The sequence below is a fragment of the Cellvibrio sp. GW822-FHT04B05 genome (assembly GCF_058800985.1).
Map to the genome: position 1 here is coordinate 230,686 of NZ_JBXAMU010000005.1, position 230,686 is coordinate 461,371.

Here is a 230,686-nt window from a genome sequence, read left to right on the forward strand (position 1 = left end):
GTCGATTGCCACGATAGTACCCAATCAATCGTAAGCTATATCCGTAAAAGCGATACCGATTTCAGTATAGTGATTTTGAATTTCACACCGGTAACTCGCACTAATTATCGTATTGGCATCCCTGTTGCCGGTGCTTACCACGAAGTATTGAATTCCGATTCCAGTTTTTATGGTGGCAGCAATTGGGGCAATTCCAATCCAATTTATTCACAACCCGTGCCCTGGATGAATCACCAACAATCACTGGAAATTAATCTGCCACCTTTGGGCGCCCTGATATTAAAACTTGCGTAAATGTAGGAAAAAGGATCACTCATGCAGAAAATTTTATTTGCAACCAGTGAAGTTTACCCACTGATAAAAACCGGCGGGCTTGCCGATGTCGCCGCGAGCTTGCCCCGCGCACTGCTAAAGCTCGGGCAGGATGTAAAAATCCTGATCCCAGCTTACGCAAGCGTTTTGGAAAAAGCTGCCGAAGCAGGAATAAAGGAAATCGCCAAACTTGAGATTGAAGGCTATTTGATATCGCTGAAGCAAACTCGTCTGCCTGGCACACGCGTTATTGTATGGTTAGTCGATATTGCCGAATTTTTTGAGCGGGCTGGTAATCCCTATTGCGGCCCGGACGGCAACGATTGGTATGATAATCACAAGCGCTTTTATGTGTTTGCAAAAGTAGCGGAATTAATTGCGTTAAATCAGGCTAATCTGGATTGGCAGCCAACGGTTGTACATTGCAACGATTGGCAAACGGCATTGATTCCTGCCCTGCTTTCTTTGCACCCCAATCATCCTGCAACAGTTTTTACTATCCACAATCTGGCATATCGCGGTTTATTTTCTTACCAGGCGTTTGCGGAATTAAATCTTCCCGCAGGATTTTGGCATCATGAACGCTTGGAATTTTACGGCCAAATGTCCTTTATTAAAGGTGGTCTGGGATTTGCGGATTACATTACAACTGTAAGTCCAAGTTATGCGCAAGAGATTCAACACCCTGAATTTGGTTGCGGACTGGATGGGCTAATTCGCTATCGCAGTGACTCAATTGCCGGTATTTTAAATGGTATAGATACCGATGAATGGAACCCCGGTACCGATCCGCATCTGACCTGTAACTACAACCGTCGCACCCTGGGAAACAAAACGAAAAACAAACTTGCATTGCAAGCAGAGCTTGGGCTGACTGTTAGCGCGGAAACTCCCCTGCTCGGATTTGTTGGGCGCTTGGTGGATCAAAAAGGTGTCGATTTAATTCTGGCACAAATGAACCAATTGCTGGGCCAGGATTGCCAATTGGTTATTTTGGGAAGCGGCTTTCCACATTACGAACAAGCCTTAAAAAATATTGCACAACAACATCCAACCAAAATTTCAGTCACCTTGGGCTACAACGAGTCGTTTGCACACCGTATTGAAGCAAGCAGCGATATATTTTTGATGCCCTCGATTTTTGAGCCCTGCGGACTCAATCAAATGTACAGTCTACGTTACGGTACATTACCCGTAGTTCATGCGGTTGGTGGCTTACGCGATACAGTACTCGAACAAGGACAAAATGATTTTCCTGCACAGGCCAACGGTTTTATATTTACCGGAGCCAGTGCGGACGAATTATTTGCAGCAATCCAGAGAGCTCTTTCGAGCTATCAACAAAAGGACCTGTGGCGGCAATTGCAATTAAATGCGATGAGCCAGGATTTCTCATGGGATGCAAGCGCTAAAGAATATTTAGCAATTTACGAAAAAATTATTCTGCAATAAGTGTGATATGACGATCAAAAATGGGCATTTTAAAGTGCCCATTTTTTCATTACAGCTTCGGAATTGCTGCCAATAATTGGCGGGTATATTCTTGCCGGGGTGCAGAGAATAGCTGCTCGGTACGTCCCTCCTCGACCAATTTCCCTTTTTGCATAACTACCACTCTGTCACACAGGTATCGTACCACTGACATATCGTGGGAAATAAATAACATTGTCAAGTTATGTTTCTGCGTAAGCTCTAACAATAGGGCTAGAATTTGCGCGCGAATCGTAACATCCAAAGCTGATACAGGCTCGTCGGCGATAATTAGTTTTGGTTTTAACGCAATCGCACGAGCAATTGCAATACGCTGACGCTGGCCACCGGAAAATTCATGCGGATATTTGCGGATAAAGCGTCGATCCAAACCTACGTCATCCATTAGTTCGTTAACGCGATCCAATACATTATTCTTAGTGGCAATTCCATGGACTAAAAGTGGTTCTGCCAGTGTATCGAATACTGTCATGCGCGGGTTTAATGATGCATAGGGATCTTGAAAAATCATTTGCACATCGCGGCGCATTTCTTTCAAGTTGGTCGGTGAAAGCGCAAGCAAATTTTTCCCGTTAAATATGATCTCACCGGACTGTGCATCAACCAAACGAACAACACTTCTACCCAAGGTGGATTTACCAGATCCGGACTCACCCACGAGCCCTAAAATCTCTCCTCGCTGGATGTTAATGCTAACGTCGTCTACTCCCCGTGCAAATTGTTTTACACGATTAAATAGGGAGCCTGATTGAGATGCATAGCCAACCTGCAGATGTTTAATGTCAAGCAATGGCAGCTCATTTTGTTTTGCTTCACTGGCAACCGGCTTTTCAGTAGTAAGTACTGCGCTCAATAATTTTTTTGTATAAGGTTGTTTCGGGTTTTTAAATATTTCATCAGTAGTGCCCTGCTCTACCAGTTTCCCTTTTTCCATTACCAACACATCATCAGCCATCTGCACCGCAACACCTAAATCATGGGTGATAAAAATAACGGCAAGATTATGACTCTTTTGCAGTTTTTTTATGAGGGCAAGAATCTGCGCCTGGACGGTGACATCCAATGCGGTAGTCGGCTCATCGGCGATCAATATTTCGGGTTCCGCCAGCAGTGCCATCGCAATCATTACGCGTTGGCGCATCCCACCCGAAAACTGGTGCGGATAGTCGTCAATTCTTTTTTCAGCATCATTAATACCGACTTCGATAAGTGAAGCGATTGCTTTTGCACGAGCTTCTTTTTTATTCATTTTCTTGTGCTGCAAGAGCACTTCAACCAACTGATCTGAAATCTGCATATAAGGATTCAGACAAGTCATTGGATCCTGAAAAATCATCGCAATCTTATGCCCACGCACATGCCGCAATTCCGCTTCCTGCATTTGCAGCAAATCCTTTCCACGAAACAGCGCACGACCAGATTCAATCTTGCCGGGCGGCATAGGAATTAATCCTAAAAGCGCATAACAGGCAACTGATTTTCCTGAACCCGACTCACCTACAATACCCAGAACTTTACCTGCCTCAAGCGAAAAACCTAGATTTTCAACAGCTATGGTTTGGCCATTTCGGGTATTAAAAAGTACACGTAAATTTTCAACACTGAGTAGTTTATCGTTGGCCATGATTTAATCCTTGGATGCTCTGGGATCGAGGGCATCACGCAGGCCATCGCCTAAAAAATTGAGAGAGAACAAGGTAATTGTTAATACCAAACCAGGAAAAATAAGTAACCATGGGTACTCTTCCATGGTCTCAACCCCGCCAGATATTAGTGATCCCCACGAACTTGCAGGTGGCTGAATACCCAAGCCCAAGAAGCTAAGAAAAGATTCCAGTAGAATTACACTGGGTATTGTTAATGTGGTGTATACGATTACTGGGCCAAGCACATTGGGAATCAAATGACGAGAAATAATTCTCCAGGGTGATAATCCCATGGTTATTGCAGCCTCAACAAACTCTTGTCGTTTTATGGTTAATACTTGGCCGCGCACAATACGAGCCATAGTAAGCCACTCAACCGCACCAATCGCTAAAAATAACAGCAGCATGCTGCTACCAAAAATTACAGTTAGCAAAATAATAAATATAGTGAAAGGTAAAGCATAAAGCGCATCAACAATACGCATCATAACTGCATCTACACGCCCACCTAAGAAACCAGCAACGGCCCCCCATATCACTCCAATGGTTAACGCAACTGCTGTTGCAATAAAGCCCACCGTAAGTGAAATTCTGCTGCCATACATAATACGCGTTAATTGGTCTCGTCCTAAAACATCCGTTCCCAACCAATGCTCAGCAGATGGTGAAACAGCTCCCAAATCAAGGTTTTGCTCTTCATAACTGTAGGGAGCAATCCATGGTGTTAGCAGAGCAATTCCGATCATAGATATCAAAACAATCAAGCCTAACATTGCCATTTTGTTTTTGAATAGTCGAGTCATAGCATCCCGTGTTAGTGATGCACCTTTCTCATATTCATTTATTAAATGTGTAGACGGAATACTATTCGACATAATCATTTCCCCCCCGCAAGGCTTTGTCGCACTTTCGGATTCAGCCAAACAAGCAGGATGTCAGCAATTAAGTTGAATAGAATAATTAAAAACGCAAAAAAAATAGTCAATCCTAAAATCATCGTATAATCGCGATTAAAAGCTGCCATCACATAGAATCGCCCAAGGCCTGGAATCTGAAAAATAGATTCGACAACAAAAGAGCCCGCCAGTAGACCAGCAATCGCGGGACCAAGAAATGAAACTACGGGTGTTATGCCGCCGCGCAAAGCGTGTACAAATATAATCCTCCCATGAGATAGTCCTTTGGCATGGGCAGTGCGAATGTAATCTTGTGACAATATTTCTAACATACCTCCCCTACTTATGCGGGCAATATAAGCTGCATATACGGAACCGAGTGTTACAGACGGTAAAATTTTATCCCCAGTAATTTGTCCCCATCCGGCAACAGGCAGCCATTCAAGCCAAATGCCAAAAACTAATAGTAAGATGGGGCCAAGCACGAATGTCGGCATACAGATTCCGATCATCGCAGTGGACATAGGAAAATAATCAAGCAGTGTATTTCGCTTCAGCGCGGCAACTATACCTGCGGGCAAACCCACAAATAGTGCAAATAATATTGCATAGCAAGAAAGCTCTAAAGTAGCAGGAAGTCCAGCAGAAATTAAATCATTTACAGTATGAGTAGGATACTTAAACGAAGGGCCAAAATCGCCTTGCAATAGATTGGACATATAGTCGAGATATTGTTTCCAAAGTGGATCATCCAAATGATAGCGTTGATTTAGATGTTTAAGAACCTCGGGGGGAACTGCTCGCTCTGCATCAAAAGGTCCTCCTGGAGCTGCACGAACCATAAAAAAAGTGACTGTTGCAACTAACAAAAGCACAGGGATAGATTGTAAAAGGCGAGCACATATAAACCTTAACATTATTAATGCCCCTCTTTTGTTTTCTCTAGGTACATATATTTGTATGGATGATAATCCATTATATTGGGATAGTACCCCTTGACGTCTTCAGACAGTAAATAGTTTGTCGTGTAATTATAAATTGGAAGAATTGGAACCTCCTCGATTAGGATTTTTTCTGCCTCTTGAAGATATGCGTAGCGCTCCTCTCTTGTTTTTGCTGAAGTGGACTTTCTAACAAAATTATCATAATTCTGATTCGACCAGCCTGTGTTATTGTTGCCGCCATTAGTCACAAATAACTCAATAAATGTATATGGATCTAAATAATCCCCTATCCAGCCTCTGCGCGATATCTGATAATTAAGGAGAGTTTGATTATTTATATACACTTTCCATTCCTGGTTTTGTAAAGTCACATCGATATTGAGGGCTTTTTTCCACATTTGTTGTATTGCTACAGCAACTTTTTGATGATCTTGACTTGTGTTGTAAATCAACTCTAATTTCGGAAATCCTTTACCATCTGGATAGCCAGCTTCTGCCAAGAGCTTTTTAGCCAGAGGAATGTCGTAGACCATTTTCGCTGTTGTGTTATAGCCTAATGTATCAGGGGGGGTATAGCTGAATGTAGGCTCCTGCCCACCTTTTGTGACATTTTTTGTGATTGATGATCGATCAATTGAATAGGCCAGAGCTTTCCTTACGCGCACATCATCAAGTGGCTTTACTGTGACATTAAATAAATAGAAATAGGTCCCGAAATAAAGATGCCCTCTGTATTCCATCGACTTGGATTCTTTGTAACGTGCAATTTTAGTGCTTGGCATAGTCTCGGTTTTATGGAGCTGTCGAGCTTTAAACATTCGCTCCTCTACCAACGCTTGATCAATCGGATAGAAATGAATTTCATTTAGCTTGACGGTACCGGCATCCCAGTAGTATTTATTGCGCTCTACAATAAATACTTTTCCGGGGGTCCACTCTTTTATTATAAAAGGACCATTTCCAACAAAATTTTCCGGTCGAGTCCAGCGAGTAGCTGCCTCATCAATTCGCCCATGCTTGAGAATTGTAGGGGTATGTATGGGATACATACTATGATGATCTAATAATTGAAGAAAATAGGGAGTAGGATTTTCAAGCGTTACCTGTAAGGTATGGTTGTTTAATGATCGAACACCAACTTGAGAAAAGTCATCAATCTCTCCCTTATAAAAAGCCTCACCATTTCTTAAAACATACAATGAGCCCGCATACTGATTGCCTAGTGCGGGCGATAAAGCCCGCTTCCAAGACATGACAAAATCATCGGCGGTAAGTGAATCCCCATTAGACCATTTTGCGTCATGACGCAGATTAAATGTGTAGGTAAGCCCATCTTCAGATATTTCCCAGCTCTCGGCTACGCCAGGAACAATCTCAAGTGTTTGCGGATGCTTGGCAACCAATCCCTCAAACAATGCCATTTGCAAATGATACTCCGGCATTCCCGTCGTAGTATGCGGATCTATCTCTGCTGGCTCAGTACCGTTTCCAATGTGCATTATTTGATGTTCGGTTCCAATATCAACTAATTTTTTCCGATCACCGCAAGCAGTCAAAAACAACAGAAGAGATATAACAACTAAAAACAGACTATTTAATTTCATGTCATTAAAACCAAATCAATTCATGGATAACGATTGAACACTGCCATAACATGGTTATTTGCTTGGCTATTTATTGGATAAATCGTTAGTAAAAGCATCAAAATTATAAGGTCTGCCTAAAAAATCCCTCACTAAATCAGCAGCATCTTTTTTCCCGCCTGGTTCAAGTACGGTTTTACGATAATGGTGTGCAACTTCAGGATTGCGTAACCCTTTTTTAGCAAACTCGCTGTGCATGTCTGCTGCTATCACAAGAGACCACATATAAGTGTAATAAATCGAAGAGTAACCATTTAAATGCCCAAAGCTTGCGTAAAAATAAGTGTCATCTACATAGCCGAACGGTGAATAAGTAGATTGGATATTTTCCATAATGTGATCAAGCTCCATTGAGGCTGGATTCTGGTTGTAAACACCCAATGACAATGCAGCATAAAATAGTTGGTGCTTGGTCCACATTGCTTTTCCGAAGTCGCGCCCGGCAACCATTTTTTTAACCAGCGAGGGAGGAATCACTTCGCCTTTATCGTTGCGAGCAAAACTTGCCAGCGTCTGGGCATCCCAAACCCATTCCTCCAGCATTTGCGATGGCGCTTCTACAAAATCCCACTCATTTTTTATGCCAGAAAAATACATCCATCGTTGATCAGTACCGGCAAAAATATTGTGCAGCAGATGCCCAAATTCATGTAAAAAAGTTTCGACATCTGTGTGCTCCATCAAGCCTGAACTACCATCACCACCAGGAAAATTGCAGACTAATGCTGCCTCTGGTAGCTGCAGGCCATTAATCCCGTTGATGATGGAAAATTCCGCAGCATGCTTATATTTTCCTTCACGTGGATGCATATCTAAATAAAAACGACCGATCAGTTTATTACCATCGAAAATTTGATATGCCTTAACCGACTCATGCCACACCTTGGTTTCCCAAGGTTTTATGGTGATTCCAAACATTGCTTGAGTAAGATCAAAGATGCCTTGTCGCACATTTTCATAATGGAAATATTGTCTAACTTCTTGTGCATTTACTTGGTATTGTTCTTTCTTAACTAAATCCTCGAGATAGATTTTTTGCCAATCGGCCACTTTTGTTGCTGCCGGGTCAATTTTTTTCAGCCGCTTTAATAACTGGTTATATTCCACTTGCGCGCGCGGCGTAGCGACATCGGAAACCTTATCAATAAAGGTTTGCGCATTTTCCGGCGACTTAATCATCTTGTCTTCGGTGATAAACGCTGCATAATTTTTGTAACCCAGGAGATTGGCTAGCTCATGACGTTTACTTATTAACTCATGCAGCACTTTTTTATTCTCTGGATAAGCTTGCTGTCTAAAAATAATATAAAATTTGCGACGCAATTCATCACTTTCTGCATATTGCATAAAGGGCATATAGTCGGGATAGGCGGTGGTAAGTACTATTTTTCCTTGTTCATTCGGCTTATGTGCCTCGATGTAATCTTGCGGTAGACCTTTCAGGTCGGCGGGTGAGTTCAAAATTAATTGACGAGCCCCATCGCGAATATTTTTATCAAATGATTGACCGATAAGGTTTATTTCTTCATTGAGCATTTTGATGCGATTGCGAGTGGCATCATCTTTATCAACACCTGAGCGTTTGAAATCACGCAGCATATGTTCAACGAAGCGCTGATCGAGAGCATCAAGTGCAGCAATGTCCACGTGTTGCAAATGATTATAAAGCGGTCGCGATAAACTAATTTCGCCAATCAATTCCACAAACTTCTGTTCACATTGTTCCGCGCTGGTGCGCAATTCAGCATTTGGATGGACGTTTGCATAGAGGCTGGCCAGGTTCATTTGCCCGTCCAGGATGATATCCATCTCATTGACAGCTTTTAATAACTCTTGGGGCGTGTATTTCCTATCCGGAAGTCCAAATTCAGCTAATTGAGCTGAAACTAGCTGATAATCCTTCTGACAATTTTTGATATAGCTGGCCGCTTCGGGATCTGCTGGAACTGCTTCCCAAACGGGGGTGCTTATATTTGAAGCTGTTTTATCCGACGCTGATGGCTTTGAGGAACACCCATTAAATAGAAGGGCTAACGCAAGCAGCAGCAAGGTTGGCAGTGAAGGTCTGAGTTGAAGATTACTTTTGTACTGACCACAGATAACACCAGGAAACGCCATAATCACCCCTGCCTATCAATAAATTAGATGTCGGCCACCCGTTTTCATATAGGGCGGAGCTGCATGTTAGTACACTTTAGGGGGCAAACAAAGCATTCTAAAATGCCATATTTTACAATTACTTACCTGACTCAATGAGCAAACTTCCGCATAGGATAATCAGACTTGCATCACTAACTTGCATTCTGCGATTGATGTTTCCCACCAAACCTGCAGATTACTGCTAAGCTTCAGATAAATCCCCCCTGGAATACCTATAACAAGATCTGAACTATGCGAGATTATTTGCTCACCGAAGATCAACGCGATTGCCTTCAGGAAATCACCAATGTCGCAATGGGACAGGCCGGTTCCCATTTGGCGCGCCTGCTTGATGTTTTTGTTGTTTTATCAATTCCACATGTGAGCGTATTGAACCCTACTGATATCGCGATGGCACTGCAGTCGTTAAATCGGGAAAGCCGTAACGATATAGTCCATGGTGTCTGCCAAGGCTTTATTGGCGGGGGAATTGCTGGCGAGGCAATGCTAATCTTCCATGAGACCGATTTTGACGACCTCGCAAAGCTACTTAAATATGATCGTGTACCTGATGAACAGGCGCAGTATGAACTGCTTATGGATACGGCTAATGTTCTGAATGGCGCTTGCCTGAGAGGTTTGGCTGAGCAGCTGGATACACACTTCAGTTTTGGTCCACCCATGCTTTTGGGTCAGCATTGCAACATTGCTGACCTTTTACAAAACAACAATATGAAATGGAAGCAAGCTTTGGTGGTGGAGATCAATTACTCCATTGAAAACCACAAAATTAACTGTGATTTATTGTTAGTGGTCGCAGAGCACTCTATTTTCGGTCTGACTGAAAAACTTAATTACCTACTAGACTAGGTTGAACAATAGCGATGGCAATTAGCGAAGATCTCAGCAGAATGTTCAAAGATGTCCACTGGCAGATGGATATTCTGCAAAATATTGATGTAGGCCTTGTAGTGATGAGCCCCGACTACACTATTGAAGTCTGGAACAGCTTCATGCAGAACCACAGTGGCAAAGCGCCCGAAGAAGTCCTTAATAAAAGCCTTTTTACCGTTTTTCCTGAACTATCGGAGCAATGGTTCAGGCATAAATCCAAGTCGGTTTTTGTTTTGCAAAATACTGCGTTTACGACTTGGGAACAGCGCCCCTATTTATTTCGCTTTCCGCATTATCGTCCAATCACCGGCACTGCAGAATATATGTACCAAAACAGTACAATTATTCCTCTTATCGATACCAAAGGTGAAGTGGGTCATATATGCCTCGTTATTTATGATGTCACTGACTCAGCTGTTAACAAACTCGCGCAGCAGCAAGCCAATAAGCAATTACAAAATCTTAGCCGCACGGACCATCTTACCGGCCTTTTCAATAGGGGTTATTGGGAGCTGCGTTTAATCCAGGAATTTAAACGCTATGATCGATACGAACAACCATCCAGCCTGATTATGCTTGATATCGATCACTTCAAAAAAATCAATGATAAGTATGGCCATACTATCGGTGATGAAGCCATACGTGGTGTTAGCCGTGCGATCAAAGAGCAAGTCCGTGATCTGGATATAGCAGGACGTTATGGTGGTGAAGAGTTCGGGATTGTTCTTACTAATACCAATGGTGATGGCGCTTGTGTTTTTGCTGAGCGGTTACGTTCCACAATAGAGCATTTAACGATTTACACTGAAGGTCATGAAATTAAGTTTACTGTAAGCTTGGGAATAGCAGAACTAACTGGTCAAATCCATGATCATCGCAATTGGATTGAAAAGGCAGATCAGGCACTCTACAAATCAAAAGAATCTGGACGTAATCGCTGCACGATGCAGCCATAACTTTCACAAAATCTATAAATAAAAAAGGCTCCGCAAGGAGCCTTTTTTATCTTACCCTGAAATTTTACTGGGTAATGTCAGCTGCATCTTTCAGGAATTTTTGGTAACTGGAAAAGTCATTCTTTCCATAAATACTACCCAACTGAGCCACTATTGCAGTTTTTTGCTCAGGAGTTACTTTTTCATAACTACCTGGAGTCACAGACGCTACAGCTACCACAGCCAAATCACCTGTTGCTGTTATAACGCTCCCAAATGTGGATGCTTCAGCAGCTGGCTTGCTCATAGAAAATGCATAGCGTAATACATCAGAATCAATATCAGCACTGCTGCGCGTTGCGGCTTTCACTTGTTTCAGTTCGACAGCTGCACTTTTGCTTACTTCAGAAAAATCAGCACCTGATTTTAAATCAGAAATCAGTTTTGCCGCTTGCTCATTCAATAATGATTTGGCTTTTTGATCTTTTAACGTATTTAGTATTTGCTCTTGAACATCAGCTATTGGCTTCACTTGGCTAGGTTTGTAATCTGTCTTTTTAAGCACGACTACATTACTTGAATCAAGCTCGATTACTTCACTACTATTCCCCTCTTGCAAAACTTCCGTCGAGAACGCCGCCGCAACCACTTTGGCATTCGCCATTATATCCTTGCCTTTGTTGCGCTCAAACAGTCCGGAGTTTTCTACTTTAAGCCCCAATTCTTGTGCAACATTGGCTAAAGAGTCTGCGTTGTATGATAGGTCGCGCAACTTTTCCAATTGAACAACAAAGAAGCTCTCAGCTTCTGCACGCTTCAATTGATCCTCAATGCTTGCTTTTTGCTCTTCAAATGACGGTGGCTCAGAACCCTTTTCAGCTAACAGTTTAATGAAATGTGTTCCAGCATCAGTTTTCACCGCTGCAGAAACCTCGCCTATTTTTAGTTGAGCAAGAGCTGCTTCAAATTCAGCCGGGAATGCATCGCCTTTGGTAAAACCAAGATCACCACCCTGCTCTTTACTACCTAAATCATCCGAAAACTCTTTAGCAACCGAGGAGAAATCTTCGCCAGCTGCAAGCTTCTTGCTAACAGCATTAATTTTTTCTTTATCATCGTCCTCAATAAGGATGTGTGCTGCCTGGCGTTCAGACTCTGCAACAAAAGCAGACAAATTTTGTTCAAATTGTTTACGCACTTGTTCTTCTGTTACTGATATATCTTTCATTAAATCAGTAACATTCAAGCTGATGTAATCAACCGCAACCTGTTCTTCGCTGGTAAACATCTTTTGATTTGCTTCGTAATATGCTTGCGTCTCTGCAGCTTCAACGACTATAGATTCACGTACTTTTGCCGCAGGAAGGACAACATAGCTAATGTCGCGAGCCTGAAAGCTCAATGCAACAATATCACTTAGCTGTGCCGGCGTTGCAAAGGCAGTCGCGCTGATACCGGCTTGCAATTGATTGATTACCAATTCATCAGAGAGGATTTTTGTGTAGGTGCTATGGGTGTAGCCCATACTATTCAATACTTGCTGATAGCGGTTATTATCGAACGCACCAGTTTCGTTTTTAAATTGCGGCGCACTTGCAATTTGTTCATGTATGTAAGCATTGCCTACTAACATTCCTGAATTTTTTGCGGCTTGGGACAACACCAAACGTTGAACGAGGTTGTCAATGACTGGTTTGCGCAGATACTCGTCAGTCAAAAATTCTGCAGGAATCTGATCGCCGTATGTATTGAGCATTTGTTGCTTTTGCATTCCTATAGCTCTGGACACATCCATCTCTGTGACAGTTTCACCATTAACTTTGGCTGCCTGATTAGCTGATACATCCCAGTTAAATAGTGCTTCAACACCCGTAAGGGCAAAAATGATCACCAAAAACCCAATCAAAATAAAAGAGATAACACCTCTGGAATTGTCTCTGAGGTTTTGTAACATTTTAAACTCCTAGCAGGATAAAGATGCCTTGCGCAGATAATCGGCACTAACAGACAACTAAATACTTAATTATTCGAGGTTTGGTAAGACTCTTGGTCTTACTTTATTAAAAATACTTACCACTAAAAAAAAGGCGCACCTAGATGCGCCTTTTTTATGCTTTCAAAATCAGATAAATATCTGCGTAAAGCACTTATTAGTTAACAGCATCTTTTAATGCTTTACCTGGTTTAAATCCAGGAACTTTTGCGGCAGCAATTTTAATTTCTGCACCAGTCTGGGGGTTGCGACCAGTACGTGCAGCACGCTCTTTCACTGCAAAAGTACCAAAACCCACCAGAACTACAGAGTCGCCATTTTTTAGGGCACCTGTGATACTTTCAACGACTGCATCCAAGGCACGTCCGGCAGCAGCTTTTGGAATATCCGCAGATGCGGCAATGGCTTCAATCAGTTCAGTTTTGTTCACACTTAACCCCTTTTGATTATTTGTTTCTTAAAAACACAGTACAAATTAATGTCGCTATTAACTTGCATTACCCGTGCAGCAAATGAATTGCGATTTATACCAACAGAGCCTCGGGGGGTCAAGGAAAGCTTACAGCTTTATACAAAACCCCCACTTTCCCTGATCACAAAACAGACAATGGCTGGATTTTAAATGCATCCTGACCACTCAGCCCTAATGGGTGCTCAGACGATTATCACTCTCGGTCGACTTTTGAGCTGCTTTTTCAAGTGCTCGGTATTCCTCATCGCTTAATGGTTTGGGGCTGGATTGCAACGCAATAGCTAACACTTCATCAATCCATTTTACGGGCCTGATTGTGAGATCTTCCTTAATGTTGTCAGGAATCTCTTTTAAGTCACGCTCATTGTCAGCTGGTATGATAACCGTTTTTATTCCACCACGATGTGCAGCAAGCAGCTTTTCCTTCAAGCCACCAATACGTAATACCTCCCCCCTTAAAGTAATTTCGCCAGTCATTGCAACATCCGCCCGAACCGGAATACTGGTTTGTACAGATACCAGGGCTGTACACATAGCAATACCCGCACTGGGACCATCTTTTGGTGTTGCTCCCTCAGGAACATGTATATGTATATCTACCTTTTCATGATGATCAGGTGCTATACCTAATGCTTGGCTACGAGAGCGAACTACGGTTAATGCTGCCTGAATTGACTCCTGCATCACATCGCCAAGGGAGCCGGTTTTTATAATGCGCCCTTTACCAACTACTGACGTAGCCTCAATTGTTAACAGCTCTCCACCCACTTGAGTCCAGGCAAGCCCTGTCACCTGCCCTATCTGATCTTTACTCTCTGCTTTACCAAAATCGAACTTATGAACCCCAAGCAAATCTTCTAACGATGCCGGGTCTATTACGTCTGCACTTGTCTTGTTGCGTTTAACATGTCGAGTAACGACTTTACGACAGATTTTTGCAATCTCGCGCTCTAAGCCCCGCACACCTGCTTCGCGAGTGTAATAGCGAATAATATCCTTGATCGCTTCTGGACTGACTTTGATTTCCGATTCCTTAAGTCCATTTGCTTTCATTTGCTTGGGAATTAAATAACGCACTGCAATATTTAATTTCTCGTCTTCGGTGTATCCAGGAATACGGATGACTTCCATACGGTCCAATAGAGGGCCAGGTATATTCATCGAGTTTGATGTACACACAAACATCACGTCCGACAAGTCATAATCCACTTCGAGGTAATGATCGCTAAAATGACTGTTTTGCTCAGGATCCAACACCTCCAGTAAAGCTGATGCGGGATCACCGCGATTATCCATTCCCATCTTGTCGATTTCGTCCAACAAAAAGAGCGGATTTCTTACGCCGACTTTAGCCATTTTCTGTATTAGCTTACCTGGCAGTGACCCGATATAAGTTCTTCTATGCCCGCGAATTTCTGCCTCGTCACGTACGCCACCTAACGCCATACGCACAAACTCACGATTAGTGGCGCGCGCGATAGATTCGCCCAATGATGTTTTACCTACGCCCGGCGGCCCCACCAAACATAAAATTGGACCTTTTACTTTCTTTACTCGTTGTTGCACCGCGAGATATTCAAGAATGCGCTCTTTAACTTCCTCGAGGCCGAAGTGATCTTTATTGAGAACTTCTTCTGCCTTAATAAGGTCATGACGAACTTTGCTTCTTTTGCTCCAAGGTACCTTGATCATCCAGTCTATATAAGCCCGTAATACAGATGCTTCCGCTGACATTGGCGACATCATTTTAAGTTTGTTTAACTCTGTACGCGCCTTTTCTTCTGCATCCTTAGGCATTGCCGCTGCAACTATTTTCCTCTCTAACTCATCAGACTCGCTTACTTCTTCGCCTAATTCACCAAGCTCTTTTTGAATAGCTTTAATTTGTTCATTCAAATAATACTCGCGCTGGCTTTTTTCCATTTGCTTTTTAACGCGCCCACGAATTTTTTTCTCGACATGAAACAGATCAACCTCAGCATCCATTAAATCCAGCAAATGTTCAATTCGCTCGTGGATGTCAGCCATTTCGAGAATGGATTGTTTTTTAGGAAGATCAAGCGACATGTGGGCTGCAATAGTGTCTGCTAATCGCCCCGGCTCATCAATGCCTGAGAGAGAAGTAATTACTTCGACTGGCACCTTTTTACTAAGGTTTACATATTGCTCGAATTGGCCAATTGCTGAGGCAACTAGAGCGCGAGCCTCTGCCCCTTCCACGGGCGGGCTGATTATTACGTCGACGGTAGCTTTAAAAAAGCCTCCCGCATCCTCGATTGACTCAATACCCGCTCTTTCACGTCCTTCAATGAGGACTTTTACGGTGCCATCGGGCAATTTTAGCAACTGCAATATAGATGCGATTGTTCCAATATTATAAAGGTCTTCGGCTTGCGGCTCGTCCTGTTGTGGATTTCTTTGCGCGACAAGCAACACTTGTTTGTCGCTCGCCATGGCACGTTCAAGCGCCTCGATTGACTTGCCTCGACCGACAAATAGCGGTGTAACCATATGCGGATAGACAACTACATCACGCAATGGCAACAAAGGAATTTCAGTAATATGAAGATCATGCAGAGTTTCAGCGACCATTGGTTCCTCTCTATTTCAAGAAGGCAACAACTACCTTGCCATAAAAACAAGATTGGGGTCTAAAACGGATAATTACAAGTTATCAGAATAGAAAAAACAAAAAGAGCGCATTGATGCGCTCTTTTTGTTCATCAAGGTCATTTATTAGTCTTCTGCAGCAGCTTTTGCTGGTTTATCAGTATTTTCGTAAACTAATAATGGTTCAGATTCGCCTTTTATAACAGATTCATCCACCACCACTTTCACGACATGCTCTTCTGATGGAATCTTGTACATGGTATCAAGCAAAACAGATTCCATAATCGAGCGCAAACCGCGCGCACCAGTTTTACGCTCAAGTGCACGCTCAGCCACAGCATCCAATGCATCTGAACGAAAATCTATTTGGACGCCTTCCATTTCGAATAATCTTGCATATTGCTTGGTAAGCGCGTTGCGCGGTTCTGTTAGTATCTGGATTAGTGCCGCCTTATCAAGCTCGTCTAACGTAGCGATAACAGGCAAGCGCCCCACAAATTCTGGAATAAGGCCATAGCGTACAAGATCTTCTGGTTCCAAATCCTGCAATGTCTGCCCAAAGTTACGTTTTTCATCCTTACTTTTAACTTCAGCACTAAAACCAATACCACCTTTTTCTGAGCGATCGCGAATAACCTTATCCAGGCCGGCAAATGCACCACCACAAATAAAGAGGATATTTGAAGTGTCAACTTGCAGGAATTCTTGCTGTGGATGCTTGCGTCCACCTTGCGGAGGAACTGAAGCCACAGTACCCTCAATCAGCTTCAATAAAGCTTGCTGTACACCTTCACCTGATACATCGCGGGTAATGGATGGATTGTCAGATTTGCGTGAAATCTTATCTATTTCATCAATATAGACTATGCCTTGCTGCGCTTTTTCAACGTCGTAATCACATTTTTGCAGTAGTTTCTGAATAATATTTTCAACATCTTCGCCGACATATCCCGCCTCAGTTAAAGTGGTTGCATCCGCGATAGTAAATGGAACATCAAGTAAGCGTGCCAATGTTTCGGCGAGCAAAGTTTTACCGCTACCGGTAGGGCCTACCAGTAAAATATTACTTTTGCCTAACTCAATTGGCTCTTTATCCTTCCCGCCTTTTTCTCCGAAACGAAGGCGTTTGTAATGGTTGTATACGGCAACAGCCAATACTTTCTTGGCGCGCTTTTGCCCAATCACATACTGATCGAGAATCGCAGAAATTTCATGCGGCTTGGGTAGCTTTTCCGAGCTGCCTTCAGAAGCGCTCTCCTGAATCTCTTCACGGATAATATCGTTGCAAAGGTCAACGCATTCATCGCAAATAAAAACAGATGGCCCCGCAATTAACTTACGTACCTCATGCTGACTCTTGCCGCAAAAAGAGCAATACAGTAGCTTTCCGTTTTTATCACTTGCGTCACTGGTGTGATCAGTCATTGAACCCACTCCATCTAAATTTCTATAACAATAGTCAGGTTAAAAGATCAAATTTCAAGCGAGTAAATAGTATTTTGTCATATCTACTTGCATCGCAATGGCCATCACCTGCTTGATTTTATTCTGATACGCACTATTTCGCTGGTTGTACACGCTTTTCAATTACAGCGTCAATCAAACCATAATCGCGTGCCTGATGAGCCGACATAAAGTTATCGCGCTCGGTGTCGACTTCAATTTTCTCTATGGGCTGACCTGAATGAAAAGCCATAAGCTCATTCAGGCGTGCACGGATTTTCAAAATTTCCTGCGCCTGGATATGAATATCCGAAGCTTGTCCTTGGGCTCCGCCGCTTGGTTGGTGAATCATGACACGTGAATTCGGTAGGCAAAAACGCTTCCCTTTAGTGCCTGCATTTAATAGAAAGGCCCCCATACTGCAAGCCTGACCAATACACATGGTGCTTACATCGGGCTTGATAAATTGCATGGTGTCATAAATAGACATTCCCGCAGTAACTGATCCACCGGGTGAATTTATATAAAGATGGATATCTTTATCAGGATTTTCCGCCTCCAAAAACAGGAGTTGCGCCACTACCAGATTTGCCATGTAGTCCTCAACAGGACCAACCAGGAATATCACTCGCTCTTTAAGCAAGCGAGAATATATATCGAATGAGCGTTCCCCTCTTGCAGTTTGCTCAATGACCATTGGAACAAGGCCACTATTAATAAGAGATAAATGGGAATTCATGTGTTCGTATGACATCGTGCGTTTCTGTCCTTAAGCGGGCTAATAGCATCGCCAATATTGAAAACAAGGGATTTTTGACACTAGAGAGCTTAACCCGTGATGGGATTATATGCCAGTCAAAAGAGGAATTTTGGGCGGTATTCACAGAAGGGAAAGCCGCAAAACAGGCGTTTTGCGGCTTTTTTAAACGATTAGCGCTGAGCGTTGGCCTTGATGATTTCGTCGTAATTGGTTTCTACTTCAGAAACCTTGGCTTGAGACAAAATATGATCAACAACTTGATCTTCCAGCACTGCAGACTCAACTCCCCCCATCAATTCCTGATTGTTGTTGTAATATTCAACAACTTCTTTTGGTTCTTGATAGGTAGATGCTATTTCCTCAATCATAGCTTTTACGCGCTTGGCGTCGGGCTTGAGCTTGGCAGCCTTAACGATCTCGCCAACAATCAGCCCCAAAGTCACACGACGTGAAGCCTCATCCTCGAACATGGTGTCTGGTAGCAATGTTTTGACATCAAAATTCTGCTGTTGGCCACCAAAACGCTGCAGCATTTGGTTGCGTAAGACCTGAATTTCGTTAGCTATCAATGCCTTAGGTATATCAGTGGTGTGCGAAGCAAGAAGTGCATCCATAACCTGAACTTTCACTTTTGCTTTCAGAGCATTAGCGAGTTCACGATCCATATTGGCTTTTACTTCTTTACGGAATTGTTTCTCGCCGCCTTTCTCTACACCAAACTTCAGGAAGAACTCCTTCTTCAGTTCGGGTAGTTGAGCTTCAGAAACACTATTCACAGTAATTGTGAATTCAGCTAATGCGCCTTTCAGCTCTTCAGCTTGATAATCTTCCGGAAAGGTCACCGAAATAACTTTCTGTTCGCCTGCTTTCACACCAATAATACCCTCTTCAAAGCCTGGGATCATTGATTTGGAGCCGATAACCAAATTGTGATTGTCGGCTTTGCCGCCGGCAAATTCGACGCCATCTTTGGTGCCAACAAAGTTAATATTGACTTGGTCGCCATCGGCTGCCGCACGCTCAACAACAGACCATGTAGCTTGATGCTTACGCAGCACCTCGATCATGTTGTCTACGTCAGTCTCCGTTACTTCCGCTTTGAAGTTAGTGATTTCAAATGCTGATAAATCGCTCAACGCAACACTTGGATAGACTTCAAATGTGGCAACGTATTCAAGGTCTTTGCCAGCCGCCAACTGCTTTGGTTGGATCGAAGGTTGGCCTGCTGGTTTTACATTCTCTTTCTGTACGGCCGCGTAAAAAGAACGGCTGATCACGTCACCAACCACTTCCTGGCGAATACCGGCACCAAAACGCTGCTTAACAACAGACATCGGAACCTTGCCTTTACGAAAGCCCTTGAGACTTACATTGCGCGCCGCTTGCTTCAAGCGATTCTCAACTTCGTTTTCTACTTGCTCTGCGGGTACGCCTACTGTCAAGCGGCGTTCCAGTCCAGAAGTCGTTTCGAGTGAAACCTGCATATATGCCTCGTGAAATAACTGAAAATATGTAGCGGTTGAACAAGTATCCTGAAGACAGAATACCGTGAAAATATGGTATGGACTAAGAAATTCGAACTATAAACGCAGAAGTCAAAAGAACCACAAGGGTAGATAACTCATTGATTTTTATAGCTTGTATATCTTTCGCGCCCTATCTACTATGCCTCAAGTTCACTCTATAAAGGGTTGAAACTAAGGTAAACAGGGCGCGAATGATACACAGATACATACCTCAGTTCAAATAGCCAGTTTTTGTATAGATTCAATCACTTATAAACTGTATAGGCAAAGCCGATTTCCTTACGCGCATTCGTTACCATGAGGTCTATGTTGCTGTTACCCAATTAAACAGTAATACTTATTACAACCTATTTAGTAAAGCCAACAAGCTGACAAATCCCGGAATCAAGTGGTACTGCAATGAAAAAGATAGTCCTTCTGCTCGCGCTCCTTCACTCAACAGTTGCATTTGCGAATACAGATATCGCACCCATAAACAAAAAGGTCAGCGCTCTCAAGGCCAGGCTAACTTACGTAAATGAGATGGGGTTGCGTTGTGATAATGTACTTGAAGTGCGAAAAATGAAAGGAATCAACTCAACTGAATGTAACAATTATCTAAAGCTAATGAACAGTAATTACCTAAAAAACACATTTAGTGGATGCCCTCCACTTATTAGCTGGTACGAAGCGAAAAGAAAGTTCATTTTCAGCAATCCCAACTTTGCGAGCGAACAGCCAGAAAAAGCAGATGAGCTGCTTAAAACTATGAAGGATGTTCAGGATGCCTGCAATTCGGATACCTACTTCGAGAACTTTCCCTACATGATTGAAACACTTTCCAAAATCAGATATCTCTCCTAAATAAATTGCTTTAAAAAAACGAGACCATCTCTATCTGAATTATTTCGTTTATCGGGGCTGATTTCTGATTTTAAAAATCGAAAGTGAAAATTGGGCGAAAAAAAGAGGCTTAGTTATAAGCCTCTTTTTTTATATGGTGCGGACGGAGAGACTCGAACTCTCACACCTCACGGCGCCAGAACCTAAACCTGGTGTGTCTACCAATTTCACCACGTCCGCTTTTTTGTTGTCTTCGTAATCTTTCTGAAGACGCTGACTTTAATCGCACAAGCTTTAACTTATTGATTTTTATTGTTTTTCGAGGACATCAATAGTGCCATGGCGCGAAGGGTGCAGATTGTGCCACAGCTATTTTTCAGGTTCAACCTTTTATCAATACTCTGCGCTTGTTTCGCGCTGACGAGTAATCAGTGTGCGGAAATTGGCCAGCCAAGCTGCTAATAATTCAGCGGTCAATTCGAACTGGGCCACATCATCAACCTCAGTCAATTCAATAAAGTCAATTGAGTTTTCTTGACCGAATGCTTTTTTCTCTTTTGCTTTCTCGGGAGAGTGAAACAATTGGCTGTAATAACAGGTTAGCTGATTTAGCCATGAGTTTGAGGTGTGTTCCAACTCCACCAGCTCCGCTACTTCTGATGAAACTTTATCAAGCTTATTAAGGGCAACGGCCAAATCATCAATCGAATTGATTGCTTGCACATTCGATACGCGATGCAATTGGGCCAGTTCGCGCGCATAAAAGTGCAAAGCGGCTGCCAAATGAAATACCGCAGAATCTTTCAACGCTTGCTGCTGCAGCTTTTGAGTTGTCGTGAGGTTGTCAGAATGTGATGCAAGGCCAGTGATAATGGAGTTGGCAAATGCCAGTTTCTGATTGACCAGTTGCAGATGACTGATAGACATAGTTTGCTGATTAAATATATGAAGGGAGAATAGGATCGGCCATCTTGCGATAGCCGATCCCAGGAGTTTATTTTTGAACTTTCCACTTACCGCCTTCGTAAAACGCTTTCCAGCCAGTCGCTTTACCGTTGACTTCAGTTTGTACATATTGCTCTTTGGTTTTGCGGCTAAAACGGATAATTGCTTTATTGCCCTCAGGATCTTTTACTGGTGCAGATAACAGAAAGTGGTATTTAGGATCAATTTGATCTTTATACGGTAGCAGTTCCTCCACCAATGGTGCGCGAGTTTCCCTATTTTTGGGGAACTGGCTTGCTGCCAGAAATAATCCAGCAGCACCATCACGCAATACGTAATGATCATCCACTTTTTCGCAACGCAATTCCTGCATTACGATAGGATCAACTTTCGGAGGCGCAGCCTCACCACTTTTGAGAAGCTTGCGGGTATTTTTACATTCGCTGTTGGTGCAGCCAAAATATTTTCCGAAGCGCCCGGTCTTCAATTGCATCTCGCTACCGCATTTATCGCACTCGATTGTCGGACCTTCATAGCCTTTCAAGCGATAGCTACCCTGCTCCACTTCGTAGCCAGCGCAATCTGGGTTATTACCGCATATGTGTAATTTGCGGCTTTCATCAAGCAGATAGGAATCCATGGCTGAATTACAAATCTTGCAACGATGCTTGGAACGCAATTGGCGAGATTCCGCCTCTTCATCTGCATCAGCGTCGATGACCTCGTCGCCTGATACAAGATTCATCGTATGTTTACAGCGCTCTTTAGGGGGTAGTGCATAACCTGAACAGCCAAGGAAAACTCCGGTGCTGCCGGTGCGGATTTGCATATGCCGGCCACACAAGCTGCATGCGATATCCGTGTCGGTTGGATCATTGGCGCGCATACCTTTCGCACTACTGGATGCCAAGGCCAGTTTTTTACTGAAACCTGCATAAAACTCATCAAGCAAAGCACGCCAGTTTTTACCACCTTGCGCAACGACATCGAGCGCTTCTTCCATGCTGGCGGTGAAGCCGTAGTCCATCAGATCATCAAAACTTTCAACCAACCGCTCGGTGACTATGTCACCCATCTTTTCAGCATAAAAGCGACGATTTTCCTGACGAACATAACCGCGCTCTTGAATCGTTGAAATGATAGAGGCGTAAGTCGAAGGACGACCGATGGCACGTTTCTCCAATTCTTTTACCAAACTGGCTTCGGTGTAACGTGCTGTTGGTTTGGTGAAATGTTGCTGCGGGTTAAGTTTTACCAAAGGCAATACCTGGCCAACTTTCATGTCCGGCAATACAACATCTTCATCTTTTTTGGCGGTTTGCGGACTCACTTTGGTGTAACCGTCAAAACGGATTACACGACCGCGAGTGCGCAGCTCATAATCGCCGGCGGTTACCACAACACTGGTGCTGGTGTACTCCGCAGGAGTCATTTGGCAGGCCACGAACTGTTGCCAGATCAAACCGTACAAACGCTCCGCGTCGCGCTCCATACCGCTTAATTGATTAGGCAATGCACTGACGTTGGATGGGCGAATCGCCTCATGCGCTTCCTGTGCCCCATCTTTGCTGGAGTAAAGTGTTGGCGATTCCGGCAAATAGCGCTTACCGAAATTTTCAAGAATATATTCACGACATGACTCGACAGCTTCTTTGCTCAAATTGGTCGAATCGGTACGCATGTAGGTGATGTAGCCAGCTTCATACAAGCGCTGTGCCATCATCATGGTTTTCTTCACACCAAATCCCAAGCGGGTGCTGGCAGCTTGCTGCAAAGTGGATGTGATGAAGGGGGCAGAAGCTTTGGATTGGGTGGGCTTATCTTCGCGGCTGATAACTCTATAAGTCGCACCTTGCAAGGTTTTGACCGCTGCCATTGCCTGGCTTTCATTGATTGGCTTAAAGGCTTCATCACCGTGCTTTTTAACTTCAAAGGCGGCAATTTGACTTTTGTCGGCCTGTAAGTCAGCAAACAACGTCCAATATTCTTCGGGTACAAATGCGCGAATTTCGCGTTCGCGCTCAACAACCAGACGTACCGCAACCGACTGTACACGGCCCGCCGACAGCCCACGTGCAACTTTTTCCCACAGCAAAGGCGATACCATGTATCCCACAACGCGATCCAGAAAACGGCGTGCTTGTTGGGCGTCAACACGGTTTTGGTCAATCGGCCCCGGGGTTTTAAAAGCGTTTTGAATAGCTGTTTTGGTGATTTCGTTAAACACTACACGACGATAGCGTGATTCATCACCACCAATCGATTCGCGCAAATGCCAGGCAATTGCTTCCCCCTCTCTATCCAAGTCGGTTGCGAGATAGACCATATCGGCCTTCTCCGCGAGCTTTTTCAGCTCATCAACTACCTTCTCTTTACCGGGAAGAATCTCATATTGCGCCTCCCAACCATTCTCAGGATCTATACCCATGCGGTTAATAAGCTGGCTTTTACTTTTCTTCGCCTGATAGACAGCTTTATCCTCGGCCGACATCTTGCGAGTGGCTGCCGCTTGCTTGGCGCGCTCCTTTGCATCGATTGGTTTGGCGCCCCCGCTGGTGGGTAAATCACGAATATGGCCGATACTGGATTTGACGATAAAATCGTTACCCAAATATTTATTGATTGTTTTCGCCTTGGCCGGCGACTCAACGATAACTAAGGATTTACCCATGGTGGTTAGAAATATCTCTATATAAGGGAGGCTGCATAAAAGCTGAAAAATGCGCCAAATGGCTACAACATCGTTCCCGAGACGGGGTAAACTAGTTGCGAAGGTGCGCATATATAAGTCTTGAATCCCGAAGGGTCAAGCTATAATTTCCAGCATGTCTTATAGTAGAGCTGCACTCCATGTGCAAAAAATACCTTTTCAATAGCTTGGAAGCCACTTTAAATAAAGTGCTTAATTGCATGTTTTTAAAAGAGTTTTATTTTTAAAAAAGCTTAGGGAGAAGAAATTGATAAAAATCCTAAACTTAACTTACTTTGCCAAGCAGATTTCCGCATGACCCTGATTGTGATTCTCGTTTTTTTGATGTTGATAACACTTTTCTCCGTCAGTGTGATCAGCCACATTCAACAGCGCCAACGCGAGCACCGGTTGCAGCAGCGTCGATTGCGTATTCAGGCTGAAGAGTTGATTGAGGTGGTTGCCTGTTTAGAGCAGACGCTTCCAAACCGGACCATCACCAAACATATCAACGACATGATAATTTCTCTGCAACAGCAAATGTTGGTGCTGGAGGATAAGCATCCTGAGCACATCGAAGCCGCAATCCAAAAAAGTGAGCTTTATTCGGAAGAGTTGATTAATCCCAAGAATCGTCAAAGCATTAGCTATCAACGGGAAAGCGATGCCCAGATTGCCAAAACGCAGTTATACATCAACGAAGCCATGCACCTCGTCACTCAATTGGCGGCGCAAGGTACTATTAATGAGGTTGAACTGGATGCTTACCTGGTTGAGCTTCGCTGGGCTTATTTGATGGTATCGGTCATGTCTTACATTGGCCAAGGCGATAAATCCATGGCAATCAGCGATCGTTTTTCTGCCCAGGCCTTCTATCGCAAAGCGCAGCAGCTACTGATGGAATCTATGCATCAGGACCCCCGCCGCTTGAAGATGATTAAAGAGTTGAGCGAAATGGTAGACGGTGCCCGCGTAGGTTTAAGCCGTGATTTGCGCGACCCTTCCCCTTCGGCAATAAGCTTGGGCTAGAGCCCTTTATTCACTACTCGCCTGATAAATCTCATTCAGTATTTTGATAATCAGATCCAGAGTTTCTACACCCTCTTTCTCTGACCAAAACACGCAAGTGCCTAATCCACCCTGGCTGATAGCGGGAACAGAGACAGGCAATTCGGGTAGATGGCGTTTTAACACGTCGCAGATATTCGCGGGCGGGCGAACATCGCTTTGCCAATCCCACTCGCGATAAAAGTTTCCCTCGTGCTCATAGCTGGTACGAACCAGTATCCACTCAGGAGCTGGGCGCGATTTGTCTTTCGGTGGCAAGTAATACACCGGCATAGGTGATGATTGATTCATATCGGTTTTCAACAAAGGCAATCGGCGCATACTAAAACGCAAGCCATGTTTACTGGCGTGTAGCCGTAAAGTCTCTTTCCTTCGCTGGGCCGGATTTGGCCTAAGCATACCAATTGGCCCGATAACCAGGGCGAATGCGACTATTAAGATAATAAAAAACCAAATATTCATTTGAATCCCTAAAACTTTGATAGACAACTACTACTCTATATCTGTAGAAAACATATCACTTTTGATGAGGACGGAAGCCATGACAGAATCCATTAGCTACAAACATATCATTGTGGGAGTGGACCTTTCGGAAGATTGTCCACCCGTAATTCATCGTGCAGCGGCTATCGCTCAGGCATGCAATGCAAAATTGACTCTCGCCCACGTACTTGAACCCATTGCGTTTGCTTACGGAGGCGATATGCCAGTAGATCTGACTGGCATCCAGGAGCAGCAAGTACAGAAGGCAGAGGCGGATCTGGCCCAACTCGTAAAAACAACCAATTACCCTATCCAGCAGCAACATGTTTTGGTTGGTCAACCCGCAGCAGAATTGCATTATCTTGCAGAGCAGGAATCTGCCGATTTAATCGTTGTTGGGAGCCATGGCCGCAAAGGTTTTGCGCTATTACTTGGATCGACCCCCAACAGCGTTTTACATGGCGCAACCTGCGATGTATTAGCCGTGCTGGTAAAGAAACAAGCGACCGATATCTAACCATCAGCAGTACTGCTTGATTAGCGGTACTGCTATTCTTGCTGCATATCCTCCAGCTCTGCCCAGCGCTCAAAACAATCATCAAGTTGTTGTTGTACTTGAGCCAGTTCCTGTAATTGCTGCTCTACAACTGATGCGCTCCGAGTGTAAAAGTCAGCGCCGGCAGTAATGGCATTAAGTGTTTCCAATTGTTTTTCAAGCAACTCGATTTTTTGCGGAAGTTCATCAAATTCCTTTTGAAATTTGTAGCTCAGTTTTTTAACTTTCACTGGCGCTTTGGCATTCACTACCGCAGCAGGTTCGATCTTTTTGGGTTCACTAATCTGTGCGTTGTCGATCACTGAAGGTAGTTCATCTGCCTGTGTCCACTTGCCGCCCTGGCGAATCCAATCGTCATAACCGCCTACGTATTCGAGCACGTTGCCGCGCCCTTCAAAGGCAATCACGCTGGATACAATATTGTTCAGGAACGCACGATCATGGCTTACCAATAAGAGCGTACCGGAGTATTCGGTGAGAATATCTTCGAGCAGTTCCAGGGTTTCCACGTCCAAATCATTGGTAGGTTCGTCCAACACCAACAGGTTGGCAGATTTACTAAACAATTTTGCAAGCAACACGCGATTGCGCTCACCACCGGACAACGCGCGCAATGGTGTACGCGCGCGCTCACCGCTGAACAGGAAATCGCTCAGGTAGGAAAAAATATGTTTTGACTTGCCGTCAATATCGATAAATTCGCGACCGCCAGCAATATTGTCGACCGCATTTTTATCAAGATCCAACTGGTCGCGCAATTGGTCAAAATAAGCCACTTCCAGATTGGTACCCAACTTTACACTACCCGCTTGCGGTTGCAGCTCGCCAAGAATCAATTTGAGCAGCGTACTTTTTCCTGCGCCATTAGCGCCGACCAAACCAATTCGATCACCGCGCATAATGCGCGTGGAAAATTGGTTGACGATTTTTTTGTCGCCGTAGGAATAGGAAACGTCAACCAAATCGGCAACTAATTTTCCCGAGTCGCCGCCCGTCGCCAGAGTAAAATTCGCTTTGCCGACGACCTCGCGTCGCTCCGAGCGAACTTCGCGCAATGCTTTCAGTGCTCGCACACGTCCTTCATTGCGCGTCCGCCGGGCTTTAATGCCCTGACGAATCCAAACCTCTTCTTGCGCAAGACGCTTATCAAATAACTCATTGTGGCGCGCTTCTTCAGCCAAGGCTTGTTCGCGATAGACCAAAAAGCTGGCGTAATCCCCGGCCCAATAACGTAAATGCCCGCGATCAAGCTCGGCAATATGTGTTGCCAGGGCCTGCAAAAGTGAGCGGTCATGGGTGATAAAAACCAGGGCACCATTGAAGCTCAGTAATTGTTTTTCCAGCCATTCGATTGCGGCGATATCCAAATGGTTAGTCGGTTCATCGAGCAACAACACATCCGGCTCAATGACCAGTGCCCGGGCTAGGGCGACGCGCCTCCTCCATCCGCCGGAAAGCTCACGCATATAGCGCTCGGCAGGCAGATCCAGGCGGGAAATGATTTCATCCACTTGTTGTTGTAATGCCCAGCCATCGTTGGCTTCAATTTCGTGTTGTAGCTGCGCCATGCGGGCTAATTGTTCATCGCTAATATCCTGCGCATGGGAAAGTAAGCGGTATTCCGCCAACAAATCACCTACACCTTTTGCGCCAGCGGCAACGGCATCAAATACAAGACGATCATCGGCTTCCGGCAAATCCTGTTCGAGACGGGCGATGCGAATACCGGTCTGGCGAACTACCTCGCCTTTGTCCAGATCGACTTCACCATCGATTACTTTTAGCAAACTGGATTTGCCGGTTCCGTTGCGCCCGATCAAACACAGGCGTTGGCCGCGCTCAATTGTCAGTTCAACACCATCAAGAAGGACTTGGAGACCGTAACTTAATCCGGCTTTTTCAATTTTTATCAAAGACATAATAAGGAATAATTCAGGTAGTTTTGCAACGAAAATGATACTGGCAGAAGCACCAATGGGCTGGTATTCTCAAAGTAGATTTAGCGGACAGCTAAAATGTTTCATGTGACTGTCGACATTCATCCGGCGCTCGATCGGCAAGCGCAAAAAGTGCCGCATCATATCCCACCAGAAAGACATAACCAACCCGCAGGGTTTGATAATAATTTGAGGTATCCATGAGGTTTTCGAAAATACTTTGGCCTTTAGTCTTTGGCGCCAGTGTATTTGTCGGCAGTACAACCTTGGCTAGCGTCCAAGCTGCGACAAATACAACAGCAATAACCACGACCAAACCCTCACCTCGTCAACTTGAACGGCAAAAGTACGATCAGGCGCAAAAGGCACTCAACGCCAAAAATATGACCGAGTATTCGCAACTGGTGAAGCAGTTGAAGGATTATCCGTTGCTGCCCTATCTGGAGTATCAGGAATTATCCAATCGCTTGATTACGCTGCCGAAAAAGGAAGTGCAGGATTTTTTCAAGCATTACCCCGAGTCCTTTTTATCCGAGCGTTTGATGCACCGCTGGTTACGTACTCTCGCCCAACGTGAGCGCTGGGCGGACTATCGCGAGTTTTACGACAAGCGCCTGACCGATCCTGAGCTCGCTTGCCTTAATTTGCGCGCACGCCTGATGACCGGTGACAAAACCGCACTTGTTGATGTAGCGCCGCTCTGGAATATCGATAAAGCGCAATCCAAAGCCTGCGATCCGGTTTTCGATGATTGGAGAAAAGCCGGATTGATGACTCCGGAATTAATCTGGGAGCGACACCAAAAAGCAGTCAAGGCGGGCAATAAAGGGATGGTGAGTTATTTAACCAACCAACTGCCTGCGGGTGATCGCCCTATGGCGTTATTGCTACAGCAAGTTGATGCCAATCCGCGTTTGTTGAAACAATCCAGTAATTTCTCAAAACAAACCACTAAAATGAAGGATATCATTTTGTATGGTCTGGAAAAAATGGCGCGCACCGATGCCAAAGATGCACTCGCGTTATGGCATACCTATGACGCGCAACAGCTGTTCAGCGATGAAGATAGAATCAACATCAAGTATCAAATTGCATTACGCCTGCTTTACCAAAATCATGAAGTTGATGCGGAAAAACTGGTTGCATCAACACCTAACCTGACACGCGCCGATCTACTGGAGTGGTTACTGCGCGAATCATTGCGCAAACAGGATTGGGAGCGTGTGAACGAATGGTTGACACGTTTACCCGATGAAACACGCCAAACCGAACGGTGGCGCTATTGGCAAGCGCGTACCATGGAAGAGCTAAAGATCAAGGAAATTAATGGCGAAACAGCTGCTAGCATTTATAACAGCGTTGCACCGGCACGCAGTTTCTATGGATTCCTCGCAGCGGATAAAACCGGTATCAATTACCATCTCCTGGATCGCCCGCTTACCTTTACCGAAAAACAAGTCCACGAAGTCGAGAATGCGCAAGGTATTTTACGTGCGCGTGAATTTTATTTGCGCGGTGAAATTGCCGCTGCCAACCGCGAATATTTTCACACGACTCGCCGCATGACTATGGAACAAATGGTTATTGCCGGGCGTCTTGCCGAGAAACTGGGTTGGTACCGCCTTGGTATTCAAGTAATGGCGGATGCGCAATATTGGGATGACTTGCAAGTGCGCTTCCCTGTTGTTTATAAAGAACATGTAAATAAAGCCGCAAAGCAAACGTCGGTTAATCCGCTACTGATTTTTGCGGTCGCAAGACAAGAAAGTGCTTTTATGCACGATGCCAAATCCCCTGCTGGCGCACTGGGTTTAATGCAATTAATGCCGGCGACGGCAAAGCAAACTGCGCAGAAAAATGGCTTGAGTTTTAATGTGCAGGACTTAATCTTGCCAGAGAAAAATATCGCTTTGGGTAGCCGTTACCTGAATCATCTGCTCGGTGTGTTTGATGGTAACCGCATTCTCGCAGCAGCGGCCTATAACGCTGGCCCAACACGCGTGAAAAAATGGCTAAACAAAGAGAAAGGTATGCAGTTGCCATACGATGTATGGATCGAGACTATCCCTTACAAGGAAACTCGCGGTTACGTACAAAATGTACTTTCTTTTTCAGTAATTTATGCCTATCGCCTGGGCGAAGAAACCAGTTTTGTGACTCAGGCGGAAGCCAATCGACAGTTATAAAAATAAAGCGCGATAAAAAAACCGCACCTGCAAATCAGGTGCGGTTTTTTTATAATTCAATAGAGTTTATTTATGTAGATATTCACGCAGTCGCTTCTGTACAACTGCTGCTAATTCATCGGGTTGGAATTTTGACAGGAAATCGTTACAGCCCACCTTCTCTACCATCGCCTTATTAAAACTGCCGCTGAGAGATGTATGCAAAACCACATACAAATCTGCCAACGCAGGATCTTTTCTGACCTCGGCGGTTAGGCGATAGCCATCCATTTCCGGCATTTCTGCATCAGTTACCAGCATCAGGATTTCATCGGTCACCTTGCGGCCCGAGGCAGCCCACTGACGTAAAATTGTCAGTGCTTGCAGGCCATCCTGAACAAATAAAACCTCTACTCCGATATTACTTAAGGTTTCCCGCACTTGTTTAACTGCGGTGGGTGAATCCTCGGCCAATAACACCCTGATCTTACGTCTCCGCGCCTCTGCCGCCAACTCGGAATCCAGTACTTCGTCAGAGACAGTCGTATTGTAAGGAATTATATCGGCCAGCACCCGCTCAACATCCAGAATCTCTACCAACTGGTCATCAACGCGAGTAATTGCTGTCAAAAAATGGCTGCGTCCGGTGCCTTTCGGCGGCGGCAAAATAAGTTCCCAATTAAGGTTTATAATCCGATCCACCGCACCAATTAAAAATGCCTGCACTGATCGGTTATATTCCGCAACAATCAAATTCGCGTTATCCACTTCCTTCAGTTCACTCATGCCGATCGCTGCGCGCAGGTCAATTACCGGCACCGCTTGGCCACGCAAATGTGCCACGCCGCGAATATGCGGATGACTGTGTGGAACATGGCGTAAGGTTGGAACCTTCACGACTTCTTGCACTTTAAATACGTTGATCGCAAATAACTGGCGGCCGCCCAAGCGGAACATCAGTAACTCAAGGCGGTTTTCGCCCACCAAACGAGTGCGTTGATCAATAGAATCTAATAGTTTTGACATACTGCACCATCGATTTTCACGGCTTCCAGCGGGAAACCTGCTTAAAAACACTATGAGTATAGGCAATATTTGGCAAGGGACCGAGAATTCCCGGTAAAGATGTAATCGAAGCGCAGGATTGCGGTTGTAAGCTGGCCGTTGCCAGCTACACTGACTGCATACGCAGATTTTTCTGAAAGCGGATCATCCTAAACACAACTATTAATCAATCCGTTTACTTTATGACCGAAGCCATTCCTCTTCTCGCTCGGCAGCCTATTTTTAATGGCAACATGCAAGTTGTTGCCTACGAATTACTCTGTCGGAACAACGACCTGAAATTTATCTCCACTACCGATGGGGATGCCGCCAGTTCACAGGTTTTGCTCAACGCATTTACAGAATTATCGATTGAACAAGTCGTTGGCAAACATAAAGCCTTTGTTAACTTCACCCGCACATTACTCAGTTCACCGCCGCCCTTTAATCGCCAAAAGCTGGTGATCGAAGTACTTGAAGGACAGCGTGTTGATGCTGCAATGCTGCACTCGCTGAAACAACTTCGCGAACAGGGATACACCATTGCCTTAGACGATTTTGAGCTGGATGATAACAGCCAAAATCTGGTGGCCTATGCCGATATTATCAAACTGGATGTATTGGCTCTTTCACCTGAAAAATTGCAGCACCATATCGCTTACCTCAAGCCATTCGGCGTGACGCTGATCGCGGAGAAAGTTGAAACCTATGAGATGTTTGAGCAATGCAAAGCATTGGGATTCGATTTATTTCAGGGCTACTTTTTGGCGAAGCCGCGCGTAATTACCGGGCGAAAAATTTCCGAAAATAAACAATCGGTACTGCAATTGCTGTCAGCATTGCACGATCCCGACACACCTATCGATAAAATCGAACGCATGATCGCGCGCGATACGCTGTTGAGCTTTAAATTACTGCGCCTGGTCAATTCGGCTGCGTTTGGTTTATCGCGCAACGTTGAGTCGTTGCGTCAGGCGATTATGTTGTTGGGTTTAAATAAACTGCGTAATTGGGTTAACTTGCTGGCCTTGTCGAACTTGAGCGGCAAACCGCATGAATTAAGTATCGCTGCACTTACACGTGCGCGGATGTGCGAAATGATCGCCGCCGAAATTAATCAACGCAGCCGCCCCGATTCCTATTTCACCGTTGGATTGCTATCGACACTGGATGCGTTTCTTGACTCTCCACTGGAAGAGTTGCTGGGTACTTTATCGCTTAGCGAAGCGCTCAATCAAGCGATGTTAAATCACTCTGGTCCCGAGGGAATGGTATTACAGATAGTGCAAGCCCATGAGCAGGGCCACTGGCAGGAAATCGATTGGGATCATCTTGCTGAAATAGGTTTGACGCCGGAAAAAATGGCAGAAATTTACGTAAACTCACTGCATTGGGTTGCCGAAACAATGAATACTCTTGGCATAAGTCAATCAGATAAATAGGTTAGCCAGGTAAAAATATGGCGAGAGCTAACAGCTGATACGCAGAAGAAAATCGTCAGCCTGTTTTGAATCAAACGGCCAGCCTAACTCTTCAAGATGGTGAGGGGATTTTAATACCGGAATTCTTACACCATAGCGCTCAATCAGTTCATCTGATTCGGCTATGTCAATCTCTTCAAGATGCAATGAATAGTGGTTCAATAAAGGAGAGACAATATCCCTGGCCATCTCGCATAAATGACAGCCAGGGGTTGAGTAGAGATAAATCGATTTCATGAATTGCTGCCTGAAAAAAACGGCAGTGTATCAGCTCTGCAGCAGCAACTTCACGGAAAAATTAACGCAATTCCAATGCAAACATCTCTTCCATAAAATCGCGGAAACGCTTGCCTTGAGCTTGATCAATTTCTGTCTCGCCAGTAATTTTTTCCGCCATATTGGTCAGCAGCGATTGCGGCTCGTTAAACGCTGACGCACGATCCAGGCTATCGAGCAAATCTTTGATAAAATTGCCAAGTGGCAGCAATTGATCAGCCAACAATTTAGGCACATCAGAACTGCCGCCTGAGCGATTAGGCTCGAAGGTTTGATAAGCCTGGGTGACCTGCCTGATTTCTACTTGCGCCAGATTCAGTGAGAAACTGCCGATTTGTTCAGCGTCGTAACCCATACTCATAGCATGGTTGAATGCAGCATCCAAATTACCATTAAAGAATTGACCAGCCAGATCATTCACTCGACCGAGCAAATCGTTAATTGCAGTTAGCTCATCCTCATTCAAATCGCCTTCAATCGAAAGGGAGAATGATTGGCTGGAGCTGTAACTGGCGTTAAGTGCGCCAGCCGAATTATTACCGCGCCCTGCCCGTCCTGCCTCTAATGCCAAACCTTCACTGGAGCTTGCTTTGATGGTGATTTTATCGCCTTCTTTGGTGGTTAGCTCAAAGCTGAATGCGCGCGCGCGACCATATTCGTAATTACCGTAGCCAAGGTAACTGCTGGTGGCGGGAATAAAACTCGGCACATCCAATTTGGACGCTGTTTTTTTGCTATCCGTTGTTTTAATAACATCGGTAGTTGATGGAGCTGTTTTAGGCGTTTCCTCTGGCGGTTGGGTAGACTGGATAAATTTAGCACGTAGTTCATCTACCCCTTCCAACACCAGGTCATAGGTCTTACGTATATCGGTTTTAATTTCCGGTGAGAGCAGGCTCAAGGCTTCAAGCTTTTCGCTGGCTTCGGCAAAACCTTTTTTAAATCCCGCCAAACCGGCCTCAAGACGAGCTTGTAGTTGCTCTTGTGTTGCACCTTCAGCGACATCCATCTGTAAGCGCCGCTCAATAAAACCGAGGATGTTATTCGCCACTTTTTCCGATGTTAACGGTTCAAAGTTTTCATACTCGGCGCTGGCAGCTTGGCCACGCGAGGCAATTTTTTCATAAGCTGCCGTCAGAGTACGATTAACAATCTGCAGTGCCGCTTGGCGCTTGTCCTGTGGGGTAGATGGATCCGTACGGGTCACTTCAGGCGCTTTACCCGTGCCTCCCTGAGTGGCCGTATTAGTGCTATTTGCTTGGGACGGCAGATTGCTGCTAATCGTTTGATTATTAACAGAGGGATTATTAAGCGACGAAATATTCATAAATTTACCTTTGGGCGGCAATACCTGTCTGTTGCATCACAGGTTATCGACCGGTTTCCGCAAAGCTTAAATACTTATTTGCGCGTTAAAATGAGTGTTGTTATAACCACGACGGCCAAAATTCCGAGGAATATCAGCCCGAATTTCCCCTTGGAGTGAGCCTCGGACGCAGGCTTGGCTTTAGGACCGGGGATAGATCGATTTGGCGATGAGGCTCGTGTGGGAGCTACGGCTTTGTCACGGACTACTGGTTTTGGCTTTGCTTCTGGCGCTTCAACTTTTGCGGTCACCGGGCGCACGGTAGTTTTAGCCATGTCGTCTGATGGTCCCATAACACCAAATGTGAGCGCATCGAAGCGCAACTCATCACCGCGTTTTACGCGCGCCTCAGCGACCCGTTTGCCGTTTAGAAACGTGCCATTGGCAGAGTCCAGGTCTTTCACAAACAACATTCCATCAATAATCTGCAATTGTGCGTGGCGACGTGACAAATGCGCAGCTGCCAAGCTGATATCGCACTCGTGTGCACGTCCGACAATATTAATTTCCTTCAACGGAAAAACCCGATTCGCCAATGCGGTGTGATTCGCCTTCAGCGACCAACCTGTTGCTTTCGGCGCACGTAGCTGGGTGACGTTAACCGACTCTTCCGCAATGATTTTGGCTTCACGCTTTGGATCTATAACGATCAGCTCAACCCTGCCCAAGGTTATTTGATCATCAGGTTTAAGTTCACAAGCGCCGCTTACTGTTTGGCCGTTAACAATTATCGGCTGGGTGGGAATAAGATTGCGCAGCGTAAGATGTTCATTATCAACAAGTACTTCCATATGGACATCACTGGCAAGTGGATCATCGATAACCAGCGCATTGGTGGCTGAACGGCCAATGGTAATTCGGGGTTCTACCAACCATACCGCATTGTATTTATTATCTTTAAAGCGGATTTTAAGCATAAAATTTGACCTGACGACAAAAACCGAAGTGGGCTGTGATAATGCAATAGGTATCCAGTGATTTCAACACTTCAATCAGACTCTTCCGATCACGGCAAATAAAGTTTCAGCACGCCGCCGCCCAGTGGCCCATCGTTTGCAATTGTCATAAAGCCTTGCCCTCTTTTTGACTTGTGCAATTCCAGCACCTTGCGTGCAAACAATAACCCGAGACGGGTATTGCCGGAGCTGAATGAAACAGCTGTTTGCGGTAGCGGGCCAAGTAACATATTGTCCGGGTAACCCTGCCCATCGTCAGCGACGGAGATGCAGAGAAAGCCGTTCTCCTCAATCGCACTTACCAACAATTGCTTGCGACAGTAACGCGCGCAATTGACGATCAAATTATTTAACACACCACCCACTAATTCGCTGTCAAAATACCAAATCAAATCACTATCACAATCAACCTGAATTTCAATATGGCGCGACTTGAGCAAACTATCATTACGGGCAATTTGCTCTTCAATAATATCGATTGCATGGTGTTCATCGATCACCACCATCATCGTTTGCTCATCCATGCGGTACAGCGATAATAACTGTACTAATTCACCATTAATACGCGCTGCCTCGTACTCGAGCGTTGAAAAAAAACGCGCTTGCTCTGCATCTCCGGGCGGAGAGTTTTCCATCATGGCAGATAAGGTAGTTAACAGCATTCCCAACGAATTTTTCATGTCGTGCACGCTGGATGCAAGGACAAATGAAAAATCAATAGGTACATGGCTGTATTCCGGATTATCACCCTTTGGTTTGATTGAAGGATTCACAATTAACCTCGTTTGTCTTTTTCGTAAGCCCGAACCAGACTATTGTATACATCGTTCAGCTGGCGATAACGTTGAAACTGCGGATGCTGCGGAGAAATGATCGCGGTTGTTTTAGTAAAGGTTTGCTGGATTTTTTCATTAACACTGATATCAAAACGGATTTTTAATTTATCAATCATTGCCTGCACATAATTCAAGCGGAGACCAATATGATTAGGTAGCTTTTGCAGTGCGGTTTTGAATGCATCTGCTGCTGCCGAAAAATCTTTTGCATTGTAAGAGGCGATTCCCTTTTTATTGATCTCCGCCACCATCAGTTTATTTTTCTCACTGCGTGGCTCATCCAAAAGCACATCCAGTTGCTGCAGTTGATTTTCATTACCGGCATAACGCTGCAACAAATCATTTAATTGTTGTTGTGCTTCATTGTCTTTACCCAGTAAACGAAGTGTGCGTACCATTTCAATCTGGATTGGCAAGGCTGCATCATCCTTATTATCCCCCAACAATGATTGGGCATTCGTTAAGGTCTCTTGTGCCCGACGTTGATCGCCAGCGCATACCTGCAGCTGACTCTCCAGTAACAGGGATTCGACTTTGCGCAAATTGCCTTTACCAAAGTTCTCTTCCAGATTATTGACGCAGCTAATTGCCTCGCGAATTAAAGGTTTTGCCAGTTCTTTGTCAATTGAATACAAGTCAATGGTCGTCTGGGCAAAAAGGGAATGCACATCGGCTTTATCAAAGCAGGAGTGCTCGCCCAATTTTACGGCGCGCTTAAGTGCATTGGCTGCAGTCACCAAATCGTTATTTTGTTGTGCAATATTTCCCAGCGCTTGTTGACGAAGTATGGATAACGGCGAAATATCAGTGGCTTTTTGCAGGATGTTTTGCAATTTTTCGGTATCGTTTTGCAACTTGAATAAATCCGCTTGCAAATCATAGGCTTTCATACACAGTGGATTGGCCTGCAAAATATTTTCCAGCCACTGTTGTGCACCGATTAGATCATTTTGTGCCAACCTGGTTTTAACCATCCCCAATTGTGCCCATTCGAGTTCGCGGTTTTCAAGCACCGCGCGGTAAACATCTTCAGCTGCCGCCACATCATTTTTTGCGAGATACAATTGCCCCAATAATTTCTGGCAAGTATTTGCATAACGGCTGCCTTTTGCCACCAACTCTTTGGACAGGGCGATTGCCAATTCATCATCACCTGCTTTTTGAGCGGCACGAACTGCTTTTAATTCGACGCGCTGCTCGATAAGGCGACTGAGGCGCTGATCCAATGCTTTGGGATTAATCGGTTTGGCGAGATAGGCATCTGGCTCATAGTCATAAGCAGCCAAAATAATGCCTTTACTACTCTCGGCAGAAACGAGAATAAACAGACTATCGGAACAGGGATTATTGGTAGTGCGCAGTTCCTCAAGCACTTGCTGGCCGCTTTTTCCCTTGCCGAGATTGTTATCGCAGAGGATTAAATCATAACTGCGGGCTTTGCAAAAACGCAGCGCTTCTTCGCCGCTCGCCGCCGAATCAGCATTGCCGATTCCCAAATCCATGAGCATCTTATAAAGAGTCGCACGGAAATTCTCAAAATCATCAACAATTAGCGCGTGCATCTTGTAGTAGCCAAGATCAGCCATTGGTCTATCTCCATCTGGAAAGTAGACTAAGGATAGACCAGGATTTTCAGGCTGCTACTGCTTCCCTTTCTTTAAGGCTTGCTTTACTGACATTTAATCTGCGGGAGCCAAATATGGTTTACGGCGACGCGATTGAAAAAGATGGTTGCCGCCCTGGCTTTTTGCGCTGTGTTTCGCTTCGGCAAGCAGTTGCGATACCTGATGATGGGTGGTACAGAACTCAACATCCGGTGCTACGCAACCTATCGCCAACGTCAGTGCTCCAAACTTTTGGCGTTGCCCTTGCCGATCAACACTCCAGTACTCGGTAGATTCAGGTGGAAGCAATGTTCGGCTTGCCTCCGCAAAGCGCTGCAGGATGTGCTCGCAACGCTGCTCCCAATCAGCACTGCACAGCACCAGGATAAAGTCGTCGCCGCCGACATGGCCGACAAAATCCTTTTGCATATCGACACTACTGCACAAAATTTGACTAAGGCTCAAGATCGCCTCATCGCCAGCGCTGTATCCAAATGCATCATTAAACGGCTTGAAATGATTAATATCGCAGTAAGCCACAACAAATTCTTTTCGATGCAACAATAAATGGTCAATACATTCATACAGAGGTACATTACCCGGCAACTGGGTGAGTGGATTGCTATGCCGGGCAATGCGCAGCTTTTCTTCGGTTATGGAGCGCAGCAGGTCACGCACCTTGCCAACACCGCGATAACGGTCGTTATCGCATACAATAAAATCGACACTCAGGTTTTGCTGCGGATCTTCACTGATCAGTTGGCCGACCACTTTAAGGTCAGTGTTGATATCAACAATAATCGATGAGGGACTAATAAATTCCCGAATGGGTTTTTGCGCGTGTAATTCATGCGCAAAGCGCTGGGAAAAAACATTGAGAATTTCGGCGCGACTGATCATTCCCAAAGGAACATCACCGTCCACGACGGGTACACAAGCGAGACGCACATCAGCGCGAAACATTTTTACCACAGTCTCTGCACGCATATTGGGTGAAACAGAGGCTGAATCCACTACAATTTCATCCACGGTGTGAGTGAAATGATCTTGATAACGTCGCCCCGAATTTCCGGTCACGTTAGTTACTGCCGCAGGTACTTCAGTTGAGGGTAACGCTTGAGGATACGCAATAAAATAACCCTGCGCGTATTCAATCCCCATGGTAATTAACGTATTGAATTCTGCCGCGGTTTCAATTCCTTCGGCAATGGCCTTGTTCCCCATGCGGTGGGCAATGTCCAACATTGCGCGTACAAACTCCCGCTTGACCGGATCTTTATCGATGCCGGAAATAAAATGTCGATCAATCTTTACGTAATCCGGGCACAGCTCGCTCCATACGCGCAAACCGGCGTAACCAGCGCCCAGGTCATCCAGTGCTACCGCAAAGCCTTGCCGCTGAAAATGGTCAGAAGCAACGCGCAACAAATCCAGCTCATCAAGCGGCTGGCTTTCGGTCAACTCAAATACCAGGCGTTCTGCACTCAGGCCGACGCGCTGTAAAATTTCACGCGTCACACCATCGCGATATTGGCTATCAGTAAAACTGATAGGACTCATATTAAGAAATAATTTTCCGGGAAGATTTAATGTCGCAAATCGCTCGCAGGAAACTTCCCGGCATGCAAATTCAAGCAATGCAAGCAAACGGGATTCGCGCGCGACCGTAAACAGCGCATCCGGCTTATGCAAGGGGCTATCAGCGGGGCCGCGAATCAAGGCTTCATAGCCAATAATCCGTGGATTTTCCACAGCAACTATGGGCTGGAATACCGGGGTCAAAAGCTTGAACTCAATCAAGCGACGTAATTCCTTTTGCAGGGGGATTTGGTTAAATACAGGGCTCTGCAAAGACATAAAATAGCAACTTCAATATCGACTTTTGGGATATAGGCTGAATATTCCTGCGGAAATATGACAGTCTTATGAATTTCTCAATTTGTTGTGACAATCAATGAGAGTTACAATGCGCGCACTTGTATTCCTCGCCCAATTCGCCATTAACCAGTCACGAATATGCACCATACCAACCCCGATACCATTTATGCCAATCCTCTGGCAGAGGTCAGCCGCTTTGCATTCGATGAGCGAGTGGTCGACGTTTTCCCCGATATGATCAAACGCTCGGTACCGGGATACGCCACGATTATTAACATGATTGGTAATCTTGCCGAGCGTTATGCTCAGGCAAATAGCCATTGCTATGATTTGGGCTGCTCACTAGGTGCAGCCACACTGGCAATGCGCCATCGCATCCAGGCAGCTGATTGCAAAATTATTGGCGTGGATAACTCCGCTGCAATGATCGCTCGCTGCCAGCAAGTGGTAGCTGCCGATAGCGGCGAAGTGCCGGTTGAGTTAATTGAAGCCAGAATTCAGGATGTGCAATTACAAAATGCGTCCATGGCTGTACTGAATTTCACGTTGCAGTTTATTCCGGTCGATGAACGATTGGAAATGTTGTGCAATATTTGCGAGGGATTAAATACCGGCGGAGTATTAATCATCTCGGAAAAAGTCGCATTTGATGATGAGCCGCACCAGCAATTAATGACTGAGCTGCATCACAACTTTAAGCGCGCTAATGGTTACAGCGATTTGGAAATTGCCCAAAAACGTGCCGCCATTGAAAACTATCTTATCCCCGAAACTCTCGACGCACACCGCCAACGGTTACGGCAAGCAGGATTCAGCAGTGTCGATGTTTGGTTTCAATGCTTTAATTTTGCATCATTGATTGCAATTAAATAATTCAGGAAAACGCTGTGTCACGACTTAATTACGATCAATTGCTTGATGCCTTGAAGGATTCACCTTTGGCGAGTTGGGCCGAGCAACTTCCAAAACAAATTGCAGCGGGACTTTGTGAGAAGCGCTATGGCGATCTGCCCGGTTGGAAAACGTCTCTCGAAAAATTACCGCAGGTTAATACCACCAACGTTGCATTTACCGACGAGGTGCGCATCGGTGACAGCAGCGATTGCACTGAAGAAATCCGTGCAACAATTCGCAGTGTTTTGCAGGAATTAATTCCCTGGCGCAAAGGCCCCTACTTTATTCACGGTACTCATATAGATACCGAATGGCGCTCGGATTGGAAATGGGATCGCGTATTACCGCACCTCGCGCCGTTAAAAGATCGCCTGATTCTCGATGTGGGTTGCGGCAACGGCTATCACTGTTGGCGGATGTTGGGGGCTGGCGCAAAACGGGTAATCGGGATAGATCCATCACCGCGTTTTATTGTGCAATTCCACATGATCAAACATTTTGCCGGTGCAGATTATCCAATCGATGTATTGCCTGTTGGGATTGAAGATGTACCAGAAAAATTACAGGCGTTTGATACCGTTTTTTCCATGGGCGTTTTTTATCATCGCCGCTCGCCGATGGATCATTTACTGGAGTTAAAAAATGCCCTGCGCCCAGGCGGGCAATTGGTTTTGGAAACCTTGGTGATTGAAGGGAAACTCGGCGATGTATTAGTACCGGAAGGCCGCTATGGCATGATGAACAACGTTTGGTTTTTACCGAGCTGCGAGACCATGTTGTCCTGGTTGCGCAAAATGGGATTTAGCAATCCCCGCGTTGTTGATGTAAGCCCCACTACGACAGAAGAGCAGCGCGCAACTGAATGGATGCGCTTTCATTCACTCCCGGAGTTTTTACATTCAGACGATCCATCACTAACTGCCGAAGGCCATCCTGCGCCCATTCGGGCGGTGTTTGTCGCAGAAGCTTGATAAGCAAAACAAAGGAGCGAATTAAGCGCCTTTGTTTGCTTATCTCTAATCATCCAGCATCTTAAGCGGAGAATCCAAGCCAAATTCTACATGGATTTGGGTGCACCACTGGTTTAAACGTGCCGCACTGAGATTTTCCTGTTGATCTTCATCCAATGCCAAACCAACAAACATTGCCGCTCCGGGAATTTCTGCTTTTGACGCTTCGAATTCATAACCTTCGGTAGACCAGTGCCCCACAATTTCCGGGCCGGTTTGGATAATCACATCGTGCAACATGCCCATGGCATCGAGGAAATAATCACCGTAACCGAATTGATCGCCCAAACCAAATAGCGCAACTTGTTTACCGGAGAAATCTACCGCGGCGATATCATCCCAAAACTCCTCCCAATCCGACTGTATTTGGCCGAAATCCCATGTAGGAATCCCTAGGATAATTTTGTCATAGTTGGCGAAATCCAACTGGGTCACATCGGCAATATCGCGCACATCGACGATATCTGCGCCAAAACGCTGCTGAATACGATATGCGACACGCTCGGTATTACCTTCGTCACTACCAAAAAACAGACCTATCTGGGCCACAATAACCTCGGGATGCAGGAAAAATCAGGATGGATAAAAACGGCGCGGATTCTCCCAAGATTAGGCTTTCCAGGCAAGCCCACAAAGCAGATAGCTGCAAACAAATAACCCCGGCATGCCGGGGTTATCGTTAAAGCAGAAGGATCAGGGATTAGCGTTGTGCAGATTCGCGCGCAGCTTTACGATCCTGACGCTTGGCCTTAAGTTCAACCAGGGTCTGCTTCTGCTCCGCTGTCAGTACTGCGAGAAAAGCTTTCTGCGCTTTAGCGCCAGCTAATACTTGTTCTGCATGCAGCTTGCCCAACGTATCGGCCAATGCATTGAGTTCTGCATCGTTTGCCCCGGCGCTAACAGCGATTGCCAAGGCTTCACGCGCCTCAAACAGTTTGGTGTGGAGCGCCTCGCGGGCAGTTTTGCCTGCTTCGCGCTGGGCTTTCAAGGTTTCTTTTTGGACATCGGTTAATTCAAGTGCTTTACCGATATGCCTAAAATCAGGCCCACCAAAGCCCTCTTGCCCTGCCCATGCATGGTGTCTGCCGTCACGACTCTTGTCACCATCGCCTGCCAGGGTTGGCATCGCTATACTGGCAATACTTAACAATAAAATGCTGGTCGCTAAAAATTTGTTCGATTTCATATCATGTTCCTCTGGATGTAATGGACTCACTAATTACGGTGGTCAGTTGCAGACTCCGGAATCAGAGCCAGTGAATTCATTATGGTGGCTATAATGTTAAGATTGGTTAATGAAAACCAAAGAATCATGACTCTCATCCGGGGCTGGTGCACACTCACCGCCTTCCATCACAGGGGACTGTAAAACGCTATGCTTAAAGTTCTTCTCATCGACGACGACAAAGAACTCAGTCAATTACTGAGTGAATATTTGCAGACAGAAGGCTTCGCTATTGATACGGCCTATGATGGCCAAACTGCACTTGAGCTCGCGTTGAAACATCCCTATTCCGCCATTGTTTTGGATGTGATGCTGCCAATCCGCAATGGTTTTGATGTGCTGAAAAATTTGCGCCAGCACAGCCAAACCCCCGTCATCATGCTCACCGCTAAAGGCGATACCGTTGATCGCGTAATTGGTTTGGAAATCGGTGCTGACGATTACTTGTCCAAGCCTTGCGACCCACGCGAATTAGTGGCTCGTATTCGCGCGATTTTGCGTCGTGCCAATCAAAAAGAAGTTACTCCCAGCAGTATTGAGCGCTTGGTAACAGGAAAACTATCGTTGCATTTAGGCACGCGTACAACAACCTGGGATAATCAAGAAGTTCCTCTGACCGGCACAGAGTTTAGTGTGCTTGAAATTCTTGTTCGTCGTGCCGGCCAAGTAATCAGCAAAGACGATATGACGGAGCAAGCGCTCAACCGCAAACTCACGCCCTATGATCGCAGTATTGATGTGCATGTAAGCAACATCCGTAAAAAAATTACCGCGGCCGGCTCCTCAAAGGATTTGATCATTAATGTGCGCGGCGCTGGATATATGCTGACCATGAATGATGATGAATCCGTAAATTAATGACGCGTCTTTATTTAAAAATCTTTTTTACATTCTGGTTGATTACGGTAGCGATTATTATCGGCACCAATATTGTTGTGCATTGGTTCGACATGACGCCGGATGGCAATTTGCAGCATAGCAGCAGCGCAAATGATGATGATCCAGCCAAGCGTTTGCTGTTTCAATTGGTGGGCAATGCCGTTAATCGCAATACTCGCCAATTGATTCAGGATTTGCGCGCAATGCCAACCTGGTCAACCCGCTTTGTATATGCGATCGATAAAGAAAACCGCGATTTATTGGATCGCCCGCTTCCTCCCGGTGTAATGTTTCTCGCTCCCCGCCTGACTTTTAAACATCCCTTCGATAAAGTGCAGGATCGCAACCGCAAACTGTTTGGCCGCTATATCACACTGAACGATGGCAATAGTGTGAAATTGATTACGATTTCTGCTGGACGTGACGAAGGACAAGATCGCGATATTATTTGGGAATTGTTTCTCGACAACATTTGGCCATTGTTACTCGTATCAATCTTGGTCAGCGGCTCGGCGTGTTTTTTTCTTGCGCGACACTTCACCCGCAGCATCAACACTTTGCAGAAAGCCACCCATCAAATTGCGCGCGGCGATTTGAGCGTACGCATTAGCGAACAATTCCGTGGTCGCAACGATGAGATTGCAGCACTTGGTCGCGATTTTGACCACATGACCGAGCGCCTTGAAAAAGCGATGCAAGAGCAGAAGCGTTTGATTAAAGACGTATCGCACGAATTGCGTACGCCGCTTGCACGTTTGCAGATTGCACTGGCATTGGCACGGCAACGCAGTAATGGATTGGTCGATAACGAACTGGCGCGTATCAAGCAAGCAGCCGATTACCTCAACGACATCATCACCGATATTCTCACCTTGCCAGTACAGGGCCAGGATAGCTGGGTGCTGGACGACGTGTTGGATTTGGTAAGCCTGATGCAAACGCTGATGGACAATTACCAAGCCGAGGCCTACGAAAAAAATGTCAATATTCGCTTCAGATGCTCACTCGAAGAAGCGCTAGTGGCGACCCATGGCAATATGTTGGTTGGCGTTTTTGAAAATACGTTGCGCAATGCCCTGCTCTATACCCCGGAAAACTCAGAAATCTGTATCGCCTTAAGCGAAACGGGCGATGGCGAGCAGTATCGAGTGGAAATCATGGATCAAGGCCCCGGGGTACCTGATGATGCACTTGAAGATATCTTCCAGCCTTTCTTTCGAACAGATCAGGCGCGCGCGCGCGAAAGCGGCGGATACGGTTTGGGCTTGGCGATTGCACAGCGCAGTGTGTCCTTACATCAGGGGCGTATCTGGGCAGAGAATCGTCCTGAAGGAGGCCTAAGCTTGGGCATACTGCTGCCACAAATTAAAAGCTAAATCCTTCTTAATCATTATTTAATAGCAAATCTCCCCCTCATCTATTCATTGATTTGCCGACAATCTTTTGACTGGCGGCAAATCCTTTCCGCTTTGACCGAAATTTACTGCGAATTTTCTGACGGAAAAATCGGCAATTAACTTTAGCCAGTTATTACATCTCATTGATTACTATAAGATTTTAAATTAAAAAAGTAGATGGCATGGATTTCGCTAAATGTCTGTCACAGACGCTTAAATATGCAAAAGCGGCAATTAGGCGACGAATAACATTTCAACCTGACAGGTACAGATTATGCGGGACATGACTATGGTGACCAGTGCCCACAAGGCCAATGGCGCAGGCAGCATCCCCCTCCACCCACTAACACCGGAACAGGAGCTCGCAACCCGCGTCCGTTTGGCGCAAGCGCTGCAAATGAGTCTTGACCCTGGTGAAGTACTGAGCCTGTTCTATAAGCACATCCAGACTCTTGTCAGCGTGTCCGGACTGATCTTTAAATTTGGTAATGACTCCAATGATCTTAAAATCGGACGCGAGTGCTTGCATCATTGCGATTACCGTTTAACAACAGATGAAGGTTACCTCGGTGAGATAATATTCAGCCGCAGCAAACGCTTTGCGGAAACAGAATTAATCACGTTAGAGTTTTTGCTTGCCTCGCTAATTTATCCGTTACGCAATTCAGTTCGCTATCAAACTGCTATGCGTTTAGCGCTGTTAGATCCTCTAACATTGCTCGGCAATCGCGCAGCACTGGACTCGGCCCTTCATCGCGAATTGCAGATGGCGGAACGCCATCAACATGAACTGTCATTATTGATGGTAGATGTGGACTTCTTCAAAAAAATTAATGACGAGCACGGTCATCACCGCGGCGATTTGGTGTTATGTGAAGTTGCCAAAGTAATTCAATCGGCGTGTAGAGGCTCTGACATCACCTTCCGCTACGGTGGTGAAGAATTTGTAGTCGTCTTAGGTAAAACCGATGCCGAAGGCGCAAAAACAATTGCAGAACGCATTCGCCAACAAGTTGCGGAAACCCATATTACTTATAACGGCAAAACCATTAGCGCTACCGTGAGCATCGGCATAGCCACTCGTCACAGCAACGAAAAGGAACACATCAACGATTTATTCGAGCGCGCCGATAAAGCATTGTATGTGGCAAAAGAGTCAGGCCGGAATCGTGTCATTAGCAGTGATGAACTACTAATACAATCTTGAAGAAATACTCGAACTCCATAAAAAAACCACGCTTAATCGCGTGGTTTTCTTATTTGCGGGCCACGGGCGCGCGGCAACCTTATTCCACTATTGGCGGACGTTTACGCGCAGGAGCTTTAGTACGGCGCGGAGCTGCTGATGCTGCGCGCAACTTTTTATCGTGACGTTCACGTTGCGCAGCTTCATCACGCGTTGGCTCCATCATGCGAGTATAGGTTGAACTATCAAAACCTGCAGTCATGCACAGATCCTGAATTTCACGCTCGGTGAGATCCGTCCACTGACCAACACGCACATGCGAAGGAATAAAAATATTCGCATAGCGAACACGCTTCAAGCGGCTCACTTTTACGCCTTGCGATTCCCACAAGCGACGCACTTCACGGTTACGGCCTTCCATCACCACACAATAGAACCAGCGATTCTTGCCTTCACCAGCACCGTCAACAATATCGGTAAAACGCGCAATGCCATCATCCAACACCACACCTTTTAACAGGTTTGCGCGCATTTCATCCGTCACTTCACCTTGGATACGGACTAAATATTCGCGATCAATCACTGACGATGGATGCATGAGTTTATTTGCCAATTCACCGTCATTGGTAAACAACAATAGGCCACTGGTATTAAAATCGAGGCGACCGACCGAAATCCAACGCTCACCTTTCAACGCAGGCAAATGATCGTAAACAGTTGGGCGACCTTCCGGGTCAGAACGCGAACAAATTTCACCTTCCGGCTTGTTATATAAAATAACGCGGCGACGAGTGAGCTCACTACGCAAAACCACGCGCTGACCGTTTACAAAAATTTTATCTTGCGATGTGACTCTATCGCCCAAGCTGGCGATTTTGTCATTCACTTTTACTTGCCCGGCTTCAATGGCCCGCTCCATTTCCCGGCGCGAACCTATGCCTGCACGAGCTAGCACTTTCTGCAATTTTTCATCACTTGGCGTGCCAGAGGCGATTGTCTTCGCATCGGCATCCTGAGCAACTTTTTGCTTGGGTGACGGAGCAGACTTTTGAGAAGGCTTTCCTGCAGGCTTCGCTGATCGGGTACCAGACGAATGATCGCTAGCAGATCTATTATCGCTTGCATCACGTTTTTTAGTCGAATTGTCTTTTGCTGATTTGCCAAAAGCTGCTTTTTTTTCTGCAGACTTTGGTTTACCGGCAACTACTGGCTTCACAGCCCTGGTAGGTTTTTCAGGTTTATCCTGCTTGATTTTCTTCACCATAGGTATTGAGCAGCTAATCGCCGCGGGGTTCTTCTTCAACATCTGTTGTCGGCGCAGCCGCAGAATCCGCTGAACTTACTTCTTCATCTGCATCGACAAAAGCATCTTCGCCATCGACAAAACCGTCTTCGTAAAGGGCGGTCCCTGAATCCACTGGTGCGGCTTCAGTATCGTCAGTATTCACAGCAGGATTTTCATCGGGAATGGGTGGATCAGTATCTTTCTCACCTAATCCTGCTTCACCCAAATCCAACACTGGATTTAATTCATCCAGATCGCGAATTTCACTGAGTGACGGTAATTCGTCCAGACTCTTCAGATTAAAATAATCGAGAAACTGACGCGTAGTTGCAAAGAGCGATGGGCGACCGGGAACATCGCGATGCCCAACGACTTTCACCCAATCGCGCTCTAACAAGGTTTTCATAATGTGCGAGCTGACCGCAACACCGCGAATCTCTTCAATATCACCACGGGTAATCGGTTGACGATAAGCAACAAGGGCAAGGGTTTCGAGCAGCGCGCGCGAATATTTTTGCGGTTTTTCTTCCCACAAGCGATTAACCCAGGGAGCAAGATTATCGCGCACTTGAAAACGCCAACCGGAGGCGACCTCTTTTAACTCAAAACCACGCTCAGCACTGGCCGCCTGGATATCAACCAAGGCCGCTACAATCTCGTCTTTACTTGGCGCCACTGCCTCATCGAACAATTCCAGCAAGCGCGCAATGGTCATCGGCTGACCAGCTGCCAATATGGCGCCTTCGATAATCCTGCGCAGTAATTCTGCGTCGACCGGCATCTGTGTCACAGGTACAGTTGCCGATTCCTCAGTGTCAGACTCTTCACGGAATAGGCGAAGCTCTTCGCCAACTTCGGTTGATGAATTCATGTCCTCGTCGAGAGAATCTTCAGTGATATCAATTTCGTTTGTCATTGTGTTCTGGCTTTAACATGAATAGGTGCAAACGATTCGCTCTGAACAATTTCCACCAGCGATTCCTTAATCAATTCCATCACCGCGAGAAAGGTGACGACCACGCCAAGGCGTCCTTCTTCCGCCTTGAACAAACTAACAAAAGGTACAAAATGTTGATGCGCCAACGTATCCAGTACTTGCGCCATACGCTCGCGGGTGGAGAGCTTTTCTTTGGATACATGATGACTCTCAAACATATCTGCGCGACGCAAAACCTCTGACAGCGCCAGCAACAGCTCTTGCAATTCAACATCAGGATCAAGACGCGTGAGACTGCGATCCGGACCAGCAGCAGTGACCGGAAAAACATCACGCGCTACGCGTGGAACCTGATCCAAATCGACCGCAGCTTGCTTGAACCGCTCATACTCCTGCAGGCGTCGTATCAATGACGCACGAGGATCTTCCTCTTCTTCATGTTCTTCCGACGAACGTGGAAGCAACATACGTGATTTGATCTCGGCGAGCATTGCGGCCATCACCAAATACTCGGCGGCCAATTCAAATTGATGAGCTTCCATCAACTCAACGTAAGCCATGTACTGGGAGGTAATTTCCGAGACATTAATATCCAGGATATCGATATTTTGGCGACGAATCAGGTAGAGCAATAAATCCAGCGGCCCTTCAAACGCCTCAAGAAATACCTCAAGTGCATCTGGCGGGATATATAAGTCCTGCGGCAATTGGGTGTAAGCCTTACCGTGCACTACTGCAAATGGCATTTCGCCTTGCTGCGGCCCTTTTGACTGGTGAGCAGTAACCTTTTCACTCTCGGCAGTTATAGCAACATCCGGCACTGCCTCCTGCGGGGAGGCAATATCCGGAGATTCCGATACGGCAGTTTCGAGGGTTTCACTCACTCAAGATAACTCACAAGTTGGTAAATAGAATGCTCAGTGTGGGGCAGCATTGAACAAGGGCGGCATTATAGCCATTTCGGACGGCGCCGGACAGCGCGCCTACACATCAAACACTTCTTTATACATCAGCTAGTTAGGGTCAAAAGGAGAGAAATCCCCTTTACCTTGCCGCACTAACTGCGGAAGCTGATCAGTCAGGTCAATAACGGTAGTCGGCTCTAGCCCGCAGTATCCACCATCGATTACCAACTCGACAAAATGTTCAAGGGTATCGCGGATATCATAGGGATCCGTCATGGGAAGCTCCTCGCCCGGCATAAGCAAGCTACTGGTCATCAGCGGCTCGCCCAGCTCTTCGAGCAGGGCCAGAGCAATTGGATTATCAGGTACGCGAAGACCGATGGTCTTACGTTTTGGGTGAAGCAAGCGACGCGGTACTTCAGCAGTCGCTTCGAGAATAAATGTATAAGCACCAGGAGTGTGATTTTTAATCAGCCTAAAAGCTTGGTTATCGACCCGAGCATAGGTTGCAAGCTCGGAAAGGTCTCGACACATCAGGGTAAAGTTATGATTTTTATCAAGTTTCCGTAACGTACGAATCCGCTCAAGCGCGTCTTTATCGCCAATATGACAGCCGAGGGCGTAAGCAGAATCGGTTGGATACACCACTACACCACCTTTACGGATGATATCGGCAGCCTGGACAATCAGGCGATGCTGGGGATTTTCTGCATGAATTTGGAAGAATTGGGCCATAATTTTGCTCCTTACAACAATCTACCTGTTCATATATTTAAGACAGGTAAGAACAGAGAATGTCTTATTAATATTATTGGGCATAACCCAGTAGTTCCCATACAGGTTTTGCGTGTTCCGGCAAGCGACCGAAGCTTCCCAGTTCTTGCCATGGCTGATCAGGAATATGGAAATCGGAACCACAAGAGGCATGCAAGGAATAACTACTTGCGATGCGCAGCAAATCCTCTGTCAATGCTGAGGGCTGCAACCCGCTGATTACTTCTAGCGCATCGCCACCCGCCGCGGCAAATGAACTAATAAGCGCGCACATCCTGGTGCGCGTCAGCTCATATTTGGCGGGATGGGCGAGCACGGCAACACCACCCGCCGCATGAATCCAGTCGATTACCTGATCCATCATCGGCCATTGGTACTTCACATCGGCAGGTTTACCAGCACCCAGGTATTTTTTGAATGCCGCATTGATATTCTTTACTGCGCCAATCGCCACCAGATACTGCGCAAAGTGCGGTCGCCCCAAGGTTGCGTTACCGGCAATTTCTTGCGCTCCCACCAAAGCGCCGGGAAAACCGGCTTTGGATAAACGATCTGCAATTGCGACAGCACGTGCATTGCGTGCCAGCTCCTGAACTTCAATCGCAGCAATCAACGCAGGCGAAGAGATATCAACTCCCAGACCGACAATGTGCACACCGCCTTTGCCCCATTGACTGGAAAACTCGATGCCATTTATCAAGGTGATACCTGATTCCAATGCGGCTTTTTGTGCAATCCCGATACCAGCTATGGTATCGTGATCCGTAATCGCCAGCACCGAAACACCGTGCGCTTTCGCGCGCGCGATCACAGCCTCGGGACTAAGTAGCCCGTCAGAAAAATGGGTATGGCAATGCAGATCAAAAATCACTCAAACTCCACGTGGCAAGTACATCACCAGGATTGGTCATGACCGACAATAGCACTGAAAAGAATGTGAGCATGTTAGCTGATAAACCAACAGCAGAACCCACAAATTCGCGGCCAAAACTGAAAAAAGAAAGTTTTTTGGCCAATCTCCTGATGAACATCGTGATTCCGACGCTGATTTTGACCAAGCTCAGCGGCGACGATTACCTGGGAGCGACATGGGGATTAATTGTTGCCCTCGCCTTTCCAATCACTTATGGTCTGCGCGATTTTCTAATTAACCGGAAAATTAATGTGTTTTCCGCGCTGGGAATTGTGAGTGTGCTACTCACAGGTGGACTCAGTCTTTTGCATTTGGCTCCAGAATATTTTGCTATTAAAGAAGCAGCAATTCCCGGCATTTTAGGCTTGGTCACGCTTTTCTCTATCAAAACGCGCTACCCCTTGGTAAAGACCTTTATTTATAACGATAAAGTGCTGAAAATTCACAAAGTGGATATTGCCCTCCAGGAGCATGGAACACAAAAGCACTTTGAACGCACCTTAACCAATGCCTCTTTGATGATTGCCACCTCTTTCTTTTTATCATCAATATTAAATTACGTATTAGCGAAAATTATTCTTGTCAGTCAGCCTGGAACCACAGAATTCAACGCAGAATTAGGTAAAATGACCGCCCTTAGCTATCCCATAATTGCCCTGCCGATGATGATCATCATGATGGGTACATTGTTTTATGTGTTTCGCAGTATTCGCTTGCTTACACATTTAACGCTGGAAGAAGTGATTAATGACGGCAGTGACAATTAATTATTTTGCGTCATTTTTGTCGCATTAAGTCCGCAATTGATTTTATCCAAGAGAGTGCTTCATGCTTTACGCCATTATTAGTGAAGATGTATCTAATAGCCTTGAAAAACGCAAAATTGCGCGCCCCGCTCATCTCGCACGATTACAGCAATTAAATGATGAAGGCCGGCTTTTTGTTGCTGGCCCACATCCTGCTATCGATAACAACGATCCGGGTGATGCAGGCTTTACCGGCAGTTTGGTAATTGCTGAGTTCACCTCGCTGGAGCAAGCGCAATTGTGGGCAGATGCTGACCCCTACATCGCTGCTGGTGTTTACGCCAAGGTTGTCGTAAAACCCTTTAAGAAAGTTTTGCCTTAATTTTTCTTTTTATTTTTAAAGATTGGAGCAACTGTGAAAAAAATTTCCCTCCTTGGTTGTACGTTATCGATTTTCACTTTGTCACTAATTAACGTACCCAGTATTGCCGCTGATAAATATGTGTCTGATGTCATTTACATTCCGGTGCGTAGCGATAAAGCTCCTCAAGCCAGTATTTTGCAACAAGGCGTAGCAAGCGGAACCAAGCTCAATTTTATTCGTGAGGAGACCGGAAGTGATAATAACCTTTGGTCCCTCGTCACCACACCCGATGGCACCGAGGGCTGGGTTCGAAGCCAAAATCTCACCGACAAACCAACTGCGGCACTGCAATTGGCTGCATTGTCAGGCTCTTCACGTGATGTAGTCGCATTGCAAACTGAAAATACCCAACTCAAATCGCAACTCGAAAAAATCCAGCAAGAGCATCAACAATTACTCGCTGACACGGAAGATATGCGCCAAGCTGCTGCTACCGCATTTAACCTGGAAGAAGAGCATCAACATATGCTGAAGGAAAATCAATTATTGCAAACCCATGCGGATGTAATTAAGGCAGAGAACGAAAAACTAAAAAACACTGACCGTTTCAATCACTGGGTTTATGGTGGCGGCTTGGTGTTTGGCGGTGTTCTACTTTCTTTTATCTTGCAAGCATTTGGTCGCCGTAAACGTAGATCAGAGTGGCGCTAAGAGTTATTGATCATGCTGAATCGCTTTATTCAAGTAGCTTTAGGTTTTTGTCTGATTGTAACGACTGATTTACATGCCGATGAAAACATTATGGTAGCCGTAAAAACCGATTTAGGTGTTTTCGTCGTAGAGACTTATCCGGATGCCGCGCCCGAGACGGTGAAGAATTTTTTAGGTTATGTCGATACCAACTTTTACGACAACACTATTTTTCACCGCATCATCCCTGGCTTTCTTGTTCAAGGTGGAGGTATTACTTCTGATTTTGTCGAAAAGCCCACACGCGATCCAATAATCAATGAATCCATACATGGACTTAAAAACGATTATAAAAGTATTGCAATGGCAAGAGAGAAAAATCCGAATAGCGCTACCGCACAATTTTATGTGAATTTGAAAAGTAATCCGGAATTCAATGCAACACAGACCAAGCCCGGATACACCGTATTTGGAAAGGTAATTGTGGGTATTGAAGTGCTTGAAAAAATTGCACAATCTCCACGGGGAAGGTTAAAAATGCTACCTGAAGCCCCCAATTACATCATACGTATATTGAGCACATCACGTGTTGATGCAGCCGCTTTGCGCAACTTGCTGGAATCGCAAAATGCGTCAAAACCATCCGCGTTCAAAGATGCATTGGTACCCATTAATGACCAACCATAACAGTACCGCCCTTAGTGTTAATCTCAATAAAATTGCGCTGATCCGAAACTCGCGGCCGGGCAATTATCCAAATGTAGTTAGTCACGGTGAAATCTGTATTGCGTCTGGCGCTGATGGCTTGACTGTTCATCCCCGCCCGGATCAACGTCATATTCGCCCACACGATGTTTATGAACTGAGCGAACTGGTAAAAGGTCATCCCGGTATTGAGTTTAATATCGAAGGAAACCCTTACGCAGAATCCCTGGAAGATTTTCCCGGCTTTATTAAATTGGTCAATGATGTTCGTCCGCATCAATGCACCCTGGTTCCAGACACAAATGAACAACTCACCTCTGATCACGGATTTAATTTAAACGTTAGCGGAGAAAAACTGCGCCCGTTAATTCGCGAATTACAAGATAACGGTGTGCGTGTCAGTTTATTTATGGATCCGGATATTGAGCAGATAAGTTTGGCAAAAGAAATAGGTGCGGACAGAATTGAACTGTATACCGGTCCCTATGCAGAGGCTCACAGGCTCAATAGCACTAACCTTGATGCACTGTTCCAAAATTATATGGATGCAGCAATCCATGCGCAAAAAATTGGTATTGGTTTAAATGCCGGGCACGATCTTAATCTTGAAAATCTCGCGCACTTTCGTCAGGTTCCTTCATTGCTTGAGGTATCAATTGGTCACGCATTAGTCGTTGATGCCATCGCAATGGGATTAACTAACGCAGTGCACGCTTACAAAAAGCTCTGCAACTAATTATTCGATTGGGAATTCCATACATCTCCCCCTACTTTATCCAAGTAAATCAGCATGAATAAACCACGTGATGATAGCCCCGCTTATCTGGAAAAAAAACGCTTTTTTGATTCACTAATGACAGTCTATGGTCGTAAAACTGTACTCGAGGCACTGCAAGATCCGTCCACATTTATTTATCGTTTACATTTGGCCACTAGCAATAAGCCAGCTGATATCCTCGACAATATAATTTCGCTTGCGAAGCAAAAGGGTGCCGAGATTATTTACCATGACCGTCAGGCTTTATCGCGCATTTCTAAAAATACATCCCAGGATCAAGGGGTTGCAGCGGACCTGCAGCTGCGTGGCTATAAAATTTACGACGAGTTCCTTGCCGAAAATAGTGGGAAAAATTACACACTACTTGCGCTTGACGGGGTTCAAAACCCCCAGAATTTGGGAATGATAATTCGCTCAGCATGCGCAGGAAATATTGACGGGATATTGTTACCACAAAAAGGAAATGCTCAAATTGATCCGCTTGTTATTAAAGCTAGTGCAGGAACCGTTTTTCGAGCACCGTTGCTACGTTGTAAAGACTTGACTCAAGCCTTGCAAGATTTTAAAGCCGATGGTGCAGTTATTTGCGCCCTTTCATCGCACGCCACAATAGCGTTAAAAAAGTTTAACCCAAAGTCAGCATGTATTTATGTGCTGGGCAATGAGTCAGAAGGTGTTTCAAATGAAGTGACCCGACTTTGCAACGAGCAAGTCTACATACCAATGAACAATGGTGTAGAGTCACTTAATGTCGCCGTTACCGCAGCCCTGATTGCATTTCGCTGATCACGTTATATTTTTTCAAGATCCCAAATAAAAAAGAAGAGCAATAGCTCCTCTTTTTTATTATCCAGGTCAAAAGCTTTTACAACTTATAACCATCTTCTTCGTGCAAACTTAAATCCAGACCGATGGTTTCCTCTTCTTTAGTGACGCGTAAGCCAGAGGTAAAGACACCAGTAATTTTTAACAGAATATAAGTTACTACAGCGGTGTAAGCAAAAGTGACCACTACACCCAACAACTGCACACCTAATTGCTCGCTCATGGATTCAATTCCGCTGGCGAAACCCTGGCCACTGAACGCGCCAAGCTCTGTTGAAGCAAACACTCCAGCGAGAATTGTACCCAACACACCGCCAATACCATGAACCGGAAATACATCAAGTGAGTCATCAATTTTCCACACGCGTTTTACCAGTTGAGTCATCACGAAGCAGATTACCCCAGCCAATAAACCGATAATCAATGCACCGCCAGGTCCAACATAGCCTGAAGCAGGGGTAATTGTTCCGAGGCCCGCGACCATACCAGTAACAATCCCCAATACACTTGGCTTCCTGAAACGCATCCATTCAATCGTCATCCAGGCCAGCGCACCCGCTGCTGCAGAGATATGCGTAGCCAACATCGCCATCGCCGCATTACCATTGGCAGCCAATGCACTTCCGGCATTAAATCCAAACCAGCCCACCCAAAGCATGCCGGCGCCAGTAACAGTCATCGTCATGTTGTGGGGTGGCATTGCTGTTGTTGGAAAACCGTCACGCTTACCAATAACAACTGCCGCTACCAGTGCAGCAACACCTGCTGTGATATGCACAACAGTGCCGCCGGCAAAATCCAGCAGACCTTTGGCATACAGCCAACCTGATCCAGACCAAACCCAATGGCACACAGGAATATAAACGGCAAACAACCAGAGGGCAGAAAAAATAAGCATTGAAGAAAACTTCATCCGCTCTGCAAATGCTCCAACAATCAAAGCAGGAGTGATAATCGCAAATGTCATTTGATACATAGCATGCAAACTGAGAGGTATATCACCAGATAAAGCGTCTTCAGTGATGCTCGCCATAAATACCATACTAAAATCGCCGATCCAGGCATTACCGGTACCGAAAGCCAAGCTGTAACCCGCAATTAACCAGAGGATAGATACCAAACATGCAATCGTGAAGCATTGCATAAGCACTGAGAGAATATTTTTAACTCGAACCAAACCGCCATAAAACAGAGCCAACCCCGGCAGAGTCATAAACAATACCAGCGCGGTAGAGGTCAGAATCCAAGCCGTATTGGCGCCATTAATAGTCGGCTCCTGTGCCAAAGCAGTCTGGCCGCAGACTGCAAGCAGGCTCCCAATTGCCGTTTGTAGTGTGAAACTTACTTTCTTCATAGTAACCCCATGACAATGATTATTTTAGTTTGCTGACTAATGTCTTTATCGGCTTAAATAACCGCCCCATTTTGATACGGTTATTATTTGTAGAATGCATGAAGTATAGGAAATATCCTTCAGATCAAAAAATATTCGCACACTATCGGAGCACAAAATCCAGATAAAACCTGTAAAAACAAAAATGAACCAGCCTAAAGCAAATTCTAAACCAATAAAATTTATTATCTATTTTTCAAAGAGATATGAAGTTATAGTTAGTTTACGCAGATAAATATTGCACCACAAAAATGCCCATCAATATTTTTTGATCAACATTGGTGCAAAAAATGGAATGAACCGCCAATAGCTCAGCTATTACTGTATTAGCGGGGGAGTAATTTATTCGATTAAAAATACGGCCACAGATGCACTACATTTAATGATAATTTTCAGCAGGTGCGTGTGATATTTATATTGGAGGCTTCCCCGAAGCAAAACTTTTTATGAGGGATTCCGGCAGTTTTTGTCTGGGGCGTGGGTTGGATTGTTAGCGATAAAAATGTGGGAGAAAATAATAATCTTGTTGCGGCTTGGCTAATAATACTTGGCATTTTTATCGTGGATGCAGCTATACACTTTTTTGTCGCACAATAACCAAGCATGCATTTCATCAGGCTCACCAAACCCAATGCTGCCACTAGTAACTCAAATAAACGAAGGCGATATTTCATAAATATTGAAAGGAAGATAATAGTCGCAGGGAAAATCCAGCAATCCCTTTCTACACATCAATGATAAGTTATTATTTCGAAATACTCTCATTAACACGATCACGCATTTCCTTTCCTGGCTTGAAGTGCGGGACATATTTACCTTCAAGGACTACCGCATCACCTGTTTTCGGATTTCTTCCTGTGCGCGGAGCGCGGTAATGTAACGAAAAACTTCCAAAACCACGAATTTCGATGCGCTCACCGGATGCGAGGATATCGGACATATAATCAAGCAGAAGCTTTACTGACATCTCGACATCTTTGATGGTTAACTGATTTTGTTTTTCAGTAATATATTCGATTAATTCTGACTTTGTCATAACCTGCTCTCTGTTATTAAAAAACCTTCAAGCAACACAACCAGATAAAACAGCATCACTAAGCGCGGAGGAAAATAAATCAAAAAAACAGCGACCAGCTTAGCTGGTCGCTGTTGCATAACAAAAATTACTCTTTGCTCTGCATTTGAGCCTTGATCAAATCACCCAACGTTGTTGGAGATGCCTGATCTGACTGCTTACTGGAAAGCTCTTTCATTGCAGCTTTCTCGTCTTCTACATCTTTAGACTTCACTGATAGGTTGATGCTACGATTTTTGCGATCTACTGCAATAATCTTGGCTTCAACTTCATCACCTACTTTCAGCAGGTTGCGCGCATCTTCTACTTTCTCACGGCTCAATTCAGAGGCCTTGAGAACAGCTTCAACGTCATCTGCCAAGGTGATTACAGCAGCTTTAGCTTCAACTTCCTTAACGATACCCTTAACTACAGCACCTTTGTCATTCACAGAAACGTATTCTGAGAAAGGATCGGTTTCGAGTTGTTTGATGCCCAAGGAAATGCGCTCGCGCTCTGGATCGATGGCCAATACCACGGTTTCCAGTTCGTCACCTTTCTTGTACTTGCGAACTGCTTCTTCACCAGCTTCATGCCAGGAGATGTCTGACAAGTGAACCAGACCGTCAATACCACCATCCAAACCGATGAAGATACCGAAATCAGTGATTGACTTGATTTTGCCGCTGATCTTGTCGCCTTTGGCGCAAGTACGAGCAAATGCATCCCATGGATTTTCCTGGCATTGCTTCAAACCGAGAGAGATACGACGACGCTCTTCGTCGATATCCAGAACCATCACTTCGATTTCGTCGCCCAATTGAACAACTTTTGAAGGATGAATGTTCTTGTTAGTCCAATCCATTTCTGAAACGTGGATCAAACCTTCAACACCTTCTTCCAACTCTGCAAAGCAGCCGTAATCAGTCAAATTGGTTACTTTTGCTTTCACACGAGCGCCTTCAGGGTAACGCTTGGTGATTTGTATCCACGGATCTTCACCCAATTGCTTCAGGCCCAGAGATACACGGTTACGCTCACGATCGAACTTCAATACTTTAACGTCGATTTCATCACCAACATTTACGATCTCACCCGGGTGCTTGATACGTTTCCAGGCCATGTCGGTGATGTGCAACAGACCATCAACACCGCCCAAGTCAACGAATGCACCGTAGTCAGTGAGGTTTTTAACAATACCTTTAACTGCCTGACCTTCTTGCAAGGTAGCCAGCAATTCATCGCGCTCAACAGAGTTAGCTTGTTCAAGTACAGCACGACGGGAAACAACGACGTTGTTGCGCTTTTGGTCGAGCTTGATAACTTTGAATTCCAGCTCTTTGCCTTCAAGATGGGTAGTTTCGCGCACAGGGCGAACATCTACCAATGAACCAGGAAGGAAGGCACGGATACCAGCAACATCAACGGTGAAACCACCTTTAACTTTGCCGTTAATAACACCTTTAATAACTTCTTCAGCAACGTGTGCAGCTTCGAGAATTTTCCAGGCTTCAGCGCGTTTGGCTTTTTCACGTGACAGTTTGGTTTCACCGAAACCGTCTTCAACGCTTTCCAGAGCTACTTGTACTTCGTCACCGATCTGGAGATTCAACTCACCCAGTTCGTTACGGAATTGTTCTGCGGGGATAACACCTTCAGACTTAAGGCCTGCGTGCACTGTAACCCAATCTTTATCAATATCGATTACTACACCAGTAACGATGGTGCCAGGAACCATATCTACAGTCTTTAAACTCTCTTCAAACAACTCTGCAAAACTTTCGTTCATACTCATGGTATTACCTATAGATTAGAGGTACAGGCGTTAAACACACACCCTACCTATTCCGCATGGCCAGTCACACGGGTCAATTAAAGTAAAGTGAAAACCCCCTCAGGCTGGGTTTGACGGTATTCACTGCTACTAATTCTGCTGCCGAGCAACAAAAAAACAGTCAAAATTGGTAGGTGCGGCAGATTAGCAGAATGCCCTTTATTTTTCAATAGGTTAGGATTGTCAACCAGGTGTAAGAAGAATAATTAGGGACGATGCAAAAGAGGAGTTGATCAAGGGACTCTTGCGACCAAGAGTCCGATCAATTTTTAATTGGGATTAGTGCTTGGTAACGCTTAAGCCACGCCCCACTGCATAATATTGAAAGCCTAAATTAGCCATTCTTTCAGGCTCGTAAAGATTACGACCGTCAAAAATGACTGGATTGCGCAAGGTGGCAATGATTTGATCGAAGTTAGGAGCACGGAAATTCTTCCATTCGGTACATATTATCAATGCGTCTGCACGCTCTAATGCAGCTTCTTTCGTTCCGACCAGCTTAAGATCATCCCTTAATCCATAGATATGCTGTGTTTCATCCATAGCCACAGGATCATAAGCTTGCACCTTCGCACCGGCAGCCCAAAGCGCCTCCATTAATACCCGGCTTGGAGCTTCACGCATATCATCAGTGTTGGGCTTGAAAGAAAGCCCCCAAAGCGCAAAAACCTTGCCTTTAAGATCTGAACCAAAGTGGCGTGAAATATAAGAGAACAGCTTATCTTTTTGTAGCTGATTAACCCTGTCAACCGCCTCCATCAGGCCGGCGGTATAATCAACGCCATGAGCTATATTAATCAGCGCCTTAACATCCTTCGGAAAACAGGATCCGCCATAGCCACAGCCAGGATAAATAAAGTGATAACCAATACGGGGGTCAGCGCCTATACCATTTCGCACTTTTTCGATATCAGCACCTAATAACTCGGCCAAGTTAGCCATTTCATTTATAAAGCTGATTTTTGTAGCGAGCATTGCGTTGGCAGCATATTTGGTAAGCTCAGCTGAACGTACATCCATAAAAATCATACGATCATGATTGCGATTAAAAGGGGCATACAGCTCTCGCAACAAGTTCTCAGCCCGTTCACTGTTAGTGCCAACCACAATCCGATCAGGCTTCATAAAGTCATTTACAGCAGCCCCCTCCTTAAGAAATTCAGGATTCGACACCACATCAAAGGGAATGTTTAAGTCACGTTTTTGCAGTTCCTCGGCGAGGGCCTTGGTGACTATTTCCGCCGTCCCAATAGGTACCGTAGATTTATTCACAATAACTTTATAATCGTTGATCCGCTGACCAATTGTTTTAGCGACAGCAACAACATATTGTAAATCAGCGGAACCGTCTTCTCCTGAAGGTGTTCCTACTGCAATAAACTGCAGCTCTCCATGTTGGGTGGCCTTATCCATATCCGTGGTGAAATTCAGCAGCCCGTGCTGTACGGCTTGCTTAACAATGGACTCCAAACCTGGCTCATAGATCGGGATGATACCCGCATTAAGGTTGTCTACTTTTTTTTGGTCAATATCCACGCATAACACGTCATGACCCACATCCGCCAAACAGGTGCCGGTCACCAAACCAACATAGCCTGTACCGAAGACTGTTACCTTCATTAGAAACTCCCTAGCCTGTTAAAAATTAAGAGCGACCATAACTATCTTCGTAACGAATAACATCATCATCTTCCAGATAGGGTCCAGATTGAACCTCAACTATTTCCAGCGGAATTTTTCCTGGATTACTCAAGCGATGCTTGGTTCCAATTGGAATATAAGTTGATTCATTTTCAGAAAGCAGCACTGTGTCATCACCCTTCTGCACTAAAGCAGTTCCTTTTACAACAATCCAATGCTCTGCCCTATGATGATGAACTTGTAGCGATAAGCTACCACCAGGTTTCACACGAATACGGTTGACCTGATAACGATCACCTGTATCAATTGCGTCGTAACAACCCCACGGACGATAAATTTCACGGTGCTGCAAATGCTCTGAACGTTTCTGCTTTTCAATTTGAGTGATGACTGATTTAACTTGTTGCGCTTGTGATTTATCCGCAATCAATACCGCATCAGGAGTGTTAATAATCATCAAATTATTAACACCCAAAGTAGCGACCAATTTATCTTTCGAGAAAACAAGGGTATTGGTCGACCCTATGTCGATGGTATCGCCGATCAAACTGTTTCCAGCATCATCCTTAACTGATAAATCACCAAAAGATTTCCAATCACCAACATCGCTCCAGCCCGCATCAAGTGGAACACAAACCACATTGCGGCTTTTTTCCATAAGAGCGTAATCAATCGAAATATTAGGTGCTTGAGAAAACGCGTCACGATCTAACCGAATAAAATCCAAATCCTCGACAGCTGACAGCTTCGCCAGCTCAGCTGCAGTAACAACATCAGGACTCTGCTCTTTTAAATCCTTTAGAAAAATTTCTGTTTTGAACACAAACATCCCGCTATTCCAGTAATAGCATCCCTCAGCAAGATATTTTTCTGCGGTCACCAAATCCGGTTTTTCTACAAACTCCAACACTGGGAAGAATGCGCTCTCTTGCACATCAACTCCACGACGTGTTTTTATGTAACCATAACCGGTTTCAGGACATGTTGGATGAACACCAAAAGTGGCCAGATGTCCAATCTGCGCCGCCTGAATCGCATCTGCAACAGCGGCTTGAAATATATCAACATCACGGATCATATGATCCGCAGAAAGCACAAGCAGTGTGGGATTATCGCCCAATGTTTGGGCATGAATTGCTGCAATCGCTAAAGCAGGTGCAGTGTTGCGAGCGATAGGCTCCAGAATAATTGATGATTTACTCTGCCCAATTTCGTGCAATTGTTCAGCAACCATAAACCGGTGCTCTTCATTGCAAACCACTATTGGTGGTGCAAGATCTGGCAACCCTTGAAGCCGCAATAATGTTTGCTGCAACATAGTAGTGTCGCCAAACAACTTTAACAGTTGCTTAGGATAGTGTTTGCGCGACAAAGGCCAAAGTCGCGTGCCTGAACCACCAGCGAGTATTACAGGAATAATCAATTAATTCTCCTTAATGCAAGTGCTAAACCTAATGCTATATGAATAGATAATGTGACTACTCACCCATCAAGAAATCTTTCAGCTAAATTACTTCGAGTAACGATCCTTGAGGAAAGATTTAAATTTACTGCCAACCTCACCGTGCCTCTCACCATAAATAACATTTGCCATTAAGTATCCAATTTTTGTACCACAATCGTGGCTGCGACCGATTAATTGATAAGCCTCAACTGTCTCTTGTGCCAACAATGAGTCCAACGCATCAGTTAGCTGAATTTCGCCACCAGCACCGGGATGCGTTTTCGCCAGGAGATCCCACACGGTTTTAGACAATACATAACGCCCGACAATAGCCATGTTCGATGGAGCTTCATCAACAGGTGGTTTTTCTACCATCGCCTTGATAACAGCAGTTTTTCCAGCCGGAATTTCGATGCCTGAGCAATCAACAACGCCATATTTATCAACTTGATCATGAGGTACTTGCTCAACAAGAATCTGACTGTTGCCTGTTTCATGGAAACGTTTTGTCATTCCGGCAAGGTTATCTTGTCGAAGATTGCATTCAGCGTTATCGACGATTACATCAGGCAACAGCACTGCAAAAGGCTCGTCACCTACAACTGATTTTGCACACAAAATTGCATGCCCCAAACCTTTTGCCTCAGCTTGGCGCACAGAAATCACCGTGAGTCCAGGTGGGGTTATTGAACGAACTTCAGCAAGAAGCGAGCGTTTTAGTCGCGACTCAAGTTGGGCCTCCAACTCAAAACTGGTATCAAAATGGTTTTCAATGGCATTTTTACTCGCATGAGTCACCAAAACGATCTCTTTAATTCCTGCAGCGGCAGCTTCTTCAATCACGTACTGAATTAGCGGCTTATCTACCACCGGCAACATTTCCTTGGGAATTGCTTTTGTAGCAGGCAACATACGTGTTCCAAGACCTGCAACCGGAATCACCGCTTTCTTAACTTGCATAATTGTTTCCTTGTAAATTGTGTGTTTATTAGTTGTTAAGTAAATTCAATACTTCTGTGGTTTTTTGATCAACTAATAGCTGGTCATTGCGACTCTCTACATTTAAACGCACAACAGGCTCAGTGTTCGACATGCGTAAATTAAATCGCCAATTGTCAAACTCAAGACTAATACCATCTGTTTTGTCGATAAGGATTGCATCTGCAGAGTAGTGATTAAACACCTTTTCAATTGCCAATTTCGGATCTTCTACATGGCTATTAATTTCACCAGGCGAAGGAAATTTCGCGATACGGTCTTCGAGCATGCTCGACAAGGTCTGCTGTTTACGACACAGTAACTCGCACACTAATAACCAGGGAATCATGCCACTATCGCAATAAAAGAAATCACGGAAATAATGGTGTGCACTCATTTCACCGCCATAAACCGCGTCCTCTTCACGCATCCGTTCTTTAATAAAGGCATGGCCCGTTTTTGATTGGATAGCCAAACCACCATTCTTCTGGGCGATATCAAGTGTATTCCATGTCAATCGTGGATCATGAATGACTTTTGCACCGGGATTTTTAAGCAAGAAAGCTTCTGCCAACAAGCCAACAATATAGTAACCCTCGGTAAACGCACCGGTTTCGTCAAACAGGAAACAGCGATCAAAATCACCATCCCATGCAATACCCATATCCGCTTTATGCTCGATTACCGCCTGGGTTGTCGACGCACGGTTTTCCACCAATAAGGGATTCGGAATACCGTTAGGAAAAGTACCGTCCGGTTCATGGTTAATTTTTATAAATTCAAAAGGAAGATATTTTTCTATAGCATCAATTACATGCCCTGCCGCACCATTTCCCGCGTTCACTACTAAACGAAGTGGTTTAAGCTGACTGACATCGACATATGACAACAAATGTTGGACGTAAGCATCCAAAGTGCTGATTTCGCGAATATCACCGCGAGCTGAAAAATTTACTGGCGCAAAATTATTTTCTTCTGCAAGACGACGGATGTCATTGAGACCGGTATCACCACTGATAGGTTTTGAGTTGGCACGAACCAATTTCATACCGTTGTAGTCAATTGGATTGTGACTAGCGGTAATCTCAATTCCACCATCAGTTTTCAAATAACTGGTGGCAAAATAAATCTCTTCTGTTCCAGCCATTCCTATGTCGATGACATCTACACCTTCATCGCGCAATCCATTACTTAAAGCAGTTTTTAATGCTTTACTTGTCAAGCGGACGTCGCCACCTACTACAACACTTTTAGGTTGGAGAAATTGTGCATAGGCGCGTCCAATACGGTAAACAATATCTTCATTGAGTTCCTCACCCAACTTTCCGCGAATGTCGTAGGCTTTAAAACAAGTTAACGTCATGTCTTAATCTCATCTTGAGTGAAAGTAATCTTGTAGCCCGATGCTGTGTTAAAAAAACTTGTTATCAAGAGAACAACTATTGCAAGTTAAATGAGCATTCTTACCGTTTGTTGACACAAACTTGATGCTACATGCCAATCATTTGATTGCTGATAACATCCTGGTAAATACCTCATCGATCGTCATAGCCGTACTATCAATAATAATTGCATCACTAGCCGGTTTAAGAGGTGAGATGGCACGGTTAGAGTCTCGCTCATCGCGTTCACTGATGTCTTTGATCAATTCATCAATATCGACGGACTCGCCTTTGGAAAGCAGTTGCTTGTATCGCCGCTCAGCACGAGCCTCGGCACTTGCAGTCAAAAACAACTTAGTGTTCGCAAAAGGAAATACAGTTGTACCCATGTCCCTGCCATCGGCAATCAGGCCCGGAGCCACAGCAAAAGCACGTTGGCGCTCAAGTAGTGCCTCCCTAACGCCCGGGTAAGCAGCAACCTGTGATGCCCCCATGCTTACCAACTCCTGCCTAATTGCATTGGTCACCTCTTCACCTTCCAGCAAAATCTGCGCCGCTTTTTCATTTTTCAGGCTAAACATCACATCTAACGTCGATGCTATCTGGCTGACCTCTTGCTCCTGGCGCAAATCTATTCCTTTTTTTATGGATGACAGTGCAACCAATCGATAAAGCGCACCACTATCCAGCAAATGATATCCCAGATGGCGTGCTAACATTTGGCTAAGCGTTCCTTTACCGGAGCCGCTAGGTCCGTCAATTGTGATAACAGGAGCTGCAACGTTCATAGCGAAAACCAAAGATCTTTGAATTGAAGTTGGCCAATATCAGGCCAATGTTTGGATAATAGATCGACAAGTATCTACAGGATTAAGTGATTGAGTAATCGGTCGACCAATCACCAAATAACTGCTACCTGCAGCAATTGCCGCCGCCGGTGTCAGCGTACGCCGCTGATCATCAGCAGGAGAACTATCAAGACGTATTCCCGGCGTCACTAAACAGAAAGAAGGTCCGAACTGAGAGCGCATTAATTCAGCTTCTTGCGCCGAGCAGACAATACCATCCAGCCCACATGAATGCGTCAACTTGGCCAGCTTCATCACTTGCTCTTGCGGACTACGTTCAATTCCCACAGCAGATAAATCAGCAGCCTCCATGCTCGTGAGTACAGTCACTGCAATTAACAAAGGACGAGATTCATACTGCTCCAACGCATCGCGAGCCGCAACCATCATTCGCTCGCCACCGGAGGCATGCACATTTACCATCCACACACCCAATTCCGCTGCAGCTTTTACAGCTTTATTTGTAGTATTTGGAATATCGTGAAATTTTAGATCGAGAAATATCTCAAACCCCAAGGCCATCAATTGCTCAACAATCTTTGGACCACAAGCAGTAAATAGCTCTTTACCCACTTTGAGACGGCAGTCTACCGGAGACAACCGCTTTGCCATAGCCAAGCATTGATCAGCATTGTCATAATCCATGGCGACAACAATTCTTGGACCCTGTACGGACATATAATGACCTCGTAAAAGAAAAAAAGCCTGAGTCGTTAAACTCAGGCTCTCATTAAAACAAAAATTAATGCAAAATTCATTCGTTACCACCTTGGCAGGTGTTAACAGTTATCTAAATACGGATATTTTCACGATTAGCATCAAGTGTTGCCTCACCGATTCCTTTCACTTCCATTAACTGATCCACAGTTTTGAAATCTCCATTTTCTTTTCGCCAAGCAATAATTGCCTCTGCTTTCTTCTCACCAATTCCTTTCAGCTTGGTCAATTCCTGCACATCGGCGGTATTAATGTTAATACCTTTCTGTGGAGCAACAACTTCAGCTTTAGCCACCGGAGCTTTTGCAGTAGGTACTTCAGCTGCAAAAGCCAGTGATGATGTCCCCAGGAGCAGAACAACAGCAGAAAGTAAAGATAAAGCAAATTTCATATACATCTCCTTGATATAGGTTGAATAATTGTACGCAACTCCGCGTACCCGGTCAGAATATGACACTGTTGCATATCCTTAAAGACGATAACTACCAAATTAGTTGTGCGACTTTTCTTACAAATTTAAGGCAAAAAAAAGCCCTGGTTCACACTCAGGGCTTTTTCATCTTTTTAAACAACTTACTTAAGCAGTGTTTTGAGATCCGCTGCATTCCAATGGGGGAAATGTTTGCGAATTAACGCATTTAGCTCAAGCTCAAACTCGCTGTAATTAGCCAAGGTATCTTTCTTAGCCTCCAATTGTTCAACAACCATACCGGCGCCAACAGTAATATTGGTCAGGCGATCAATTACAATAAATGCACCGGTTGCACGATTATTTTTGTATTTGTCAGCTACTACTGATTGAGTGAGCAGGACATTTACCACAGCAATATCATTCAATTGCAATTGATTGACGCTCGAATGCTCTTGAGTATTTACATCAATGCGATAGTCGATTGACTCGATGACACCACTTACCACTTTGCTGGCAAATTTGAATAAATATTCAGATTGCGCTTGCGTTGCTTTTTCAGTCATCCAAACAATATGTGCTTTGAGGTGATTTGATAATGGAACCGAGTCTTTTGCCAATACCAAAACATCACCACGACTGACATCCACTTCAGTTGTCAGGGTTAGTGTTACCGCTTGGCCAGTAAATGCCTCTGGTAAATTACCATCGTAAGTCACGATAGACTTTACATAACTGGTTTTACCCGATGGCAACACGCGAACCTCATCACCCACTTTAACAATGCCGGAAGCAACGTTACCGCAGAAACCACGGAAATCGAGATTAGGACGATTGACATATTGCACAGGGAAACGGAAATCCGAGTAATTTTTATCGCCGGCAATAGGTACTGTCTCAAAAATTTCCATCAAGGTTTGACCTTGATACCAGGGCGATCTTTTAGAGCGATTAACGACGTTGTCGCCGTCAAGTGCCGAAATAGGCACAAACATCACATTGGTCATGCCGAGTTTTTCAGAGAAATCAAAGTAATCTTGTTTGATCTTTTCAAACACGGTTTGATCAAAACCTAACAAATCCATTTTATTGACAGCAACAACAATGTGCTTAATCCCGAGTAGTGAAGCGATGTAACTATGACGACGGGTTTGAGTAACAACACCGTAGCGGGCATCAATCAGGATAATCGCGAGGTCACAAGTCGATGCACCTGTCGCCATATTGCGGGTGTACTGCTCATGCCCTGGAGTATCTGCAATAATAAATTTGCGTTTTGCAGTCGAGAAATAACGATAGGCAACATCGATAGTAATGCCCTGCTCGCGTTCTGCTTGCAAGCCATCCACCAGCAAAGCCAAATCGATTTTTTCACCGGTAGTACCGTGCTTTACACTGTCGGAACGTATTGCATCCAATTGATCTTCATAAATCATTTTGGAGTCATGCAGTAGACGGCCAATTAGCGTGCTCTTTCCATCATCAACACTGCCGCAGGTTAAAAAACGCAGCAATTCTTTCTGTTCATGTTGCGCAAGATATGCGTTGATATCCTGAGCAATTAATTCGGACTGATGACTCATAAAGGTCTCTTTGCAATCAGTAAGATGTGTAATAAATTTATATCAGGAAAATTTAGAAATAGCCTTCTTGCTTTTTCTTTTCCATAGAACCTGAGCTGTCATGATCAATGACTCTGCCTTGGCGCTCCGAGGTTGTCGTTAACAGCATTTCTTGAATAATCTCAGGCAGCGTGGTCGCTTCGGATTCCACAGCGCCTGTTAATGGATAACAGCCAAGAGTACGGAAACGCACCATTTTTTCTTCGATTTTATCATTAGGACCGATAGGCATACGGTCATCATCGACCATAATTAAAGTCCCATCGCGCTCAACCACTGGACGCTTGGCTGCAAAATAAAGCGGTACAATGGGGATGTTTTCCAAGTGAATGTATTGCCAGATATCCAGCTCGGTCCAGTTTGACAAGGGGAATACACGAATACTTTCGCCTTTGTCCACGCGGCCATTGTAGATATTCCACAATTCCGGGCGTTGATTTTTCGGGTCCCACCGATGGTTCTTATCGCGGAAAGAATAAACCCGCTCTTTCGCACGCGATTTTTCTTCATCGCGACGAGCACCGCCAAATGCTGCATCAAAACCGTATTTATTCAGCGCTTGTTTCAAGCTTTGGGTTTTCATGATATCGGTATGTTTGGCGCTGCCATGCACAAAAGGGCTAATCCCCATATCCACACCTTCCTGATTGATATGCACAATCAGATCCCAGCCCAAATCCTTGATGCGCTGATCACGAAACTCAATCATTTCGCGAAATTTCCACGTGGTATCCACGTGCATCATGGGAAACGGTGGTTTACCAGGAAAAAATGCTTTCATAGTAAGGTGCATCATCACGGCGGAATCTTTACCTACAGAATAAAGCATTACCGGCTTATCAAATTCTGCAGCCACTTCGCGGATGATATGAATACTTTCAGCTTCAAGCTGCTTGAGGTGAGTCAAGTTGTAGTTTGACATTCAATAGTTACCAGATTAAGAACAGCGTTAGCAGTTAATGCGGGTGTTGGAAAAACAGCAGTCATTATATAGGAGCTTGAACGCAAGGTTTAATGATTAAATACTTCCAAGTCTATTCCTGTAAGTTTGGATACTTACAGATCAATCTTCTTTCGGCGGTGCGTGACGTTTGGCCAGCATAACGGTGAATTCATCACGCGCCTCTTTTGCACGACTAAATACATTCAGTAAATAGTCACTGTCTTCATGTTCAATACTGCTGCGCAGACGGGAAAGATTATCGATAAACAAATCCATCGACTGCAAAATCGCCTCTTTGTTAGCACGCATAATGTCGTGCCACATTACCGGATCACTGGATGCAATACGGGTAAAATCGCGAAAACCGCCTGCTGCGTAACGGAAAATATTGGGATTTTTAATGTCCTGCGCCAGAGTGTCCACCAAAGAATAGGCAATCACATGGGGTAGATGACTGGTCGCACCAAGAACTTCATCATGCTCGGCAACAGACATACTTAATACTTCGGCACCCACTGCTTGCCACATCCGGCTGACCAATTCGAGGTGATCGCGAGAAGTATTTTCCAGCGGTGTGAGAATGACACGGTGGTTTTCATATAGATTAGGATTTGCTGCGGTAACACCGCTTTTTTCCGAGCCAGCGATAGGATGTCCAAGCACAAGCTGCGAGGGTGTTACACCAAAAACAGATTCTGCAGCACGCTGCACACTGCCTTTTACACTCGCACCGTCAGTAATTGTCACGGTATCAGGAATGTAATGCTTGATTTCCTCGAACACGGCATGCACAGAAAGTGTCGGTACCGCAATAAAAATAACATCGCCCTGCCCTAATTCGCCCGCCACTTCCTGCAACGAAGTATAAGCGCGATCAACGACAGCGTGTTTCACGGCTTCAGTACAAGTATCCGTTTTGCGTGCAATACCAATTACTTCGACGCAAGCGCCACGTTGCTTCAAACCGGTAGCAAGACTGCCGCCAATTAAACCTATACCAACAACAACAAATTTATTGATCAAGGGTTGGGACATAGATAATCACAACACCGCTTTAGGATAAGAGCCGAGCAACTTTAAATCGGCGCAACGACTGGCAACTTCTTTCATCACATCATTTATCAATGGTTCATCAACATGACCGGCAAAATCGATAAAGAAAACGTAAGTCCATGCACCTGTGCGTGATGGACGAGTCTCTACTCGCGTCAGATCAATATTGTGGCGATGAAAAGGCTCCAACAATTTATGTAATGCGCCTGGCTCGTTGCGCATGGCTACAACAATAGAGGTCTTATCGACACCGCTTTGCGGAACAGCCTGTTTACCAATAATTAAAAAACGAGTTGAGTTATCCGGTTGATCTTCAATTTTCTCGGCGATCATTTTCAAACCGTACAACTCTGCCGCCATTGAACCGGCGATAGCCGCCGCATTCCACTCACCTTTCAAGCGTTTTGCCGCTTCAGCATTACTGCTTACTGCAATACGTTCGGCATTGGGATAATGAGCATCCAACCATTTACGGCACTGTGCCAAGGATTGAGAGTGAGAATAAATGCGCGTAATACTGTTGGTATTTGTTACATCGGAAACCATCAGGTTGTGATGAATGCGTAGCTCCACTTCGCCACAAATTTTCAGGTTGGACCCCATAAAGTTATCGAGTGTATGGTTCACCACACCTTCAGTAGAATTCTCGACCGGAACCACACCGTAATTCACCGCACCTGCTTCCACTTCACGAAATACTTCATCGATAGCCGAAAACGGTAGCACCACCGCAGAATGACCAAAGTGTTTTAATGATGCCTGTTGAGTAAATGTTCCCTCAGGACCGAGATAGGCAACCTTAATCGGATTTTCCAGCGCTAAACAAGCCGACATTATTTCACGGAACAAACGTGCAACTTCTTCATTGCTTAGCGGGCCGTTATTCCGCTCCATCGCCTTGCGCAGCACTTGTGCTTCACGTTCCGGGCGATAAAACAGAATTTTCGCATCCTCAGGCAGATTTGCTTTTTTCACATCCGCAACTTCCTGCGCACATTCAGCGCGCGCTGAAATCAAACGACCGATTTGTTCATCGATCGCATCGATTTTATTGCGCAATGCAAGCAGCTTTTCTGCTTCAGTTTGATCAGTGCTCATGTGCTTACTCAATTACTTATTCATCGCTTGCTTCATCTGCAGCGTCATCGACAATATCGTCCGCCACATCATCGGCGACTACATCATCTTCAAGCGCTTCTTCGCCTTCGGCCGCTTCAGCATGCGCCAATTCACGCTTGGCATTTTCTTCAACATTTTCTTCAATGCGCTCCAAGCCCTGCATGCGCTCGCCTTCTTTCAACTTAATCAGGCGCACACCTTGCGTATTACGGCTTAGCACGGAGACTTCATCGACACGGGTGCGAACCATTGTGCCTTGATCAGAGATCAACATGATTTCTTCGCCATCAAATACCTGGACGGCACCGACCAATTGGCCGTTACGTTCAGTTGTTTGCATACCAATAACGCCTTGAGAGCCACGCCCTTTAGCCGGGAAATCGCCAACCTCAGTGCGCTTGCCGTAGCCATTTTCACTGACCGTGAGTACTTGACCATTTTCCATCGGGATAACCATACCGACTACGCGCTGACCTTCGGCCAAACGGATACCGCGTACGCCACGTGAAGTACGGCCCATTGCGCGAACTTGCGATTCACGGAATCGTGCTGCCTTACCGGAGCTTGAAAACAGAATTACATCGCATGAACCATTGGTGATAGCAGTGCCTACCAGAGTATCGCCTTCGTCCAGTTCAATCGCACGTAAACCAACACTGCGTTGACGGGAGAATTGCGTGAGCGCAGTTTTTTTCACAGTACCGTTAGCGGTGGTCATGAAAATAAATTTGTCATCGTCGTATGATTTCACTGGCAGGATCGACGTAATGCGCTCACCTTCTTCCAATGATGGCAACAAATTGATTACTGGTCGGCCGCGTGATTGACGCCCTGCAACAGGAATCATATAAACCTTCAACCAATACACTTTACCGGCGTTGGTAAATAACAACACAGTATCGTGGGTGCTGGCGATCAATAAATGCTGGACATAATCTTCGTCTTTCACTGCTGTTGCAGATTTGCCCATACCGCCGCGACGTTGCGCCTGGTAATCATCAAGGGGCTGGCTCTTCGCATAACCGCCGTGAGAAATAGTCACTACGCGATCTTCAACGTTGATTAAATCTTCGTTGGTCAGATCCATACTTGAAGCAACAATTTCAGTGCGACGTTTATCGCCGTAGTCGTTGATAACTTGCGTCAATTCTTCGCGGATAACTTCCATCAAACGCACAGCATTGCCGAGAATTTCAAGGAATTCAGCAATCTGGATGAGTTTTTCATCGTATTCAGCAAGTAGTTTGTCGTGCTCCATACCGGTCAAGCGATGCAGACGCAACTCAAGGATTGCTTGTGCTTGCGCAGCCGACAGATAGTAGTGACCATCGCGCATGCCGAACTCAGCGCCCAAATCTTCCGGGCGGCAGGCATCTTCACCTGCACGCTCAAGGTAAGGTGCCATTTCAGCGGCATTCCAACCGCGCCCCATTAAACTATCTTTTGCCTCGGCAGGAGACGCAGAGTTTTTGATGAGCGCAATGACTTCATCGATATTGGAAATCGCAACTGCCAAACCTTCCAATAAATGACCGCGTTCACGCGCTTTGCGTAACAAATAAACAGTTCGACGTGTGACAACTTCACGGCGATGCTTAACAAAAGCTTCAAGCAATTGTTTAAGGTTGAGAATTTTGGGCTGGCCATCATCAAGCGCGACAATGTTAACGCCGAAGGTGGTTTGCAATTGGGTTTGCGAAAAAAGATTGTTCAGCAATACATCGCCGGATTCGTTGCGCTTAACTTCAATAACGATACGCATTCCGTCTTTATCAGACTCATCGCGCAGTTCGCTAATGCCTTCGATTTTCTTTTCTTTTACCAGCTCGGCGATACGTTCAATCAAACGCGCCTTGTTCAACTGATAAGGAATTTCATGAACGATGATTGTTTCGCGGCCAGTTTTTTCATCGCGCTCAATATCGGCCTTGGCGCGCACAATAATGCTGCCACGACCAGTACGATAAGCCTGCACAATACCTGCGCGGCCATTGATGATTGCACCGGTAGGGAAATCTGGCCCAGGAATAAACTCCATCAACTCTTCGATAGTAATATCCGGGTTGCTGATCAATTCAAGACAGCCCTGCACTACTTCTTTTAAGTTGTGCGGCGGAATATTGGTCGCCATACCTACGGCGATGCCGGAGGAACCATTGACCAGCAGGTTGGGAATACGGGTTGGCATAACTGCCGGAATTTGTTCGGTGCCATCGTAGTTTGGTACGAAGTCGACCGTTTCTTTATCCAAATCCGCCAGCAAATCGTGGGCGATTTTCGCCATGCGGATTTCGGTATAACGCATTGCCGCTGCGCGGTCGCCGTCTACCGAACCGAAGTTACCTTGGCCATCTACTAACATGTAGCGCAGAGAGAAAGGTTGCGCCATACGGACGATAGTGTCGTATACCGCTGTATCACCGTGCGGGTGATATTTACCGATTACATCACCCACCACACGGGCAGATTTTTTATAAGGCTTATTCCAATCGTTGTTAAGTTCGCTCATCGCAAACAGCACGCGACGATGCACGGGCTTCAAACCATCGCGCACATCGGGTAAGGCGCGGCCTACGATTACGCTCATTGCGTAATCAAGATAGGATTGTTTGAGTTCGTCTTCGATACTTACTGGTGATATTTCTTTGGCGAATTCGACCATGGGAATACAGCTTTCCTTTCTTATTTAAAGCTACGGGCTTATAAAGCTATGGCTTATTAAAGCATTGGTTTTGGTGACTGCGATTACAAGCGATTAGACTTAGAGCGCCTGTTTTGCGCACCAATCAAATAGAGGCAAAAACCGCTACCCTACTACTTGCCAGACAAGACGCTGGCTAAAAATGCATCTAACGCTTAATTCAGGGGCGCGATGGTAGCATAAAATCTATTGGATAGGCAGTTGGCTGTTCCGTATCGCCATGAAAATACAGTCAAATTTGCCAATAAAAGCAAAACATCAGAAGCGAGAGGCGAGCTTGTAAATCCGCCATGGCCGATCCGGGGCTTTGCAGTATACTGGGCGTCCCTTTTTGCGCCCGATGCAGCTTGTTACGCCTATGTCGACGACCACAATTGAGCAACATTCAATCGATTTAATCATTAAAGCCCGCTGGATTATCCCTGTCGTACCCGAAAATCGCGTACTTGAAGACTGCGCAGTGGCAATCGATAAAGGCCGAATTATCGCACTGGTGCCCAACGATGAGGCAGCACGCCGTTTTACTGCCACCGAGACAATCAACCTCGATAATCACGCGCTTATCCCCGGGCTGGTCAATGCGCATGGACATGCCGCCATGTCGTTGCTGCGTGGCTATGCCGACGATCAGCCGCTGCACACATGGCTCAATGATCACATTTGGCCGACTGAAAACCGTTGGGTGGGCGAGGAATTTGTACGCGACGGTACCCAGCTCGCCATGGCAGAAATGATTAAGACCGGCACTACCTGCTTTGCGGATATGTATTTCTATCCCGAGCAAGCCGCCCGGGTTTGCCTTGATGCAAAAATGCGCAGCCAGGTCAGCTTCCCTATTTTTGATTTCGCCACCTCCTGGGGCGTGGGAGCTGATGACTATTTTAATAAAGGACTTGCACTGCATGACAGCTTGCGCGCTACCGACCTGGTGAGCATCGCGTTTGGCCCTCATGCTCCCTATACGGTATCGGATGGTCCGCTGCAAAAGATTGCCGTTCTCGCGCAAGAAATGGATATGCCGGTGCAGATCCACCTTCACGAAACAGCATACGAAGTGGAAGAGTCGATCAAACAATACGGCAAACGCCCAACCCAGCGCTTGATGGAATTAGGCTTGTTATCGCCGCTCACTCAATGTGTCCACATGACGCAAATTACCGATACAGATATAGCGCTATTACAACAAACCGGTGCGCACGTGATCCATTGCCCGGAATCAAATTTGAAGTTAGCGAGTGGCTTTTGCCCGATCGATAAATTGATGAAAGCGGGAATTAATGTTGCACTCGGCACCGATGGAGCGGCAAGCAACAATGATCTTGATTTATTCAGCGAATTAAAAACAGCTGCACTGCTTGCGAAAGCCGTTGCTGGCGATGCCGCAGCACTTGATGCGCACACCGCGCTACGCATGGCAACACTCAATGGCGCCAAGGCGTTGGGAATGGATGAAAAAATCGGCAGCCTTGAGGCAGGAAAATTAGCCGACCTTGTTGCGATCGACTTGAGTGGTGTGGGAACCCAGCCACTCTACAACCCGGCATCGCAACTGGTTTACACCCACTCAGGTCAAGGTGTATCCCATGTGTGGGTGCAAGGTAAAGCCCTCCTGCTAAACCGCCAACTGCAAACCCTTGATGAGCGTGAAATTTTAGGTAAAGCCAATTGGTGGCGGAAACAAATAGCTACTCACTAAATTTACGAAATGGAAAATATTATGGCCAATGTTGATACCGCGGAAATTGCAAAATTTGAAGCGCTCGCCAGCCGCTGGTGGGACAAAAATAGCGAATTCAAACCGCTGCATGATATTAATCCCCTGCGCGCCAATTTTATTGATGAGCGCTCACCAGTCGCACAGAAAAAACTCATCGATGTTGGCTGCGGCGGCGGCATACTGGCAGAGTCACTTGCACAGCGAGGCGCGATAGTAACCGGCATCGACATGGGCGAAGCACCACTCTCGGTTGCGCGCTTGCATGCACTTGAAAGCGGCGTTGAATTAACTTATGAACAAATTACTGCTGAAGAAAAAGCCACGCAAATGCCGAGCGAGTTCGACATAGTTACCTGCATGGAAATGTTGGAGCATGTCCCTGATCCATCCTCAGTCGTACGCGCTTGTGCGCAACTGGTTAAAGAGGGTGGCGACGTATATTTCTCTACCATTAACCGTAACCCAAAAGCCTATGCCTTTGCGATTTTAGGAGCGGAATATGTTTTGAAGCTGCTTCCGAAAGGTACGCATGACTACAGCAAATTTATTCGCCCATCTGAATTGGCGAAATGGCTGCGTACAGCTGGTTTGGAGTTGCAATCGATTAGCGGCATGACCTACAACCCGCTCACCAAACATTATAAGCTCGACCCTCATGACGTCAGCGTTAATTATCTTTTGCATGCAAAAAAAGTGAGCGACTAATGGCAAAACCTATCCGTGCAGTAATGTTTGACCTTGACGGAACCTTGCTGGATACCGCGCCCGATTTTATCGTTGTAGTTAACCAATTGCTTAGCGAACAACAACGCCCAACACTTGCGCCGGATGTTATCCGGACAAGCGTATCGAATGGTTCAAAAGCGCTGATTAAACTGGCGTTCGGAATCGAAGAAACCAATGAGCGATTTGAACCTTTGCGTCATCGCTTACTGGAATTGTACCTAGCCCATATCGCTGTTTTTACGGCACCATTTCCCGGCATTAATTCGCTGCTCGACAAGTTGGCTGACAACAATATTGCCTGGGGAATAGCCACAAACAAACCGGCAACCTATACATTGCCACTTATGGCCGCGCTGGATATGCAACCTGCCCCGCTCAGTATTATTTGCCCTGACCATGTCGCACGCAGCAAGCCTGATCCGGAGTCGTTATTTCTTGCAAGCAAACAATTGGGTTGCACGCCGGATGAAATTATTTATATCGGTGATCATAAGCGCGACATCGACTGCGGCAAAGGCGCCGGCAGCATTACTATCGCCGCTGCCTACGGCTATGTAGACAAAGATGAAAATCCGGCTAGCTGGAATGCAGATTACTGCGTAAACCATGTTGATGAAATCTGGCCCATTGTTGAAAAGTATTTGTAACCCGTCGGATTTTCCCTTAACCCCGACCATTAATTGAAGACGTAGCTATGCAAATTCCAAATGACTACAGCATTAAGACTGATGCTTTACGCGGTAAAATTATCATCGTTACCGGCGCTGGCGCTGGCATTGGTAAAACTGCAGCAAAAACGTTTGCCGCCTGCGGCGCAACAGTCATTCTATGTGGCCGCACCATGAGCAAATTAGAAGAAGTGTACGATGAGATTGAAGCAGCAGGTCATCCACAACCGGCAATCTATCCAATCAACTTTGAAAGCGCGGTAGAGAAAGATTACGACGATATGTGCAATGCTCTGGAAGATACGTTCGGTCGCGTTGATGGCATTCTATTTAATGCCGCCGATCTGGGCGAACGTACACCAATAAGTAATTATTCTGTTGGTGCCTGGTTGCGCTGTATGCAAGTTAATGTGCACGCACCTTTTATGATGACGCAGGCATTGCTACCGCTGTTAGAGCGCTCCGAAAATGCGAGTATTCTTTTTACCAGTTCAAGTGTGGCATTTAAAGGTCGTGCTTTCTGGGGCGCTTATGCTGCATCCAAAGCAGCAACTGAAAATTTTATGCAAACACTGCACGACGAACTCGAAGGCGCAACACGTATCCGCGCCAATAGCATCAACCCGGGTGCAACACGAACTGCCATGCGTGCTTCTGCCTACCCTGCAGAAGATCCTGAAACGGTAAAAGCACCCGAAGCACTGATGCCTTCGTATGTGTATTTATTAAGTGATGATTCAATCGGTATTAGCGGACAGGCATTTCATTATCAGCAATAATTCGCACAACATTCACACAATAAAAAGGAGATCAATTGATCTCCTTTTTTATTCAAAAGTTAAAATTTAACGGCTGCTTTTTTGCATCATCTCCAACAACGAGGCTTCTGCGCGTGACAAACCACAACGCCGCGCCACTTCATCACAATCCATTCCCATCTTGAACATTTGAGCGGCCTGCGAATAAGGTTGAAACTCATCATCGTTGTAGTAATCAATTTTTTCCGGCTGTTTGGTGGCACTGGCTTGCAACCGTTTTTCCATCGCTAATAACCGCTGCCCCATACCGACAGAACCGCTACTGGATGCGGCCACTTCACGCATTAATTTCTGGATCAGTTTTTCATTCTCAGCCGCCTGCCTCCGCACGCGCTGCAAACTGATGGCGGCAACCACCAATGCCAGCACACTCACTGCTGCACAAACTGCTAAACCTATCTCCAATAATGTCATGAATATTTCTCTGCGCCTGATTCCATCATTTGCGACAAGCCTACCTTGGGTTGCCTGACGAATCAAACATCTTCCAGTTCGGACCATTCTTCGCTGGTCAACAACTTATTCAAATCAATCAGGATCAGCAACTCATTGTTTTTATGGCAAACGCCCTGAATGAACTTGGCGCTTTCTTCATTGCCCACATTCGGGGCCATTTCGATTTCCGATTGACGCAAGTAAACCACTTCGGCAACGCTATCTACCAAAATACCGATGACGTGGCGATCGGTCTCGATAATTACGATTCGGGTATTGTCAGTAATTTCACCGCTGGACAAATTAAAACGGTGGCGGGTATCAATTACCGTCACCACATTGCCGCGCAGGTTGATAATCCCCAATACGTAAGATGGTGCACCTGGCACCGGCGCTATCTCGGAATAGCGCAGCACTTCCTGCACTTGCATTACATTGATGCCGTAGGTTTCACCGTCAAGGCGAAAGGTCACCCATTGCAATACCGGGTCATCAGTACTTTTATTTTTTGCTACGTCTGTTGCCATCGTCTAATTCCTCTGAAGCCGCCCCGATAAGCGGCAAATCACATAAATGTCGTTATAACTATAGCCGAGGACTTTTCCTATGCCACTTTTGTTTGATTGCCAGGATTAGCCGGAAAGAATCGGGCAAATAGCACGGTTTAAGCAGGCTTACCCGCGCATAAAGTTTTTGTCTGCTTCAATCAGCATTTGGCCAATTCGCGGGATATCCAGCAATGCGCACATATGCTCTTTTACTGTGCCGGCAAGCCAGGGGCGCTTACTGCGATCACCGCGCCATTTAACGTCGTCGGGCTGCAATGTGATAGGTTGATTAACCGAATCTACGGCCAGGCCCCAAGGTACGCCGTTAATGGAAACTACATATCTAGCTGTCTGCAGGAAGGACTCATTGTAGCGTTCCGGCATGACAAACTTGGCGGTATTCACAGTGCGGATTTTACCGGCCGGTGTTGGTTGCAACCCCATAAACCAATCAGCTTGGCCAAAGAGCGGGGTCAATTCATCGGTAAGCGGCTGAATTTGCCCTAAAGATATCAACGGCACGGCAAGAGTAAGGCCTGACACTTTGAACAGAAGCACATCAAAACGTGATTGCGCCCATTGGGGAAGCCCATTTTCCAACCACTCCAAGCCATCAATCTGATAAGGCGAGGGCTGGGTTGTAGCCTCAACTTGAATCTCCTCAATTACCTCGGGCGGCACAACCTCAACCACCGGTGTCTCGATCACCCAATCCTGGATTTCTTGGGGATCGCCAACAAACGCCGTTTTTACTTCTACCGCAATTTCCGTCTCTACCGGAGTTTCAACCAATAATTGGGGTCGTACAGATTGCAGGAGTTTTTCAAGTTTGAGTTTTTGCTCAAGGGTTTGTACCGGTTCAGGCTCGACAAAAGCGGCAACAGGCCTGGACCCTGATTTGGGTTTCGGCTCAGCGCGTAAAGTCGTCTTTTTAGGCTGCTCTTCAAGATTCTTTTTGGTCGGCAAGGAAACAACGCGCGCACCACCACCAGAACCGACAGCAAGAGACATTGGACGTTCGTCTATTGTCGCGAAAACATGATCAAGCAAATCTTCACCGCCCAGCAAATCATCAAAGTAATTGCTCAGGCTATCATCTGGCGGTCTAATTCCATCGCCGCTGTCTTTGCGTTTACTCACAACACCACTCCGGATTTACTGGCAACAGCCATTGGAGCAACATCCGTTTTTAATTCATCGTTACGAATCGCCTTTTCCAACCAATACCAAAGCGATAAATAAGCCTCTGCACCACGACTGGCTGGATCAAATATATGTGGCGGCACTCCGGCTTTGCTTGCATCGCGAAAACGCGTGTCAATCGGAATATGACCGGGCCATGCCTGCTCCGGGTAAGTATTGCGGATAGTGCGCAAGCTCGTCACGGATGCCTGGGTGCGTCGGTCAAACATCACCGGAACAATCGTATAAGCCAAGGCCTTCTTGCGTGAACGCGACATCATTTTCAGCGTGTTTACCATGCGCTCCAAACCTTTGAGCGCGAGAAATTCAGTCTGCACCGGAATTACCAAATATTGGCAAGCGGCCAATGCGTTAACCATTAATACACCGAGCAAGGGTGGTGTATCGATTAAGACGTAATCATAGTCATCAATAAGATGCGTAAGCGCCCTGTTCAAAACCAATCCCATTCCATCTTGCCCTATAGCTTGGCGTTCAAGCGTGGCCAATGCCGTGGTGGATGGAAGCACATGAAGGTTGGGATAATCAGTTTCAATAATTAAACGCCGGATCGAATCGCGCGAAAGCTCTTTGCGCTCCTGGAACAAGGTATAACTGCTGAGGGTTTGGGTGTCAGGATCCTGACGGAAGTAGGTCGATAGGGAACCATGGGGGTCGATATCCAGCAATAGCACACGCTTCCCGGAATCGGCAATTAACCCTCCAAGGGAGACGCTAGTGGTAGTTTTACCTACCCCACCTTTCTGGTTTGCTATTGCGATAACGCGCACATTGAGTCCTCGCTGGCGTCAAACACCAGACATTTTTGCCATTAACACAACCAAAGCAAGCTCTATGCCCATTCGAGCAAGCGTTAGGGATTATCACCTTTATACTTTGCTGGTTATTGGCGCATTTATCAACACTGAAAATTGTGTAGACTTTTAAACATCACGACAATTCGGCAAAGCCGCTTGGTTTTTGATCAGTTGGAAGGTAATTATTACCCAGTCCAAGGGAACTTCAAGCTATCGGCATTTTTTGACTAAAATTTAGCGGAGAGAAAAGGAAATCCGGAAACAGAATATGAATGATATGTAATGGTTCTGCCCAAGTTCTTTGTCACGCGGAATTTGATCATCGCAACAAGCAGATTAGTTTATACCCGAGGAAACAGGCGCAGGTGGGGAGAGAGTTGAAGGCGGTGCAACATTAACCTTGGGTCGATCCATTTTGCGCTTGGCAATCATGATCGCGACGCGGCGATTCTGCGCCCTACCCTGATCAGTATCGTTCGCGGCAACCGGCTGATATTCACCATAACCCACTGCGGATAAACGTTCGGGAGCCACACCTTTACTGGCAAGATATTTTACGATTGCACTGGCACGCGCTGTCGATAATTCCCAGTTGGTAGGATATTTCACGCTCTTGATCGGGATATTGTCGGTAAAGCCTTCGACCTGAACAGGATTGGAGTAATTTTTTAGAATACCTGCAATTTCATCAAATATTTTTTGCGCTTGATCACTGGTATCAGCGCTGCCAGATGAAAACAAAATACTGTCCTTTAATTCGATCTGTAACCAGAGTTCATTGCTGGATACCTGAATCATCTGATCATTAATTAATTGGGTAAATTTTTCGGTGACTAAATCAGAAATCTGCGTTAACTCATCGCTGGTTTTAACCGGTTCCTCTTGTTCAGGAACAGGAAAAACAGTGTTGGTAGAGTTGTCAGTGGGTTCCGACATCTGCCCGGCTTGCGTCGCCGTTGTTTTAACCGTATCAATAGGTGCAATGACCTCACTTGATGGTGAGGGATTATCCTGCGGTTTAACACTGGTTTGCGTATTGGCAGGCTGATTAAACGCCTCGATAAACGTATCAGACAGCACACGGTACTTACTGTCATTTACTTGGGAGATGGAATACATCACGACGAAAAATGCGAACAATAGCGTGATGAAGTCGGCATAAGAAATTAGCCAACGCTCGTGATTGACGTGAATATCTTCTCGTCTGCGACGCACCATAAAAAAACACTACTTTATTGACTACCGGCAATAAAAATATTTACCCCCATCAATGTGGATGCAGGTAACCGTTTAACTTCATTTCAATCGAGCGTGGGTTTTCACCGTCGGCGATTGCGATAATACCCTCGATAATCAGCTCACGATATTGCGAATTCTCGTTCACGCACATGCGCAACTTATTGGAAATTGGGATGAACACTAAATTCGCCAAGGCCACACCGTAGATAGTTGCAACAAACGCAATCGCAATCCCGGGGCCAAGTGTAGCCGGATCAGCAAGGTTATTCATTACGTGAATCAATCCCATTACTGCACCAATAATGCCGATAGTCGGTGCATAACCACCCATCGATTCGTAAAATTTTATCGCATCAAAATCGCGCTGCTCATCCACGATTAAATCTGTTTCCATGATGCGGCGAATGACTTCAGGCTCGTTGCCATCCACCAACAACTGCAAACCTTTTTTGGCGAATTTATCTTTTTCACGTTCGGATATTGCTTCGAGACCTAACAAGCCATCTTTACGCGCTGCTGCAGCCCAACGCACAATATTGGCAACACCTTGTTTAAACGGCACATAGGGTGGTTTGAAAACCCAGCTGATAATTCTTAGCGCGCGACGCAAACTATTTTTTGAAGTTTGCAACACTGCAGCACCCAAAGTACCGCCAACCACAATTACTGCAGCAGAACCGTTAAGCAACGTGCCTATGCCGCCGCCCTCTAAAAAATTACCACCAATGATTGCAGCAAACGCGATAATAACGCCGATGATGCTAAGAACATCCATTACATTACCTCTCGCACCAAACGCGGCCCAATCTCTTTCAAGCTGAGCACCTTGTCAGTCAAGCCGGCGCGCGCTACTGCCATGGGCATACCGTAAATAACACAACTGGCTTCATCTTGTGACCACAATGAGGAGCCTGCATCTTTTAATAATCTTGCGCCGTTGCAACCATCCGATCCCATTCCGGTTAACACTATACCTAACACTTTATCAGCATAAGTATTTGCCGCTGAACCAAAGGTGATATCCAAAGAAGGTTTGTAATTCACCCGTTCATCATCTGGCAGGATTCGCACTGAACCGCCATTGCGTTTATCCAGCATAAGTTGTTTACCGCCCGGAGCAAGCAATGCCAAACCGGGCTGCAGTTGATCACCGTCTACCGCTTCACGAACGCGAATATTACACTGCTTATTCAAACGCTCCGCAAACGCCTTGGTAAAATTTTCCGGCATGTGTTGAACCAACACGATGGGCAATGGAAAGTTGGCAGGCAAGGTAATAAGTACTTCTGCGAGCGCTACCGGTCCACCGGTTGATGCTCCAATCACTAATAGCCTGGGTTGCTTTTTTAACCGGTAATTATCCGGACCTGCTGCTTTTGCGGAGTCATTTTGCGGCGAATGTGCAGGCGCACGCATTGGTTGAGGCGCAGCGGGAGAAACAGGTGCACGCAAACTGGAGGGAGCAGACAATGACGTAGGTTTTGAATCAGCAATTGGAGCTGCATTTATGCGTGCAGAAACGCCTGCCAAGGTGATTAAACGCTCATGCAATTTCTTTTTGAGTGCTTCCGAACTGCGCGATACTTCGGCAAAATCTTTGGGAATAAAATCAAGCGCACCGGCAGCGAGTGCATCCAGAGTAACCTTCGCACCTTCATAGGTGAGCGAAGAAAACATCAGGATGGGCACCTTGCGGTTCGCCATAATCAGTTTAATGGCAGTTACACCGTCCATCACCGGCATTTCAAAATCCATGGTGATGATATCGGGCTTTAATTCTTCTGCTTTTTCTACCGCTTCGCGGCCATTGCTGGCGATGCCAATTACTTTCAAATCCGGATGCTCATTAATAATATCTTTCAGGCGATGCTGAAAGAAATTTGAATCATCAACTACTAATACCCGGACAGGCATCTAACTTACTCCGCAGCCGCAACTGCTCTGGAAAAATGTATTGAATAATATTGAAAGCATGCATAGCGCCAACAACCTGCTGACAACTAATTGTGCCCCCAACTGGTCGATCCTTTTGCGTAGCGACGTAATAAACTGGGAATATCCAAAATCAATGCAATGGTGCCGTCACCAGTGATGGTTGCACCCGCCATACCGGGAGTACCTTGCAACATTTTGCCAAGCGGCTTGATAACAACTTCTTCCTGGCCAATTAATTGATCAACTACAAAGCCAACGCGACGAGTGCCGACAGTGACAATTACCACGTGGGCATTGTCAGGTCGCTCACCAAATGAATTTTTTACCAGCCAGTCTTTCATGTAGAACAATGGGATTGCCTGATCGCGAATAGCGACGCAGTCCTGACCGTCAACGATATGGCTCTTACGCAGATCCATATGGAATATTTCATTAACACTGACCAACGGAAACGCAAACGTTTGTTGTCCGAGCATAAACATCAAGGTCGGCATAATCGCCAATGTCAGTGGCACTTTGATAATAAAACGCGTGCCTTTACCCAGCTCGGATTTAATTTCCACTGTGCCGTTAAGTTGGGTGATTTTTGTTTTCACCACATCCATTCCGACACCGCGGCCTGACACATCGGAAATTTCTTTTTTGGTGGAAAAACCCGGCGCAAAAATTAAATTGTATGCTTCGGTATCCGACAAGCGATTAGCCGTATCTTCATCAAAAAGGCCTTTCTCAACAGCGATATTACGCAAGCGGACTGGGTCCATACCTGCACCATCGTCGCTAATCGACAACAGGATATGATCGCCCTCTTGCTCTGCAGAAAGTACTACCTGACCAATACGCGGCTTACCTGCTGCTTCACGGATCTCCGGAAACTCAATACCGTGATCGACGGAGTTGCGCACCAAATGCACTAGCGGATCCGCTAATGCCTCGACCAGGTTTTTATCGAGATCGGTTTCTTCACCAACCAATTCCAGATTGATTTCTTTGCGCAGGCTACGCGCCAAATCGCGCACCACCCGCGGGAAGCGACCAAATACTTTTTTGATCGGCTGCATGCGGGTTTTCATCACCGATGTTTGCAAATCGGCAGTCACCACATCGAGATTTGCAACCGCTTTTACTAAGGCTTCGTTGGCAGAATTATTTCCCAGCCGCACCAGGCGATTGCGTACCAATACCAGCTCGCCGACCATGTTCATAATGTCATCGAGACGCTGGGTATCTACACGAACAGTTGTTTCAACTTGCGGCGCATCTTTTTCATTGGCAGGTGATGGTGCCGCAACGGGCGCTGCCACTGGCTTAGCAGGTTCAACCTTTTTAGCCGCAACCGGCGCAGGTTTTGCGGCAGCAGCAGGTTTCACTACAGGCGCCGCTTTCGCGACAGGTGCAGCAACGGGGGGAGCAGATGTTGCACCTACGCCGGGACCTTTGCCCTTGCCATGCAACTGATCAAGCAGCGCGTCAAATTCATCGTCACTGATAAGTTCGCCACCGGAACCGGCAGCAATGGGTGGTGGTGCAACGGGCGCAACAGATGCTGCTTGAACAGCGCTTGGTCCAGGTGCTTTACCTTTGCCATGCAATTGATCAAGCAATGCTTCAAATTCATCTTCTGTAATTTCATCGCTACTGGATGTAGACGCAACAACGGGGGCAGGCGCAGTCACCGCAGCAGCTAAACCCGGCGCTCCACCTTTACCATGCAATTGATCGAGTAGTGCATCAAATTCATCTTCCGTTATTTCATCGCCACCACCGGAAGTTGGAACGTTGGATGAGCTTGCTACGGAAACAGTAGGCGCAGCACTGGTTGCTGCTGGTTGACCGGCAATGGCATCCAATAATTGCTCAAATTCTTCATCGGTAATATCACCACTTGGGGCATCCACCGCGTCTTGTACAACAGCATTATCAGCCTCTGCAATTTCTGCCGCATTTTCGGCTTCATTAAGATCATCGCAAGAAACAAGGCGCTCCAATGCAGCAATCAGTGAATGATCTACCGGAGGCAACTCTTCGCGCTGGGAAACTAATTCAAATTGTTCATTTACCAAATCCAGCGCTTGTAAAACGACATCCATTAGTTCAGAGGTAACGGCACGCTTACCATTGCGTAAAATATCAAATAGATTTTCAGTCAAATGACAGCATTCAACCATAGGGGTTAATGCCAGGAACCCTGCGCCACCTTTTACAGTGTGAAAGCCACGAAAGATTGCATTAAGCAGATCTTTATCTTCAGGGCGCTGCTCCAGATCAACCAATTGCTGGCTGAGGCGCTCCAGGATTTCTCCCGCCTCTACCAGGAAATCCTGGAGAATATCCTCGTCATCACCAAAACTCATTCAACGATCCTCACCTGACCCGCAAACCTGGAAACTTAATAATTTAAAATCCGAGACTCGATAACAAATCATCGACATCATCTTGTCCGGAAACTACATCTGCCCGCTCTTTATTAATTTGTGGTCCCTCGGCTTCGGTCTTACGTTTTTGCATTATTTCCATATCGTGCTCGACTGTTTCGGCATTATTTGAAAGGCCGGCAATCTCTTCAACCTGACCTGCGATACGTACAAGGCTTACCAGGTCTTTTTCAACATCGTTGATTAAACCAATCACGCGTTTTAATACTTGACCAGTCAGATCCTGAAAGCCTTGTTCCAAGACAATATCTTGCAAGTTTTTATTAAGCTGCTCTGTACCTGTCACCATTTGGCTGAGAAAACCATCCATACGCTCGTAAAGTTGGCGGAATTCATCGGGGCCCATTTCGCGGCGTTTTAGGCGTGCCCACTCATTGCGTAAACTGTTGGCTTCCTGTCCGAGGTTCATTGCAATGGGCGCAGCTTCATCGACTACGTCCATAGTTTTTTCGGCCGCTTTTTGCGTGAGTTCGATGACATAATTCAGACGATTGGATGCATCATGAATATCTGAATTGGCAATCTTCGGTGGTTCTTTCGTTAAATCTGCATCGACATTGAAATTGACAATGGCATTATGCAATCCACGGGTTAATCGTCCCACTGATTGAAAGATATGCCGATCACGCGCCTGGGTGATAGTGTGAATTAACACCGATGCTTCTTCGAATTCATTGCTTTGCAATTTTTCTGTGAGCAACTTGGCGCACACTTTCAATTCGATAACAAATTCGTCATTGAAGGATGTTTGGAGTTCAGATGCCATGACAACGCCTTATTTATTATTTGATCGAGCTAACATTAACCGACGCGATCAAAAATTTTCTCGATTTTTTCCTTGAGTGCTTGTGCGGTAAATGGTTTAACAACATAACCATTAACACCGGCTTGCGCTGCCTCAATAATCTGGTCGCGCTTGGCTTCCGCCGTCACCATTAATACGGGGAGCGTGCGCAACTTTTCATCGGCACGTACCGCTTTTAGTAAATCAATACCGGTCATACCGGGCATATTCCAATCCGTTACCAGAAATTGGAAATCACCGCTTTTCAGCATTGGTAATGCAGTCACACCATCATCTGCTTCGTGGGTATTGGAAAAACCCAAATCCCGCAGCAAATTTTTAATAATCCGACGCATTGTTGAAAAGTCGTCAACAATCAGGATTTTCATATTCTTATCCAACGCAACCTCCACTCACCCTGATGGGATTTTCATTTACTCATAGTCTAGTAGGAGTTGAAGCTTCGGCCAGTTCCGGCGCAGAAATCTTCAACTTTTAATTCGAATCATAGCCCAAATTGCTGATAACGCTGGGTATTCGGCCAAATATCAATCATCGAAAAAGACTTTTCGCCTGATTCGTTTGCTATTTAAACAGTGATTATGCGGATTGCCAATCGGACAGCTTGTTGCGCAAGCGCGCCGCTGCCTGGCTATGGATCTGGCTTACGCGGGATTCGCTTACGCCAAGCACCATGCCGATCTCTTTCAGGTTTAATTCCTGATCATAATAGAGGGCTAGCACCATCCGCTCGCGTTCCGGTAGGAGCGCTATTGCATCTACCAGTGCTTTTTTAAGGCTGTCGCGCTGGATGCCTTCGAGGGGACTGACAAAAGCGCTGCTGTGTTCTGATGCATCTATATTGCTATCTTCTTCGCCGAAGGTTTCTTCGTAACTGAATAATCGGCTGCCGTTAGAGTCCTGCAACATGACATAGTACTCATCAAGGTCAACACCCAACTCTGCAGCAACTTCTACATCGCTGGCATCTCGACCAGTGCGGGCTTCAACCGCTGCCACCGCTTGCGATACACGGCGGGCGTTGCGATGCACCGAGCGAGGTACCCAATCGCCCCTGCGCATTTCATCGACAATTGCACCGCGGATGCGAATACCTGCATAGGTTTCAAAACTGGCACCACGGGAGGCATCGTATTTTTGGGAGGCTTCGATAAGGCCGATCATGCCGGCCTGAATAAGATCGTCTACCTGCACGCTCGCAGGCATACGCATCATCATGTGATAGGCGATACGCTTGACCAAAGGTGCGTAGTCTTCGATTTTGATCTGCGCATCAAGTAAGGTTTTTTTATCGTACATGGCTAAACCATTGACTGCGGCCATCGAGCACCTTCTGTTCAGCAACAACAGGATGTATCACCGTTAATTCGGTAATACGCCCTTTTACATCCATACTTTTTTCGGCATAGGGCGGTAAGCTAACGCGCATTCGCTGCCTGCAATAAACGCTCTACAAAAAATTCCAGACGACCCGTCGGTGAATTGGGCAAAGGCCACTTATCCACTGCTTGGGCTAATGCGCGAATTGCCACCGCCGCTTTGGAGGTAGGCGCAAACTCAAGCAGCGCTTTTTGTTTTTGCACTGATTTACGCACATTTTCATCAAATGGAATTTGACCGACAAACTGCAAGGTCACATCCAGGAAGCGCTCGCAGACCGTATTTAATTTGTTAAACATATTGATCCCTTCCTGCGGTGTGCGCGTCATATTTGCGACCACGCGGAAGCGCTGCATACCGTACTCTTTATTGAGCAATTTGATCAGCGCGTAGGAATCGGTAATAGAAGATGGTTCATCGCACACCACGATAATGACTTCATTGGCGGCGCGCACAAAACTGACAACGGTATCGGAAATGCCGGCAGCGGTATCGATAACAAGAATATCGACCTGATCGGAAAGATCATTGAACGCATTGATCAGGCCGGCGTGTTCCGCCGAACTCAACTCTGCCATACGCTGAACGCCGGAGGACGCAGGGACAATTTTCATACCGGCAGGACCAGTGACCAAAACATCCGTCAAACTGTGCGTGCCTGCCAATACATCGGCCAAGGTGTGCGTTGCGCGGATACCGAGAAGTACATCGACATTGGCTAATCCAAGATCGGCGTCCAATAACACCACGCGACGGCGCAATTCTGCCAAGGCAATGCTGAGATTGACGGAAATGTTGCTCTTACCTACCCCGCCCTTGCCGCCGGATACCGCGATCACTTGTACGGGTCGCATTTGGCTCATCTACACATAACTCCAAACCTTGTTCTTCGAGTTGTGCGCCTGAGAGTCGCAATTTTGCGCTCAACCTAGCCAGGGCACACCAATGGTGAACTGAGTATAGATAGGGATTGGTGATTCATCCGACTAATTTCAGTTTCACCGGCAAATTTCCGTGGTTATAACTGTTTACTGCTTAAGAAACCGCCGTCGCCGGATTAGCTTTAAGCAAGGCGACCGCTTTTGATACCAAATGATGCGCGCGCGCCACCTCCAAATTCCTGGGGATGTCCTGACCGTCAGTGGTATAGGCAATCGGCAAACGATTTTGCATCACTACGCCTAACGCCTCACCGATGCTCGCGGTCTCATCCAGTTTAGTCAGTACGCAACCTTGTAAACGCGCGGCACCATAAGCGTGGATCGATGCTTTCAACATTTGCGCCTGGCTGTTGCACGACATCACCAAACAGGTTTTCACTTGTGGTTGATCCGCCAATGCTTTGAGCTGTGCTTTTAAATGCGGATCGCCATGACGGAAACCGGCGGTATCAATCAATACCAACGAGCAATGACGCAAGCTGCGCAATACGCTATCGAGTGGATTCGCTTCGTCAACAACACGAACCGGTACGCGCAAGATACGTGCGAGTGAGCGCAGTTGGTCATGGGCTGCAATCCGATAAGTATCAGTAGTAATCAGCGCCACTTTATCGGCGCCGTGTTGCAATACATAACGTGCAGCCAATTTGCCGATGGTGGTGGTTTTGCCCACACCGGTTGGACCGACAAATGCAAATACGCCACCTTCATCAACGATGTCGCGGCCACTAATCGGTAGCTGGTGCGCAAGATTTGCCAGCGCATCCGGCCATGCATCACTCAAGGTTTTGGTTTTGCTGCACGAGCCAATAACCTTGGCAATCACATCCTTCGGCAAGTTCAATCGCTCAAGGCGACGCGCGACACTGGCTAAAATAGGTGAATCAATCGGTGCCGATTGCTGGCCGGTAAGGCGATCCAATTGTTGCTCAAGCAAGAAGCGCATATCGGCGATTTCCGCTTGCAAGTCATTTAATTGCGAAGCGTGATCAGATGTTTCAGGGATTGCGGCAAACGATTGTTTCGCCTGCGCCTCTTGCTGGAGTGCCTCTTTGAATGAAACTGCGTTGGTTGCCGCAGGTGCTGTATCAACCAACGGATATTTGTCAGCGGCACTCATACCCTTTATCGGCTTTTGCGCAGCAGCAGATGTGTGACGCGGAATACCGGCATTCACAACGGTATTTTTTCCCACTAAAAATTCTTTGGCAGATTCTTCCGCCTTACGCGATGCAATCATGCGTAAGCGCGCCTTTTCAATATCGTCTGCCAATTGCGCACCGGTTTTACCAGCATTGGGGTGGCCGGCATTCTGGTGGCCGGCATTCCGGTGGCTCGTGGCGACTTGGCTAATGACGGGCGCTATTTTGCGCGGCTGGTTGTTGCCCAATGCGCGTGGAGAGATATCGCCATCGCTCAGCAGCGGCTCGCTCGCCGCAAAAGTTGACTCAGCAAACGGACGGTTTTGCAGTTGCTTCAATTCCAAATCCGAACCCATGGTTGTCAGCAACTCCACCCCTTCGGGGATGCGGTTGCTGGAGAGAATAATTGCATCTGGCCCCAATTCCTGGCGAACCAATTCCAACGCACGACGCATATCAGCTGCTACGAAACGTTTGACTTGCATACTCAACTCCTGCCCTGGCGGGCGACCATATCAAAGTGAATTAATCAGTTACTTTTTGTCAGCACCAACGCTCGCGTCGATACTGATTTGTTTGTTATCCGGTATTTCGTTGTAAGCCAGCACGCGCATATCGGGAACGCTGTGACGTACAAAGCGCGACAGCATTGGCCTGAGTGGCGCAGCGACTAACAATACCAACGGCTTACCGGACAACTCTTGTTTCTGCGCTGCGCTAATCAGTGATTGCTGCAAGCGATCTGCAAGCCCAGGTTCAATAAACGCACTGTCATCAGCGCCAGCTTTTTGTGCCTGTTGAACGGTATTTAGCAACAACTGTTCCAAACTCGGCTCAAGCGTGACAACAGGCAGGTTTCGCTCGTTTCCAATGATGTTTTGAACAATTTGACGACTCAATGCTACCCGCGCTAATGCTGTAAGAGCGGCGGGATCTTGACTCTTTATGCCTGCTCCCGCCAAGGCTTCGGCGATGGAGCGGATATCGCGAATAGGTACACGTTCACGCAACAAGTTCTGCAACACCTTGAGCAACACATTGATACTGATGGTATTAGGCACTAATTCATCAACCAATTTCGGCGATGTCTTGGCCAACATATCCAGCAGCTTTTGCACATCTTCATGACCAAGTAGCTCAAAGGTGTGTTGTTGCAAAATTTGATTGAGATGAGTCGCCACCACAGTGCTCGGATCGACAACGGTGTACCCCAAAGTCTGAGCTTGCTCGCGCTGATTAGGGCTGATCCAGATTGCATCCAGGCCAAACGCTGGATCTTTGGTTTTAATACCGTCGAGAGTGCCGAAAACCTGCCCCGGGTTGATTGCCAATTCGCGGTCCGGATATACATCTGCTTCGGCCATGGACACACCCATCAGACTCAAGCGGTAGCCAGTGGGGTTAAGATCCAGATTGTCGCGAATGTGAACTGATGGAATTAAAAAGCCCATCTCCTGCGATAGCTTTTTGCGCACCCCTTTTATACGACCAAGCAATTCCCCACCCTGGTTTTTATCTACCATAGGGATCAGGCGATAGCCAACTTCCAGGCCGATCACATCGACAGGTTGTACATCATCCCAACCTAATTCCGGTGATTCAGCTGCACCCGGCGGAAGTGCCGGAGCTGAACGCTGCGGCGCGAGATTTGCGCCACTGCCGCCACTACCCGATGACGGCGAATCAGCCGCCACGCGTGTACCTGCAGGAATAAAGGAGTTGTCTTCCACCACGGCGGGTTGGTGCTTACGCCAATGGATGTAGTAAGCAAGCCCCGCACACAACAGCCCCAGCCCCATAAAGGCGATATGCGGCATACCGGGCACAGAGCCCATAATAATCAACATGATAGCGGCAACTGCTAATGCTTTAGGTGAAGTAAACATCTGGCTAACAACAAGCTTACCCATATCTTCCGAGCTGTTCACACGGGTGACCAAAATGGCCGCAGCGACTGACAACAGTAAACCGGGAATCTGGGCAACAAGGCCATCACCAATGGTGAGAATGGTGTACTTTTCGAAAGCGTCACCAAACTCCAGGTCATGCTGCATCATCCCGATCGCCAGACCACCAAAAATATTGATGAACATAATCATGATGCCCGCGACCGCATCGCCACGCACAAACTTGCTCGCACCGTCCATCGCACCGTAGAAGTCAGCTTCGGATGACACTTCCTGACGACGGGTACGCGCTTGATCCTGGTCGATCAAACCGGCATTCAAATCGGCATCAATCGCCATTTGTTTGCCGGGCATCGCATCCAGGGTGAAACGCGCGCTTACCTCAGAAATACGCCCAGCACCCTTGGTCACCACCACGAAGTTAATGATCATCAAAATGATGAACACAACAATACCGACCGCCAGATTACCGCCGATCACCACATGGCCGAAGGCCTCGATTACCTTACCGGCAGCATCGCCACCGTTATGACCTTCCAATAGCACCACACGGGTCGACGCCACGTTCAAACCGAGGCGCAGCAAGGTTGCAATCAACAAGATCGTCGGGAAAGCTGCGAAGTCCAATGGCCGCATGGCATAAATAGACACCAGCAATACCACCAGCGAAAGCGCGATATTGAAGGTAAAGAAAACGTCCAACAGCAACGGAGGGATTGGCAAAATGATCATTGCCAACAGCATCATGAGTAGGAGTGGAATACCCAGATTCCCGCGCCACAATCCCTTAAGGGAGCCTAATGCAGCCCGGTTATTAACGCTGTTGAACTGGTTGAATGTAGGTAATGCCATAAGTACGGATTCTTGACGGTGGAGGCCAGTTTTCGGGGTTATCGCAAGAAGCGTACCGATTTATTGCTCACTTACATCAAGTCGAAAAAATAGATTATTGTTTGACCAAAAACAAAAATGCGCATAGTGTATGCGCATATGAACCAAGCATCGTTATAGGCACCTGATATGAATAGTATTTATGACCCCAGCGCGCCCAAAAAACCCACTAATCTCAGTATTAACAGTGAGTTACTGCGCAAAGCTAAAGAATTTGAAATCAACCTGTCTGCCACACTTGAACTGGCATTGGTAGAAAAAGTAAAGCAGCGCCAGCAGGAACTTTGGCTTTCAGCCAATAAAAGCGCCATTGATGAATACAACACCTATACCGAACAAAATGGCAATTTCAGCGACACACTGCGGAGTTTCTAATGAGCCAATTCCGCGTCTATAAAAACCCCGGCGCCAGCAGCGAGCACATCCCTTATTTGCTTGATGTTCAGGATGAGTTACTGACGGGACTGGAAACACGCATGGTTATTCCTTTGATTAGGGAATCCAGTTTCAAAGGTAGTGGGATATCGACTCTTACGCCCAAAGTGGAAATCAACGGCGAAGCCTTATTTTTGCTGACTCCACAAATGGCAGGTGTCAGTAAACGACTTTTGATGGAAGAGGTTTATAACCTGCGTGATTTTCGCTATGAAATCCTGGCGGCAATCAATTTACTGATTGTCGGATTTTGACGGGATAGCGATTAATCCACCTTACCCGAGGCATCGTAACGCATGTCACGGGGCACATTGATATTGCGCGGATAGGTTGGTCGGTCGCCCTTACCTTTGCGGTAGTTGCGCAACTGGAATACGTAAGCCAATACCTGTGCAACAGCCATATACAAACCTGAAGGGATTTCCTGATCTACGTCTGTGGTGTAGTAAATAGCCCGCGCCAACACTGGCGATTGGATAATCTCGATCTTGTGCGCGTTGGCAATCTCGCGGATTTTCAATGCTGTATGGTCGCCACCTTTGGCGATCATTCGCGGTGTGTCCATATTCTCCGGATCGTACTGCAAGGCAACCGAAAAGTGCTCCGGGTTAGTAATAATCACATCCGCTTGCGGCACATTCGACATCATGCGACGCTGTGCCATTTCCCGTTGTAATTGGCGAATACGCCCCTTCACTTCCGGTTTACCCTCGGTATCTTTGGATTCGTCTTTTTGATCCTGCCGCGACATTTTCAATTTTTTATTGTATTCATAAATTTGCAGCGGCACATCAATCGCAGCAATGATAATGGTCGTCGTTGCCAGCGCAATGGTGGCAAAAATGGAAATTTCCAACGAATGGATAATGGCCTTCTCAACATTTTCGTCGACAAGACGAAACATATCTTGCGCATAGAGTTTGAGCAGCCAAATAGTTGCACCAAGAATAATTAAAACCTTTCCCAATGATTTCAATAATTCAATCAGGGATTTCACCGAGAACATGCGTTTGAGGCCAGCCAATGGATCCATACGGCTTAATTTTGGTTCCATGGCTTTGCCACTGACATTCCATCCACCCAGTGCAATCGGACCAACAATTGAAGCAATCAGTAAAATTGCCATTAACGGCGCAATACTAAAGAGTCCGTCGTAAATGGCACTGGCCAAATGCGCGATCATCGCAGTTGGATCATAAATAGTGGCGCGATTGAGAATAAAATTTTCACGGGTAAGGCCAATCAACTTCTTGCCCATGAATTCTGCAAAAAAATAAATCCCCAGTGCCGCCAGCATCAACACTGCAGTGGTCGTTAAATCGCGCGAACGGGGAACCTGGCCTTCTTCGCGCGCTTTCTCAATCTTTCGCGCACTGGCCTCTTCCGTCTTTTCCTGACTGCTATCGCCTTCTTCAGACATAACTACACTCTAGGGTGTTAAGGCCAACGTCCGTAAGATACCTATGCCCTCTTCCATAATTTCAAAATAAACCGGAAGGAAATTGGCAAATGTAAACCACATGAGGATAAAACCAAAGATCAATGTGATGGGAAAGCCCACCGTAAATACGTTCATTTGCGGAGCAGACCGACTCATCACACCAAACGACATATTCACGATCAGCAGTGATGTAAACAGTGGCAATGTAATTAATAAACCGGTGCTGAATAACCAGGAACCCATGTCAACAATCGTCATAAAATGAGCGATGTTCATTCCTGCTCCACCAATGGGAAAAGTAGTAAAACTATCGATCATTAATTGCAAAACAACCAGATGGGCATTACTACTTAAAAATAATAACGTCGATAGCAGCAAATAAAATTGCGACAAAATAGTCACGCTTACACCGCTTGAGGGATCGTTCATTGCCGCAAAACCCAAGCCCATTTTCATCGCCATAAATTGCCCGGCTAAAATAAACACATGCATTACTACTTGCATGGCAAAACCCAGGGCAAGGCCTATCAATACCTCTTGAATAATCATCACAAACGCTTGGGCAGATAAAAATGAAATCACCGGCGCTGGTGGTAATACCGGGGCAATCATAATAGCGGTAAACAAGGTGAGTATAATGCGAACGCGGGCGGGCACGGTGCGGGCACCAATAATAGGCACAGCAAAATAGAAAGCGCCAATACGCAGGAGCGGCCAAAGGTACTGGCCAATAAACTGCATAAGCTGCTCTTCGCTGATGATGAGTTCTTGCATCGCCAATATCTACCTTGATGATTACCTACCCGATCAAGGTAGGCACACTCGAGTAGAGGCGATCAAACAAATCCATAAACCTGGTTAACAACCAAGGACCCGCTATCATCAAGGTAATCAGAGTGACAATCAAACGCGGCAAAAAACTAAGCGTTTGTTCGTTAATCTGGGTCGCGGCTTGAAACATACTCACGATCAAACCTACGATCAAACCTGGGCCGATAATAACCAGTAGCATCATGATCACCAGGAAAAAGGCTTCCGCAAATAAATCCATTACGACTTCGGGTGTCATCATAGAAAAATCTCCGTCATATACCGTAACTGGCAGCGAGCGTGCCGACAATCATCGCCCAGCCATCCACCAATACAAACAGCATGATCTTGAATGGCAGAGAAATAATCAGTGGCGACAGCATCATCATACCCATTGCCATAAGCACACTGGATACGACGATATCAATTACCAGGAAAGGAATGAAAATAATAAATCCAATCTGAAATGCCGTTTTTAATTCACTGATAATAAAGGCGGGCACCAAAATACTGAACGGTGTCTCTTCTGGTAATGCAATAGGGGGGTGCTTGGCAATCCCCACAAATAAAGCGATGTCTGATTCACGCGTTTGCGCCAACATAAAGGCGTGAAATGGAGCCGCCGTTTTTGCTAACGCTTCCTGCGCACCAATTTGTTGATTGATATAAGGCTGCAATGCATCTTCATTCACTTTATTGATTACCGGCTGCATAATAAATAACGTTAAAAATAACGCGAGACCAATTAATATCTGGTTTGATGGTGACTGCTGCAAACCCAATGCCTGCCGCAAAATAGAAAACACAATAATAATGCGAGTGAACGACGTCATCATCATCAACAGCGCGGGCAAAAACGTCAGCGCAGTCATGATCGCAAGAATTTGTAGTGTTACTGTATATTCCTGTGTACCGTCGGCATTAGTCTTAACCGTTAATGCCGGCAACCCCGGAATCGCAGGCAAGCTGCCAAGATTGGAAGGTGCAGTTTGTGTAAGCGGTAAACTATTCCCGGCGGGATCTGCCACAGTGGAGGGTGTCGTCTGCCCAAATGCAAAGACTGTACTTAACATCAACACTATTACGGACAACGTACGTAAAAGAATGCGTTGTTTAGCTATCAGAAAGTTGGTCATAGTTATCCCTGCGAAGCGGAATCGTTTTTGTCATTAGGGGAAAGGCTGGACGGTTTCTGCTGCAAAATTGCCATCAATTTCCGACTAAAATCCGATTGAACTTCAGGCTGATTATCAATAACGATTGGATCTGCAAATACATGTAACGTATTGATGGCGGTAGGTGTAATTCCCAATAGTAACTGCTGGCCACCGGCATCAATCAACACAATGCGCTCCCGCGTTCCCAGCGGCATGGACGATAAAATTTTAAGTTGGGAACTGCCCGACAAAGTCGCTGGACCAAATCGTTTAACAAAATGGGACAATGCAAAAATAAGCCCGATAATCGCTATCAAACCCAATGCAACATTGAGTAAATGCCCACTACTCCCGATTTTAGGAGGTGTTTTTGCCGCGTTTTGCTGTGAATCTGTTTTTTGGTAAAAAGGAGGAACGGCTTCAGTATTTGCCTCAGTCGTTATTTCTGTTGTTGGCGATTGGACACCGGCTGCTAACGAAGAAACTACTCTCTCTTGCTGAACTGCCGCAACTGAAGACTCAACATTATTTGTAGTAGGTGTTTCTGCATGAACCGTAGAAAGTGAAATTAGCAGACCTGCAAACGTCAACCATCGACAAGTTGTGAAAACCAAGGAAACTTTTGATCGTGACTGCATTCTTAAAAATTCCTAGCGCAATTTTTTAATGCGTTCTGCCGGGCTGATAACATCCGTCATACGTATACCAAATTTTTCATTCACCACAACCACTTCACCATGCGCGATCAATGTGCCATTGACCAACACATCCAGCGGCTCACCCGCAAGACGATCCAATTCAATAACCGAACCTTGATTAAGTTGTAATAAATTGCGAATCGTAATCGATGTGCGCCCTACTTCCATTGATATCGATACCGGAATATCCAGAATGACATCCAGGTCGGGGCTGCCTGCTGGCTGTTTCAATACTTCATTTTTTAATTCATCAAAAGACACCGCACTGGCCATGGCTTCCTCAACATCAGCCTGTTCCGCCATAGCAGCCGCCCAATCGTCTGCCATTGAGTCTTGATCAACATCATCATTTGCCATTTTTTCCACCTTTATTTGCATTCATGCTTTCGTCATTGCCACCAGCACCGGCTTTTGTAGCGTCACTTTTGGTGCCGGTAATGTTGTAGGCACTGCTACGGTCAATAAACTCACGGATTTTTAAACTTAAAAAACCATTGGTTTGTCCGAGCTGTGTTCGAAACATAGGAACACCGTTCGCGGTTAATACATGATAATCAGGGAATTCAATTGGAATAATATCGCCTTCCTTTAAATCGACAATATCACGCAGGGTAATATCGCGGCGAACAATATCGCATTCCAACTCCACGCTGGCTGAGAGTACATCTTCACGCAGGGCTTTTTCCCAACGCTCATCGTGTTCATCACTATCGCTTTGCAAACCCGCATCCAACACTTCACGAATCGGCTCGATCATCGAATAAGGAACAGTGATGTGCATCTCGCCACCACCACCATCGAGTTCGATATGAAAGGTACTGACAACCACCACTTCACTGGGGCTGACAATATTCGCAAGGGAGGGGTTTACTTCTGAATGAACGTATTCAAAATTGATCGGAAATACCGCTTTCCAGGCTTCGGTTAAATCGATAAATGCCTGGTTCAATACCATTTGTACAACACGCAATTCTGTCGGCGTAAATTCACGGCCTTCAATTTTTGCATGGCGACCATCACCACCAAAAAAATTATCAACCAATTTAAATACCAAACGCGCGTCAAGAATAATTAATGCGGTCCCGCGCAGTGGCCGGAACTTCACCATATTCAAGCTCGTAGGAACATAAAGCGTGTGAACGTACTCACCAAATTTTTGAATCTGCACACCACCGACAGAAACATCCGCCGTCCGGCGAAGCAGGTTAAACATACTGATGCGGGTATAGCGCGCAAAACGTTCATTGATCATTTCCAGCGTAGGCATACGCCCACGCACAATTCGATCTTGACTGGTGAGATCATACGTTTTAACCGCACCGGGCTCTATGTCCGCTTCGGTATCTATGTCACCGTCATCGACGCCATGGAGGAGCGCGTCAATTTCGTCTTGCGAGAGAAGATCTTGCACAGATGTTTCCTTATTGCATTACAAAATTGGTAAACAACACTTGTTCGACATTTGCAGAGGAAGCCTCTTTTTTACCTGCAGCACCGAGCACCTCTTGTTCTTTTTGCACATAGTTGCGAATAATTTCCAGTGCTTCTTCACGCAACTTTTCCTTGCCTTCACTGGTTTGTAACTCATCAAAATTTTTCGTGCTCAATAACATGACCAACCCGTTGCGGATGGCGGGCATGTGCAATTTCAATAGACTCTCCAATAGCGGATCGCGATACATCAAGGTAATTGCCGCCTGCAAATAACGTTGACGGCCATTTACATTAAAATTAATCGTAAAGTTGGGCGTCATTGCATAATAAATAGCGGGCGCAAGATTCTCTTTGGCATGCCCCTCCGCTTCTACGGCTTTGCCTGCTTCCGGTATCGGCGATAACACTTTTAATGCTACAACGGTACCGCCAATAGACACTGCAATCAGCGCTACTGCGATGCCAATCATTAAAAACAGCTTTTTCTTTTTAGGTGCGGCATCCGGACTGCCTGCATCATTTTTCGCTTTTGGGGCTGCCGCCATGTCAAAACTCCGTCACTTTCAGAGGCTAAATGGGTTTCAGCAATACCTATGCCAGTATCGCCCTTGAAAGCTTAGCAGCGGATGAAGGGTTTGCGAGGAGGAGAAGGGATAAATAGAAAAGAAATCTGATACAAAACAATGGCGTAGAGAACCCGACCAAATTGATCAGGTTCTCGCCAATGTCGGGAGTGACTGTGGTACTTAAACGCGTTAGGCGTAATGATCAACAAGGCGTATAGAGATAGCCTGGGTCATTGCCACTGGCGCTACTTCTTCATCATCCACGCCAGAATTAGCTTGACCTTTGTTTGCTTCGTCCTGTTCGCGTTCCTGTTGAGCGAACGACTTGTCAGAGACATCCACGTGCGCTAGGTTCAAACCTTGCTCCGCGAACATTTCACGCAGGCGACTCAATTGCTGATCCAATGCCTCACGCACTACATGATGCGGACTGGTGAAGGTAATGCTGGCTTGATCCTGATTGACACTCACTTTCACTTGCATAGGACCGAGTTCAGGCGGGTCTAACCGTATTTCGGCGGAACTGACATTTTGCGCAGCAAGCCAGAGGACTTTATCCCCAACAGCCTGACTCCATTGCGCAGTACCCACAGTTACGGGAACGCCTGTTTGCACGACAAATGCCCGCGTGGCAGGCGACTGTGCCTCGGTCAAACGTGTAAGAGTTTCAATTGCTGCGCTAGCTGCAGCCGGCTTTGCCAGATCGGCTGCCGGGGTGGATTTGTCCAAGGCAGCCATATTAGTCTCTGTCAGCTTATCCAGCGCTGCTTTCGCGTTCAACAGTAGAAAATCCGGATTTTTTCCTGCATCAATATCAACGATGGTCTCGCCTTCTCCAGTAGGTGTATCTGCTGCCGTATCAATGGACAGTCCATCAAGCGCTTTGCCCGACAAGCTTCCACTGATTAATTGTGCCGTGGATATTTGAGCATCATTTGCCTGGGCATTGACTGATAATCCAGTAATTGCTTGCGCAAGTCCCGCTTGGGTAGATGCCTCCAGTGGAGATAACCCGGCATTTTCGACTTCAGGTAAATCTGATGGCACTACCGACAATACTCCCGCCAATAAGCTGGCATCCTCCACGTCAGTGAGGTCTTTATCGCCGGTATCAGATGTTAACAATGAATCCACAGGCAACCCGGATAAAACATCCAGCGATAACGGAAGTTCGGATAGCTCACTATCAATAACAACGGCAGGATCTACCAATAACCAATTTCCGGTCACAGAGGCTGCAGCAACCGCTTGAGTATCATCTTGTGGCGCATCGATAAGCTTATCTGCCTTTACATCGCGTGTGGACAAATGACTTTTAACGGCATTCTCTGCGACTTTTCGATCTGCAACCGGTGACTTTTTCGCACCTTCCGCTCCACGGGTCTCTTGTTGAGATGGGCGCTGAGTAGCTGTTTTTGACGCCGGACGAGCAGCGTCAGAGCGCTCTGCAGGAGTCGCCTCTTTACGGGATATTGGTTTACGAGCGGCAACTTCTGGCCGAGCTTGCTCAAGCGCTTGCTGGAACTTCTCACCCGTCTCTGCGCGAGTGTTGGCAGCGGTTGTTTTTACCGCCGCTGTATTTGCGCTGACTGCACCCATTAACGTATTTAAGAGATTACCATTATTCATCTGCTGTTCCTGCTATGACTCACGGCAAGGGATTGCCGCTCAATCAGTCAATGTTTAGGTTCAGGAGAGTATTTGCAAAGCAAGTGCCAATTCACGAAATGAGCTGGAAATGATTGGAAGATGCCAGAAGGGATAACGAATAAATGACTTGAGTTAAAGTGCCCGCAGTAACGTCTGCACTTGGGCAAATTCTTGTTCGACACAGGAAAGATCATCAGCCAAGCCGTCGAAATTACCGGCCAATGCCTTTTTTTCCATTGCAGAACATAGGGCTGATAACTGCGGCGCACCAATATTGCTACTGCTTCCTTTAAAACTATGGGCAGCGCGACGGATCAAATCTGCATCTGTGCCCTGAATAACTTCATGCAGGATACGAATACGCTCGGTGGAATCCTGGATGAAAGTATCAATTAACAATGCAAAATCATCTTCCATCACGTCTTTAAGTGTTTTTAAGGTCTCGTAATCCAGATGTTCCATTGATTGGTATCTCATCACTATTTATAAATACTTATCGTCCACTCAGTCATCATTCACCCAGGAAAAGGCGACTTCAACGATATTACCGCAACCGAGATAGGTTACGGTACCACAAAGTTTTTCCACCAGTGCAATACCGCGTCCGCTATAACCAAAAGATGCCAGATTATCAGTCGAGCGAGATTGATGATCAAAACCATCGCCACTGTCTTCGATTCGCACCTTCAACAGACCGCCATTCTCATTGGTTTTGTGGGCGATATAAATACGGACAAATCCCTCGCTAACCTCTTTAATCCGCTGCTCGCGTAATACGTAATATTCCGAGAAGCCATCGGGTGTGCGCTTGAGTTCCGAATCCAGTTTTAGCACACCGTGTTCCAAAGCATTGGTGTATAACTCGGCAAGGATAGTGTAAAGCGTGCTGCTGAAAGCGCGCAGACTGGGTACTTCCATCAACACATTTAACAGCATGGGTAATGGGTCAAAGACCTTAAAACTGGTGGGTTTTACTTCAAAACTCATAGTCCATTCGATTTCGGAGTTACCAAAACGATCACTGGCCTCCTTGGAAAAACTATTCACGCGCACTGGTTCATCCATACGAATTTCCAGCAAGGATAAATCATCATCCTTTTCCCCATTACCAACGAACTGCTGCACCCCTTCAATAATGTCATTGAATAGGCGATCCGGCTCACGGTTGCGGCTAAAAACTTGCTGTAAGCGCTCCTCACCAAACATTTCGCCATTAGAATTACGCGCTTCATGAATTCCATCGGACCAAACAAAAATTCTGTCCTCTTGCTCCAACTCAAAATATTCGCAGTTATCTTTGAAGGCGCGATTGGATAAAACACCGAGCGGTAAATGAGTGGATTTAACGGCGGTAACATTGCCATTTTTGTTGTGATAAACAAAACAATCGGGCAGACCACCATTCCAGATTTTCAACTTCTTTTTGCGGAAATTGATATCCATCATAGCGGCGCAACAAAAGATTCCCACCGGCAAAATATTTTTCAGCTTGCCATTAATTTCGCGCAGAATATCCGTCATGGAAAAACCTTTTGGCACCATGCCATAAAAGGTCGATGCCAGTGGCATAGCGCCAATCGCAGCGGGCAAACCATGCCCGGTAAAATCACCTAGCAGCACCATCATACTGCCGTTCGGCCGCATCGCCGCTACCAGCACATCACCGTTAAATACCGCGAGTGATGAAAGAAAGTAGCGGACATTACTCGCGTTCAAGCAACCACTGTGCGCAACATTATCAAATACGTGTTTGGCAACAGTTTGTTCTTGCAATAGACGATTGTTGTATTGCACGATTTGATTGCGTTGCGTAAGCATGGTGCTGTGCAATTCGCGCATGCGGTTAAACGATTTGATTTTGGCTTGGAGGATAATGCGGTTGTAAGGCTTGGAGAGGAAGTCATCGCCACCTGCATCCAGGCACTGAACCAGGGATTCGGTATCAGAAAGCGAAGTCAGAAAAATAATAGGGACTAATTCGTCGCCGGCGAGTTCTTTAATTTTGCGTGCTGCACCGAAACCATCAAGTTCGGGCATTAATGCATCGAGCAGTACAATATCCGGCTTTTCAGTAGAATAAACTTCAATTGCTTCAAGCCCATTACAAGCACAAATGACATGATGTCCCTCTTTTCGAACAATGCTTTCAAGTATAAGCCTGTCGGTGTCAGTATCATCAGCGACCAAAATTTTTAAACGACGTACATCATTCATAAATTCGCTTCCAGACATCCCTCAACACGCAACCGAACCAGCTCTTCACCTATTGAATGTCAAACAATTGCTCAAAATTGGAGATTAATAAAATCTTTTTAACATCGGGGGCACAATTCACGATCTGGATGCTGGATTGTTCACCGCCCGCATAATCACGCAGTAGCAATAACATTCCCAACGCAGAACTATCCAGATAAGAAGTGCCTTGCAAATCAACCCGGTAATGCGTAGGGGTCTGGGGCAGTTTTTCGTAAGCTCCGCGAAATTCCTGATGGGAACTGAAATCGAAGCGGCCCTGTATATAAATCGTGACTTGATTGCCATCAGGGGAAACTGTTGACGTGATCGCCATGTCTTACCTCATCAAAAAACTTCTGAACATTCTTAAAACAAGTACGCAAGGGATACCCCTCGCCAGCACAACCTAAGGATAGCCTATAAACTCGGACTTGCTGGCGACTTCGCGCAAGTATGGTCAGTAAGCGATAAAACCGCCCCAAATGACCAATTTACATTAACTATTACCAATTCAATGCGCATTTAGTGCTCGTTATCCAACCGGTGCCGGAACTGCTGGGAGCTTAATTCATCCAGCTCCTTCTGCAAGCGTTTATCGAGCAGGATGTTATCTTCGTGTTGCAAGCGTGTGATCAGGTCTTCAATCGATTTACGCTTTTGATGCAGAATACGCCATTGTTTTTGCACGGATTCCAGGGTCGCCTGATAACGTTTGACCTTCGCCTCCTGCTCGCCACATGCCTCGTTCAAACGGTTGATAAAGCTGCTGTAATTAATCAGCTCATGAGCAAGGACACCTTCCCGCAATGTACTTTGAGCTTGCAAATATTGCGCCGCATAATCCCGTAAATCGGCAAGTTGTCGCTCTTCTTTAGCGACCTGATCGCGTACTTCCCCTACTTTTTTAGCAGCATCGTCCTCTTGCCGTACCGCCAGGGTTAGCACCACTTGCATACGTTTAGCGCGGGATTCAGCCATTTGGAAGTCTCACATTACCAACAGATTGCAAGGAGTAACCTACTTTTGGCGATGCTGTGCAGCCAATGGACTATTGGCTTTGGAATTGGCGGGCGGTTTTAACAGGGAGCGCAAATTAGCGATAGACTCCGGTAAATGAACCCCCTGCTTGATACCTTGCTGGATAAATGCCCGCAAATGGGGAAAACGTTCGATTGCCATATCAGTATCAGGATCGGCTCCGGGTGTGTAGGCACCAATAGCGATCAAATCGCGGTTCTGTTGATACCGCGCCAGCAATTGCTTGAAGCGCTGCATCATTTTCAAATGCTCATCATCGACGATGTTTTGCATGGCGCGGCTAATTGAGGCCTCCACATCAATGGCGGGATAAACGCCCTCTTCCGCCAAACGGCGCGACAGCACCACATGGCCATCCAAAATTGCCCGCGCCGAGTCGGCAATCGGATCTTGCAAATCGTCGCCCTCGGTTAGCACAGTATAAAAGGCAGTAATCGATCCTCCACCTTCAGCTGCGTTACCGGCCCGCTCCACTAATTGCGGGATTTTAGCGAATACCGATGGCGGATAACCTTTGGTTGCTGGCGGCTCGCCAATTGCCAGCGCTATTTCACGTTGCGCCTGGGCAAAACGGGTGATCGAATCCATTAGTAAGAGAACATTGAGTCCCTGGTCGCGGTAATACTCCGCGATACGACTGGAAAGCTGGGATGCGCGCAGACGCATCAAAGGGGCATCATCCGCTGGCGATGCCACAACTACGGCGCGGCGCAGCCCTTCTTCGCCCAAAATATGATCGATGAATTCTTTTACTTCACGGCCGCGCTCGCCGATCAGACCGACAACTACAACATCGGCAGTGGTAAAGCGGGTCATCATGCCCATCAACACACTTTTACCCACTCCGGAGCCCGCCATCAAACCCAAACGTTGGCCGCGCCCGACGGTGATTAACGCATTGATTGCGCGCACGCCGACATCCAGCGGTTCGCTAATCGGATGACGCTGCAACGGATTGATTGCGCTCGGATGAAAATCGAGGAATTCATCGCCGATAAGTGGACCTTTACCGTCCAGTGGTTGACCAATGCCATTCACTACTCGACCTAATAATTGCGGCCCAACACGCATTCCCATCTGGGACGAAACAGGCACTACGCGGGCACCAGGTTGCAGGCCCTCTACTTGTTTGATCGGCATGAGAAAAACTTTATCGCCCGCAAAACCGACGACTTCAGCTTCAATGCGACGATTGTCACTATTGATAATTTCGCACTGACGACCGACAGAAACATTTAAGCCAACCGCTTCCAGCGTCAAACCGACTGACCGGGTAATTCGCCCTTCTGCTTGCGGATCGACAACCACCAGTTTGCGCGGAGCGTAACGGCGTAAGCGTGCACTGATGGATTTTCGTTCTGACATCATCAGGCTCCACTATTTTCATCAGAGCGTTTTTTATTATCGGAATCAGCGTGACCATATTCGTCTGCCGGGGAAAAAGAATCTTCATCCGATTGATCATCGTCACCACCGGCCAACTGCTTGGAAATAAATTGTTCCAGCACGGTTTGCAAACGGGTGGATACAGAAAAATCGACGCGACTTTCTGGCGTTTCGATGCGGCAGCCACCGGGTAACAATTCGCTGCTGCCAAAAAAAGTCCAACCCAATTGCTGCTCCGCCGCATAGGTTTCGACAGCAGCTAAATCATCAGGATTTAAACTGACGCGGATATTTTTACTACCGACAGGTAATGCATCTACTGCGCTTTTAACCAGACTAACAATGTGCGATGAATCCGTTAAAAGTTCACGCTGCACAACACTTTGTGTCAGGGTGCAAATTACATCCAACAATAAATGCTCAATGTCATCATCTTGCGCGTTAACCGGCTCAAGTAAAGCCTGGGCTAATACCTGGAATCGCTGTTGTTCTGCCACCAACTGCGCGCGCATTTCCATCAAACCTTGCTGGCGCCCGGCCTCGTAACCCTCAGCGTTTCCTTTAGTGAAACCTTCTTTGTGCCCTTGTTCAAAACCATCTTTTTCAGCAGTGTCAAAAATTGCCTGCATTTCCTCTGCAGTCATACCCAATTGTACGGGCTGTTCCGGCTCGGGAATTTCAACGGTTTCGATGGTTTCTTTTTCGCGGCGCAGCATACGCTCACGACGTTCGCGCGCTTCTTTTTCTGCAGACGACAGGATTTTTCCGTGATCAGTAAGCGGAGGGATTACCCAGGTCGAGGCGTTTTCAACCGCCTCGGCCGGGATGCGTTTATTTAAGGGATTATCCGACATGGCCTTTTCTCAAGCGAAACAGGAGATTTGATTAAACCATTTGGTCGCCGCCACCGCCCAACATAATTTCGCCAGCGTCGGCCATGCGGCGTGCAGTAATAAGGATTTCTTTCTGCGCCGCTTCCACATCCGCCAAGCGCATAGGTGGTTTGGTTTCCAAATCGTCGCGCAACAACTCCGCCGCACGTTTGGACATATTCTTGAATATTTTTTCTTTCAATTCATCATCCGCACCTTTGAGTGCGATAACCAATACATCGGAAGATACTTCGCGTAACAGCGATTGAATGCCGCGGTCGTCCACTTCTTTAAGGTTTTCAAATACAAACATAAGGTCCTGGATTTGATTCCCCATATCCTCATCGATTTCTTTAATACCTTCCATCAACTCGGCTTCGATTGAACCATCCAGGTTATTCATAATTTCCGCCGCCACTTTATAACCGCCCATAGCTTTGGTTTGCGATGCAGCATTACCGGAGAATTGTTTTTCCAGGATATCGTTTAATTCCTGCAACGCACTTGGTTGAACGGTATCCAAAGAAGCGACGCGCATCATGATATCAAGACGCACTTTTTCCGGGAAATAACCAAGGATTTCAGCTGATTGGTCTGAATCCAGATAAGCGATAACAATTGCCTGGATCTGCGGGTGTTCGTTACGAATAATATCGGCAACTGAACGCGCTTCCATCCATTTAAGCGTGTCCAAACCGGTAGTGTTGCCACCAATCAAAATACGATCGATCAAACTGTTCGCTTTATCTTCGCCCAATGCGGTAACCAGCATTTTGCGAATGTAATTGTCGGCTCCCACACCCAAACCTGTCAGGGTGCGCACTTCGTCAAGAAAATTTCCCAACACAGCCTGCACTTCAGACTGCTGCACATTTTGCAATTGGGTCATCGCAGCACCAATGCGCTGCACTTCTTTTGGCCCCATGTGCTTGAGAATCTCTGCAGCGTCGGATTCACCCAGCGACATTAACAAAATCGCCGCTTGATCTACATAGCGCATTTTTAGTGCGGGCTTGGTAGCGACCGCTTTATCGTTGGCATCAGTCATCGCGATTTATCCACTTTTTCACAACCTGGGCAACACGGCCCGGATCGTCGGCAATCAAACCTTTAATTGCGTTAATTTGCTCTTCGTAACCTTGTTCGGGCCCAGGCAATAACAGTGCGTGTCCGCCAGTCAGGGTTACGGTTTCATCCGACATGCCATCCAAACCGGCTGCGCCTGCCGCTTCCAGAGCCGCTAATTGGCGCGCCTCTTCCTCCTCAGCCAAGGCACCTCCTTGCTTGGACAGGCTTTTAAACATCGGGCGCAATAGGCCAAATACGATCAGTAAAATTACCAGCACACTGGCAATATATTTCATATTGGGAACAATCCACTGCTCCCACCAGGGAATTTCATTCATTCCCACATTCGGATCTTCGACGCGATTGGCAAAGGGAGAATTCAATACATTGACGCTATCGCCCCGCACAGCACTGAAACCTACTGCATCCCGTACCAGTATAGACAAGCGTTCCAGTTCATTCTCGGTCCAGGGTACATGAGTTTCTGTACCATCGGCATTTCTGACTACTTTATCATCAACAACTACCGCAACCGTCAAGCGCTTCAAACTGCCTTGCTGATGTTTGGTGTAACTGACGGTGCGGTCCAATTCATAGTTACGGGTCGCCTGTTCACGATTATTGGTCGGCTGTGGTGCTGCAACCGGCTGACCTGTCGCAGGGTCAATTTGCTCAGGTGCTGCGGCAGTGCCCGGTGGCTGATTAGTCAGCGCACCGGGAATACCCGCAGCAACATCGCCAGCGCGGCGGGTTTCATTCAATGTTTGCTCGGAGCGAATTGCAGGCAAATCAGGGTTAAATGTTTCTGCCGCTTGCTCTACCGCGGTGAAATCAATATCAGCGCTCACTTCTGCACGGAACTTACCGCCGCCAACAACAGGCTCCAGAATGCCGTTGATACGTTTGATAACACTGCTTTCAACTTCTTTTGAATATTGGTGCTGTTTGGCTGCCATCAATAAATCGGTGCTTTCCTCACCAGTCGAAATTAAATTGCCGTGTTGGTCTACCACAGTCACGTCCGCCATTTTCATACCGGGAACAGACGATGCAACCAGATTCATAATGGCTTTTACTTGCGAAGGATCAACACTTCTACCGGCAAATACTTCTACAAATACAGAAGCAGTGGGGTTGGCGGCATCGCGTACAAAAACAGTTTTCTTTGGAATTGCCAAATGCACACGTGCACTGCGAATGCTGGTAATACTGGTGATGGTGCGAGCCAACTCGCCTTCAATACTGCGCTGGTAGCGGGTATTTTCCACGAACTGACTGGTGCCCAGTGGCTGCTCTTTGTCCATCAACTCAAAACCCTTGTTAGGACTTGATGGCAAACCAAATTCAGCAAGTTTCAAACGCGCCATATGCACGTCTTCGCTCGCAACCAAAATTGCGCCGCTGTTTTGATCGACTTTAAATTTAATCCGGTTCTGCTCAAGCACATCCACCACGTTGCCAGCATCCAGATTATCCATACGGCCGTAGAGCGGGCGATAATCATCCCCTTGCATCCACATTACGATAGCAAAACCAATCGCAACGCTCGCGGCAAGTGTGATCATCAAGCCAACCTGGCGCAGCAAATTCAGGTTGCTTAAACCTTCTAAAAAATCCCCACCCACTTTTGTTTTGGCTGGCAGATTATCTGATTCAGGATTGGCGGTCGTAGCCATAATCACAACACCTTAAACGAAATATTTGAAAGCAATTAACCGGTTGTACAGCGACAAATAATCAGCAAAGATTAAATCGGCATATTCATCACATCGCGATAAGCATCAATTAATTTATTGCGCACTTGCACCATCGCCTGAAACGAAACCGATGCTTTTTGCGAGGCGATCATTACGTCGGTAATGTCCACACCGGCAACACCTTTTTCATAAGCTTCCGCCATAGCGCTGGAAGTCTTCTGTACGTCATTCACTTTATTCACTGCTTGCGTCATTAAATCGCCGAAAGTTGGAGCTTTAGTTGTACCTTCTACCGGCAGAGCGCCGAGGCTGCGCATACCGGCAGGAGTATCGCCCACACCTTGTGGGCGCTGAAATACTTGAGTTTGCGCCTTCAAACTACGCATATCGCCCAACAAGCGATTGATATCTACGCGCTCAGTCATGATGTGGCTCTCCAAAAAGCAATTTCATTTACGTAATTCACAGTGACAATAATTTGGCATTAAATAGGACCAAATCTATCTTTGCAGGAGATTTTGCACAAAGCAGGCCAACCCTTGCCGCACGGCAAAAACTTGCCCCAAACACGCATGAACCTTAATCAATTTGTCGCAGATCTTTAACCGCATTGTCATTCAGTATCACTAATATCCAGCCAGTCCACCCACATTAAGGAGCTTCCCCCGTGAACGAATTGAATATGCCAAGTGAGTTGGAGTTGATTGAGAATGCGATGGCGAGTTTTATTGCCGATGTAGTCGTATCAAAAAGCAAGAAACAGCAAATCCGCCGAAACATGGAATGTCGCCGCAAATTGGAAGAAAAGCGGGAAGAGAAAAAATTAAGACGGGAAACCTGCGAATACGAATTCGACTATCTGCATTAAACTGCCAGCGCAATTGAACGTAGGGGCGCTGCTTGCCGCGCCCAGGGTTTTCTTTTATCCGGTAAATCGGGCGCAGCAAGCAGCGCCCCTACAGTTTATTCGCCCGTGCAAGCCGAGCGCATTGTATCACTCCGTAATTTCATATCCTTCTTCACGCAAGCGCGCAATTTTGTAACGCAAGGTACGTGCACTGATCCCCAAGCGCTCGGCGGTATTTTTGCGGCTACCACGTTCGTTACGCAAGGTGTTCATAATAATTTCATACTCGCGCTGTTTGAGGTCATTGCCCAAGGCTGGATTATTCAGCGATGAATGTTGCACCGGCTGACCGCTGATCAGTGCGATATTATCCGCCACCACATTACCGACAGAAAATTGACTGGCGCGATAGCTGGCATTGGCAAATGCTTGCGCTGCAAATGACGGCTGGGGATCATAAGTCGGCTCAAATTCCGCCACCGGATTAATCGCCTGTGCTGCCTCTAATAAATTCGGTTTTTGACTGTAATGTACCGGGCTTTGCGAATAAGGCCCATTTGCGCCCAAGCCCAAATCTTCTGCCTGGATTGATTTCCCCGCCTGCAAAATCAGCGCACGTTGCATAATATTATCCAGCTCACGCACATTGCCGGGCCATGGATAAGCGAGCAACATTTGCTGCGCCGATACTGACAAATTCACCCCGCGACGATTTTGTTTGTGCGCATGTTTTTGCAGGAGTTTCTCAGCAAGCGGAATAATATCCTCCATACGGTCGCGCAATGGCGCCCATTGCAGTGGTAATACACTTAAACGGTAATACAAGTCTTCACGGAATTTTCCGGCGACAACTTCATTGCGCATATCGCGGTTGGATGTCGCAATAACACGCACGTTCAATTTAATCGTTTTGCGCCCACCCAAACGTTCTACTTCACGCTCTTGCAATACGCGCAATAATTTTGCCTGTAGGCCGATATCCATTTCTGAAATTTCATCGAGTAACAAGGTGCCGCCATTGGCCTGCTCGAATTTACCCGGGCTGCTGGTGTGTGCCCCGGTGTACGCGCCTTTTTCGTGACCAAACAACATGGCTTCCAGCATATTCTCGGGAATTGCTGCACAGTTAATCGCAATAAAAGGTTGGTTGCGACGCGGTGAATGGTCGTGAATATAGCGCGCCAGCACTTCTTTACCGGTACCCGATTCGCCTACCACAAGTACAGTAGAATCTGATTGCGCAACGCGCTGCGCCAACTGCAACAGTTGTTTACTGGATGGCGCCATAGCAACGGGTTCGTCGCCTGAGAATTGTGCCACACCCAAATGACGCGCTACGGTTTCTACCAGGGTTTGCGGTGCAAAAGGTTTAACCAGATAATCAACCGCGCCCTGTTTCATTGCATCAACTGATTCACTGATGCTGGCATAAGCGGTAATCAACATCATTGGAATTTGCGGATAATCCTGCTTCACATTGCGCAACAAATCATGGCCGGTCATGCCGCCCATATTCACGTCAGAAACGATCATGCGAATATCACTGAATAACGCCAGTTGTTTAAGCGCCTCTTCGCCGCTATTCACGGCAATCACGGAATAATCTGCCAGTTGCAGCGTGTCTGTTAATGCCTCGCGGAGATTGTTGTCATCTTCAACAACCAGCACCTTGATCGCATTTTCAAATTCAGCTTGTTGCAATGCTAAAGCCATGATTATTCCCCTAGGATGTAAAAGTCGCGAAAGGTAAAAGCAAACTTGCACAAGTGCCCTTACCTACCGTTGATTGCAATAAAAATTTTCCGTGATGCGCGCGCACAACCGCTTTCACCACACTTAATCCCAAACCTGTCCCTTGGGCTTTGGTGGTGACAAATAAATCACCGACCGACGAGAGTAGTTCAGCTGGCATTCCCGGCCCTTTGTCGCACACGCGAATCCACAAATGCGGCTCTTCGGAGTTGAGTTTTGGATCATTCAATGCTTGTGGATAGGTATTAAATTCAATCCGCAATACTGCTTTGCGATCTACTGCCTGAATTGCGTTGTTCACCAGATTCAATAACGCACCGATCAATGCATCGCGATTACACTGGATATATTGTTCGCGGCAATTAATAACCCACTCGCAACACGATTCACTGGTCATTAACGGCACCTCCATCGCCTCGGCCAAATCCGCCTGCAATTGCGCAACGCTAATGACATCGTTCAACGCCAACTCACCCTTCACGTAAAACAACATATCTTGTACTTGGCGCTCGATATTATTCAATCGCCCAAGAATTTTTTCGGAAAATTGTTGACGACGCTCACCGTCTAATTTGCCATTGCATAAATGACCGGCATACAAAATGGCGGACGACAATGGTGTGCGGATTTGATGTGCGAGCGCACCCATCATTTTGCCCAAGGCAGATAAACGTTCATGGCGACTTAACTCACTTTGCAAACGACGGGTTTCGGTTTGGTCAGTCAGCAAAATAATTTGTCCGTCCGCTCCCAGGTTACGGGTCTGGATACTGATACGACGACCGTCACGCAATGAGACCTCATGACCATCATCCTGACGCGGAGCAAAACTACGCGCGATAACATCACGCCACAATTCGCCTTGTAGAGGCTCGCCGAGCAAGTCAGTTGCAGCAGGGTTGGATTCGGAGACGCGGCCGGAAGAATCCAGTACCACTACACCACCCGGCAAGAAATTCAGTAAACTTTCAAGACGGTTAGCCAGCTTCTCTTTTTCCGCCAGCTCAGCCAAACGGCGATTGCTTAGCGTAGATAATTCTTCGTTCAACTCAGCAACGCGGTTTTCCAGAAGATGGTACGAATCGGCCAGTTGCTCGGACATCTGGTTAAACAATTCAAATGCGCTACGCAGATCCTGGCCTTTCTCGGCAATACCTTTATCAATCAGGGGAGCAACAATCGGCTCTTCTGAATTGGCAGCCAATATCCCGGCACGCGCCTTGGTCGTACTGGTGACCTTGATTACATTGGAAACTGCTTGCGTCATAAAAACCCCGTCTCGACAACTACTTCCCAATCCAGAACCCCTACCGTCAATAAAACAGCGGAGAAAAGTCTTAAAAAGCGAACTTACAGGGGTAATTGCAAGGTGAATGCCAAGATATTTATTGTTTATAATTCAGCGTGTTAGCGAGACCCAGACGCTGCCAAAGTCAAACTATTGGCTGCCCAGGCAAATTGCGCTTGTCGCATTAATCATGGATCCCTATAATGCGCGCACTCTCTCGGGGGAGTAATCTGCTCCAGCAAATCGATGCTTGCATCCTTATCGCTGAGCGCTTTTGTCAACATACTTGCAACATTCCTGACCAGAGAATGGGGCATGGCAAAAGCGTCCTTTGATGTGCTTTACAGCACTCACCGGATTGATGAGACCTGAGATACTACTGTAGCCCCGGCGGGACTGCGGTTGTATCTCATGCTGTCTATCCCGCCCAGGTTATTTTTATGGAAGCCTTCCTAAGTTCAACGTTTGCTGTCGCCATTGCAGAAATAGGCGATAAAACCCAGTTGCTTGCCCTGTTCCTCGCTGCGCGCTATGGCCGGCCTTATCTCATTAGCCTCGGCGTTTTAGTCGCCACGCTCGTCAATCATGCGCTGTCAGCCTGGCTCGGTGCCGTGCTTGTTGATTTCATACCGCCGGAATGGATCAAGTGGATTATCAGTGGCAGCTTCTTCGCCATCGCCCTCTGGCTATTGATTCCCGACAAAGAAGATGAGGATATGGGGCGCTTCGCTCAATACGGTCCCTTCGTCGCGACACTCGTACTATTTTTTCTCGCCGAAATTGGCGATAAAACCCAAATCGCCACCGTCATCCTTGCCGCAAAATTCAGTGCTGATATATGGATGACTTGCGCTGTTATTGCAGGCACAACGCTTGGCATGTTGATTGCCAATGTACCCGTCATTTTTGCAGGCAAATGGTTAATGGATAAATTGCCACTTGGCTTCGCGCATAAAGCTGCATGCGTACTGTTTATTTTGTTAGGCATTGCAACGCTGATAGGGATGAAGTGAATAAGTGGACATAAAACCAATTGCCGGGAGTAAAGTGGATTAATAGTAATGAACCGAATTTTTAGTTATTGCATTTTCGGTCATTAATTTTTTGCACTATTCAAGTGCTAATCCCATTAAAAATAATAAGGTGTACAACGACCATAAACATCCTACGGAAAGGGATGTTTTTGAAGCCACTACCTGATGTACTATGGTGGCTCGATTACTATTAGCTGCTGTGCCAGGCCAATTATTAATGCTTACTCCCATTTTTAATTTAAACGATATTATTCTCATTCTAGCGATTGGTTTGAGTTTAATCCTGGCGTTATTCCAACCGATTCTGCCTGCCAAAAAACCACTTACCAAAGCCTTGTTAGCGGGGTTTTTTCTCTGCCTTACGCTATCGGATATTGGCGTTATGCTCATATGGAATGAATACATTCCACAAGCTGCACTTAGCACCACTCTTGTACCCTATTTTTACTGTGGTGCCATGTTGTTAAAGGCTCCTTTACTCCTCCTGTATGTGCGCAGTATTACTGAAGAAAATTTTCAATTAAAGCGAATTCATCTTTTACACCTGCTTCCTACATTTTCCGTAATGGTGATAATCAGTAGTTTCGATATTGATATGAATCAGATGAAACTCGATACATTTGGTATTGATGCACTGCTCTATCAAGTCATAGATAATCTTTGGTATTCACTTAAAATTATTCCGCTGGGATATTTTATCGCCGCTACTTACACAGTATGGCGCTACCATAAAATGCTGCGCCAACAGCACTCGGAAGTTAATGAGGCTGCGCTTTGGTGGTTATATTATTTAACACTGGGATTTGTATTGGCTGGCGCATGGACACTGTTGTTGAGCATACTAGCGTACTTTTATCGATTGCCATTTGGTGTTACGGATAACTACCTGAATTTCATTTTATTGATCGCGCTGTTCTACTACAGTATTTCACATGCACAAAACCTCACCACCACCAAGGAAGAAGAAGAGTTTGAAGATCCAAAAGAAAAATCCTCAGCACCTGTAGATACCAAGCCACTGGATTCCACTATTGGAAAAATTATGGACGGGATTGTCAATCAAAAGCTTTATCTCAACCAAAGCCTGAACGTCGAACAATTTTCGGCAAAGATTGGCGTCCCCTACCGCGACGTTTCCTTTGCCATTAACAAAGCCTTTGGCACCAATTTTTTTGAATTCATTAATTCGTATCGGATTGAAGAATCCAAGCGTTACCTTTCTGACGAAAAATACAAAGACATGACCATCATGGATATTTTGTTAGAGTCGGGATTCAACAGCAAATCGGCATTCCAGCGTTTCTTTAAACGTTTAACCGGAATATCACCCACCGAGTTTCGCCGCGAGGCCCTGCGCAAACACTTCTCGGTAGAGCGGCCGCAATAGCGGCCGAACGGGAATGAATAAAAGCGTTACTCGGAAATAGCAATGCCTGCTTGCGTGAGGATTTTTTTGACAGGCTCAAGATAAGCACAGTAATGCTTCCACTGCCCAATACTGGAAGTGGATATAGGCTTCCTGACTTGCACAGCACTGGCAGTGGCAACCGGCTTATCATTCTGCTCTACATGCAAACATGCTTCATCCCAATCTAACCCACAAAATTGCAGTAATTTCCGGATCTCGACATCGGGATTAGTAGCAAGTGCTTCGTAATTGACGAGATAAAAATTACTCGCAAATTTTTCCTGCAGTAAATTCACCAACCGCCTGAACTCGACGTAGTAACATGCAGCGTTTTCCAGATCGAGCGAGTAGCCGAAAGTCGCATCCTGAAAGCTGAATAATTGGCGATAGTTACTGGTAATCGTATCCAGCGGATTTCGGTCCAGACACACAATCTTTGCTTTTGGAAGGGCTCTCGGAATCAAACCGGCATAGAGAATATTAAGCGGCAGCTTATCGACAAGGAATTTCTTATCGCCGGTTAAATAATCAGTAGTGTTGATGTAATCCTCACCCAATTGCGTAAAGTCAATATTTGGAAAGGCATCAACAAACGCTGCATCAATAAACTCGCGGCTGGTAGACTTGATTTGACGTTTTAATGCAATGGAAAAATTATGCAGCTCGCCGCTGGAGGCAACTTGGTGATGGTTGGTGAGTATGCGCTCAACCAATGTAGTTCCTGTACGCGGCATGCCCACGACAAAAATAGCGCGCTCATTATCGCAGCCCGGTTTATCGTCCGCCGGTTTTTCAGAGTAATACTGTTGTAGTTGTGAAAATATTATCGCGTCACGCTCAAATTGATAACCAAGTGTGTGGCTTTTTTGCCGTTTGGCTTTGGTAAGCACAGCGATTGACTCATCGTATTGCTTTAACGCCTCCAACTCTTTGGATAAAGCGTGTGCAATAGCCAAAAGATCATCTGAAGATGATGCAACATCTAACAGTTCACGTAAACGATCAACATGATTGGACTCAAGAGTAATTCCGCCCAAGCTGGTCAGCGCAGCATGCGCTTTAAAGTAGTCAGGTTTTAAAGCAATCGCGCGTTCGTAAGCTGCTCGCGCACCTGCAAAATCACCACAGAATTTTAATGATGACGCCAGGTTAAAAAATACACCATGGTTTCGCTGATCAAGTTTGATGGACTTTTCAAACGCATTCGCGGCTTGTTGATACATACAAAGGCGATTGTAAGTGCCGCCCATTACATCAAAAGATTCGGCGGTATGATTTAATATTTGCTCGGCATGGGAAAGCAAATTAACAGCCTCAACACTGTTACCCGCCAAAATGTGTGCTCGCGCCAGATAAACAGCAAATACCGGATTATCTGGCTCAAGTCGATTTGCTTTTGTCAGCATCTCAACTTCTTTGATATAGCTTTTGAAATCGTACGCAATCCGGCTTAACAAAAAATAGAAGCCAGCATCATCGGGATACTGGTTAACAGCTTTGGTTAACATCCCATAAGCTTCCTGATAATTGCCCTTGATTAGCGCAACCCTTGCGGAATCCTGTATTAGTTCCTGTTCATGCTGACTTGCTATCGCGGTCATACTTTTGTATTACCCAAAGGATCGATTAAAAATTACTTGGCACAGCCGGTTCCGTTGGTACCTACGTCCAGGAACTTATCATAAACGAACCAGGTTGAACCTATGACCTCAATATTCGCTTTCCAGGGTTTATCAAGCGCATCGTACTGGGCCTTCCAGGATTGATAAGCCTGCTGATGTGGGTTTTTCTCTAACCAACAACCCATAAACGGTAAATCATTAGTATTTTTTGGACCCTCATTAGAAAAAATAGGAGCGATTTTTACCTTGCGACTTGCGGCAGAAAACCACTCGAGACGTTCAAGACCGAAATTAATAATAGTGGTATCCGTTTGCATGTAGTAATGAACCAAAATCCGATCTGTCACGTTAGCCAGAGTTACCGCTTCCGTTGCCTCTATCCAACCAATGTAGATTTCTGTCATTAACTGGTTTGCCATAGCAACCGTGTTAAACCGCTCCAGCATTGAAATGGTTTTGGCAAATTCTGTTTTACGATCAGTTTTGTTCCAGAATTCATATTCAACATTTAACACATTAATGCGTTCAGATTCCGGACGACCATTATTGTAAGCAACAACGGTTTCTGCCTCACTGGCATCACCCAAAGCGGCGCCAATTTGCTTAACACCCGCCGTCGATTTAGCGCGATTAACAAGTGATGCGAACTGCTGTGCTTTTACTGACGTTGGATTAAGACCTTCCAATTCGTAAAAAATCAGGTAGGTGAAACCACCGTCACGAACAAATTTCAGGAATTGCTCTTCACGTTGGGCATTACCCAAAAGCTGGTCAGTACGCCCCATGTGGAGCGACACATATAAACCATAAATATTTTCAGCGGCAATATCTGGTTGACTTGAGATTGATGATGCGATTGAAGATCCGGTAGATGAAATAACTGACGAGGCTACCGAACTGGGTGCAGCGCTGGATGAGTTCGCAGGTACATAACTGCTACTGTTATTTTTGACCGCAGCGGAACCACCACCGCATGCGGCCAAAGTTAAAAAAGCACTGAATATAAATAAATTGCGTAACATTGTGTATAACCTTAATGTTTATGCTTACAGTTTTAAAATAAGTAATAAATAAATTATTAATCCAAAGTAGCGGTCTCACTGACAACTGAGGCAACCCGGCTACGCAGGAGCACCGGCGAGCTACCGACATCCACTTCAGATTGATAAGTAAACCATGACTTACCACCATTGGTGCTGTATTCAATTGCAAGTCCAGGCAATGAACTGTTTGCACTAAGTTTTCCGTTGGTTCTTAACCCACCCGGTGGAGGTAAATAGAATTTAGCGCCTGCTTGTTCCAACTTTGGTAATTCTTTTGTAACCAGTACCGAAGAAAAATCCCTCCACTCGGCTGTGCGTTTTTCCGTATTCGGAGTATCACCTTCCCAGCCCGCCTTAAACCATGCACGCTCTGCCAACACCATTACTCGTGGGAAAACCATGGTCTGCAATTGCTCTTTGGTTCTAATCGTTTCAGTCCACACCTGACCTTGCATCCCAAGAACATGTTCAGGTTTTTTAAGAGGAGGCAAAATGCGGCCGACCAAACCATCCAGGTTGGTAATCTCAGCGCCGGTAAATGTCCTATCCGCATTGGCATACAAATTATCTGGCATAAAACCAAATACTTTTGCGAGGTCGGTATAACGTGTTGCCCAATGATAGCCGCGCTCCCCTGCACTCGCTTCGTGTGGATGGTCAAAATACAAATGGGTCGCACCGGAAATAACAACGTCGTAACCATTGTTAGCTAAACGGTGCGCGCGATCAGCCACACCAGCTTCCCAAATATTATCCCATGCATTAGCGATCACACGTTTATTCTGTAATTGCTCGCGATTAAAAGTGTTGTTCGGGTCATACATCAACCCATCTTCCCATCCCATAATATCGAGGCCGCGTTTGTTGGTAATTTCTGAAATACGCTGCACAAAATAAGGTTTGAGATCAGCAACACCGGTAACACCTCGATCATTGTTAGCGAACAATCGGTCACATGCGGGCGATGCAGTCCATGAACCTACACCAACTTCATCGCCACCCATATGAAACACATCCAGCTTCTGACCGGCTTTGCGGTACATTTGCTGTAGTTCATAAGTCACCTTCTCGATGAAGGTATAGGTAGATGGCAAACACACATTGACTGAATTATCGGCATAACTTTGTACTGTCATGTACTGGGATTTATCTTGCGGATCGCTCAATAAATATTGCTCTGCGGCTTCTTTATTACCTGCAGCCATAAACTTTTTGTAGCGCGCTTCCATCGATTTAATTGCAGCGCGCGAGTGACCCGGCATATCAATTTCAGGAACAACTTCAATATGGCGCTGTGCAGCAAACTTAACGATTTCGGTAACATCTGCAGCGGTTAAATACCCATTACCAACCGATGTTTTATTTGGACCATTACCCAATTGCGGCATCAAGCATTTTGTTTCCGTTGGATCAAAACAGCGAAATGCCCCTACTTCAGTCAATTCTGGCAAACCGGGAATTTCAATTCGCCAGCCTTCATCTTCGGTAGCATGCAAATGAAGTTTATTCAGCTTGTAACGTCCCATCTGTTCAACAAGCGCAAGCACCGAGTCTTTGCCGTGAAAGTTACGCGCGATATCGTAGTGCATGCCACGCCACTGGGCACGAGGCTCATCGAAAACACGCAAAGCGGGAATGGATTGCGCAACTGATTTTTCGGCAGGCAGCAAGCTCAGGAAGCTTTGCACTCCGTAGAAAATTCCCGTTGGCGTGCCGGCAGAAATGAATACTTTTTCGCTGGTTATGTTCAACTCGTAAGCTTCAGGATTGGTAATTTTTTTATCAATGCTCAGCTCAATAAGTTGTTTTTTGGAGCTACTATTGGCGACACTACTCTCCAGTATCAGGCCCGACTCGCGTAACCGCTGCTGCAAATAATTCGCTTCAAATGCAAGCCCGCCAACTTCAACAATCGCCCAATGACTATCAAGTTGTGCACTGCCCTTGCTATAAGTTACGTTTTTCGGGGTGGGAACGATTTTTACTTGGTCACTACTCAATCCCAACTGATTAATCACCATATTATCTTGATAACGGCTTTTGGTCGTTACTACAGGGTAAAGATCCCTGGGAATATCAAAACGTAAAAATTGTTCCGGCTTAATAAATGGATCGACAAACTTTACAAGCTCTTCGGTATCAGTATTAGCAAATACGGCTGAATCACCTGCCGTATTAGCGATAAAAGCACGCGGCATAAAATCGCTGTAACTGACAATGTGACCACGCGCAGTGTATGGAAATTGCAATGAACTCCCGACTGCCAAGCCTGGGAATTTATCGGTAGGTGCAATTTCGTAAAGATCCCCTTGCAAACGCTTAAAGGTTAATTCAGTGGAAGCTGTCGATAAAACGCGCTTGACCGAATGGATATAGATTTTCCAATTGGATTTTCCTTTCGGCAGTGCAACGGAAGAATTGTTATTAACGGTAACCAGCGCTTTAAACACACCTTCCTGACCGAAATTGCTCACAACCCCGAAGCGCAACTCAGCACTATTACCAAAGTTTTTAAGATCACTGGATGATAGATCAGCGAATACAGGGCCAGCAGATAGAGCAAGCCCCATGCATAACATATATTTTTTCAACATTCTTCTTTTACCTCTACAACAGCTCCGCAATGGAGCAAATCAAAAAAAGCGGCATTGATTAAATATGGAATCAATAGACTTCAAACTCGTACAAAGAAAATCCCCATTGAGGCAACGCTTTGCCAGTGCCATTAATCCTGACGTAGCGAGCAGATGTATTTAAGCCGGTGTGATCATTCACAAGACTGGTATTACCCGTATAGGAGCGCAGCGTCGTCCAAGTGTTGCCATTATTGGAAATCAATATTTGATAATCGGTAGCGTAAGCAGGATCCCACGTCAGCTTCACGCGGGAAATTGCAGCTACCGATCCCAAATCTACTTGAATCCATTGCGAGCCCGAATATGCACTTGCCCAACGGGTTGTAGTGGTATTGCCATCGACAACTTTTGCTGGCTCATATCCCGCCGCAATAAATGATGAAGCGGTAACTGGTTTTCCTAGCGCAAGATTTATTGAACCACTGCAACTTGTAGCTGATGTTAAATTCGCAGCCGTTGAGGTGAAGCTGGTGGGATTAGCAGTGTCATAACTAATAACCCGTGCCGCGTAATTTGCAAAATCCTGCGCAGTGATATTGGATATAACCAATGAGGCAGTGCGCGCACCCGATATATTTCCGCCATTTACCAGGCATTTGCCATTTTTAAGCCAGCAGTAATTTTTATTGGTTGCCGAGCTGGCTACCGTAAAGGTTTTTGTCTGGCCGACACATGCAGTTTGGTTAGCGGGATTGCTGGTAATGTGATTGGGTCTTGAAGCGTAGATTGCCGGAAAGTGGTTATAGAGAAACCAGTTGGAACCAATCACCTCAATATTATTTTTCCAATTAGCCGTAATGGCGTTATAGCCCGCAAGCCAGCTTTTATAGGCTTTGTCGTTGGGATTAGTTGCCAACCAATTGCCCATAAAATAAGTTTCTGCATCATCAGTTGTCGATGGGCCTTCATTGGAAAAAATGGGTATCACTTTGACTTTGCGACTCGCACCGGCGAGATATTGCAAACGCTCTATACCGTAATTAATGATGTCCGTATCTGTCTGGCGATAATAATGAACCAGCACACGATCAACCGCATCGCCAAGGCGAACACCTTCCGTTGCGGTAATCCAGCCGATATAAATCTCAGTAATTAAATTATTAGCGATGGCGACAGTTTTAAAATAGTTAAGGATATTAATGGTCGCATCGAATTCGGCCGCGCGATTGGTAGTGGAGCGCCAAAACTCACGTTCAACATTCAACACATCAATTCTTTCATTAGCAACATGGCTATTGTTGTAAGCAACAATATTGTCTGCAAAATGCGATTCAGCTAATGCAGCACCAATCTGTTGCACACCATACTGGGTTTTAGCGCGCGAAATGAGCGATGCCAATTGGGTAGCACGAGTCGAGTTAGCGACCAACCCTTGCAGGTCATACATAATGAGATAGTTAATCCCATTGTCGCGCGCGAATTTGAGCATTGCATTTTCTGCAGTGGTATTGCCTAACACACCGGCAATTCGGCTGGTTGAATCCAGCTTGACGTACATTGCATTAATTTGTGTACAGCTACCGCCTACAAACGCATTACATGTTTGTTGGGCACTTGCAAAATTACTCAGGAAAAAAGCAGCGATAAATAGAAAAGATATTTTTATAAAAGAAGCAGCGAGTAAGTTTTTCATATGACACCTTTATCGGATAAGCAAAAAAATTATTGTGTGCTTGCCTTTATCTACAGCAAAGATGTGGTCCATTACGCAGCAAATCCTGTTCAATACAAATTTCATACAAAAGGGTAAAAAGGCCCGGCCGAAGCCGGGCAAACGGGAGTCACGACGAGAGACTTTTAGAATTTGGCACGAACGCCAAATGTGTACAACGCGCCGGTATCTTCAAAACCGATGAACTGGTTTTTGTAGCGGCCATATTTGTTGACTGTTTCACCGGTGACGTTGCTGCCCTCGACAAACACGGTAAATTGTTCTGTCAGGTCGTAGCTCGCACTGACATCGAACGCCCCGTAAGCGTCATAATGGACAGGTTCGCTGCTTGGTCCGTTAGATACACGGCCGAGAAATTCGGTCCGGTAGTTATAGGCAACACGCAATTGCAGACCATCTTTATCGTAGAAAACCGTAGCGTTTCCGGTATCACTGATGCCTGGCAACGCAAATGTTTGGATTGCTCCTGCTGCGCTCAGTGATGCATTGCTGTTCACAAAGGTGTAATTACCTGAGAAACCAAAACCGTTATCAAACACATGAGTCCAGTTAATTTCAGCACCTTCAATAGTGGCCGTTTCACCGTTTTGTGGGCGTGTAACAGTAAAATTTCTCCAATCAGGATCTTCAACGGTAACAATGCTTTCAAACGTTTCCGGCAAACTCATGGTCACGATATAATCATCAATCTCTTTTTTGTACAAAGCGATAGCAAACATATTTGCATCGCCGTAGTAGTACTCAAATGACAAGTCCAGGTTTTGCGATAAAAATGGTTTGAGATTCGGGTTGTTACCGCGCGCCGTGCGGACTGAGGTAGTCGTTGTCTGATATGACGTATATGGAGCCAACGCAGTCAATGTTGGGCGAGTTAATGTCTCGCTGAATGCAGCGCGAACATAAAAATCATCAGTGACTTCAAGGCGCGCATTAAGTGATGGTAACCAATTGTCGTAATCATTTTTCATCGCAACAGCGGTACCGGCTTCATCTGCGAATTGCTGCACCAACCAGGGCGATGGTGGTCTGCCTGGTTCAGCAGCTTCACGCTCAAGGCCGACCAATACTTGTGTAGTACCTGAAGATGTCAACGCGGTATCGGTGTAACGCACGCCACCCGACAAATGCAACGGCATTGCGAAAACTTCAGTATCAGCTGCAACATCTAAATAGAAAGAGGTAACGTCTTCTTCAATAGTGGAAGAGTCGTTGGATTTAACCGCATCCCAACTATTTCCGTTAGCAATGAACGCTGCTTTTGATGCGATGCCGGCAGGTGTATCCGCGCGGGTACGACCATCAATGTTTTCTGCCATCCAGTTGCGATAGGCAACCGGGTCAATCATATAAACATCACCGTTCAGGCCACCAAATACGTTACCCGGTTTTAAAACACCCTTAATAATGGAATCGGTATCCATTACTTGTTGTGTTGCCAAACCGTGATACATACGACGAATCAAATCAGGTGTTGACCAGTATTCGGTAGTTTTTTCTGCAACGGCATTGTTAGCACCAAACTTTACTTGCGAGAGAAATGAGTCAATTGGAGACCACTCGAAATCAACCTTGAACTCATGGTTTTTAGCTTTATTGTAAATACCATCATTCGAATTAATACGCGCACGCAAATCTTTCATATTCACGCTGCCCATTTCAGGTGTAATAGCAGCCGGATCTGCATACTCAAGGGTAGGAATGCCACCGTTGGAAGTCATGATATAACCGGGTCTATCCAAAAACTCCACGATGTACAAACGATCCAGACCACGGTTATCAAGAATCGCATCGGACATGGAAATATCCGCGATCATTTTCCATTCGTCAGAAATATCCCAAGCTGCATTAAATCCACCCACATTTGATTCAGTTGGACGCTCGGTGGTCGTCAACAAATGCGCGTAACCAGTGATGTTGTAACCAACGTCGTAACCGTGGTTGATCACATTGTAGTAACCGTGCTCATCAACCTTATTCACAGGCGATAAAGTCGGCGCCCACATGTAAGAGCCGGTTGAATATTTTGAAGTGGAAGTGTCGTACTTCGAATGGATAATATCGGCAGTCAGCACGAGATCATCGGTAGCTTGTAATTGCAGCACCAAATTGCCACCAATACGCTCACGCGTTTCGTTGGTGATACCGGCATACAAACTCTGGATGCGGTAAGTATCTTCTTCCAAACCATCACCTGAGTATGCGTAACCGCCCGCCCATCCTTGCGAAGGATTGGTGAAGTTTAAAAATGGCTCTTCGATGGTTTTGGAAATATGTTCGTTTTCAACGGTGTATTTAGCACTGGAGCGCTCTTGGTAAGTCAACGATGCCAGCACGCCGAACTTGGCATCGTTGAACGTATTGCTGATAACCAAGGAACCCTGTGGGCTAGTGTCCTCACTATTCTCTTCGTAAATACCTTTGATACTACCTGCTGCGTGAAAACCATCAAAATCAAAAGGACGCGCAGTAACGATATTAATAGTACCGCCCAAACCACCCTCTTTAAGACCAGCATTGGAGGTTTTGAATACATCAACCGTGCGCACCAATTCAGATGCGAGCGTATCGAAACTGAATGCGCGGTCCTCGTTTTCAGTTGCCGGTGAACGGCCGTTGATCGACACCGCAGTAAAATCCGGGCCAAGGCCACGAATACTCACAAAACGCCCCTCACCACCGGAGCGATCAATCGCTACACCGGGGATACGTTGCAGCGAGTCGGCGACGTTGTTATCAGGAAATTTACCCAAATCTTCTGCTGTGATGCTGTCTGATACCAAATCAGACGTACGCTTCTTATCAATAGCGCGCGCCAAGCTCGCAGCAATACCGGTAACAACAATTTCTTCCAGCTTTTCATCGGCGTCTGTTTCGGCCGCATGTGCGCTCCCCAGCATCAGGGTCGAGGTCATGGCTGCAACCACCGCCAACGACATTTTTGATTTTATGAACATAACAACGTCCTCCTCGGACTTTTATTTCTAGTTAGTTATATTTCTCGTGGGTAGCGTGGTCTTGCACTTGAACCCCTCAACCAAACATTTGGATGTCTTTCCAATGTAGATGGCTCGTCCATTGAGACGGGTCAGCGTCCTTCGTAAATCTCTCTAAACCAGGGCCTCTTCGTGTACTGATCCGACCTGATTGAATATCTTTTCAGATACCAGTGGAGCAATAGTCGCCCAAGCGAACCACCCCGTCGCTTCACTTTGGCGCCGTACATAAAATGCTCCGGCTCAGTTTCGACAGAAAAGCGACTCGCTTTTAATTAATTGATTTATAAAGGTTTTGAGGAGGACAACATCATTAAAGTGGGCAAAATAAGTCCAACGACTTATTATTTTTTATGGTGACAAGGCGTTATGGATAAAAATAGGAAAGGGATAATCCTGGTGCTACCAAAAATCGAACTAGCGCAAATAGGCCAGAATAAAAAAGGGCCGAATAATCGGCCCTTTTCCAACACCAAAATTTGCATCGAAAATTATAAAGAGAGTTGACGATTGCTAGCTTTGATAAATTCTGTTTTCAAATCTTCGTAAGTGTGAACAGCCGGGAATTGTGGAAATTGGTCAATCACATTTTGCGGCGCATGGAATAGAATTCCCTGATCCGCTTCAGCCAGCATAGTCGTGTCATTATATGAGTCGCCCGCTGCAATAATGCGATAATAGAGAGTCTGCAATGCCAACACTGATTGACGTTTTGGATCGCGCTGACGCAAGGTGTAACCTACCACCATACCACGCTCATCTACATTGAGACGGTGACACAGTAACGTCGGAAAACCTAATTGACGCATCAATGGCTGAGAGAATTCATAAAACGTATCAGATAGAATAATTACCTGAAAACGCTCACGCAGCCAATCTACAAACTCAACTGCACCATCTAATGGTTTAAGGGTCGCGATTACGTCTTGAATTTCTTTCAATCCGAGATTGTGTTGTTCCAATATGCGCAGACGCTGTTTCATTAGTACGTCATAATCAGGAATATCGCGAGTGGTAGCTTTGAGTTCTTCGATACCAGTGGCTTTCGCAAATTCAATCCAAATCTCAGGTACCAATACCCCTTCCAAATCCAGGCATGCAATTTCCACAGCGACCTCCAAAACGGTTAATAATAAGGCGTTCAAGCCAAAAAGAGTGGCGGCAATCTACCTGTTTTGAACAGCTAAAGCAAACCCGTGCAAGCTCGTCTGCTTGGGCTGGAAGCCCTCCTCTGGTATCCTGACCAGCATACTTATATAGAATTACCGTGAGCAGCTGAAATGACCGAACACCTAATCAACCTCATCGACCTGGATGCTAAACTCCAACAGGAAAGTCCACAAAAAGTCATTAAATATGCGCTAAACCAGTTCGACAATATCGCCATTTCCTTCAGTGGAGCTGAGGATGTGGCATTAATTGAAATGGCCCGTAATTATCGCCCGGATATACAGGTATTCTGCCTGGATACTGGCCGCTTACATCCAGAAACATATCGGTTTATTGAAAAAGTGCGGAAGCATTACGGTATCAAAATTGATGTGCTATCACCCAACGGCGATACTGTGCGTGCACTCGTACAAGAAAAGGGATTGTTCAGTTTTTATGAAGATGACCATAAAGAATGCTGCGGCATTCGAAAGATAGAACCATTACGCAAAAAATTATTAACGTTGGATGCATGGATTACCGGACAACGTAAAGATCAAAGCCCTACCCGCACCGAAATCCCTGTCATTCAAGACGATAAATTATTTGCTCGTCCGGGTGCCAAGCTAACCAAATTTAATCCGCTCTCAAATTGGTCATCCAAAGAAGTGTGGGATTACATTCGCTTGTGCGAGGTTCCTTATAACGAGTTGCATGAACGCGGATTTATCTCAATTGGTTGTGAACCATGCACCCGCCCCGTCGCACCGGGGCAACATGAACGCGAAGGTCGCTGGTGGTGGGAAGAGGCCACAAAGAAAGAATGCGGCCTGCACGCAACAAACGTGGACAAATAACTCAAATATCGATACTAGCTGTTTAGGCATGTGCATTAATCCTGGACAGCTAACACGTTCCTTTTAGAAAAGCATCCACCAATTCAATAGATCGTATACGTTTGAAATTGTTTGATAGCTTTCGATGGAACCTATATAAGTAAGCCGCTGTTGCGTTTAGCACGACAACAAAACTTTCCAGGTCGGAAATATCCACCGATTGGAGAACTAGCCCATTCGAATCAGTTGAGTCCCTTAACCGCATAATGAGGCCATCCTCACTTTCTGCTTCTGGCACCCAATAGGAACAAATCCAATCGTTACGCTCCCGCTCACATGCCAAACAGCGCTCAACCAAAGCATGCAAAGTTTGGTCTAATACCCCCAACTCCTGAAAACTATGCGACCTACGTATTAAATTATTCATGGCAGGGACTTTTTGCTCGAACGTCATGCCATTTAATAAGGTGAGACCTTGCACCATAGGTGAATCCAGGCCGCCTAAAATCAGCCCATCAATCCCCTGCTCCAATGCTCTGAATGAAACAACTATTTGCCCCAGCAATTCATATAGACGAGTTTTTTTGGGAATGTAGCTCATGCAACACCTCAGTTAAATTATCACCCGCAAGCAGAAAACCTGCGAAAAGTGATGTGACACCTTGGCATATAAACACACATTTAAAACCAAGAGGAATAACAGAGGATTACAAGGAGAGAAGAGAATTTAACAGCAGAAACCAAAAACGCCCATGCAATCAAGATTGCATGGGCGCTTATTATTTAAATGTTACCTAAATAACTTTTTTAAATATTATTTAACACTGCCAGCATGAATAACCCATAGACGAGACATCAATGCAAGTTTGGATGAAGCTGGAACTTTCTTAAATGCTTTAATAGCCTCATCTTTATTCTTCAGACCCAAGTAAGCAATACCTAAATTGATATTCACGTCATCCTGAATCTTAATGCCACCTTTTGCCAAGCCTTTAGTAAATGCATTTACCGCATTTTGATATTGGCCGTGCCCCAAATATGCTTCACCGATCTTCACAAGCGCTTCACCATTTGGCTTACCTAATGCTTCTTTTTCAAGCGATGGCAATAATGCCACGTCTTCAGCTGCCTGTTTCTTGGCAAGAGCGAGAAGCTTTACTTCACGATCTTTAGTCGCACCTACACCCAATTTACCTTTTGCAAAGCCGTCTTCCAGGAAGAACTTGGCATCACCAGGGTTAGTAGTAGCGAGAGCCAATTCAGATACTTCGATGTATTCGCTCTGCCCCATCAACCCTCTAGCGTGCAATAAACGCAAATACATAATAATTTGACGATCACTAAAAGAAGAGTCTGATGCATATTTAAACATATTTGACCAGTACTGGTCAGATGGAAAACTAGTTAACAACGCTTCCAATGTCGTAATTATTTCTTTTTCCTTATTCTGATTGTACTGAGCACTCAGCAGCAATTTGAGCCAATCTTCTTTAACAGCGGTATTTTTAGCTTTAGCAGTCTTGATAAGAGACTGGATAGTTTGCTCAGACTTGGCAAAATTATTTTGCAAATAATATGCTTCAGCTAGCTGACGCATTACTTCCAGATCATTAGGGTTATCTTTCAAATAACGCTCACTATATTGAACAGTTTTAGCGTAATTTTTCAATGAAAAATATAATTGAGAGATAGTCAACAACCGCTTAGGCACTTCTTCAGCTTTGAATTGATTCGATGCCAGCATGGTTTCGTAAGTCGCCGCTGCGCCGGCATAATCTTTCAGATTCATCATGCAGTACGCAAGCATTTCATTAATAATTGCGTCTTCAGCGGGGGTTTTCCCAGGAATTGCAGCTGCTTCTTTGGTCTGGGCAAGCGCCTCTTTCCATTTTTTAGCAGCCATTAATTCTCTTGCTTTTTTCAGTGGCTTACCCACTTTTGCGCTTACTTGCTGAGTTTCTGCGGCTTTAGCAGCATAAGCAGGAGCCGAACCACTAACCGAAACGACAGCGTATGAACAAATGCTAATTAAGCCAACCTGTAAAAAAGTGCGAAAATGCTTAGTAACGTACATAAACATATTTATCCGTTGAAGTAACTATTAACAAAATTGAAAGCACAAAACCGCTTACTCAAATTTTTCGTTGCCTATGATACCAATGTTATCCAAGCCTAAACGCTGTGCAGTTGCAAGCACCTGGGCAACAACATTGTATTTCGCGAGCTTGTGTGGCTTCAAATGAATTTCAGGTCTTGGCTCGGCACTCGCAGCATGTAACATATAATTTCTAAGCATATTACCATCGCGAACAACATTACCATCCCAGCGAATAACTCCGTCAAAATCAATTTCAATAGACACAATTACCGGTTTCTCAGTTGGAGGTGGAGAAGTGGTAACAGGCAAATCCATTTTCACTGCGTGAGTTTGAACTGGCAGTGTGATAATTAACATAACAATTAGAACAAGCATCACATCGATGAGTGGGGTGGTATTCATTTCCACCATTACGTCATCATTTGATGAATTACCAACATTCATACCCATGTTATATCACCTCAGGTATTAGTAAGATTTCAGATTAACGTGTAGGTTCAGTAATAAAACCTATTTTACTAATCCCGGCGCGTTGACAATACAATACCAAACGACCTACATGTTCATAACGTCCGTTCAAATCACCACGAATATGAACTTCTGGCTGAGGACGCATCATTGTAATAGTTTTCAATTGTGCAAGTAGAGCTGCCTTGTCAGACAACCTTGAATCATTCCAGTAGTATTCACCGTCTTTAGTAACGGCAATTACAATATTTTCAGGCTTGGTTATTGTCGGTGTGTTGGAGACATTAGGTAGAGCTACCGGAACCGTCTTGATTACTACAGGAATAGTGATCAGGAAGATAATCAACATCACTAACATAACATCTACAAGCGGGGTTGTATTGATCGTTGAGTTGAGCTGGTCATCACCATCACCAGACGATATATTCATACCCATGATATTGCTCGCTTTATTTGAGTTACTTATTGCATCCAAGTAAAAACACTTGGATGCAATAAACAAAGTTAAATCAAAATATAATTAATCGTTTTGACCGCCACGCACACCCATGGTCAATTGAGCGTGGATATCAGCAGCAAAGTTACGCAGAGTGTCAACAATTACTTTGTTACGACGAACCAACCAGTTGTAACCAAGTACCGCAGGTACCGCTACACCCAGACCGATTGCGGTCATAATAAGAGCTTCACCTACAGGACCAGCAACTTTATCGATACTCGCCTGACCAGACAAACCGATTGCGATAAGGGCGTTATAAATACCCCATACAGTACCGAAAAGACCTACGAATGGAGAAGTAGAACCAACAGTTGCCAACAACGACAAGCCTGTTTGCAATTGACCGGTAACGCGCTCTACTGAACGTTGCAATTGAACAGCAAGCCACTCAGGGAAATCAATTTTCTCACCTTGACGCGATGCGTGCTGCTTAGTCGCGAGAATTCCGTCTTCAGCAACAGAACGAAATGCGCTGTTAGGTTTGTAAGTATTCAAGCCATCGTTCAGGTCTTTTGAGTCCCAGAACTTACGGGTTAATTTTGCCTGGTTAAACAAAACCTGTTGTTGAATCAGCTTGGTTACCAAAACGTACCAGGTCGCTGCCGACATGATCACCATAATGATCAAAGTACCACGTGCAACAGGGTCACCTTGTGCCCACAATTCTTTCAAACCGAAACCATGTGCAGCTTCCGCTGTAGCTGATTCAGCAGCTGATGCGGCATTTGAGGCATCATCTACTGATGTATCAGCAGCAGCCGGATCAACTGGATCGTTAAGCGTGTCATCAGCAATACCATCTACTGGAGCCGAACCATCAGGAGCAACAGATGCATCCTGGGTAACTGCAGAAGGATCAGTTGCATCTTGAGCAAAAGAAGAAGTCGCAAATGTTTGCGCACCGACAAGCAACGCAAGCTGTAAAACAAAAAATGAGGAAATCTTTGCTTTCATTTTTAATATCCTAGTGTTGAACATAATTTTGTTGATAATTTCAGAGCGAACCCTGTAACTATCAGGTCTAAAATTGAAATCAGCCTAAAAGTTACCTACCTTTTTCGTCTGAAATTTTGAAACGGAAGTTCATGCGATACCAACATGCCACTGGCTTATCACCGGTCATACAAGGTTCAAATTTCCAGGAACGAATTGCATGCTTGAGAGCTGCATCATCCAAACGCTCAAAACCACTTGAAACCGCAACCTTACCTTCCTGAACCTTACCGCTTTCAGCTATATAAAGTGACAAACCAACCAAGCCTTCTTCACCCAGGCGCAAAGATGATGATGGGTATGGAGGACGACTCAATCCCTTTTTGGGGATACGAGGCGGTGTCGATTTAGGAGCTTCAACTACCGGAGCCTGTTTGGTAACAGTGATTGCATTGTTATTTACAGGAGCAGTTTCAGCAGTGAATTCAATATCCGGCGGCGGAACAAAATCAGGCGGCGGAGGAACGAACTCTGGTGGTGGTGGTGGTGGTGCCTCTTCTGGAGGTGGAGCTTCCTCTTCAATAATTTTCGCATCAATTTGTTGCTTGATTATGTCCATAGGATCATGGTTTAAACCAACAGCTAATGCATAAATTATGACCAAATGGAACACTACAACAGTGATTACACCGCTAGCTTTTTCGACAGCACTTTTTTCTGGTTTATATGACATAGCTTGCACATCATCTTGTAAGTTAAAAAAACTAAATTAAGCCACTCAATCCCGCACTGAACTTCAGTACGAGTGCAACAACTAATTTTGTTTATGCACTTTTGACGCCACTTTTACACTTCTTATATAGCAATCTGCATATGAATCATGCCTCTTGCCTTTTTAAAGCTATTTCCTTGAAAACAAAGAATAAATCCGTTCTTTATTATTTAGCCATCAGCGCCGCGAAGCCTACAGTAGAAGCGCATCAATTAGCGAAGATAACTACCAGCAAGAGTTTAAATTTTACGAAATATTTACAGCCACGCTAGGCGTCAAGAATCAGGTAAACCTGACAATTCAACACCTAAAACATTGGTATTTTCTACATGAAAGCAATTATTTCGGTTATAAAAATTAAAAAACTTGCTATGTTGGACAACATTGTATGACTTATTTTGCGCCAAGTACGTTAATAATTCGTAAAGCCTTCCTGTATTTGAAAATGAATTGTGGTCATTTTTCCAACAAAAGAAGCATTTTTGGCCTAACAAGGTCCAAACATCCAGTTCATTTCATAATTAATATATGCAATAACTATGCTTAGCTTTATTACACTTAAGCGCCCAAATTAAATAGCAATAAGAAATGAAAAGCAAGAATGGTAACTATCCAAATAATGAAATGATTGCTGCCATGGATGAGGGGAAAAAATGAATTGTTAAAAACTGAAAAGTTCACTTTGAATTTCAGTTTTTAACAAAATACAGCTAACACTATTTTTCGACGAATGCGCGCTCGATTACATAATCACCCGCGATTCCTATACGCGGCGAAACTTTTAGACCAGCCGCATCGAGAATCGCACAAGTATCATCCAGCATGCCAGGGCTACCGCACAGCATAGCTCGATCGGTTTCCGGATTTAATGGCGGCAGGCCTATATCACTAAATAATTTACCATTTTCTATCAAGTCAGTTAAACGCCCTTGATTTTCAAATGCTTCGCGAGTCACTGTAGGATAATAAATTAACTTCGCTCGAGCATCTTCACCTAAAAATTCGTTTTCTAACAAATCTTTTGTTATGAAATCCCGGTAAGCCAAATCGTCAACTTTACGAACCCCGTGAACAACAATTACTTTTTCAAATTTTTCGTAGGTTTCAGGGTCTTGAATCAAGCTAATAAAGGGAGCCAAACCTGTTCCTGTGGACAATAAGAATAAATTTTTACCTGGATTCAAATCCGACAACAATAAGGTACCTGTTGGTTTGCGTCCCACTAAAATGGAATCACCCACTTTAACATGCTGCAAATGAGACGTAAGCGGACCATTTGGAACCTTGATACTGAAAAACTCCAGATGTTCTTCATAGTTGGGACTTGCAATACTGTAAGCACGCAGTAAAGGCTTATCATTTACCGTTAAACCAATCATTACGAATTGACCATTTTCGAAACGAAACGATTCATCGCGCGTAGTGGTAAAACTAAACAAACTGTCGTTCCAATGTTTTACCGATAAAATTTTCTGCGGATTAAATGCACTCATAGTTAAAAAATTTCCTTGGTTAATTAACGTTGCTGTAGCGCGTTATTTAGCGCCGGCAACGCTGTAAATAAATCAGCTACCAACCCATAGTCGGCATGCTTGAAAATGGGAGCATCGGGATCATGGTTGATAGCAACAATTATTTTGCTATCTTTAATCCCCGCCAGATGCTGCATCGCACCAGAAATTCCCACGGCAATGTAAAGCTCAGGCGCAATGATAGTGCCCGTCTGCCCTACTTGCATATCATTAGCGGCAAAGCCCGCATCTACACAAGCCCGAGTAGCGCCCACGGCAGCTTCGAGTTGCTCTGCAATCGGATTCAACAATTCATCAAATTGCTCCCCAAGACTGCGTCCGCCAGCGATAACAACACGCGCAGAATTTAACTCCGGGCGGTCTGAATGATTAAGCGCTTCGCTCACCCAGGTACTGATTCCACGCGATTTAGGAACTTCAACAGAGACTAATTCTGCATTACCACCACGCTCAGCTGCACGAAACGCCGTTGCACGAACAGTAACAATCTGGACTTGCTCACCGTTATGAATGGTGGACATGATATTGCCCGCAAAACTGGGGCGAACGTATGTTGCCGGAGCCTGAATCTCAACCACATCAGTGATCGGTGCAATATCAAGACGGGCAGCAATAGCCGGGATCAGACTTTTACCGAAAACACTGTGTGCAGCAAGAATTACACTGTATTCGCCAGCGATGCTGAGCCCCAAGTCAAGCACATCCTCAACGAGCGGATGCTGCAGGTGTTCAGCCTGCGCCACTAACACACGGCGAACACCAACTAACTGGGCCGCTTCAGCCGCAGCAGCTTCAACATTATCGCCATAAACTAATAAATCAATAGGCAGTTGCCATGCATTCGCGGCAGCAACCGTGTGCAAGGTAGAAGGGCGTAACGCTTTACCATCTTGCTCAGCAAAAACCAATATACTCATACCAATACCTCCGCTTCGCGCAACCTTTCAACCAACTCCTGTACACTCGATAGCTGAATTGCTCCTGGACGCTGAGGTGGTTCGCTTGATTTTACGACGGTAAAGCGTGGCGACAACTCAGCCCTCAGATCACTGGCATTCAATGATTCAATTGGCTTTTTCTTGGCCATCATCAAATTAGGTAGTTTGATAAAGCGGGGCTCGTTTAGACGTAAATCAGAAGTGACAACAGCAGGCAATTGGAGGCTAAGGGTTTGGGTTCCCTTATCAACCTCGCGAGTCACTTCAACACGACCATCTTTAAGAGCAACACCAGATGCAAAAGTGCCCAAACCAATACCTAATAAGGCAGCCAGCATTTGTCCTGTTTGACCATAATCTTCACCAACAGCCTGCTTACCTAAAAAGATCAAACCTGGCTGCTCGCGATTCACCACTTCTTTTAGTAGTTTGGCAACACTTAGTGGTTGTAATGAAGCATCTGTTTCAATTAATAATGCGCGATCCGCACCCAATGCATAAGCATGGCGCAAGCTATCTTTAGCATCGGCGCCACCTATAGCAACTGCAAGGATTTCTGTAACCTGCCCGCGCTCTTTAAGGCGCACTGCCTCTTCGAGTGAAATCTCATCAAAAGGGTTGATGGCTTTTTTGACATTCGCCAGATCCACCTGCCCTGTATCTGCCTCGATATTGGGTTTTACATTGTGGTCGATGGTGTGTTTGACCGCGACAAGAACCTTCACCTTAAGCCTCCGCAATATACGTTCGACATTGAACTTGATGACCATTGTACTAATGGTTAGTATATTTGTTAAATTAATAATTTATATTTTATATATTCACAAAACAGATATGCGATATACATTACGCCAACTAGAGATTTTCGTCGCCATCGCTCGCTCCGGGAACGTATCCAGAGCGGCGGAATGGGTATCCCTCTCGCAATCCGCTGCGAGTACAGCACTGGCGGAATTGGAAAAGCAATTTGATTGCCAACTCTTTGATCGCAATGGAAAAGTGCTTAAACTTAACGCCCTTGGTAAAACCTTGCTGCCTATCGCAAGTGGTTTGCTAGCCCAGGCAAGCGAGATTGAGCAATTGCTGGAGGGCAAATCGGCATTGGGCGATATAAATGTCGGTGCAACCCTCACTATCGGCAATTACCTGGCGATCATGATCATAAGTGAATTTATGCAGCATCATATTGATTGCCACATTTCCCTGCAGGTTAAAAATACCAATGCGATTCTCCAGCAAGTCGCCGGGTATGAACTGGATTTAGGCCTTATCGAAGGAAGTTGCCACCATCCCGATCTAATTGCTGAACCCTGGATTGACGATGAGCTTGCGGTGTTTTGTGCCCCATCACACCCGCTGGCGCGATCAACGCCGGCAACGCTGGATGAACTGATAGCCGCAAACTGGATCTTGCGTGAACAAGGCTCAGGTACCCGGGAAACCTTTGACCAAGCGTTGCGGCACCATTTGACCGGATTGAATATTCGCCTTGAGCTTGAACATACCGAAGCAATAAAACGCGCGGTAGAATCCGGTCTTGGTATCGGCTGCATTTCACGCCTGGCATTGCGCGATGCGTTTCGCCGCGGCAGTTTGATTGAAATAAAAACTCCGATGCTGGATTTACGCCGGCAATTTATGTTTGTCTGGCACAAAAGCCGTTACAGAACCCCCTCGGTAATCGCCTTTCTCGACTATTGCCGAAAACTGACTGCGAACCTTAAACGCAGCGATGATATTAACTTACCGAACATAGCCTGAGCCTGTTATGACCCAACGCGATCAAATGAATTATGACGTAGTAATTGTCGGTGCTGGCCCCGCTGGGCTAGCTGCTGCAATTCGCTTGAAACAACTTGCAGCTGAACAAGCGCGCGATATTAGTGTGTGTGTATTGGAAAAAGCTGCCGAAGTCGGTGCACATATTCTGTCTGGCGCAGTGATTGATCCTGTCGCCCTCAACGAACTTATTCCTGATTGGAAAAATAAAGGTGCGCCGCTAAATACCGAAGTAAAAAAGGACCAGTTTTTATTCTTAACGGCGACGAATAATTATTCCATTCCTGAATTTACCATGCCGCCAATGATGAACAATCACAGCAATTACATTATTAGTCTTGGTAAATTGTGCCGCTGGCTAGCTGCCCAAGCGGAAGAATTGGGCGTTGATTTATTCCCCGGTTTTAATGGCAGTGAAATATTGTACGGTGAAGATGGCAGTGTAAAAGGTGTTGCTACCGGCGATATGGGAGTGGCACGTGATGGCAGCCATAAAAATACTTTCTCTGCCGGGATTGAACTGCTCGCAAGCTACACATTAATCGCCGAAGGTACGCGTGGTTCCCTTGCCAGATCGCTGGAAAAAAAATTCAACTTGCGCGCAAAAGCTGAGCCGCAGAAGTATGGTCTGGGCTTTAAAGAAATTTGGAAAATTGATCCACAACTTCACAATGAAGGTTCAGTACTACACACACAAGGCTGGCCACTGGACAACCAAACCGGTGGTGGCGGATTCCTGTATCATCTTGAAGACAATAAAATTGCATTGGGTTTTGTAGTGCATTTGAATTATAAAAATCCCTATTTGAGTCCTTTTGAAGAATTCCAACGATTCAAAACGCACCCGGTTATTCAGCCGTTACTTACCAATGCCCAACGCCTTGCTTACGGCGCGCGCGCAATTAATGAAGGTGGTGTGCAATCGCTGCCTGAACTTGTTTTCCCTGGTGGAGCATTAATTGGTTGTTCTGCCGGATTCGTGAATGTGCCCAAGATAAAAGGTTCTCACAACGCGATGAAATCCGGCATGCTTGCTGCTGAAACTATTATCGACGCTCTCGCGAAAGAACAGTATGAGCCGCTGCTGGCGGCCTATCCGGAAAAAATTCGTGCATCCTGGTTATGGAAAGATTTGTATGCAGTGCGCAACATTAAACCGGCGCTTTCGGCATGGGGAAATATTTGGGGAACGCTATACGGTGGAGTCGATATGTGGATCCACTCGCTCGGCATCACTTTACCCTGGACATTAAAGCACAAGCGCGCCGATCACGAGACATTGATTCCAGCGCAACAAGCAACACCTATTGATTATCCTGCGCCGGATGGAAAAATTACGTTCGATCGTTTGTCATCAATTTATTTATCCAACATTGATCACGACGAGAATCAGCCAATCCATTTAACCTTGGCAAATGCTGACATCCCTATTACCACTAACCTCGCCATTTATGCTGCACCTGAGCAACGCTATTGTCCGGCGGGTGTTTATGAGATCATCCAAAAAGATGACAGCAGCAGATTGCAAATTAATGCAGCTAACTGCATTCACTGCAAGGCATGTGATATCAAAGATCCATTGCAAAATATCACGTGGGTTCCACCACAAGGTGGCAGCGGTCCCTATTACGAAGCCATGTAATCTTCTCGCTCAATAGCAACTAAAAATCATCTGCATAACAAACCCCGGTGCCGCCCAAGCCACAGTAGCCTCCGGGGTTTTTATGCAGATACTGCTGGTGATAGGTCTCCGCATAATAGAATTCACTGACGGGTAAAATTTCCGTTGTTATCTCACCGATATTTTTTTCATTTAACGCAAGCTGATAGGCAGCTCGGGTTTGCTCGGCTAGTTGCCGTTGCGCCTCGTTAAAATAATAAATCCCCGAACGATACTGTGTACCGCGATCATTTCCCTGCCTCATTCCCTGGGTTGGGTTGTGCGACTCCCAAAATACTTTTAATAATTTTTCCAGCGATATTTCCGCAGGATTAAATACCACCAAAACCACTTCATTGTGCCCTGTTAAACCGCTACAAACTTCTTCATACGTAGGATTCGGTGTATATCCTGCTGAATAACCAACTGCTGTGGTGTATACGCCCGGTTGTTGCCAGAATTTTCGCTCTGCACCCCAGAAGCATCCCAAACCGAAAACCATCTGCTCACTGCCTTCGGGAAAGGGCGGTTTAAGAGGTGCTTTTTTTACTGCATGCTGGTTGTCAACCTGCAGGGCATCTACCCTGCCCTTAAGTGCCAGCTCAGGCGCTGGCATTTGGAGTTTTGTAGTAGAGAAAATCATAAATTGCTCCAGGCATAGCTAGAAATAAAAACGGTGCCCTTAGGCACCGTTGTAACTAAAACCAGCGGCTTACATTGAGCCGTTCCCACCAGGTCATTAATAACCTGTCGACCGCAGCTTGTGCTGCAAAGCCTAATTTTTCAGGCAGGGATTTTTTGTAAGTGAATTCAACCTCATAAATATCCGCATTTTCAGCTTGCGCAAAAAGATACTCATCACTTGTTTGCAGCTCATCCACCAACTTGACATCGATAGCACGGCGACCGAACCATACTTCGCCGGTTGCGACTGCGACAACATCAACCTGCGGACGATGTTCACTCACAAACTCTTTAAATAATACGTGTGTATCTTCCAATTCTTCTACAAATTTTGCTCGGCCTTTTTCGGTGTTCTCACCGAACATAGTAACTGTGCGCTTATATTCACCTGCGGTAAACATCTCATAGTCGATATCATTTTTCTTTAACAACTTATGAAAGTTAGGCAACTGAGCGACTACCCCGATAGAACCGAGAATCGCAAAAGGTGCGGCAACAATTTTATTGGCCACACAGGCCATCATGTAACCGCCACTTGCCGCAACTTTATCGACACAAACAGTAAGAGGAATATTTTTATTGGTGATTCGCGCGAGCTGACTTGATGCCAAGCCATAGCTATGCACCATACCACCACCACTCTCAACTTTTACCACAACTTCATCTGTGGGCTTCGCCAGCGTTAACACAGTGCTGATTTCTTCACGCAAGGATTCAACTTCAGATGCTTTTATATCACCGTAAAAATCGAGCACAAACACTCTTTTCTTTTCAGTTGATGCAACTTCTGAATCCACTGAGTTTTCAACTTTGTTTTTCGCACTATTTTTAGCTGCTTTTTTCTTCTCTGCCCGCTCTTCTTTCAGGCGTTTTTTCTCTGCTTTCTCATACTCTTTGTATTCGTCATCATCAAGCATTGCATCACGCAGTGAGTCACGTAAATGGTCAAACTTTTCATTGAGCTTGGTAACTTCAATATGACCTTTATCAGACTTTTTATTGCGCCCGCCCACGGAAACTGCGACTACTACAACGACAAGAATAGCCACAACGAAAGTGATCGTTTTGGCGAGAAATAAACCGTAACTTGTTAAAAATTCCAAAGGGTAAACTCCGCACTACTGTAATGAAATAAACGAAATGATCAATTGAACTCAGCCACGGCTTCCCGTCCAGCCGCATTAATTGGACGAGCCACCAAACCGGTATTGGACAAGCTAATCTCAAACAAGGCTCCATCCTTCATCGGCAAATAAGTGGCTGAACCATAGACTGCATCGACAACCGGAATCCAATCAGGATTGGAGTGAAAAATTTTCCAGACATCCACCCCATATAAACTGCTGTGCACATTATGCGCTGTACGCTTGGCAGTAGTTTCTTGTTCTATATCATAATAGCGGCCACTCAGGCGTTCGAGCCTGAACGCGGGCTTGATACCAAAACTGGCAAGGTAACCCTGCCACTTCACAATACGCGCATCCAGTTGCCATTGGTCACCGCGCAGTTCAACGCGTTGCTCCTTACCATCTTTATCGGCAAGCACAGCGAAATAATGCTGGTCTTCGATTTTGTCGAAGTTAATTGTAGCGACTACCTGTTCTTGCAGAACTTGCTTGTAGCTAAAGACATCAAACGCAGTCAACGCAACCAACGCACCGACTGCCAGTAACGCAAGACCAAAAAGTCCACGAAAAAAGCCAACAAACCAAGCGTTCAGCCAAAGAAAGCGCCCCGCTTTGTAGACAATATAAACAGCGATAAGAGCAATAAAGATCGCCAGTAAGGTAAAAATCATAAATTTCCTACCTGTATTAACAGCTTGTTATTGTTTATGGTGAGGGTTGGTTTGATATAAATGTTCAACATAATGATCTATCAATTGGCCTGCTACAGTAGCTTTTGCTGGCACCTGAGGCAACTGATCGTAACGGAACCATTTCGCATCCACAATTTCTGTGGGGTCTATCTTGATTTCGCCCGCTTCATATTCTGCAAAAAACCCTAACATCAGTTGGCTGGGAAAGGGCCATGGTTGGCTACGAAAATATTGTAGCTTACCCACACTTAAGCCCACCTCCTCCATTATTTCCCGCCGAACACAATCCTCCACTCCCTCACCCGCTTCAACAAATCCGGCCAGGGTTGTATACATCACGCGCGAAGCGCGGTGGTGATGTGCTAACAATAAGTCATCACCTCGGGTGATGAGCACGATCATACAGGGCGAAATTCGGGGATAAAAGCGCAAGTCACATGTAGAGCATACCTTGGCTCTGTCAACGTGATCCTGAGTCGTTGGTCGCCCACAGCGCCCACAAAAGCGATGATCATAGAACCATTGAGCAATTTGTAATGCGCGCCCGACTAACTGGAACATATCTGCTGGCAAGATCTCCAACTGCGAGCGTAAACCTAACCATTGATAGCCAGTAGGTAGTCCACCACATTCAAGCACCCTTACCCACAGATCGTCGCCTGCCAATAATCCCAAATAATGCTCACTGGCAATTGGCAACGCCACTTCAGCCACCGTCGCTTCATGCGCAACAAATAACTGCCCATGGGCATCACACAATAATTGATCGCAACGATAGGATGGTGAAGCAGCCACAATAATAAAACGCCGGTTGCGGGAAACAACCGGCGTTACAGAAGATGCATGGAACTCAAACGAGGATAAATCAAAACCAGCCGACATAATTAGACGTTGTACCCCAGCGCCTGCAAGCTCTCTTCAGCAATTTGCAAAACGCTGGTATCGGCGGTTTTATCAAGCTTGATAGCATCAAGATAATATTCAAGGCTAATAACCGCGTCGGCAAAAGTTTCAAGCAAATGTTGAACTGCAGGATGCTGATCAGAAGCTAATAAATCCTCATCCACAAAACGCATGCAACCTGCTAATACATTCGCTGCACGAGGTAGCCCCAACAAAAACATTCCGCCGCGCACCGAATCCAGAATACCGGTGATATTGCGGATGTGGCCTTTATCGTAATTGGATTCAGCAAACGCTGTGAGCGCGCGTTTGACCATCGATAACCCGGCTTCAGCTTCATCAATAACGATTTTTTCCGCTTCCGCAATTTGATTGTTGGCCATCGCTGCATCGCGCGAAAGTGCATTGATTTGCGCAACTTTTTCATCGGAAAGATTGGCATTGTTAAGCCCTGCAATAGTGCTCTCAACGTACAAGAGCGTATCTGCCACGACCAACAATTCATCTGGAGTTACCGGAGTATGGTTTGCTTGCCAGACCGCAATTTTTTCAATTTCCTGCTTGAGACTGTTACTCGGTGCAATTAACCCGACAATGGATAAAATATCCGCAACTTTCTTTAAAGTTTCCAATAATTCAGGAGATTCACTCAGCAGCTCTGCACCACCCTGCGCTGCGCGCTCCAGGATATTCTTAGTGCTGTGTAATTCATCAGTCAATACAGCAACCATAGAACTGATCGTGTTAGCACTGGGACCATTGAGGAATTCCATTTCGCGGGCAAGCTCTGCCTCGGTGTAATTTAATGGTTGGACGCCGTATGCAGATAACACCGTTTTAACCAGTTCCTGCTCTGAATGAGATAAAGCGAGTAAATAAAGCAATTCTTTTTGCAACGTAGCATCAACTTCCCGAGCCAATACTGCACTGCCTTCAAATTGGAAACGTTTTATTTCACGCTCGATGGCACTGAATAACATTTTGCGACTTTTGGTAAGGCGCATATTTTTTTCTGCCATTGCTGTCAACACTGCGCTGCTCAGCCACCAAAAATTACTGAGTGCTGATCCCGCAGCTGCAGTTTCAAGACGTTGCAATGCACGTGTCATCATTCCAAGTGACGCTTTGGGCTGTACATTTTTTAGGACATTCAATAACGCTGTTTGGTACATATGACGCAAGCGACGCACCAATACACTTAACTCTTCAGGTAATTGTTGGCGGGCGGTTACCGAAGTACGATTCACTTTTCCAGCGGAGATCGGATAAAAATAGCTTTCCGGCAATAACGCTGCCTTACGGGCCAAGCGCAATTCATTAATATGGGGAATTAATAGCATCGCCATACTGCGCGCTGTTTGTGTGCAATATTCGAGATAACGCGGCAGGATGAAAAAACTGGAGGTGAGCAGCTCTAATTTCGCATCGGTCTTTTCATCGTTACCAAGAGTGATATCGGTGATGTGAATAACCAATTCATCGGCAAGCAAATCCACACCTTTTAACTGAATCAGGCTGAGGATGCCGCGAATTTGTTTAATGCCATCAATACAGTTTTGCAGTAACTCACCGTTGTTGCGATCCTGCGAAAACTGCTCAAGCCGGATTGCCGATTGCTCAATCGTAGCAACCAGTTCATCCTGAACCATTTTAAGGGAGGCGAGATTTAGGGTTTCTGTTGTGCTCACAATAACATCCTGGCGTTTGTTTCTTAATGGATTAGGGCAAAGGCGCACCGCGGGAGCCCAGCCAAACAGTACATACAAGTCACATTGACTCTATACCATGTTTGACGTTATTTCACCGCCATCAGGCAAATAAGCAGGGGGAACCACGGAGTTTGCCACGCATATCTCACTAGTGTATTTTTCATTTGTACGGTTTTTATTCTTATTTTGGCCTCACTGCCGCAGCCACACGCAGTTATCACCGCTACTTTTGGCGATGGACGCAAGCTTTTGCTCATGCATCACCAGCTCTTCTGCAGTGGCATTAATCACCGGTAAAGGTTTGCGACTGCTGGATAAACGGCGCACTTCATTCTGATTGCCGCCATCTTCATTCTTCGATTGGTTGCCGCCAAGCGACAGAGCGGTTTGTCCGCCGGTCATTAGAAGGTAGACATCAGCCAAAATCTCGGCATCAAGCAAGGCGCCGTGTAGCTCGCGTTGCGAGTTATCAACTCCGTAACGTTTACAGAGGGCATCCAGATTGTTCTTTTGTCCAGGATGCTTGGCGCGCGCCATTAGCAGCGTATCGATCACATGGCAGCGGTCGCTAATGCTGCCGAAGCCCGGACGCAGCATATTCATTTCGTAGTTGATGAAGCCGATATCAAACGCAGCGTTGTGGATGATCAGCTCGGCATCGCCCACGAACTGGATGAATTCGTCGGCAATTCGGGCAAATACCGGCTTATCTGCCAACATCGCGTTGCTAATACCGTGCACTGCTTGCGCGCCAGCGTCGATTTCGCGCTCGGGCTTAATGTATTGATGGTAGTGACGCCCGGTCAGGCGACGGTTAATCAGCTCGACACAACCAATTTCAATAATCCGGTGCCCTTGTGAGGTTTCAAGACCGGTAGTTTCAGTATCCAGAACAATTTGACGCATCTGTTAAACTCTTGCTATTTAAACTCTATTGTAATGCGTGTTAATAAACGGAGAGCGCATACGAAGATAAGAACGGAAACCAGGTGCGGGCCCAAGAATTCGCGTTACCGCCAGACCAGGTATCGGGCGATATTTCTGCCATGCCGGTTTGATGGGTGTGAGCGGAATATGATCTTTACGTGCGACCACCATGTAAAACCCACCCCACGGCAAATGCAGCCTTTTACTCCAGCGCTCTATCCATTGCAAATGTTTAATCGCATTTTCCTGCGGTAATGGCGGACGAAAAAAGCCTTTGTAGATAGCGATTGGCTCCATATCCAACAAGGTTAACCAATCCAGCAAACGCCCAAGTCGTAAATACTGGAAGCGCCATCGCGCTTTTGACTTAAAAATACGGGCAAGGCTTGCACAAACTCCCCAAGGGCTCCAGGGATTAAATCCCAGCACAATAATATGGCCGCGCGGGATAAGAATACGCGTTGCTTCGCGTAATAAATGATGCGGGCTTTGGCTGTAATCGAGACTGTGATGTAAAACCACCGCGTCAATGGATTCGGCACTGAGCGGTAAATGATTGAAATCAACCAGGGCACTGAGTCGCTGGTTTTCTTCCACTTGCGGGTGCAGCACGAAACGATGGGAGATCCGGCTTTCCTCAGTTAAATCAATTCGCCCACTAACACCTAATTGCAACAAATGGTAGCCAAATACTGTTTGCAACCCATCGGAAATAGCTTCTTTTTCCTCTTTGAGTAAAGCGCTACCCAATGGCGATTCAAACCACTCGGTCAGATCAGCGATAGACTCTCGCATAGGCAACACGCCAAAACGCTTTTTCCACAGCGCGGAAAAGCGGATCAATAATCGATGTGGTGCTTTTATCAGCTTACGGTGCATTTTTTGCCCTCATCACCCACTGCCAACGTCTTTATTTGGGATCATTCCAATCTAGCACAAGAGCCGCAGACAAATTAGCGTTAAAACATCGCTGAAGAGCAGCGTAGAATAGCGGACTGAATATAGAGAGGTTTGGCTGTGCTAACGATTACCCCTATTCCCGCACTCGACAGCAATTATTTTTGGGTGATCCAACCAGCATTGGATAAGCCCAATGTCTACGTTGTTGATCCCGGTGATGCAGCTCCCATTATCGATTTCCTTACCCGCAACCAGCTAATTCTTACCGCCATTCTTGTCACCCATCGCCATCGCGACCACACCGGTGGCATAGCCGGAATTCTTGAACATTGGACAGTACCTGTTTACGGCCCCGACTCAGAATTGATCCCATCCGTTTCACATCCACTGGCAGACGGAGACTCGCTGCAATTAGACGGATTGGAGTTTCAGGTTATCGGAGTTCCCGGTCACACCTGGGAGCATATTGCCTATTTCTATTCCGGAGTGCATGCCCCACATCCACTGTTATTCTGCGGTGATGCCTTATTCGCCGGGGGCTGCGGACGACGTTTTGATGGAACAACTGAAATCATGTGGGACTCGCTGGAAAAGCTGGCCTCGTTACCGGACGATACCCAAATCTATTGCGCGCACGAATATACCCTCGCGAATCTCGAATTTGCCCAAGCAGTAGAGCCTGAAAATATCGCGCTGAATGATCGGCTCAACTACGTCAGACAACTCCGCACCCATGGTCAAATAACCCTGCCTTCAACTATTTTGCTGGAAAAAAGAACAAATCCATTCCTTCGCTGTCAACAAGATGGCATCAAAATCTTCATTAAAGGCAGAACTGATCAATTGCTTGATACACCTGCAGCAGTTTTTGGCGCATTGCGCGCGATTAAAGATACCTGGCCCGACTAAATCAGATAAGCGGGATACTTAAAGCCCCGATCAGCTCTCACTGAGGCTGTGACAGGCTCGCTTTATTCCACATTAAGCGTTGACCCATGCGACGGCACCCCCTAGAATCCGGGATCTGTAGCCCCAGGGAGGGCGGAGGTAATCACTAAATAGCCGTTATTTGGCACGCTAATAGGATAAAAATCCTAAATCGCAAGAATAACGAAGATCAAATTCAACCGGATTTTTCTGCATAAACTGCTGAAAAAGTAACCCTGAAAGTGACCCTATGAACTCTCAATCCCGCCTGTCGGCACTACCGTTATGCCTGTTACTTGCCTGCACAATTATCGTGGCAGGTTGTAGCACCCTCAAGAAGGATGATGAGCCAGTTGCTGAAGCCCATATCCCCGCTCCCGTAGTAACTCCAGAAGAAACTCCACTCGGTGAAAAACTTCGCGAACATACCGACGATTATGGCAACTTGTGGAAAGAGATCGCCGATGGATACGGACTGCCCGACATCCATGACAGCAAAGTCGATAAAAACCTTCGCTGGCTCTCTAACAACCAGCGCTATCTCGACCGCATAACTGAACAAAGCAAACCTTATCTTTATTACGTAGCTAATGAACTGCGCGAAAATGGCATACCAATGGAAATGGCATTGCTCCCGATTGTTGAAAGTGCCTACGACCCATTTGCAACATCACCCAGTAAGGCAGGAGGTTTTTGGCAATTTATGCCACAAACCGCACGCAACTTCGGTTTAAAACAAAACAATTGGTACGACGGCCGCCGCGATATCGTTGCCTCTACCGATGCAGCGGTGCGCTATCTCAAACGCTTGAATACCATGTTTGATGGCGATTGGCTGCTAACCGTAGCAGCATACAATGCCGGTGAAGGTACCATACGACGTGCGATTGAAAAGAATCGCCAACAAGGAAAAGGTACGGATTTTTGGTCCCTGCCCCTCTCACAGCAAACCCAGTCCTATGTTCCGCAATTATTAGCGTTATCAAAAGTAGTTGCCGATCCTGATAAATACGACCTTGAACTCAACGCCATCCCGAATAATCCTTATTTCACGACGGTGAATGTCGATTCAACAATTGACCTCGCACAAGCAGCGCGCATGGCAGATATAGATCCAAAAGAATTGCGCAACCTTAATGCTGGCTACAGCAGATGGACAACCGACCCTACCGGCCCGCATCAATTATTAGTGCCCGTTGCCGACGCTGCACAATTCACCCTGAGCCTCGACAAACTGCCCAAAGTTATACCGGTCAAAGTTGCCGGTGATTACAAAGTAAAATCCGGTGATACTCTGGGCGCTATTGCCAAACGTTTCGGAACCAGCGTTGCCGCAATTCAGTCAGCGAACAATCTCAAATCTGCACAATTAAAAGTTGGCCAAAGTTTGAGTATTCCCGGTCAAGCACCGTTGAGCTCCCCTTATGCGATTCAAGCTGAGCAAGAGCTGGCCCAGCGCAAGCAAAAAAATACCGGGACTTATTACACGATTAAATCAGGCGATAGTTTCTGGACCATAGCCAAACAACACGATACCAGCGTAAGTAATTTGTTGAAATGGAATGAGTTACCAGCCAACGCCACATTAAAACCCGGACAAAAGCTTTTGGTCGTTAACAAAATTGCCGAACAATCAACCGATAACAAAATTACTTACCAAATTAAAAGTGGCGATACACTGCACAAAATCGCACACAAATTTGATGTTTCCAAAAAAGATATTTTGAACTGGAATAAAGTAAAAGACGAAAGTTACATTCACCCAGGTCAGGAATTAACCATTTATTTCACTGCAAAAAATTAATCACGCCAAGGTGATAATAAAAAGCCAGCATCTCGCTGGCTTGTTTGCATTCCGAACCAAAATAACTGACAAGTTTATTTAAACGTATTACACGCCTCAACTTTACCCTGCTCAAAACCACGCTTAAACCAATCCATCCGCTGTTTTGAACTGCCATGGGTAAAGCTTTCCGGGCGTACAACTCCGCCCGCTTGCTGCTGTAATTTATCGTCGCCAATAGCTGATGCAGCATTCAATGCTTCTTCGATATCGCCATCCTCTAACATTTGCCGTTCAGTATCAGCATAGTAGCCCCAAATCCCCGCATAACAATCCGCCTGCAATTCCAACTTTACCGACAGTTGATTAGCTTGCGCTTTTGATAATTGCTGTTGCTCGCGTGTCACCTTGGCCGAGGTTCCCAATAAGGTTTGCACGTGGTGCCCCACTTCGTGGGCAATTACATAGGCTTGTGCAAAATCACCGGGTGCACCCAGTTTGTTTTTCATATCTTCGTAAAAAGCCAAATCAATATACAGTTTATGATCACCAGGACAATAAAATGGTCCCATCGCTGATTGTGCATAACCGCATGCGGAGCTTACCGAATTGCGGAACAGTACCAACCTGGGTTCTTGATAGGTCAAGCCCAGCTTTTTAAATTCCAGATGCCAGGTCGATTCGGTATCAGCCAATACTACTGAGACAAAATCGGCCAACTCCTGATCTTTAGCCGATAACTGTTGCTCGCTTCCAACTGATGATTGAGGATTTGTCGCAAGCTGTAATAAATCAATCCCGAGAAATTTGGCTCCAAAGTAACCGACCACACCTATCAGCAACAATATACGGCCCGCTTTTGTGCGCAACAAAAACGGCAAAATACGGGCAACCACCGCAATCCCGCCCATTGCCATGGAGGGACCACCTGAACTGCGCAGATCTTCAATATTGTTACTACGACGCCCATCTTTCCAGCGCATATTAATCCCCTTAAACCTAAACCAACGCGTTATTAACCTAAAGCAGCACGCTATGCGATTTAAACCACAGTAATGCTGGTCCGAACTGCAGTAGCCTTTAGCTAACTGGCAATAATGTTGAAGACAGGAAAATATCGATTCCAGACAAAACACTATCGAGTCAAACCGCGCTACTATAGCCAGGATAATCAACCAGCGTCGGATCGCTAGATAACAGATACACCTCATATTCTGGTACGACGCATCAAGGCCATCATGACAACAGCGTATTTCAATAAGTACATCTGTAAAATTCAGGAGTTTTTATGCCCACAAGCCCCTTGGCTGGCCAACTTTTACCCGCGGACTTGCTGGTAGATCTCCCTCAACTCATTGAGGCTTATTACACCAATAAACCTGATGTTGCGATTCCTGAGCAACGCGTCAGCTTCGGCACTTCCGGGCATCGCGGTTCATCATTCAAAACCAGCTTTAACGAAAATCACGTGCTCGCGATTACCCAGGCGATTTGCGATTACCGCAAGCAAGCCGGTATCAATGGTCCGCTTTATATCGGCATCGATACCCATGCACTCTCCGAGCCGGCGCAAATCAGTGCTGTCGAAGTGCTTGCCGCTAACGGCATAGATATCATGCTCGCTAAAGACGGTGAATATACGCCGACGCCAGCTATTTCCCACGCAATCCTTACTTACAACCGCGGTCGCACTTCCGGGCTCGCTGACGGCATTGTGATCACCCCGTCACACAACCCGCCCGATAACGGCGGCTTCAAATACAATCCACCTAATGGTGGCCCGGCCGATAGCGACATTACCAATTGGATGCAGGCGCGTGCGAATGAATTATTGGAAAATCATCTACGTGATGTAAAACGCATGGATTATCTACAGGCGATAAAAACGCCCACGACCCATCACCACGATTATGTACACCACTATGTAAAAGATTTGATCAACGTTGTGGATATGGATGCGATCCGTGGTGCTAACGTACATATGGGTGCAGATCCGCTGGGTGGTGCGGGTGTAAATTACTGGGGTGCAATTGCCGATTATTACCAGCTGAATTTGAAAGTACTTAACACCGCTGTTGATAAAACATTTTCATTTATGACTGCCGACTGGGATGGAAAAATCCGCATGGACCCATCTTCTGCTTACACCATGCAAGGCATGGTCGAGCGCCGCAATTTATTTGATGTCGCCTTCGCATGTGATGCCGACCACGATCGCCACGGTATAGTCGCACCCAGCTGCGGCCTGTTACCACCCAACCATTATCTTGCTGTTGCAATTGAATACTTATTCCAAAACCGCCCGCAATGGAAAGCAGATACTGCCATTGGAAAAACCGTTGTCAGTAGTGCAATGATTGATAAAGTCGCGCAAAAAATTCGTCGCCGCCTGTATGAAGTTCCGGTCGGCTTTAAATGGTTTGCGCCCGGTTTATTTGATGGCTCACTCGGTTTCGGCGGCGAAGAAAGTGCTGGTGCATCATTCTTGCGTATTGATGGCAGCGTCTGGACTACCGATAAAGACGGCATTATCCCATCACTGCTGGCAGCCGAAATTAAAGCAAAAACCGGACGTGACCCTGGCGAGCGTTACAAATTGCTCGCGGATGAATTTGGCCATGCCGCAGAAGCGCGTGTAGAAGCGCCCGCTAATACGGCGCAGAAAAAAGCCTTGTCAAAACTATCACCAGAGCAAATTACCTCGACCGAATTAGCCGGTGACAAAATCGAAACCATTCTGACCAATGCTCCTGGTAATAACGCTGGTTTCGGTGGTATTAAAGTGATGAGTAACAGCGGTTGGTTTGCAGCGCGTCCATCTGGCACCGAAGAAATCTATAAAATCTATGCAGAGAGTTTTAAAGGTGAAGCGCATTTGCAACAATTGATTGCAGAAGCGCAAGTAATTGTGGATAAGGCTATTTCATAATAGACACTCCATACGAGCACAAATAAAAACGCCCGATACTGTCGGGCGTTTTTATTTCAGGATTTTTTTAGACTTTTATTTATAGATGCCCGGCCTTAATTCATCGAGGGCAACGGAATAAAATCTGTCTCCCCTGCTACCATCGCAAAACCGCCATTAGTCCAACGCTCTCCTGCCGCATGTATTTTTTCGCGCGACGATGCCACAAAATTCCACAGGATAAATCTATCACCCGCAAGAGGTTCACCGCCGAGCAACATCAAACGTGCACCGCTGACTGTCGCGATAGAAGCATTCTCATCTAACACTGCTAAATGGAATTCCGGTACCTCTTCGCCATTAACGGTGACGCTCCCCCAAGCAACATAAATAGCCAGTTCCTGCCCCGGAAAATCAGGAGAGTATTGCGAATCTGCACCAAGCGCTATATCAAGATAGGTAGTTGCACTTGCCGTTTTAACCGGTGATGCAACACCAAACGCCTCACCAATCAGCACTTGAACACTCATGATAGGCAAATTTACCGAAGGAATAATATCCGCCGGATAATGCGCAAATGAAGGTTCGCAGTCTTCAACTTCAGTCGGTAACGCTAACCAGGTTTGAATGCCTTCAACAGTTTTATCTTGCTCGCGCACATCTTCAGGCAAACGTTCTGAGTGTACTATTCCGTTACCCGCTGTCATTAAATTTATTGCACCTGGCTCGATACGTTGATTAAAACCCAAACTATCCCGATGCATCATGGCACCGGTAAATAAATAGGTAACAGTGGCCAAACCTATGTGTGGATGTTGGCGAACATCGCCGGATGTGGTACCCGCTTCAAAATGTGCAGGCCCCATATGATCAACAAAAATAAAAGGACCAACACGCTGTTTCAGTCGCGATGGCAACAAACGTTTTACCGTAAAACCGATTTCCTGGGTACGCGGGGGAATGATTAAAGTCATTGTGTCATCCTCTGATTATCTTTAAAAGTCTAACGAATATAAACCAACACGGTTAAAATTGTTGCAGATGTTTTTCAAGGTGCGCCAACAAAGCAGTCAATCGAAACGGCTGATATTTCCGTTCCTTATACACCGCATAAATTGCAGTAGATTGCCCTTCGTATTTTCCATCCAATAATGGCACTAATCGGCCTTGATTAATATCATCGCGCAAATCGATGGCAGATTTGTATACAACACCATGCCCCGCCACACCCCAACGGCGAACCACTTCGCCATCATTCGCATTGCGATTACCCTGAATCGGGATTTCAACTAATTCGTTGTCGCGATAAAAAATCCAATGATTATAAGGGCGGTCATTGCGATAGAAAAATAAGCAATTATGTTGAACCAAATCTTCCAGGCAATTTAATTGCGGCATCATCGCGATATAAGCAGGCGCTGCCGCAAGCAAGCGGCGATTGTCGCAAAGCTTGCGCGCAATTAACGCTGAATCTCGCCAATCGCCGTAGCGAATAACAAGATCCAAACCTTCCCTATATAAGTCCTATATCATGTCGGAAAAGTTCAGCCGCAGACTCACACGTGGATATTGCAGTTGAAACTCATCAAGAATATTGAGCAACAGATGGCGCCCAAGATCCGATGGCAATCCGATACTGATTTCCCCGGCAACGGATGTTTGCAAATTGCGCAGTTCAGATTCTGCATCACCCAGAGCACCCAGTGCATGTTGCACATAAGGAATAAGGCTCTCACCAGCCGCGCTAAGGCTGAGGCTGCGCGTGGTTCGCTCCAACAGGCTCACACCCAAGGCCAACTCCAATCGCTTGATCGCAGCAGAAACAGCAGCATTGGTAATGTTTAACTGGCGCGCAGCCTCACTCATGTTGCCGACATCGGCAACGCGCAAAAACAGCTCCAAATCCTGTAATGAATAGGTTTTACTCACTGCTAATTCCCGGTCGTTATAGCAATTATCAAAATTTAATTGATAGTTATTAAACCAATATAACCATTATCAAATTAATACCCAAGGCATAGACTTATATCATCTTGAAATCCTGATAACGGAGCAGGTTATGAAAGCGCGCAGCATATTGATTATGTCGATTATATTTTTTGCCTGAACAATACCGACCAACACTGGCAAGCAATGGCAGAATTAATTAAACCCCAAGGCCATATTTGTTCAATTGTCGAGCTGAGTGGGCAAGTGGATTTAAATTCGCTGAAAAATAAATCCGTCAGTTTCACGTGGGAACTGATGTTTACGCGCTCACTGTTTGAAATTGAGGATATGATCGAGCAACATCATTTATTAAACCGGATTGCAGATCTGGTAGATGCCAGTGCAATCAAAACTACACTCAATAAAATTTTGAGCCCAATCAACGCTGAAAATTTGCGCACTGCACATGCGTAAATTGAATCAGGTAGCACTATTGGGAAAATTGTACTGGAAGGTGGTTGGTCACGTTGATAACGGATTTATCAACACATTAAGGTTGATGATGCGTGCTGATATTAATAGTGGCATGAGACAGCAATTTATGGATCGGACATTTCTCAACAATATCCAATAGTTGCTGTTTTTGCTCATCGCTCAAGCTGCCTACAAAATGAATATTCAGCGCGAGGTTATACTCGCCTGATTTTTCTTTGCTGTTATCACGCTCAATACCAATATTAATACTTTCCAATGGAATCCCACGGCGTTTCGCGTACATAGTAAGCGTAATCGCCGTACAAGCAGCCAGGGATGAATCCAGTAAAGCATGTGGATCAGGTGCTGAACTCTCGCCACCAAGGCTGGTTGCCACATCGGCAAATATATCATGGGCTTCGATGCTAATTCGCTGGCGGTAAGTTCCTGTTTCGTCTTTTTGTAATCTAATCATTTTTAAACTTGCCCTTAACTTATAGCCGTAACAACTTTTTCATTGTGTTTGGATCATAGCCGCGCAGAACTTCGCCACGAATGACAATCAATGGGATACCGCTGCCACGCAGCTTATCGTATTGAGCCTTACCTTCCTGCGATTTTTCAATGTCGTATTCAACGTATGCAATATTGTGCTGTTTAAAAAACTCGCGCGTCTTTTTGCAGTAGCCACACCAATCAGTTGCATATAACACAACACCTTCTGGATGTACTGCAGAAAAATCGGGCGGCGGACTAAACTCATCGCGCAGTTTATTCCAATTTAAAAAGATGCCTAGCGCAATTAATAGCAATAAATATTTCTTCATCGTTTAAATCCGGCAATTCAACGGCAAGTCTTTCAATTCCAAATCCGTACGGTTTTCACCTACCGCTTTCATACCCGCCGGTATTGCAGCCTTACCGCAAATCCAGGAAATAGGACTCTCCGGCGAACCATCCACCATGATCGGCTGAACACTAAGGGTTTTGTTTTTAATTGCCGCATGCGCTTTGTTGCCAAAGTGAATATGAAATGCACCATCTTTTAAATCGATGCGGTCCACATAGTTACCCAACAATTTTTCGGCAACCGGTATTCCTGCTTCCTGGTTGTTTTTCAAAAAAATCTGCGCACTTTTATGATAGAACGCCACCAGTTTCTTGTAGTCTTCAATCAATTCCATTGATTCAATTACTTGCCGGCGAGCAATGGTCGGATCAGGAGATGGCATAGCGATCAATGCCAATATGGCAATGATGCCGACTACCACCATCATTTCTATTAACGTAAAACCGTTTCTTCTCGTCACACTGATTCCTTATCACACATTAACGAATAAATTTCGCCACATACCAGCAGCTTGCATGCAGTTCATAACCCTGCTCTTTTGCCCACGCCAAACCTGCGCGTACCAACTTTTCGGCAAGGCCTTTGCCGCGAAAGGCGGGGGGCACAAAAGTGCTATTAAAATCGACTGCGGCATTTCCCTCGCGGGTAAACAAACGATAAGACATTACTGCATCGCCGCCTTCATTTGAGATCACAAAACGTTGTTGACCGGGTAAATGCTGTACATCTGTCATGGAAAACCTCCAAGGGTTCATTATCAGTGTAATAGGTTAGAACATAAAAAAATCCCCCAGTGCCTGCGCAGATGGGGGATTTTTTCGATAAACGGAGATTTATCCTACACTTTGGAACCCCAAAGGTCATATTCATCCGAATGCTCAATTAACACATTGACGAGATCACCCGGTTTTACATCCTCTTCACCATTCAGGTAAACACAGCCGTCAATTTCGGGCGCATCGGCGAAACAGCGGCCAATAGCGCCTTCTTCATCTACTTCGTCGATCAACACTTGCAATGTCTGTCCTACTTTTAATTTCAGGCGCTCTGTGGAAATTTTTTGCTGCAACAACATAAAGCGGTCATAGCGCTCTTGCTTGATGTCGTCTGGCACATGATCCGGCAAGTCGTTGGCTTTAGCACCTTCAACGGGCGAGTATTGGAAGCAGCCTACGCGATCCAATTGCGCCTCCTCGAGGAAATCCAGCAATTGTTGGAAATCATCTTCCGTTTCACCGGGGAAACCAACAATAAAGGTTGAGCGGATAGTCAGGTTAGGAACCTGCTCGCGCCAGCTCTTGATGCGCTCCAGCGTTCTTTCCACTTGTCCGGGGCGACGCATTTTGCGCAGCAAGGTTGGGCTGGCGTGCTGGAAGGGGATATCCAGGTAAGGCAATACCTTACCTTGCGCCATCAGCGGGATAATGTTGTCCACATGGAGGTAGGGATAGACATAGTGCAAACGTACCCAAACACCCAACTCACCCAATGCTGCCGCTAACTGATACATATCAGTTTTGAGCGGGCGACCATCCCAGAAATCGGTGCGGTGCTTGATATCAACGCCGTAAGCAGAAGTATCCTGCGAAATCACCAATAACTCTTTTACACCGGCCTTTACCAAACGCTCCGCTTCGCCCATCACCTGGCCGATGGGACGACTGACCAACTTGCCGCGCATATCAGGAATAATGCAGAAACTGCAGGAATGGTTACAGCCTTCCGATATTTTGAGGTAGGCGTAATGGCGCGGGGTCAATTTGATGCCTTGCGGCGGTACCAGATCAGTAAACGGATTGTGGCGCGGATTGGGCGGCAAATGTTCATGCACTTGCGCGAGTACTTCCTCGTAAGCATGGGCACCGGTAATACCCAATACATTCGGGTGAATCTGGATGATTTCGTCTTTTTTGGCGCCCAAACAACCGGTTACCAATACTTTGCCATTCTCTGCCAATGCTTCGCCAATGGCACCTAAAGATTCCTGCACAGCAGAATCGATAAAACCGCAGGTATTTACAATCACCATATCGGCATCGTTATAGCTGGGCACAATATTATAACCTTCCGTGCGCAACTGGGTGAGGATTCGCTCTGAATCCACCAGATTTTTAGGGCAGCCCAAAGACACAAAACCGATGGTATTACCCTTATCAGCACCAACCAGTGCCTGGTTGGCTAGTGTTTTGGCCGGGATATCCAAGGTTGTGGTTTGCGAGGGATCGAAGGTGTTTACAGTCATAGTGTCTCGTGCGATTGGAGCGGCTGGAAAAAGTCGGCGGATTGTACATGAAGTGGGTAAAACTTCCATCCGATATCGATTAAAAAACAACCAAATAAAAGCTCATCCTGGGAAAATAAGCGCCATATAGGAAATGACCTTCCCCTAACAAAACTTATATGGCTTTCACCGGCACAAAAGCACTGTAGAGCCCTGTAGTATCAAAAGCGGCTATTTCAAACTCGTACTCACCTTGCAAATTATCAAAATAATAAACATCAACATAACTATCATTGATAATGATACTTGTGTAACGATTATCCGTTTTGCGTTTATAACGCAACTCATATCCTCCGATTTCAGTAATATCGAGGACCTTGCCATTCTCGCGTTGACTAGGCGCTGTCCAGTAAACCTGTACCGGCCCATTAACTAACGCAGCATTAGAAGACGCAGACGAAGTCGATGAAAATGATGATGAAGAAACAGGTACAAGGCTACTAGACGAACTGCTCTTTGGCTGGCTACTCGGTGCAGAACTCACACTCGAACTGCTAGAAGTTGGATTGATAACCGGCAAAATGATCGTAGGCGAGCTATTAGCTGAAGAGAGAGAGTGAGAAAAACCTGGCGCTGAAGATTGATTGGCCGATGAATTATTGGTAGATGGGTTGGGAGATGAAATTTCACCAGCCGGCTCCACGGAATCAGCGGAAGATACAGGCTTGCTAACTACCGGCTGCGATGAAACAGTTTGTGAGTTCGGAGCCTGCGACTGGGTATTATTAGTTCCCGTTCCTCCCCCGCTTCCACCTCCGCCACCGCAAGCAGCCGTCAATAAAGGAGCAATAAATACCATTACTGCAGTGGTTTTGCGTAAGCGTCGCTGCCACCCAAGGCCGGATTTTAATTGGCTACGATTTATAAAACCCAACTCAATTAATACTTCGCCCAATTCCTGTTTATAACTATCAGGCGCCTTTGCCTGAACTGCCTCATGCCGGCGAGTCTGTTGTAATTCGACTGCCTGTAATAATTGATCGCGGGTAATAACTCCCTGCTCTACCAGCAAATCGCCAAGGCGTGTTGACTTGTGTTCGTTAGCCATAAAAACCTCGTATTAAATACTGGAGTAGAGTTTACGTTTTTTAGTGAACGCCCACTAAAGCCCTTATTTATCTTTTAAAAATATTTTTAATAACTCAGCAAGCTAATAAAGATTAGCAACTAATTTCCAACGTGCCGAGATTAATCCGGATACGTTCCAATGCTTGAGCAACAACCAGCTGACGGGTTCCTATATTCATGCGCATAAATCCATTACCGCCTTCACCAAATACGCTTCCAGGGCTCATCCCCACTTTACATTCACGAGTAAAAAAATCCCGAAGCTTACTATCATCCATGCCTAATTTTCGACAATCCAACCATAACAAATAAGTTGCTTCCGGCGAATTAACCTTGATGTTTGGAATATTCTCTTTAATAAAATTGACTGCAAAATCGCGCGTTGATTCCAGATAGGACATTAATGCATTTAACCATTCATCGCCCTCACGATAAGCGGCTTCGAAAGCAGTTATGCTTAACGGATTGGTATTACCAACATGCAAACTTTCGAATACATAGCGCATTGCCTTGCGCTGCTCAGGATCGGGAATAACCAGTGCCGATAACCCCAGTCCCGGGATATTAAAGGTTTTATTCGGCGCAATTGTCGTGATGATTTTATCGCCCGGTTGTGAAAGCCGACCCAGCATAGTGTGCTTAACACTGGAATAAACCAAATCGCAGTGAATATCGTCAGAAAGGATAGTCAAATCATAGCGACGCGCAATAGATAGCAGCGTCTGTAACTCTGCCTCATTCCACACGCGCCCTACCGGATTGTGCGGCGTACACAACATCAACAACCGCGCGCCCTGCTGTGCGCAGTATTCCAGGTGCTCAAAGTCAATTTCGTAGCGGTTATCTACTTCGCGCAATGGATTATTGATCAGCTTGCGATTATTGGTGGTCACTGCGGAAAAAAAAGGAAAATAGACGGGAGACTGTACAATTACCCCCTCGCCTTCTTTCACAAAAGCTTGCGCTGCTGCAAATAGCGAAGGCACAACGCCGGGAGCAAAAAGAATCCAATCACGCTGAATAGTCCATTGATGGCGACGCTGAAACCATTCAATAATTGATTGGTAAATACTTTCAGGATAAAGGGTATAACCAAATACCGGGTGACTGATACGCTCTTGTAATGCGCGAGTGATGCATTCCGGCACGGCAAAATCCATATCCGCCACCCATAAAGGGCTGACATCGGCCGTACCAAAATACTGTTGACGCCCATCAAATTTTACTGAGTTGGTATTTTCGCGATTAATGAGTCGATCAAAATCAAAAGTCATTTTGCAATCCGTTAGGGAAATATTTGTTTTTAATCAGTAATCAGTCGCAACTAGTTGAACGTGTAGAATACGGTTTGAAAAAATAAGCTATTGAAGCCTGTTTTGCAGAAGACTTAAAGTTATTAAAAAAATAAAAATCGTAGAATATTTTAGATAGCCAATCGAGATAATGTATTCACTTGATAGATTTGCCATTCAGAAGTTTTATAAACTGTAATTTAGCTGTCGGTCAGGGCGCTAGAAATGCACATCTCTCTGATGTGCATTTTCATACTCAACATATAGTGTGCCCTTACATTAGAATACACTCACTTCGCGGCTGATTTTTATAAAGTCAACGTTAGGACCTCCAGCAGAAACATTTGCCTTCGCTCGAATTTTATTTATACCTCTTTGCAATACAACAGAAATAGAGGTATGCGTCCATTGAGCCCAATTTCCTGTTGGCGCAAATGACATTGCCGGATTTACAACAACATCATTTATCTGTATCTGCATAGGTCTATCAACAGCACTACCATTAGCATATCTAAAATCAAGAACAACAGGGCCGTCGACGTCGCTCTCGACAATCCATTCCACATAACTGTTGGCCACACTATCATAATCAATAAAGCCAAGTCCGGAATAGCCACTTACATCATTAGCGACGCTTCCCAAATACACACTAGCTGCTTCCGCCTGATAAATATTTTGGGTGTTTGAAATCTGATATTGGTTAGGTGCAGCAGGCATACTGTTGGTTTCTTCATAGTAAATACCCCGAATTTCTTCTGATGTTAACGCACGGTCATAAATACGCAAATCATCTAACGCGCCCTCAACAAACCGAGAGGTTGCTCCGATGCCTCCGACTCCATCTGAATAAAAACGGTTATTCAGCAATCCGACAAAAGTATTAAGCATTCCCGTGTAACGACTATCACGCGGACTGGCTGTACCATCAAGATTGCCATCTATATAGATTTTCACTATTCCTTCACTGGGACCCGACTGCAATGCACGAGTAAATACGATATGGTGCCAAACTCCGTTTGTAATTGGCGTCATACCCAAGAATCTGACATCACCAACAGCAAGACCGAATTGCCCCTGTGGCCCTAAAGAACCCCACTTTATGTGATTTCCTGAATTGTTATAGTGGCTTCCAATAATTGCCATAGTAGATTCAGGCTGCCCTCCAACTTTTACGCCTTTATACCAGAAGCTCAACGTGGAATTACCCAATAAAGGCTGTGTGACTGCCTTAGGCAATTCAACATAAGCACCGAGTCCATCAAGCTCTATAGCAGTGCCAGTGGACACACTTCGCCCCGCAATCCATTTTACCGGTTTGGCGGTAGGATCTTGAAACACACCCGATAACTTTAGTGACGCAGCAACATTCGTGGTTGAAAACGTTTCCTGTCCAGCACCCTCATTAAACATCCAATAACTATGAGGTAAAATACCTATTACCGGTTCCGGTACTTGAAGCTGACAACAATTCACTACTCTGACAGTCGATTCTTCATCGCGAATTTCAGCTATTAATTCATATGTTCCCGGTGCAATGTTACTTACATCCAACAGATACTGATCGTATTCCCCATCAAGGTCTTCACTAATATTCTCTGTAATAGTAATCAATTCCATTGGTGATGAAGAAACCCTCTTCAGCATTAATTTAATCGTTGCTGCGCTGTCCGGATCACTGTCTTGCCATTGAATAAGTAAAGTGCCGTCACGCTGGGTGACGTTTTGTGATGGCAACAAAAAGGTGAGCTGTGGCTTAACATTCACTGTTGGCAAATTAATAGTGAATGATTCAACAGTGCTCCACTCACTGAATTGGCCATCAGTATCTTCTGCACGCATACGCCAATAGTACGTTGTCTGGTCTGCAAGTATTGGATCCAATTGCCACATTGGCGCAAGTGTAACTTCATAAAAGATACGGTGGGTTAGTGCAGCATCGGTGTAGAGCTCGATGTGATATTTCACAATCGTTCCTTCGGGATCCTGTGATGGATTTGCTTCCAGAACCACAGTTTGTGAAGGTACCAGCACACCACCCACCGGATTTTGCAGTACCGGAACCGAAGGCGGTTGATTGACGAGACTGACAGTAAAGTCACTCATTACCCAAGCAGATTCTGCTGCACCATCACTGGCTTTCACGCGCCAGAAATAATGAGTGTCATCAGTGAGTCCCGTCACTTTCCATTGGGTGTAGGATTCACCTGCCGAAATAGCGGGAGATGTTTGTTTATCCTGACTATCGAAGGTATTGGTTTTATCCAATTCAAAATAATATTTCACGGATTGCCGTTCCGGATCACTGCTATTGATAATACGCAGTAACACACTGTTATCCATCTGCAAGTCGCTGACGATTGATGCCGGAGCCGGTGAATCAATCTGCGGATCAGTTGGTGAATTATTGTGAGTGTTGACAAAGAAGCTACCCCATTCCGATTGCGTTGTAAGTCCATGTTCATCGGTTACCACTGCTTGCCAGATATAGCGCTTATCTTCCTCAAGCACCTTGGCTACAAACCAACTGGTGTGGCCGTTGTTACCTGCTAATAAGCCGCTTACATTAGCCACAGGTGTATCCAGATCTGACTCTTCATACAACACAAATGCATAACGTAATTCATCGCGATCTACATCAATACTGTTGGTAATTCTGAGTGTTGGGCTCACGTCTGGAATGCTGGCATCTATCGCCGGCGAACTTATATGCGGCGCAGTGGGAGCATCGTTCGCTGTATTAATAAAAAACCGGCTTTTTATCCATGCACTGGAAGTATTGACGTTACCCGTTTGAATAGACTTCGCACGCCAGTAATAAAGGGTATTATCTTCAAACGCAAAGCCCTCTTCCAAATCCACCGGCGATATTTTCCAGTGTGTAGTACCGTCAGGTATCCCACTTCCCTCTCCCTCGCTAATGGTTGCAGTACCCATTAATTCAGTCAGCGCATTATCTTTATAAACTTCAAATACAATGGCCACGGTGTCTACACTGGAAGGATGAAGACCATTGGTCACCACCAATTCCGGTTGTAATGGCAGTGATTCGCCATCAAGCGTATCGGCATCAAAAATCGGTGATAAAATTTGTGGGGCCGAAGGCATTGCCTCAATAATATTAGGGTCAGTACCGTCTTCAAACTCTTGTAAGTCAGTACGCCCATCGCCATCGGTATCCCCGGTTCCATCTTTATCCAGATTGCCGAATTTCTCGCGTTCCCAATCATCATCCATACCATCGCCGTCGGTATCGTTAGCGGGATGGACAATAATATTCACACTGCGCTCAGCGGTTAACTCGCCATCAGTGGCGACAAAAGTTACGGTATAATTTCCTGCTTGCCCAACAGCAGGCGTCCAATTAAATACACCTTGATTTATAGCGCTGGGATTAAAGCTGGCACCCGCTGGCAATTGCAGTGGGTTGATGGTTGGCAAGGTGTTATTAGGATCTGTTGCGCGCACTAAAAAGCCGACATTGCCACCTTCAAACGTGACTATATCTTGCATAAATTGAATGACTGGTGGCTGAGGTAAATCAACTATATTACCGCCCCAATAAAGGGTGTAATTTCCGTTGGAGGTATTATCAAAAACATTAACAAAGTATTCAAAATTGATGTTATCTGAAGCGCGCTTTTTAGAGAGCCAGGCATTTTGCGGATGAACGGCTGTGCCATTTGCACGTACCACTTTTGCTAATATTTTATTACCATTAAAAGGATCTGTTCCTGTTGCGTAAGTCAAACCACCCACTGGCTCAAATTCAAAACGGCTGCGGCTGGAACCCTCACTGGTAATCACTGCATTCTCTACCGCAGCGACTTTTTTGCAATTAGTACAGGTAATTTCGTTTAAACCTGTAGGTTCAGATTCATACAAGTACAATTCACGGGTAGCAGAATAAGCAAGGAAATCGCGCAAACTGTCGCGTCCCGATAAATCCATTAATACATCACGCACTAAAAAATTGGCGTTAGTAGCTTGCAACAAGGAGGTTAACTCTCCACCCAATTCATCGGCATGGGTAAAGCTGGCATTGAAGGCGATAAATTTTCCAGCAAGGTTAGACTCCATAATCCAGCGCCCCGCGGTAACCCCCTTGGGTTCAATATTGCCAAAATTAATTAATAAAGTCGGTGCTGCAGGTTGGTCTTTCAGGTAACTACCGAGAATTTTAAAATTAACGGCCAGCCCTAATTTATTTTCTACAATACGCGGTTGGGCTGATTCGATTTTTACACTCTTGGCAGAACCAAATCCATTATTGCTAATACGCACGCCCAATGTGTAAGGCTCTGACGGCTCAATCTCCGGTGTAAAACCATTATCACCAATGATTTCTTCTGTTAAAAAGTAATCAAGCGTTAATGCTGGCTGCGGTTTTACCACGATGGAATCAGCGGCAACATTCACAACTTCCTCTTTACCGCCGTAAGAGTATTTCAGCTCAGCGCCCACAAAAAACAATTTTCCATCTTTGGTTTGGCCTGCGGCATTGGCGGTAGGAATAATTAACCAACGTAATTCACCAATCTTTTTCGGGGCAATGCTGCCGCCTTGAATGAAACCATCGGCACCATTTTGCAAACCGGTTACATCGCGGGTGTCATCGACACGAATAAAAAAGGCGGCATTGCTTACCGCTGTATTAGAGGTTGCAACAACCGGGTTGCCGTCCGCATCGGTGAATAACACTTTAACGCTGACATTTTCCAGCGAAAAGGTATCCAGGCTATTGGTAATACGCATCAACGCCTCAAAACCCTGCCGCTCCATGGTGAGCTCTTGCATGATTTCGATTTTAACTTCAGCACACAATGCTTCCTGCGCACTAGAAGACCAGGAACATAGGCTCAACACTACGCCTAACCATGCAGCAATAAAACGCATATCCATTACCCACCAACCCTATTAACCAATAAAATAATATTCAATTTAAGAAATCATCGCCGAATAGTTGCGATGATGTCTGCCAATCACTTGGATTGTTTCAGCAGCGCCATAATTTCGTCGTAATCAGAACCATTTTTTACGCGGGTGTAACCCACCAAGTAGCAGGATAACCAGCAATTCCCATAGTTTGGAGCAACTGGTTTTTATCGCCGCCTTTCTCTACATCAACATTTTCAAAACTTACGCCATTTGTATGGGATTTATAAATATTGATCAAAGGTTCAAGGAGCCTGCCCCATTGATAGATCGTGATCGTATATATTCTTTCAAATGCCATAAATACGGGTTGTGATCCGATATGTTTTTCCAACCTAAAGTAACTTTCCAAATTATGCGTTACTATCTTTTAATCCTATTTACCTTTTTTCGAATTTTTCTCTTATCCAAAAAAAACAAGAAAATTAGGAAGCACAAGCCTCCAAGCACGGCTGCATAAGCTTGGTATTCAGGAAAATTATATTTAGCAATAAACAGAGCCAGGAAAATACAACTAGCACTGCCTCCAAATCTAAATAAAAATTCATTGAGGGTCGGTCTTTGTTTCATTTGCATGGCTCGCATTCGTCATCAGGTGGAATTCGCCAGTGGCTCTCATCAGGTATCATGTTTCCCGCGACCTCAGCTGTGCCTTCAACAGCTGCCCAACTGGCAGCCTCTTTTGCTCCGTTTTTATAGTTTTTATTTGCTCGTTGACTTGTTCGCTTTGCCCCACGACTACCACTTTTTAAATTCTTGGCCCTCGCACTAAGGCGCTCCCCCTTCATAATTGTCGACGCCCCAGAAGTTAAAGCCCATGGATTCGTGGCGCCAAGCACCGCTGCTATTGCTACGACATCCCATTTGATGCATTCGATACGGCCGCCATTATTTGCCATTTGAATACCAATATCCATCAAAGCACCAATTGCAGCTCCACCTATTCCCAGTTCGCCTGTTGGATCTGTAAATGCAAATGGATTTTGATATGCATAAACATAATAATTTATGCTACTAGCAACCCCCAACGGATCTTCTTGTAAATAACGTGCGGTGTCTGCATCGTAATCCCTGAAATAATTTTGATGTAAGCCTGTCTCTTCATCAAAATACTGCCCCGGAAACCGCAAATTATTTTCCACGGTACTAACAGTGATATGCGCTTTACCAAATGCGGAATACTGTGCGCTCCAAACAACACTCCCCGCATCATCGATTAATTGTTGCGGTGTGCCTAAATGATCATTGTGGTAATAGTAAAGTTCGCCAGCAATGGTGCGCTGGAATAGCGGATCGGTCATCCAGGTCTTTTTTGGATGGAAGTGGTATTCCTTGAGTAATTGGCCAGTGCTGGAGTATTCCGCCGCCAAACCATTTTCGTTGTAGAAATACCAGGTAGTACTTTCGCTAGCGGTTTTCTTTACGCGCTGCCCATGCGGATTGTAGGCGTAATCTGCAATTCTATTACCATCACGCTTTACTGCGATTAAACGCTCTTCGTGGTTATACACATACTCAGTGGTGATGCCATTATTAGTTTGGGCTTTAGTGTGCCCATTAGCGTTATAGGTATAAGTAACATCCCGCGTGTTATCACTTGAATCAATCGCTTGTAACTGATTTTTCTGGTTGTAGTTTTGGCTTTCGCTCGCACCATTTTCGGTGCGCGAAATTCGGTTACCTACACCATCGTAATCAAAGGATTCGTCGTTGGCTGCGTAACCTTCCGGTGAATCAGCAGTGGTCAGACGATATAAATTGTCATAGCTGTAGTTGAAAACACCTTCGCCTTTTTCAATTTTTTCGATGTTTTGCGACAGGTCATATTCATACACCGCTTTGGCCAGTTCGGTATTATTTGCCTTTCGTAGTACACGCTCTTCCAGTTGTTGGAAGTCATCATACTTCAGCGATATTTTTTGACCACCGGGTAACAACAATGTCTGCGGTACCATCCATTCAAAATTAGCCCAACTGATTTGACCTTCACCGGGAATATTCACCGCCATTAACTGATTATTTTTGTTGTAGTGATAGGTAATTCCTTCTTGATTTGTGTAGATTTTTTTGAAAAATAGACTATCACCTGCTTTATTATCAAAGCAAGTGAAAGAATCTATTTTTACAGCAGATAAATCCATTAATTAAAAATCCTTAGAATATAGATTTCATTAAAAATTATTAGTACGCCATTAAAAGATAAAATTTATTTCTTTATTATGTGCAATATAAAAACAGTAACTCCAGAAATAAATATTGCCAAAAATAGTCCAACTGTCACAGCTATTTTCCAAAATGGATCAAGATAACCAATATATATAAAGCTTCCAATCTGCCAAGACACATTAATTATAATAGCCGAAACAAATGGCACATAAAATGGAGATAATTTCGAAAACCGAAAAACAAAAATGGTAAGTAGTATTACTGTAGTGCAAAATAAAAAAATACTCATTTTTACTCCTTACAGTCATCGCAATTTTTATGTGCATCATCCCATGCTGACTGCCCCATATCCTCAACTGCAGAGGCATAAAGAGAAGCCAAGCCCAAACATTGACTAAGTATAGGATTCGTCACTCTATAACTATAAGGTGAACCACCTCCCAAAGACTGACATTTTTTTATCATGCACGTTTTAAAAGTCGAGTCACAATCCTGTTTTGCCCGTTTACAATCCCCATAACACTCATCATGCACCCATTGGGAGATTTACAGCAACAAATCACATATCCATTAATCCCATTAACCAATAAAGTAATATTTATATAGGAAATCGTTTTACGATTAAGTTTTTCTTAAATATAAATACCAATCCAAAACATAATTCAATTAGGCTTGCTATTAGATATGAAAAATAATGAATAAAATCTGCATCTTGACTTACAGATCCACTCAAGAATGTTGACAACATGATTAAGTTGTATGAAATATCAGGTATAGATTTAGCAAAAAAATAAATCCCAATAAGCTGAAGAGCTATACCGTACACCACACTTACTGTAACGGGAAAACTCAAATCATCGGAACTCTTTTTGTAAAGAAGCTTTGATATAGAAACTGGAATAGCTAAAAAAGAAGCTGCGACTAAAAAATAAACCAGATATAAAATGACACTTGTGTAATTTAGCGATGAAAGAGCCCCTATAACATTTGCTTGCTCATATAAAGGAATCCAATCTAAAAATTCGATGCATATGTGCGCAAGTAAAAACAAACCAAGAAGCCTAATTATAATCGCTGAAAACTCTATAACTTTCATTGCTCATCACCTTTAAAATTTAAAAAATTTATTATAAACCTTGCCTAATATCATCTCTTATCGCCCATTTGAGACAAATGCAATTTTTAGGCATTGTATTCATTCCTGGCCCGCTAGGCAGCCAAGCATCTACAATTTCAGGTTTTTGACACTGCCATGGGATAGTGGGGTCATAACACTCAGCCTTTTGACACTCAAAGATTTCATTTGCACTGGGATCTTGATCATTCCAGTCTTCTATCTCTTCTCCGATTTCTACCAATGCTTCATCTATTCTTTTAACGTCTTCTTTATTGTTTTCCACCATAGCTTGATTTCTTTTTTGCTCAAGCTCTTGCTTTCTTCTCTCATAATCTCGCCTAACATTAGGCGGCATATAACCCTTGGGTTGGCGATACTCGCCCCTAGGGCCTCTATTTGGACGAAGCCCTTTTAAACCATCTTCGTCTATGTAATATGATGGTCTATTGTTTACATAAGCAAAGGTATTTATTCCACCTCTTACACCCAAGGGATCAGACTCAATGTATCTACCTAGCCCTGGGTCATAATTTCTAAAATAATTGTAATGCAGCTCAGTTTCATTATCGTAATACTGCCCCGGAAATCGTAAATTATTTTCAACATGGTTAATTGTGATATGCGCCTTACCAAACACCGAGTATTGTGCTGCCCACACAATATTGCCTGAGGCATCCAGTATCTGTTGCGGTGTCCCCAAGTGATCATTGTAGTAATAATACAATTCACCTGCAGTAGTACGCTGGAACAACGGATCAGTCATCCAAGCCGTTTGCGGATGAAAGTGGTACTCCTTAATCAATTGACCACTACTGGTGTACTCAGCCGCCAATCCATTTTCATTGTAGAGATACCAGATAGTATTACCAGCCGCAGTTTTTTTGATACGCTGTCCCTTTGGGTCGTAGGCATAATCTGCAATGCTGACGCCATCACGTTTTATCGCAATCAATCGCTCCTCATGATTGTAGATATACTCTGTAATCACTCCATTTTGGTTTTTTGTTTCAGTATGCCCATTAGCATTGTAGGTATAAGTGGCAACCTGTGTATCATCACCGAAATTTATGCTTTCTAATTGATTTTTTGTATTGTAGGCAGGTGTTTCCGATATACCACCTTCAATGCGCAATATTCGATTGCCTACCCCATCGAAATCAAAGCTTTCATCATTCGCCGCATAACCATCCGGTGAATCGGCACTGGTTAAGCGATAGAGATCGTCATAGGTATAATTGAAAATACCTTCGCCTTTTTCAATTTTTTTGATGTTTTGCTCAAGGTCGTAGTCATAAACCACTTTAGCCAATTCACTACCATCGGCTTTTTTCAGTACACGCTCTTTTACTTGCTGGAAGTCATCATATTTCAGCGTAATTTTTTGCCCGCCAGGTAATAAGAGAGTTTGGGGCACCATCCAGTTAAATTCAGCCCAGTTGATTTGCCCTTCACCGGGAATATGCAACGCCATCAGTTGATTATTTTTGTTGTAATAGTATGTGTAGGTAATCCCTTCCGGATTGGTATAGGTTTTTTTCAAACCATTCGGGTAATAGGTGTAGAGATAGGTTTTGGTGAATCCACCAAAGTTCACCGTTACTGATTCAAGATGATCTAAGTTGTTATAAGTGTAAGTTTCACTAAACGGAGTTATATCTACCGTCGGCAATATACCTTCTTGTAAAGTTGAGAAAACATTCTGCTCCCAACCAGAAAATTGATCTTTTTCATTGAAAGTATAGTTAATTACCTTAATAGGATGAGCATGATCTTTATGTGCATATATACTTGTTTTAACTAATCGGTTTGATCGATTAAATTCAAAAACTATTTTTTCTTCTGATGGATTTATGTAATTTTTAATAAGTCCACTTTCATCATACATATATTGTCGCTGTTTATTTGTGTTTTGATCACTGCTTTTGGTTTCGCTCAGCAAGCTATTATTCTTATCGTAAGTGTAAATTGTTAAATGCCCCTCAGGGTCTTTTACTTGCAATAAATTATCGCGCGCATCGTAGGCAAACTCGGTTACACCACCTTCGGCATCGGTGATAGTTTTAACGCGGTTAAGTGAGTCGTACTCGTATACCGTTTCTTTTGTTTGCGCGTCGGCATTGACTTCCAGGTTACCCACCATATCGTAGCCACGCTTACGGATATAATTGCGGCTATTGGCTTGTTGTGTGGCTTGTTTAATACGATTGCGTTGATCGTACTCTAGCGATTTTTTATAGCTGGGATATTGAATACTATGCAGTAAATTTTCCTTATAATTAAAATGTGTAGCATTTCCCTCGCCATCTACAGTGCGCAATACACGCCCTTGGGTATCATAAATTGTTTGAGTTTTATTGCTGTTGGCATCGGTAGCAACAGTTAAGCGACCAGATTTATCATATTCCAGCTTAGTGACTTTACCATTATCATCCGTCATGGTAAGTGGCTGACCGTTAGCATTAGTGGTCAGGGTAACTTTACTACCACTCGCAAAAGTGACTGTTTCCAGATGACCGGTTTTGTTGTAGGTGTAAGTTTCACCTTTGTCATAAGGATCGCGACGGGTTAATAAATTATCCGCGGCATCGTAGGTATTTTTCCATGTGTATTGTTCATTGATAGGCAATATATTTGAACGCGCATCTGTAATAGTTTTGGCATTGCCTATCGCATCATAATCACCGTAAGTGGTGATGTTACCTTCAGGATCTGTGACTTTAGTGATATTGCCGTATTGGTCGTATTCATAACTGGTCGTAGCTAAGGCAGTATTATTTGCAGCGGACTCGCCGGTGATGACGGTTTTTACTTGACCGTATTCATCATAGGTATAACGGGTAATACGTTCGTCTGCAGTACCTTTGGCTTCAGTAAGCGTAAGCAAGTTGCCTTTTGCATCGTAGCCGTAGGCTGTAATAATGCCTTTTTCGTTGGTTTCGGTAAGCGGTAACTTATATTTCTCATGCCAGGTGCGGCTGATACTCGTGCCATCGGCATAGGTAATTTTTACTTCATTTTTCCACTGATCATATTCATGCGTAGTTTTATTTCCACGGGCATTGGTAATGACCTTTTGTTTTACATAACCAGGGGGATCCAATGCATCAGGAAGTCGCTCAGTTAATGTCGCCGAGGCTGGAGCATCCCTGCATGATTCAAATTGCACATTGCCACCTTCGACAGCACTACAGGCTTTAGGCACGAAGGTACACCCACTAAAATCGGTAGCATTTCCATATATTTCCCGATACGAATGATCGGGAGCAAGCCAACCACCTGTAAGCTCACAGTACTTGGATCCGGCATTTCCATCAGAAGAATAAAGACCCATGATACGAAGAGCGTATGTACCGTAACTAGGCCCTTTGTCATTGCTCATCGCAAAATCAACAGTAAAAGAGATCTCGCCATTGCGCATTTCCTTTACAGTTTCACCGAGATCATTCTTCCACGTTTCGACGACCTCACCCGAAACTAGCTTTTCCATTTGATAGATCAAAAATGTTTTCTTATCTTTCTCACTTGTTTTAGTGCTCGATATGTTATTCGGGTAAAGGGACACCCCTGTTTCACCGTCATAACTGGAAACATGATTTTCCGGCGTGGTTTGTTCGACAAATAACTGGTTACTACCTTTGTAAGTGTATTTCCAGCTGTTACCACGCACATCTACGACTTCTGATAGTTTATTATTTTCGTATTTGTAAATTACCTTTCTTCCTACATAGTCTGTCACCGACTCTAGAAGATTGCCGTTCCACTCAAGCGTCAGTACCACATTCCCGTGGTGATCTTTAATAAACTGTATTTTGTCATCTGGATTCCTATCTAAATATACAGTTACTCCATTTCTATCCATGTATTGCTTTATTGGAGTGGTAGCCCTGCCATATGCGGATGAAAGACTATGCCCTGAAGGAGCCTTAGGATTCATGCTTTCATAGAGAATTGAATTGCCATCACGACCTTGCCACTCTACTGATACATTTTCAGCGCCCTCTGTCCAGGACCAAGCCCCCGTTAAAAAACGATTACCCGATCTGTCTTGATAAATTAATTTACTGTTCTCTGAATGTGAAAAACGGTAGTTGCTATTGCTCCGCTTCATTGATAAAGCAGAGTCCACTACAGCGGGTTCCCAGCGACGATTCCATTTCCATCCACCTTGAACCCACTCACGAGTGATGCGAACATCACCACCCAACACTTTAACTTTGATATCTTCGATTTCCCGGGTGAGATCTAATTGATTTTCACCCGCTGCACACGTAAAAGATGACAGTAGACCTAACAGAAACAATGTTGTTAATTTTCTTAAGCTATTCACAATTGAATTCCACTCATTGATTCACGATTGAATTTAACTTTTTCAAGTCAAGTCCTTACGGCTCAACCAATCCTTAGTAAGGACGAAACGCGCCATACACATTAATTGCCGGAGCCATTGCCAGCATCACAACTATCGTCATTTGGGTCTTCTGAATCACATTCTTGCGATTCGCTGCTTATTGGAGTACCACCACCACTCCATCCCCAGCCTCCGCCTCCACTGCCGCCGCCGTGTGAATGAATATAAGTTGTACCTGCACTACCTCCAACACCACCGCAAGACCCCCAGTTAGTACTCCAACCAGCAGATGCGCTGCCAGATACTTCTGTGCCTTCCGCACACTCGGAGGTGTAACTCACCGCAGTAGCTGCACTGAAAGCACCACAACCACCACCGGTAGCAAATGCATCTGAGGCGGGATTGAAATCACGTAATGCATGGATACGATAGGGCAAAGTTAATACCTGACCTGCCGCCAGTGTTGCCGGAATTTCTTTAAGAAACTCAAAACGAACCATATCCGTACTAGCAGGTAATGATTGCTTAACATTTTCTGCTCGAATCAAGCCATGGTTAGTCAACGTAAATTCCCCTTGGAAAACTTCACCTTTTCTCATCACCGGTAATTGCACATGCAGCGGTTGCAACATTACTAATGCAATAGGGACATGTGTTTTAAACGTAGCTTCCAGTTTAATTTCATAACGGTCTTCTATTGTTATTTCCCGTACCGACCATTCGACATTAACGATGTTATTCATAAGAAACACTTTTTCAAACGATGAAACACCAGGTTTCACCCAAACACGACCGCTAACACTCGTATGGTCTGATGCACTAACACGATACGCGTAACGACCCGCAGGAATATTCTGAAAAATTACATCACCGTTTGCATCAGTGTTGAGATTGTAAACTTCACTCAATACATTTTCATTTTGTAATTGGATACGCGCTCCACGGACACCTTGAATAAGATTATTACTTTCATCTCTGGTAGCCGTGTATATATCAGTAATCTTAAATGCCATGCCCCCTCTACCCGACTGGGTTACCTTGATAAACACTGGCAAAGTATAAGCAGTAAGGTTGTCTCCGGTGATCTGAAGTTTTAATTCATAGGTACCTTCCCCTGCATCGCTTCCCGGATTAATCGCAAGCTGTACCGCACGCGATTCACCAACGGGAATATCGCCAAGTGAAGATGCGGTTGCGAGATTCATCCAAGAAGGAACAATTGGTGTGACTTGGCTACCAAGAAGCTCAACTTGTGCATTTCGAAGTAAATCGAACCCTTTATTTGAAACTATCAAATCCTCGTAGACTGTTTGCTCTAATCCAACACCTGTATCAATGTATGCAGGCTTAGTTGCTACAGCAGGAGAGGACGCAGACAGGGTATAAATAACATTCACATAACCCAGAGCATTAACGCCAGAGTGGTTATCAGCCTCTACTCGATAAGCAATCACACCGGTTTCTGCAGCAGAATTATCACCGGTAAAGTTCAACATCAAATCCTTACTACCATTGGCGCTGACCGATGCCAAAGGTGAATGGGTAATTGTTATTCCCGCTGGTAATTCGGCAACTGTTTGAGCACCGCTGGGCAATTGAACAATGCGAACATTGGTTAATGTTGTTTCATTACCTGCCGTAATTCTTAACGGAATTTTTTGCACATAATTGCGCGGCACTTTCATATTGATATCTGCCGGGCTTACCGAACCGCCTTCTGCGGTGAACACACCGTGATCAGGTCGATCCGTCATCTCTGGGTGAATGGCCGACACACGGTATTTACCCGCAGTACCATCGGGCCTGTAAGCCAAGACAAAATTACCGCTTGCATCGGAATAGACTGTTGACGTGCGCTCAAAACCGCGCACAACGGTGACGATACTGACCGGCACATTCGCTATTGGTTGATTGGTTGCACGATCGATTGCTTTACCCGTAATGGTCACACTACCATTTTTTGCATTGACAGTAAGAGGCTCAACACGGGTCACTTGTGCGTAATAAGGTGTATCACTTAATTGCACCTCTTTGCTGGTACCCACACCACTAATGGCAACATGATTTTCTTTGCCCAATTGGTAGTGATATTTATCGATGACCAGACGCAATCTCACCTGGTCAGGTGCAGCAGCGGGGACATTAATCGTCAGTTCGCCCGACGTGAAAGTATCTTTCGATGGAATACGCGCAACCGTGTGACCCGATGGAACATTAATCACACCGCCAGCAGTTTGGCGAATGGCTTTTTGTGTGAGCAAATTGCCTTGCAGGTCTTCCAATATCAAACGAATTTCGGTGGAGTCCGCTTTACTGTTATTGGTAGCCATCACCACTTCAGTTTCTACATCGCTGTTGTTCGTAATGTTAAACATTACCTTACCAACACCACCACGAGTGAAGTCTTGCGTAAGTAGATCGACTGTCAAACTGGAATTGCCCACTTCAATGGAGTCAGCTTGCTTGATAGTGATACTTTGATTGGTTTGCGGTTTTTGTTCCAAACGCAGAGATAAATCAGTAATCGCATCCAATTTATCGTAACCACCAACCACTATCGGAACCACTGTATTTGCACCGGCAGCAACAGTGAAAAGTTCAGATTGGTGTATACGCTGCTGGCCATTTTCAGTGAGCGTAACGAAGAGGCGTAAACCATGTGCGGTTGTCGCGCCTTTGTTATCCACATGGAACAACAATTGGTTCATGACACCGCGCTCAAGCAATATTGGTTTGGTTTTTTCAAGCCTGACAGATAACGCAGGCAGTATGAGTTCATGCCCAAGACTTTCCACATTAAATTCGTCAACTGCTACCACGCTATACACGACCTCATGATTTGCACCATTGCTCGCCTGATTGCCGTTGTAACTGGTATCGGTATAGGTAGTCGTTGTACTGGTATGAGCAATCGCTTCCGGTGTTAATAATTGCGGAGTATTTTCTCCCAAACGACGGAAGACGCGATAACTGTCAATACCATTGCCCTGGTGCTGCCAGCTCAATACTGGATAACCATTTTTATCCAGTGTGATATGCAACTGACTCACTGGCAGTAATCCGAAATTGAGGTACACAGTATCGCTGGCAGCCGATTGATTGCCTGCTGCATCTACAGCGGTAACAAAATAGCTGTGCTCATCAATACTTGGCGATGTATCCAATGCAATCAACGCAGGAATACGCGTTTGGATTGGCGTATACGCAGAATAATCACTAACGTTCTGGCCTTGTGCCAATGCCGTGCGGTAAAGGTTGTAGGTTAGGCCCTGTTGGGATTGCGGTGCACCTTCTGCATCTACAGCAGGTGCAGCCCAGCGCGACACTATGCCTGCACCATTTAATTCAAGCGCAAGGTTGGTCGGTTTGGCAGGTGCAACGCGATCTGCTTTTACACTGACCGTTTGGGTTTTGGCACTTTGTGATTCCTGACCATTATCGCGACGTACCGATGCCACCGCATAAAGGTAGGTGCCATCCACGGTTGTTTGATCTTCAAATTCAATCGCGTTAATGGGCTCAACTGCGATCAACGTCGAATCACTTGGGCCTTGGCGATAGAGAACATAAGCTGCTGCTTTTTCTACTGCACGCCAACGCAATTTCACTTTACCTCCGGGTAAAGCGGTTGCGGTTAAATCACCTGGAATATCCAGCGGCGGCAAATCCCCCTGATAGACCTGAAACTGGTTTTGGCCAATAATTTTTTGGCTGATATTACCAAGATCATCTTCTGCTTGATGTGCAAAACTCAATGTTGCCATTGCAGATTGTGCAGCGGTGTAAGGAAGACTGAACTCGCCGGTAAACACAAGAGGATCATTTGCTGCATTGAGCAATATGCCCTGCTCATAACCGGCGACTACAACACCGTTAAGCAATGGCACCAGTTTGGTTTGTGTGTTGGGCTTGAGTGGTTCACTTAAACGAATCGATACATTTACCACCAAACCATCAGTCGCATCCACTTTTAATGGCTCAACCGGTGCAATGGTCAGCTGACTTAAATCGGGACCTTGAGCATCAATGAGCAGCGAGCTGCCTTGCAGGATATCCGTACCGCGATTACCAAAATTGTCATGGGCCGACATAGACACATAGGCAGTGCCCGATCCAGTCGATTGATCAATCGTAAATTGACCGGTATAGACTTTTTCATCGCTATAACTTTTTGCCAGATCAATTGATATCGGCAGCCCCTGTTCAGGCACTATCGCAAAGTAAGGACTGTTACGCAGCGGTTCACTGAAGGTAGCAACAACACTCACTCTGCCCTTACCCATTCTGCCGCTGGCAATATCCACAGGACCATCGGACGTGTACGTCAGCTGTGTAATTTTGGGACCAATGCTATCGGCGATGGCACTCACAACGGAAGAAAGTGCGCCTTCATTATTCGCCTGATTCACTGCTGCGACGGCATAAAAATAGGTACCGTCACTCACCACCAAATTACTGAATGAATTATTAGTAACGAGCTGGGAATTGATTTTGCTGACTCCCACATCACCTTTACCAGTAAAGACGGATGTTGCGCGATAAATGTTATAACCCTTCACTTGATTATTAGCATTGCTACTCGTTACTGCATTCCAGGTCACATGAATCTGGCCTTGCTTTGTAGCAGTTGCACTAACACCTGTCGGTGCATCCGGAATTTGAGTATTCACAATTACTTTGCGTTCAGCGCTGTAACTACTCCATTTAGTGCGGCCAACATACTGCGCTTTAACAGTGAGTAAATTATCACCCTCTTGCGAATCAAGAGTCGCTGAATAATTACCGCTTGAATCCACTGGTACATTAGCAATGGCATCAATACCGTTATTCGCGATTGCAACCTGGGTATCTGCAACACTTTTACCACTGAGCGTAATGGTTGTTTGGTTAATCGTGGTGCCCTGCGCCGGAGCAACGATCGTAGGTATTGCGGGTGCTGCCAAATCCACGGTGAAACTGTAGGTTTTTTGTGTGAGGTTTTCGAGCATATCGTAAACATCAACTTTCAAGGTGTAGGCACCATCAGCCAAGGTAGTTAAATCCAAAGCCTGTTCATAAGCACCCTGTGCATTGGTGATTAATACATTGCCTAATACATCACCATTGAGCGTGAAAATGACACGGGATATTTTTGATTTGTCTGTTGCTTTAACAGCAAACTTACCTGCTTGTATCAGTACGGGTGAACCCTCTAATGCCTGAGTATTTGCACCAGATACAAAATCAGTAGAGGTTACTGTTGGACCCTCAGTGTCATTCTGTGGCGTTACCGCAACAGGTGTTACTTCTTTCAGTTCACCATTAGAGTTATTGACGGCAGTGACCGCGACATACACTTTTGTGCCATTCACAAGGCCGGTGAGTGTAGTGTTGATTGTGGTTTGATTAGAAAAACCCCTATTAACAATTTTAGGGGTCATTCCCGCTACAGAACTAAAGAGGCTAGTGCTGGTATAAACTGCGTAATGTTTTACCAATGAGTGAGGCGTAACAGCAGACCAGGTTACTTCGGCGCTTGCAGGCAAGGATATCGCCGTGACTTGTTGCGGATTGGTTAGCAACGTAATACCAGGATCTGTTAATGGAGCTGACGTATTGCCAGTTAAATCTACCGCTGACACAAGGAGATTATGGGACGTAGCTGGTGCCAAACTTGGGAGATCATAGGTGATCGGATTGGCATTACCAATATCCAATTGGTTCAGGATTATTGTTTTTGGCTGACCTTGATCGTTATAACCAATTCGGTAACCGGCCAAATCACCATCATCATTGTTAGCTTTTGTCCAACTAATTAGTAATGAATTTGTGGTAGGCGATACGGTTAAATTTCCCATTCCAGTCGGAGCCTGTGAATCCACAGGCGTTACAGCAATAGTATTTACCGCCGTGGAATACAAGCCAACCCTATCTTCTGCGACAACGGCAATATAATAATTTTGATCACGCAGTAAATTATTCAGCGTTATATATTTGTGATTATAGGAGAGTGTTTGAACAGGATGTAACCCTGATACAGAAGTAAAATTCGCAGTCGATGCATACACTCGATATGAAGCAATGTCATTACCATTGGCAGCTACATCGTAGCCGCTCCAATCGAAATGTAATTGTTTACCATTACCATGTGGGTTAGCAATTATACTGACAGGCCCCGGTGGGGTGTTGTCAAAATTAATTTCAGCAATTGTCGGCAGGCTTGGATTCCCTGCCTTATCAATAAGAACAATACTTAGCGTATTAACACCGGACGAAAGATATGCTTGATAGCTCCAGTGAGTTGCAGAATTTTCATAAACAACCACATTTCCATTAACAACTACTTTTGTACCCGCCTCTTTGGTCCCACCTATTAATTGAATAGCCGAGGTTGTGATAAGCGGATAGGTGTCAAGAACCGTAGCCTCAGGTGGAGTCACATCAACCGAAAACTCAACGGTATAAAAATCATCCACTTCACCACCGATCAAGTTTTTATTTTGATCCAATAACAATCCACTTTCGCCCGCAATTTGCTGCGAAACTTCCAATACATATTGCCCGGAAGCGAGGGCAGGGGAAAAATTCAGATCGAATTCTGTCGCACTCACTTGGGTAATACTACTTACAAAAAAACTTCCCAAATCAGGATCTTGAATCTCGATATCATCAACAGTAAGTGTAGCGGAATCGATAGGTGCACTAAAGGTTACTCTAATCTTGTCAACATATTCATTCGTTAATGCAACCACAGAGGTGCCAACAACGTAGGGAGGAACACTACTCGTTTTAAAATAAATAGTTCCGTTTTGACCGGGCTCTGACGATAGTTTTCCCTGAACACCGCCATTAGCCGTTATGTTGGAATTATCTAACCCACTTATTGTTTGTGAGTAAATAGCAACTCGTCCACCGCCGCCAGCGCTATTATCGACACCATAAGCGCCCCCCCCATTAGCTTGAATTTTGCCAGTGCCGAGTGTAGATGCCAGCGAATTAACAACTAACCAAATTGAGCCGCCTGCTGCTGCACCTCTCGATGCTGTGGCTGTCCCACCGTTAGTCAATAGACGACCATTTAAATCCAGTGTATTAGCAGTTAATTTAAATGCGCTTCCACCAAATGTTTTATTATAAAAGTCGTATACACCTGACTGGCCAAAGCTAACCGGTTGCTCTATATCGCCATGGGGATCTGCCGATTGGCTAGCTCCTTTATTGCCCCCTTTACCACCATGGCTACCGCCTACCCCTCTCGTATTAGTTCGGGAATATAGTTCTTTCTCAGAAAGATCAATTTTACTGCTTGCGTCAATAGTCACATCATTAGCAATTAGTGTTAAACCATTTCTGACATCTCCACCATAAACCGTTGCAGGATGTGTTGTTAATACCGCTGAATTTTTTAATTCAAGATTATTAAAAGTGTGGTAGTTCTTAAGTGAAAGATTTAAACCATCAATCACTATATTGTTATTTGGCATTGCAAGACTACCACCAACAATTAATGAGGGGTTAACCGCTCCCACACCAGAAACTCCCTCCCCAAAATTTGCATTTCCTTTTATCTCAAGCGCCCCAAGATTAGCCAGATGAATATTCTTATTATCCATACCTTGAATAGACCAAGCATCAGACTTATTAGAATCGTAGTAGTCTACATGTATAGAATCAGATCCTGACTGTATATATTTTTCAGGCTCGCTCATAGACTTCATCTTAACTGCATCACTACCTGATCTTTCAATATAGAAAGTGGCTGATTCCGCAAACGCGACACTATTGTCATTTTCATGCAACTGCAAATGCGAAGAATAATTTATTAAAAAGCTTCCTGGACTAGCTACTGATTCGAGTGAAAGACCGTGAGTATCAGCCAAACCACGTACTATTTTAAATCTTATGCCATTACGTTCAGCTTCCGAACTTTGCTCTCCAATTCTTACTAAATTACCATTAGTATTTATATAATCTTTAACTTCTGAATACGAGTCCTTAGCAATCTTTACTTCATTAACATCTGAAATCAGATGAAGCATTTTTTCAGCAAAAAAGTTATTGTTCACCGTAAAAAATGAGCTTGTCAGATTTGACTGCCCTTTAAACTTGGCATCATTACAACTTACGTTGGAACTTAATAATACAATGTTATTCCACTCACAATTTTGATAGACTTCAATATGAGCAGCAGCAAGACTGGTATTGCCCAATACTTTTAAATCACCAGAAACAATCCAGTTAGAATAATCTGCAGATGAAATATCCCCCTGAACAGTAAAGTCGCCATTTATAGTTAAATCTGAACCTTTTATGGAAAGACTACTGCCTAAAAAAAGATTACCTGACACCGTTACAGAGCTAGATTCAACCTGAAGGCTTTTTAATGAAATATTACCTTCATTCATCACGTCAGCATTCTTAATCGACAGAGAGAAATCCCCCTCAAGTAACGCAAGAGCTTGTCTTGGCTGTGATGGATACAGTGCAGAGCTTTTAACAAATAGCCTGCGATCAGAGCTAGATACTTTACTTTCGAGATAAATTGTACCTGGAGCACCGCTCTCTGCCCCTTGCTCTTGCAATCCACCATCAGCAGAGATATTTTCAATTCCGAACCCATTCATCTCTTCATAATGAATTGCAATACGTCCGCCACCGCCGCCACCTGCACGGTAATATCCCCAATAGTCTATAGGTTGTACACTAGCTCTCGAACCATTAGCTGCAATTTTTCCTGCACCTGAAGAGCTTATTTTTTCAACATCAATCCATATCGAACCGCCCGCACCACTACCTCCCGCTGCGCCATTTAAGAGCTCTCCACCTGACAAAATACTTCCGTCTAAATGAATCGTCTCAGCTACAATTTTTAAAGCACCACCACCATAAGTATTTACATAATAACCAAGTTTGCTTCCTATCCCATAACTGGTTGGCGCTGCAATTTCACCATAAGGTGCTACTGGAAGCCCGTTATCATAGTAACTTCTCCCTCCAATCCCACCGTGGCTTCCACCATGATAAAAAGTACTATCTTGTGATGGTGGGAGGCCTTTTCCAGTTACATCAATCTTACTTGTTGAATCGATGAAAATATTTTTTGCCGATAATGTGAATGGCTGCACACTGGAATTAGCGGGCCTAGTTGCCGTCAATAGACCGCCATTTTTTATTTCAATATTGTCATATGACTGAGATCCACCAAGCTCCAAAGTGAAGCCATCAACAATTAAATTTCCATCAGAGGTCATAATCTTTCCCTTTACATTAATAAAAGGTAAAGCAGACCCGCCTACAATAGGCCCATCGGAAATGAGATTTTTTATGAAAAAGTATTTGTTATCTTGGGGATAGGAAACAGAACTTCCAATTTCAACATCATCGTTAAAAACAAATGTAGAGTTTTCCGATACCGGAAAATCCGCAATAGTTATTTTGCCATCCACAATTAATGAAGAATCTTTAATATTCCATGACGAGTTGAGGCTAGCAATTCCTCTAAGAATGACCATTGAATTTTCTACAATTAAGTGATCAGCTTGATCTGCAACAAAGACTTCCGTAAGAAAATCTTCATCTCTATCATGAGAATTTTTTATTAGTAGCGCGCCTGTATTTAAAGTTTTGTTCTTATAATAAAGCGTACCGGGACTCCACCCTGACACATCGCTAATCGAAGCCAAATCAAGACCCGATATCTCGTTGTAATAGACAGCTATGCGTCCTCCGCCTCCTTCGCCCTCTGCATTCGCTTTTAGCGCAGGGCTATTTTCTGACTCCAGTCTGCCGACATCCAAGTATATAGATCCCCCCGTTGCACTGTAGTAGCCAGAAGCATAGATAGAACCATTAAGGAGGAAATAACTGGCAGCGATCTGGACACCACCTCCGGCCTGCTCATAGTCACCACAGCCAATACCCAAGTCTATAGGTAACCTGTAATCACCATAAGGTATAGAAAAATGCTCCGCATCAGGATTTTTTCTACCATTACCTCCGTAACTTAAACCACCAACACATTCCGATAGCACGCTACCATTACGAGAAACATTAATACTTCCACCGTCGCGCAAGAAAAAATCAACAGCAGATAACTTTAAAGGAGTAAAAATATTATTTTTACTGATGGATGTTAAAACACCACCAGCGTTGACATTGACTTGATTGAACACATGCGGCAAATACAAACCTAAAGAGCTATGACTGACAGAAATATTATTATCCGGAGCTGTCAAATTACCGTATATTTTAACGCTAAAAGATTCATTGTATGATGGCACGGAGGTGCGTGAAACAAACTCATTCTGATTCAATAAATTTACATTTTTTTCAAAAACATAATCTAGCCAATTACAGCTTTCATTATTTAACTTAATAACATCTACATCATTGAGGACAAATATCTTTGCAGCTCTTTTAACACAGGCGTTTACATTGAGATTTATTACACTATCCGTAAGTGCCACCCTCGATGAACCAATATAAAGCGTTTTAATTGCAGACAGATCCCCCAAAGAAGTTTTAGCTAAAAACTTCGGATCATCATCTTCAATTGAATACTCCCTACCAAAAACAAAAAGATTATCCTGCAAAGCAGTTTTATCTCTTAAAAAAATTGTACCTTGCGCCCCCTTGTAGTTATGAGTACCTGATTCGCTACCATATGCATGCACTCTGATATTGCTAAAAAAATCATGGTAATAAAAATTTCTACCTACCAAATCAGCTATTTCATAATTAATACTGACCATTCCTCCTGAACCGTCACCAGCATTTCCGTCATACCATCCTCCCACAGGAGTGCCCAAGGTGCCATCAGCGCTAATGTCGCCACTTCCAACAAGTTCATGCACGTCAATTAAGATGGATCCACCTGCGGCGCCACCGGCAAAACGACCATTAGTCCATTCACCGTTCGAAATGATGCTTCCATCATCTAGAATTAATTTATTTGCTTGAATTTTTACAACGCCTCCACCTCTCGTACTATTTGTAGCATCAATAAATAAGGAATCACCGCGCCCTCCTTTTCCTGGCGTGGACGGAATCCGAAAGTCCCCGTAAGTCAAAGCGGATAAAGTTCCAGGAAGTGCGCCTCCAGCCCCTATATGACTACCACCACTAAAAGCGGCAACAGAATAATCCGGTAACAAGCCTTTTCCGGTAACATCTATTTTAGAGTTAGATATTTCTAACGTTCCTTGAACGATTAAATCAAGTTTTCCATTAGGATCATGAGTTACACTACCATTATTAATTATTCTTATATTTTTAAAATAGTGAGTGCCATTAATAACAACGCTGACACCATCAACAAGAATTGATTTATTGTCAAATGAGGTATTTGTATCCAAAATAATAGTACCTTCACCAAGCGACACTTCTTCTGCAATGGCTGAGTTAATAAAAGACACAAATAGACAAGACAAAATAATCCTAATCACAAAAATTCCTCATACATGGAAATCTAATTTATCCAAAAAATTAATTAGTTAAAACTTGCAATAATATTTTTATTTGACAATGAAAACCTGAAATCCCTTAAAGAAGGATTAAGTGAAAAAATCACATATTGTTCGTAATTTTGATCAAAATGCCTTTTATAAGTATCCACTAAAATCCACCGCTTCCCATCATAAAACTCAGCCCAGTCGTGATAATCGGCCGCATTAACAATCGTGCTTTCAGTGGGCACCCAAAATCCATTTACACCTCTCGCCGGCAATCCATTTGCACGCGCAAGCGCAACAAATGCGTACATAAATTCCGTACAATCACCAGAGTTTTTCTCAACAAGATATTGAGCACCTTTACTATCCGCCGTATAACTGGAGGAAGTAACGTTATTAACAAGCCACTCATAGATATTTCTTGCGGTTTCCTCTGACGAAGATCCTTTTAGCTGTGCTGCAAGCGCTTTGATAGCAGGTGAATCCAACTCAATATACTTTTCGGCCGTGAGATAATCAGCGACATTTATGCGTTCGTATTTGGGTCGATCACTTATGTTAACCACCAAGGTAAGGTCAATCACTTTTGAAGAGTAGGGAGAGATATTATCTATAGAAAAAATAATGCTTTGCGCACCGCTATTTTTTTGTATTAATTCATTTTTATGGCTGGAACTGATAGATTCCACCTGTTGTATGGCACCAATCGACATGGGTATTTTTATAGAAAAATCAGCATGGGAAATAAATTCGCCGGAGGTATTATTCAATATGTAATTGAACCTCAAGGTTTTTGAAATTGTCGAATATTGATTCTCAGAATCCGGGTAGAAAAAATAAAATAGTAAGTACAAGGCTATTGCTAATAGCCCTATAAGATTTGCTGATTGGCGAAGTAAAAATTTTCTATTTTGCACAGAATGGAATTCCCTGAGGGGTTTCACGCGAAGCCTCAATCAATACATCATTGTTTAATTGTGCAACCAGTCCATCGATTCCGCCTTGTAACTGATATAAATTCGGTAATGTTTGTTGATTGTTAAAATCCAACTTTGATTGTGAATCACCAATATAAACAACGGGGTCAAAACCACCATTACTCGTACTTACAACAAGATCCGAGACAGCTGAAAACTGATCACTCCCAAGCGTATGGAACTTGACAATACCTATTTTTTTAAGCTTTTCAGAGATTTTTTCAGATGCTGAAATAATTGAAACCCGCCCATTAAAATATTCTGTAATGACGTTGCGGGCAGGTACGAATTGCGGGGTTGCAGGAGGTTTTGCTTTGAGGGATGCCTGACGCCAGAGCGATGCCCCACCAATCAGCATTTTCACATCAGTGAAGCCTGCTTTTTTAAGCAATGCGCAATCGGAGGCCAAACTCACTCGACTAAAGCCATCGTTTAAAAGCAATAGCGGGCGATTGTTTAAGAAGGTTTTATGTTTTAATTCATCAGTGGGAATAATCCACGCTTGCTCGACTTGAAAATCAGTATTTTTTCGTACGTCAACTAATTGATACGTTTTGATTTTTGGACTAATAGAAGGATAATTGGTAAGGCAAGAATAATCTTGCTCGACGCGCAGGGACGAAGTAAAGCGCTTGAGTTCCGACAAATAATCAGCAGAGGCAGGGCATTCCACTGACTCTGCCCAACTGCCACGTATAATTAGTAAGGTTATTATAAAAGCAGAGATTGAATACTTAACCAAGATTCTGCATTGAAATGTTATGACCGCCACTTATGTATCCCTTGATCCCTTGATCCATACAACCAGTAATAAATATTCCTATTAAACATGCAAATATTGGCGCGTAGAGTAACAATTAATTAAGAAAAGTAAAGCAATAACTAATTTTATGCCAAAAATTGCGCAATCATTTTGAACTTGACCATTACCACCTCCAATTTATCTTACAAATATATTTCCTTTCATCAACGACTATTAATCACGACCAAATCTGCATCGCAATCACACGGTATTTTTGATGAATTCTGAATAGACTGATGGATATCTGCTGATGGAAATAACAAATCAAGAATGTGATCTTCAGTGGGGAATGAAGCCGGGGCGTTATAGGATTAGGTTTTCATATTTATCTTTAGCCTGATTTCGATCAGGCTGAAGATAGCAATATTTATTGTCTGATAACGTCAGATAAGTTGGAGTAAGAGCAACCAAAGAGTTACTCAACCCGTTCCCAAAACGTAATCTCTGAAAGCGTATGCTGAAACTTACGCTTGGTCTCGCGGATAACAAACGGTACTTCCTGCGGCCCTTGAATCAAGCGGAAATGCTTATCCAAATGCTCATGCAAGCCATCTAAAGTAGTGAAACTTTCACCGTCTTTTTTAAATCCACCAATCCAATCTTCACGCGGAGTGTGTTCAGTTAACCAGGTATATGGCGAGGCAAGCATAAGGACGCCGCCGATGTTCAGGCGTTCGTGGATTGCGTTGAGAAACTTTGCTGGATTATAGAGACGATCGATTAAGTTTGCGGCGAGGATGAAATCGTAGCCGGTGAAAACGGACTTAAGATTACAAGCATCACCTTGGGAAAATTCAACTTTGCCTTTGGTTTCCTCTAAACCTAAATCAGCTAGCGAGCGTGATTTATAAGAGACAAGTTCACCTTCATCTGCAAGCGTGTAGCGAAGTGTGTCACCACTAGCAAGCTGTACGCCGAGGTTGATAAAACGTGCAGAGAAATCCACACCGGTGACTTGATCAAAAGCACGCGCTAATTCAAAGGTTGCACGACCGGTTGCACAACCTAAATCCAGCGCTGTGCGTTTAGGTTTATCGACCAATACTTCTATCGCCGCATCGGCTAAGGCTTTGGAAAAATTGGGCACGCCGAAATATTCATCGCCGTAATGGAATTCAGCGTATTCCGACACTAATTTATCAGTTTCGTAATGGGAACTGGGCACAGGTTTTATTTCTCCGGAGACAACATAACGAAAGCCCGCATGTTGAAAAAAATGGCGACGGAATGCATAGCGCGATGAGCGCAAACTTTCATTGCCGCAGGAAATCCAGGAGCCGCCTTTAATTAAATTGTGGCGCTCGTCGAATGTGGGTGTGGTGAAATCATCATAAATGGCATGAACTTCAAAACCTTCAAACGGATAGATCGGTGTTTCTGTCCATTGCCATACGTTACCCACCACATCAAAAAAATCGCCATGGGCAAATTGATTTACCGGAGCAGGAGACGCACCGTGATCCAAATGAATATTGGCATTGGCAACTTGCCCGGTGACATCATTTAGACCAGCAATATCATACAAACGATACCATTCATCTTCTGTAGGTAATCGCACCGGTTTACCGGTTTCCGATTTTTTCCAGTTACAAAATGCTTTGGCCTCGTGATAATTCACTTCCACTGGCCAATCCCACGGCATAGCAACTTCTTCAGTCATTAAACGCAAATACCAACCGTTGGTTTTCTTGACCCAAAAGGTTGGATGTTGCGCTTTGGTAAATGCAAGCCAGCCTTTACCCTCTTCCTCCCAGTGATGGGAATTCAAATAACCGCCCGCCTCTACAAATTGCAAAAACTCCTGGTTGCTTACCAAAAATTTGGCAACCTCAAATGCAGACACTTCGGCTTCATGTGTACCGTATTCATTATCCCAACCATAATGCGGATCGGATTTTTCTTTCACTAAATACACATGCCCCGCACTTACTTTTACCAATTCATTACGCGGTGCAACACCGGTCACATGATTGGGTTTCCATCCAGGTGAATTTTTTACGAATTCCAATTTGTGCTGGCGAATTAAAACGGAAGATGTTTCCAGATGAATTCGTTCATGCTCGATGCCCATGATGATCGCCCACCAGGGATTATTCCAATCAACAGGCATGTTTAAGGGCGCGTTATCGATAAGATCTACTACCAATGCACGGACTTTATTGCGATAGGCTTTTACTGCTGCGGGCGTGGGCCATTGATAGCTGGAATCATTGAGGTCATCCCAACTCATCTCATCCACTCCCACTGCGAACATGGATTCAAAACGCTGGTTGATGCGCTCGCTGATCATGCGGGTCAGTAATAATTTATTGACGAAAAAAGTCGCGGTATGTCCGAAATAAAAAATCAGCGGATGACGCAGGCTAATCGATTTGGTGTAAAAAGCCTGATCACTCGCAAGGCATTCAAACAATGACTCATAACGATCAAAGGTGCTGACAAAATAGTTACGTAACACGCGTCGGAAGCTGGACTCATTCGCATCACGCAGATTGGGCGTACGCATAAAAAAAGGATGGACATCATTGGTCAAATTAGCCTGGGGCTCCAAAGGCGCGTTGCGCAGGCTGGCTTGTCCTGAATGCATCATTGAACTCCTGATTTAATTCCTATTGGTAAGGTAACCTGCAGCCTGGTGCTGTGCTCAAGGAAGCGAATGATTTACCCCAATCACCGTTATAGATAGCGACCGACGTAATCTTTTGCAAATTGCCATGCAACGCGGCCACTGCGCGCACCCCGGGTTCTGTGCCACAAGAGCGCCGCTTGTTCGGTCGCTTCGTTCCACTGTCCGCCCAAATGGACTACCCAATGGTGGGCTGCGGCCAAATAATCATCTTGCGAAAAGGGATAGAAGCTCAGCCACAAACCGAATCGCTCGGACAGTGAAACCTTCTCTTCAATAGCATCATTGGGGCGAACCTCACCATCTTCATAACTCACCTCCAGGTTCTCGCGCATTTTCTGCGGCAACAGATGCCGGCGGTTGCTGGTGGCATAGAACAACATATTCGCACTGGGCGCGGAAATAGATCCATCCAGCACCGATTTCAAGGCCTTATAGCTAATCTCGCCCTCTTCGAATGACAGATCGTCGCAAAAGATGATGAATTTTTCAGTTCGTTCGCCCACCAAATCGACAATATCAGCAAGCGCCAATAGATCGGTTTTATCTACTTCGATGATTTTCAGGCCCTGCTCCGCAAATTCCGTCCACACAGCCTTGATCAAGGTGGATTTGCCGGTGCCTCGGGCGCCAGTCAGCAACACATTGTTAGCGTCGCGCCCGGCAACGAACTGGGCCGTATTCCGGACGATAGATTGCTTTTGGGTCTCGATATTTTTAAGTGCATCCAAACTGATACGATGCGGATGCTTAACCGCCTGCAAGTAGCTATTGCCACCGGCTGAGGTACGCCAACGAAAGGCGCTGGCGCTCCAGTCGATATCAGGCTTTTTTGCGGGCAATATCGCCTCGACACGTTCAACTAATTGTTCGAGACGGGAAATGAATTGATCAAGTTGGGACACAGCAAAATTCCTTCAATCAGTTTCGGCGAAACGGGAAGTCTGGACTATATTGTAAGAAGCTATTTTTCTCCAGACCCACACTGAGGTGCGGGTCAATTACGCAGATGCATAGGTTTTTTATGTTCAGCAGGCAAGAACTCCAGGTTATCGGCCAAACACTACTGCAGCGACGAGAGTGGCTCACCAAAAACATTCATAAACCCGAACTGGCTGGCACCAAAGCGCAAAACGAACGAACCCTGCAAACAATTGAGTCCTCACTGGCGAAGATAACCGCCCAACTGCGCGATACAGGTGGCGATGAACCACCACGCGAACAAGTCAACCACTACATCTCACAACCCACTATATCCCCTATCCGCCAAGCTACCTTTGGGCGTAGGCAGGAGCTCTCACCAGCGCAAATTCGCGTACTTCTGGTGGACGATGACCAATTAATCTGCGAGCTGATCAGTGCCTATCTGCGAACCGCAGGTATCTACCTAATTGATTTCGCTAATGATGGAATGAAAGGTATCGGGATGATGTATGAGGCAAACCCGGTATACGACCTGGTGATTTGCGATTGGCACATGCCGACCAAAACCGGGCTTGATGTGCACAATGCAATGCGCGCCGCTGAACGCTATCTAGGAACAGTGTTTATGTTAGCGACTGGAGTGACTGAAGCAAAACTGATCCGCGCCGCGATTGATGAAGGGGTTGATGATTACATCGTCAAACCCATCGAGCATGATAAATTAATCAAAAAAATAACGCGTTTTTTTCCGCAAGTTAAACTTGGCGATGCGGACTAGGGAGCCCGCATCGCTAATATTTAACCTTCCACTTCTAACATAAAATCCAAGGCTGCTTGCTGCCGAATTGCACGCCGATGGTTAGCCATCAGCTTTTTAATTTTATACTGATCACACACCTGGCGATCAAGCATCACACGGCTCTTTAATTCACCAACCGGTTCTGCCGTTGGGCATTTGCTGAACACAAACTGGTTGGAAATCAAATCCATGAACGGACCGGATTTACTGCTCGGCATTATGAACAACAATTGCAAACCAAGGCTCTCCGTCAGATAGTTAATCACTTCGCGCGAGCGATGCTCATCCATTTTGGAGAAAGCTTCATCCACCAACACCATACGCAAGTGGCTATTGCCCTCGTTAAAACGAAATGCCGAGGTAATTGCCGCACTGCGAATAATATAAGCTGGCGTTTCCAACTGGCCGCCGGAACCGGTGCCGTATTGACTCAACGCAATTGGAGCTTTTCCTTCCGGCTCTTTGTAAATCTCATAGCGGCGATAATTGCGGTAGTCGGCAATACGTGTTAATTCTCGTAATGCTTTTTGTTCATCTTCATCCAACAGCATCGCCATTAATCGCTCACGTACACGCTGATGCTTTTCATCCAGCCTCATATTGAACAGGGTTTCGCCTTCATCGAGACTCGGGCTATCAATTACCGCTTTAAAAAATTGCCAATATTCCTTGAATTCCGGTACCCATTCCCAATCGAAACGGAAACGCTCACGGTCAGCGCCGAAACGGTGATGCTCCAGCTCTTTGTTTAATTCTTCGAGGATTTTTTTGCCGTCATTAATTGCCTGATAAATCGAATGGCAGAGATTGGTTACAAACGCGTTATTGAAACTTTCGCGCAAGGATTCAATCTCTTGATGACGCTGGGCAAGGATATGGTTTTTATCGCGATTATAAAGCGCATCAAACTGGCGACGCATGTCGCAGATAGCGCGGAAGTTTGCACTACCCAAATCGTCGTTGTAATCAATATCAAATAATATTGCATCACTGGTAGCGCAAAATTGATTGTGCACCATGGCGGCTTGTTGCAGGCGATGCAAAATCGTTTTTAATTCTGCATTCACTCCGGCGAGTTGTGTATCAAAATATTGTACAGTGTGCTGTGCTACCGCTTCGTCAGCCGATTGCAAACGGACATCAGCATTAAACTCCGGCCAAAAAGCAGTAATACCTTGCACGTTGGTTTCGCAAGTATCAGCCTGCACAAGGATTTTATCTTGTTCGGAATCAAGCTTGTGGCAAAGATTATCTGCCAATTTCAGTTCCGCGCGACAATCTACCTGGGCATTATTCAAGCGCGCGTATTCTTGATTCTGCCCTTGTAAGCGCGCCTGCAACTCTTGCAGTTCAGCTTCCAGGGCTTTGGTATCACTTAAATCCAATTGCTGTAATTTGGAGTCAATGGCCTGAATTTTGGTTTGCGCGGCGAGCATGGATTGCAACGTCTCGGCATAAACAAGCGGCTTAAGTTTATCAATCGCCAATAACAAATCCTGTGTTTCTCCTGCATAAGTAGTTACAGCTTGCCACTCGCTAACCAACGCATGGAACTCATTGCGTTTTGCATCAAGCGCGCGTTCGCGAGCACCTTGACCAAACACTAACTCAGAGTCAGCCATATCGCAGCGAAACATGGCGTAGTTACCTGACCCCATTGCATCTTTCGTAATACCACGGCGAGTATTTTTCAGTTCCTTGGCGTTTTCTACGCGCTGTACATTGCCGTAACTGGCTTTGATATAAGCCTCAGCCGTGGCGTGGCAAAAATTCATCACTTGAATAATAGAGTTAGCCGCAGGATCACTGCTTTTATCCAAATCCTTACGCGCTTTTTCACCCTGGATAATACGCGCGCGATTTCCCTGCCCCGCCATATTGCGCACTATCGCAATCGCTTCGGCTTCATATTCTGCTTCAACGATGATCCCGAAGCGGGCAGCGCCTATATAACCCTCAATGGCCGCTTGCCATTCGCGATCGACAACATCTACATAATCACAAAGCACGCGCGCATCTGCCTTGGGGCACTGTGCAGCAATAGCATCCAGGGCCGCGCGAACAAAACCGGGATAACTGACTTGACGCGATTCCAGCATTTGGATTTCACGGCGTTTCACTTCTGTCTGTTTTTGCAAACGCTCAACTTGCACTTTGCGTTTATCCCGTTCCTGCGCCAATTGGTCGCGCAGATTCATGCGTATAGCACCGGCATTAACATCAAGCTCAAATAAGCTTGCAACAAATGCATTGTGATGCTTCTGCACCTCAAGCACCACGGCAAGCTGCGGCTCAAGCGGGCTTACGTCAATAAGATCGCGATTTAATAATTGGTGAATGTCGAGAGTATCCGTCTCATTGCACAAATTTTTTACCAAATTAGACAAACCGGAATCCTTTAATACCGGCAGCTCCACCGCAATTGATGTTTGACGCAGTGCCTGTGCAAACTGCTGCGCGGCATCCAGATTGGTTTGCAATTGCTGGTGCTGCTTACGCAGTTCCGGTACTTGCAACTGGATTTGCTTTTCTTGTGCGAGCCTCTCTTGCTCCAATTGATCTTTATCACGCAGCGCAGGCACACCCAAGCGGCGTGCAGTCGCGGCCAGAATCAATTGATTGATTTCATCGCGGCGCGCTTCGCAAGCGGCCAAGGTCTGTTGATGAGTTGCCGAGTTTTCGCGCAACAATTGTTGCTTGTGTTTTGCTTCAAGGTATAAGGCTTGCGAATCGGTATAACGGCGTTTGGCAACTGAGTATTGCAGCACCTGCTGTTCCAGCCAATTGGCGATAAAGTTATCGGACCACTGACGCCCCTGCGCCATGCGTTCAATACCCTGGCGCAGCGTACGTGCATCCGCTTCCATAGTATGGATTCGTTTTAGCATAGTAGAAACAGTGCGGATCGCTTCACCCAGATCGCGATATTCAAGGATTTCATTGGCTACAAACTCATCGATACCTTTGATCGGTTTGTAGGCCATAAAACGTGAAAATGCACGCGCAGCATTCATTGATTCGCGTTCGGAAATAGCATCTTTCCTGCCACGCAAAATGCCATACAAACGGCACAAGTAAGATTTCTTTTTATCGTATTTTTCTACTTGCATCTGACCGTATTGGCGGCGCAGACCGGCATAGAGTTTATCCAACGGCACCACGTACTTATGGGTTTTCTCTTCTTTCAGCAGATCTTTTAAACTGAGTTCAACATCACTCAAAATATAAAATTGGGTATCATCAAGACGCGCTACTTTTTGTAGCGATGCACCTTGCCCGGTTGTTTCCAAAAAGGCGCGCATACCAATCAACGCGGTAAATGGCTCGCCATTTTCACCGTGGGTGGGATAAAACACCGCAGCCAAATATCCATCGCAACCTTGCGGGCGCGAGTAAGCACCGTCATCACACCCCAATACATAGGATGCAAGCGTACGCACCAGTTTGCCACCGCGACCGCGTTGACTGGATTCATCTTGCCCCGGGTTAAAATGAAACAGATTATCGTGCGCTGCGGTCATGACGGTCTGGATTGCATCTGCCGCCGTCGTTTTACCGGAGCCATTACCGCCCGAAAATAAATTGATCGGACCGAAATCAAATTCGGTATTGGGAACATTACCCCAGTTCACATAAATAAATTTTTTGAGATACATAACTATTCTTCAGCCGCAAAAAGCGAACGGTTCAAATGCGGAGTGGATTTACGCGATTTTGGTTCTGTAGATTCATCTTGTTCTTGCTCTTCGATTTCTTCATCAACCAACAACAAATTTTCAGCAAGATGGTTGCGGATTTGCTCAAGCCATTCGTTATTGACAAGGTTGATAATCAGCGGACGAATTTTGATCCAGCTTTCACTGGAATCAATATCGGACTCAGCAAAAAAATTAATCAGGCGTAGCTGACGAAGACGCTTGAATGCCTGACGGCGCTCACCTAAATTTTCCGGCAGACTACGACGCAACAAACTTTTCATCGCCATTGCGATAGCTTCGAGCGATAGCGTAGCGCAACCTTGCTCATCAATACTGCCCTCACGCAATGCTTTGTCGTATTCAGCACGCAACACCAACACCAATGCAACTTCGTGCTGGTTTAACCGGCTGCGCAAACCTGCGTTGAATGGTTCATCACTTTCGTCATCCATACCAGGCAAGCGTGCTCCGGGCGGCAGGATTCGCACAAAGCGAAAATGACTGTCATGCTGGAAACGCACACCCATCAGACTCAGGTAATCATTCACCAATTCATGGACACGTACAAAGCGGTCATAAAGTTCTGCCTCTACCTGACTGTCATCACGGCAAAGTACACCGTAATCCAACAACCGTTGCACCAACTCACGCCAGTTATCCAGGGTAAGGTTATACTTTTCCAATTGCTCTCGCAGGATCGAGCTTAATTGATCATTCATTTTCTTTACCGTCGTCGATCAAGCTAATGACAAACTCATCGCGCTGTTTAAAATATTTATCGCTATTGACTAGCGGTTGCGAGTGCAACCAGTCGGCATTTTGTAATATCGAAAAGTGATAGCGTGACGACAGATTTGCCGCCGCGCCCACTTCTATTGCATGGGATAAATTCAGCAGCTCTTGCATATTTTTCGCCTGCAATTCACTGCTTTTGATTTGTCCTTTTTGCACTAATGCGGTGTGTACATAATCACGCAAACTACTGGATTGCAAAATAAATGCTTTATCCAAGGCCTGCTGTACAAAAAGTGCCTTTTGCGCTTCGGCATCAAGGGCTTTATCTTCATCGAGCATGGAACGTACAATTTGGATATTACGCGGTGCCCGCAATTGAATTTGCGCGGGATCAACAAATCCCATTTGGATACTGGCAATTGCCTCGCCCTGCTTCAGCAGTACTTGATCCTGCTGATCAGCAGTTAAATTTCCCAATGACCGATAGATATCCATCAAATCATCATGCCCGCGACTATTAATGTAGCTGAGCTGACGAATAATAATATCCGCACGTTGCGTAAACGTATTCAATGCCCGACGCAAAGCAGGCAACATAATGTCGCAGGCATTTTTTAAGCGTGAATCAATAGTTTGCAGCAACGTTTCCAGCAATGAAATGCCGGGCACCACTTTTTGTGGCAAGGCTTTACGCAGGCGAATTTCCATTACCGCTCGCCAATCTTTTGCCGCAGTTTCGGCATCGCCCAAACCGTATTTACGTTTGCGCCGAATTTTAGTGATGATGTCGGAAATTTGATCACGATATTTTTCTACGCTATCGGCCGACAAACGCACTTCCAAATCCGGTTTGAATACCGTTTCCATGAAGTCAAAGAACTCATCGCTCGCTTGCTGGATTAACTGACGCGATTCTACTTCGCGCACCAACTGACGCTTGCGCTCCTCTAACTCGGCAATCACATCGGTAAAATCACTGATAATCCGCTCGGAATATTCATAAGCATCAAGCAAATCATTAATTTCACCTTGTTCATAAAAAGCTTGCAGGCTATTACGCGTGTTGCGCGTATTACGATTACGGGTGCGGAATTGATTGGCATCATTGTCAGCAAATGGCTGGGTGAACAAACGTCCCATTCGACTAAAGCCATAGCTGCTTTGCAAGTTGGTTTCATCTACCTGTTTTTCCAACCAACCATTTTCAATCAAACGATTAATAATAAAACTGGCGAGATCGCGTTGGGTTTTGAAGCGACCTTCGCCAGTATCATCATCACTGGCATCAGCATCAAGAATAGGTGCACGAGCAATTGCCTCTTTAAAAATATCCACCAATTGTTCGCGATTCATGGCGTGACCATAATCGCGTAAATCGGTGTAGAGGCGTTGGTATAACAGGCGCAGACACTCCGCTACCAACTCACGGTATTTTCCCGTGAGTGGATTGAAAAAGTGCTGGCGGGAATCGCTAAAAAACATCGGGAATTTTCACAAGAATAAAACGAGTCAACCAGGCTGCGTGCAACACACAGAATTTATAATTATGCTGGCAGCCACTCCGCCAGTTTTTCTGCATAATAGGTAATAATCAAATCAGCACCGGCGCGTTTGAATGCGGTCATCGTTTCCAGCACAATGGCTTTTTCATCAATCACCCCAGCAGCAGTGGCAGCTTTAATCATCGCGTATTCACCACTTACATGATAAACCGCCAGTGGCCGCGCAGAATTTGCGCGAATGTGGGCGAGCACATCCAGATAAGCGATGCCTGGTTTTACCATCAAAATATCAGCGCCCTCGGCTTCATCCTGCATAGATTCAGCAAGCGCTTCGCGCGCGTTTGCAGGGTCCATCTGATAAGTATTACGCGAACCTTTAAAACTACTATCAACCGCATCCCTGAACGGACCATAAAAAGCAGAGGCAAATTTAGTGGAGTAAGACATCACTGGAATATGAGTAAAACCCGCGGTATCCAGCGCTTCGCGAATCGCGCTGATCATGCCGTCCATCATGCCGGAGGGTGCAATCATATCGACACCCGCTTGTGCGGCGACTATAACTTGCTTTTGCAGGTTAGCAAGCGTCTCATCATTATCAACATCATCATGCGCAACGACACCACAGTGACCATGCTCGGTATATTCACAGAAACAATTATCACTAATGACCAGCATTTCAGGTTGGGCCTGTTTTGCAGTGCGAATCATACGTGCTAACAAACCATGTTCACACCAGGTATCGGAGCCATCTTGATCCTTGTGGGTGGAGACACCAAACAAAATCACTGCTTTGATACCTTTACTCCACGCGCGGGTGATTAATTCAGCAAGCCGGGTTTCCGGATAGCGATAAACATCCGGCATGGATTTAATTTCAACTGGCTGGGTAATTCCCTCTTCAATAAAAATAGGCAGAATAAAGTCACTCATCCGCACATGGGTTTCACGCACTAACTCGCGCAATGCGCCGGTTTTGCGCAGACGACGAAAACGAAAATCCGGTGCAGTTAAAGGGATTTGCATAAATACATGCCTATTCAATAAATACTAAAAATTATAAACCTAGCGAACCTTCATGGCTCCACTCGCAGCGTACACGCATATCACCCGAACCAGGCTTGTGATAGTTACCACCAGCTTCCCAGGTAAATGTGTGGGTGCCAGATAATTCTGTTTCCAAATGCACCGTTGCCGAAACCCAATACATTCTGCTGAGCAAGGATTCAAATTGTGCGATCCATTGATCCCATTCGTACTCAACTGCTTTGTAGGAAGCACCAAAATGCATAACTTCGGTTTGATAATTAAAAAACGGTGAATCAGCACTTGGAATAGAAAACATTTCCTGACTGAGAAAAGGCCATTCATCTGCGTGCGGTAATGACAACATCGCATCTCGATTCACACGAATACGTTCAGATTCTGCCATCGACGGTGATACATCCTTAATACAACCGTACACAATTGATTCTTGATCCATACCTACTCCGACATTAATAATCGACGTAAATTTCTATTTATTCGAGTAATGCTAAAACGGCCACCACCAACTGCCTTTAAATCGCTCTTCACAACGAAGCAGCTGATTCTCATATTGCTGAGCACGTCCTTCTACTTTGCTCGCGGTGTTCATCAACCAATTTTTTTGGCGATAGGTTCCACGATTATAACCACCATGACCTTCATGATAAGCAAGGTACAAGTTGTATCCATCATTTAATGCAATACGACTGCGCTTTTGGCTTTGCTTGTTATACCAACCAATAAAATCTATCGCATCACCAAAATTATCGCGTCGGGCAAAACTGCTCCCGCCCTGATCCTGATATTCGCTCCACACTGCATTCTTTGCTTGCGGATATCCATAAGCATCACTTAATCGTGGTCCAGGGAAAATCCACAGGATTTTAGTTCGTCGCGTGCGCGCATTATGCTTGAACTGGGATTCCTGATACATGATCGACATCATGACCGGAACCGAAGAACCCCAACGCCTTTCAGCTTTTTTTGCATCCTTGTACCAGGATGTTTTCTCATCAAAAATATCGCATAGATTATTTGGATTAGACGGCGGCAAACTGGAACAACCAGCCAGCGCCAGCAGTAAACCCAATAACAGCAATTTACAGAAAGAATAGATCATTAGAGTTGCCGCCCGTGTTCGCGCAGTAATTCAATTAGAGCTGCTTCGTCCATAACCTTTAATCCAAGCTCTTCAGCTTTGGCCAGTTTGGATCCAGCTCCCGGACCCGCAACAACGTAATCAGTTTTGGTGGACACACTACCGGCAACCTTTGCACCCAATGCCAGCAGATGAGCCTTCGCATCATCGCGAGACAATGCTTCAAGTGTGCCAGTCAATACATAAGTAAGACCATTTAAGGGTAATGCCTCGGGGCTGGCGACTTCAATATTATCCCACTGAATTCCAGCAGATCGCAGTGCTTCCACAGCGATACGATTGGATTCCTGTTCGAAAAACTCGGCAACGAAATGTGCAACTACTGGGCCGACATCAGGAACACGCTGAAGCCTGTCTTGATCTGCTTCAGCTAACATTTCAAAACTGCCAAAATAATTGGCAAAATTTCTGGCAGTAGCTTCACCTACTTCACGAATACCCAACGCATAAATAAATTTTGCTAAGGTCGTTTTTTTGGAATTTTCCAATGCAGTCAGAATGTTGTCTGCCGATTTATCGCCCATACGCTCCATAGCGGCCAATTGTTCGCGAGTCAGCGAATAGATATCAGCGAGATTATTGACTAATCCAAGATCGACCAATTGTTCCACTAACTTATCACCAAGCCCCTCCACATTCATGGCCTTACGTGAAACAAAATGTTTAATAGCTTCTTTGCGTTGCGCCGCACATACCAAACCACCCGAGCAACGCGCAACTGCTTCATCAGCAACCGTCTCGACAGGAGAATTACAGACAGGACAATGCTCCGGGAAAATAATATCGCGCGCATCTGACGGGCGCTTCGCTTCCACCACTTGCACTATTTGGGGAATTACATCGCCTGCACGGCGAATAATTACCGTGTCACCAATTTTTATTCCGAGGCGATTGATTTCATCGCGATTGTGCAAGGTCGCATTTGAAACAGTAACACCACCTACAAACACAGGCTGCAAACGTGCTACCGGAGTAACTGCACCCGTTCTGCCGACCTGGAACTCAACACCAAGTAACCTGGTAGATTCTTCTTGCGCAGGAAATTTATAAGCAATTGCCCAGCGCGGCGCACGTGAAATAAAACCTAATGCATCCTGCAACTGACGCGAGTTAACTTTAAAAACAATGCCATCGATGTCGTAGGCTAATGCATCGCGTTTTTCACCAATCCTGCGGTAAAACTCTATGGCTTGATGAATATTTTTCGCCACGTCGGTTTCACGATTGGTCAAAAACCCCCAGGTTTTTAGAGCAGTCAAAATCCCACTATGCGTAGGCGGTAACTCACCACCATCAACCCAGCCCACGCTATATGCACACATTTCCAAAGGGCGGCTTGCAGTGATACTCGCATCTAACTGACGCAAAGAACCGGCTGCAGCATTACGTGGATTTACAAATAACTTTTCTTCGGCAGCACGTGCCTTTTCATTTAGCGCGTCAAAACCTGCCTTGGGTATATAAATTTCACCACGAACTTCAAGCACGGCAGGATAACCACTACCAAGCAATCGCAATGGAATCGAATTAATAGTGCGCACATTTTGCGTTATGTCTTCACCGTTAGTACCATCACCACGAGTTGCGCCGCGAACAAGCAGGCCCGCACGATACAACAAACTTACAGCAATACCATCAAGCTTTAGTTCGCAGGCATACTCAATATCATCCGCGGTTTTTAAACGGTCTTGTATGCGCTGATTAAAGGCGAGCAAATCATCATCACTAAACGCATTATCCAATGAGAGCATTGGCATTTCATGAACAACAGTTTGAAATGCGGATAAAGGTGTTGCACCAACGCGCTGGGTAGGTGAATCTGGCGTAACTGATTCTGGATATTGTTCTTCCAACTGACGCAAACGCTGCATTAAACGATCATAATCCGCATCGGTAATTTGCGGATCATCCAAAGCATAGTAACGATAATTGTGATGACGAATTTCCTGGCGCAGCTGTTCAATTTCTGGCGGAAAATTATCAAACAAGGAGAGAGTAGACATGAATTAAATTACCTGATGATCGGGCTTGGGGCTGTGCGCGACTCATGCCTTAGCTTGCAGTTTTCTTACACTTCCCTGTGCAGGATTGGTAGCAAAAAAATTAACGCGGGGGACGACGAAATAAACGCATCCGTTCAAAATCGCGAATACGTTGACGACAATGTTCCAATGTCTGGCGAGTCATCACACTGCGCTGCTCGTCCTTTAATTCGCCGCCGAGAGTATCCGCAATTGCTCGTGCAGTATCGGCCATTAAATCAAATGATTGCATTGAATCTGCATTGATTGGCAGCGTCATAAACAAACTGACACCCGGCGTTTCAAACTCATCCATTGCGTCAAGATCGAAGGTGCCTGGCTTGACCATATTGGCCATGCTAAATAACAAAGCCCCCTCGCCTTTGGTATCACTGTGGCGATGGAAAATATCCATACTGCCGTACCGCATACCGCATTTCAAAATAATATCGAGCAAATCACCGCCGTTAAACATCTCACCTTTGTGAGCCATAACATTAATGATTAAAACTTCTTCCGGTTCAGTCGGTTGCTTTTCGACAATATTATTTTGCTGTGCTGAAGCAGCCTGATTATCTTCTTCATAATCGTCGTCTTCATAATCATCTTCCTGATCATCACGCTCGTCATAATCTTCTCCAGGATCATATTCCTCATCGTGATCATCTTCTTCATATTTATCAGCAGACTCACTTTCAGACTCGTCGCCCGCATAATCATCTTCATCATCTTCAAGCTCATCGCGCTCTATCTCGCGATCATAAGGATGATCATCACTTTCAAAATCTTCGCCCTCATAAGTATCATCGCGGCGATCATCGTAATCATCATCAAGATCCTCATCACGAGTAGCAGAAAAACTTGGCTCGATGCGCTCATTTTCCGATGTTGCACGACCCCTGGAATCTTCAACGGATTCCATCAACATAGGAACCGATTGACCGAGATTTAAACTGGTTTGCTGCGGCTCGCGCTGGACACGCGGAGCAATGATCGGCCCTTCAACATTCTGACGCTGATGTTTTTCCAAATAGGATTTTGCTTGTGGTTTTTTCTCGATACTGGGAACACGTACAGATGGATCGCGCTGACCAACAACGCGCGCACCACCATTGGGCAGCTCACTGGTGTAACTCGGTGCTTCCGCAGATGTTTCATCCTCATATTCAGGCTGCTGTTTTAAACTTTTCTTAAGCGAACGAGACACCTTAATATTGCCATTACGTTCGTTGCGCTTACGCCTGATCCCATCCACCAATATCAGTAAGATAAGCAAAGTACCTATGATGATGACCCAATCTTTCATAAGGTTATCCGTATTAATTAGTTCAATGTTAAACCGCAGCTAATTCTGCAGCTTCGTCCACATCTACTGTTACCAAACGTGAAACACCTGGTTCGTGCATGGTAACGCCTAACAATTGGTGTGCCATTTCCATCGCGTTTTTATTGTGCGTGATGTAAATAAATTGCACTTGCACCGACATTTCCTCAACCATGCGTGCATAGCGACCAACGTTGGCGTCATCCAAAGGCGCATCAACTTCGTCGAGCATACAAAAAGGTGCCGGATTCAAACGGAAAATTGAAAATACCAATGCAATTGCTGTCAGTGCTTTTTCACCACCAGATAACAAATGAATTGTACTGTTACGCTTGCCCGGTGGGCGCGCCATAATAGTAATGCCAGTATCCAATAACTCTTCGCCGGTTAATTCCAGATAAGCGTGGCCACCGCCAAACACTTTGGGGAATAACTCCTGCAAACTTTTGTTTACCTGGTCGAAGGTCTCTTTAAAACGTGTACGGGTTTCACGGTCAATGCGTTTAATCGCATTCTCTAATGTCTCCAACGCTTCCATCAAATCGGCATTTTGTGCATCGAGATAATTTTTGCGCTCGGACTCTGTTTTGTATTCATCAATTGCCGCCAGGTTAATCGGACCAAGACGGGAGATTCTTCCCGCGAGGTTTTCCAATTCTTCTTCCAGCGGTTTTACCTCGGTACCTTCCGGCATTTCGGCCAAAATAATATCGAGATTTAATTCTTCTTCCTGCATCTGCTCAACAATACCCGCACGCTGCACTTCAAACATTTGTGCAGCTAAACGCTCCTGTTCCAAATGCGCGCGAACTGCCTGCACTTCCTGCTCTGCACGGCCCCGCGCCTGCTCGGAATTGCGCAACTCATGTTCAACAGTTTCCAAGGCTCTCCGCGCTTCTGTTAAAGAAGCTTCAACCGAAAGACGCTTGGACAAACTGGCTTCCAACTCCAATTTATATTCTTCAACCGGATCACGATTATCGGCAATGCTCGCCAACAGTTGTTCGCGGCGTTCTTGCAAGCGCGACGTTTGCTCGCGTAAACGGCCGATTCCCAAACGGATAGAATCCAACTGCGTTTTAACTGATTGGTAACGCATGGCAATTTCATGCGCTTTATCTTTATCATGACGGGCGCGCTGGCGAGCAGTATCCAAACCAGCGCGGATATCATCACGCTGCTGTAACAGTGATTCGCGCAAGTCAGTATCTTGTTCCATCATTTCGATGGCTTCACTCAAGATCATCCGCGCTTCAGATAAATGTTCAGCTTCCTGTTCCATTTGCTCACGCGCTTCACGTATTTCGTTATCCGCGCGCTCACGGCGCATATTCATCTGCTCAATACGCACTTGTTTTGCACTTAGTTGTGAGCGCAATTCGCCGTATTGACGACTCTCGTCATCAACCTGGCGACGCAAGGCTTCACGATCCTGTTCCAAGCGCTTGATTACGGCACGCCCTTCTTCCAATTGAGCATTGAGTGTGTCGATATTTTCTTCTGCATTTGCAATAGCCGCGGCCAGCTCTTCCAATTCTTGACGACGAGCGATAACACCAGAGCTTGCATCGGTATCACGAGTCACGCGCACCCAATGTGGGCTCAACCAAATTCCATCGCGCGTAATAACAGATTCGTTCGCGGTGAGCTGTTTGCGCAACGCAAGCGCAATGGATAAATCGTCTGCGATATAGATACCAGCAAGCAGACCTTGTGCATCCCAGCCAGCAGTTACTTTATCACTCAGCAAAGAAGCTTTGGTCGATGGCTGAGCCGGGGATTTGGCATTGGTATCAAACAACACCAACTCGCCCTGTTTAAGATTTTCCAGTAGACCGGTAACCGCATCAACTTGCTCAACACAAACTGCTTGCAGTGCATTACCCAATACTGTTTCAAGCGCCTTATCCCAACCATCGGCAACACTAATAGTGTCTGCCAAACGCGCCCTATTTGTTAACTCATTGTTAGATAGCCATTGCGTAACAGCCTTGTTCTTTTCGCCCATTGCCGCTTGTTGCAACGCTTCGAGCGATGCATGACGACCGCGCATTTTTTGCAATTGGCTGCGCGCCTGATCTAACTCATTTACAAAACGGTTGTTGTCATTACGCGTGCTGTCCAACTGTTCAACGAATGTATCCAACTGCACGCGCTTCTCGTCAGCAACCAAATCCAATTCCGCAAGCTGTTCAGTTAACTCGTGAATGGATTCGTCTTCCGCACCATTTTGCAGATTGGCTTTTTCTTCGCGCAGCTTTTCAATTCGCTGCAATAACCGTTGTTGCACTTGCTCTAAATGTTGGATACGCGATTGCTGTACTTCTGCGCGCTGACGCGGTTCTGCAGCGCGCTGGTTAAAACTATCCCAATCATTTTGCCAGCGCTGCATGGCTTCTTCAGCATCAATCAATGATTCACCGGAAGTTTCTTCTGCAGCCTTAACCAATTCCAATTCGGGTTCAAGCTCAAGCAGCTCTTCTTCCCATGCTTCGCTTTTTTGTGTATCGATTAATAAATTTTCTTCAGCTTCTTTACTGTCGCGGCTGGTTTGATCCAGATCAGTCTGCAGCTGGCGTGCGCGCTCACTGGCATGCTGAATACTCTGTTCAAGACGGGCAATTTCCGCACCGATCGCATAATAGCGGCCTTGAACTTCGTTAAATTTATCGCCCAGCTCAGTATATTGGCTGCGATACTTTTCGATTTGAGTGTCTTTGTTGACCTGATCAGTTACAAAAGATTCCATCCGCAATTCGAGGTCACGAATACCTACTTGTTTGGCTTTGGCTTGCAGATCCAACTGCTGGTATTTCAATGCTTGCAATTGCGCTTTTAATAAGCGCTCTTCTTTTTTGTATTCTGCGTATTTTTCGGCCGCCTGAGCCTGACGTTGCAAACGGGATAACTGGCGTTCCAACTCATCGCGGATATCAGTCAGTCGCTCCAGATTTTCCTGGGTTCGACGCATACGACTCTCAGTATCACGACGACGCTCTTTGTATTTGGAAATGCCCGCGGCTTCTTCGATATAAACACGGAGATCTTCCGGTTTCGCCTCGATAAGTTTGGAAATCATGCCTTGTTCAATAATCGCGTAACTGCGCGGACCGAGACCGGTGCCCAGAAAGATATCGGTAATGTCACGGCGCCGACATTTTGTGCCATTGAGGTAATAGCTGTTGTCACCATCGCGGGAGACTTTACGTTTGATACTGATTTCGGTGAAAGCGGCATATTCGCCGACGAGGGTGGCATCCGAGTTGTCGAATACCAATTCGATAGAAGCTTGACCGACCGGTTTACGTCCGCTGGAACCGTTAAAAATAACATCGGTCATGTTTTCGCCGCGCAAATTCTTGGCAGAGGATTCCCCCATTACCCAGCGCACAGCATCAATAATATTGGATTTGCCGCAGCCATTGGGGCCAACAACAGCGCAAAGGTTGCTGGGAAAGTTGACCGTGGTCGGATCAACAAACGATTTAAAGCCAGCCAGCTTGATGCACTTTAACCGCATAGGTCCATATCACTCATATTTCATCAGGCTTATAGGGTTGGAGCGCCCTACTCCAACCGACCTGTTCAATAAATAAATCGCCGGCAACCACACATTGCCTAGCTGTTTGATTTCGTTGATTTTTTTGATTGTTATTAAAAATCGCAAAGTTACCAAAAAAACCTGTAAGGGCGGGATTCTACACATTTGCGCACCGGTTTACACCCGCCACTACTAGCAAAAATAATAACGCACACCCAGCTGCTTAAATTTCACCCAAAAAGACGAATAAGTGCGATCAAGCGAGACTTATTGGCTTACCTTTGTATCAATTTTAACGCCGATATCAGTTGGCAACGAACGCATATCCAGAGGACCAAAACTTCCCTGCCAATCGCCAACTTCCGCAGTCGCCGTACCGTTTTGTGAGATTCGCGCCACTACTTCAATATTGTCCACTGAGCCCAAACTCATCGCCGGGGTCATTGCCATGGCCTCGGTCAACAATACCCGCTTGGGCAACTCAGAGACTTTTATCCGCGCAATCGCCAATGGCATTTTGGCGCCCTGCCAAGTACGCGCATACACAAACACAATCTGATCCGGTTTTGCATCAACACCATCAGCCAAACTGACATTGATAGTTAATTGACGACCGGCGCGAGCCGCAGCGAGGGATTCTTCAGTGCCACCCTCAGCGAAATACAAAGTAGCCGCGCGCTCAATACCGGCCATAAGCGCCTGACTGCCGGGAGAATCCTGCCCGGTTAATCTAACCGTGTGTTCCCAGTACTTAATTGCACCGATGTAATCTTTTTTGCCAAAGGCATCTATGCCTGCCAAACCTAGCGCCATAGTGTTGTCCGGCTCAACTGCAAGCACTTTGGCAACCAGATCACTAATTGCCGGATTCATCTTGCTTCCGTCACGCAAGAACATCGCCTGGGCCAGCTCGCCCATCACCATCGCAGACTCGCTGTCGCGTTGCAGCACCTGTTGATAGGCATTTACCGCTTGGCCGAAATCATTTAAATCCATCTGTATACGCGCAAGGAAAAACCAGTATTGCAATTGATCAGGATCATCAGCCAAGCGCGCCTCGATAAGACGAGCCATTTCGCGAGCACGTACAGGGTCTGGATTACGACCGGCAAGATAGTCCTCATTGTCCAGTTTTTGTTTGAGCTCTTGTGCCTGGCGAATTTCCACATCAGCACTTCTTCCCAAGTGCTGGTAGAGCCCCCAACTAACAGCGACAACTAAAAGTGCAATGACACTGAGCGTCTTAAAACCTGCGCCCAGAGTACGAGTCTGCTGGGCAGAGCGAATATCGGCCTCATCCTCAAGTAACGCTCGCTCTTGCTCCAACTTTAATTGATCAAATTGAGCCTGATCGATACGACCCGATGCTAATTGCGCACTCAACTCAGCAATGTGTTCATGAAACAAACGTACGTTTTCATCAAGACGCTCGGCAACGACTTCGCTTGATTGACCATTCGGTTGCTTGCCATAGCGCACTAACGGCCAAAAAATAAATACCAATGCCACCACACACAGGAGCGCTGCCCCTACCCACAAGGACACCATTACTTTTTCTCCTGGCTGGAATTTCTTTCAGATTTTTCAGTGGTTTCTTTATCCGCTGACGAATTAAGCAAATTTGCCAAACGCTCTTGTTCCGCCGTAGAAAGCACCGAGCTTTCCTCCACATCAACACGACGACGCTTACGCACTATAAGCAGCAGCATGATTACGCCCACAATTAACAATGCGACAGGCGCTCCCCACAAAAACAGGGTGGCAGACGAGAGGCGTGGTCGATACAAAATAAACTCACCGTAACGGTCTACCATAAAATCCACTATTTCCTTATCAGATCTGCCTTCTTTAATCATCAATTCGAGCTCACGGCGCAAATCCATCGCAATAGGAGAATTAGTACCGGCGAGATTTTGGTTTTGGCATTTAGGGCAGCGCATTTCATCAATAAATGTTTGGTAGCGCTGACGATCAACATCGTTATCAAATTCATGAACTTCAATAGCCGCAAAGCTGAAGAGGGAAATAAGCAATAATCCGATGCAGGTGCAAAGTCTTATTAGAATTGCGCACATAAACATGCTTCCGCTGTATTGAATGAAAATTTTGCGCGAGTATAACAACTCATAAGCACAAGCGGGAAACTTTGCCGCCAAGACCAAAAACTGATCACAAGTGTTTGTTTCACAACCACTTTTTAGTTTTTTTCTAAAATTTTACGAAAACTGCGAAAAAAAGGTTGACCCATAGTTTTACATGATTAGAATACGCGCCACCAACAAGGTGAGCGCTGAAAAGCGTAAAATCCTGGGCGGTTAGCTCAGTTGGTAGAGCAATGCCCTTACAAGGCATGGGTCACAAGTTCGAGTCTTGTACCGCCCACCACTCTTACTCACAAGGTAGCTGTGGTTTTTTGTGACGCTGCGGACCGGTAGTTCAGTCGGTTAGAATGCCGGCCTGTCACGCCGGAGGTCGCGGGTTCGAGTCCCGTCCGGTCCGCCACTATTTAGAAATGAAAAAAGCCCCGCATCAGGGGCTTTTTTTATGCCTGCAGAAAAGTATATAAAATAAAAAGCTCCCTCAGGACTTTCTTTTATTTATGCAATTTTATCTTCAATCCCCTGATCCACTTTCGCACATTCATCTTTTATATGCTTGTAAGCATATACACCTACATATGTGATCATGATGCACGTTAGTGCCACTATCACCAGACCATACAGAACGATTGAATCGATATACATAGACACCTCCACATTTCCAACTGATGGATTCAGTTTACGCGGGAGGCATAAACACGACTTGATCTCGATCAAGTCCTGCAGCAGGAGAGGAAATAATTACTTGAGGCTATCGACGATTGGTTTGATGGTTTTTCCCCACACTTGCGCATTCACATCGCCGATATGTTTATAACGGATCACGCCTTGCTTATCGAGCACATAAGTCTCCGGCGCGCCAAATACGCCCAGGTTCAAGCCCAACCGACCATCTTCGTCAGTCACACTGTAAACGTATGGATTGTGAAGCTCCGTCAGCCAACGCTGCGCATCATCAGTGTTGTCTTTGTAGTTGATTCCGTAGATCAGAACTCCCTGTGCTTTTAGCTTGTTGAGAAACTCATGTTCTTGCCTGCAAGTGGTACACCAGGTCGCCCACACATTAAGCAAACTGACTTTTCCTTTGAGCATCTCATGGTTTGCATTCACCAACCCTTGCGGATTTTCCGGTGCAGGCAATACAGGCAACTCAAATGCAGGGACAGGTTTGTTCAACAACGCAGAAGGCATATCATTCGGATTTAATGAAAGCCCCCGCCAAAACAAAACAATCAGCACTGCAAAAATAATCAATGGTACAAATAAAAAAAATCGCTGCTTATTCATTTACCAACTTCCCCGCCGCAACACCTGTTGCGGGCGACTCTTGCTTAACAACTTTACGATAACGCTTGTCAGCAACGGCTAGTATGGCACCAAATGCCATCATCAATGCACCCAACCAAATCCAGCGGACAAAAGGTTTGAGATGTACACGCATAGCCCAGGCTGTTTCGGTTAGTGGTTCTCCCATCGCGACATAGAGATCGCGAAATAAACCAACATCTAATGCCACTTCAGTCATGGTGCTGCCGGACGCAAGATAACGGCGTTTTTGCGGTTTCATTTCGCGTAAGAACTTGCCGTCCTTCATTACAGTGATCAGCGCCTCTTCTGCCGTGTAATTGGGACCATCAATGTGTGTGAGCTTATTGAGAACAAAATCATATTCAACAACAGTCACTTTCTGCCCTACTTCCATACGGATATCGCGCTGTTCGGTATAGATGCTCGTTAAGCCAATGCCAACGACTGTCACAGCGATACCCGCATGCGCAACCACCATAGCGAAGTAACTTAAGCTCAACTTTTTAAAGCCAGCGAGAAAAGACTCACTATTGCGCAAACGATAAAATAAATCAGCAACAAGTGCGGTAGCAACCCAGCTTGCGATAAACACTGTAAGCGCTGCAAGGATTTCATATTTGTCGCGATAGACGAGCGGGAAAACCAAAGCAATTACCAAACTAATTACCCAGGGCTTCCACAATAATTTTATAAATTGTGTACCTGATGTGCGCTTCCAATTGGACAGCGGACCAAAAGCCATCAACAAACACAGCACTCCCATCAACGGCAAGAAGAACAAATTAAAATAAGGAGGACCTACTGAAATTTTTCCTAAATCAAGTGCGTCGGCAATCAATGGGTAGAGCGTGCCGATCAATACCATAATCATAATCACGCTGAGTAAAATGTTGTTGCCAAGCAAAAGCGTCTCGCGTGATAACAGACTAAAACCGGCAGAACCTTTTACCACCGGTGCCCGCAGAGCAAACAATGTTAAAGAACCGCCCACCACCACGAAAAAGAAAGCGAGAATGAAAACACCGCGCTCGGGATCGTTGGCAAATGCATGTACTGATGTGAGCACGCCGGAGCGAACCAGGAAGGTTCCCAACAAGCTTAGCGAAAAAGTAAAAATAGCCAGCAGGATTGTCCAGCTTTTAAATAAGCTGCGCTTTTCTGTCACCGCAAGCGAATGAATCAATGCAGTGCCAATTAGCCAAGGTAGGAAAGAGGCATTTTCCACCGGGTCCCAGAACCACCAGCCACCCCAACCCAGTTCGTAATATGCCCACCAACTACCGAGCGCAATACCGACAGACAAAAACCCCCACGCCATGGTTGCCCAAGGGCGAGACCAACGCGCCCAAGCGCTATCCAGACGACCGGTTAGCAGCGCAGCAATTGCGAATGCAAAACAAACACTGAAACCAACGTAACCCATATACAAAACCGGCGGATGAATAATCAGTCCGATATCTTGCAACAACGGATTTAAATCACCGCCATCTTGCGGAGGAATGGGAAGGATTCGATCAAATGGATTTGATGTAAACAAAATAAATGAAAGAAAGCCAATCGCCACAAAGCCCAATACAGAAAGTACGCGCGCCTGCATATCAAGTGGTAGCGAACGACTAAATATGGCAACCGCCAACGTCCAACCCGCCAACATTAAAATCCACAATAACAATGAACCTTCGTGTCCGCCCCATACTGCGCTTATTTTGTAATAAACCGGCAACAGTGAATTGGAGTTGGAGGCAACATACTTCACCGAGAAGTCGTCATGGATAAACGAATAGGTAAGACAGAAAAAAGCGAACGCGACAAAGATAAAAAATCCGGTTGCCAATGAACGGCCCGATTGCATCAAGACGTTGCTGCCGTAATGGGCACCAACCAAAGGAAGTACAAATAATATCGCACTCAAACACAAGGATAGAATCAGCGAAAACTGGCCAAGCTCTGGTGCCAAATGAACAAAATCAAGCGCCATATTTCAAGCCCTCACAGGTTTTTTGATGCTCGCCTTTATCTTTCATCGCCTCAGCAACTTCAGGGGGGACATAATTTTCGTCGTGTTTGGCAAGCACTTCACTCGCATTCAATTCGCCGGACTCTGTCACTATACCGTTGATAACAGCAGCTTCGCCCTCAGCAAACAAATCGGGCAATATACCGTTGAAATTGACTTTGACATCGGCAATGCCATCGGTAATTAAAAAGCGGATTTGAAGTGAATCGCTGGCGCGCTCCACACTACCCGGTTTCACACAGCCACCGGCACGGATACGGGTGTTATGAGGAACATCGCCCGAAGCAATTTTGCTGGGCGGATAAAATAAATTGATATTTTCACGCAATGCATAGGCCATCAAACCCACAGCAAGACTGGAGAAAACCACAATAAAAATAACAATCATCAAACGTTGTTTGCGAAGCGGGTGCATAAGTTGTCGTGCTCTGTTCAGCTAATACGGAAAATCATCTATTCAATTGATTCACCGGCGACATCATTCGACCGGGTCAATTTTTGTTGTTTTTGCTGTTGTTTAACAAACGCTTTTTTCTGCAATATCGGGCTAATCAGTAAAAAAGCCAATACCGCAAATGTGATGGCATAGGACGCCCATACATAAGGACCATGACCATTCATGGCAATAAAATCTGCAATTGATTCAAATTGGAATTTCATCATTACACCCTCTTGTTACTTGTGCCGATGAGATCATTCACCCATTGAGTCCTACTTTCGCGCCGCAATACTTCAACACGGGTATTCAATAAAAGCACCAAGGCATAGAAACAATAAAAACCGATCACCATTATCAGCAAGGGATATAGCATGGAAGGATCAATACTGGATTTACTGGTGAATTTGATTGTTGCCGGTTGATGGAGCGTGTTCCACCAATCAACCGACTTATAAATGATGGGAATATTCACCATCCCAACCAGCGCCAATATTGCACTGGCTTTATCTGCCGTATCGCGATGTTGAAATGCTTGCTGCAAGGCGATCATGCCAAGATAAAGGAAAAATAAAATAAGCATGGAGGTAATCCGTGCATCCCATTCCCACCAGGTTCCCCACGTCGGTTTACCCCAGATGGAACCGGTGACGAGCGACACAAACGTCAGCAAGGCACCAATCGGCGCGGCAGATTTCATCACCATAAACGGCAATTTCATTTTCCAGATAAGGCCAACTGCACCGGAAATCGCCATGATGTAATAACCCGCCAAGGCTAAAAATGCAGCGGGAACGTGAATATAGATAATGCGGTAGCTGTTGCCCTGCTTAAAATCCGCCGGTGCAAATGCCAATCCCCACACAGCCCCCGTCACGAGGAGCGCGATACTGAGTGTCGCCAACCATGGCAGCCAGGGTGTTGTTTTCTCGTAAAACCAACGGGGAGAACCTAATCGATGAAACCATTGCCATGCCATAGTTGTAAGACCTTATCGCTGAGCTGTTAGCTGATCGTTATTATTAGTTAACCATTTGTACTGATACGCAAAGCGCCAACTGCTGCAATTGGAGCAAGCACAATCGCCAATGCGAGGAACGCGCCTAATACTGCCAGTTGCATGCCAATCGCTCCGCCCTGCACGGCAATCTGCACCGCACTCGCCCCAAAAATCAGTACGGGAATATACAGTGGCATCACGATCAGCGACAACAACAAACCGCCCTTGCGCAGTGAAACTGTTAAAGCGGCCCCAACGGCGCCAATTAAACTCATCGATGCAGTCCCCAAAGCCAATGATGCCAGCAGCGGGAAGTAGCCATCGATCGGTAAACTCAGCATCAATCCGAGCAAAGGTGCCAATAAAGTCACCGGCAAACCCGACACTAACCAATGCACCAACATTTTTGCCATCACCGTAAAGTACAGTGACTGCGGGCTAATCAACATCTGCTCTAACGATCCATCATCGTAATCGCTGCGAAACAGGCCATCGAGCGACAACAGCGTCGCCAGCAATGCCATAACCCACACGATTCCCGGTGCGAGCAACGCCAGTACGGACTTTTCCGGACTAACCCCCAGTGGAATCAGGGTTACCGCGATCAAAAAGAATACCAACGGGTTGGTAAGCTCAGCTTTGTGCCGCGCGGCAATCAGTAAATCGCGACGAAAACTGGCGACAAAACCGCCAAATAAGGTCGTCGCCGGAGCTTTATCAACCATGATAAATATCTCTGTCATTCAGACTGCCAAACCCATCTTTGGTTTGATCACCGCGCCCCCCTGGCTGATAGTCTTTCAGATTCACTATCCGCAACTGCGGCAAGGTTAAATCCTGATGAGAGGTGAGAATCACCACGCCGCCATTGGCAGATTGGTTGGCGATAAGTGCTTCCAACTGGCTCACGCCCAATTTGTCGATTGCGGTAAAGGGTTCATCGAGAATCCAGATATGCGCCAGACTGAGGTGTAACCTTGCCAGCGCCACCCGGCGCAGCTGCCCTGCCGATAATTGGTAGCAAGGAGTGTCCTCATAGCCATAAAGGCCGACGGCTGTCAGCGCACTCTCAATTGAAACAGCTGCGCCGCTTTGGGCTTTATACCACTCCAGATTTTCGACTGGCGTTAATGCTTTTTTGATACCGGGTAGATGACCGAGATAAAGACTATCACCCGCGAACTCCCATGCAGCGGCCGGCAAATCCTGACCAGCGTAGCGAATGTGGCCGAGATAATCCGTGCTGATTCCCGCAAGGGCGCGCAATAAGGTTGTTTTACCAGCGCCGTTCGACCCACCAATCTGCACAACATCACCAGGGAAAAGACGCAAATCCAAACCGGAAAAAAGCAGTCGCTCGTCCCGCTCACAGCCAAGGTCACACAGCTCAAGCAGCGGAACACCTACCTTAATCCCCAAATCGGTCATGCTAATAATTGCCTTGGCGTGTATGGTATCTACAGGAAACGTCTTATCAGCCGCTATACTCAGCACAAGCAATTCGGTTTGGCTGGCGACCTGAAGTCCGCGATTATAGCGGCCTGTGTTCCGGCATAGCACCCCAATTTACGTTTTTGATCACATTAATGTCTATTCGAGATAAGCCATGGAGCTGAGTTCAGTCACCGACAAGCTGGTACAAAATGCCCAGCGTGCACAGGTCGAACAAATAATGATGATCACTAAGGTGCTTGGCTTGAAAGTAGGCAGTCAATTCTTGGCGGATGTCCAAAAAGTAACCCAGGCAACACCGGAAGAACGCGCCCAATTGGTTAAAACCATTGAGGCTAATTTGGCCCAGTTAAATAAGAACTCTGCTGCACCCGCGATCAAAGCCCTGATTACCCAACTGGAAGCGCAGAAGAATTTGGTCGAAACACCCGGTGTTAAGTTGGTGACCCTTTCAGTTAATACATCATCACCTGTTAATACTGCAGTTCCGGCTGCTACAAATATCCCGGCGCCACTAACCACAACATTACTCACTTATACCAATCAACCGGTGCAAGTCGGTCAAACCCTGTTAATGCAATTAGCCGAGGGGCAACGTCTACAATTATTGCAGCCACTTACCAAAGCCCAGGTCGCCGCATTTAATGCACTATTGCAGACAACCAACACTCCAACTACAGCAGCAAATACCGGTGTGGCACATTCAAACAATGCGATCACTGAATTGTTGGCGACAATCGTTGCGCAAAACAAAAATGTCGCTATTAAAACTATCGATGCTGTTGGTGAAACATTACGCCGTTTGCTACCACAAAAAGACAAAGGTCAGGATTTACTGACAAGCTTGCCAAAAATCACCCAATTTATTCAGCAGCTTCCATTGACTGAGCGCAAGGAATGGCTATCCAGCCAAGTGCAACAATCACTGAAAACCCTGAGTAACCACATTCGTTTAACCGATCAACTCAGCAATCCTAAATTACTGGAAATGACGCTGAAAAATAATGGCCAGAGTTTTGAAAATAAATTGGCACAACTGGTTTCCGGGCAGAAAAATAATGAATTAACGATAGCGCCTGCTAACTCATCATTAAAGGGTTCCGTAGCGGCCACTAATCCTTTAAATACGACTGCAGGTATTGCATCACCACTATTAAAATCCGGCGATCAATCCATTGCGACGAACAAACAAATCGCGATTCCGCAAGTCTCTGTAGAAAAAATGGCGAGCCAGGATTTAAAAGGCGCGCTGCTTGGATTACTGCATGAATTGGATACAGAACTGGGGATCACATTACCCGGTTCACCACTTGCAAACGAGTTCAATAAAAATGTAGTAGCAATCGCCCTGCCCCAATTTTTAGGTTTGCTTGCCAACAAGCAGCAAGGGGAACTCAGCCAAAAACAATTGCGCACGCAGTTGGTTATGTTGATGCATCAATACACACTGGGCAGTCTGGCAAAAATTCAGCTGCAACAAATGCATACGCTGAATCACCAATTGGGTCAGGCAGATCAGTCACAACCAACACAATCCTGGCAATTTGAAATTCCTGTTCGCCAGGGACACGACGTACATCCACTCCATATTCAAATGGAACAACAGTGGGTGGAAGAGCAAAATGATGGCAAGGAACAAGGTAGCACGCGTGTGCAGCAATGGAATGTAATGCTCAACGTTGATTTACCATTGATAGGCCAGTTCTATGCGCAACTCACAGTACTAGGTGATAACCTGGCGGCAAAGTTTTGGGCAGAAAATGAAACCACGCTGCAGGAAGCAAAAATTCGGCTTGATGGATTAAAAACGTTATTAGAAGGCGAAGGTATTCAGGTCACACAAATGCAGTGTCTTCCCGGATTACCGCCTAAACCCAAAATGTCAGTCAGTTATTCATTGGTAGATATTAAAACCTGAGATTACGAGATGGCTTCTGAATATTCACCCCAGCAATTACAAAAAGCCGTGGCGATCTACTACGACGGAAAGAATGCCCCGCATGTCAGCGCTAAAGGCACTGGCGATGTTGCCGAGCAAATTATTGCTATCGCCCGGGAGCATGGTGTTCCGCTTTGCGATAATTCAGCGCTTGTCGATCTGCTTGTCACACTGGAGCTGGGCGATGAAATACCTTCAGCGCTGTACATTGCGGTGGCCTATATCATCGCCTTCGCCTATCAACTTGAAGGTAAAACCCCGGAAGGCTGGCAAACCCGTTAATAAAGTCAGTAGCTCACATCGCCAACATTTACAAAAAACACACAAAGCGTTCAGTATTTACCCTTCCCAAGCAGCCCGTAATAATGCGATTATGACGCCACTTTTTTGACTTTCACGCGCGTCACACACTAATGAGTCACTTTATCGCTAGCGAACAACTGAAATCACAATTGGGCAAAGTTGTGATTTTTGATTGCCGTTTCAATTTGATGAATAAAATCCTCGGCAGCGAGCAGTATCGTAGCGGTCATATTCCCGGTGCTTACTTTCTTGATCTGGAAAAGGATCTTTCCAGTGAAACCGATACGCACGGCGGTCGCCATCCTTTACCTGGTGTAGAAGCGCTCAGCCAAAAACTCCGCGCAGCCGGCGTAAACCAACATTCGACTATTGTGGTCTATGATGATTCGCGTATGGCTTACGCTGCCCGCGCCTGGTGGTTGCTGCGTTATTATGGACACCAGGATGTTCTTATCCTTGACGGTGGTTTTACCGGCTGGGTAAATACGGGCGGTGCAATCGACAGACGCGAACCTGCACCCAAACACGGAAACTTTAAAGCGGTTGTCCAACAAAACTGGATCGCGGATCGTACGGACATTTTACAAGCAGGCTCCGCACTTACCCTGATAGATTCGCGCGAAGCCAAACGTTATCGCGGCGAAGAAGAACCTATCGATCCGGTGGCGGGCCACATTCCCGGAGCACTTAATTATTTCTGGCAGGATGCAACTACCGAGCAAGGTTTTATCAAACCAGAGGAAATACAAAAACAACGTTGGAAGGATTTGCCGGATAGCGACAGTCTGGTGGTCTATTGTGGTTCGGGAGTTACGGCTTGCGTGAATATTTTATCGCTGGAGATAAGCGGTATAAACGCGAAGCTCTATCCCGGTAGCTGGAGCGATTGGTGTTCATACCCGGAAAATAATACGTAGAAACATAAAACCCGCAGAACAAAGCATCCAAGTATTTTATCCATCAAGCGCGAGTAATATTTCTACTGCTCGCGCTACTCACCAGCTTAGTTGGCGTATTCATACTCAATACGAACATCTTGTGGGCCACCTCTATCGTCATCGATATTGGAGCGACCATGGAAGCGCATCAAATATTTCCCATTCGGATCATAAGCAAGATTGATGGGATCCGCAAAGAGCGAGGCAATTTTTTTAGCGGGCGTTATACGGAAGTAAATCCACTCGCGACCATAGTGTGCATCGTATATCGGTGAATCAGAGCCTTTGATTTTACGCACTTCAAGTTGGGTGGTATTCAAACGGGCCGGAAGAGCAAAATCAAACTTCAAGGTTTTACCTGCAACCAACTTGTCCCAATTCAATTGGATATAGGCATCAAAGCCCGCATCAATAACAAGGCGAGCATTGTCATAAATCGTTTTTTCACTTTGGGAGCCTTTCATGCCGTGGGTGAGGACCAGACGCCCCCCTTGAAAATGTGCAGAGGCGAATTCGTTATCGCGTGTATCTTCAAAATTAAAGCTGGGTTGAAAAGGTTCGCCGATATAAACCAGCGTTTTGGTCGCGAATGTCCGGCCATCAGGTGTTACATAATCGACGCGCACCGCTTTGTTCTCATCCAGACCTGTGTATAACTCACGGTAAACAAGCTGATTATTTTCGATATTGTATGCACTGCCTGCGACAACATAATTTTCCTCAGCAGCAACCGACGCTGTATAGAAACCAGTGACTATGGCACACAGCCCAAAACTGCGGGCAAGAACTCGGCGAAAATCATTTTGTCGTTTTGCGCTGGACATAGGACGAAATCCTCAAACTAAGAAACCGGTGTAATGGCAACATCAGAGTCACTATTATAGGTAGAACTTCAACCAATGGGCTAGACCATTCCGCTGATGCCGATACAACCGCGACGAGAGAACTCAACGGGGCGAGCATTGCGCCCAATAGAGAAGATTATAGCGGGTGATAATAACTCCTTTTCAACGAATGGTGGAATTCATGAAGTTGTCCGGTTAATGCGCTATTGGTAGCAGCTGTGCAAAAAGCGCGATGGTTTCTTTTCGGCTCACTGACAAATCAACAAACGGGCGCGGATAATTTTTTACAGCTGGCGGATTATGAATTTGTTTATTCGATAAATGCGCCAGCTCTGGCACCCATTTACGGATGAATTCACCATTCGGATCAAAACGTTCAGATTGACTAATGGGATTAAAGATACGGAAGTATGGTGCAGCGTCAGTTCCTGTTGAAGCACTCCACTGCCAACCACCGTTATTCGCTGCAAAATCGCCATCGATTAACTGCGACATAAAATAATCTTCGCCCCAGCGCCAATCGATTTGGCAATTTTTTGTCAGAAACATAGCGACTACCATCCGCAGGCGGTTGTGCATCCATCCGGTTGCATTCAACTGCCGCATAGCCGCATCAACGATTGGAATTCCGGTTTTGCCTTCACACCATGCGGAGAATTGCGCTTTATCATAACGCCAGGGAAAAGCTTCGGTGGGTGCCTGCATGGCTTTGCGTTTGCAAACCTGAGGATAATCCACCGCTACATGCTGATAAAATTCCCGCCAGATTAACTCACCTATCCAGCAATTTGCGCCCGCATTACCGCCATCCCACTCGCCGTGTGTATGGGCAAGTACCGCGGAGAGAGCTTGACGGGGCGACAGGGAACCTGCGGCAAAGTAAGGGGACAAGGTTGACGTACCCTCAATGGCAGGAAAGTCACGCTGATCCAGATAGCGGGACAGCGACCGTTCAATAAATACATCCAGTCGACGATATGCCTCATCTTCGCCAGCTGGCCAAAGCACCGATAAATCGCGCAGTTCATGGCCAGCAAATAATTGATTAATCTCATTTGCAGAGGCAGCATTGATATTGGAAAGTACTGGTTGTTTGGCAGGCAATGCTAGCGGCTGCAAGATGACGGGCATTACTGTGTGTAACCATTTCTTTTTGAAAGCGGTAAATACTTTGTAGGGCTCGCCTTGACCATTGCGGATCATGCCTGGCGGAACAATACAGCGGTCGTGGCAACGTTTTACCAGAATTCCGTTATCGCGCAGCAGTTGATTGACAGCAAGGTCGCGATTCAATTCGTTGAGTGGATACTCCGCATTAAAATAACAATATTCCACACTGATATCCTGTGCAACACGCAGTAACGCTGGCGCAATTTCTGCTGGTTTTTTTACGCGCACAATCAGCAAAGGAATATTCAGCGCAGTTAATTTTTTCTGCATAACCAATAAATGGCGACGCACAAAATCCAGTTGCGCAGGTGCGATAACATGCAGTTTCACATAGGCATCGCAATGCACATAAACAGCCACCACACCCTGCCCTGACTCTGCAGCTTTGAATAAAGCGGGATTATCGTACACGCGCAGATCATGGCGCAACCAAACGAGAGAAGTCACTTCGCACCTACTTTTCTCTTTATCAGTCTAATGGCGTACCCCATTACCGGAATGTGTTCATACAGCATTGAACCGGCATCGTAATAATCGCGGTGGTAATACACTTTATCGTCGAATAGCAGATGAGTATTGCCAGTCAGTTCCAGCGATTTTCCTTTGGCTAACTTTTTATGGCGATAATGCATCGTCCAGAAAAGTATCGCCTCACCGCGTTCGAACATTTCCATTGAATGATGGAATTCAAAACGGCATTCGATCAGTTCATCCATCATCCCGGCATAATATTCAGTAAGATTTTGCAGGCCATTCAACGCATGGAGCGGATCTCGAAACTGCACATCATCGCTGTAGACGTCAGCCAGGGACCGGAGTATTTTTTTATCAAAGCGAAGGTACAAATTGCGTATTTTTTGCGGAACCGTAAGCGTCATAATAAATGATTCATCCCTTCAATAATTGGTTGATTGCGACCAACACGTGCTGTTGGTTATCACAAAGATAGACTCCTGTATTCGGTTCAAAACTCAACGCCCTGAAAACACGCGCTGCGTTTCCCGCCAGCACAACAGGTATGGCCGAACGTTCTCGCCATAGATTCAAGTGTAGCTGCAGCTCGCCAGTATTTAAGGTATCGCCACCTGTAATCACCACTATTTTTACACCCAGCGCCTCAGCGCAAAGCAATGATTCTTTAACGGTTAAATAACCCAAAAATTCGGCCTGATGTTGATTCACCAGGAGACCATAATTTAATACTTGTGACAGCACTGGACTTTCATCACCTGCGGCTGAAATAACCAGAATTTTTTCACCTTGCGCCGCTTGTCGTTGGCGGTTTTGGGAGGCTTGGATATATTCGAGAATCACGGCGGTAAAAAAAGCGCGGCGTACCGGTTTACCCGGTTCATCACCTTGAAGTTCTGCCAGAAGCGGCACCAATAAAAAGTCAGCAACCATCGCAATCGGGTAAAGTGCAAAAGTATCTTCAATCAAACGCTCAAGCTGGTTGCGGTTAAACGCCGTTATAGCGCTTTGGATTTGCTGGACTAATTGAAGCCAGACTGAATCTATCGCAGGAACATCATCCCCACGTTTTTCATCGGCAAGCAGCGCTTTAACTTTGCTAATTGCTAATCCGCGTCCCAGCCATAGTTGAATTTCTTTAACGCGTTCAATATCAGCCCGGCTATAGAGCCTGTGGCCTTTGGTCGTTCGCTGGGGAATCAACAACCCGTAGCGCCGCTCCCAGGCGCGCAAAGTCACCGTATTCACACCAGTGACGCGGGAAATTTCGCGAATAGGTACGTTGTCATCTACCAGCGCTTCCGCTATTTCAATGTCTACTATCGGTTCCACTAGTCATTCCCAATAATGTGATTACGCAATCCCAGACGCTCCGGATGCGGCGCCCAAAATGTTTGCGACTTCAAATAAGGATTATCCAGTTTTAACAAGTGATGTTTAAGCAAGGTAAGCGGCACAACCAAAGGCACAATGCCAGTTTTGTAGGAATCAATTAATTGGGATAGCTCTTGTTTTTCCTGGGTATTCAATCGCTCTTTCAAATAACCGCGTAAATGCATAATCGCATTGGTATTACCTTTACGGGTCGCGTGATGGGCAAGCGCTTCCATAAACAGGCGAAAGAATTCATTGCTGCTTGTGTGGATGTCCCGCTCAGCGAGATTTGATAAATAACGACCGATGGAAAAATAGCTCGGCACATGATGTGCCATCACCTGGTATTTATAGCGGGAGTAAAAATCAATGAGTTTTTTGGCGGTAGGAGCATCAGCCACTGACGTTTTAAAATCGTAATAAGCAAACACACGGGTCAAAAAGTTATCGCGCAAACCTGCGTCATTTAACCGGCCAGCCTCTTCAACAGGCAATAATGGCATCAACTCCATAACCCGTTTTGCATAGGCGCCCTGCCCTTTACTATCAATGGAAAAGCCGTTAGTAAGATAGCGCTTCATCCCAAAGGCACCACAACTGGGGGATTTCTGCATAAACACATAACCGCAGATATCCGGCAGTTGTTGTATGGCCAATTCCGCCTGATTAACCAGGGCATCCGTCACATCCAGATCCGGGTTCTCGATACCGCGCACCCGGGTCTCGTCACCCACAATAACTAACCTTATAGGTTTGCGTGGAATTCCCAAGCCAATAGCCACTTCCGGGCATACAGGGCGAAACTCAAAGTACTCACTGAGCACATCAGTCAAGTAATGATTGTGCTTGTGGCTGCCGTCATAACGGACTTGCTCACCCATCAAACACTGGCTGACACCCAGCGGAATTTTGCCCATTACATTCCTATACAGATTAATAGTCTTGTATAAGTTTTAACTTAATACCCTGTACAAAGCAATTATTTTGTATAAGAAAAGGACATTAAATAAATGAGGGAAAATAAATGCGCGGGAGAAATACCTAAACAGGAATGGATAAATTGGATTAAAAAAACAGGTTAATGAATTGATATTCAATAAAAAAGCCGAACTTTCGTCCGGCTTTTTTAGCCTTATCCCCATTAATGCGTGGGGATTTCGATATCTTCAAATAAATCATCCAGCTCCGCCCTTGAATGGCGGTTGAATGCTTCATTGATGATGTCTTTGGTCAGATGCGGAGCGAACTTCTCGATGAAGTCATACATAAATCCACGCAAGAAGGTACCGCGACGGAAACCAATCTTGGTCACGCTGGACTCAAACAAATGACTGGCATCCAAGGCAATCAGGTCGCTGTCAGTGTTTTCGTTATACGCCATGCTGGCGATAATCCCAACCCCCAAGCCCAAACGTACATAAGTCTTGATAACGTCGGCGTCGGCGGCAGTGAATACAACCTTGGGCGCGAGACCACGATTGATAAAGGCTTCATCCAACTTGGAGCGACCAGTGAAACCAAACACGTAAGTAACGATTGGATACTTGGCAACCTCTTCCAGCGTCAGACTGGAAACCTGGGCCAATGGATGGTTTTTCGGTACTACAATGCTGCGATTCCAACGATAGCAAGGCATCATGATCAAATCGCTGAACAGCTCCATAGCTTCCGTGGCGATAGCAAAATCAACAGTGCCATCCGCTGCCATCTCGGAAATCTGCATCGGCGTGCCTTGATGCATATGCAGCGCAACTTCAGGATACTGCTTGATAAATGACCCGATTACCGGTGGCAGCGCATAGCGAGCCTGGGTATGGGTAGTCGCCAGCGTCAAGGTACCTTTGCGCTCATTACTGAACTCTTGGGCAACCTGTTTAATACTCTCAACTTTACGCAGGATCTCGCCTGCAGTTTTAAGTATCGCCTCACCTGCTGGTGTGATACGGGTTAAATGCTTCCCGCTACGCGAGAAAATCTCAACACCCAGTTCATCTTCCAGCAAACGAATTTGCTTACTGATACCAGGCTGGGAGGTATAAAGACTCTGTGCAGTAGCAGACACGTTCAAGTCGTGATGTGCCACTTCCCAGATGTAACGCAGTTGTTGCAGCTTCATAAGCCCTCCGATTGGCTCACTCACTGGGGGTATTTGCAAATGCAAGTACCAGAAATATACCCCGATGCAAGCTCAGAGTTATAAAATTAAGTTAGGTTATTCATTTCAAGAATAGAACAAATCGCAGCCTTATGCCTAACCATTATTAATTGTGCTTCCGGCTGCTCTTGTTACAACTTTAGACTATATCCTATAAATTCAAAGCTTTTGCCGCAGGAATATTACAAAAATAGCAAAAAATACCGATTACACACCCCACATTGGGTATATATGCAGGGCGGCTATTACATTATGGCAATAGGCGATTCGCAATCCCGTGGGGTACATGTCCCGTAGCGACATGCTCGCGAGCGGATTCGCAGTGCATTTTTTGGTCGTCAAAAAACACATCGGCGCCGTACGCTTTGAGAAATGTTCCCTTCGATAGCCCACCCAAAAATAGCGACTCGTCGATGCGAATATCCCATGCGCGCAAGGTGCGGATGACACGCTCATGCGCAGGCGCTGATCGAGCAGTCACCAGCGCTGTACGGATCGGACAGTTTTCACCAAATTCAGATTGAAGGTTATGTAAGGCAGCCAGGAATTGCTTGAAAGGACCTCCGCTCAAAGGTGACTTGGCAGATGCTTTTTCACTTTCAGTAAATGCTGAGAGTCCCTGTAATTTATAAACTTGCTCGGCCTCATCAGAAAAGATAACTGCATCACCATCGAAGGCAAAACGCAGTTCATCTTCATTTTCGACTTGATTGTTGGATGCAATTAATGTCGCCGCTGCCATACCGTGATCCAGCGCTTGCCTTACATCATCCGGCTCGGTCGATAAAAATAAATGGCAACCGAATGCTGATGCATAACGATAAGGCGATGTGCCACCACAAAATGCAGCACGGCTAATTTTGAGCCCGTAATGCTCAACTGAATTGAATACGCGCAAGCCGGTGTCAGCGCTGTTGCGCGACAATAAAATTACCTCAACACGCGGTTCATCGCCCAATCGCTCATTGAGGCGCAATAATTTTTTCACCAATGGGAAAGCATCACCGGGCGCAAGGATTTCATCTTCGTGTTCAATTTGGTACTGCGCATAAGCAGCAAGTCCTTCATTAATGTAAACCTGATGACTTTCATCCAAGTTAAATAATGCACGCGATGAAATTGCTATAACCAGCTTATCGCCGAAACCTGTGGGCATAATTAAATTCTCCTGCGAGAAAAAACATTATTGCAATATAAACGCATCTGCATCCAAATTGGCTGGAAACTGTTCGCGATACGTGATTAATTTTTCTGCATATAATTCGACTGTTATCAATTCCGCTTCCTGACTTGTTGCAATCAGTTCGCCAGAAGGGCCATAGACACTGGAATCACCTGCGTAATGTTGCCCTGCCTCATCCATGCCTACACGGTTCACACCAAGAATATAACTTAAATTTTCGATAGCCCGAGCTTGCAATAAGCGATTCCAATGCAAACCACGAACGCTTGGCCAATTCGCGACATAAAACGAAAGATCATAATCGTTGCGATTGCGACTCCACACTGGAAAACGCAAGTCATAACAAATTAACGGCAACACTCGCCAACCATTTATCTCAACCAAAACACGCTCACTACCCATCGCATAACGCGTGTGTTCGCCGGCCATCCTGAATAAATGACGCTTGTCGTATTCGGTATAACTGCCATCGGGGCGCATCCACACCAGACGATTAAAATACTGCTCACCTACTTTGACCACCAAACTCCCGGTAACTACTGCATTATGTTTGGCCGCTTGTTGTCGCATCCACAGATAAGCACGTCCATCGACCGACTCCGCATAGCTGCGCGCGCTGGAACAAAACCCTGTAGTAAATACCTCTGGCAAAATAATCAGGTCTGTTTTGGTAATGGCGTCCATCGCCTGCGCAAACACATCAAGATTATGTTGGGGATTATTTGGTGTGATCACCTGCTGTACCAGTGTGACCGTCAAATTATTCATGAGGTGTATCTCCTACCGGACGATATATGGGATGCAACCAAAAATAACACAACAAAAATGCAACAAATACGGAAACTGCAGCCAATAAATACGTGGTTGAAGCACTATAGTCCCACAGGAGTCCGCCAATCAATGCACCTGCTGCACCACCTGCGCCAAAACTGAATGAGCTATACATTGCCTGCGCTTGCCCTTGGTTCGCACCTTTAAAATGGGTGCGCACCAATTCGATAGAAACTGCATGGGCGATGCCAAAGGTGCAAGCATGCAGCAGCTGTGCAAATAACAACACAGGCAAGTATTCAGCACCGTAGGCAATCAACAACCAGCGCAAACTGGTGACTCCCAAGGCGAATAGCATTAATAGCCGCAAATTAAAACATCCCAACACTTTATGCATCACCATAAAGATCGCGACCTCTGCGAGCACACCCAGCGCCCACAACAAGCCGGTTGCAGTGCGGGTGTAGCCGTAGTTTTCAACAAGATAAAGCGTATAGAACGTGTAGTAAGGGCCGTGACTCAGCTGCAATAAAAAGCTGGCAGCCAGAAAACAAATAATCGTTGGCTGCAAAACCAGGCTTAAAAATTTCGGGGGCTCACCATCAGATTTTTTAGCGCTTACATCTTTCAAACTGAGGCTGGATAACCAGATTAAAATCAGGAACGTTAAAATAAATAGCGGCAAGAAACGGATGGACAATACATCAAATACCAATCCCAAGCCCACCACGGCCGCGATAAAACCAACCGATCCCCACAAACGAATTTGGCCGTAACGATGGTAGTTATTGCCCAAGTATCCAAGGGTAATGACTTCGAACTGCGGCAGCACCGCGTGCCAAAAGAAGGTGTAACAGCTGACCACCAACACCAGCCACCAATAACGTTGGTCAAGCAAAACACCGGCAAAAATAATACTCGCGGCCAAACTGCCAATGCGGATAATGCGCAACCGCTGCCGCGTGTGATCCGCAAGCCAACCCCAAAAATTGGGTGCGACAATACGGGTTGCCATAATAATTGCACTGATAATGCCAACATCTTGCGATGAGTAACCGAGGGATTTGAGATAAATTCCCCAGTAGGGAATCAGCGTGCCAACCACAGCAAAATAAAAAAAATAAAATCCGGAGAGGCGCCAATACGGAATTGCTTGCTGCGCAAAAGAAAGGGACATAGAAACACAACGGCAGGAGTGAATTAAAACATTGGGTTAGTCATTACCATCGCAATGACTAACCCAACACACCCTTGAAAATTATTTAACGCTGGCAGGAATTACCGGAACAGAATGTTTAACAGCACCATTTTGTCCACGCTGGCGCAACAAGTGATCCATCAGCACCAACGCCAACATCGCTTCCGCGATCGGCGTTGCGCGAATACCCACGCATGGATCATGGCGACCTTTGGTAATCACTTCAACTGCATTGCCATGCACATCAACACTGCGACCCGGTAAATGTAAACTCGATGTTGGTTTGAGCGCGATATTGGCAATAATATCCTGGCCGGAAGAAATGCCGCCCAAAATGCCGCCTGCATTATTTGACAGGAAACCTTCCGGTGTCATCTCATCGCGATGCTGACTGCCGCGCTGCTCGATAGAGCCAAATCCTTCGCCAATTTCTACACCTTTCACCGCATTGATGCTCATCAACGCATGAGCAATTTCTGCATCAAGGCGATCAAAAATAGGTTCGCCTAAACCGGGCGGAACATTGGTCGCAGTCACTGTAATTTTTGCGCCGATGGAATCACCTTCTTTGTTCAGCGCCTGCATGAACGCTTCCATCTCAGGTACTTTACTGGCGTCAGGACAAAAGAACGGGTTTTGATCAACTTGATCCCAATCTACGGTTTCGATTTTGATCGGGCCGAGCTGCGACAAATAACCACGCACTTCAATCCCGTGAAAATCTTTTAAATATTTTTTAGCGATGGAGCCTGCAGCAACACGCATAGCAGTTTCACGCGCAGATGAACGGCCGCCGCCGCGATAATCGCGCACACCGTACTTCTGCATGTAAGTGTAATCCGCATGGGCCGGACGGAATTGGTCTTTGATGTTGGAATAATCTTTTGAGCGTTGGTCAGTATTTTCGATCAGCATGCCAATCGGGGTGCCGGTGGTTTTGCCTTCGAATACACCGGACAAAATCTTGACCGCATCTTCTTCGCGACGCTGGGTGGTATAGCGGGATGTACCCGGCTTACGACGATCCAAATCGATTTGGATATCTGCCTCGGTCAATTCAAGGCCGGGAGGACAACCATCCACAATCGCGCCCAACGCCACACCATGGCTCTCGCCGAAGGTAGTCACAGTAAACAATTTGCCGTAAGTATTTCCTGACATCAGTTATTTCCAGAAATAAGAATCAAACACCGGATAAGTAAAAAGTGCGCCGATTATACGTGACTTGTCTTGGAGACGCATCGTCATCAGCGGATCAGAGGACACCTTCTGCACGTGCATTGCGCAAATCCTGCGCCGTCAATACAAAGACGCCATGCCCGCCACGTTCAAATTCCACCCAAGTGAACGGCAGCGATGGATAGGCCTCTTCCAACGCCGGCCAGGAATTACCAACTTCCACAATGAGCACGCCGTTATCGGTTAAAAAATCTGCAGCCTCAACCAAAAGTCTCCGGGTAAAATCCAAACCGTCATTGCCAGATGAAAGACCCAACTCAGGCTCTGCATGAAACTCATCCGGTAGACTGGCCATATCATCGGCATCAACATAGGGTGGATTGGAGACGATCAAATCAAAACGTTGCCCGTAGAGGTTTTCAAACAGATCCGATTGCAGCGCAAACACCCGCTCAGTTACACCATGCTGCTGGATATTTTCTTCCGCCACCGCCAAGGCATCATAGGAAATATCGCTCAATTGCACCTCAGCATCAGGAAATGCATGGGCACAGGCGATACCGATACAACCACTTCCGGTACAGAGGTCAAGAATCTGTTGTGGTTCATCTATCAGCCAAGGCGCAAAACGTTTTTCAATAAGCTCTGCGATGGGCGAGCGCGGCACCAATACCCGTTCATCAACCACGTAAGGCAAACCCGCAAACCAGGCTTGACCGGTAATGTAAGCTGCCGGGATACGCTCCTCGATACGGCGCTGGACATTAGCGACTACCCGCGTCCGCTCGCTACGCGTCAACTGCGCATCCAGCCATTCATCACCCAGTGGCGGCACCAAGTGAATTGCATGCAGGACCAACTGCTCGGCTTCATCCCAAGGGCTATCAGTACCGTGGCCGTAAAAAAGCTTAGCCGCGATAAATTCGCTGGCAGCCCAGCGGAAGAAATCGCGAATGGTCAGCAACTCATCGCGCGCTTGATCAAAAACGGTAGAAGCCTGATTAACATCATTGGAAAAAGTGGGCATGGATAACCTCGAACTGGGCAGACTGCGCGCATTCTACCGAATTAATCGCCCAAATCAGGATTTATGTTTTCTAGAAATCCATCGGAAGCGGTAAACTGCCGTTTTGTGTAAGGCAGCGCCCCACTGCCGCTTGAGGAGCTTTTGATGAGAGAACACTTTGCGAACATTATTGCTGGCATTGGTGAAGATTTAACCCGTCCTGGCCTGCTGGATACCCCTGACCGAGCTGCAAAAGCCTTTCAATTCCTGACCCGCGGTTATCACCAAACACTAGACGAAGTGGTCAATGACGCCCTCTTTCCATCCGACTCTGACGAAATGATTCTGGTAAAAGATATAGAGTTATATTCACTGTGCGAACACCATCTTTTACCTTTTATTGGCAAAGCCCACGTTGCCTATATTCCTACCGGGAAAGTATTGGGATTATCTAAAGTCGCGCGGATTGTTGATATGTTCGCGCGCCGCTTGCAGATCCAGGAGCAACTTACCGTGCAAATCGCCGAGTGCATCCAGGACATCACCGGCGCTTCCGGTGTTGGCGTTATTATCGAAGCAAAACATATGTGCATGATGATGCGCGGCGTGGAAAAGCAAAACTCGTCGATGAAGACCTCGGCAATGCGTGGTAGTTTTCGCAGCAACCAGGCAACACGCAATGAGTTTTTATCGCTACTGCGCTAACCATTTATCGAACTATAAAAAAGGCGGCATTAAAAGTGATACCGCCTTTTTTTATTGGCGATGCGATTTATTATTCAACTATAACTACTCGTTAATTTTAACTACCTCAACGCGCGCACTTCGATCACCACGCCCTGCCGGTGCAAGACTGCCTACGCCATAAGTAGTGATCCGACTGGCCACAACACTCTTATCTTTTAATGCATTTTTCAGTTGCTCGGCATAACCTTGCGAATCTTTTTGTTGTTGGGCAAGAGATACAGGAGCGTAATCATGCCCTACCAGCGCGATTTTCCAACCGGGCTTTTGCGTCAATACATCAATCAGTGCTTGTAGATGCGCCGGTTTAATTTGGATGTTGGTATTACCTTGCGGATCGTCGGCCACCAGGTCGGGGAAAACGTAATAGCCATTAGCATCCAATGATTTGATAATCGACTCCGGGCTTGACGCTATTCCCAGTTCAATAATTTTATCAACATGCAAAACATCAACCTGAATAACAACACGTTTATTACCGCGCTGTACGGCATAGAGTGCTACATAAAACGGTTTTGCATCGGCAGTGGTAACTTCATAGGCACCATACTGTTGGAACTGATCCAACCCATATAGCTGCTGGATTTTGAAGTGATTATTAGCCCATGAATTGCTGGTGCCGCAATCGCGGCTTTTACAATGAAATAATTCGCGGAAATTAAAATTCTGCAATTGATCCAGATAAAAGTCGAAACCGTTACTCGCGCTATGTCCTTCTGGCAACTCTAATGTAGAGCGCGCAAGCTCACCACTTAAACGCTGTTGGCGATCAACTCGCCAACTGCCGGCAATTTTTTTATAGCTTCCCAATGCCAACACATAATCATCGGTTTCACCGCCACTTTGAAACATTACCCGTGCGTTGTGATAGTTTTGCAATGGCAATTCATCTGCAATTGCAACACCGCCAACCGATAACAAAATTGCTACACTAATATAACGAAAACAGTTCATAGGCTCTCACAGAAAATTGTAGCTATTTTTGATCTGATTCTTTTACGAATGACTAGACAATAAAACGGGCGAAAAATTCGTTGAGCTTTTCCGCTACCAAATCCACCTCCTGCTCCATATGCAAATGATGGCCGCCCGGTAGCAATTCATAATCAACGCACGAGAACCGGGCAACCTCTTGCATATAGTTTGCATACAACTTGGGTAGGCCATCTTCAGCCAACAATAATTTTATTGGTGCCCGGACACTATTAATAAATGCATGCAAATGTTCGCGCGATAATTTAATTACTGAAGGTGCTAACAAACGAGGATCGGTGCTCCACGAAACACCATTCGATTGCGCCACAACGCCGCGTTCGGTTAATGCTGTCGCGGCAGCGTGCCCCAAAGGAAACATACCGCGCTCGCGTGCTTTAATAGCAATTTTTATATCAGGGTAAACCGAAGGTGTTTTTTGCTGCTGGACCCGCAAGCCATTAATTGCTCTCGCCAATTGCTTGGGAGCCTCCTCCGGGCGAGCAGGCTCAGGCAGCAATCCCTCAACCAACCCCAAGGCAATAAATCGCTCGGAAAATGCACCAGCGGCCAGTGTTCCGATAATGGCACCACGCGAATGTCCAAGTAATGCAAAACGCTCCCACCCCAGATAATCTGCTACAGCCAGCAGATCATTAATATCATCCCAGGGTGTATAAGCCATTTGTCCGGGACGATGATCACTCTGGCCATGCCCCGCCATATCGACGGCAACAATATGCACATTCTTCAGCCGCGGAGCCAAGGCAAAAAAACTGGCGGAATTATCCAACCAGCCATGCAATGCGAGTACCGGTAATTGCGTGGAATCACCCCACTCCTGCGCGGCAAACTGCATTCCATTGACAGTAAAGCGCAGCTCGCGGGGACTGGAAGATTGCACCATAGAAAAGCTCACCATGAGATAGAAAATAAAACAATATTGATCGTTTTATTCTAGGCGTGATCCAGCCAAAGTAAATTGCCCATACCCGCTGCAACTATTGGTGTCTGGATAGCGGCGAGAGAACTGGTAGCCATCGGGTAATAAT

197 protein-coding genes, 3 tRNA genes and 1 pseudogene (2 of these 201 running past the window's edge) are annotated in these 230,686 nt (G+C 45.6%); 43 read left to right on the top strand and 158 right to left on the bottom strand.

Annotated features, from left to right (window positions below; all coding sequences use genetic code 11):
* Both glgB and glgA read left to right on the top strand, forming a co-directional pair.
* On the top strand, positions 1 to 294 hold the 3' portion of the coding sequence (glgB, locus tag AC1RJL_RS16730; RefSeq protein WP_492916090.1) for a 1,4-alpha-glucan branching protein GlgB. The gene continues 1,914 nt to the left of window position 1, outside the view; 294 of the gene's 2,208 nt are visible here — the last part of the coding sequence; its start codon lies off the left edge, out of view; its stop codon occupies positions 292 to 294.
* 21 nt (positions 295 to 315) lie between these two features.
* The gene (gene glgA / locus AC1RJL_RS16735; RefSeq protein ID WP_492916092.1) at positions 316 to 1,764 is read left to right on the top strand and encodes a glycogen synthase GlgA; all 1,449 of its coding nucleotides are present in this window, start codon (positions 316 to 318) and stop codon (positions 1,762 to 1,764) included.
* 49 nt (positions 1,765 to 1,813) lie between these two features.
* Here glgA and AC1RJL_RS16740 read toward each other — a convergent pair whose 3' ends face one another.
* From AC1RJL_RS16740 to AC1RJL_RS16760, 5 genes are all read right to left on the bottom strand, one after another.
* Positions 1,814 to 3,427 carry an ABC transporter ATP-binding protein gene (locus AC1RJL_RS16740; protein WP_492916094.1) on the bottom strand — a complete coding sequence of 538 codons (1,614 nt, stop codon included), beginning with the start codon at positions 3,425 to 3,427 and terminating at the stop codon, positions 1,814 to 1,816.
* A gap of 3 nt (positions 3,428 to 3,430) precedes the next feature.
* Positions 3,431 to 4,324, bottom strand: a complete 894-nt coding sequence (locus AC1RJL_RS16745) for an ABC transporter permease (protein WP_492916096.1) — start codon at positions 4,322 to 4,324, stop codon at positions 3,431 to 3,433.
* Positions 4,325 to 4,326: 2 nt separating this feature from the next.
* Entirely contained in the window at positions 4,327 to 5,262 is a 936-nt protein-coding gene (locus AC1RJL_RS16750) for an ABC transporter permease (protein ID WP_492916098.1), read from the bottom strand.
* A 2-nt stretch (positions 5,263 to 5,264) separates the two neighbouring features.
* Complete coding sequence (locus AC1RJL_RS16755) at positions 5,265 to 6,893, bottom strand: peptide ABC transporter substrate-binding protein (protein WP_492916100.1); 1,629 nt, start codon at positions 6,891 to 6,893, stop codon at positions 5,265 to 5,267.
* 66 nt (positions 6,894 to 6,959) lie between these two features.
* Positions 6,960 to 9,050 carry a M3 family metallopeptidase gene (locus AC1RJL_RS16760; protein WP_492916102.1) on the bottom strand — a complete coding sequence of 697 codons (2,091 nt, stop codon included), beginning with the start codon at positions 9,048 to 9,050 and terminating at the stop codon, positions 6,960 to 6,962.
* 273 nt (positions 9,051 to 9,323) lie between these two features.
* On the opposite strand from AC1RJL_RS16760, the gene AC1RJL_RS16765 reads away from it, so the two are divergent.
* A complete protein-coding gene (locus AC1RJL_RS16765) occupies positions 9,324 to 9,941 on the top strand; it encodes a histidine kinase (protein WP_492916104.1) in 618 nt (205 codons plus the stop codon).
* Positions 9,942 to 9,982: 41 nt separating this feature from the next.
* Positions 9,983 to 10,921, top strand: a complete 939-nt coding sequence (locus AC1RJL_RS16770; protein WP_492916106.1) for a sensor domain-containing diguanylate cyclase — start codon at positions 9,983 to 9,985, stop codon at positions 10,919 to 10,921.
* A 64-nt stretch (positions 10,922 to 10,985) separates the two neighbouring features.
* On the opposite strand, the gene AC1RJL_RS16775 is transcribed toward AC1RJL_RS16770, so the two are convergent.
* The 6 genes from AC1RJL_RS16775 to tig form a co-directional block, all read right to left on the bottom strand.
* Positions 10,986 to 12,854 (bottom strand): SurA N-terminal domain-containing protein, encoded by a 1,869-nt coding sequence (locus AC1RJL_RS16775; RefSeq protein WP_492916108.1) that lies wholly within the window; start codon positions 12,852 to 12,854, stop codon positions 10,986 to 10,988.
* Positions 12,855 to 13,050: 196 nt separating this feature from the next.
* On the bottom strand, positions 13,051 to 13,323 hold the full coding sequence (locus AC1RJL_RS16780; protein ID WP_039914522.1) for an HU family DNA-binding protein: 273 nt from the start codon (positions 13,321 to 13,323) through the stop codon (positions 13,051 to 13,053).
* A gap of 213 nt (positions 13,324 to 13,536) precedes the next feature.
* The gene (lon, locus tag AC1RJL_RS16785; RefSeq protein WP_492916110.1) at positions 13,537 to 15,957 is read right to left on the bottom strand and encodes an endopeptidase La; all 2,421 of its coding nucleotides are present in this window, start codon (positions 15,955 to 15,957) and stop codon (positions 13,537 to 13,539) included.
* 144 nt (positions 15,958 to 16,101) lie between these two features.
* A complete protein-coding gene (clpX, locus tag AC1RJL_RS16790) occupies positions 16,102 to 17,400 on the bottom strand; it encodes an ATP-dependent Clp protease ATP-binding subunit ClpX (protein ID WP_492916112.1) in 1,299 nt (432 codons plus the stop codon).
* Between the two features lie 133 nt (positions 17,401 to 17,533).
* Entirely contained in the window at positions 17,534 to 18,172 is a 639-nt protein-coding gene (gene clpP, locus AC1RJL_RS16795; protein ID WP_492916114.1) for an ATP-dependent Clp endopeptidase proteolytic subunit ClpP, read from the bottom strand.
* Positions 18,173 to 18,348: 176 nt separating this feature from the next.
* A complete protein-coding gene (gene tig, locus AC1RJL_RS16800; protein ID WP_492916116.1) occupies positions 18,349 to 19,662 on the bottom strand; it encodes a trigger factor in 1,314 nt (437 codons plus the stop codon).
* A 441-nt stretch (positions 19,663 to 20,103) separates the two neighbouring features.
* Here tig and AC1RJL_RS16805 point away from each other — a divergent pair, with 441 nt between their 5' ends.
* Positions 20,104 to 20,547 carry a hypothetical protein gene (locus AC1RJL_RS16805; RefSeq protein WP_492916118.1) on the top strand — a complete coding sequence of 148 codons (444 nt, stop codon included), beginning with the start codon at positions 20,104 to 20,106 and terminating at the stop codon, positions 20,545 to 20,547.
* Positions 20,548 to 20,681: 134 nt separating this feature from the next.
* On the opposite strand, the gene AC1RJL_RS16810 is transcribed toward AC1RJL_RS16805, so the two are convergent.
* The 3 genes from AC1RJL_RS16810 to topA form a co-directional block, all read right to left on the bottom strand.
* Positions 20,682 to 20,766: transfer RNA gene (locus tag AC1RJL_RS16810), tRNA-Leu, on the bottom strand.
* Positions 20,767 to 20,919: 153 nt separating this feature from the next.
* Positions 20,920 to 21,453: a DUF6586 family protein gene (locus AC1RJL_RS16815; RefSeq protein ID WP_492916120.1), complete on the bottom strand. Its 534-nt coding sequence runs from the start codon at positions 21,451 to 21,453 to the stop codon at positions 20,920 to 20,922.
* 67 nt (positions 21,454 to 21,520) lie between these two features.
* Entirely contained in the window at positions 21,521 to 24,142 is a 2,622-nt protein-coding gene (gene topA, locus AC1RJL_RS16820; protein ID WP_492916122.1) for a type I DNA topoisomerase, read from the bottom strand.
* Positions 24,143 to 24,475: 333 nt separating this feature from the next.
* Here topA and AC1RJL_RS16825 point away from each other — a divergent pair, with 333 nt between their 5' ends.
* On the top strand, positions 24,476 to 25,189 hold the full coding sequence (locus tag AC1RJL_RS16825; RefSeq protein ID WP_492916124.1) for a hypothetical protein: 714 nt from the start codon (positions 24,476 to 24,478) through the stop codon (positions 25,187 to 25,189).
* A gap of 6 nt (positions 25,190 to 25,195) precedes the next feature.
* Here AC1RJL_RS16825 and AC1RJL_RS16830 read toward each other — a convergent pair whose 3' ends face one another.
* Entirely contained in the window at positions 25,196 to 25,519 is a 324-nt protein-coding gene (locus AC1RJL_RS16830; protein WP_492916126.1) for a hypothetical protein, read from the bottom strand.
* Positions 25,520 to 25,769: 250 nt separating this feature from the next.
* Here AC1RJL_RS16830 and AC1RJL_RS16835 point away from each other — a divergent pair, with 250 nt between their 5' ends.
* Positions 25,770 to 26,228, top strand: coding sequence for a universal stress protein (locus AC1RJL_RS16835; protein WP_492916128.1), 459 nt, complete (start codon positions 25,770 to 25,772; stop codon positions 26,226 to 26,228).
* A gap of 32 nt (positions 26,229 to 26,260) precedes the next feature.
* Here AC1RJL_RS16835 and AC1RJL_RS16840 read toward each other — a convergent pair whose 3' ends face one another.
* Together AC1RJL_RS16840 and AC1RJL_RS16845 are read right to left on the bottom strand one after the other, a co-directional pair.
* Complete coding sequence (locus tag AC1RJL_RS16840) at positions 26,261 to 28,186, bottom strand: ATP-binding cassette domain-containing protein (RefSeq protein ID WP_492916130.1); 1,926 nt, start codon at positions 28,184 to 28,186, stop codon at positions 26,261 to 26,263.
* 91 nt (positions 28,187 to 28,277) lie between these two features.
* Positions 28,278 to 28,520 (bottom strand): hypothetical protein, encoded by a 243-nt coding sequence (locus AC1RJL_RS16845; protein ID WP_492916132.1) that lies wholly within the window; start codon positions 28,518 to 28,520, stop codon positions 28,278 to 28,280.
* Positions 28,521 to 28,587: 67 nt separating this feature from the next.
* On the opposite strand from AC1RJL_RS16845, the gene AC1RJL_RS16850 reads away from it, so the two are divergent.
* Positions 28,588 to 30,390, top strand: coding sequence for a transglycosylase SLT domain-containing protein (locus AC1RJL_RS16850; protein ID WP_492916134.1), 1,803 nt, complete (start codon positions 28,588 to 28,590; stop codon positions 30,388 to 30,390).
* Between the two features lie 66 nt (positions 30,391 to 30,456).
* Here AC1RJL_RS16850 and AC1RJL_RS16855 read toward each other — a convergent pair whose 3' ends face one another.
* Positions 30,457 to 31,395 carry a chemotaxis protein CheV gene (locus AC1RJL_RS16855; RefSeq protein WP_492916136.1) on the bottom strand — a complete coding sequence of 313 codons (939 nt, stop codon included), beginning with the start codon at positions 31,393 to 31,395 and terminating at the stop codon, positions 30,457 to 30,459.
* 221 nt (positions 31,396 to 31,616) lie between these two features.
* Here AC1RJL_RS16855 and AC1RJL_RS16860 point away from each other — a divergent pair, with 221 nt between their 5' ends.
* Positions 31,617 to 32,855, top strand: a complete 1,239-nt coding sequence (locus AC1RJL_RS16860; RefSeq protein ID WP_492916138.1) for an EAL and HDOD domain-containing protein — start codon at positions 31,617 to 31,619, stop codon at positions 32,853 to 32,855.
* Positions 32,856 to 32,882: 27 nt separating this feature from the next.
* Here AC1RJL_RS16860 and AC1RJL_RS16865 read toward each other — a convergent pair whose 3' ends face one another.
* The 6 genes from AC1RJL_RS16865 to AC1RJL_RS16890 form a co-directional block, all read right to left on the bottom strand.
* Entirely contained in the window at positions 32,883 to 33,131 is a 249-nt protein-coding gene (locus AC1RJL_RS16865; RefSeq protein ID WP_492916141.1) for a glutaredoxin family protein, read from the bottom strand.
* 61 nt (positions 33,132 to 33,192) lie between these two features.
* Positions 33,193 to 34,497, bottom strand: coding sequence for a DUF5610 domain-containing protein (locus tag AC1RJL_RS16870; protein WP_492916142.1), 1,305 nt, complete (start codon positions 34,495 to 34,497; stop codon positions 33,193 to 33,195).
* Positions 34,498 to 34,571: 74 nt separating this feature from the next.
* Positions 34,572 to 35,453 carry an FHA domain-containing protein gene (locus AC1RJL_RS16875; RefSeq protein ID WP_492916144.1) on the bottom strand — a complete coding sequence of 294 codons (882 nt, stop codon included), beginning with the start codon at positions 35,451 to 35,453 and terminating at the stop codon, positions 34,572 to 34,574.
* 89 nt (positions 35,454 to 35,542) lie between these two features.
* Positions 35,543 to 36,265 carry a sensor histidine kinase gene (locus AC1RJL_RS16880; RefSeq protein ID WP_492916146.1) on the bottom strand — a complete coding sequence of 241 codons (723 nt, stop codon included), beginning with the start codon at positions 36,263 to 36,265 and terminating at the stop codon, positions 35,543 to 35,545.
* A 2-nt stretch (positions 36,266 to 36,267) separates the two neighbouring features.
* Positions 36,268 to 37,914 (bottom strand): response regulator, encoded by a 1,647-nt coding sequence (locus AC1RJL_RS16885; protein ID WP_492916148.1) that lies wholly within the window; start codon positions 37,912 to 37,914, stop codon positions 36,268 to 36,270.
* Between the two features lie 93 nt (positions 37,915 to 38,007).
* The gene (locus AC1RJL_RS16890) at positions 38,008 to 39,789 is read right to left on the bottom strand and encodes a bifunctional diguanylate cyclase/phosphodiesterase (RefSeq protein WP_492916150.1); all 1,782 of its coding nucleotides are present in this window, start codon (positions 39,787 to 39,789) and stop codon (positions 38,008 to 38,010) included.
* A 159-nt stretch (positions 39,790 to 39,948) separates the two neighbouring features.
* On the opposite strand from AC1RJL_RS16890, the gene cmoA reads away from it, so the two are divergent.
* Together cmoA and cmoB are read left to right on the top strand one after the other, a co-directional pair.
* Entirely contained in the window at positions 39,949 to 40,683 is a 735-nt protein-coding gene (gene cmoA, locus AC1RJL_RS16895) for a carboxy-S-adenosyl-L-methionine synthase CmoA (protein ID WP_492916152.1), read from the top strand.
* A 14-nt stretch (positions 40,684 to 40,697) separates the two neighbouring features.
* Positions 40,698 to 41,675, top strand: a complete 978-nt coding sequence (cmoB, locus tag AC1RJL_RS16900; RefSeq protein ID WP_492916154.1) for a tRNA 5-methoxyuridine(34)/uridine 5-oxyacetic acid(34) synthase CmoB — start codon at positions 40,698 to 40,700, stop codon at positions 41,673 to 41,675.
* A 45-nt stretch (positions 41,676 to 41,720) separates the two neighbouring features.
* Here the strand turns inward: cmoB and AC1RJL_RS16905 are convergent, their stop codons facing one another.
* On the bottom strand, positions 41,721 to 42,263 hold the full coding sequence (locus tag AC1RJL_RS16905; protein WP_492916156.1) for a flavodoxin: 543 nt from the start codon (positions 42,261 to 42,263) through the stop codon (positions 41,721 to 41,723).
* A 151-nt stretch (positions 42,264 to 42,414) separates the two neighbouring features.
* Complete coding sequence (locus AC1RJL_RS16910; RefSeq protein WP_492916158.1) at positions 42,415 to 42,900, bottom strand: Spy/CpxP family protein refolding chaperone; 486 nt, start codon at positions 42,898 to 42,900, stop codon at positions 42,415 to 42,417.
* Positions 42,901 to 43,089: 189 nt separating this feature from the next.
* Here AC1RJL_RS16910 and AC1RJL_RS16915 point away from each other — a divergent pair, with 189 nt between their 5' ends.
* The 3 genes from AC1RJL_RS16915 (at position 43,090) to AC1RJL_RS16925 (ending at position 46,422) form a co-directional block, all read left to right on the top strand.
* Positions 43,090 to 43,797 (top strand): response regulator, encoded by a 708-nt coding sequence (locus AC1RJL_RS16915; protein WP_492916160.1) that lies wholly within the window; start codon positions 43,090 to 43,092, stop codon positions 43,795 to 43,797.
* The gene (locus AC1RJL_RS16920; protein WP_492916162.1) at positions 43,797 to 45,194 is read left to right on the top strand and encodes an ATP-binding protein; all 1,398 of its coding nucleotides are present in this window, start codon (positions 43,797 to 43,799) and stop codon (positions 45,192 to 45,194) included. The genes AC1RJL_RS16915 and AC1RJL_RS16920 overlap by 1 nt, the downstream gene beginning before the upstream one ends.
* A 295-nt stretch (positions 45,195 to 45,489) precedes the next feature.
* Complete coding sequence (locus AC1RJL_RS16925; RefSeq protein WP_492916164.1) at positions 45,490 to 46,422, top strand: GGDEF domain-containing protein; 933 nt, start codon at positions 45,490 to 45,492, stop codon at positions 46,420 to 46,422.
* A 79-nt stretch (positions 46,423 to 46,501) separates the two neighbouring features.
* Here the strand turns inward: AC1RJL_RS16925 and rluB are convergent, their stop codons facing one another.
* The 5 genes from rluB to AC1RJL_RS16950 all read right to left on the bottom strand — a co-directional run bounded on the left by rluB (position 46,502) and on the right by AC1RJL_RS16950 (position 51,173).
* Entirely contained in the window at positions 46,502 to 47,395 is an 894-nt protein-coding gene (rluB, locus tag AC1RJL_RS16930) for a 23S rRNA pseudouridine(2605) synthase RluB (protein ID WP_492916601.1), read from the bottom strand.
* A 283-nt stretch (positions 47,396 to 47,678) separates the two neighbouring features.
* On the bottom strand, positions 47,679 to 48,602 hold the full coding sequence (gene scpB / locus AC1RJL_RS16935) for an SMC-Scp complex subunit ScpB (protein WP_492916166.1): 924 nt from the start codon (positions 48,600 to 48,602) through the stop codon (positions 47,679 to 47,681).
* On the bottom strand, positions 48,599 to 49,507 hold the full coding sequence (locus AC1RJL_RS16940; protein ID WP_492916168.1) for a segregation and condensation protein A: 909 nt from the start codon (positions 49,505 to 49,507) through the stop codon (positions 48,599 to 48,601). Before AC1RJL_RS16940 ends, scpB begins: the two co-directional genes overlap by 4 nt.
* Before the next feature lie 129 nt (positions 49,508 to 49,636).
* On the bottom strand, positions 49,637 to 50,263 hold the full coding sequence (locus tag AC1RJL_RS16945) for an L-threonylcarbamoyladenylate synthase (RefSeq protein WP_492916170.1): 627 nt from the start codon (positions 50,261 to 50,263) through the stop codon (positions 49,637 to 49,639).
* Positions 50,264 to 50,336: 73 nt separating this feature from the next.
* The gene (locus AC1RJL_RS16950; RefSeq protein WP_492916172.1) at positions 50,337 to 51,173 is read right to left on the bottom strand and encodes a PHP domain-containing protein; all 837 of its coding nucleotides are present in this window, start codon (positions 51,171 to 51,173) and stop codon (positions 50,337 to 50,339) included.
* Positions 51,174 to 51,211: 38 nt separating this feature from the next.
* Here AC1RJL_RS16950 and AC1RJL_RS16955 point away from each other — a divergent pair, with 38 nt between their 5' ends.
* From AC1RJL_RS16955 to AC1RJL_RS16980, 6 genes are all read left to right on the top strand, one after another.
* Entirely contained in the window at positions 51,212 to 51,982 is a 771-nt protein-coding gene (locus AC1RJL_RS16955; protein ID WP_492916174.1) for a VC0807 family protein, read from the top strand.
* A 61-nt stretch (positions 51,983 to 52,043) separates the two neighbouring features.
* Positions 52,044 to 52,343: a YciI family protein gene (locus tag AC1RJL_RS16960; RefSeq protein WP_492916176.1), complete on the top strand. Its 300-nt coding sequence runs from the start codon at positions 52,044 to 52,046 to the stop codon at positions 52,341 to 52,343.
* Positions 52,344 to 52,376: 33 nt separating this feature from the next.
* Positions 52,377 to 53,036, top strand: a complete 660-nt coding sequence (locus tag AC1RJL_RS16965; protein WP_492916178.1) for a TIGR04211 family SH3 domain-containing protein — start codon at positions 52,377 to 52,379, stop codon at positions 53,034 to 53,036.
* Between the two features lie 12 nt (positions 53,037 to 53,048).
* Complete coding sequence (locus tag AC1RJL_RS16970) at positions 53,049 to 53,702, top strand: peptidylprolyl isomerase (RefSeq protein ID WP_492916180.1); 654 nt, start codon at positions 53,049 to 53,051, stop codon at positions 53,700 to 53,702.
* Positions 53,689 to 54,456, top strand: a complete 768-nt coding sequence (locus AC1RJL_RS16975) for a pyridoxine 5'-phosphate synthase (RefSeq protein ID WP_492916182.1) — start codon at positions 53,689 to 53,691, stop codon at positions 54,454 to 54,456. Before AC1RJL_RS16970 ends, AC1RJL_RS16975 begins: the two co-directional genes overlap by 14 nt.
* Positions 54,457 to 54,510: 54 nt before the next feature.
* Complete coding sequence (locus AC1RJL_RS16980) at positions 54,511 to 55,284, top strand: TrmH family RNA methyltransferase (protein WP_492916184.1); 774 nt, start codon at positions 54,511 to 54,513, stop codon at positions 55,282 to 55,284.
* A 79-nt stretch (positions 55,285 to 55,363) separates the two neighbouring features.
* Here the strand turns inward: AC1RJL_RS16980 and AC1RJL_RS16985 are convergent, their stop codons facing one another.
* The 15 genes from AC1RJL_RS16985 to gyrA form a co-directional block, all read right to left on the bottom strand.
* Positions 55,364 to 56,677: an ammonium transporter gene (locus tag AC1RJL_RS16985; RefSeq protein WP_492916186.1), complete on the bottom strand. Its 1,314-nt coding sequence runs from the start codon at positions 56,675 to 56,677 to the stop codon at positions 55,364 to 55,366.
* A gap of 784 nt (positions 56,678 to 57,461) precedes the next feature.
* Positions 57,462 to 57,752: an integration host factor subunit beta gene (ihfB, locus tag AC1RJL_RS16990; RefSeq protein ID WP_492916188.1), complete on the bottom strand. Its 291-nt coding sequence runs from the start codon at positions 57,750 to 57,752 to the stop codon at positions 57,462 to 57,464.
* 127 nt (positions 57,753 to 57,879) lie between these two features.
* Positions 57,880 to 59,559, bottom strand: coding sequence for a 30S ribosomal protein S1 (gene rpsA / locus AC1RJL_RS16995; RefSeq protein ID WP_492916602.1), 1,680 nt, complete (start codon positions 59,557 to 59,559; stop codon positions 57,880 to 57,882).
* A gap of 324 nt (positions 59,560 to 59,883) precedes the next feature.
* Complete coding sequence (locus AC1RJL_RS17000) at positions 59,884 to 61,224, bottom strand: UDP-glucose dehydrogenase family protein (protein WP_492916190.1); 1,341 nt, start codon at positions 61,222 to 61,224, stop codon at positions 59,884 to 59,886.
* A gap of 25 nt (positions 61,225 to 61,249) precedes the next feature.
* Entirely contained in the window at positions 61,250 to 62,668 is a 1,419-nt protein-coding gene (locus tag AC1RJL_RS17005; protein ID WP_492916192.1) for a mannose-1-phosphate guanylyltransferase/mannose-6-phosphate isomerase, read from the bottom strand.
* Between the two features lie 87 nt (positions 62,669 to 62,755).
* Positions 62,756 to 63,649: a UTP--glucose-1-phosphate uridylyltransferase GalU gene (galU, locus tag AC1RJL_RS17010; RefSeq protein ID WP_492916193.1), complete on the bottom strand. Its 894-nt coding sequence runs from the start codon at positions 63,647 to 63,649 to the stop codon at positions 62,756 to 62,758.
* A gap of 28 nt (positions 63,650 to 63,677) precedes the next feature.
* On the bottom strand, positions 63,678 to 65,030 hold the full coding sequence (locus AC1RJL_RS17015; protein ID WP_492916195.1) for a phosphohexomutase domain-containing protein: 1,353 nt from the start codon (positions 65,028 to 65,030) through the stop codon (positions 63,678 to 63,680).
* A 138-nt stretch (positions 65,031 to 65,168) separates the two neighbouring features.
* Positions 65,169 to 65,837 carry a (d)CMP kinase gene (cmk, locus tag AC1RJL_RS17020; RefSeq protein ID WP_492916197.1) on the bottom strand — a complete coding sequence of 223 codons (669 nt, stop codon included), beginning with the start codon at positions 65,835 to 65,837 and terminating at the stop codon, positions 65,169 to 65,171.
* 39 nt (positions 65,838 to 65,876) lie between these two features.
* The gene (gene pyrF, locus AC1RJL_RS17025) at positions 65,877 to 66,575 is read right to left on the bottom strand and encodes an orotidine-5'-phosphate decarboxylase (protein WP_492916199.1); all 699 of its coding nucleotides are present in this window, start codon (positions 66,573 to 66,575) and stop codon (positions 65,877 to 65,879) included.
* Positions 66,576 to 66,687: 112 nt separating this feature from the next.
* The gene (locus tag AC1RJL_RS17030) at positions 66,688 to 67,005 is read right to left on the bottom strand and encodes a ComEA family DNA-binding protein (protein WP_492916201.1); all 318 of its coding nucleotides are present in this window, start codon (positions 67,003 to 67,005) and stop codon (positions 66,688 to 66,690) included.
* A gap of 182 nt (positions 67,006 to 67,187) precedes the next feature.
* Complete coding sequence (gene cysN / locus AC1RJL_RS17035) at positions 67,188 to 68,606, bottom strand: sulfate adenylyltransferase subunit CysN (RefSeq protein ID WP_492916203.1); 1,419 nt, start codon at positions 68,604 to 68,606, stop codon at positions 67,188 to 67,190.
* A gap of 52 nt (positions 68,607 to 68,658) precedes the next feature.
* Complete coding sequence (gene cysD, locus AC1RJL_RS17040; protein ID WP_492916204.1) at positions 68,659 to 69,567, bottom strand: sulfate adenylyltransferase subunit CysD; 909 nt, start codon at positions 69,565 to 69,567, stop codon at positions 68,659 to 68,661.
* 141 nt (positions 69,568 to 69,708) lie between these two features.
* A complete protein-coding gene (locus tag AC1RJL_RS17045; protein ID WP_492916206.1) occupies positions 69,709 to 70,623 on the bottom strand; it encodes a prephenate dehydrogenase/arogenate dehydrogenase family protein in 915 nt (304 codons plus the stop codon).
* Between the two features lie 6 nt (positions 70,624 to 70,629).
* Positions 70,630 to 71,739: a prephenate dehydratase gene (pheA, locus tag AC1RJL_RS17050; RefSeq protein ID WP_492916208.1), complete on the bottom strand. Its 1,110-nt coding sequence runs from the start codon at positions 71,737 to 71,739 to the stop codon at positions 70,630 to 70,632.
* Between the two features lie 16 nt (positions 71,740 to 71,755).
* Entirely contained in the window at positions 71,756 to 74,422 is a 2,667-nt protein-coding gene (gyrA, locus tag AC1RJL_RS17055) for a DNA gyrase subunit A (protein WP_492916209.1), read from the bottom strand.
* A 397-nt stretch (positions 74,423 to 74,819) separates the two neighbouring features.
* On the opposite strand from gyrA, the gene AC1RJL_RS17060 reads away from it, so the two are divergent.
* Genes AC1RJL_RS17060 through AC1RJL_RS17075 form a run of 4 tightly spaced genes read left to right on the top strand, consistent with a single transcriptional unit; the run spans position 74,820 to position 78,351 of the window.
* Positions 74,820 to 76,157 (top strand): TRZ/ATZ family hydrolase, encoded by a 1,338-nt coding sequence (locus tag AC1RJL_RS17060; RefSeq protein ID WP_492916212.1) that lies wholly within the window; start codon positions 74,820 to 74,822, stop codon positions 76,155 to 76,157.
* 21 nt (positions 76,158 to 76,178) lie between these two features.
* Complete coding sequence (gene ubiG / locus AC1RJL_RS17065) at positions 76,179 to 76,883, top strand: bifunctional 2-polyprenyl-6-hydroxyphenol methylase/3-demethylubiquinol 3-O-methyltransferase UbiG (protein ID WP_492916214.1); 705 nt, start codon at positions 76,179 to 76,181, stop codon at positions 76,881 to 76,883.
* A complete protein-coding gene (locus tag AC1RJL_RS17070) occupies positions 76,883 to 77,551 on the top strand; it encodes an HAD family hydrolase (RefSeq protein ID WP_492916216.1) in 669 nt (222 codons plus the stop codon). The genes ubiG and AC1RJL_RS17070 overlap by 1 nt, the downstream gene beginning before the upstream one ends.
* Positions 77,552 to 77,598: 47 nt before the next feature.
* Entirely contained in the window at positions 77,599 to 78,351 is a 753-nt protein-coding gene (locus AC1RJL_RS17075; protein ID WP_492916217.1) for a YciK family oxidoreductase, read from the top strand.
* Positions 78,352 to 78,417: 66 nt separating this feature from the next.
* On the opposite strand, the gene AC1RJL_RS17080 is transcribed toward AC1RJL_RS17075, so the two are convergent.
* The 15 genes from AC1RJL_RS17080 to flhA all read right to left on the bottom strand — a co-directional run bounded on the left by AC1RJL_RS17080 (position 78,418) and on the right by flhA (position 94,009).
* Positions 78,418 to 78,804, bottom strand: coding sequence for a DUF2802 domain-containing protein (locus AC1RJL_RS17080; protein WP_492916219.1), 387 nt, complete (start codon positions 78,802 to 78,804; stop codon positions 78,418 to 78,420).
* 62 nt (positions 78,805 to 78,866) lie between these two features.
* Entirely contained in the window at positions 78,867 to 79,352 is a 486-nt protein-coding gene (locus AC1RJL_RS17085; RefSeq protein WP_039913855.1) for a chemotaxis protein CheW, read from the bottom strand.
* 147 nt (positions 79,353 to 79,499) lie between these two features.
* Positions 79,500 to 80,513: a chemotaxis protein CheW gene (locus AC1RJL_RS17090; RefSeq protein ID WP_492916221.1), complete on the bottom strand. Its 1,014-nt coding sequence runs from the start codon at positions 80,511 to 80,513 to the stop codon at positions 79,500 to 79,502.
* A complete protein-coding gene (locus AC1RJL_RS17095) occupies positions 80,510 to 81,346 on the bottom strand; it encodes a ParA family protein (RefSeq protein ID WP_492916223.1) in 837 nt (278 codons plus the stop codon). The genes AC1RJL_RS17090 and AC1RJL_RS17095 overlap by 4 nt, the downstream gene beginning before the upstream one ends.
* A gap of 363 nt (positions 81,347 to 81,709) precedes the next feature.
* Positions 81,710 to 82,591, bottom strand: a complete 882-nt coding sequence (motD, locus tag AC1RJL_RS17100) for a flagellar motor protein MotD (RefSeq protein ID WP_492916225.1) — start codon at positions 82,589 to 82,591, stop codon at positions 81,710 to 81,712.
* A gap of 49 nt (positions 82,592 to 82,640) precedes the next feature.
* Positions 82,641 to 83,387: a flagellar motor protein gene (locus tag AC1RJL_RS17105; protein WP_492916227.1), complete on the bottom strand. Its 747-nt coding sequence runs from the start codon at positions 83,385 to 83,387 to the stop codon at positions 82,641 to 82,643.
* Positions 83,387 to 84,526, bottom strand: coding sequence for a protein-glutamate methylesterase/protein-glutamine glutaminase (locus tag AC1RJL_RS17110; protein WP_492916229.1), 1,140 nt, complete (start codon positions 84,524 to 84,526; stop codon positions 83,387 to 83,389). Before AC1RJL_RS17110 ends, AC1RJL_RS17105 begins: the two co-directional genes overlap by 1 nt.
* Before the next feature lie 86 nt (positions 84,527 to 84,612).
* Entirely contained in the window at positions 84,613 to 86,901 is a 2,289-nt protein-coding gene (locus tag AC1RJL_RS17115; RefSeq protein WP_492916231.1) for a chemotaxis protein CheA, read from the bottom strand.
* A 43-nt stretch (positions 86,902 to 86,944) separates the two neighbouring features.
* On the bottom strand, positions 86,945 to 87,748 hold the full coding sequence (locus tag AC1RJL_RS17120) for a protein phosphatase CheZ (RefSeq protein WP_492916233.1): 804 nt from the start codon (positions 87,746 to 87,748) through the stop codon (positions 86,945 to 86,947).
* A 35-nt stretch (positions 87,749 to 87,783) separates the two neighbouring features.
* Positions 87,784 to 88,167 (bottom strand): chemotaxis response regulator CheY, encoded by a 384-nt coding sequence (gene cheY / locus AC1RJL_RS17125; protein WP_039914554.1) that lies wholly within the window; start codon positions 88,165 to 88,167, stop codon positions 87,784 to 87,786.
* A 199-nt stretch (positions 88,168 to 88,366) separates the two neighbouring features.
* Positions 88,367 to 89,110, bottom strand: coding sequence for an RNA polymerase sigma factor FliA (locus tag AC1RJL_RS17130; RefSeq protein ID WP_492916235.1), 744 nt, complete (start codon positions 89,108 to 89,110; stop codon positions 88,367 to 88,369).
* Positions 89,076 to 89,216: a hypothetical protein gene (locus AC1RJL_RS17135; RefSeq protein ID WP_492916237.1), complete on the bottom strand. Its 141-nt coding sequence runs from the start codon at positions 89,214 to 89,216 to the stop codon at positions 89,076 to 89,078. Before AC1RJL_RS17135 ends, AC1RJL_RS17130 begins: the two co-directional genes overlap by 35 nt.
* Positions 89,206 to 90,030 (bottom strand): MinD/ParA family protein, encoded by an 825-nt coding sequence (locus tag AC1RJL_RS17140; RefSeq protein WP_492916239.1) that lies wholly within the window; start codon positions 90,028 to 90,030, stop codon positions 89,206 to 89,208. The genes AC1RJL_RS17135 and AC1RJL_RS17140 overlap by 11 nt, the downstream gene beginning before the upstream one ends.
* Positions 90,031 to 90,202: 172 nt before the next feature.
* Positions 90,203 to 91,735 (bottom strand): flagellar biosynthesis GTPase FlhF, encoded by a 1,533-nt coding sequence (gene flhF / locus AC1RJL_RS17145; protein WP_492916241.1) that lies wholly within the window; start codon positions 91,733 to 91,735, stop codon positions 90,203 to 90,205.
* A 48-nt stretch (positions 91,736 to 91,783) separates the two neighbouring features.
* On the bottom strand, positions 91,784 to 94,009 hold the full coding sequence (gene flhA / locus AC1RJL_RS17150) for a flagellar biosynthesis protein FlhA (RefSeq protein WP_492916243.1): 2,226 nt from the start codon (positions 94,007 to 94,009) through the stop codon (positions 91,784 to 91,786).
* A gap of 168 nt (positions 94,010 to 94,177) precedes the next feature.
* Here flhA and AC1RJL_RS17155 point away from each other — a divergent pair, with 168 nt between their 5' ends.
* Together AC1RJL_RS17155 and AC1RJL_RS17160 are read left to right on the top strand one after the other, a co-directional pair.
* Positions 94,178 to 94,423 (top strand): type II toxin-antitoxin system CcdA family antitoxin, encoded by a 246-nt coding sequence (locus AC1RJL_RS17155; protein WP_492916245.1) that lies wholly within the window; start codon positions 94,178 to 94,180, stop codon positions 94,421 to 94,423.
* The gene (locus AC1RJL_RS17160) at positions 94,423 to 94,737 is read left to right on the top strand and encodes a CcdB family protein (RefSeq protein WP_492916247.1); all 315 of its coding nucleotides are present in this window, start codon (positions 94,423 to 94,425) and stop codon (positions 94,735 to 94,737) included. The genes AC1RJL_RS17155 and AC1RJL_RS17160 overlap by 1 nt, the downstream gene beginning before the upstream one ends.
* A gap of 11 nt (positions 94,738 to 94,748) precedes the next feature.
* Here the strand turns inward: AC1RJL_RS17160 and flhB are convergent, their stop codons facing one another.
* The 18 genes from flhB to fliE form a co-directional block, all read right to left on the bottom strand.
* Positions 94,749 to 95,903 (bottom strand): flagellar biosynthesis protein FlhB, encoded by a 1,155-nt coding sequence (gene flhB, locus AC1RJL_RS17165; protein WP_492916249.1) that lies wholly within the window; start codon positions 95,901 to 95,903, stop codon positions 94,749 to 94,751.
* Positions 95,904 to 95,912: 9 nt separating this feature from the next.
* Entirely contained in the window at positions 95,913 to 96,698 is a 786-nt protein-coding gene (gene fliR / locus AC1RJL_RS17170; RefSeq protein WP_492916251.1) for a flagellar biosynthetic protein FliR, read from the bottom strand.
* A gap of 25 nt (positions 96,699 to 96,723) precedes the next feature.
* Positions 96,724 to 96,993, bottom strand: coding sequence for a flagellar biosynthesis protein FliQ (gene fliQ / locus AC1RJL_RS17175; RefSeq protein WP_492916604.1), 270 nt, complete (start codon positions 96,991 to 96,993; stop codon positions 96,724 to 96,726).
* 16 nt (positions 96,994 to 97,009) lie between these two features.
* Positions 97,010 to 97,870 carry a flagellar type III secretion system pore protein FliP gene (gene fliP, locus AC1RJL_RS17180; protein WP_492916253.1) on the bottom strand — a complete coding sequence of 287 codons (861 nt, stop codon included), beginning with the start codon at positions 97,868 to 97,870 and terminating at the stop codon, positions 97,010 to 97,012.
* 2 nt (positions 97,871 to 97,872) lie between these two features.
* The gene (fliO, locus tag AC1RJL_RS17185) at positions 97,873 to 98,529 is read right to left on the bottom strand and encodes a flagellar biosynthetic protein FliO (RefSeq protein ID WP_492916255.1); all 657 of its coding nucleotides are present in this window, start codon (positions 98,527 to 98,529) and stop codon (positions 97,873 to 97,875) included.
* A 12-nt stretch (positions 98,530 to 98,541) separates the two neighbouring features.
* Positions 98,542 to 98,946: a flagellar motor switch protein FliN gene (gene fliN / locus AC1RJL_RS17190; RefSeq protein ID WP_492916257.1), complete on the bottom strand. Its 405-nt coding sequence runs from the start codon at positions 98,944 to 98,946 to the stop codon at positions 98,542 to 98,544.
* Positions 98,936 to 100,000, bottom strand: a complete 1,065-nt coding sequence (gene fliM / locus AC1RJL_RS17195; RefSeq protein WP_492916259.1) for a flagellar motor switch protein FliM — start codon at positions 99,998 to 100,000, stop codon at positions 98,936 to 98,938. The genes fliN and fliM overlap by 11 nt, the downstream gene beginning before the upstream one ends.
* 10 nt (positions 100,001 to 100,010) lie before the next feature.
* Positions 100,011 to 100,568, bottom strand: coding sequence for a flagellar basal body-associated FliL family protein (locus AC1RJL_RS17200; protein ID WP_492916261.1), 558 nt, complete (start codon positions 100,566 to 100,568; stop codon positions 100,011 to 100,013).
* Between the two features lie 210 nt (positions 100,569 to 100,778).
* Positions 100,779 to 102,218 (bottom strand): flagellar hook-length control protein FliK, encoded by a 1,440-nt coding sequence (locus tag AC1RJL_RS17205; RefSeq protein ID WP_492916263.1) that lies wholly within the window; start codon positions 102,216 to 102,218, stop codon positions 100,779 to 100,781.
* Between the two features lie 153 nt (positions 102,219 to 102,371).
* Positions 102,372 to 102,716, bottom strand: coding sequence for an Hpt domain-containing protein (locus tag AC1RJL_RS17210; protein ID WP_492916265.1), 345 nt, complete (start codon positions 102,714 to 102,716; stop codon positions 102,372 to 102,374).
* A gap of 27 nt (positions 102,717 to 102,743) precedes the next feature.
* Complete coding sequence (locus tag AC1RJL_RS17215; RefSeq protein WP_492916267.1) at positions 102,744 to 104,453, bottom strand: ATP-binding SpoIIE family protein phosphatase; 1,710 nt, start codon at positions 104,451 to 104,453, stop codon at positions 102,744 to 102,746.
* A gap of 49 nt (positions 104,454 to 104,502) precedes the next feature.
* Complete coding sequence (locus tag AC1RJL_RS17220; protein ID WP_492916269.1) at positions 104,503 to 104,808, bottom strand: STAS domain-containing protein; 306 nt, start codon at positions 104,806 to 104,808, stop codon at positions 104,503 to 104,505.
* 188 nt (positions 104,809 to 104,996) lie between these two features.
* On the bottom strand, positions 104,997 to 105,452 hold the full coding sequence (fliJ, locus tag AC1RJL_RS17225; protein ID WP_492916271.1) for a flagellar export protein FliJ: 456 nt from the start codon (positions 105,450 to 105,452) through the stop codon (positions 104,997 to 104,999).
* A 39-nt stretch (positions 105,453 to 105,491) separates the two neighbouring features.
* Complete coding sequence (gene fliI, locus AC1RJL_RS17230; RefSeq protein ID WP_492916606.1) at positions 105,492 to 106,877, bottom strand: flagellar protein export ATPase FliI; 1,386 nt, start codon at positions 106,875 to 106,877, stop codon at positions 105,492 to 105,494.
* 2 nt (positions 106,878 to 106,879) lie between these two features.
* Positions 106,880 to 107,752 (bottom strand): flagellar assembly protein FliH, encoded by an 873-nt coding sequence (locus AC1RJL_RS17235; protein WP_492916273.1) that lies wholly within the window; start codon positions 107,750 to 107,752, stop codon positions 106,880 to 106,882.
* Positions 107,753 to 107,783: 31 nt separating this feature from the next.
* Positions 107,784 to 108,818: a flagellar motor switch protein FliG gene (gene fliG, locus AC1RJL_RS17240; RefSeq protein ID WP_492916275.1), complete on the bottom strand. Its 1,035-nt coding sequence runs from the start codon at positions 108,816 to 108,818 to the stop codon at positions 107,784 to 107,786.
* Positions 108,811 to 110,514 carry a flagellar basal-body MS-ring/collar protein FliF gene (gene fliF, locus AC1RJL_RS17245; protein WP_492916277.1) on the bottom strand — a complete coding sequence of 568 codons (1,704 nt, stop codon included), beginning with the start codon at positions 110,512 to 110,514 and terminating at the stop codon, positions 108,811 to 108,813. Before fliF ends, fliG begins: the two co-directional genes overlap by 8 nt.
* A 71-nt stretch (positions 110,515 to 110,585) precedes the next feature.
* Positions 110,586 to 110,960 (bottom strand): flagellar hook-basal body complex protein FliE, encoded by a 375-nt coding sequence (gene fliE, locus AC1RJL_RS17250; protein ID WP_492916278.1) that lies wholly within the window; start codon positions 110,958 to 110,960, stop codon positions 110,586 to 110,588.
* A gap of 242 nt (positions 110,961 to 111,202) precedes the next feature.
* On the opposite strand from fliE, the gene AC1RJL_RS17255 reads away from it, so the two are divergent.
* A complete protein-coding gene (locus AC1RJL_RS17255; RefSeq protein ID WP_435786173.1) occupies positions 111,203 to 111,403 on the top strand; it encodes a PA3496 family putative envelope integrity protein in 201 nt (66 codons plus the stop codon).
* A gap of 126 nt (positions 111,404 to 111,529) precedes the next feature.
* Here the strand turns inward: AC1RJL_RS17255 and AC1RJL_RS17260 are convergent, their stop codons facing one another.
* Both AC1RJL_RS17260 and AC1RJL_RS17265 read right to left on the bottom strand, forming a co-directional pair.
* Entirely contained in the window at positions 111,530 to 113,095 is a 1,566-nt protein-coding gene (locus AC1RJL_RS17260; RefSeq protein ID WP_492916280.1) for a sigma-54-dependent transcriptional regulator, read from the bottom strand.
* A 10-nt stretch (positions 113,096 to 113,105) separates the two neighbouring features.
* Positions 113,106 to 114,401 (bottom strand): sensor histidine kinase, encoded by a 1,296-nt coding sequence (locus AC1RJL_RS17265; RefSeq protein WP_492916283.1) that lies wholly within the window; start codon positions 114,399 to 114,401, stop codon positions 113,106 to 113,108.
* A gap of 461 nt (positions 114,402 to 114,862) precedes the next feature.
* Between AC1RJL_RS17265 and AC1RJL_RS17270 the strand changes: the two genes are divergently transcribed.
* Both AC1RJL_RS17270 and AC1RJL_RS17275 read left to right on the top strand, forming a co-directional pair.
* The gene (locus AC1RJL_RS17270) at positions 114,863 to 115,435 is read left to right on the top strand and encodes a TMEM165/GDT1 family protein (protein ID WP_492916285.1); all 573 of its coding nucleotides are present in this window, start codon (positions 114,863 to 114,865) and stop codon (positions 115,433 to 115,435) included.
* 238 nt (positions 115,436 to 115,673) lie between these two features.
* Positions 115,674 to 116,843 carry a helix-turn-helix domain-containing protein gene (locus AC1RJL_RS17275; RefSeq protein ID WP_492916287.1) on the top strand — a complete coding sequence of 390 codons (1,170 nt, stop codon included), beginning with the start codon at positions 115,674 to 115,676 and terminating at the stop codon, positions 116,841 to 116,843.
* Positions 116,844 to 116,869: 26 nt separating this feature from the next.
* Here the strand turns inward: AC1RJL_RS17275 and AC1RJL_RS17280 are convergent, their stop codons facing one another.
* The 6 genes from AC1RJL_RS17280 to thrH form a co-directional block, all read right to left on the bottom strand.
* On the bottom strand, positions 116,870 to 118,372 hold the full coding sequence (locus tag AC1RJL_RS17280) for a tetratricopeptide repeat-containing sulfotransferase family protein (RefSeq protein WP_492916289.1): 1,503 nt from the start codon (positions 118,370 to 118,372) through the stop codon (positions 116,870 to 116,872).
* Between the two features lie 125 nt (positions 118,373 to 118,497).
* The gene (locus tag AC1RJL_RS17285) at positions 118,498 to 119,508 is read right to left on the bottom strand and encodes a hypothetical protein (RefSeq protein ID WP_492916291.1); all 1,011 of its coding nucleotides are present in this window, start codon (positions 119,506 to 119,508) and stop codon (positions 118,498 to 118,500) included.
* A 56-nt stretch (positions 119,509 to 119,564) separates the two neighbouring features.
* Positions 119,565 to 122,123 (bottom strand): beta-N-acetylhexosaminidase, encoded by a 2,559-nt coding sequence (locus AC1RJL_RS17290; RefSeq protein ID WP_492916293.1) that lies wholly within the window; start codon positions 122,121 to 122,123, stop codon positions 119,565 to 119,567.
* A gap of 70 nt (positions 122,124 to 122,193) precedes the next feature.
* Complete coding sequence (locus AC1RJL_RS17295; RefSeq protein WP_492916295.1) at positions 122,194 to 123,798, bottom strand: discoidin domain-containing protein; 1,605 nt, start codon at positions 123,796 to 123,798, stop codon at positions 122,194 to 122,196.
* A 164-nt stretch (positions 123,799 to 123,962) separates the two neighbouring features.
* Positions 123,963 to 126,791 (bottom strand): TonB-dependent receptor, encoded by a 2,829-nt coding sequence (locus tag AC1RJL_RS17300; RefSeq protein ID WP_492916297.1) that lies wholly within the window; start codon positions 126,789 to 126,791, stop codon positions 123,963 to 123,965.
* Positions 126,792 to 127,321: 530 nt separating this feature from the next.
* A complete protein-coding gene (gene thrH, locus AC1RJL_RS17305) occupies positions 127,322 to 127,939 on the bottom strand; it encodes a bifunctional phosphoserine phosphatase/homoserine phosphotransferase ThrH (protein WP_492916299.1) in 618 nt (205 codons plus the stop codon).
* 171 nt (positions 127,940 to 128,110) lie between these two features.
* Between thrH and AC1RJL_RS17310 the strand changes: the two genes are divergently transcribed.
* The gene (locus AC1RJL_RS17310; protein ID WP_492916301.1) at positions 128,111 to 128,836 is read left to right on the top strand and encodes a phosphoadenylyl-sulfate reductase; all 726 of its coding nucleotides are present in this window, start codon (positions 128,111 to 128,113) and stop codon (positions 128,834 to 128,836) included.
* A 49-nt stretch (positions 128,837 to 128,885) separates the two neighbouring features.
* On the opposite strand, the gene AC1RJL_RS17315 is transcribed toward AC1RJL_RS17310, so the two are convergent.
* From AC1RJL_RS17315 to AC1RJL_RS17355, 9 genes are all read right to left on the bottom strand, one after another.
* Complete coding sequence (locus tag AC1RJL_RS17315) at positions 128,886 to 129,416, bottom strand: hypothetical protein (protein ID WP_492916303.1); 531 nt, start codon at positions 129,414 to 129,416, stop codon at positions 128,886 to 128,888.
* 213 nt (positions 129,417 to 129,629) lie between these two features.
* Positions 129,630 to 130,889 carry a tetratricopeptide repeat protein gene (locus tag AC1RJL_RS17320; protein WP_492916305.1) on the bottom strand — a complete coding sequence of 420 codons (1,260 nt, stop codon included), beginning with the start codon at positions 130,887 to 130,889 and terminating at the stop codon, positions 129,630 to 129,632.
* A gap of 54 nt (positions 130,890 to 130,943) precedes the next feature.
* Positions 130,944 to 131,363, bottom strand: coding sequence for an ExbD/TolR family protein (locus AC1RJL_RS17325; RefSeq protein ID WP_492916307.1), 420 nt, complete (start codon positions 131,361 to 131,363; stop codon positions 130,944 to 130,946).
* 34 nt (positions 131,364 to 131,397) lie between these two features.
* Positions 131,398 to 131,817, bottom strand: coding sequence for an ExbD/TolR family protein (locus AC1RJL_RS17330; protein WP_492916309.1), 420 nt, complete (start codon positions 131,815 to 131,817; stop codon positions 131,398 to 131,400).
* An 84-nt stretch (positions 131,818 to 131,901) separates the two neighbouring features.
* Positions 131,902 to 132,834: a MotA/TolQ/ExbB proton channel family protein gene (locus AC1RJL_RS17335; protein WP_492916310.1), complete on the bottom strand. Its 933-nt coding sequence runs from the start codon at positions 132,832 to 132,834 to the stop codon at positions 131,902 to 131,904.
* A gap of 91 nt (positions 132,835 to 132,925) precedes the next feature.
* A complete protein-coding gene (locus AC1RJL_RS17340; RefSeq protein WP_492916311.1) occupies positions 132,926 to 133,546 on the bottom strand; it encodes an energy transducer TonB in 621 nt (206 codons plus the stop codon).
* Between the two features lie 755 nt (positions 133,547 to 134,301).
* A complete protein-coding gene (locus AC1RJL_RS17345; protein WP_492916312.1) occupies positions 134,302 to 135,078 on the bottom strand; it encodes a ferredoxin--NADP reductase in 777 nt (258 codons plus the stop codon).
* A 23-nt stretch (positions 135,079 to 135,101) separates the two neighbouring features.
* Positions 135,102 to 136,034: an electron transfer flavoprotein subunit alpha/FixB family protein gene (locus AC1RJL_RS17350; protein WP_492916313.1), complete on the bottom strand. Its 933-nt coding sequence runs from the start codon at positions 136,032 to 136,034 to the stop codon at positions 135,102 to 135,104.
* Positions 136,031 to 136,780 (bottom strand): electron transfer flavoprotein subunit beta/FixA family protein, encoded by a 750-nt coding sequence (locus tag AC1RJL_RS17355; RefSeq protein WP_492916314.1) that lies wholly within the window; start codon positions 136,778 to 136,780, stop codon positions 136,031 to 136,033. Before AC1RJL_RS17355 ends, AC1RJL_RS17350 begins: the two co-directional genes overlap by 4 nt.
* A 109-nt stretch (positions 136,781 to 136,889) precedes the next feature.
* On the opposite strand from AC1RJL_RS17355, the gene AC1RJL_RS17360 reads away from it, so the two are divergent.
* Positions 136,890 to 137,816, top strand: coding sequence for a LysR family transcriptional regulator (locus tag AC1RJL_RS17360; protein WP_492916316.1), 927 nt, complete (start codon positions 136,890 to 136,892; stop codon positions 137,814 to 137,816).
* 7 nt (positions 137,817 to 137,823) lie between these two features.
* Positions 137,824 to 139,476 carry an electron transfer flavoprotein-ubiquinone oxidoreductase gene (locus AC1RJL_RS17365; protein ID WP_492916318.1) on the top strand — a complete coding sequence of 551 codons (1,653 nt, stop codon included), beginning with the start codon at positions 137,824 to 137,826 and terminating at the stop codon, positions 139,474 to 139,476.
* Positions 139,477 to 139,495: 19 nt separating this feature from the next.
* Here AC1RJL_RS17365 and msrA read toward each other — a convergent pair whose 3' ends face one another.
* From msrA to AC1RJL_RS17400, 7 genes are all read right to left on the bottom strand, one after another.
* Positions 139,496 to 140,137, bottom strand: a complete 642-nt coding sequence (gene msrA, locus AC1RJL_RS17370) for a peptide-methionine (S)-S-oxide reductase MsrA (protein WP_492916320.1) — start codon at positions 140,135 to 140,137, stop codon at positions 139,496 to 139,498.
* A gap of 55 nt (positions 140,138 to 140,192) precedes the next feature.
* A complete protein-coding gene (gene sohB, locus AC1RJL_RS17375; RefSeq protein ID WP_492916322.1) occupies positions 140,193 to 141,281 on the bottom strand; it encodes a protease SohB in 1,089 nt (362 codons plus the stop codon).
* Between the two features lie 41 nt (positions 141,282 to 141,322).
* Positions 141,323 to 141,976, bottom strand: coding sequence for a cation/multidrug efflux pump (locus AC1RJL_RS17380; protein ID WP_492916324.1), 654 nt, complete (start codon positions 141,974 to 141,976; stop codon positions 141,323 to 141,325).
* 27 nt (positions 141,977 to 142,003) lie between these two features.
* Positions 142,004 to 142,879, bottom strand: coding sequence for an NAD(+) diphosphatase (nudC, locus tag AC1RJL_RS17385; protein ID WP_492916326.1), 876 nt, complete (start codon positions 142,877 to 142,879; stop codon positions 142,004 to 142,006).
* Positions 142,880 to 142,881: 2 nt separating this feature from the next.
* On the bottom strand, positions 142,882 to 144,588 hold the full coding sequence (locus AC1RJL_RS17390; protein WP_492916328.1) for a FimL-related protein: 1,707 nt from the start codon (positions 144,586 to 144,588) through the stop codon (positions 142,882 to 142,884).
* 213 nt (positions 144,589 to 144,801) lie between these two features.
* Positions 144,802 to 145,515, bottom strand: a complete 714-nt coding sequence (dnaQ, locus tag AC1RJL_RS17395) for a DNA polymerase III subunit epsilon (protein ID WP_492916330.1) — start codon at positions 145,513 to 145,515, stop codon at positions 144,802 to 144,804.
* A gap of 18 nt (positions 145,516 to 145,533) precedes the next feature.
* On the bottom strand, positions 145,534 to 146,415 hold the full coding sequence (locus tag AC1RJL_RS17400; RefSeq protein ID WP_492916332.1) for a methyltransferase domain-containing protein: 882 nt from the start codon (positions 146,413 to 146,415) through the stop codon (positions 145,534 to 145,536).
* 138 nt (positions 146,416 to 146,553) lie between these two features.
* On the opposite strand from AC1RJL_RS17400, the gene gloB reads away from it, so the two are divergent.
* Positions 146,554 to 147,345: a hydroxyacylglutathione hydrolase gene (gene gloB / locus AC1RJL_RS17405; RefSeq protein WP_492916334.1), complete on the top strand. Its 792-nt coding sequence runs from the start codon at positions 146,554 to 146,556 to the stop codon at positions 147,343 to 147,345.
* 268 nt (positions 147,346 to 147,613) lie between these two features.
* Positions 147,614 to 149,167, top strand: a complete 1,554-nt coding sequence (locus tag AC1RJL_RS17410; RefSeq protein ID WP_492916336.1) for a lytic transglycosylase — start codon at positions 147,614 to 147,616, stop codon at positions 149,165 to 149,167.
* A gap of 74 nt (positions 149,168 to 149,241) precedes the next feature.
* Here AC1RJL_RS17410 and ypfJ read toward each other — a convergent pair whose 3' ends face one another.
* On the bottom strand, positions 149,242 to 150,129 hold the full coding sequence (gene ypfJ / locus AC1RJL_RS17415; protein ID WP_492916338.1) for a KPN_02809 family neutral zinc metallopeptidase: 888 nt from the start codon (positions 150,127 to 150,129) through the stop codon (positions 149,242 to 149,244).
* 305 nt (positions 150,130 to 150,434) lie between these two features.
* Between ypfJ and pgm the strand changes: the two genes are divergently transcribed.
* Entirely contained in the window at positions 150,435 to 152,075 is a 1,641-nt protein-coding gene (gene pgm, locus AC1RJL_RS17420) for a phosphoglucomutase (alpha-D-glucose-1,6-bisphosphate-dependent) (RefSeq protein ID WP_492916340.1), read from the top strand.
* Positions 152,076 to 152,170: 95 nt separating this feature from the next.
* Here pgm and AC1RJL_RS17425 read toward each other — a convergent pair whose 3' ends face one another.
* The 3 genes and pseudogenes from AC1RJL_RS17425 to AC1RJL_RS17435 form a co-directional block, all read right to left on the bottom strand.
* Positions 152,171 to 153,028, bottom strand: coding sequence for a pirin family protein (locus tag AC1RJL_RS17425; protein ID WP_492916342.1), 858 nt, complete (start codon positions 153,026 to 153,028; stop codon positions 152,171 to 152,173).
* Positions 153,029 to 153,080: 52 nt separating this feature from the next.
* A pseudogene (locus AC1RJL_RS17430) lies at positions 153,081 to 153,563 on the bottom strand (substrate binding domain-containing protein); the annotation flags it as partial.
* Between the two features lie 15 nt (positions 153,564 to 153,578).
* A complete protein-coding gene (locus AC1RJL_RS17435; RefSeq protein ID WP_492916344.1) occupies positions 153,579 to 153,983 on the bottom strand; it encodes a LysR family transcriptional regulator in 405 nt (134 codons plus the stop codon).
* Positions 153,984 to 154,130: 147 nt separating this feature from the next.
* On the opposite strand from AC1RJL_RS17435, the gene AC1RJL_RS17440 reads away from it, so the two are divergent.
* Positions 154,131 to 154,457, top strand: coding sequence for a zinc-binding dehydrogenase (locus AC1RJL_RS17440; RefSeq protein ID WP_492916608.1), 327 nt, complete (start codon positions 154,131 to 154,133; stop codon positions 154,455 to 154,457).
* A gap of 76 nt (positions 154,458 to 154,533) precedes the next feature.
* Here the strand turns inward: AC1RJL_RS17440 and AC1RJL_RS17445 are convergent, their stop codons facing one another.
* From AC1RJL_RS17445 to AC1RJL_RS17530, 18 genes are all read right to left on the bottom strand, one after another.
* Complete coding sequence (locus AC1RJL_RS17445) at positions 154,534 to 154,932, bottom strand: OsmC family protein (RefSeq protein WP_492916346.1); 399 nt, start codon at positions 154,930 to 154,932, stop codon at positions 154,534 to 154,536.
* A gap of 19 nt (positions 154,933 to 154,951) precedes the next feature.
* Entirely contained in the window at positions 154,952 to 155,284 is a 333-nt protein-coding gene (locus AC1RJL_RS17450; protein ID WP_492916348.1) for a glutaredoxin family protein, read from the bottom strand.
* Between the two features lie 3 nt (positions 155,285 to 155,287).
* Positions 155,288 to 155,767, bottom strand: coding sequence for a pilin (locus AC1RJL_RS17455; RefSeq protein ID WP_492916350.1), 480 nt, complete (start codon positions 155,765 to 155,767; stop codon positions 155,288 to 155,290).
* Between the two features lie 19 nt (positions 155,768 to 155,786).
* Positions 155,787 to 156,041, bottom strand: a complete 255-nt coding sequence (locus tag AC1RJL_RS17460; RefSeq protein ID WP_492916352.1) for a GNAT family N-acetyltransferase — start codon at positions 156,039 to 156,041, stop codon at positions 155,787 to 155,789.
* Between the two features lie 104 nt (positions 156,042 to 156,145).
* Complete coding sequence (gene rimO / locus AC1RJL_RS17465) at positions 156,146 to 157,549, bottom strand: 30S ribosomal protein S12 methylthiotransferase RimO (protein ID WP_492916355.1); 1,404 nt, start codon at positions 157,547 to 157,549, stop codon at positions 156,146 to 156,148.
* Positions 157,550 to 157,703: 154 nt separating this feature from the next.
* On the bottom strand, positions 157,704 to 158,636 hold the full coding sequence (locus AC1RJL_RS17470; protein ID WP_492916357.1) for a hypothetical protein: 933 nt from the start codon (positions 158,634 to 158,636) through the stop codon (positions 157,704 to 157,706).
* A gap of 112 nt (positions 158,637 to 158,748) precedes the next feature.
* Positions 158,749 to 159,930: a MalY/PatB family protein gene (locus AC1RJL_RS17475; RefSeq protein WP_492916359.1), complete on the bottom strand. Its 1,182-nt coding sequence runs from the start codon at positions 159,928 to 159,930 to the stop codon at positions 158,749 to 158,751.
* A gap of 297 nt (positions 159,931 to 160,227) precedes the next feature.
* On the bottom strand, positions 160,228 to 164,847 hold the full coding sequence (locus AC1RJL_RS17480; protein ID WP_492916361.1) for a LamG-like jellyroll fold domain-containing protein: 4,620 nt from the start codon (positions 164,845 to 164,847) through the stop codon (positions 160,228 to 160,230).
* A gap of 133 nt (positions 164,848 to 164,980) precedes the next feature.
* The gene (locus AC1RJL_RS17485) at positions 164,981 to 165,214 is read right to left on the bottom strand and encodes a hypothetical protein (protein ID WP_492916363.1); all 234 of its coding nucleotides are present in this window, start codon (positions 165,212 to 165,214) and stop codon (positions 164,981 to 164,983) included.
* Positions 165,215 to 165,446: 232 nt separating this feature from the next.
* Complete coding sequence (locus AC1RJL_RS17490; protein ID WP_492916365.1) at positions 165,447 to 167,021, bottom strand: RHS repeat domain-containing protein; 1,575 nt, start codon at positions 167,019 to 167,021, stop codon at positions 165,447 to 165,449.
* A gap of 65 nt (positions 167,022 to 167,086) precedes the next feature.
* Positions 167,087 to 167,335, bottom strand: coding sequence for a hypothetical protein (locus tag AC1RJL_RS17495; RefSeq protein ID WP_492916367.1), 249 nt, complete (start codon positions 167,333 to 167,335; stop codon positions 167,087 to 167,089).
* 309 nt (positions 167,336 to 167,644) lie between these two features.
* Entirely contained in the window at positions 167,645 to 168,142 is a 498-nt protein-coding gene (locus AC1RJL_RS17500) for a hypothetical protein (protein ID WP_492916369.1), read from the bottom strand.
* A 31-nt stretch (positions 168,143 to 168,173) separates the two neighbouring features.
* A complete protein-coding gene (locus tag AC1RJL_RS17505; protein WP_492916370.1) occupies positions 168,174 to 172,490 on the bottom strand; it encodes an RHS repeat-associated core domain-containing protein in 4,317 nt (1,438 codons plus the stop codon).
* A gap of 101 nt (positions 172,491 to 172,591) precedes the next feature.
* On the bottom strand, positions 172,592 to 183,934 hold the full coding sequence (locus AC1RJL_RS17510; protein WP_492916373.1) for an AbfB domain-containing protein: 11,343 nt from the start codon (positions 183,932 to 183,934) through the stop codon (positions 172,592 to 172,594).
* 44 nt (positions 183,935 to 183,978) lie between these two features.
* Positions 183,979 to 184,857 (bottom strand): transglutaminase-like domain-containing protein, encoded by an 879-nt coding sequence (locus AC1RJL_RS17515; RefSeq protein WP_492916374.1) that lies wholly within the window; start codon positions 184,855 to 184,857, stop codon positions 183,979 to 183,981.
* A complete protein-coding gene (locus AC1RJL_RS17520; protein ID WP_492916376.1) occupies positions 184,847 to 185,689 on the bottom strand; it encodes a rhodanese-like domain-containing protein in 843 nt (280 codons plus the stop codon). The genes AC1RJL_RS17515 and AC1RJL_RS17520 overlap by 11 nt, the downstream gene beginning before the upstream one ends.
* A gap of 445 nt (positions 185,690 to 186,134) precedes the next feature.
* On the bottom strand, positions 186,135 to 188,309 hold the full coding sequence (gene ovoA, locus AC1RJL_RS17525; protein ID WP_492916378.1) for a 5-histidylcysteine sulfoxide synthase: 2,175 nt from the start codon (positions 188,307 to 188,309) through the stop codon (positions 186,135 to 186,137).
* Positions 188,310 to 188,395: 86 nt separating this feature from the next.
* Positions 188,396 to 189,250 carry an ATP-binding protein gene (locus AC1RJL_RS17530; protein WP_492916380.1) on the bottom strand — a complete coding sequence of 285 codons (855 nt, stop codon included), beginning with the start codon at positions 189,248 to 189,250 and terminating at the stop codon, positions 188,396 to 188,398.
* A 119-nt stretch (positions 189,251 to 189,369) separates the two neighbouring features.
* Here AC1RJL_RS17530 and AC1RJL_RS17535 point away from each other — a divergent pair, with 119 nt between their 5' ends.
* Positions 189,370 to 190,047: a response regulator gene (locus tag AC1RJL_RS17535; RefSeq protein WP_492916382.1), complete on the top strand. Its 678-nt coding sequence runs from the start codon at positions 189,370 to 189,372 to the stop codon at positions 190,045 to 190,047.
* A 20-nt stretch (positions 190,048 to 190,067) separates the two neighbouring features.
* On the opposite strand, the gene AC1RJL_RS17540 is transcribed toward AC1RJL_RS17535, so the two are convergent.
* From AC1RJL_RS17540 to AC1RJL_RS17590, 11 genes are all read right to left on the bottom strand, one after another.
* Positions 190,068 to 193,724 carry an ATP-binding protein gene (locus AC1RJL_RS17540; protein ID WP_492916384.1) on the bottom strand — a complete coding sequence of 1,219 codons (3,657 nt, stop codon included), beginning with the start codon at positions 193,722 to 193,724 and terminating at the stop codon, positions 190,068 to 190,070.
* A 2-nt stretch (positions 193,725 to 193,726) separates the two neighbouring features.
* On the bottom strand, positions 193,727 to 194,485 hold the full coding sequence (locus AC1RJL_RS17545; protein ID WP_492916386.1) for a DUF4194 domain-containing protein: 759 nt from the start codon (positions 194,483 to 194,485) through the stop codon (positions 193,727 to 193,729).
* Positions 194,478 to 195,983 (bottom strand): Wadjet anti-phage system protein JetA family protein, encoded by a 1,506-nt coding sequence (locus tag AC1RJL_RS17550; protein WP_492916388.1) that lies wholly within the window; start codon positions 195,981 to 195,983, stop codon positions 194,478 to 194,480. Before AC1RJL_RS17550 ends, AC1RJL_RS17545 begins: the two co-directional genes overlap by 8 nt.
* 62 nt (positions 195,984 to 196,045) lie before the next feature.
* On the bottom strand, positions 196,046 to 197,029 hold the full coding sequence (gene hemB / locus AC1RJL_RS17555; RefSeq protein ID WP_492916390.1) for a porphobilinogen synthase: 984 nt from the start codon (positions 197,027 to 197,029) through the stop codon (positions 196,046 to 196,048).
* Positions 197,030 to 197,060: 31 nt separating this feature from the next.
* Positions 197,061 to 197,486, bottom strand: coding sequence for a hypothetical protein (locus AC1RJL_RS17560; RefSeq protein ID WP_492916392.1), 426 nt, complete (start codon positions 197,484 to 197,486; stop codon positions 197,061 to 197,063).
* Between the two features lie 51 nt (positions 197,487 to 197,537).
* Positions 197,538 to 198,149, bottom strand: coding sequence for a transglycosylase SLT domain-containing protein (locus tag AC1RJL_RS17565; protein ID WP_492916394.1), 612 nt, complete (start codon positions 198,147 to 198,149; stop codon positions 197,538 to 197,540).
* Positions 198,149 to 200,191: an NAD-dependent DNA ligase LigA gene (gene ligA / locus AC1RJL_RS17570; protein WP_492916396.1), complete on the bottom strand. Its 2,043-nt coding sequence runs from the start codon at positions 200,189 to 200,191 to the stop codon at positions 198,149 to 198,151. The genes AC1RJL_RS17565 and ligA overlap by 1 nt, the downstream gene beginning before the upstream one ends.
* A 100-nt stretch (positions 200,192 to 200,291) precedes the next feature.
* Positions 200,292 to 201,515, bottom strand: a complete 1,224-nt coding sequence (gene zipA, locus AC1RJL_RS17575) for a cell division protein ZipA (RefSeq protein ID WP_492916398.1) — start codon at positions 201,513 to 201,515, stop codon at positions 200,292 to 200,294.
* 28 nt (positions 201,516 to 201,543) lie between these two features.
* Positions 201,544 to 205,053: a chromosome segregation protein SMC gene (gene smc, locus AC1RJL_RS17580; protein WP_492916400.1), complete on the bottom strand. Its 3,510-nt coding sequence runs from the start codon at positions 205,051 to 205,053 to the stop codon at positions 201,544 to 201,546.
* A 288-nt stretch (positions 205,054 to 205,341) separates the two neighbouring features.
* On the bottom strand, positions 205,342 to 206,622 hold the full coding sequence (gene ccmI / locus AC1RJL_RS17585; protein ID WP_492916402.1) for a c-type cytochrome biogenesis protein CcmI: 1,281 nt from the start codon (positions 206,620 to 206,622) through the stop codon (positions 205,342 to 205,344).
* Positions 206,622 to 207,149, bottom strand: a complete 528-nt coding sequence (locus AC1RJL_RS17590) for a cytochrome c-type biogenesis protein (RefSeq protein WP_492916404.1) — start codon at positions 207,147 to 207,149, stop codon at positions 206,622 to 206,624. Before AC1RJL_RS17590 ends, ccmI begins: the two co-directional genes overlap by 1 nt.
* A gap of 234 nt (positions 207,150 to 207,383) precedes the next feature.
* Here AC1RJL_RS17590 and AC1RJL_RS17595 point away from each other — a divergent pair.
* Together AC1RJL_RS17595 and AC1RJL_RS17600 are read left to right on the top strand one after the other, a co-directional pair.
* Positions 207,384 to 207,459 (top strand) — tRNA-Val (locus tag AC1RJL_RS17595).
* 40 nt (positions 207,460 to 207,499) lie between these two features.
* Positions 207,500 to 207,576: transfer RNA gene (locus AC1RJL_RS17600), tRNA-Asp, on the top strand.
* A gap of 95 nt (positions 207,577 to 207,671) precedes the next feature.
* Here AC1RJL_RS17600 and AC1RJL_RS17605 read toward each other — a convergent pair.
* The 8 genes from AC1RJL_RS17605 to ccmA all read right to left on the bottom strand — a co-directional run bounded on the left by AC1RJL_RS17605 (position 207,672) and on the right by ccmA (position 213,428).
* A complete protein-coding gene (locus AC1RJL_RS17605) occupies positions 207,672 to 207,818 on the bottom strand; it encodes a hypothetical protein (RefSeq protein WP_492916406.1) in 147 nt (48 codons plus the stop codon).
* A gap of 96 nt (positions 207,819 to 207,914) precedes the next feature.
* The gene (locus tag AC1RJL_RS17610) at positions 207,915 to 208,460 is read right to left on the bottom strand and encodes a DsbE family thiol:disulfide interchange protein (RefSeq protein WP_492916408.1); all 546 of its coding nucleotides are present in this window, start codon (positions 208,458 to 208,460) and stop codon (positions 207,915 to 207,917) included.
* A complete protein-coding gene (locus tag AC1RJL_RS17615) occupies positions 208,453 to 210,438 on the bottom strand; it encodes a heme lyase CcmF/NrfE family subunit (protein WP_492916610.1) in 1,986 nt (661 codons plus the stop codon). Before AC1RJL_RS17615 ends, AC1RJL_RS17610 begins: the two co-directional genes overlap by 8 nt.
* A gap of 10 nt (positions 210,439 to 210,448) precedes the next feature.
* Positions 210,449 to 210,913: a cytochrome c maturation protein CcmE gene (gene ccmE / locus AC1RJL_RS17620; protein ID WP_492916410.1), complete on the bottom strand. Its 465-nt coding sequence runs from the start codon at positions 210,911 to 210,913 to the stop codon at positions 210,449 to 210,451.
* Between the two features lie 38 nt (positions 210,914 to 210,951).
* The gene (ccmD, locus tag AC1RJL_RS17625) at positions 210,952 to 211,161 is read right to left on the bottom strand and encodes a heme exporter protein CcmD (RefSeq protein WP_492916412.1); all 210 of its coding nucleotides are present in this window, start codon (positions 211,159 to 211,161) and stop codon (positions 210,952 to 210,954) included.
* Positions 211,161 to 211,913 carry a heme ABC transporter permease gene (locus AC1RJL_RS17630; protein WP_492916414.1) on the bottom strand — a complete coding sequence of 251 codons (753 nt, stop codon included), beginning with the start codon at positions 211,911 to 211,913 and terminating at the stop codon, positions 211,161 to 211,163. Before AC1RJL_RS17630 ends, ccmD begins: the two co-directional genes overlap by 1 nt.
* Positions 211,914 to 211,960: 47 nt before the next feature.
* A complete protein-coding gene (ccmB, locus tag AC1RJL_RS17635; protein WP_492916416.1) occupies positions 211,961 to 212,677 on the bottom strand; it encodes a heme exporter protein CcmB in 717 nt (238 codons plus the stop codon).
* Positions 212,652 to 213,428: a cytochrome c biogenesis heme-transporting ATPase CcmA gene (gene ccmA, locus AC1RJL_RS17640; protein WP_492916418.1), complete on the bottom strand. Its 777-nt coding sequence runs from the start codon at positions 213,426 to 213,428 to the stop codon at positions 212,652 to 212,654. The genes ccmB and ccmA overlap by 26 nt, the downstream gene beginning before the upstream one ends.
* A 112-nt stretch (positions 213,429 to 213,540) precedes the next feature.
* Between ccmA and AC1RJL_RS17645 the strand changes: the two genes are divergently transcribed.
* From AC1RJL_RS17645 to AC1RJL_RS17655, 3 genes are all read left to right on the top strand, one after another.
* Positions 213,541 to 215,304 (top strand): flagellar hook-length control protein FliK, encoded by a 1,764-nt coding sequence (locus AC1RJL_RS17645; RefSeq protein ID WP_492916420.1) that lies wholly within the window; start codon positions 213,541 to 213,543, stop codon positions 215,302 to 215,304.
* Between the two features lie 9 nt (positions 215,305 to 215,313).
* Entirely contained in the window at positions 215,314 to 215,607 is a 294-nt protein-coding gene (locus AC1RJL_RS17650) for an EscU/YscU/HrcU family type III secretion system export apparatus switch protein (RefSeq protein WP_435784273.1), read from the top strand.
* A 131-nt stretch (positions 215,608 to 215,738) separates the two neighbouring features.
* The gene (locus AC1RJL_RS17655; protein ID WP_492916422.1) at positions 215,739 to 216,545 is read left to right on the top strand and encodes a sulfurtransferase; all 807 of its coding nucleotides are present in this window, start codon (positions 215,739 to 215,741) and stop codon (positions 216,543 to 216,545) included.
* Positions 216,546 to 216,631: 86 nt separating this feature from the next.
* Here AC1RJL_RS17655 and AC1RJL_RS17660 read toward each other — a convergent pair whose 3' ends face one another.
* The 11 genes from AC1RJL_RS17660 to prmB form a co-directional block, all read right to left on the bottom strand.
* Positions 216,632 to 217,390, bottom strand: coding sequence for a hypothetical protein (locus AC1RJL_RS17660; RefSeq protein ID WP_492916424.1), 759 nt, complete (start codon positions 217,388 to 217,390; stop codon positions 216,632 to 216,634).
* A 216-nt stretch (positions 217,391 to 217,606) separates the two neighbouring features.
* Positions 217,607 to 219,028: a cryptochrome/photolyase family protein gene (locus AC1RJL_RS17665; RefSeq protein WP_492916426.1), complete on the bottom strand. Its 1,422-nt coding sequence runs from the start codon at positions 219,026 to 219,028 to the stop codon at positions 217,607 to 217,609.
* On the bottom strand, positions 219,025 to 219,459 hold the full coding sequence (locus AC1RJL_RS17670; RefSeq protein ID WP_492916427.1) for a nuclear transport factor 2 family protein: 435 nt from the start codon (positions 219,457 to 219,459) through the stop codon (positions 219,025 to 219,027). Before AC1RJL_RS17670 ends, AC1RJL_RS17665 begins: the two co-directional genes overlap by 4 nt.
* Before the next feature lie 10 nt (positions 219,460 to 219,469).
* A complete protein-coding gene (locus AC1RJL_RS17675; protein ID WP_492916429.1) occupies positions 219,470 to 220,384 on the bottom strand; it encodes a MerR family transcriptional regulator in 915 nt (304 codons plus the stop codon).
* Positions 220,384 to 221,343 carry a YbgA family protein gene (locus tag AC1RJL_RS17680; protein WP_492916431.1) on the bottom strand — a complete coding sequence of 320 codons (960 nt, stop codon included), beginning with the start codon at positions 221,341 to 221,343 and terminating at the stop codon, positions 220,384 to 220,386. The genes AC1RJL_RS17675 and AC1RJL_RS17680 overlap by 1 nt, the downstream gene beginning before the upstream one ends.
* Positions 221,344 to 221,567: 224 nt before the next feature.
* Positions 221,568 to 222,542, bottom strand: a complete 975-nt coding sequence (cysB, locus tag AC1RJL_RS17685) for an HTH-type transcriptional regulator CysB (protein WP_492916433.1) — start codon at positions 222,540 to 222,542, stop codon at positions 221,568 to 221,570.
* 289 nt (positions 222,543 to 222,831) lie between these two features.
* Entirely contained in the window at positions 222,832 to 223,737 is a 906-nt protein-coding gene (locus tag AC1RJL_RS17690) for a 5'-nucleotidase (RefSeq protein ID WP_492916435.1), read from the bottom strand.
* A 27-nt stretch (positions 223,738 to 223,764) separates the two neighbouring features.
* A complete protein-coding gene (locus tag AC1RJL_RS17695) occupies positions 223,765 to 224,532 on the bottom strand; it encodes an amidohydrolase (protein ID WP_492916437.1) in 768 nt (255 codons plus the stop codon).
* Positions 224,525 to 225,712: an MFS transporter gene (locus tag AC1RJL_RS17700; protein WP_492916439.1), complete on the bottom strand. Its 1,188-nt coding sequence runs from the start codon at positions 225,710 to 225,712 to the stop codon at positions 224,525 to 224,527. Before AC1RJL_RS17700 ends, AC1RJL_RS17695 begins: the two co-directional genes overlap by 8 nt.
* A gap of 81 nt (positions 225,713 to 225,793) precedes the next feature.
* Positions 225,794 to 226,894, bottom strand: a complete 1,101-nt coding sequence (aroC, locus tag AC1RJL_RS17705) for a chorismate synthase (RefSeq protein WP_492916441.1) — start codon at positions 226,892 to 226,894, stop codon at positions 225,794 to 225,796.
* A gap of 94 nt (positions 226,895 to 226,988) precedes the next feature.
* Positions 226,989 to 227,939 carry a 50S ribosomal protein L3 N(5)-glutamine methyltransferase gene (prmB, locus tag AC1RJL_RS17710; protein ID WP_492916443.1) on the bottom strand — a complete coding sequence of 317 codons (951 nt, stop codon included), beginning with the start codon at positions 227,937 to 227,939 and terminating at the stop codon, positions 226,989 to 226,991.
* 144 nt (positions 227,940 to 228,083) lie between these two features.
* On the opposite strand from prmB, the gene folE reads away from it, so the two are divergent.
* Positions 228,084 to 228,623 carry a GTP cyclohydrolase I FolE gene (folE, locus tag AC1RJL_RS17715; RefSeq protein ID WP_492916444.1) on the top strand — a complete coding sequence of 180 codons (540 nt, stop codon included), beginning with the start codon at positions 228,084 to 228,086 and terminating at the stop codon, positions 228,621 to 228,623.
* 84 nt (positions 228,624 to 228,707) lie between these two features.
* Here the strand turns inward: folE and AC1RJL_RS17720 are convergent, their stop codons facing one another.
* The 3 genes in view from AC1RJL_RS17720 to sixA are tightly spaced (at most 52 nt apart) and all read right to left on the bottom strand, a layout consistent with a single transcriptional unit that may run on beyond the window.
* On the bottom strand, positions 228,708 to 229,616 hold the full coding sequence (locus tag AC1RJL_RS17720; protein WP_492916446.1) for a DUF4892 domain-containing protein: 909 nt from the start codon (positions 229,614 to 229,616) through the stop codon (positions 228,708 to 228,710).
* A gap of 52 nt (positions 229,617 to 229,668) precedes the next feature.
* Complete coding sequence (locus AC1RJL_RS17725) at positions 229,669 to 230,541, bottom strand: alpha/beta hydrolase (RefSeq protein ID WP_492916449.1); 873 nt, start codon at positions 230,539 to 230,541, stop codon at positions 229,669 to 229,671.
* A 50-nt stretch (positions 230,542 to 230,591) separates the two neighbouring features.
* Positions 230,592 to 230,686 carry the 3' portion of a phosphohistidine phosphatase SixA gene (gene sixA / locus AC1RJL_RS17730; RefSeq protein ID WP_492916450.1) on the bottom strand. It continues 382 nt past the right edge of the window, so only the last 95 of its 477 coding nucleotides appear in the window; the start codon falls outside the window, past its right edge; its stop codon occupies positions 230,592 to 230,594.

What these genes read in the sequence shown, in the direction of transcription:
- AC1RJL_RS17265 (WP_492916283.1), bottom strand. Translation starts at nt 114,401, where the DNA reads ATGACGCAAGCAGTTTCCAATGTAATCAAGGTCACCAGTACGACCAAG.
- scpB (WP_492916166.1), bottom strand. Translation starts at nt 48,602, where the DNA reads ATGACAAACGAAATTGATATCACTGAAGATTCTCTCGACGAGGACATG.
- AC1RJL_RS17210 (WP_492916265.1), bottom strand. Translation starts at nt 102,716, where the DNA reads ATGAGATACCAATCAATGGAACATCTGGATTACGAGACCTTAAAAACA.
- AC1RJL_RS16850 (WP_492916134.1), top strand. Translation starts at nt 28,588, where the DNA reads ATGACCGAGTATTCGCAACTGGTGAAGCAGTTGAAGGATTATCCGTTG.
- AC1RJL_RS16910 (WP_492916158.1), bottom strand. Translation starts at nt 42,900, where the DNA reads ATGAAATCGAACAAATTTTTAGCGACCAGCATTTTATTGTTAAGTATT.
- clpP (WP_492916114.1), bottom strand. Translation starts at nt 18,172, where the DNA reads ATGTCATACGAACACATGAATTCCCATTTATCTCTTATTAATAGTGGC.
- AC1RJL_RS17655 (WP_492916422.1), top strand. Translation starts at nt 215,739, where the DNA reads ATGAGTCACTTTATCGCTAGCGAACAACTGAAATCACAATTGGGCAAA.
- AC1RJL_RS17360 (WP_492916316.1), top strand. Translation starts at nt 136,890, where the DNA reads ATGCGATATACATTACGCCAACTAGAGATTTTCGTCGCCATCGCTCGC.
- pheA (WP_492916208.1), bottom strand. Translation starts at nt 71,739, where the DNA reads ATGAGCACTGATCAAACTGAAGCAGAAAAGCTGCTTGCATTGCGCAAT.
- prmB (WP_492916443.1), bottom strand. Translation starts at nt 227,939, where the DNA reads ATGCCCACTTTTTCCAATGATGTTAATCAGGCTTCTACCGTTTTTGAT.
- AC1RJL_RS17660 (WP_492916424.1), bottom strand. Translation starts at nt 217,390, where the DNA reads ATGTCCAGCGCAAAACGACAAAATGATTTTCGCCGAGTTCTTGCCCGC.
- AC1RJL_RS16815 (WP_492916120.1), bottom strand. Translation starts at nt 21,453, where the DNA reads ATGTCTATCAGTCATCTGCAACTGGTCAATCAGAAACTGGCATTTGCC.
- ccmD (WP_492916412.1), bottom strand. Translation starts at nt 211,161, where the DNA reads ATGATGAAATTCCAATTTGAATCAATTGCAGATTTTATTGCCATGAAT.
- AC1RJL_RS17550 (WP_492916388.1), bottom strand. Translation starts at nt 195,983, where the DNA reads ATGTTTTTTAGCGATTCCCGCCAGCACTTTTTCAATCCACTCACGGGA.
- AC1RJL_RS17560 (WP_492916392.1), bottom strand. Translation starts at nt 197,486, where the DNA reads ATGGATCAAGAATCAATTGTGTACGGTTGTATTAAGGATGTATCACCG.
- AC1RJL_RS17120 (WP_492916233.1), bottom strand. Translation starts at nt 87,748, where the DNA reads ATGGCATCTGAACTCCAAACATCCTTCAATGACGAATTTGTTATCGAA.
- AC1RJL_RS17335 (WP_492916310.1), bottom strand. Translation starts at nt 132,834, where the DNA reads ATGAAAGCAAAGATTTCCTCATTTTTTGTTTTACAGCTTGCGTTGCTT.
- AC1RJL_RS17130 (WP_492916235.1), bottom strand. Translation starts at nt 89,110, where the DNA reads ATGGCCGCAGTCAATGGTTTAGCCATGTACGATAAAAAAACCTTACTT.
- AC1RJL_RS17320 (WP_492916305.1), bottom strand. Translation starts at nt 130,889, where the DNA reads ATGTACGTTACTAAGCATTTTCGCACTTTTTTACAGGTTGGCTTAATT.
- fliJ (WP_492916271.1), bottom strand. Translation starts at nt 105,452, where the DNA reads ATGGCTGAATCCCGCGCTAAACGTATGCAAGTGGTGCTAACCCTGGCG.
- AC1RJL_RS17060 (WP_492916212.1), top strand. Translation starts at nt 74,820, where the DNA reads ATGTCGACGACCACAATTGAGCAACATTCAATCGATTTAATCATTAAA.
- AC1RJL_RS17470 (WP_492916357.1), bottom strand. Translation starts at nt 158,636, where the DNA reads ATGGCTAACGAACACAAGTCAACACGCCTTGGCGATTTGCTGGTAGAG.
- rimO (WP_492916355.1), bottom strand. Translation starts at nt 157,549, where the DNA reads ATGACTGTAAACACCTTCGATCCCTCGCAAACCACAACCTTGGATATC.
- AC1RJL_RS17720 (WP_492916446.1), bottom strand. Translation starts at nt 229,616, where the DNA reads ATGAACTGTTTTCGTTATATTAGTGTAGCAATTTTGTTATCGGTTGGC.
- cmk (WP_492916197.1), bottom strand. Translation starts at nt 65,837, where the DNA reads ATGAACGTTGCAGCTCCTGTTATCACAATTGACGGACCTAGCGGCTCC.
- flhB (WP_492916249.1), bottom strand. Translation starts at nt 95,903, where the DNA reads ATGTCTGAAGAAGGCGATAGCAGTCAGGAAAAGACGGAAGAGGCCAGT.
- AC1RJL_RS17700 (WP_492916439.1), bottom strand. Translation starts at nt 225,712, where the DNA reads ATGTCCCTTTCTTTTGCGCAGCAAGCAATTCCGTATTGGCGCCTCTCC.
- AC1RJL_RS17535 (WP_492916382.1), top strand. Translation starts at nt 189,370, where the DNA reads ATGTTCAGCAGGCAAGAACTCCAGGTTATCGGCCAAACACTACTGCAG.
- AC1RJL_RS17300 (WP_492916297.1), bottom strand. Translation starts at nt 126,791, where the DNA reads ATGTTCATAAAATCAAAAATGTCGTTGGCGGTGGTTGCAGCCATGACC.
- AC1RJL_RS17670 (WP_492916427.1), bottom strand. Translation starts at nt 219,459, where the DNA reads ATGACGCTTACGGTTCCGCAAAAAATACGCAATTTGTACCTTCGCTTT.
- pgm (WP_492916340.1), top strand. Translation starts at nt 150,435, where the DNA reads ATGCCCACAAGCCCCTTGGCTGGCCAACTTTTACCCGCGGACTTGCTG.
- AC1RJL_RS17135 (WP_492916237.1), bottom strand. Translation starts at nt 89,216, where the DNA reads ATGCGCGTTAGCTTACCGCCCTATGCCGAAAAAAGTATGGATGTAAAA.
- cysD (WP_492916204.1), bottom strand. Translation starts at nt 69,567, where the DNA reads ATGTCAAACTACAACTTGACTCACCTCAAGCAGCTTGAAGCTGAAAGT.
- fliQ (WP_492916604.1), bottom strand. Translation starts at nt 96,993, where the DNA reads ATGACACCCGAAGTCGTAATGGATTTATTTGCGGAAGCCTTTTTCCTG.
- smc (WP_492916400.1), bottom strand. Translation starts at nt 205,053, where the DNA reads ATGCGGTTAAAGTGCATCAAGCTGGCTGGCTTTAAATCGTTTGTTGAT.
- AC1RJL_RS17325 (WP_492916307.1), bottom strand. Translation starts at nt 131,363, where the DNA reads ATGGGTATGAATGTTGGTAATTCATCAAATGATGACGTAATGGTGGAA.
- fliR (WP_492916251.1), bottom strand. Translation starts at nt 96,698, where the DNA reads ATGCAAGAACTCATCATCAGCGAAGAGCAGCTTATGCAGTTTATTGGC.
- AC1RJL_RS16805 (WP_492916118.1), top strand. Translation starts at nt 20,104, where the DNA reads ATGAAAAAGATAGTCCTTCTGCTCGCGCTCCTTCACTCAACAGTTGCA.
- AC1RJL_RS16925 (WP_492916164.1), top strand. Translation starts at nt 45,490, where the DNA reads ATGCGGGACATGACTATGGTGACCAGTGCCCACAAGGCCAATGGCGCA.
- AC1RJL_RS17400 (WP_492916332.1), bottom strand. Translation starts at nt 146,415, where the DNA reads ATGCACCGTAAGCTGATAAAAGCACCACATCGATTATTGATCCGCTTT.
- ihfB (WP_492916188.1), bottom strand. Translation starts at nt 57,752, where the DNA reads ATGACAAAGTCAGAATTAATCGAATATATTACTGAAAAACAAAATCAG.
- AC1RJL_RS17690 (WP_492916435.1), bottom strand. Translation starts at nt 223,737, where the DNA reads ATGCCCACAGGTTTCGGCGATAAGCTGGTTATAGCAATTTCATCGCGT.
- AC1RJL_RS17235 (WP_492916273.1), bottom strand. Translation starts at nt 107,752, where the DNA reads ATGTCGGATAATCCCTTAAATAAACGCATCCCGGCCGAGGCGGTTGAA.
- AC1RJL_RS16835 (WP_492916128.1), top strand. Translation starts at nt 25,770, where the DNA reads ATGACAGAATCCATTAGCTACAAACATATCATTGTGGGAGTGGACCTT.
- AC1RJL_RS17610 (WP_492916408.1), bottom strand. Translation starts at nt 208,460, where the DNA reads ATGAATAAGCAGCGATTTTTTTTATTTGTACCATTGATTATTTTTGCA.
- topA (WP_492916122.1), bottom strand. Translation starts at nt 24,142, where the DNA reads ATGGGTAAATCCTTAGTTATCGTTGAGTCGCCGGCCAAGGCGAAAACA.
- pyrF (WP_492916199.1), bottom strand. Translation starts at nt 66,575, where the DNA reads ATGTCCGTACAGGGTCCAAGAATTGTTGTCGCCATGGATTATGACAAT.
- AC1RJL_RS16955 (WP_492916174.1), top strand. Translation starts at nt 51,212, where the DNA reads ATGACCGACAATAGCACTGAAAAGAATGTGAGCATGTTAGCTGATAAA.
- clpX (WP_492916112.1), bottom strand. Translation starts at nt 17,400, where the DNA reads ATGACTGATCACACCAGTGACGCAAGTGATAAAAACGGAAAGCTACTG.
- AC1RJL_RS17650 (WP_435784273.1), top strand. Translation starts at nt 215,314, where the DNA reads ATGGCTTCTGAATATTCACCCCAGCAATTACAAAAAGCCGTGGCGATC.
- AC1RJL_RS17460 (WP_492916352.1), bottom strand. Translation starts at nt 156,041, where the DNA reads ATGACAGATGTACAGCATTTACCCGGTCAACAACGTTTTGTGATCTCA.
- AC1RJL_RS17215 (WP_492916267.1), bottom strand. Translation starts at nt 104,453, where the DNA reads ATGAATGATGTACGTCGTTTAAAAATTTTGGTCGCTGATGATACTGAC.
- AC1RJL_RS17315 (WP_492916303.1), bottom strand. Translation starts at nt 129,416, where the DNA reads ATGAGCTACATTCCCAAAAAAACTCGTCTATATGAATTGCTGGGGCAA.
- AC1RJL_RS16775 (WP_492916108.1), bottom strand. Translation starts at nt 12,854, where the DNA reads ATGTTACAAAACCTCAGAGACAATTCCAGAGGTGTTATCTCTTTTATT.
- ligA (WP_492916396.1), bottom strand. Translation starts at nt 200,191, where the DNA reads ATGTCTACTCTCTCCTTGTTTGATAATTTTCCGCCAGAAATTGAACAG.
- rpsA (WP_492916602.1), bottom strand. Translation starts at nt 59,559, where the DNA reads ATGAACGAAAGTTTTGCAGAGTTGTTTGAAGAGAGTTTAAAGACTGTA.
- AC1RJL_RS16915 (WP_492916160.1), top strand. Translation starts at nt 43,090, where the DNA reads ATGCTTAAAGTTCTTCTCATCGACGACGACAAAGAACTCAGTCAATTA.
- msrA (WP_492916320.1), bottom strand. Translation starts at nt 140,137, where the DNA reads ATGATTTTCTCTACTACAAAACTCCAAATGCCAGCGCCTGAGCTGGCA.
- fliE (WP_492916278.1), bottom strand. Translation starts at nt 110,960, where the DNA reads ATGACTGAGCGCGTAGATATCAATCGCTTGTTGGGCGATATGCGTAGT.
- AC1RJL_RS16825 (WP_492916124.1), top strand. Translation starts at nt 24,476, where the DNA reads ATGACCCTGATTGTGATTCTCGTTTTTTTGATGTTGATAACACTTTTC.
- AC1RJL_RS16830 (WP_492916126.1), bottom strand. Translation starts at nt 25,519, where the DNA reads ATGAATCAATCATCACCTATGCCGGTGTATTACTTGCCACCGAAAGAC.
- AC1RJL_RS17160 (WP_492916247.1), top strand. Translation starts at nt 94,423, where the DNA reads ATGAGCCAATTCCGCGTCTATAAAAACCCCGGCGCCAGCAGCGAGCAC.
- AC1RJL_RS17080 (WP_492916219.1), bottom strand. Translation starts at nt 78,804, where the DNA reads ATGACATTATTGGAGATAGGTTTAGCAGTTTGTGCAGCAGTGAGTGTG.
- AC1RJL_RS17475 (WP_492916359.1), bottom strand. Translation starts at nt 159,930, where the DNA reads ATGACTTTTGATTTTGATCGACTCATTAATCGCGAAAATACCAACTCA.
- AC1RJL_RS17450 (WP_492916348.1), bottom strand. Translation starts at nt 155,284, where the DNA reads ATGAAGAAATATTTATTGCTATTAATTGCGCTAGGCATCTTTTTAAAT.
- AC1RJL_RS17110 (WP_492916229.1), bottom strand. Translation starts at nt 84,526, where the DNA reads ATGCCTGTCCGGGTATTAGTAGTTGATGATTCAAATTTCTTTCAGCAT.
- AC1RJL_RS16840 (WP_492916130.1), bottom strand. Translation starts at nt 28,186, where the DNA reads ATGTCTTTGATAAAAATTGAAAAAGCCGGATTAAGTTACGGTCTCCAA.
- lon (WP_492916110.1), bottom strand. Translation starts at nt 15,957, where the DNA reads ATGGTCGCTGAAACTCTGCATGATCTTCATATTACTGAAATTCCTTTG.
- AC1RJL_RS16920 (WP_492916162.1), top strand. Translation starts at nt 43,797, where the DNA reads ATGACGCGTCTTTATTTAAAAATCTTTTTTACATTCTGGTTGATTACG.
- AC1RJL_RS16770 (WP_492916106.1), top strand. Translation starts at nt 9,983, where the DNA reads ATGTTCAAAGATGTCCACTGGCAGATGGATATTCTGCAAAATATTGAT.
- cmoA (WP_492916152.1), top strand. Translation starts at nt 39,949, where the DNA reads ATGCACCATACCAACCCCGATACCATTTATGCCAATCCTCTGGCAGAG.
- ccmB (WP_492916416.1), bottom strand. Translation starts at nt 212,677, where the DNA reads ATGACAGAGATATTTATCATGGTTGATAAAGCTCCGGCGACGACCTTA.
- hemB (WP_492916390.1), bottom strand. Translation starts at nt 197,029, where the DNA reads ATGCAAATCCCTTTAACTGCACCGGATTTTCGTTTTCGTCGTCTGCGC.
- zipA (WP_492916398.1), bottom strand. Translation starts at nt 201,515, where the DNA reads ATGAAAGATTGGGTCATCATCATAGGTACTTTGCTTATCTTACTGATA.
- AC1RJL_RS17495 (WP_492916367.1), bottom strand. Translation starts at nt 167,335, where the DNA reads ATGAGTATTTTTTTATTTTGCACTACAGTAATACTACTTACCATTTTT.
- AC1RJL_RS17015 (WP_492916195.1), bottom strand. Translation starts at nt 65,030, where the DNA reads ATGACGTTAACTTGTTTTAAAGCCTACGACATTCGCGGAAAGTTGGGT.
- ubiG (WP_492916214.1), top strand. Translation starts at nt 76,179, where the DNA reads ATGGCCAATGTTGATACCGCGGAAATTGCAAAATTTGAAGCGCTCGCC.
- AC1RJL_RS17545 (WP_492916386.1), bottom strand. Translation starts at nt 194,485, where the DNA reads ATGAATGATCAATTAAGCTCGATCCTGCGAGAGCAATTGGAAAAGTAT.
- AC1RJL_RS17220 (WP_492916269.1), bottom strand. Translation starts at nt 104,808, where the DNA reads ATGGCGATCACGTCAACAGTTTCCCCTGATGGCAATCAAGTCACGATT.
- AC1RJL_RS16890 (WP_492916150.1), bottom strand. Translation starts at nt 39,789, where the DNA reads ATGTCTTTGCAGAGCCCTGTATTTAACCAAATCCCCCTGCAAAAGGAA.
- tig (WP_492916116.1), bottom strand. Translation starts at nt 19,662, where the DNA reads ATGCAGGTTTCACTCGAAACGACTTCTGGACTGGAACGCCGCTTGACA.
- AC1RJL_RS17085 (WP_039913855.1), bottom strand. Translation starts at nt 79,352, where the DNA reads ATGGCAACAGACGTAGCAAAAAATAAAAGTACTGATGACCCGGTATTG.
- motD (WP_492916225.1), bottom strand. Translation starts at nt 82,591, where the DNA reads ATGGTGCGTCGCAGACGAGAAGATATTCACGTCAATCACGAGCGTTGG.
- folE (WP_492916444.1), top strand. Translation starts at nt 228,084, where the DNA reads ATGAGAGAACACTTTGCGAACATTATTGCTGGCATTGGTGAAGATTTA.
- gyrA (WP_492916209.1), bottom strand. Translation starts at nt 74,422, where the DNA reads ATGGTCGAATTCGCCAAAGAAATATCACCAGTAAGTATCGAAGACGAA.
- AC1RJL_RS17605 (WP_492916406.1), bottom strand. Translation starts at nt 207,818, where the DNA reads ATGTATATCGATTCAATCGTTCTGTATGGTCTGGTGATAGTGGCACTA.
- dnaQ (WP_492916330.1), bottom strand. Translation starts at nt 145,515, where the DNA reads ATGCGTCAAATTGTTCTGGATACTGAAACTACCGGTCTTGAAACCTCA.
- AC1RJL_RS17140 (WP_492916239.1), bottom strand. Translation starts at nt 90,030, where the DNA reads ATGAGCCAAATGCGACCCGTACAAGTGATCGCGGTATCCGGCGGCAAG.
- AC1RJL_RS17205 (WP_492916263.1), bottom strand. Translation starts at nt 102,218, where the DNA reads ATGAATAATGGTAATCTCTTAAATACGTTAATGGGTGCAGTCAGCGCA.
- AC1RJL_RS17630 (WP_492916414.1), bottom strand. Translation starts at nt 211,913, where the DNA reads ATGGCATGGCAATGGTTTCATCGATTAGGTTCTCCCCGTTGGTTTTAC.
- fliG (WP_492916275.1), bottom strand. Translation starts at nt 108,818, where the DNA reads ATGACTGATGCCAACGATAAAGCGGTCGCTACCAAGCCCGCACTAAAA.
- AC1RJL_RS16875 (WP_492916144.1), bottom strand. Translation starts at nt 35,453, where the DNA reads ATGCTTAAAATCCGCTTTAAAGATAATAAATACAATGCGGTATGGTTG.
- ovoA (WP_492916378.1), bottom strand. Translation starts at nt 188,309, where the DNA reads ATGATGCATTCAGGACAAGCCAGCCTGCGCAACGCGCCTTTGGAGCCC.
- ccmI (WP_492916402.1), bottom strand. Translation starts at nt 206,622, where the DNA reads ATGGTGTCCTTGTGGGTAGGGGCAGCGCTCCTGTGTGTGGTGGCATTG.
- AC1RJL_RS16765 (WP_492916104.1), top strand. Translation starts at nt 9,324, where the DNA reads ATGCGAGATTATTTGCTCACCGAAGATCAACGCGATTGCCTTCAGGAA.
- flhF (WP_492916241.1), bottom strand. Translation starts at nt 91,735, where the DNA reads ATGCAAGTCAAACGTTTCGTAGCAGCTGATATGCGTCGTGCGTTGGAA.
- AC1RJL_RS16945 (WP_492916170.1), bottom strand. Translation starts at nt 50,263, where the DNA reads ATGGCCCAATTCTTCCAAATTCATGCAGAAAATCCCCAGCATCGCCTG.
- AC1RJL_RS17365 (WP_492916318.1), top strand. Translation starts at nt 137,824, where the DNA reads ATGACCCAACGCGATCAAATGAATTATGACGTAGTAATTGTCGGTGCT.
- fliI (WP_492916606.1), bottom strand. Translation starts at nt 106,877, where the DNA reads ATGTCAGAACGAAAATCCATCAGTGCACGCTTACGCCGTTACGCTCCG.
- AC1RJL_RS16985 (WP_492916186.1), bottom strand. Translation starts at nt 56,677, where the DNA reads ATGAAGAAAGTAAGTTTCACACTACAAACGGCAATTGGGAGCCTGCTT.
- AC1RJL_RS17565 (WP_492916394.1), bottom strand. Translation starts at nt 198,149, where the DNA reads ATGATCTATTCTTTCTGTAAATTGCTGTTATTGGGTTTACTGCTGGCG.
- AC1RJL_RS17480 (WP_492916361.1), bottom strand. Translation starts at nt 164,847, where the DNA reads ATGGATATGCGTTTTATTGCTGCATGGTTAGGCGTAGTGTTGAGCCTA.
- AC1RJL_RS17275 (WP_492916287.1), top strand. Translation starts at nt 115,674, where the DNA reads ATGCTTACTCCCATTTTTAATTTAAACGATATTATTCTCATTCTAGCG.
- AC1RJL_RS17155 (WP_492916245.1), top strand. Translation starts at nt 94,178, where the DNA reads ATGAATAGTATTTATGACCCCAGCGCGCCCAAAAAACCCACTAATCTC.
- AC1RJL_RS17695 (WP_492916437.1), bottom strand. Translation starts at nt 224,532, where the DNA reads ATGAATAATTTGACGGTCACACTGGTACAGCAGGTGATCACACCAAAT.
- aroC (WP_492916441.1), bottom strand. Translation starts at nt 226,894, where the DNA reads ATGTCAGGAAATACTTACGGCAAATTGTTTACTGTGACTACCTTCGGC.
- AC1RJL_RS17285 (WP_492916291.1), bottom strand. Translation starts at nt 119,508, where the DNA reads ATGTTACGCAATTTATTTATATTCAGTGCTTTTTTAACTTTGGCCGCA.
- AC1RJL_RS17500 (WP_492916369.1), bottom strand. Translation starts at nt 168,142, where the DNA reads ATGAAAGTTATAGAGTTTTCAGCGATTATAATTAGGCTTCTTGGTTTG.
- AC1RJL_RS16855 (WP_492916136.1), bottom strand. Translation starts at nt 31,395, where the DNA reads ATGTCAAAACTATTAGATTCTATTGATCAACGCACTCGTTTGGTGGGC.
- AC1RJL_RS17350 (WP_492916313.1), bottom strand. Translation starts at nt 136,034, where the DNA reads ATGAGTATATTGGTTTTTGCTGAGCAAGATGGTAAAGCGTTACGCCCT.
- AC1RJL_RS17105 (WP_492916227.1), bottom strand. Translation starts at nt 83,387, where the DNA reads ATGGATGTTCTTAGCATCATCGGCGTTATTATCGCGTTTGCTGCAATC.
- AC1RJL_RS17725 (WP_492916449.1), bottom strand. Translation starts at nt 230,541, where the DNA reads ATGGTGCAATCTTCCAGTCCCCGCGAGCTGCGCTTTACTGTCAATGGA.
- AC1RJL_RS16970 (WP_492916180.1), top strand. Translation starts at nt 53,049, where the DNA reads ATGCTGAATCGCTTTATTCAAGTAGCTTTAGGTTTTTGTCTGATTGTA.
- AC1RJL_RS17270 (WP_492916285.1), top strand. Translation starts at nt 114,863, where the DNA reads ATGGAAGCCTTCCTAAGTTCAACGTTTGCTGTCGCCATTGCAGAAATA.
- AC1RJL_RS17200 (WP_492916261.1), bottom strand. Translation starts at nt 100,568, where the DNA reads ATGGCGGCAGCCCCAAAAGCGAAAAATGATGCAGGCAGTCCGGATGCC.
- AC1RJL_RS17075 (WP_492916217.1), top strand. Translation starts at nt 77,599, where the DNA reads ATGCAAATTCCAAATGACTACAGCATTAAGACTGATGCTTTACGCGGT.
- AC1RJL_RS16975 (WP_492916182.1), top strand. Translation starts at nt 53,689, where the DNA reads ATGACCAACCATAACAGTACCGCCCTTAGTGTTAATCTCAATAAAATT.
- AC1RJL_RS16865 (WP_492916141.1), bottom strand. Translation starts at nt 33,131, where the DNA reads ATGAAATCGATTTATCTCTACTCAACCCCTGGCTGTCATTTATGCGAG.
- AC1RJL_RS17410 (WP_492916336.1), top strand. Translation starts at nt 147,614, where the DNA reads ATGAACTCTCAATCCCGCCTGTCGGCACTACCGTTATGCCTGTTACTT.
- AC1RJL_RS16885 (WP_492916148.1), bottom strand. Translation starts at nt 37,914, where the DNA reads ATGGCTGATCTTGGCTACTACAAGATGCACGCGCTAATTGTTGATGAT.
- AC1RJL_RS17295 (WP_492916295.1), bottom strand. Translation starts at nt 123,798, where the DNA reads ATGAAAAACTTACTCGCTGCTTCTTTTATAAAAATATCTTTTCTATTT.
- AC1RJL_RS17645 (WP_492916420.1), top strand. Translation starts at nt 213,541, where the DNA reads ATGGAGCTGAGTTCAGTCACCGACAAGCTGGTACAAAATGCCCAGCGT.
- fliN (WP_492916257.1), bottom strand. Translation starts at nt 98,946, where the DNA reads ATGGCAAATGATGATGTTGATCAAGACTCAATGGCAGACGATTGGGCG.
- AC1RJL_RS17425 (WP_492916342.1), bottom strand. Translation starts at nt 153,028, where the DNA reads ATGACTTTAATCATTCCCCCGCGTACCCAGGAAATCGGTTTTACGGTA.
- flhA (WP_492916243.1), bottom strand. Translation starts at nt 94,009, where the DNA reads ATGGCATTACCTACATTCAACCAGTTCAACAGCGTTAATAACCGGGCT.
- cysB (WP_492916433.1), bottom strand. Translation starts at nt 222,542, where the DNA reads ATGAAGCTGCAACAACTGCGTTACATCTGGGAAGTGGCACATCACGAC.
- galU (WP_492916193.1), bottom strand. Translation starts at nt 63,649, where the DNA reads ATGCAAGTTAAGAAAGCGGTGATTCCGGTTGCAGGTCTTGGAACACGT.
- nudC (WP_492916326.1), bottom strand. Translation starts at nt 142,879, where the DNA reads ATGTCGGCTGGTTTTGATTTATCCTCGTTTGAGTTCCATGCATCTTCT.
- AC1RJL_RS16755 (WP_492916100.1), bottom strand. Translation starts at nt 6,893, where the DNA reads ATGAAATTAAATAGTCTGTTTTTAGTTGTTATATCTCTTCTGTTGTTT.
- AC1RJL_RS17000 (WP_492916190.1), bottom strand. Translation starts at nt 61,224, where the DNA reads ATGAAGGTAACAGTCTTCGGTACAGGCTATGTTGGTTTGGTGACCGGC.
- fliO (WP_492916255.1), bottom strand. Translation starts at nt 98,529, where the DNA reads ATGCAGTCACGATCAAAAGTTTCCTTGGTTTTCACAACTTGTCGATGG.
- AC1RJL_RS16980 (WP_492916184.1), top strand. Translation starts at nt 54,511, where the DNA reads ATGAATAAACCACGTGATGATAGCCCCGCTTATCTGGAAAAAAAACGC.
- AC1RJL_RS17445 (WP_492916346.1), bottom strand. Translation starts at nt 154,932, where the DNA reads ATGATTAGATTACAAAAAGACGAAACAGGAACTTACCGCCAGCGAATT.
- AC1RJL_RS16960 (WP_492916176.1), top strand. Translation starts at nt 52,044, where the DNA reads ATGCTTTACGCCATTATTAGTGAAGATGTATCTAATAGCCTTGAAAAA.
- AC1RJL_RS16870 (WP_492916142.1), bottom strand. Translation starts at nt 34,497, where the DNA reads ATGAATATTTCGTCGCTTAATAATCCCTCTGTTAATAATCAAACGATT.
- AC1RJL_RS17540 (WP_492916384.1), bottom strand. Translation starts at nt 193,724, where the DNA reads ATGTATCTCAAAAAATTTATTTATGTGAACTGGGGTAATGTTCCCAAT.
- ccmE (WP_492916410.1), bottom strand. Translation starts at nt 210,913, where the DNA reads ATGCACCCGCTTCGCAAACAACGTTTGATGATTGTTATTTTTATTGTG.
- AC1RJL_RS16860 (WP_492916138.1), top strand. Translation starts at nt 31,617, where the DNA reads ATGACCGAAGCCATTCCTCTTCTCGCTCGGCAGCCTATTTTTAATGGC.
- AC1RJL_RS17045 (WP_492916206.1), bottom strand. Translation starts at nt 70,623, where the DNA reads ATGTCCCAACCCTTGATCAATAAATTTGTTGTTGTTGGTATAGGTTTA.
- AC1RJL_RS16745 (WP_492916096.1), bottom strand. Translation starts at nt 4,324, where the DNA reads ATGTCGAATAGTATTCCGTCTACACATTTAATAAATGAATATGAGAAA.
- glgA (WP_492916092.1), top strand. Translation starts at nt 316, where the DNA reads ATGCAGAAAATTTTATTTGCAACCAGTGAAGTTTACCCACTGATAAAA.
- AC1RJL_RS16750 (WP_492916098.1), bottom strand. Translation starts at nt 5,262, where the DNA reads ATGTTAAGGTTTATATGTGCTCGCCTTTTACAATCTATCCCTGTGCTT.
- AC1RJL_RS17340 (WP_492916311.1), bottom strand. Translation starts at nt 133,546, where the DNA reads ATGTCATATAAACCAGAAAAAAGTGCTGTCGAAAAAGCTAGCGGTGTA.
- ypfJ (WP_492916338.1), bottom strand. Translation starts at nt 150,129, where the DNA reads ATGCGCTGGAAAGATGGGCGTCGTAGTAACAATATTGAAGATCTGCGC.
- AC1RJL_RS17680 (WP_492916431.1), bottom strand. Translation starts at nt 221,343, where the DNA reads ATGGGCAAAATTCCGCTGGGTGTCAGCCAGTGTTTGATGGGTGAGCAA.
- AC1RJL_RS17330 (WP_492916309.1), bottom strand. Translation starts at nt 131,817, where the DNA reads ATGGGTATGAATATATCGTCTGGTGATGGTGATGACCAGCTCAACTCA.
- AC1RJL_RS17490 (WP_492916365.1), bottom strand. Translation starts at nt 167,021, where the DNA reads ATGGATTTATCTGCTGTAAAAATAGATTCTTTCACTTGCTTTGATAAT.
- AC1RJL_RS17030 (WP_492916201.1), bottom strand. Translation starts at nt 67,005, where the DNA reads ATGAAATTTGCTTTATCTTTACTTTCTGCTGTTGTTCTGCTCCTGGGG.
- fliF (WP_492916277.1), bottom strand. Translation starts at nt 110,514, where the DNA reads ATGGCTACGACCGCCAATCCTGAATCAGATAATCTGCCAGCCAAAACA.
- AC1RJL_RS17380 (WP_492916324.1), bottom strand. Translation starts at nt 141,976, where the DNA reads ATGATTTTTACCTTACTGGCGATCTTTATTGCTCTTATCGCTGTTTAT.
- AC1RJL_RS17290 (WP_492916293.1), bottom strand. Translation starts at nt 122,123, where the DNA reads ATGTTGAAAAAATATATGTTATGCATGGGGCTTGCTCTATCTGCTGGC.
- AC1RJL_RS17345 (WP_492916312.1), bottom strand. Translation starts at nt 135,078, where the DNA reads ATGAGTGCATTTAATCCGCAGAAAATTTTATCGGTAAAACATTGGAAC.
- AC1RJL_RS16740 (WP_492916094.1), bottom strand. Translation starts at nt 3,427, where the DNA reads ATGGCCAACGATAAACTACTCAGTGTTGAAAATTTACGTGTACTTTTT.
- AC1RJL_RS17260 (WP_492916280.1), bottom strand. Translation starts at nt 113,095, where the DNA reads ATGGCTTTAGCATTGCAACAAGCTGAATTTGAAAATGCGATCAAGGTG.
- AC1RJL_RS17280 (WP_492916289.1), bottom strand. Translation starts at nt 118,372, where the DNA reads ATGTTAACCAAAGCTGTTAACCAGTATCCCGATGATGCTGGCTTCTAT.
- AC1RJL_RS17070 (WP_492916216.1), top strand. Translation starts at nt 76,883, where the DNA reads ATGGCAAAACCTATCCGTGCAGTAATGTTTGACCTTGACGGAACCTTG.
- fliP (WP_492916253.1), bottom strand. Translation starts at nt 97,870, where the DNA reads ATGACCAACTTTCTGATAGCTAAACAACGCATTCTTTTACGTACGTTG.
- cysN (WP_492916203.1), bottom strand. Translation starts at nt 68,606, where the DNA reads ATGAGTCATCAGTCCGAATTAATTGCTCAGGATATCAACGCATATCTT.
- AC1RJL_RS16760 (WP_492916102.1), bottom strand. Translation starts at nt 9,050, where the DNA reads ATGGCGTTTCCTGGTGTTATCTGTGGTCAGTACAAAAGTAATCTTCAA.
- AC1RJL_RS17310 (WP_492916301.1), top strand. Translation starts at nt 128,111, where the DNA reads ATGACCGAACACCTAATCAACCTCATCGACCTGGATGCTAAACTCCAA.
- AC1RJL_RS17115 (WP_492916231.1), bottom strand. Translation starts at nt 86,901, where the DNA reads ATGAGTTTTGGTGATGACGAGGATATTCTCCAGGATTTCCTGGTAGAG.
- AC1RJL_RS17590 (WP_492916404.1), bottom strand. Translation starts at nt 207,149, where the DNA reads ATGTGCGCAATTCTAATAAGACTTTGCACCTGCATCGGATTATTGCTT.